This is a genomic window from Ruegeria sp. YTSC106, assembly GCF_059609765.1.
This window is the reverse complement of the sequence record NZ_JBXWMI010000001.1, coordinates 230687-459947: the sequence shown is the minus strand read 5'-3', so window position 1 is coordinate 459947 and position 229261 is coordinate 230687. Positions and strand designations below refer to the sequence as shown.

The 229261-nt window shown below is 56.8% G+C and carries 210 protein-coding genes, 1 tRNA gene, 7 pseudogenes and 1 riboswitch (2 of these 219 cut by a window edge); of the genes and pseudogenes, 130 read left to right on the top strand and 88 right to left on the bottom strand.

Translation table 11 applies throughout. The features are described 5' to 3' along the window. Positions 1–791, bottom strand: the 5' portion of a protein-coding gene (locus tag AC2FEB_RS02105; RefSeq protein ID WP_117873989.1) for a LysR family transcriptional regulator. The gene continues 91 nt to the left of window position 1, outside the view; only the first 791 of its 882 coding nucleotides appear in the window; the start codon lies at positions 789–791; the stop codon falls past the left edge of the window. Positions 792–889: 98 nt separating this feature from the next. Between AC2FEB_RS02105 and AC2FEB_RS02100 the strand changes: the two genes are divergently transcribed. The 3 genes from AC2FEB_RS02100 to AC2FEB_RS02090 are packed head-to-tail and all read left to right on the top strand — an operon-like array spanning position 890 to position 2774. Then, positions 890–1870 (top strand): NAD(P)-dependent alcohol dehydrogenase, encoded by a 981-nt coding sequence (locus AC2FEB_RS02100; RefSeq protein ID WP_496883821.1) that lies wholly within the window; start codon positions 890–892, stop codon positions 1868–1870. A 12-nt stretch (positions 1871–1882) separates the two neighbouring features. Continuing rightward, positions 1883–2383: a DoxX family protein gene (locus AC2FEB_RS02095; RefSeq protein ID WP_496883820.1), complete on the top strand. Its 501-nt coding sequence runs from the start codon at positions 1883–1885 to the stop codon at positions 2381–2383. Position 2384: 1 nt separating this feature from the next. After that, on the top strand, positions 2385–2774 hold the full coding sequence (locus tag AC2FEB_RS02090) for a YybH family protein (protein ID WP_496883819.1): 390 nt from the start codon (positions 2385–2387) through the stop codon (positions 2772–2774). An 81-nt stretch (positions 2775–2855) separates the two neighbouring features. Here the strand turns inward: AC2FEB_RS02090 and AC2FEB_RS02085 are convergent. From AC2FEB_RS02085 to AC2FEB_RS02075, 3 genes and pseudogenes are all read right to left on the bottom strand, one after another. Continuing rightward, positions 2856–3217: pseudogene (locus tag AC2FEB_RS02085) on the bottom strand (DDE-type integrase/transposase/recombinase); the annotation flags it as partial. 104 nt (positions 3218–3321) lie between these two features. Beyond that, complete coding sequence (locus tag AC2FEB_RS02080) at positions 3322–4017, bottom strand: LysR substrate-binding domain-containing protein (RefSeq protein ID WP_496853319.1); 696 nt, start codon at positions 4015–4017, stop codon at positions 3322–3324. 24 nt (positions 4018–4041) lie between these two features. Beyond that, positions 4042–4281 (bottom strand): annotated as a pseudogene (locus AC2FEB_RS02075) (helix-turn-helix domain-containing protein); the annotation flags it as partial. A gap of 74 nt (positions 4282–4355) precedes the next feature. Here AC2FEB_RS02075 and AC2FEB_RS02070 point away from each other — a divergent pair. The 21 genes and pseudogenes from AC2FEB_RS02070 to AC2FEB_RS01970 all read left to right on the top strand — a co-directional run bounded on the left by AC2FEB_RS02070 (position 4356) and on the right by AC2FEB_RS01970 (position 23906). Further along, positions 4356–5411 carry a dipeptidase gene (locus tag AC2FEB_RS02070; protein ID WP_496670271.1) on the top strand — a complete coding sequence of 352 codons (1056 nt, stop codon included), beginning with the start codon at positions 4356–4358 and terminating at the stop codon, positions 5409–5411. 35 nt (positions 5412–5446) lie between these two features. Beyond that, on the top strand, positions 5447–7042 hold the full coding sequence (locus AC2FEB_RS02065) for an ABC transporter substrate-binding protein (protein ID WP_299897627.1): 1596 nt from the start codon (positions 5447–5449) through the stop codon (positions 7040–7042). Next, the gene (locus AC2FEB_RS02060; protein ID WP_299897630.1) at positions 7043–8101 is read left to right on the top strand and encodes an ABC transporter permease; all 1059 of its coding nucleotides are present in this window, start codon (positions 7043–7045) and stop codon (positions 8099–8101) included. Continuing rightward, a complete protein-coding gene (locus tag AC2FEB_RS02055; RefSeq protein WP_299643393.1) occupies positions 8098–9009 on the top strand; it encodes an ABC transporter permease in 912 nt (303 codons plus the stop codon). Before AC2FEB_RS02060 ends, AC2FEB_RS02055 begins: the two co-directional genes overlap by 4 nt. Beyond that, the gene (locus AC2FEB_RS02050) at positions 9006–9854 is read left to right on the top strand and encodes an ABC transporter ATP-binding protein (RefSeq protein WP_496670272.1); all 849 of its coding nucleotides are present in this window, start codon (positions 9006–9008) and stop codon (positions 9852–9854) included. The genes AC2FEB_RS02055 and AC2FEB_RS02050 overlap by 4 nt, the downstream gene beginning before the upstream one ends. Position 9855: 1 nt before the next feature. Continuing rightward, entirely contained in the window at positions 9856–10611 is a 756-nt protein-coding gene (locus tag AC2FEB_RS02045) for an ABC transporter ATP-binding protein (protein WP_496670273.1), read from the top strand. Positions 10612–10688: 77 nt separating this feature from the next. After that, positions 10689–11192, top strand: a pseudogene (locus AC2FEB_RS02040) (cytochrome d ubiquinol oxidase subunit II); the annotation flags it as partial. Between the two features lie 166 nt (positions 11193–11358). Then, positions 11359–11517 (top strand): annotated as a pseudogene (locus AC2FEB_RS02035) (IS6 family transposase); the annotation flags it as partial. 93 nt (positions 11518–11610) lie between these two features. After that, a complete protein-coding gene (locus AC2FEB_RS02030; RefSeq protein ID WP_496670275.1) occupies positions 11611–12537 on the top strand; it encodes a hypothetical protein in 927 nt (308 codons plus the stop codon). An 84-nt stretch (positions 12538–12621) separates the two neighbouring features. Beyond that, positions 12622–13578 (top strand): AAA family ATPase, encoded by a 957-nt coding sequence (locus AC2FEB_RS02025; RefSeq protein ID WP_496670276.1) that lies wholly within the window; start codon positions 12622–12624, stop codon positions 13576–13578. Beyond that, the gene (locus AC2FEB_RS02020) at positions 13575–14480 is read left to right on the top strand and encodes a DUF58 domain-containing protein (protein ID WP_299897649.1); all 906 of its coding nucleotides are present in this window, start codon (positions 13575–13577) and stop codon (positions 14478–14480) included. Before AC2FEB_RS02025 ends, AC2FEB_RS02020 begins: the two co-directional genes overlap by 4 nt. Continuing rightward, the gene (locus tag AC2FEB_RS02015) at positions 14477–14848 is read left to right on the top strand and encodes a hypothetical protein (protein ID WP_496670277.1); all 372 of its coding nucleotides are present in this window, start codon (positions 14477–14479) and stop codon (positions 14846–14848) included. Before AC2FEB_RS02020 ends, AC2FEB_RS02015 begins: the two co-directional genes overlap by 4 nt. After that, positions 14841–15800: a VWA domain-containing protein gene (locus AC2FEB_RS02010; protein ID WP_496670278.1), complete on the top strand. Its 960-nt coding sequence runs from the start codon at positions 14841–14843 to the stop codon at positions 15798–15800. The genes AC2FEB_RS02015 and AC2FEB_RS02010 overlap by 8 nt, the downstream gene beginning before the upstream one ends. Then, the gene (locus tag AC2FEB_RS02005) at positions 15800–16699 is read left to right on the top strand and encodes a VWA domain-containing protein (protein ID WP_496670958.1); all 900 of its coding nucleotides are present in this window, start codon (positions 15800–15802) and stop codon (positions 16697–16699) included. Before AC2FEB_RS02010 ends, AC2FEB_RS02005 begins: the two co-directional genes overlap by 1 nt. Further along, entirely contained in the window at positions 16696–17370 is a 675-nt protein-coding gene (locus AC2FEB_RS02000; protein WP_496670279.1) for a hypothetical protein, read from the top strand. Before AC2FEB_RS02005 ends, AC2FEB_RS02000 begins: the two co-directional genes overlap by 4 nt. Further along, complete coding sequence (locus AC2FEB_RS01995; RefSeq protein ID WP_496670281.1) at positions 17367–18548, top strand: hypothetical protein; 1182 nt, start codon at positions 17367–17369, stop codon at positions 18546–18548. Before AC2FEB_RS02000 ends, AC2FEB_RS01995 begins: the two co-directional genes overlap by 4 nt. Positions 18549–18658: 110 nt before the next feature. After that, on the top strand, positions 18659–19378 hold the full coding sequence (locus AC2FEB_RS01990; RefSeq protein ID WP_117872997.1) for a response regulator: 720 nt from the start codon (positions 18659–18661) through the stop codon (positions 19376–19378). 9 nt (positions 19379–19387) lie between these two features. Next, positions 19388–20545, top strand: coding sequence for an FIST N-terminal domain-containing protein (locus AC2FEB_RS01985; RefSeq protein ID WP_117872998.1), 1158 nt, complete (start codon positions 19388–19390; stop codon positions 20543–20545). Positions 20546–20547: 2 nt separating this feature from the next. Beyond that, a complete protein-coding gene (locus tag AC2FEB_RS01980) occupies positions 20548–22803 on the top strand; it encodes a hybrid sensor histidine kinase/response regulator (RefSeq protein ID WP_496670282.1) in 2256 nt (751 codons plus the stop codon). A 45-nt stretch (positions 22804–22848) separates the two neighbouring features. After that, positions 22849–23523 carry a hypothetical protein gene (locus tag AC2FEB_RS01975; RefSeq protein WP_117872999.1) on the top strand — a complete coding sequence of 225 codons (675 nt, stop codon included), beginning with the start codon at positions 22849–22851 and terminating at the stop codon, positions 23521–23523. A 32-nt stretch (positions 23524–23555) separates the two neighbouring features. Beyond that, positions 23556–23906 (top strand): hypothetical protein, encoded by a 351-nt coding sequence (locus AC2FEB_RS01970; RefSeq protein WP_117874007.1) that lies wholly within the window; start codon positions 23556–23558, stop codon positions 23904–23906. 18 nt (positions 23907–23924) lie between these two features. Here the strand turns inward: AC2FEB_RS01970 and AC2FEB_RS01965 are convergent, their stop codons facing one another. Then, positions 23925–24737, bottom strand: coding sequence for a quinoprotein dehydrogenase-associated SoxYZ-like carrier (locus AC2FEB_RS01965; RefSeq protein ID WP_117873000.1), 813 nt, complete (start codon positions 24735–24737; stop codon positions 23925–23927). 122 nt (positions 24738–24859) lie between these two features. On the opposite strand from AC2FEB_RS01965, the gene AC2FEB_RS01960 reads away from it, so the two are divergent. Beyond that, the gene (locus tag AC2FEB_RS01960; protein WP_117873001.1) at positions 24860–25891 is read left to right on the top strand and encodes a quinoprotein relay system zinc metallohydrolase 2; all 1032 of its coding nucleotides are present in this window, start codon (positions 24860–24862) and stop codon (positions 25889–25891) included. 5 nt (positions 25892–25896) lie between these two features. Here the strand turns inward: AC2FEB_RS01960 and AC2FEB_RS01955 are convergent, their stop codons facing one another. Together AC2FEB_RS01955 and AC2FEB_RS01950 are read right to left on the bottom strand one after the other, a co-directional pair. After that, on the bottom strand, positions 25897–26676 hold the full coding sequence (locus AC2FEB_RS01955) for a pentapeptide repeat-containing protein (protein WP_496670286.1): 780 nt from the start codon (positions 26674–26676) through the stop codon (positions 25897–25899). A gap of 29 nt (positions 26677–26705) precedes the next feature. Next, the gene (locus AC2FEB_RS01950; protein ID WP_496670287.1) at positions 26706–27320 is read right to left on the bottom strand and encodes a hypothetical protein; all 615 of its coding nucleotides are present in this window, start codon (positions 27318–27320) and stop codon (positions 26706–26708) included. Between the two features lie 165 nt (positions 27321–27485). Here AC2FEB_RS01950 and AC2FEB_RS01945 point away from each other — a divergent pair, with 165 nt between their 5' ends. The 7 genes from AC2FEB_RS01945 to AC2FEB_RS01915 all read left to right on the top strand — a co-directional run bounded on the left by AC2FEB_RS01945 (position 27486) and on the right by AC2FEB_RS01915 (position 33732). Beyond that, entirely contained in the window at positions 27486–28598 is a 1113-nt protein-coding gene (locus AC2FEB_RS01945; protein ID WP_117873003.1) for an S-(hydroxymethyl)glutathione dehydrogenase/class III alcohol dehydrogenase, read from the top strand. A gap of 1 nt (position 28599) precedes the next feature. Then, on the top strand, positions 28600–29433 hold the full coding sequence (gene fghA, locus AC2FEB_RS01940; RefSeq protein WP_496670288.1) for an S-formylglutathione hydrolase: 834 nt from the start codon (positions 28600–28602) through the stop codon (positions 29431–29433). 22 nt (positions 29434–29455) lie between these two features. Next, the gene (locus AC2FEB_RS01935) at positions 29456–29845 is read left to right on the top strand and encodes a c-type cytochrome (RefSeq protein ID WP_299638896.1); all 390 of its coding nucleotides are present in this window, start codon (positions 29456–29458) and stop codon (positions 29843–29845) included. A gap of 134 nt (positions 29846–29979) precedes the next feature. Further along, positions 29980–31782, top strand: a complete 1803-nt coding sequence (xoxF5, locus tag AC2FEB_RS01930; protein ID WP_496670290.1) for a lanthanide-dependent methanol dehydrogenase XoxF5 — start codon at positions 29980–29982, stop codon at positions 31780–31782. A gap of 69 nt (positions 31783–31851) precedes the next feature. Further along, a complete protein-coding gene (locus tag AC2FEB_RS01925) occupies positions 31852–32355 on the top strand; it encodes a c-type cytochrome, methanol metabolism-related (protein ID WP_117873006.1) in 504 nt (167 codons plus the stop codon). After that, positions 32339–33181 carry a substrate-binding domain-containing protein gene (locus tag AC2FEB_RS01920; RefSeq protein ID WP_496670292.1) on the top strand — a complete coding sequence of 281 codons (843 nt, stop codon included), beginning with the start codon at positions 32339–32341 and terminating at the stop codon, positions 33179–33181. Before AC2FEB_RS01925 ends, AC2FEB_RS01920 begins: the two co-directional genes overlap by 17 nt. Continuing rightward, positions 33181–33732, top strand: a complete 552-nt coding sequence (locus AC2FEB_RS01915; RefSeq protein ID WP_496670961.1) for a PQQ-dependent catabolism-associated CXXCW motif protein — start codon at positions 33181–33183, stop codon at positions 33730–33732. Before AC2FEB_RS01920 ends, AC2FEB_RS01915 begins: the two co-directional genes overlap by 1 nt. 1 nt (position 33733) lies before the next feature. On the opposite strand, the gene AC2FEB_RS01910 is transcribed toward AC2FEB_RS01915, so the two are convergent. Genes AC2FEB_RS01910 through AC2FEB_RS01900 form a run of 3 tightly spaced genes read right to left on the bottom strand, consistent with a single transcriptional unit; the run spans position 33734 to position 36019 of the window. Further along, positions 33734–34552, bottom strand: a complete 819-nt coding sequence (locus AC2FEB_RS01910) for a quinoprotein dehydrogenase-associated SoxYZ-like carrier (RefSeq protein ID WP_496670294.1) — start codon at positions 34550–34552, stop codon at positions 33734–33736. After that, a complete protein-coding gene (locus AC2FEB_RS01905; protein WP_496670295.1) occupies positions 34549–35493 on the bottom strand; it encodes a YncE family protein in 945 nt (314 codons plus the stop codon). The genes AC2FEB_RS01910 and AC2FEB_RS01905 overlap by 4 nt, the downstream gene beginning before the upstream one ends. Beyond that, positions 35480–36019, bottom strand: a complete 540-nt coding sequence (locus tag AC2FEB_RS01900) for an SRPBCC family protein (protein ID WP_496670296.1) — start codon at positions 36017–36019, stop codon at positions 35480–35482. Before AC2FEB_RS01900 ends, AC2FEB_RS01905 begins: the two co-directional genes overlap by 14 nt. 366 nt (positions 36020–36385) lie before the next feature. Between AC2FEB_RS01900 and AC2FEB_RS01895 the strand changes: the two genes are divergently transcribed. From AC2FEB_RS01895 to AC2FEB_RS01865, 7 genes are read left to right on the top strand one after another with little or no spacing between them, the layout of a single operon-like run. After that, positions 36386–37519: an ABC transporter substrate-binding protein gene (locus AC2FEB_RS01895; RefSeq protein ID WP_496670963.1), complete on the top strand. Its 1134-nt coding sequence runs from the start codon at positions 36386–36388 to the stop codon at positions 37517–37519. Between the two features lie 12 nt (positions 37520–37531). Further along, positions 37532–38503, top strand: coding sequence for a YVTN family beta-propeller repeat protein (locus AC2FEB_RS01890; RefSeq protein ID WP_496670297.1), 972 nt, complete (start codon positions 37532–37534; stop codon positions 38501–38503). Positions 38504–38522: 19 nt separating this feature from the next. Then, entirely contained in the window at positions 38523–38960 is a 438-nt protein-coding gene (locus AC2FEB_RS01885; protein ID WP_117873013.1) for a cupredoxin domain-containing protein, read from the top strand. Positions 38961–38975: 15 nt separating this feature from the next. Next, positions 38976–39224, top strand: a complete 249-nt coding sequence (locus AC2FEB_RS01880) for a PepSY domain-containing protein (RefSeq protein ID WP_117873014.1) — start codon at positions 38976–38978, stop codon at positions 39222–39224. 20 nt (positions 39225–39244) lie between these two features. Further along, the gene (locus tag AC2FEB_RS01875; protein ID WP_496670300.1) at positions 39245–40210 is read left to right on the top strand and encodes an ABC transporter substrate-binding protein; all 966 of its coding nucleotides are present in this window, start codon (positions 39245–39247) and stop codon (positions 40208–40210) included. Between the two features lie 6 nt (positions 40211–40216). Then, positions 40217–40966, top strand: a complete 750-nt coding sequence (locus AC2FEB_RS01870; RefSeq protein ID WP_496670302.1) for an ABC transporter permease — start codon at positions 40217–40219, stop codon at positions 40964–40966. Then, entirely contained in the window at positions 40963–41559 is a 597-nt protein-coding gene (locus AC2FEB_RS01865; protein WP_496670305.1) for an ABC transporter ATP-binding protein, read from the top strand. The genes AC2FEB_RS01870 and AC2FEB_RS01865 overlap by 4 nt, the downstream gene beginning before the upstream one ends. Here the strand turns inward: AC2FEB_RS01865 and pqqE are convergent. From pqqE to AC2FEB_RS01815, 10 genes are all read right to left on the bottom strand, one after another. Continuing rightward, complete coding sequence (pqqE, locus tag AC2FEB_RS01860; RefSeq protein WP_496670307.1) at positions 41556–42674, bottom strand: pyrroloquinoline quinone biosynthesis protein PqqE; 1119 nt, start codon at positions 42672–42674, stop codon at positions 41556–41558. The genes AC2FEB_RS01865 and pqqE overlap by 4 nt on opposite strands. Then, positions 42674–42946 (bottom strand): pyrroloquinoline quinone biosynthesis peptide chaperone PqqD, encoded by a 273-nt coding sequence (gene pqqD / locus AC2FEB_RS01855; RefSeq protein ID WP_371415326.1) that lies wholly within the window; start codon positions 42944–42946, stop codon positions 42674–42676. The genes pqqE and pqqD overlap by 1 nt, the downstream gene beginning before the upstream one ends. Further along, a complete protein-coding gene (pqqC, locus tag AC2FEB_RS01850) occupies positions 42946–43695 on the bottom strand; it encodes a pyrroloquinoline-quinone synthase PqqC (protein WP_496670309.1) in 750 nt (249 codons plus the stop codon). Before pqqC ends, pqqD begins: the two co-directional genes overlap by 1 nt. After that, entirely contained in the window at positions 43692–44588 is an 897-nt protein-coding gene (gene pqqB / locus AC2FEB_RS01845) for a pyrroloquinoline quinone biosynthesis protein PqqB (protein WP_496670311.1), read from the bottom strand. The genes pqqC and pqqB overlap by 4 nt, the downstream gene beginning before the upstream one ends. Before the next feature lie 23 nt (positions 44589–44611). Further along, positions 44612–44713 (bottom strand): pyrroloquinoline quinone precursor peptide PqqA, encoded by a 102-nt coding sequence (gene pqqA, locus AC2FEB_RS01840; protein WP_117873022.1) that lies wholly within the window; start codon positions 44711–44713, stop codon positions 44612–44614. A 102-nt stretch (positions 44714–44815) separates the two neighbouring features. Then, the gene (locus tag AC2FEB_RS01835) at positions 44816–45499 is read right to left on the bottom strand and encodes a response regulator transcription factor (RefSeq protein WP_496670314.1); all 684 of its coding nucleotides are present in this window, start codon (positions 45497–45499) and stop codon (positions 44816–44818) included. Positions 45500–45508: 9 nt separating this feature from the next. Next, positions 45509–47110 (bottom strand): sensor histidine kinase, encoded by a 1602-nt coding sequence (locus AC2FEB_RS01830; protein ID WP_117873024.1) that lies wholly within the window; start codon positions 47108–47110, stop codon positions 45509–45511. Then, positions 47107–47898 (bottom strand): ABC transporter permease, encoded by a 792-nt coding sequence (locus AC2FEB_RS01825; RefSeq protein WP_496670316.1) that lies wholly within the window; start codon positions 47896–47898, stop codon positions 47107–47109. The genes AC2FEB_RS01830 and AC2FEB_RS01825 overlap by 4 nt, the downstream gene beginning before the upstream one ends. Then, entirely contained in the window at positions 47895–48641 is a 747-nt protein-coding gene (locus tag AC2FEB_RS01820; RefSeq protein ID WP_496670319.1) for an ABC transporter ATP-binding protein, read from the bottom strand. Before AC2FEB_RS01820 ends, AC2FEB_RS01825 begins: the two co-directional genes overlap by 4 nt. 220 nt (positions 48642–48861) lie before the next feature. After that, positions 48862–49746: a LysR family transcriptional regulator gene (locus AC2FEB_RS01815; RefSeq protein WP_496670321.1), complete on the bottom strand. Its 885-nt coding sequence runs from the start codon at positions 49744–49746 to the stop codon at positions 48862–48864. A gap of 108 nt (positions 49747–49854) precedes the next feature. Between AC2FEB_RS01815 and AC2FEB_RS01810 the strand changes: the two genes are divergently transcribed. The 7 genes from AC2FEB_RS01810 to AC2FEB_RS01780 all read left to right on the top strand — a co-directional run bounded on the left by AC2FEB_RS01810 (position 49855) and on the right by AC2FEB_RS01780 (position 60816). After that, positions 49855–51120, top strand: coding sequence for a 2-methylserine hydroxymethyltransferase (locus tag AC2FEB_RS01810; protein ID WP_496670323.1), 1266 nt, complete (start codon positions 49855–49857; stop codon positions 51118–51120). Between the two features lie 336 nt (positions 51121–51456). Continuing rightward, the gene (locus tag AC2FEB_RS01805; RefSeq protein ID WP_496670326.1) at positions 51457–52212 is read left to right on the top strand and encodes a DeoR/GlpR family DNA-binding transcription regulator; all 756 of its coding nucleotides are present in this window, start codon (positions 51457–51459) and stop codon (positions 52210–52212) included. A gap of 86 nt (positions 52213–52298) precedes the next feature. After that, positions 52299–54761: a GcvT family protein gene (locus AC2FEB_RS01800; protein ID WP_496670328.1), complete on the top strand. Its 2463-nt coding sequence runs from the start codon at positions 52299–52301 to the stop codon at positions 54759–54761. A 196-nt stretch (positions 54762–54957) separates the two neighbouring features. Further along, a complete protein-coding gene (locus AC2FEB_RS01795; protein ID WP_496670331.1) occupies positions 54958–55797 on the top strand; it encodes an EamA family transporter in 840 nt (279 codons plus the stop codon). Positions 55798–56530: 733 nt separating this feature from the next. After that, the gene (locus AC2FEB_RS01790) at positions 56531–57550 is read left to right on the top strand and encodes a putative 2-aminoethylphosphonate ABC transporter substrate-binding protein (RefSeq protein WP_117873032.1); all 1020 of its coding nucleotides are present in this window, start codon (positions 56531–56533) and stop codon (positions 57548–57550) included. Between the two features lie 132 nt (positions 57551–57682). After that, positions 57683–58798, top strand: coding sequence for a putative 2-aminoethylphosphonate ABC transporter ATP-binding protein (locus AC2FEB_RS01785; RefSeq protein ID WP_496670334.1), 1116 nt, complete (start codon positions 57683–57685; stop codon positions 58796–58798). Beyond that, a complete protein-coding gene (locus AC2FEB_RS01780) occupies positions 58795–60816 on the top strand; it encodes a putative 2-aminoethylphosphonate ABC transporter permease subunit (RefSeq protein WP_496670337.1) in 2022 nt (673 codons plus the stop codon). The genes AC2FEB_RS01785 and AC2FEB_RS01780 overlap by 4 nt, the downstream gene beginning before the upstream one ends. Before the next feature lie 25 nt (positions 60817–60841). Here the strand turns inward: AC2FEB_RS01780 and AC2FEB_RS01775 are convergent, their stop codons facing one another. Continuing rightward, positions 60842–61732, bottom strand: coding sequence for a LysR substrate-binding domain-containing protein (locus AC2FEB_RS01775; RefSeq protein WP_496670340.1), 891 nt, complete (start codon positions 61730–61732; stop codon positions 60842–60844). A 120-nt stretch (positions 61733–61852) separates the two neighbouring features. Between AC2FEB_RS01775 and AC2FEB_RS01770 the strand changes: the two genes are divergently transcribed. From AC2FEB_RS01770 to AC2FEB_RS01750, 5 genes are all read left to right on the top strand, one after another. Beyond that, positions 61853–63040: a 2-aminoethylphosphonate--pyruvate transaminase gene (locus tag AC2FEB_RS01770; protein ID WP_299897721.1), complete on the top strand. Its 1188-nt coding sequence runs from the start codon at positions 61853–61855 to the stop codon at positions 63038–63040. A gap of 18 nt (positions 63041–63058) precedes the next feature. Further along, positions 63059–64303 carry a phosphonoacetate hydrolase gene (phnA, locus tag AC2FEB_RS01765; RefSeq protein ID WP_496670342.1) on the top strand — a complete coding sequence of 415 codons (1245 nt, stop codon included), beginning with the start codon at positions 63059–63061 and terminating at the stop codon, positions 64301–64303. Between the two features lie 18 nt (positions 64304–64321). Next, positions 64322–65770 carry a phosphonoacetaldehyde dehydrogenase gene (gene phnY / locus AC2FEB_RS01760; protein ID WP_496670345.1) on the top strand — a complete coding sequence of 483 codons (1449 nt, stop codon included), beginning with the start codon at positions 64322–64324 and terminating at the stop codon, positions 65768–65770. Between the two features lie 106 nt (positions 65771–65876). Beyond that, positions 65877–67229, top strand: a complete 1353-nt coding sequence (gene pbfA / locus AC2FEB_RS01755; protein WP_496670348.1) for a (R)-1-hydroxy-2-aminoethylphosphonate ammonia-lyase — start codon at positions 65877–65879, stop codon at positions 67227–67229. A 240-nt stretch (positions 67230–67469) separates the two neighbouring features. Next, positions 67470–69134 (top strand): Na/Pi cotransporter family protein, encoded by a 1665-nt coding sequence (locus AC2FEB_RS01750; protein ID WP_117873038.1) that lies wholly within the window; start codon positions 67470–67472, stop codon positions 69132–69134. Between the two features lie 644 nt (positions 69135–69778). Here AC2FEB_RS01750 and AC2FEB_RS01745 read toward each other — a convergent pair. Continuing rightward, positions 69779–70246, bottom strand: a complete 468-nt coding sequence (locus tag AC2FEB_RS01745) for an Lrp/AsnC family transcriptional regulator (RefSeq protein WP_496670966.1) — start codon at positions 70244–70246, stop codon at positions 69779–69781. Between the two features lie 126 nt (positions 70247–70372). Between AC2FEB_RS01745 and AC2FEB_RS01740 the strand changes: the two genes are divergently transcribed. After that, positions 70373–73834, top strand: coding sequence for an indolepyruvate ferredoxin oxidoreductase family protein (locus AC2FEB_RS01740; protein ID WP_496670350.1), 3462 nt, complete (start codon positions 70373–70375; stop codon positions 73832–73834). A 298-nt stretch (positions 73835–74132) separates the two neighbouring features. On the opposite strand, the gene AC2FEB_RS01735 is transcribed toward AC2FEB_RS01740, so the two are convergent. From AC2FEB_RS01735 to AC2FEB_RS01665, 15 genes are all read right to left on the bottom strand, one after another. Continuing rightward, complete coding sequence (locus AC2FEB_RS01735; protein WP_496670352.1) at positions 74133–74828, bottom strand: RraA family protein; 696 nt, start codon at positions 74826–74828, stop codon at positions 74133–74135. Next, positions 74825–75520, bottom strand: coding sequence for an alpha/beta fold hydrolase (locus AC2FEB_RS01730; protein ID WP_496670355.1), 696 nt, complete (start codon positions 75518–75520; stop codon positions 74825–74827). Before AC2FEB_RS01730 ends, AC2FEB_RS01735 begins: the two co-directional genes overlap by 4 nt. Beyond that, positions 75517–76641 carry a cobalamin-independent methionine synthase II family protein gene (locus AC2FEB_RS01725; RefSeq protein ID WP_496883818.1) on the bottom strand — a complete coding sequence of 375 codons (1125 nt, stop codon included), beginning with the start codon at positions 76639–76641 and terminating at the stop codon, positions 75517–75519. The genes AC2FEB_RS01730 and AC2FEB_RS01725 overlap by 4 nt, the downstream gene beginning before the upstream one ends. 10 nt (positions 76642–76651) lie before the next feature. Beyond that, positions 76652–77254 carry a class I SAM-dependent methyltransferase gene (locus tag AC2FEB_RS01720; RefSeq protein WP_117873044.1) on the bottom strand — a complete coding sequence of 201 codons (603 nt, stop codon included), beginning with the start codon at positions 77252–77254 and terminating at the stop codon, positions 76652–76654. Further along, positions 77251–78216 (bottom strand): cupin domain-containing protein, encoded by a 966-nt coding sequence (locus AC2FEB_RS01715; protein WP_117873045.1) that lies wholly within the window; start codon positions 78214–78216, stop codon positions 77251–77253. The genes AC2FEB_RS01720 and AC2FEB_RS01715 overlap by 4 nt, the downstream gene beginning before the upstream one ends. 191 nt (positions 78217–78407) lie before the next feature. Next, entirely contained in the window at positions 78408–79397 is a 990-nt protein-coding gene (locus AC2FEB_RS01710) for a nuclear transport factor 2 family protein (protein ID WP_496670359.1), read from the bottom strand. Then, positions 79394–80437 carry a LacI family DNA-binding transcriptional regulator gene (locus AC2FEB_RS01705; protein WP_299897748.1) on the bottom strand — a complete coding sequence of 348 codons (1044 nt, stop codon included), beginning with the start codon at positions 80435–80437 and terminating at the stop codon, positions 79394–79396. The genes AC2FEB_RS01710 and AC2FEB_RS01705 overlap by 4 nt, the downstream gene beginning before the upstream one ends. After that, positions 80437–81201 (bottom strand): SDR family NAD(P)-dependent oxidoreductase, encoded by a 765-nt coding sequence (locus AC2FEB_RS01700; protein ID WP_496670362.1) that lies wholly within the window; start codon positions 81199–81201, stop codon positions 80437–80439. The genes AC2FEB_RS01705 and AC2FEB_RS01700 overlap by 1 nt, the downstream gene beginning before the upstream one ends. Then, positions 81201–82253 carry an ester cyclase gene (locus AC2FEB_RS01695; RefSeq protein WP_496883817.1) on the bottom strand — a complete coding sequence of 351 codons (1053 nt, stop codon included), beginning with the start codon at positions 82251–82253 and terminating at the stop codon, positions 81201–81203. The genes AC2FEB_RS01700 and AC2FEB_RS01695 overlap by 1 nt, the downstream gene beginning before the upstream one ends. Beyond that, a complete protein-coding gene (hisD, locus tag AC2FEB_RS01690; RefSeq protein ID WP_496670367.1) occupies positions 82250–83581 on the bottom strand; it encodes a histidinol dehydrogenase in 1332 nt (443 codons plus the stop codon). The genes AC2FEB_RS01695 and hisD overlap by 4 nt, the downstream gene beginning before the upstream one ends. An 11-nt stretch (positions 83582–83592) precedes the next feature. Then, a complete protein-coding gene (locus AC2FEB_RS01685) occupies positions 83593–84123 on the bottom strand; it encodes an ester cyclase (protein ID WP_496670370.1) in 531 nt (176 codons plus the stop codon). A gap of 127 nt (positions 84124–84250) precedes the next feature. After that, positions 84251–85405 (bottom strand): carbohydrate ABC transporter permease, encoded by a 1155-nt coding sequence (locus AC2FEB_RS01680; protein ID WP_496670373.1) that lies wholly within the window; start codon positions 85403–85405, stop codon positions 84251–84253. A gap of 1 nt (position 85406) precedes the next feature. Further along, the gene (locus AC2FEB_RS01675; protein WP_117873053.1) at positions 85407–86429 is read right to left on the bottom strand and encodes a carbohydrate ABC transporter permease; all 1023 of its coding nucleotides are present in this window, start codon (positions 86427–86429) and stop codon (positions 85407–85409) included. 66 nt (positions 86430–86495) lie between these two features. Then, positions 86496–87707, bottom strand: coding sequence for an ABC transporter substrate-binding protein (locus AC2FEB_RS01670; protein WP_117873054.1), 1212 nt, complete (start codon positions 87705–87707; stop codon positions 86496–86498). Between the two features lie 75 nt (positions 87708–87782). Then, positions 87783–88829: an ABC transporter ATP-binding protein gene (locus AC2FEB_RS01665; RefSeq protein ID WP_117873055.1), complete on the bottom strand. Its 1047-nt coding sequence runs from the start codon at positions 88827–88829 to the stop codon at positions 87783–87785. A gap of 248 nt (positions 88830–89077) precedes the next feature. Between AC2FEB_RS01665 and AC2FEB_RS01660 the strand changes: the two genes are divergently transcribed. Further along, positions 89078–89995 (top strand): nuclear transport factor 2 family protein, encoded by a 918-nt coding sequence (locus AC2FEB_RS01660; RefSeq protein ID WP_496670377.1) that lies wholly within the window; start codon positions 89078–89080, stop codon positions 89993–89995. After that, positions 89992–90864: an amidohydrolase family protein gene (locus tag AC2FEB_RS01655; RefSeq protein WP_496670380.1), complete on the top strand. Its 873-nt coding sequence runs from the start codon at positions 89992–89994 to the stop codon at positions 90862–90864. The genes AC2FEB_RS01660 and AC2FEB_RS01655 overlap by 4 nt, the downstream gene beginning before the upstream one ends. A gap of 126 nt (positions 90865–90990) precedes the next feature. Here the strand turns inward: AC2FEB_RS01655 and AC2FEB_RS01650 are convergent, their stop codons facing one another. From AC2FEB_RS01650 to AC2FEB_RS01635, 4 genes are read right to left on the bottom strand one after another with little or no spacing between them, the layout of a single operon-like run. Beyond that, a complete protein-coding gene (locus AC2FEB_RS01650; RefSeq protein WP_496670382.1) occupies positions 90991–92028 on the bottom strand; it encodes an ACP S-malonyltransferase in 1038 nt (345 codons plus the stop codon). Then, positions 92025–94214: a dehydrogenase E1 component subunit alpha/beta gene (locus AC2FEB_RS01645; protein ID WP_496670384.1), complete on the bottom strand. Its 2190-nt coding sequence runs from the start codon at positions 94212–94214 to the stop codon at positions 92025–92027. The genes AC2FEB_RS01650 and AC2FEB_RS01645 overlap by 4 nt, the downstream gene beginning before the upstream one ends. 11 nt (positions 94215–94225) lie before the next feature. Beyond that, complete coding sequence (locus tag AC2FEB_RS01640; protein WP_496670387.1) at positions 94226–95428, bottom strand: acyl-CoA dehydrogenase; 1203 nt, start codon at positions 95426–95428, stop codon at positions 94226–94228. Further along, positions 95425–96600, bottom strand: coding sequence for a pyridoxal phosphate-dependent aminotransferase (locus tag AC2FEB_RS01635; RefSeq protein ID WP_496670390.1), 1176 nt, complete (start codon positions 96598–96600; stop codon positions 95425–95427). Before AC2FEB_RS01635 ends, AC2FEB_RS01640 begins: the two co-directional genes overlap by 4 nt. Before the next feature lie 89 nt (positions 96601–96689). Between AC2FEB_RS01635 and AC2FEB_RS01630 the strand changes: the two genes are divergently transcribed. After that, entirely contained in the window at positions 96690–97595 is a 906-nt protein-coding gene (locus AC2FEB_RS01630) for a LysR substrate-binding domain-containing protein (protein WP_496670393.1), read from the top strand. Positions 97596–97639: 44 nt separating this feature from the next. Here AC2FEB_RS01630 and AC2FEB_RS01625 read toward each other — a convergent pair whose 3' ends face one another. Next, the gene (locus AC2FEB_RS01625) at positions 97640–98515 is read right to left on the bottom strand and encodes a LysR family transcriptional regulator (RefSeq protein WP_496883816.1); all 876 of its coding nucleotides are present in this window, start codon (positions 98513–98515) and stop codon (positions 97640–97642) included. Positions 98516–98647: 132 nt separating this feature from the next. Here AC2FEB_RS01625 and AC2FEB_RS01620 point away from each other — a divergent pair, with 132 nt between their 5' ends. The 10 genes from AC2FEB_RS01620 to AC2FEB_RS01575 all read left to right on the top strand — a co-directional run bounded on the left by AC2FEB_RS01620 (position 98648) and on the right by AC2FEB_RS01575 (position 107795). Continuing rightward, positions 98648–99613, top strand: coding sequence for an NAD(P)-dependent oxidoreductase (locus tag AC2FEB_RS01620; protein WP_496670396.1), 966 nt, complete (start codon positions 98648–98650; stop codon positions 99611–99613). Between the two features lie 345 nt (positions 99614–99958). Next, positions 99959–100990 carry a sterol desaturase family protein gene (locus AC2FEB_RS01615; protein ID WP_496670399.1) on the top strand — a complete coding sequence of 344 codons (1032 nt, stop codon included), beginning with the start codon at positions 99959–99961 and terminating at the stop codon, positions 100988–100990. 168 nt (positions 100991–101158) lie between these two features. Next, positions 101159–101974: a PaaX family transcriptional regulator C-terminal domain-containing protein gene (locus AC2FEB_RS01610; RefSeq protein ID WP_496670402.1), complete on the top strand. Its 816-nt coding sequence runs from the start codon at positions 101159–101161 to the stop codon at positions 101972–101974. A gap of 232 nt (positions 101975–102206) precedes the next feature. After that, positions 102207–103409, top strand: coding sequence for a 3-oxoadipyl-CoA thiolase (pcaF, locus tag AC2FEB_RS01605; RefSeq protein ID WP_299897800.1), 1203 nt, complete (start codon positions 102207–102209; stop codon positions 103407–103409). Between the two features lie 15 nt (positions 103410–103424). After that, complete coding sequence (gene paaA, locus AC2FEB_RS01600; RefSeq protein ID WP_496670405.1) at positions 103425–104402, top strand: 1,2-phenylacetyl-CoA epoxidase subunit PaaA; 978 nt, start codon at positions 103425–103427, stop codon at positions 104400–104402. Between the two features lie 23 nt (positions 104403–104425). Continuing rightward, positions 104426–104710, top strand: coding sequence for a 1,2-phenylacetyl-CoA epoxidase subunit PaaB (gene paaB / locus AC2FEB_RS01595; protein WP_050604311.1), 285 nt, complete (start codon positions 104426–104428; stop codon positions 104708–104710). After that, positions 104710–105468 carry a 1,2-phenylacetyl-CoA epoxidase subunit PaaC gene (gene paaC, locus AC2FEB_RS01590; RefSeq protein WP_496670408.1) on the top strand — a complete coding sequence of 253 codons (759 nt, stop codon included), beginning with the start codon at positions 104710–104712 and terminating at the stop codon, positions 105466–105468. The genes paaB and paaC overlap by 1 nt, the downstream gene beginning before the upstream one ends. Before the next feature lie 6 nt (positions 105469–105474). Continuing rightward, entirely contained in the window at positions 105475–105933 is a 459-nt protein-coding gene (paaD, locus tag AC2FEB_RS01585) for a 1,2-phenylacetyl-CoA epoxidase subunit PaaD (RefSeq protein ID WP_299897812.1), read from the top strand. 13 nt (positions 105934–105946) lie between these two features. Beyond that, positions 105947–107020, top strand: a complete 1074-nt coding sequence (locus AC2FEB_RS01580; protein WP_496670411.1) for a 2Fe-2S iron-sulfur cluster-binding protein — start codon at positions 105947–105949, stop codon at positions 107018–107020. 13 nt (positions 107021–107033) lie between these two features. Continuing rightward, positions 107034–107795 carry a Phenylacetic acid catabolic protein gene (locus tag AC2FEB_RS01575; protein ID WP_496670414.1) on the top strand — a complete coding sequence of 254 codons (762 nt, stop codon included), beginning with the start codon at positions 107034–107036 and terminating at the stop codon, positions 107793–107795. Positions 107796–108055: 260 nt separating this feature from the next. On the opposite strand, the gene AC2FEB_RS01570 is transcribed toward AC2FEB_RS01575, so the two are convergent. Then, positions 108056–109183 carry a zinc ABC transporter substrate-binding protein gene (locus AC2FEB_RS01570; protein WP_496670417.1) on the bottom strand — a complete coding sequence of 376 codons (1128 nt, stop codon included), beginning with the start codon at positions 109181–109183 and terminating at the stop codon, positions 108056–108058. 57 nt (positions 109184–109240) lie between these two features. On the opposite strand from AC2FEB_RS01570, the gene AC2FEB_RS01565 reads away from it, so the two are divergent. Genes AC2FEB_RS01565 through AC2FEB_RS01555 form a run of 3 tightly spaced genes read left to right on the top strand, consistent with a single transcriptional unit; the run spans position 109241 to position 111293 of the window. Beyond that, positions 109241–109753 (top strand): Fur family transcriptional regulator, encoded by a 513-nt coding sequence (locus AC2FEB_RS01565; RefSeq protein ID WP_496670420.1) that lies wholly within the window; start codon positions 109241–109243, stop codon positions 109751–109753. A gap of 2 nt (positions 109754–109755) precedes the next feature. Further along, complete coding sequence (locus AC2FEB_RS01560) at positions 109756–110496, top strand: metal ABC transporter ATP-binding protein (protein WP_299897817.1); 741 nt, start codon at positions 109756–109758, stop codon at positions 110494–110496. Further along, positions 110496–111293 (top strand): metal ABC transporter permease, encoded by a 798-nt coding sequence (locus AC2FEB_RS01555; RefSeq protein WP_496670422.1) that lies wholly within the window; start codon positions 110496–110498, stop codon positions 111291–111293. Before AC2FEB_RS01560 ends, AC2FEB_RS01555 begins: the two co-directional genes overlap by 1 nt. 127 nt (positions 111294–111420) lie before the next feature. Here AC2FEB_RS01555 and AC2FEB_RS01550 read toward each other — a convergent pair whose 3' ends face one another. From AC2FEB_RS01550 to xdhA, 7 genes are all read right to left on the bottom strand, one after another. Then, entirely contained in the window at positions 111421–112494 is a 1074-nt protein-coding gene (locus tag AC2FEB_RS01550; RefSeq protein ID WP_117873078.1) for a BMP family ABC transporter substrate-binding protein, read from the bottom strand. A 31-nt stretch (positions 112495–112525) separates the two neighbouring features. Continuing rightward, positions 112526–113446: an ABC transporter permease gene (locus AC2FEB_RS01545; RefSeq protein WP_117873079.1), complete on the bottom strand. Its 921-nt coding sequence runs from the start codon at positions 113444–113446 to the stop codon at positions 112526–112528. A gap of 3 nt (positions 113447–113449) precedes the next feature. Next, the gene (locus AC2FEB_RS01540) at positions 113450–114532 is read right to left on the bottom strand and encodes an ABC transporter permease (RefSeq protein WP_117873080.1); all 1083 of its coding nucleotides are present in this window, start codon (positions 114530–114532) and stop codon (positions 113450–113452) included. A gap of 63 nt (positions 114533–114595) precedes the next feature. Then, a complete protein-coding gene (locus AC2FEB_RS01535) occupies positions 114596–116113 on the bottom strand; it encodes an ABC transporter ATP-binding protein (RefSeq protein WP_299897821.1) in 1518 nt (505 codons plus the stop codon). Next, positions 116110–117045: a xanthine dehydrogenase accessory protein XdhC gene (gene xdhC, locus AC2FEB_RS01530; protein WP_496670426.1), complete on the bottom strand. Its 936-nt coding sequence runs from the start codon at positions 117043–117045 to the stop codon at positions 116110–116112. Before xdhC ends, AC2FEB_RS01535 begins: the two co-directional genes overlap by 4 nt. After that, entirely contained in the window at positions 117045–119447 is a 2403-nt protein-coding gene (gene xdhB / locus AC2FEB_RS01525; protein WP_496670428.1) for a xanthine dehydrogenase molybdopterin binding subunit, read from the bottom strand. The genes xdhC and xdhB overlap by 1 nt, the downstream gene beginning before the upstream one ends. Continuing rightward, the gene (gene xdhA / locus AC2FEB_RS01520; protein ID WP_496670430.1) at positions 119444–120805 is read right to left on the bottom strand and encodes a xanthine dehydrogenase small subunit; all 1362 of its coding nucleotides are present in this window, start codon (positions 120803–120805) and stop codon (positions 119444–119446) included. The genes xdhB and xdhA overlap by 4 nt, the downstream gene beginning before the upstream one ends. 343 nt (positions 120806–121148) lie before the next feature. Between xdhA and dnaE the strand changes: the two genes are divergently transcribed. From dnaE to AC2FEB_RS01505, 3 genes are all read left to right on the top strand, one after another. After that, positions 121149–124649 (top strand): DNA polymerase III subunit alpha, encoded by a 3501-nt coding sequence (dnaE, locus tag AC2FEB_RS01515; protein WP_496670433.1) that lies wholly within the window; start codon positions 121149–121151, stop codon positions 124647–124649. Between the two features lie 89 nt (positions 124650–124738). After that, the gene (locus AC2FEB_RS01510; protein WP_496670435.1) at positions 124739–124957 is read left to right on the top strand and encodes a YMGG-like glycine zipper-containing protein; all 219 of its coding nucleotides are present in this window, start codon (positions 124739–124741) and stop codon (positions 124955–124957) included. A 16-nt stretch (positions 124958–124973) separates the two neighbouring features. After that, complete coding sequence (locus AC2FEB_RS01505; RefSeq protein WP_496670436.1) at positions 124974–125342, top strand: hypothetical protein; 369 nt, start codon at positions 124974–124976, stop codon at positions 125340–125342. Between the two features lie 4 nt (positions 125343–125346). Here AC2FEB_RS01505 and AC2FEB_RS01500 read toward each other — a convergent pair whose 3' ends face one another. Continuing rightward, the gene (locus AC2FEB_RS01500) at positions 125347–125541 is read right to left on the bottom strand and encodes a SlyX family protein (RefSeq protein WP_496670439.1); all 195 of its coding nucleotides are present in this window, start codon (positions 125539–125541) and stop codon (positions 125347–125349) included. 129 nt (positions 125542–125670) lie between these two features. On the opposite strand from AC2FEB_RS01500, the gene hisS reads away from it, so the two are divergent. Genes hisS through hisG form a run of 3 tightly spaced genes read left to right on the top strand, consistent with a single transcriptional unit; the run spans position 125671 to position 128936 of the window. Then, entirely contained in the window at positions 125671–127158 is a 1488-nt protein-coding gene (gene hisS, locus AC2FEB_RS01495) for a histidine--tRNA ligase (protein WP_496670441.1), read from the top strand. A gap of 3 nt (positions 127159–127161) precedes the next feature. Then, positions 127162–128250, top strand: coding sequence for an ATP phosphoribosyltransferase regulatory subunit (locus AC2FEB_RS01490; RefSeq protein WP_496670443.1), 1089 nt, complete (start codon positions 127162–127164; stop codon positions 128248–128250). Next, entirely contained in the window at positions 128247–128936 is a 690-nt protein-coding gene (gene hisG / locus AC2FEB_RS01485; RefSeq protein WP_117873089.1) for an ATP phosphoribosyltransferase, read from the top strand. Before AC2FEB_RS01490 ends, hisG begins: the two co-directional genes overlap by 4 nt. On the opposite strand, the gene AC2FEB_RS01480 is transcribed toward hisG, so the two are convergent. Then, positions 128937–129368 (bottom strand): DUF1489 family protein, encoded by a 432-nt coding sequence (locus tag AC2FEB_RS01480; RefSeq protein ID WP_496670446.1) that lies wholly within the window; start codon positions 129366–129368, stop codon positions 128937–128939. A gap of 129 nt (positions 129369–129497) precedes the next feature. On the opposite strand from AC2FEB_RS01480, the gene AC2FEB_RS01475 reads away from it, so the two are divergent. Then, entirely contained in the window at positions 129498–131783 is a 2286-nt protein-coding gene (locus tag AC2FEB_RS01475; RefSeq protein ID WP_496670449.1) for an adenosylcobalamin-dependent ribonucleoside-diphosphate reductase, read from the top strand. A gap of 247 nt (positions 131784–132030) precedes the next feature. Beyond that, a pseudogene (locus AC2FEB_RS01470) lies at positions 132031–132138 on the top strand (integrase core domain-containing protein); the annotation flags it as partial. Between the two features lie 286 nt (positions 132139–132424). Here AC2FEB_RS01470 and AC2FEB_RS01465 read toward each other — a convergent pair. Further along, positions 132425–133522 (bottom strand): Gfo/Idh/MocA family protein, encoded by a 1098-nt coding sequence (locus tag AC2FEB_RS01465; RefSeq protein ID WP_496670451.1) that lies wholly within the window; start codon positions 133520–133522, stop codon positions 132425–132427. A 12-nt stretch (positions 133523–133534) separates the two neighbouring features. Beyond that, positions 133535–134245 (bottom strand): GntR family transcriptional regulator, encoded by a 711-nt coding sequence (locus AC2FEB_RS01460; RefSeq protein ID WP_496670453.1) that lies wholly within the window; start codon positions 134243–134245, stop codon positions 133535–133537. A 105-nt stretch (positions 134246–134350) separates the two neighbouring features. On the opposite strand from AC2FEB_RS01460, the gene AC2FEB_RS01455 reads away from it, so the two are divergent. From AC2FEB_RS01455 to AC2FEB_RS01430, 6 genes are read left to right on the top strand one after another with little or no spacing between them, the layout of a single operon-like run. Continuing rightward, the gene (locus tag AC2FEB_RS01455; RefSeq protein WP_496883815.1) at positions 134351–135505 is read left to right on the top strand and encodes an LLM class flavin-dependent oxidoreductase; all 1155 of its coding nucleotides are present in this window, start codon (positions 134351–134353) and stop codon (positions 135503–135505) included. Then, a complete protein-coding gene (locus tag AC2FEB_RS01450; RefSeq protein WP_496670458.1) occupies positions 135505–136395 on the top strand; it encodes an aldo/keto reductase in 891 nt (296 codons plus the stop codon). The genes AC2FEB_RS01455 and AC2FEB_RS01450 overlap by 1 nt, the downstream gene beginning before the upstream one ends. Next, positions 136395–136910: a flavin reductase family protein gene (locus AC2FEB_RS01445; protein ID WP_496670969.1), complete on the top strand. Its 516-nt coding sequence runs from the start codon at positions 136395–136397 to the stop codon at positions 136908–136910. Before AC2FEB_RS01450 ends, AC2FEB_RS01445 begins: the two co-directional genes overlap by 1 nt. A 53-nt stretch (positions 136911–136963) precedes the next feature. Further along, positions 136964–137551 carry a TRAP transporter small permease gene (locus AC2FEB_RS01440; protein WP_496670460.1) on the top strand — a complete coding sequence of 196 codons (588 nt, stop codon included), beginning with the start codon at positions 136964–136966 and terminating at the stop codon, positions 137549–137551. After that, positions 137552–138841 carry a TRAP transporter large permease gene (locus AC2FEB_RS01435; RefSeq protein ID WP_496670462.1) on the top strand — a complete coding sequence of 430 codons (1290 nt, stop codon included), beginning with the start codon at positions 137552–137554 and terminating at the stop codon, positions 138839–138841. It begins immediately after the preceding gene. Positions 138842–138865: 24 nt separating this feature from the next. Next, on the top strand, positions 138866–139927 hold the full coding sequence (locus AC2FEB_RS01430) for a TRAP transporter substrate-binding protein (RefSeq protein ID WP_496670464.1): 1062 nt from the start codon (positions 138866–138868) through the stop codon (positions 139925–139927). Positions 139928–139957: 30 nt separating this feature from the next. Here the strand turns inward: AC2FEB_RS01430 and AC2FEB_RS01425 are convergent, their stop codons facing one another. Then, positions 139958–140428: a tetratricopeptide repeat protein gene (locus AC2FEB_RS01425; RefSeq protein WP_496670467.1), complete on the bottom strand. Its 471-nt coding sequence runs from the start codon at positions 140426–140428 to the stop codon at positions 139958–139960. 3 nt (positions 140429–140431) lie between these two features. On the opposite strand from AC2FEB_RS01425, the gene AC2FEB_RS01420 reads away from it, so the two are divergent. Then, the gene (locus tag AC2FEB_RS01420) at positions 140432–141715 is read left to right on the top strand and encodes a cytochrome-c peroxidase (RefSeq protein WP_496670469.1); all 1284 of its coding nucleotides are present in this window, start codon (positions 140432–140434) and stop codon (positions 141713–141715) included. 799 nt (positions 141716–142514) lie between these two features. Here AC2FEB_RS01420 and AC2FEB_RS01415 read toward each other — a convergent pair. The 5 genes from AC2FEB_RS01415 to AC2FEB_RS01395 form a co-directional block, all read right to left on the bottom strand. Continuing rightward, the gene (locus tag AC2FEB_RS01415) at positions 142515–142892 is read right to left on the bottom strand and encodes a hypothetical protein (protein ID WP_496670472.1); all 378 of its coding nucleotides are present in this window, start codon (positions 142890–142892) and stop codon (positions 142515–142517) included. Positions 142893–142914: 22 nt separating this feature from the next. Continuing rightward, the gene (locus AC2FEB_RS01410) at positions 142915–143028 is read right to left on the bottom strand and encodes a sulfatase-like hydrolase/transferase (RefSeq protein WP_496670475.1); all 114 of its coding nucleotides are present in this window, start codon (positions 143026–143028) and stop codon (positions 142915–142917) included. Between the two features lie 422 nt (positions 143029–143450). Beyond that, positions 143451–144467: a nucleotidyltransferase family protein gene (locus AC2FEB_RS01405; protein ID WP_496670478.1), complete on the bottom strand. Its 1017-nt coding sequence runs from the start codon at positions 144465–144467 to the stop codon at positions 143451–143453. An 87-nt stretch (positions 144468–144554) separates the two neighbouring features. Continuing rightward, entirely contained in the window at positions 144555–147992 is a 3438-nt protein-coding gene (locus tag AC2FEB_RS01400; RefSeq protein ID WP_496670481.1) for an AAA family ATPase, read from the bottom strand. Between the two features lie 9 nt (positions 147993–148001). After that, complete coding sequence (locus AC2FEB_RS01395; RefSeq protein ID WP_496670483.1) at positions 148002–149246, bottom strand: metallophosphoesterase family protein; 1245 nt, start codon at positions 149244–149246, stop codon at positions 148002–148004. 198 nt (positions 149247–149444) lie between these two features. Between AC2FEB_RS01395 and AC2FEB_RS01390 the strand changes: the two genes are divergently transcribed. From AC2FEB_RS01390 to AC2FEB_RS01370, 5 genes are all read left to right on the top strand, one after another. Then, complete coding sequence (locus tag AC2FEB_RS01390; RefSeq protein WP_496670486.1) at positions 149445–149846, top strand: XRE family transcriptional regulator; 402 nt, start codon at positions 149445–149447, stop codon at positions 149844–149846. A gap of 1311 nt (positions 149847–151157) precedes the next feature. After that, positions 151158–152045, top strand: a complete 888-nt coding sequence (locus tag AC2FEB_RS01385; protein ID WP_496883814.1) for a LysR family transcriptional regulator — start codon at positions 151158–151160, stop codon at positions 152043–152045. Positions 152046–152151: 106 nt separating this feature from the next. Then, positions 152152–152775 (top strand): NAD(P)H:quinone oxidoreductase, encoded by a 624-nt coding sequence (wrbA, locus tag AC2FEB_RS01380; RefSeq protein WP_496670492.1) that lies wholly within the window; start codon positions 152152–152154, stop codon positions 152773–152775. 58 nt (positions 152776–152833) lie between these two features. Then, on the top strand, positions 152834–153730 hold the full coding sequence (locus tag AC2FEB_RS01375; protein ID WP_496670494.1) for an EamA family transporter: 897 nt from the start codon (positions 152834–152836) through the stop codon (positions 153728–153730). A gap of 234 nt (positions 153731–153964) precedes the next feature. After that, complete coding sequence (locus tag AC2FEB_RS01370) at positions 153965–154213, top strand: tyrosine-type recombinase/integrase (protein ID WP_496883813.1); 249 nt, start codon at positions 153965–153967, stop codon at positions 154211–154213. Positions 154214–154268: 55 nt separating this feature from the next. Here AC2FEB_RS01370 and AC2FEB_RS01365 read toward each other — a convergent pair. Continuing rightward, positions 154269–154345, bottom strand: a tRNA-Pro gene (locus AC2FEB_RS01365). 117 nt (positions 154346–154462) lie between these two features. Next, positions 154463–155578 carry a THUMP domain-containing class I SAM-dependent RNA methyltransferase gene (locus AC2FEB_RS01360; protein ID WP_117873110.1) on the bottom strand — a complete coding sequence of 372 codons (1116 nt, stop codon included), beginning with the start codon at positions 155576–155578 and terminating at the stop codon, positions 154463–154465. Positions 155579–155875: 297 nt separating this feature from the next. Here AC2FEB_RS01360 and AC2FEB_RS01355 point away from each other — a divergent pair, with 297 nt between their 5' ends. The 6 genes from AC2FEB_RS01355 to nqrF are packed head-to-tail and all read left to right on the top strand — an operon-like array spanning position 155876 to position 161736. Continuing rightward, positions 155876–157219 carry a Na(+)-translocating NADH-quinone reductase subunit A gene (locus AC2FEB_RS01355; RefSeq protein ID WP_496670497.1) on the top strand — a complete coding sequence of 448 codons (1344 nt, stop codon included), beginning with the start codon at positions 155876–155878 and terminating at the stop codon, positions 157217–157219. A gap of 5 nt (positions 157220–157224) precedes the next feature. Then, complete coding sequence (locus AC2FEB_RS01350; RefSeq protein ID WP_117873113.1) at positions 157225–158433, top strand: NADH:ubiquinone reductase (Na(+)-transporting) subunit B; 1209 nt, start codon at positions 157225–157227, stop codon at positions 158431–158433. Continuing rightward, positions 158426–159241 (top strand): Na(+)-translocating NADH-quinone reductase subunit C, encoded by an 816-nt coding sequence (locus AC2FEB_RS01345; RefSeq protein WP_117873114.1) that lies wholly within the window; start codon positions 158426–158428, stop codon positions 159239–159241. The genes AC2FEB_RS01350 and AC2FEB_RS01345 overlap by 8 nt, the downstream gene beginning before the upstream one ends. Then, entirely contained in the window at positions 159241–159894 is a 654-nt protein-coding gene (locus tag AC2FEB_RS01340) for an NADH:ubiquinone reductase (Na(+)-transporting) subunit D (protein ID WP_496670500.1), read from the top strand. The genes AC2FEB_RS01345 and AC2FEB_RS01340 overlap by 1 nt, the downstream gene beginning before the upstream one ends. Further along, positions 159894–160502, top strand: coding sequence for an NADH:ubiquinone reductase (Na(+)-transporting) subunit E (gene nqrE / locus AC2FEB_RS01335; protein ID WP_050603817.1), 609 nt, complete (start codon positions 159894–159896; stop codon positions 160500–160502). Before AC2FEB_RS01340 ends, nqrE begins: the two co-directional genes overlap by 1 nt. Before the next feature lie 10 nt (positions 160503–160512). Then, positions 160513–161736, top strand: coding sequence for an NADH:ubiquinone reductase (Na(+)-transporting) subunit F (gene nqrF, locus AC2FEB_RS01330; protein WP_117873116.1), 1224 nt, complete (start codon positions 160513–160515; stop codon positions 161734–161736). 59 nt (positions 161737–161795) lie between these two features. Here nqrF and AC2FEB_RS01325 read toward each other — a convergent pair whose 3' ends face one another. After that, positions 161796–162809, bottom strand: coding sequence for an SDR family NAD(P)-dependent oxidoreductase (locus AC2FEB_RS01325; RefSeq protein WP_496670502.1), 1014 nt, complete (start codon positions 162807–162809; stop codon positions 161796–161798). A gap of 184 nt (positions 162810–162993) precedes the next feature. On the opposite strand from AC2FEB_RS01325, the gene AC2FEB_RS01320 reads away from it, so the two are divergent. Continuing rightward, positions 162994–163758: a metallophosphoesterase family protein gene (locus tag AC2FEB_RS01320; protein WP_496883812.1), complete on the top strand. Its 765-nt coding sequence runs from the start codon at positions 162994–162996 to the stop codon at positions 163756–163758. An 11-nt stretch (positions 163759–163769) separates the two neighbouring features. Here AC2FEB_RS01320 and AC2FEB_RS01315 read toward each other — a convergent pair whose 3' ends face one another. After that, positions 163770–164294, bottom strand: a complete 525-nt coding sequence (locus AC2FEB_RS01315) for a CBS domain-containing protein (RefSeq protein WP_496883811.1) — start codon at positions 164292–164294, stop codon at positions 163770–163772. Positions 164295–164417: 123 nt separating this feature from the next. Between AC2FEB_RS01315 and AC2FEB_RS01310 the strand changes: the two genes are divergently transcribed. From AC2FEB_RS01310 to AC2FEB_RS01280, 7 genes are all read left to right on the top strand, one after another. Then, positions 164418–164603, top strand: a complete 186-nt coding sequence (locus AC2FEB_RS01310; protein ID WP_299897950.1) for a hypothetical protein — start codon at positions 164418–164420, stop codon at positions 164601–164603. A 75-nt stretch (positions 164604–164678) separates the two neighbouring features. After that, complete coding sequence (locus AC2FEB_RS01305; RefSeq protein WP_496670975.1) at positions 164679–165695, top strand: FAD:protein FMN transferase; 1017 nt, start codon at positions 164679–164681, stop codon at positions 165693–165695. A 15-nt stretch (positions 165696–165710) separates the two neighbouring features. Then, positions 165711–165947 carry a (Na+)-NQR maturation NqrM gene (nqrM, locus tag AC2FEB_RS01300; protein WP_170345281.1) on the top strand — a complete coding sequence of 79 codons (237 nt, stop codon included), beginning with the start codon at positions 165711–165713 and terminating at the stop codon, positions 165945–165947. Positions 165948–166018: 71 nt separating this feature from the next. Continuing rightward, complete coding sequence (locus AC2FEB_RS01295; RefSeq protein WP_496670507.1) at positions 166019–167689, top strand: sulfatase-like hydrolase/transferase; 1671 nt, start codon at positions 166019–166021, stop codon at positions 167687–167689. Positions 167690–167881: 192 nt separating this feature from the next. Then, positions 167882–169399: a 2,3-bisphosphoglycerate-independent phosphoglycerate mutase gene (gene gpmI, locus AC2FEB_RS01290; RefSeq protein ID WP_299897960.1), complete on the top strand. Its 1518-nt coding sequence runs from the start codon at positions 167882–167884 to the stop codon at positions 169397–169399. Continuing rightward, complete coding sequence (locus tag AC2FEB_RS01285; RefSeq protein ID WP_496670510.1) at positions 169396–170526, top strand: murein hydrolase activator EnvC family protein; 1131 nt, start codon at positions 169396–169398, stop codon at positions 170524–170526. The genes gpmI and AC2FEB_RS01285 overlap by 4 nt, the downstream gene beginning before the upstream one ends. Positions 170527–170532: 6 nt before the next feature. Continuing rightward, positions 170533–171873 carry a S41 family peptidase gene (locus tag AC2FEB_RS01280; protein ID WP_496670512.1) on the top strand — a complete coding sequence of 447 codons (1341 nt, stop codon included), beginning with the start codon at positions 170533–170535 and terminating at the stop codon, positions 171871–171873. A gap of 41 nt (positions 171874–171914) precedes the next feature. Here the strand turns inward: AC2FEB_RS01280 and AC2FEB_RS01275 are convergent, their stop codons facing one another. The 3 genes from AC2FEB_RS01275 to AC2FEB_RS01265 all read right to left on the bottom strand — a co-directional run bounded on the left by AC2FEB_RS01275 (position 171915) and on the right by AC2FEB_RS01265 (position 174653). Next, the gene (locus tag AC2FEB_RS01275) at positions 171915–173441 is read right to left on the bottom strand and encodes an MFS transporter (RefSeq protein ID WP_496883810.1); all 1527 of its coding nucleotides are present in this window, start codon (positions 173439–173441) and stop codon (positions 171915–171917) included. 79 nt (positions 173442–173520) lie between these two features. Next, entirely contained in the window at positions 173521–173880 is a 360-nt protein-coding gene (locus AC2FEB_RS01270) for a hypothetical protein (protein WP_117873128.1), read from the bottom strand. 11 nt (positions 173881–173891) lie between these two features. Continuing rightward, the gene (locus AC2FEB_RS01265) at positions 173892–174653 is read right to left on the bottom strand and encodes a DUF6478 family protein (protein ID WP_496670521.1); all 762 of its coding nucleotides are present in this window, start codon (positions 174651–174653) and stop codon (positions 173892–173894) included. Positions 174654–174905: 252 nt separating this feature from the next. Between AC2FEB_RS01265 and AC2FEB_RS01260 the strand changes: the two genes are divergently transcribed. The 4 genes from AC2FEB_RS01260 to AC2FEB_RS01245 are packed head-to-tail and all read left to right on the top strand — an operon-like array spanning position 174906 to position 181151. After that, entirely contained in the window at positions 174906–178013 is a 3108-nt protein-coding gene (locus AC2FEB_RS01260; RefSeq protein WP_496670524.1) for an ABC transporter transmembrane domain-containing protein, read from the top strand. Continuing rightward, entirely contained in the window at positions 178006–178890 is an 885-nt protein-coding gene (locus AC2FEB_RS01255) for a CPBP family intramembrane glutamic endopeptidase (RefSeq protein WP_496670526.1), read from the top strand. Before AC2FEB_RS01260 ends, AC2FEB_RS01255 begins: the two co-directional genes overlap by 8 nt. 60 nt (positions 178891–178950) lie before the next feature. Then, on the top strand, positions 178951–179880 hold the full coding sequence (gene accD, locus AC2FEB_RS01250; protein WP_117873132.1) for an acetyl-CoA carboxylase, carboxyltransferase subunit beta: 930 nt from the start codon (positions 178951–178953) through the stop codon (positions 179878–179880). Beyond that, positions 179877–181151, top strand: a complete 1275-nt coding sequence (locus AC2FEB_RS01245; protein WP_496670529.1) for a bifunctional folylpolyglutamate synthase/dihydrofolate synthase — start codon at positions 179877–179879, stop codon at positions 181149–181151. The genes accD and AC2FEB_RS01245 overlap by 4 nt, the downstream gene beginning before the upstream one ends. A gap of 62 nt (positions 181152–181213) precedes the next feature. On the opposite strand, the gene zapE is transcribed toward AC2FEB_RS01245, so the two are convergent. Then, the gene (gene zapE / locus AC2FEB_RS01240; RefSeq protein WP_496670532.1) at positions 181214–182281 is read right to left on the bottom strand and encodes a cell division protein ZapE; all 1068 of its coding nucleotides are present in this window, start codon (positions 182279–182281) and stop codon (positions 181214–181216) included. Positions 182282–182429: 148 nt separating this feature from the next. Here zapE and AC2FEB_RS01235 point away from each other — a divergent pair, with 148 nt between their 5' ends. Beyond that, positions 182430–183665 carry an MFS transporter gene (locus AC2FEB_RS01235; protein ID WP_496670534.1) on the top strand — a complete coding sequence of 412 codons (1236 nt, stop codon included), beginning with the start codon at positions 182430–182432 and terminating at the stop codon, positions 183663–183665. Between the two features lie 45 nt (positions 183666–183710). Here the strand turns inward: AC2FEB_RS01235 and AC2FEB_RS01230 are convergent, their stop codons facing one another. From AC2FEB_RS01230 to AC2FEB_RS01205, 6 genes are all read right to left on the bottom strand, one after another. After that, on the bottom strand, positions 183711–185750 hold the full coding sequence (locus AC2FEB_RS01230; protein WP_496670537.1) for a bifunctional aldolase/short-chain dehydrogenase: 2040 nt from the start codon (positions 185748–185750) through the stop codon (positions 183711–183713). Between the two features lie 75 nt (positions 185751–185825). After that, on the bottom strand, positions 185826–186920 hold the full coding sequence (gene mtnA / locus AC2FEB_RS01225) for an S-methyl-5-thioribose-1-phosphate isomerase (RefSeq protein ID WP_117873136.1): 1095 nt from the start codon (positions 186918–186920) through the stop codon (positions 185826–185828). A gap of 122 nt (positions 186921–187042) precedes the next feature. Further along, positions 187043–187498: a YaiI/YqxD family protein gene (locus AC2FEB_RS01220; protein WP_117873137.1), complete on the bottom strand. Its 456-nt coding sequence runs from the start codon at positions 187496–187498 to the stop codon at positions 187043–187045. Further along, on the bottom strand, positions 187495–188952 hold the full coding sequence (sthA, locus tag AC2FEB_RS01215; RefSeq protein ID WP_496670541.1) for a Si-specific NAD(P)(+) transhydrogenase: 1458 nt from the start codon (positions 188950–188952) through the stop codon (positions 187495–187497). Before sthA ends, AC2FEB_RS01220 begins: the two co-directional genes overlap by 4 nt. Before the next feature lie 3 nt (positions 188953–188955). Then, positions 188956–189789, bottom strand: coding sequence for an S-formylglutathione hydrolase (gene fghA, locus AC2FEB_RS01210; RefSeq protein WP_496670544.1), 834 nt, complete (start codon positions 189787–189789; stop codon positions 188956–188958). A gap of 102 nt (positions 189790–189891) precedes the next feature. After that, the gene (locus AC2FEB_RS01205) at positions 189892–190821 is read right to left on the bottom strand and encodes an AEC family transporter (protein ID WP_496670546.1); all 930 of its coding nucleotides are present in this window, start codon (positions 190819–190821) and stop codon (positions 189892–189894) included. Positions 190822–190967: 146 nt separating this feature from the next. Between AC2FEB_RS01205 and AC2FEB_RS01200 the strand changes: the two genes are divergently transcribed. Next, complete coding sequence (locus AC2FEB_RS01200) at positions 190968–191585, top strand: TetR/AcrR family transcriptional regulator (RefSeq protein ID WP_117873141.1); 618 nt, start codon at positions 190968–190970, stop codon at positions 191583–191585. Positions 191586–192073: 488 nt separating this feature from the next. On the opposite strand, the pseudogene AC2FEB_RS01195 reads toward AC2FEB_RS01200, so the two are convergent. Continuing rightward, positions 192074–192343: pseudogene (locus AC2FEB_RS01195) on the bottom strand (IS3 family transposase); the annotation flags it as partial. Continuing rightward, positions 192333–192467, bottom strand: a complete 135-nt coding sequence (locus AC2FEB_RS01190) for a hypothetical protein (protein ID WP_496670997.1) — start codon at positions 192465–192467, stop codon at positions 192333–192335. The pseudogene AC2FEB_RS01195 and the gene AC2FEB_RS01190, both read right to left, overlap by 11 nt. Between AC2FEB_RS01190 and AC2FEB_RS01185 the strand changes: the two genes are divergently transcribed. Beyond that, on the top strand, positions 192451–192684 hold the full coding sequence (locus AC2FEB_RS01185) for a hypothetical protein (RefSeq protein WP_496670549.1): 234 nt from the start codon (positions 192451–192453) through the stop codon (positions 192682–192684). The genes AC2FEB_RS01190 and AC2FEB_RS01185 overlap by 17 nt on opposite strands. A 172-nt stretch (positions 192685–192856) precedes the next feature. On the opposite strand, the gene hutC is transcribed toward AC2FEB_RS01185, so the two are convergent. Next, positions 192857–193558, bottom strand: coding sequence for a histidine utilization transcriptional repressor HutC (gene hutC, locus AC2FEB_RS01180; protein WP_496670551.1), 702 nt, complete (start codon positions 193556–193558; stop codon positions 192857–192859). Positions 193559–193636: 78 nt separating this feature from the next. Continuing rightward, positions 193637–194998, bottom strand: a complete 1362-nt coding sequence (locus tag AC2FEB_RS01175; RefSeq protein ID WP_496670553.1) for a formimidoylglutamate deiminase — start codon at positions 194996–194998, stop codon at positions 193637–193639. Positions 194999–195080: 82 nt separating this feature from the next. Here AC2FEB_RS01175 and hutI point away from each other — a divergent pair, with 82 nt between their 5' ends. The 13 genes from hutI (at position 195081) to AC2FEB_RS01110 (ending at position 209404) form a co-directional block, all read left to right on the top strand. Next, positions 195081–196292 (top strand): imidazolonepropionase, encoded by a 1212-nt coding sequence (gene hutI / locus AC2FEB_RS01170; protein ID WP_496883809.1) that lies wholly within the window; start codon positions 195081–195083, stop codon positions 196290–196292. A 5-nt stretch (positions 196293–196297) separates the two neighbouring features. After that, a complete protein-coding gene (gene hutH, locus AC2FEB_RS01165; RefSeq protein WP_496670978.1) occupies positions 196298–197827 on the top strand; it encodes a histidine ammonia-lyase in 1530 nt (509 codons plus the stop codon). Beyond that, positions 197824–198618, top strand: coding sequence for an N-formylglutamate deformylase (gene hutG, locus AC2FEB_RS01160; RefSeq protein WP_496670559.1), 795 nt, complete (start codon positions 197824–197826; stop codon positions 198616–198618). Before hutH ends, hutG begins: the two co-directional genes overlap by 4 nt. Continuing rightward, complete coding sequence (hutU, locus tag AC2FEB_RS01155) at positions 198615–200297, top strand: urocanate hydratase (RefSeq protein ID WP_496670562.1); 1683 nt, start codon at positions 198615–198617, stop codon at positions 200295–200297. The genes hutG and hutU overlap by 4 nt, the downstream gene beginning before the upstream one ends. A 142-nt stretch (positions 200298–200439) precedes the next feature. Further along, entirely contained in the window at positions 200440–201489 is a 1050-nt protein-coding gene (gene nadA, locus AC2FEB_RS01150) for a quinolinate synthase NadA (protein ID WP_117873149.1), read from the top strand. Positions 201490–201495: 6 nt separating this feature from the next. Beyond that, positions 201496–203064, top strand: coding sequence for an L-aspartate oxidase (locus AC2FEB_RS01145; RefSeq protein WP_117873151.1), 1569 nt, complete (start codon positions 201496–201498; stop codon positions 203062–203064). Further along, positions 203061–203909 (top strand): carboxylating nicotinate-nucleotide diphosphorylase, encoded by an 849-nt coding sequence (gene nadC / locus AC2FEB_RS01140; protein WP_205512027.1) that lies wholly within the window; start codon positions 203061–203063, stop codon positions 203907–203909. Before AC2FEB_RS01145 ends, nadC begins: the two co-directional genes overlap by 4 nt. Positions 203910–204024: 115 nt before the next feature. Next, positions 204025–205005, top strand: coding sequence for a biotin synthase BioB (gene bioB / locus AC2FEB_RS01135; protein ID WP_496670565.1), 981 nt, complete (start codon positions 204025–204027; stop codon positions 205003–205005). Beyond that, the gene (locus tag AC2FEB_RS01130; RefSeq protein WP_496670567.1) at positions 205002–206135 is read left to right on the top strand and encodes an 8-amino-7-oxononanoate synthase; all 1134 of its coding nucleotides are present in this window, start codon (positions 205002–205004) and stop codon (positions 206133–206135) included. Before bioB ends, AC2FEB_RS01130 begins: the two co-directional genes overlap by 4 nt. Next, complete coding sequence (bioD, locus tag AC2FEB_RS01125; protein ID WP_496670570.1) at positions 206132–206752, top strand: dethiobiotin synthase; 621 nt, start codon at positions 206132–206134, stop codon at positions 206750–206752. The genes AC2FEB_RS01130 and bioD overlap by 4 nt, the downstream gene beginning before the upstream one ends. Beyond that, positions 206749–208035: an adenosylmethionine--8-amino-7-oxononanoate transaminase gene (gene bioA, locus AC2FEB_RS01120; protein ID WP_496670572.1), complete on the top strand. Its 1287-nt coding sequence runs from the start codon at positions 206749–206751 to the stop codon at positions 208033–208035. Before bioD ends, bioA begins: the two co-directional genes overlap by 4 nt. After that, positions 208032–208652, top strand: a complete 621-nt coding sequence (locus AC2FEB_RS01115; RefSeq protein WP_117873164.1) for a DUF452 family protein — start codon at positions 208032–208034, stop codon at positions 208650–208652. The genes bioA and AC2FEB_RS01115 overlap by 4 nt, the downstream gene beginning before the upstream one ends. Next, positions 208649–209404: a methyltransferase domain-containing protein gene (locus tag AC2FEB_RS01110; RefSeq protein ID WP_299898041.1), complete on the top strand. Its 756-nt coding sequence runs from the start codon at positions 208649–208651 to the stop codon at positions 209402–209404. The genes AC2FEB_RS01115 and AC2FEB_RS01110 overlap by 4 nt, the downstream gene beginning before the upstream one ends. A 4-nt stretch (positions 209405–209408) precedes the next feature. Here the strand turns inward: AC2FEB_RS01110 and AC2FEB_RS01105 are convergent, their stop codons facing one another. After that, positions 209409–210182 (bottom strand): DeoR/GlpR family DNA-binding transcription regulator, encoded by a 774-nt coding sequence (locus AC2FEB_RS01105; protein WP_117873168.1) that lies wholly within the window; start codon positions 210180–210182, stop codon positions 209409–209411. A gap of 229 nt (positions 210183–210411) precedes the next feature. On the opposite strand from AC2FEB_RS01105, the gene AC2FEB_RS01100 reads away from it, so the two are divergent. The 6 genes from AC2FEB_RS01100 to AC2FEB_RS01075 all read left to right on the top strand — a co-directional run bounded on the left by AC2FEB_RS01100 (position 210412) and on the right by AC2FEB_RS01075 (position 218811). Then, the gene (locus AC2FEB_RS01100) at positions 210412–211344 is read left to right on the top strand and encodes an ABC transporter substrate-binding protein (RefSeq protein ID WP_254683889.1); all 933 of its coding nucleotides are present in this window, start codon (positions 210412–210414) and stop codon (positions 211342–211344) included. 74 nt (positions 211345–211418) lie between these two features. Further along, positions 211419–212441: a quaternary amine ABC transporter ATP-binding protein gene (locus AC2FEB_RS01095; RefSeq protein WP_496670576.1), complete on the top strand. Its 1023-nt coding sequence runs from the start codon at positions 211419–211421 to the stop codon at positions 212439–212441. After that, positions 212438–214429: an ABC transporter permease gene (locus AC2FEB_RS01090; RefSeq protein ID WP_496670578.1), complete on the top strand. Its 1992-nt coding sequence runs from the start codon at positions 212438–212440 to the stop codon at positions 214427–214429. Before AC2FEB_RS01095 ends, AC2FEB_RS01090 begins: the two co-directional genes overlap by 4 nt. A gap of 1 nt (position 214430) precedes the next feature. Then, on the top strand, positions 214431–215312 hold the full coding sequence (locus AC2FEB_RS01085; RefSeq protein WP_496670581.1) for a phosphotransferase: 882 nt from the start codon (positions 214431–214433) through the stop codon (positions 215310–215312). An 8-nt stretch (positions 215313–215320) separates the two neighbouring features. Beyond that, positions 215321–217765: a GcvT family protein gene (locus tag AC2FEB_RS01080; protein WP_496883808.1), complete on the top strand. Its 2445-nt coding sequence runs from the start codon at positions 215321–215323 to the stop codon at positions 217763–217765. Between the two features lie 266 nt (positions 217766–218031). Then, positions 218032–218811 (top strand): inositol monophosphatase family protein, encoded by a 780-nt coding sequence (locus tag AC2FEB_RS01075; RefSeq protein WP_496883807.1) that lies wholly within the window; start codon positions 218032–218034, stop codon positions 218809–218811. A gap of 23 nt (positions 218812–218834) precedes the next feature. Here AC2FEB_RS01075 and AC2FEB_RS01070 read toward each other — a convergent pair whose 3' ends face one another. The 9 genes and pseudogenes from AC2FEB_RS01070 to AC2FEB_RS01030 all read right to left on the bottom strand — a co-directional run bounded on the left by AC2FEB_RS01070 (position 218835) and on the right by AC2FEB_RS01030 (position 227347). Then, positions 218835–219845 carry a FecCD family ABC transporter permease gene (locus tag AC2FEB_RS01070; RefSeq protein ID WP_496883806.1) on the bottom strand — a complete coding sequence of 337 codons (1011 nt, stop codon included), beginning with the start codon at positions 219843–219845 and terminating at the stop codon, positions 218835–218837. Position 219846: 1 nt separating this feature from the next. Further along, positions 219847–220797 carry an ABC transporter substrate-binding protein gene (locus AC2FEB_RS01065; protein ID WP_496883805.1) on the bottom strand — a complete coding sequence of 317 codons (951 nt, stop codon included), beginning with the start codon at positions 220795–220797 and terminating at the stop codon, positions 219847–219849. Between the two features lie 12 nt (positions 220798–220809). Beyond that, positions 220810–221586: an ABC transporter ATP-binding protein gene (locus AC2FEB_RS01060; protein ID WP_299898064.1), complete on the bottom strand. Its 777-nt coding sequence runs from the start codon at positions 221584–221586 to the stop codon at positions 220810–220812. Continuing rightward, the gene (locus AC2FEB_RS01055; RefSeq protein WP_496670586.1) at positions 221583–221939 is read right to left on the bottom strand and encodes a DUF1636 family protein; all 357 of its coding nucleotides are present in this window, start codon (positions 221937–221939) and stop codon (positions 221583–221585) included. Before AC2FEB_RS01055 ends, AC2FEB_RS01060 begins: the two co-directional genes overlap by 4 nt. 98 nt (positions 221940–222037) lie before the next feature. After that, positions 222038–222232, bottom strand: a riboswitch (cobalamin riboswitch). A 104-nt stretch (positions 222233–222336) separates the two neighbouring features. Then, complete coding sequence (locus AC2FEB_RS01050; protein WP_496670588.1) at positions 222337–223002, bottom strand: D-lyxose/D-mannose family sugar isomerase; 666 nt, start codon at positions 223000–223002, stop codon at positions 222337–222339. Between the two features lie 16 nt (positions 223003–223018). After that, entirely contained in the window at positions 223019–223945 is a 927-nt protein-coding gene (locus AC2FEB_RS01045; protein ID WP_496670591.1) for a carbohydrate kinase family protein, read from the bottom strand. Between the two features lie 40 nt (positions 223946–223985). Next, on the bottom strand, positions 223986–225035 hold the full coding sequence (locus tag AC2FEB_RS01040; protein WP_496670980.1) for a glucokinase: 1050 nt from the start codon (positions 225033–225035) through the stop codon (positions 223986–223988). After that, positions 225012–226313 (bottom strand): annotated as a pseudogene (locus tag AC2FEB_RS01035) (GH1 family beta-glucosidase); the annotation flags it as partial. The pseudogene AC2FEB_RS01035 and the gene AC2FEB_RS01040, both read right to left, overlap by 24 nt. 2 nt (positions 226314–226315) lie before the next feature. Further along, positions 226316–227347: a LacI family DNA-binding transcriptional regulator gene (locus AC2FEB_RS01030; protein WP_299640574.1), complete on the bottom strand. Its 1032-nt coding sequence runs from the start codon at positions 227345–227347 to the stop codon at positions 226316–226318. Positions 227348–227567: 220 nt separating this feature from the next. On the opposite strand from AC2FEB_RS01030, the gene AC2FEB_RS01025 reads away from it, so the two are divergent. After that, positions 227568–228926, top strand: a complete 1359-nt coding sequence (locus tag AC2FEB_RS01025) for an ABC transporter substrate-binding protein (RefSeq protein ID WP_496670594.1) — start codon at positions 227568–227570, stop codon at positions 228924–228926. 55 nt (positions 228927–228981) lie between these two features. Then, a protein-coding gene (locus AC2FEB_RS01020) for a carbohydrate ABC transporter permease (RefSeq protein ID WP_299898078.1) crosses the window boundary here: on the top strand, positions 228982–229261 show its start. Its footprint extends 728 nt past the window's final position; the window shows 280 of its 1008 coding nt (coding positions 1–280); it begins with the start codon at positions 228982–228984; the stop codon falls past the right edge of the window.

Sequence of the window (229261 nt, the reverse complement as noted above, 5' to 3'; positions counted from 1 at the left end):
CCGTGCAGAAGAATCCAGGTTGAGCGACGTTGATCCAATTGGGTTCCAGGCACGCGCTGCAATTCCGGAAAGACGCTGGGAACCCAATTGGACAGGAATGTCATGCCAGCCCCGGCGCGGGCCAGATGCAGGTGCATTTGTGGGTCCGTGACGATGTGCCGAACGCGGGCCTCGGCAAAAGGCGTGGCCGCGATCATCTTTTGCAACTCGGGCACGTCCCCGTAGCCGATCCAGGTCAGACCTTTACCTTTCGATCCAGCGTTCGGTAGGTGCGCATCAATATAGCGACGTGACGCAAAGACCCCCAACGACAAGGGAAAGAGTTTGCGTCCGACGGCATCCTCCTCAACTTCAAGAACATGGCGGATTGATACATCCGTCTCGTCCTTCTCGATCGAATCGAGAAGATAGGACAGTTTCAGTTCAATCTCGATCTCCGGGTAAAGCGCGGCAAAATCCGCCAGAACCGGTGCGAGCAGATAATGCGCCGTCAACGGATCGGCCGACAAACGGATGCGCCCCGACGCTTCCCGGTCGAGACCTTTGACCGCGCTGAACCCTTTGAGCAGCGCCGTTTCCGCCTCGATTGCCAGTGGTAGCAAACGTCGTCCGGCCGCCGTGAGTGTCAGCCCCCCCGCGTTCCGGCGAAACAGCGTCGTTCCAAGCTGCGCCTCCAACCCTTCGATCTGTCGGCGCACAGTGGCATGCGTGCCATCCATCTGCTCGGCGCCAGCGCGAAGAGTTCCTGAGCGGGCAACTGCGAGGAAGGCGGGAAGTGACTTCCAATCCATTTAGCGTAACGTTTTTGAACCATACCGGTTCAATATAGACAATTATTGGATCGAAAGAAAACCGATAACTCCATCATCGTACAATGAAGGAGATCACCATGGAAACGACACTCAACGCCTGGAGCGTCAGCCGCTACGGTGGACCCGCCGTCCTCACCGCGGTCTCGCGCCCGGTTCCAGCGCCCGCTACAGCAGAGGTTCTGATCCGCATTCGCGCCTCTGCAGTTTCTCGTGCCGATGGGATGATGCGGGCTGGGCAACCGAAGTTTGCCCGCCTCTTTCTCGGATTGAAGCGCCCTCGCGCGGGTTTGGCTGGCACCTGCTTTTCGGGCGATATTGTCGCCGTCGGAGACACTGTAACGAAGTTTCACGTCGGCGACGCCGTCTTTGGTGAAGCCGGCCTTCGGTTTGGTGCCAACGCGACGCACATCAGCGTCGACGAGGAAGGCAGTCTTCTAAACAAGCCGGACACGGTAAACTATGGAGAGGCCGCCACGCTCTTTGATGGTGCGATGACATCTTGGCACTTCCTGACCCGCGTGGCAAAGGTGCAACCAGGTGAACGCGTGCTAATCCTTGGTGGGTCCGGGAGCCTCGGGACCGCGGCGGTCCAATTCGCCAAAGCACTCGGCGCAAAGGTCACTGCCAGCGCAAGCGCACGTAACACGGAGTTACTCCGCTCTCTCGGCGCTGACCATGCTGCGGACTACAACGTCGAAGACCCTCTCAAGCACGGGGCCGATTATGACGTTGTCTTCGACACGCTCGGGGTTTCGTCCTTTGGCGCGGCCAAACCCGCGCTTGCTGAGAACGGGCGCTATATGTGTCCGGTGCTTGGGTTGGCGCTTTTGCGCGACACGATCCTGACCGGGCTATTCAGGCACAAAAAGGCGATGTTTGCTGCTGCCGGTATGACGAAACCCGAGGTCCATCGAGAAGAGTTGTCGGAAGTTCTGACGCTCATGGCCGAGAACAAGTTTTCGCCGGTGATGGATCGCGTCTATTCACTTTCCGACCTGGTCGAAGCGCACGCTTACGTCGAAACGGGCCGCAAGCGCGGCAATGTCGTCGTTGTTTAGCGAGTTGGAAAGATGACAACGCCCCTCATCATACTCTGCCTGCTTTTCATACCTCTTCTTGTCGCGCGGGCAATCGGCGGCACAGGTAAAACGCGCTTAGGTGGTACCATCGGCATCGCCCTTGCCTTCGCTTTCTTTGGCGTCGGTCACTTTGTCGAGACCAAGGCAATGACCGGGATGATACCACCGTTCATTCCCTTTGCCACGCCGCTCGTCCTGGCAACCGGACTGCTCGAACTTGGCGTTACCGCCGGACTCATAAATCCTGCCAACCGTCGCCTGGCCGGACTTCTCGGCATCGGCGTCTTGGTCGCATTCTTTCCAGTCAATGTTTATGCCGCGTTCAATCACACCGGCATGGGCGGGCATGTTCAGGGACCGATCTACCTCCTGATCCGCGCACCGCTTCAGTCGTTGCTGATCTCGTGGGCGTGGTTCTTCGTGGTTCACCACGGAGACGCGGTACAGTCAAACAGCCTCGGCATGATGCAAATTTTCCGGAAAGGACATTAAGATGCAGGAACATGACGTTCTCAACCTGATCAAACTGGCGGACACGGCAATAAATGCCGAAGACTTCGATACCCTCGTGGAGCTTTATGCTGACGACGCCGTTCTTGTGGTTCAGCCTGGCCAGATCGCACGCGGCAAGTTCCAGATCCGGAAGGCCTTCGAGGCAATCGCCAAGCATTTCGGGAACACGCTGACCGTCACGCAAGGTAAAGCACAGGTGATCGAGGGTGGTGGTACGGCGCTGGTGATCATGGAAACGGTGCTCAACACCGGAGAGGCCAAGGAACCAATTGACCGCCGTGCCACCTACGTTTTCGTACAAGACGAAACACGTGGATGGCTCTGTACGGTCGACAACTCCTACGGTACCGATCTGCTCGACGAAGACTAACTTCGTTGTGGCGTGGCATCATCACGGAGACGTTTCCGGCGGCGCCGGTTGATCTGGCGCCGCCCTTTTTTGCTCCCAAGGCATACCGGCTGCATTGGCACCGCTCTTGTGAATCACGATCAATTTTGGAATTCCGTTGGTGGATAACGCTTTGGCAAGGAATCTGATGGCTGCCGGACGATTCCGTCGCTCAGACCGCATAAATCAAGAGTATTTCCTGCTTTGTCTATGGCTCGATAGAGGTACTTCCACTTCCCACGAACACGCAAATAGGTTTCGTCCATACGCCAAGATTTCAGTGTTGGGCGCTTTTTCGAACGGTCGCATGCTGCGACCAACGGTGAATGTTTCGCCACCCAACTGTTCAAGGCAGTGTGGTCAACCCGCACATCGCGTACAAAAACCGCATCCTTGGGGAAGTGACTGCCTTTCGAAAAGAACATGGTAGTACCTGTTTGTGATCTATCCAAAGGCAACAAACGCGGGACCCAGTGCTCTTTTCAAACCAAGTCCAAAATGTGCGACACAACCCACTAAAATAGACGAACTAGCCTGGGTCCGAAAACGGATCGGGAGGTGTATTCAATCGAAGATGTCGCATGAAGGCCCGCGCGATTCTTGGAACCGGTTTTTGATCTGATACGACAAAGTGACCGCGATACCGCATCGGAGACTCAAATCGGACAAATGCCAAGTCGGGAGATCGATATTGGTACACTGGAAAGGGGTTGATAACGGCCAGTCCCAACCCTTCACGTGCCATGTCAGCAGCGGCAAAAGAGGTGGAGACTTCTGCAACTATTTTCGGCTCGGCGCGAACCTGATGAAGCAATCGGTCAAGTTGTCCGCGCCGTCCATGTCTATACGTTAGGGCGATCAACTCCTGTTCATGCAGGTCAACCGGTTTAAGTATCTTTCGCCCGGAAAGCGGATGCTCGGGTCGCATAACGCAAACTGCGGGAGACTCGCGAAATGGGATGAGTTTGATTCCAGCCCGGCTTTGTTCGATCCCGGTTACCGCAAGATCGAAACGGTTCTCAAGTATACCAAGCGTAACCATATCCGAAGTTGTTACCTCGAGGTTAACGAAAAACTCCGGGTTTCCTCGAATGAAGCTTGCGATGAGGGAAACGATATATCTATGCGCATAGCTGGGCGGTGCGACGAGGCGCAGTGTCTCCTGCACAGTTTCGCCCGGACCATCGATACGGTCCAATGCCTCGAATAAGGGATCCAGCCGCATATTGAGCCTCACGGCCTCTTGTGTGGGTCGCAATCGGCCCGCATCGCGCTCAAACAGCGTTCTGCCAAGTCGAGCTTCCAAGCTGCTGACGGACCGGCTTACTGCTGATTGAGACAAGCCAAGTTGTCGTGCTGCCGACGCGGTTGTTCCAGACTGCATGAGTGCGCGTAGTGCTTGATACTCTGGCAGCGAGTGCCAGTTGCGTGGTTTCTTCAATTGCACGACACCCACATGATTCCGACTAGCTCTATGAGTAAAACTCATCAATAATTTTTGCAATTATGATGATAGCGTCTGTTAGCGTGTATCGAAATGATACTAGACCGGATGATGCAAAGTTGAGCACATATCCTCTTATCTTCGATGGGCACAACGACGTATTATCGAAGCTTTTTTCGTCGGGTGGTTTGGCTGAAGCTGACCGCTTCGTAACCGGTCTCGAAGGTGCGATTGATCTTACCAAGTCCAAGGTAGGTGGATTTGGGGGAGGTTTCTTTGCCATCTGGGTTCCATCCCCCATGGACGTCGATGCCAAGATGGAAGAGATGGTTCAGCCTAGCTATGATCTGCCGCTTCCTGATCAGATCGATGCGGAAGACGCTTTGCCAGCGGCTATGAGCCAGATTGCCATTTTGCTTGAGCTGGAACGATTGGGTGCGTTGAAAGTGGTCCGCTCGGTTTCAGATATTCGGGCTTGTAAGGCACAGGGTCAGATGGCGGCCATATTCCATATCGAAGGTGCCGAAGCGATTGACGCCGATCTGCACTCACTCGACGTTTTCCATGCAGCCGGGTTACGTTCTCTCGGGCCGGTCTGGAGCAGGCCGAACATTTTTGGTCACGGGGTGCCGTTTAGATATCCATCGGGGCCGGATACTGGTCCAGGGCTGACAGATCACGGATTGCGGCTCGTGCAGCGCTGCAACGCGCTTGGCATCATGTTGGACTTATCCCATCTCAATGAAAAAGGGTTTTGGGACGTGGCGCGATATTCGGAAGCGCCGTTGGTTGCAACGCATTCAAATGCCCATTCAATCTGCCCACATGCGCGAAATCTAACCGATGACCAGCTACGCGCCATTGCGGAAAGCGACGGGATGGTGGGTCTTAATTTCGCCGCAGCGTTTCTGCGTGAAGACGGACGGATGTTGTCTGATGTGCCTTTGACGCAGGTGCTCGTGCACCTTGATCATCTGATCGGCGTATTGGGCGAAGATCGCGTCGGGCTTGGGTCGGACTATGATGGGGCAGTGGTGCCGGATGAGATAACAGATATCTCAATGCTGCCCAGATTGAGAGATGCCATGGAAAACCATGGATACGGCAAAGAGCTCGTCAAGAAGCTCTGCCACGAAAACTGGTTGCGTGTACTTGAAAAAACCTGGGGATCGTAACCGTTGTTGAGAGATCTGATGACAGAGAGGACAAAATGAACGCATTTAATAGATTGCTTACCGGTGCGGCGCTGGGACTGGCGCTCGCCGTGACCTCGACTTCGGCAATGGCGGAGACACCGCCGAACATGCTGGTGATTGCAAACCGTATCGACGACATCACGACGCTGGATCCTGCGGAGAGCTTTGAATTTGCCGGGTCGGATGTCAGCCGGAATGTTTACCAAAAGCTTGTGAATTTTGACCCGCTGGATCTTGATGCAGGATATCAGCCAGACGTCGCGGAAAGCTGGGATGTGTCAGAAGACGGCAAGTCGATTACCTTCAAGATCAGGGAAGGGCTGACCTTTCACTCCGGTAATCCGGTAACTGCGGAAGATGTTCAGTTTTCTCTGCGCCGCGCGATCATTTTGAATAAAACGCCGGCCTTTATCCTGACCCAGTTTGGCTTCACACCGGAAAACGTCGAACAAACAATAGTCGCGGATGGTAACACTCTGACGATCACGACAGACAAGCCCTACGCAACATCCTTCGTTCTGAACTGTCTGACCGCGACCATCGGTGGCATCGTCGACAAAAAGACGGTAATGGAACACGACAAGGATGGCGATCTGGGCAATGAATGGCTCAAAACCAATACGGCGGGCTCAGGTGCTTACAGCCTGGTGAGCTGGAAGCCCAATGAAAGTGTAACCCTGAAGTCCAACCCTGATTTCTATCTGGGTGCCCCGGCAATGGAGCGTGTAGTTGTTCGTCACGTTCAGGAAAGCGCCAGCCAGCGCTTGCTGTTGGAGCGCGGTGACATCGACGTTGCCCGCAACCTGAACCCCGAAGACGTTGCAGGGGTGTCATCGGTTGCAGGTGTCAAGATTTCGGATGAGCTGAAGGGCCGTCTGATGTATGTTTCGCTGAACCAGAAGCATCCCGAGCTCAGCAAACCTCAGGTACGTCAGGCGTTCAAATACCTGATCGACTATGAAGGGATGCGTGACAGCTTCCTGAAAGGTCAGTACACAATTCATCAGAATTTCCTGCCACAAACTTATCTCGGCGCATCTGATGAGAACCCGTTCAGCTTTGATGTCGAAAAAGCAAAGGCACTGCTGGATGAAGCCGGTGTTAGCGGACTTGAGATCGAAGTAGGTGTGCGAGAGGCGCAGGAACGGATTGAAATCGCCCAGTCCATGCAGAATGCACTCGCTCAGGTCGGTATCACCATGAACATCACCGTTGGTACCGCGAAGCAAATCCTGGCAAGGTACCGTGCACGGGAACTGGACGTCTATCTTGGTGCATGGGGACCCGATTATCCTGATCCGCAAACCAACGCGGGGACGTTTGCCTATAATCCAGACAATTCGGATGCGGCCAACGCAACTGGGCTGTTGGCATGGCGAAATTCCTGGGACACCGGCGGCCTGACAGAGAAAACGGCCGCAGCCGTTGTTGAGAACGACACCGTAAAACGGGCTGACATGTACAAAGAAATCCAGGCTGAGTTCCGTGAAACCTCACCCTTTGTCATTATGTTCCAGCAGATTGAACAATCGGCGCTGCGTGAAAATGTAACTAACTTCTCGACCGGCCAGGCGATCACGTCGGCATCATACTGGCAGGTGACCAAGTAAATGGCACTGGCCGAAAGACCAACTGAGGGGCGCCGCGCGGCGCCTCTTATCCATTGGATCAAGAGCATCCTTAAAACTGTTGGCACCATTGCTATTACAATGCTGGGCCTGCTGTTCGTGACCTTCATCATCGGTCGCGTCATGCCGATCGACCCGGTGCTGGCGATCGTTGGCGAGCGGGCCTCGCAATCGACGTATGACGCGGTCTATCAACAGCTTGGTCTCGACAAGCCGTTGTTGGTGCAGTTCGGATACTATCTTTGGGATGTCCTGCATGGCGATTTTGGCAACTCTCTGCTGAATGCCCGCCCGGTGTCCGAGGATATTGCCCGCGTATTTCCGGCTACGCTGGAATTGGCAACCCTGGGTGTGTTGATCGGCATCTTTATGGGTGTTCCGCTGGGTGTGATCGCCGCTGTCAAGCGCGGATCGTGGATCGACCAGATTGCACGTGTGGTCGCGCTTGTTGGTTATTCGATGCCAATATTCTGGTTGGGGCTTATGGGTCTGCTGGTCTTCTACGGGATACTTGGCTGGGTTGGCGGTCCAGGTCGGCTGGACATTTTCTATGAAGATATTGTTCCTGCGCGAACAGGACTGATCCTTGTGGACAGCGCCATCGCTCAAGATTGGGATGTCTTCCGAAATGCTTTGTCCCATATCATCCTGCCGGCCGCGCTGCTGGGGTATTACTCGCTGGCCTACATCAGCCGGATGACGCGATCCTTCATGCTGGAACAGTTGTCGGCGGAATATGTTATTACCGCTCGCGTCAAAGGCCTGTCAGAGCGGCAGGTTATCTGGCGCCACGCCTTCAAGAATATCCGAGTACAGCTTATTACAGTCATCGCATTGAGTTATGCTAATCTGCTTGAAGGTTCTGTTCTGACCGAGATCATCTTTAGCTGGCCGGGGATCGGAAGCTATATCACGACCGCTCTGCTAAGCGCTGACATGAATGCCGTTCTCGGAGGAACAGTGGTGGTTGGTCTGATCTTTATCTGCCTGAACATATTCTCGGACCTTCTTTACCGTTTCTTTGATCCGAGGTCGAAATGAGCGACATGACTTTGCGTCAGTGGCTGCTGACCGACGAACCCACATCCCGCCGGCATGCCAGATTGGCCAGCTTGTACAAAGGCTGGCTGACCTTGCGGTCGAACTCGATGGCTATGGTTGGTTTGGCAATCCTTGTGGTTCTCGTTTTCGCTGCCGTCTTTGCGCCTATCCTCGCGCCATATGATCCGTTTGTTCAGAATCTGTCCAGCCGATTGCTTCCCATCGGCGCCGAAGGACACTTGCTTGGAACCGACAGCTTGGGGCGGGATATTCTGTCCCGTCTGATCTATGGGGCGCGAATTACGCTATACATCGTGGCGCTGGTGGCGCTCATTGCCCCGGTCGCGGGTCTTTTGGTCGGGACTGTCGCCGGATATGCGGGTGGATGGGCAGATGTGATCCTCATGCGGATAACCGACATCTTCCTCGCCTTCCCGCGACTTGTTTTGGCATTGGCTTTTGTAGCTGCGCTTGGGGCAGGGATCGAAAACGCGGTGCTGGCAATTTCGCTCACGGCATGGCCGCCTTATGCACGCATGGCGCGGGCAGAAACGCTTACGATCCGATCGACCGACTATATCAACGCGATACGCCTTCAGGGTGCCGGGCCGCTGCGGATCATTACTCGGCATATCTGGCCGCTTTGTATCTCGTCACTGATAGTACGTGTTACGCTCGACATGGCGGGGATCATTCTGGCCGCAGCCGGTCTTGGCTTTCTTGGCTTGGGGGCACAACCGCCAAGCCCGGAATGGGGCGCGATGATTTCAGAAGGCCGCAGGTTCATCCTTGATCACTGGTGGGTCGCGACTGTACCGGGGCTTGCGATTTTTACGGTCTCACTCGCCTTCAACCTGTTGGGCGATGGGCTGAGGGACGCGCTCGACCCGAAGGATGGTGGACAATGAGTCTTTTGGATATCGAAGACCTGTGGGTTCGGTTCCCGACCCGGCAGGGTGTGTTTGATGCTGTGCGCGGTGTCTCTTTTTCGCTGGGGCGAGAACGTTTGGGTATCGTCGGCGAAAGTGGTTCCGGCAAGTCGATGACGGGCCGGGCCATTCTGCGCCTGATCCGCAAACCGGGTATCGTCGAGGCTGATCACATCAATCTGGAAGGTCAAGACCTGCTGAAACTCAGCGAACGCAAAATGCGCGAGGTGCGTGGCAAAAAGATTTCCATGGTCATGCAGGATCCGAAGTTCTCACTGAACCCAGTAGTTACTGTTGGAGAGCAGCTCATGGAGGCCTACCTTCAGCATAATTCCGGTTCAAAGGCACGCGCCAAAAAGATGGCGATCGAGATGCTGGAGAGTGTTTCGATCCGTGATCCCGAGCGTGTGATGCGGGCTTATCCGCATGAGGTTTCAGGTGGGATGGGGCAGCGTATCATGATTGCCATGATGCTAATTCCCAATCCCAAGATACTGATCGCTGATGAACCCACTTCGGCACTGGATGTCAGCGTTCAGCGGCAAGTACTGAACATTATGGACGGGCTGGTCAAGGAACGGGGAATGGGTTTGATTTTCATCAGCCATGACTTGAATCTTGTGTCCGAATTCTGCGACCGCGTCCTGATCATGTATTCCGGGCGGATTGTCGAAGTTTGCGAAGCTGACAAGCTGCACAAGGCCCGGCATCCCTATACCAGAGGGCTACTGAATTCACTCCCGCGGCTTGATGACAGACGCTCACACCTGAGTGTGCTGGCCCGCGATCCGGCTTGGTCCGAAGCGCCAAGCGTGAGGGGTTGAAATGATTGCACTGGAAATCAGGGACTTGAATGTCTGGTTCGGTCACGCGCACGATCGCGTAGATGCAGTAAGGGGCGCGAGTCTTGAGGTAATACAGGGCGAGAGTTTTGGTCTTGTGGGTGAGAGTGGTTCCGGAAAGTCGACTATTCTACGTGCAATAACGGGGCTTGCACCGCATTGGTCGGGTACTATCAACGTTGAAGGTCAGCCACTTTCCGGATCAAGACGGGACCGATCGTTTTTTCGAACCGTTCAGATGGTGTTTCAGGATCCATACGCTTCACTACATCCGAGGCACACGGTTGATCAGGTTCTCAGCGAAACAATTCACCTGCATGGATTGGATAATATCGACAAACGTGTAGCCGGGCTGTTGGACGATGTTGGGCTTGGGCAGCGTTTTCGGTACCGCTTTCCGCATCAACTCTCTGGTGGCCAACGACAACGTGTCGCGATTGCACGGGCTTTGGCCGGTGAGCCGGACATCTTGCTATTGGACGAACCCACTTCTGCTTTGGATGTCAGCGTTCAGGCTGAGGTGCTCAATCTGCTGACTGATCTGCGCAAACAGCGCGGGCTGACTTATCTAATGGTTTCCCATGATCTTCCAGTTATCGCGCATATGTGCAAAAAACTGGCAGTTATGCGTAATGGTGAGATTGTTGAGGTAATGTCTTCGGAAACTCTGCGCAGGGGTCGGCCCAACCACGAGTACTCTAAGCAATTGCTTACAGCGTCGGTTGCCCCGCACCAGTAAAATCGTTCGCGACTACAGGTACGCCATCTCCGGATTTTACACCGGCGCGTGGACCCCTTTTGCTCCGGGATTGACACGATTTTCAGGTGCAGATGCGCGGTTATGTCTGGTGGCTGGGTGCCGCGACGCTGGGCCTGACCGGGCTGTTCAGCCTGCTGACACCGTTCCAGGATCCGACCTGCTTCGAACGTTGGTTTAACTTGCCTGGGAGCCTGGTCTCGATGGCCGTTTCGCTGGTCATGCTGGCGCTGACCTGGGTGTTCTTTACGATCCTGAATGATCAGAAGGATCTGCAGCTCTTCCTTTCGGCGCTTGGGTTCTTTGTCGTCAGCTTCGTTGGCATCCGCATCAGTTTCTATCCGATGTTAGTTCCGCCGTCGCTCAGCATCTAGCAGGCCGCCGCCCAGGACGAAAGCCTTGCTTTCGCACTGGTCGGAACCCTGATCCTGGTTGCGATCATTCTGACCTACACGGGTTATGCCTATTGGGTGTTCCGCGGTCTTGTGGTTCGCAAGAGTGGTGGGGCGAGCTGCCGTCGCATTTGCCATCCACCTGGTCATCTGAATGTAGGCCCCGCGTAGGAGCAGAGCCGTAGTGTATTGGTCTCTTTCTGCAGTCCTGCATCGCCGAGAAGATTCTCCGGGATATTGCCAAATTGTTGACCGGGATTGATCTGGGTGTGTCAGCGTCATGGGTATTCCACCTCATATGCCTCGACTGTAAGGCGTCCGCTACCTTCTTGACACCATTGCGCGCGCGGTACGGGCGTACCACCGATTAGCGTCGAGCACGGCTGATGCCGAACACCAGCTGGCGGTGTCGGGCGTCATTGTCAGCCGGGAAGCGATCCGACTGTGGGTCAATCGCCTTGGACGACATTTTCTAGGTTGCGTCCGCCGGGATAGAACGGATCGCCATTTCCATCGAGGTGGCCCTTAAAGATTTTTTGCGAGAGAACCCTGTTCCGGATACAATACGTGTCACCTGGCGAGGGATTGTATGCGCTATTTATTATTGCAAGTATTGGCGATTGTTGCTTTTGCAGACGCGCTGTGCGCGGAAAAGAGCGATTATATCGAACTTGCACAGAAAGGATGGGGGTATGAGCTTCGGTCCACGATGCTGGGGCGCGATATGGCGATTCCAGTTCACATCAATGGCCGCGATCAGGTTGGTGCAGCCTTGTGCCTGGTCGGCGAACAACCGCATCCGCAAACGCTGGTCGTTCTTGATACTTTTCGAGAGTTGCTGAAACACAGCTTCGGCCACCCGACACCCATGCGGTACGCTGGCCCGTCTGCGCGGGATTGTGGAACCGGTCGAACCGTGGTTTTGCGATTGTATTCCGGGTTCCCTCCCAACCGGGACCTTTCAGCAGATATCGACTGGCTCAGTGAACTCCACCAGCTTGGACTGCCTGCGGGTCGAAACTATGTGGTGACATCACCGGCGATGGCGCAGACCTTTTTTGGCCATCGGGGGCAGGGGACCCATATCGTGGTCAAACAACCGGCCCATGATCGCCCCGGCAAGCTTGAAAGGGACTTTCACAAATCGATTCTGCTGGAAGAGCTGTTTCAGTCCTTCACCTTTGGCATGGACATCCTGCTATATGACAAGTCGTCAGGGTTTTTGTCCAAACTGCAGGAAACGCCGGTAAACTTGCAGCGTCTGCCTTGGAGTTCGCACGACTTTATGCGCGCATTGTTGGCTTCGAACCCAAGCGGTCTTTGTGCCTTTGACATCTTCATGATGCACGCAGTCGCGCAATCCCCGGTGGATCAAACCATAGACCCCGGTTTTATTGAATACATTGATACCCAATATGATCGCCTATGGGCGCAGACGGATGAAACCCTGGCCAATCCCAGATTTGCAGCTCTTTTGGACGAAGGCTGCACCAAGTCTGTTCGTGTGCCCAGGTAATACCATCTGGTGTGTTTCGCTGAACAGGTGACTCCGAGTAGCCTGAATGCAGGCAATGCGCCCTGAGAGTCTATGGGAGGACATATGGATACGAGGCCTGAAAACCCGCCACGCGCCATAGCGGGATTGTCGGGGTATCTGTCGCAGGGGCTTGTTGGTCACGAGCATCTGGTTGAATCCCTTCTAATCGCCCTGCTAGAAGGTGGTCATCTTCTGGTAGAAGGGCCGCCCGGGCTGGCGAAAACACGCGCGGTCAAATGGTTGTCGAACGCCGTCGAGGGCGGCTTTGCCCGCATTCAATGTACGCCGGACCTGATGCCGTCTGATCTGACCGGAACACCAGTGTACCAGCCCCAGGAAGGCCGCTTTGAATTTGTTCCGGGGCCTGTGTTTCACACATTGGTGCTGGTTGACGAGATCAACCGCGCGCCGCCCAAGGTGCAGTCCGCTTTGCTCGAATCCATGGCAGAACACCAGGTTACGGTTGGAAATGAAACATATGCCCTGCCGGATCCCTTTCTGGTCGTGGCGACCCAGAACCCCATTGAACACGACGGAACCTTTCCCTTGCCTGAGGCACAGTTGGACAGGTTTCTGCTGCATGTCGTTTTGACTTTGCCGGATTTGGAAACGGAACGTGAGATCCTCGATCTGGTCATCGCTGAAACACGGAATGGGCCTCCAGTCGCGCAGCAGATGACGCTTGATGAGCTGAAGATTGCCCGTACCCAAGCGCAATCGGTTCACGTTGCGCCAGAGTTGCGGGATTATATCGTACGACTTGTGCTCGCGACGCGTGAAGGTCCGTTTGCCGAATTTATTGAACATGCAGTCTCGCCCCGCGGGTCGTTGGCCCTGGCCTCGGCATCGCGCGCACGCGCCTATCTGCGAGGCCGGGATTTCGCCCTGCCTGAAGATGTAGCCGCCGTCGCGCCCGATGCGCTGGCCCATCGCATGGTGCTGACCTGGAGAGCCGTTGCGGATGGCAAAAAGCCACGCGAATTGGTGGCTTACATTCTAAATGCTGTCGAGCCGCTGTGACGGGGGTACTGGCACATGCGGGGGTTCGCCTGACAACTGAGGCTTTGATTGCATTGCGGCACATCGCATTGACCGACCACAGCAACCCAACAATGACGGCCCTGCCCGGAGGATTTCTGACCCGAAAGCGCGGGCAGGGCGTCGAGGTTGCAGATGTACGTGAATATGTAGACGGGGATGACATTCGTCATTTGGATCGCGGAACAACCGCCCGCACAGGGCGTATGCATATCCGGCAGTTTCAGGAGGAACAGGATCGCGTCGCCCTGTTGGTTGCTGATTTTCGATCGCCGATGTTCTGGGGCCTCCAACGGGCTTTTCTTTCGGTGGCAGCCGCCGAAGCTCTGACCTTGATCGGGTGGTTCATGGTTGAAAGCGGCGGGCGTGTTGGTCTGTTGGCGCTCACCACCGGCACACCCGTTATTGTTCCCTTGCGCGGAAAAACGCGCGGGATGCTGGACGTGATCGGAGGTCTGGTTCAGGCCCACGCGCGCAGTCTGACCGCGCTGCAAAAGGGTGAAGATGAAGGCTGGACGCTGGAACAGGCGCTTGCCGGCGCTGATCGCCTGACCCCGACGGGGGCCGAGATTATCATCGCGTCTGGCTTCGATCAGCAGGGAGACGGCTTTTCAGACGTGCTGGACCGGCTCAATCATCGCCGCAACCCAAGACTGCTGCTTGTGACCGAAAGCAAAGCGCACGAGATGCCAAAAGGCTGGTATCCGATCCGCCTTTCAGATGGGCAGCAAAAGCGGGTTTATCTGGCCCAGGCAGAGCCTTCCGGTGAATTTGTGTTTCAGAAGGTCGCAACACATTCTGCGCTTGTCTTGAATGCCAGTGACCCGGTCGAACAAACCTCTCGTCGCATTTCGTCGGTCTTCGCGACAAGGTATGTGGCATGAGTGAGAAAGCCCTTTCTGAAGCCACAATGCTGGCCAGCCTGCGGGACATCCATTTGCCCGCCGAGGCTACAGGCGGGGTGTTTGCCGAATACGCGGCTGTCGTTGGTATCGCGGCGCTGGCCTCAGTTGCCTGTGTCGCCATCTTGCGGTTTCTGAGCATCAAGACCGCTGCAAACATGCAGATGGGTCCATCTGATCAGACTGCTGAACGACCGGGTTGGTCTGTGGATCGCCGCAGAGTGGCTCTTTTGCACAGACTGCGAGTTGAGAATCCGAAGCGATATGAAGAGTTGACTGGCGGTCTTTATCAACCTGGCGGCGGACCGGATCTGGAGACCCTGCAAGAGGAGGTCGCGAGTCGTGTTTGAACTTGCTGATCCCTGGGTCCTGCTCGCGCTGCCATTACCTTTTGTCATCGTGCGTTTGGTCAAACCTCGGCCGGTTTTCGAGCGGGGGTTCCCAGTCCCTGACCGCATAGGCGGTATGCTTTTGGCGGCCAGTCCACAGAATAAGGCCAAGACCCGGGTTTTGGCGGACCACCTCATATTGTGGATCATTTGGGCGCTCACGATTTTTGCCTTGTCCGGTCCGCGCGAACTTCAACCCGTTAGCGCTTTGAAAGTGTCCGGACGGGACCTTGCGATTGTTTTGGATCTTTCGGGATCAATGGTGCGGGATGATTTTTATCTCGACGGGCGCCAGATCACCCGTTTGGAGGCGGTGACACGCGTTGGATCCGAGTTCGCCAGACGTCGCGCCGGCGACCGGGTGGCTTTGATTGTTTTCGGGTCCGAAGCCTATTTCGCCACGCCTTTCACATTTGATACCGAGGCTGTTGCACGACGGATCGAAGAGGCCACGATTGGTATCTCGGGCCGTGCTACAAACATCTCCGATGGTCTGGGCCTCGCCTTGAAGCGTCTGGCCAAGAGCCAGGCGGCTTCGCGGGTCGTTATTCTGTTGTCGGATGGGGTGAACAACGCGGGTGCAACGAACCCCAGTGGCGTGGCCGAACTGGCGGCTGAGATGGGGGTGCGGGTCCATACAATTGCGCTCGGCCCGAAAGACCTGCAAAGCGCCGAACTCGGTGAACGCGGTGTAGTCGATGCAGTCACGCTGCGTGCTATTGCCGAAGTTTCGAGCGGCGAGGCGTTTCGCGTTAAGACCACCGATGATCTTATTGAAGTGACACAGGCACTGGATCGGTTGGAGGCGACGGATAGCACGGGCCTTACGGCCGAAGTCCACAGATCTTTTTGGACCTGGCCCGCAGCAATGGCGGCAGCACTTGCCCTGTTGGCGGCGTGGAGGCAAGCGTGATGATTGAGCTGGATGTCACTCTGCTTAGGCCGGTCTGGGGGCTTTTTTTGGTGGTCGTGTGCGGGGCCGGGTGGTGGTTGCTTTCCCGCGCCGGGGGGTTCGGAGCGTGGGACAAGGTCACCGACCCGCAGCTTGTCCAAGCGATGGCTGCGATTGGCCGGATCGAAGGCGGCTCCTTTCCGCTCACAACGGCCGCCTTATTGCTGACCACCGGGATCATTGCAATTGCTCTGACCGGCCCGGCAATCGAACGGCGCGACGCGCAAAACTATCGCAATCTGGATGGCGTATTGTTCCTTGTGGATGCATCAGAAAGCGTGGCTGATGACGACCGCTGGCCACAAATGCTAAGCATGGGACGCTTGGGTGTCAGTGCGCTAGGCTCCCGGCCCGGCGGCATCATCGTATACGCGGGCGATGCCTATGTCGCCACGGATATGACGACCGATCACCGCCAATTGGGTCAAACACTCTCGCTCATCGATGGGCAGACCGTTCCGGACAAGGGATCGCGACCCGAACGCGCACTGGCATTGGCGGTTCAGCGGATGGAAGAGGCGGGCATCCTGGCCGGGGACGTGGTCATATTCACTGACGGGGACGGGCTTGGATCATCTTCTTTGCAGCAGGTCGCATCTCTTGCCTCACGAGGGGCACGTGTGTCTTTGGTTTCAGTTCACTCTCCGACTGCGCAAATTCAAACCCACGCCACTGTCGGCGGCGGAGCTGTCTTCACATTGAACCAGTCAGATGATCTGGCCATCTGGTTGGCGGATGATGCCGCAACCCGCTTGAAACGGGCGGACTATCCGGTGCTGTTCTGGCACGATCTGGGACGGTACCTGTTGTTTTTCGCACTGCTCCCCCTGCTGTTTTTGTTTTGGAGGGCAGGGGCATGAGATGGTTCGCGATTGCGGGTGCCGCATGTATTGCCGTTGCCTTTGCGTTGGGCGGCGCTGCCCCCTTTGGCCGCATTGCATTGGCGATTGGTCTGTACCCAATGGCTGCAAATCTGTTTTCCGACCCTGACTGGCAGGGGATTGCCTTCTACCGAGCCGGAACTTTCGACAAAGCTGCCAGTGCTTTTGAAAGCGCTGGAAACCAGTATAATCTTGGCAATGCTTACGCCAGGAACGGCCAGCTGGCCGCTGCGCTGGAAGCCTATGATCAGGCCATAGCCAAGGGAAATCCGGATGCTCGGGCGAATTTCGATCTGCTGGCCGCCTTTTACGCGGGGCAGCAGATCGACCCCGAGGCTTTGGGCCTTTTCCCCGAACGCAAATCCGGCCCCAAGGCCGACAGTTTTGTCGCGCGCGGGAATGCGCGGGCGGCGGGAACCGGCAGTGAGGTCACGAACTCGAACACGATGCTGGGATTGGCAGAATTGGACAGCCGCGGGCAACTGGGCGTGCGCCGTATCTTTGATGACAAGTTCATGGTTGCCGACCAACGCTGGCTCAATCAGCTTTCCGATGTCCCCGGGGAGTTCATGGCGGCGCGGATCGCGCAGGAGCACAAGCGCAGGTTAAAGCTGGGCCTATCCCGCCCTGAAGCGGAGAGCCCGGAATGAAGTGGTTGGTTTTAATTCTCGTCGCACTTCCTGTTCAGGTTTTGGCACAGTCCAAAACAGTGCTGCCGTCCGAGGCGTCGATAGAGGTTACCATTGCAGACGACGCCCCCGTTCCGTTCACCCGCGAGATGGTGCTGTTGACGATCCGGGGTGTCTACCGTCGGCACATCACACGCGAAGAACTGATCCAGCCCCGCTTTGATGGGTTCAGCTGGGCACAGCTGGGGCCGGACAGTTGGTCGGAAGAAAGGATCAATGGTCGGAAATACAAAGTGTTTACCCGACGTATGGCGATCTATCCTGTCGAGGCAGGCAAGCTTTCAATTGGTCCGTTTGTGCACAGGTTGACCCTGACAGACGAAAATGACGACTGGTTCGAACATGAGATTCAATCAGATCCGCTGACCATTCAGGTGGCGAAAGCCCCGGCCACGCAGGATTGGTGGTTTCCGGTTCGCAAGTTGCAGATTTCGGATCAGTGGTCGAATGCGCCGGATCAACTTGCACCGGGTGAGGGTGTCTTGCGCGTCATTCGACTTGAAGCCTTGGGTGCGACACCCGAGATGCTTCCGCCAATGCCTGAGTTGACATCGCCGTCAGCCCTGATTTTCGCTCATCCTGAGAAACGGCTTGTCGAACTGACCCCGGAAGGGCCGGTCACCTATGCGTTTTGGCGCTGGACCATACGCCCTTCAAATGACACGTCTGGCATCGTTGAGCCCCTTCAATTCAGTTACTTTGACACTGTGGCCCGCGAAACCCGAGAGGTCACCATCTCGCCGCAACGCATTGCCTACGGCACGGTTACCCAAGAGGAAGGCCCCGACAGATCGGAGAAAGAGGTCGCACAAGCAAAGCTGTTGGGTGGGCCTGGCGCCGCAATCGCCAGTGTTGTTTTTCTGGCCGGTTTGGTATTGGGCATGTCCAGTCACAAGGTGGCCGCTTCAAGGGCACTGCAACGCTTTGGTATTTTCGATCCACTGGTTCGTGATTTGCAGAGCTGTGCCAAGACCGGTCGTGCAGACGGATTGCGACAAGCTGCTTCTGCCATCTTGCACCGCGACGGACCCTCATCCAGACGCCTTAAACAAATGCAGGACTTTGACAGGCAGTATTTTGATCCCAAGGCCGCAGCGCCTGATTTGAAGGAGTTTGCCAGAAGTTTCCTCAAGAATTAGGTCATCTGATTCATCAAGCTTTTGTTATCTATGGTATCTTTCGCTTGTATCAAAACGAAACAGTTGAACTGATCCGGAAATGCTGTACTTTTCCCTTTGGAGGAGAAGCAATGCAGATTGCGGGATGCCCTAAACCGGTGGACCAGGTGTCCAGTGTGCTGATAGTGGATGATCATCCGCTGTTCAGTGACGCGCTGGCCGCGGCATTGAAGCTGAGCTTCGAGAACTGCCGAATTGAAAAAGCCGATACGCTGAAGCAGACACTTGAGATACTTGGCGCAGGCTTCAAGCCTGATCTGATCATGTTCGATCTGAAATTGCCGGACGTGACGGGTATCTCGGGTTTTCAGCAGCTCCGGCAGCGCTGTCCGAATGCGCCGGTTCTGGTAATATCGTCCCTGGCATCCGGAGAGTTGGTGCGATCGTTGCTGGACCACGGTGCGATGGGATTTCTGCCAAAAGACACGCCGGCGCAAACCCTGAAACACGCCATTCAGGAGATCACCTCTGGACGGAGATACGTGCCCACCGAATACAACCGGGTCGAAGAGCTGAAGCCATCCGAAAGCACCGTTTATCAGTCCAGCCCCGAGCTTTCATCATTGACGCCGCAGCAGGTCAAAATTCTCAAGCTTATCTGCGTGGGCCAATCCAACAAGCAGATTGCATATGAGCTGTCGCTGGCCGAGGCGACGGTCAAGGCGCATATCACCGCTTTGCTGCGCCGCCTTGGGGTGCGCAACCGGACCCAGGCCGCTGTTCTGGTCGATTCAGTTGTCGCCCGACAGTCGCGACATGAACCGGAGGTTAAATCCTTTCTTCAACACTAGGGGGCGCGCATGCGGGATCTGGAGCATGAACCGAATTTCATTGCGATTGGCCGTTCCGTTGACTTGGACCCGACGACCGCTGTTGAAGAAGCCTGCGCGGAAATCGATTGCCTGCTGTCTTGCTTTGTCCTGGCCTTTATTCCCAGCACTCTTGATCCAGTCGAAGTGTCGCGTTGCCTGAACAGGAAACTCGCGGGTGTTCCTGTTTTCGGCTGCACCACGGCAGGACAAATCACGCGGTCGGGTTATGAATCGCATGCGCTTTTGCTGCTGGCCTTTCCGAAGTCCAACTTTCGATGCTCGTCCATTTTGTTCGAATCGCTCAGACCGCTCAATTCAACGGAAACCGCTGCCACAGCGCAGCGACTGGCCGAAAGATTCCGCCATACGGCGGGGTGGAACAGGCTGGCACTGGTTTTTACGGATGGATTGTCTAAGCAGGAAGACTTGTTGGTCTCAACGCTGGAAACCGTACTGGATGGATTGCCGATATTTGGCGGTTCTGCCGGGGATGGCCTTCAATATGAAGAGACGTTCGTTTTTCACGGTGGCAAGGCGCACAACAATGCTGCCGTCCTGTTGTTGATTGAAACCAACCTTGGTTTTCAGGGCATAGGTTTTGATCATTTCCTGCCCATCGGATCAGAGATCATCATCACCGACGCCAACCCGGAAGAACGCGTGGTTTATGAGATAAACGGGGCACCGGCGGCGCAGGAATATGCCCGATTGGTCGGGTGCGCTGCCGAGGATCTTTCGCCACTGGTATTTGCAGAAAACCCTCTGCTTCTCAGGCAAAACCTCAACTACTATGTACGTGCCATTCGTGAACCGATGGAGGGGGGGTCCCTATCCTTTCTCGCGGCGATTGATGACGGTCTGATCATGACACTGGGGCGCGGGAAGGAGATCATTGAAACGCTCAAAGCTGGGCTGAATGTGCGCGACAACACCGGAACCGCCCCGGATTTCATTCTTGGGTTCGACTGTATTCTGCGAAAACTGGAAATCGAACAGAAACAGTTGAGCAAACAGGTTTCGGATGTTTTGCAATCTCACCGGGTGGTTGGCTTCAATACCTACGGAGAACAGCAATCCGGCGTGCATATGAACCAGACCTTTGTGGGGGTCGCTTTCTTTGAGCCCGAGAAGCGAGACCTGAGCTGACCATGCTGAATCCAGACGACCCGCCAGAGATCCAGATATCCAAACAGGCCAAGATCATCGATGCGTTGATGCGGCGCGCCAACCGCCAGAAAGATGTGGGTCCGTCCGCCTTTCTGGCGTTTCAGTCGGCGATAGAGTTGCAGCAGCAGGTGATGGAGCAGAGCCGCGATCTGGAGCGCGCGACCACCGAACTTGAAAGCGCCAGGTACGAACGCGAACAAACCCGCAAGAGCCTCGTCAAGGCCTTGTCTTCCATGGAAGAAGGGTTCGCGCTTTTCACAGATGGTGAATTGAACCTGTGTAACGATCTGTTTCAAGCGATCTTCCCGGACATGTCTGACGTTGTCGGGCCCGGCCTCAGCCTGGGTCGGTTTTTTCTGTTGGTGCAGAACAGCCCCGATTTCGTATCATCCGACCATGGAATATCGAAAATGTTGGATACGCTTGAGCGCAATTGCCATACCGGGATGGTGTCCAGCGACGTGATCGAATTGCGTGGTGACCGTTGGTATCAACTCAGCGCACAATACACGTCGCCTCAGAATGTGGTCATTCTGCTAACCGATATCACATCCGTTGTTCGCAGGAACCGCGATGAAAAAGAAACCCTGATTGACCGGCAGGAAGACTACCTTCAGGCGGTTTTCCAAAACATGAGCTCTGGCGTTTGTACATTTTCATCAGATACGAAGATCATGATGCACAATGCGCGGTTTCGGGAAATACTGAACCTGCCGCTATCCGTCTTGCAGGGAAACATACCTGTTCAAACGCTTCTGGATCTTATGCGGACACGCGGGCTGATCAAGGCCGATGATGAACTCAGGATCGACAAGTGGCAACACGAGCTCAAAAGCCGCGGCTGGTTGCGCAAACGTGTGCGCGATGGATCAGACCGCGTATTGGACATTCAGGTCAACCAACTGCCGGATGGTGGTTTTCTGGTCGAATTGAAAGACGTGACGTTTGAAGCACGTGCGACCGAAACCCTGGAAAACCGGGTTATGGAACGCACGGCAGAGTTGACCCATGCCAACGCCAAGCTGGTTCAGGAATACGAAGAAAAAGCGCGGGTGGAAGAGGCGCTGCGGATCGCAAAGGAACGAGCCGAAGCTGCGGTCTCTTCCAAGACACGATTTCTTGCGGCGGCCAGCCACGACCTGCTTCAGCCGATCAATGCCGCAAAACTCATGATCTCGACCCTGCTGGAGATCACGCGTGAGACCGAGCTTCATGAGATGATGGAGCGGTTAGAGGGTGCCTTTGGATCTGCTGAACAACTGTTGCACTCATTGCTAGATATATCGCGGCTTGAAACTACTGATCCGGACACGGTCTCACCCACAGAAGTTAGTCTCGCTACGATAATTGCCGGGATACAGGGCGACCAAACGCTTGTCGCCGAGAACAAGAACGTGAGGCTTGATGTGGTTCCGTGTTCGGAAATCGTAAAATCCGATCCGGTCTACCTGTTGCGCTCGATCCAGAATCTGGTCGTGAACGCCATCCAGTACACCGAACCCGGAGGTCGGGTTCTGGTGGGGTGTCGCAGGCGTGGCGACAAGGTCATTTTGCAAGTCTGGGATACTGGTATCGGGATTGCACGCAAGGACCAGGAACGCGTGTTCGAGGAATTCACACGGGCCGAAAACGTGCCATTGGGTTCCGGCATGGGATTGGGTTTGTCTGTAGTAGACCGCGCCTGCCGACTTTTGGGCCACAAGCTTTCGCTTCGATCCAAACCCCGCATTGGTTCGGTGTTCAGCATAGAAATGGACAGAGTAGAAACAGAGAAAAGCGCCGTCGAACCGTTGGACCTTCTGGCCAATACGGGCGATGTGCCGTTGGATTTCATCATTCTGGTGATCGAAAACGACCGTGATGTTTTGTTTGGGACAACGCAGTGGCTGGAACAAAACGGTGCCAGTGTTCTGCCGGCCCGGTCGCCGAAGGAAGCGATGCAATTCACAAAAGACATTGGAATGCCGCCGGATATCATTCTGGCCGACTACCAATTGGATGATGGGGAAACCGGCGTTAAAGCAATTCACCGGATCCGAGAGATGACGCAGACCCAAGTTCCGGCAATTCTGATCACCGCTAATCGCAGTGAAGCCTTACGCAAAGACGGATTGCGGCATGAGATTTCGGTTATGGCGAAACCAGTCAAACTGCCGCGGCTCCGGTCTTTGATCATCTGGAAAATTCAGAATGCTTTGCACACGCAAACGCTCAATACCGACAAAAGTCGGCGGTGACATGGGGCGATTAGCCCATACTCTCATCGCGGGGAGGACAAAATCATGAGAAGGCTTCTTTGCGGAATTGCCGTTTTGGTTTTGAGTTTGATTTCGGTTTCCGCGGCATCGGTTGATGCCGAGCAAGCCTATGATTTGCTGTTCCAAGATGGCGTTCTGGACACTATCTCACGCGACAAGGAACTCATTTATCAGCGTACCGTCACAAACCAGATACGACCGGATACGGCTGAACGTGATACCGGTGTTATTGCGCTCAGCTTTACGAACGACGGGAACGAAATGGCACATCTGGAATTTCGCCAAGATGACAAACACCGCGCTATGGGTGTTTTTCCGGCCAACGTCGGCAATCCGATGATTATGGTTTTCTATGAAAGCGCCATCCGGGATATGGCCGAGTCCGCCGGAGGTAGCCCGTTTTATATCCGAAACCGCATCAAGGATGCGCTGGTTCAACCTGCCGAGATCGTCGAGAGCGAGGCGGTGGTCGATGGCAAAACCATCCCCGTACAGATCATCTTTATGCGCCCTTTCGCTGAAGATCCGAACCGGGACCGGATGCAAGGTTTCGGGGACCTAGTTCTCCGCGTCTCAGTGTCAGAGGAGATTCCGGGGTGGTATTTAAGCCTTGTGGCGGAAGCTGTTTCTGAACGTGACGGCATGGCCGTTTATCGATCGGAAATGCGGTTTGGAGGAGTGCAGGAGGGTCGCGAATGAAAACGTCAGGCCAAATTCGGGAACGCAGCCGCATGACCCTTGCAGCTTTGATCACGGCCGTTCTGGCCGTGCCCGTTGCAGTGTCGGCTCAAAGCGTTGCGGAACGGCTCAATGACTACCCGACCGCAGCGCGTGCGGATTACGTGTTCGCGTGCATGGTCACCAACGGCCAAACTCGCGAGATGCTGGACAGGTGTTCATGCTCGATCGATTTGATCGCTTCGATCCTTCCCTATGAGCAATATGAACAGGCGGAAACTGTTCTGTCTATGCGTCGGGTCGGAGGAGAGCGCATGGCATTTTTCAAAAGTGCGGTGCTGGCCGAAAACATGGTGGCCGACCTGCGCCGGGCGCAGGCTGAAGCCGAGGTTGTCTGTTTCTGATAAACGCAGTCTGGTCCGTCAGCTGGCCGCGGCTTTGGGCAAGTCTTTCTCGAACGTGTTGCCCTCGGTATCCGTTGCCTTGACCGTCAACATGGTCGAGCCGTTGTCGTTATAGGCAAATCGGAAAGCCGGGTTCTCCGAGATCGAAATGCCGCCGTCCATAGTGAACAGCAACTCATCCCCCTGCCAAACTTCGATATGGTCGATGAAGTGCGCAGGGATGAATAGTTGCGTAACCTGATCGCGCTGCAGGCCGGAATAGTTCGGGTGACGGATCATGATCTGAGCTTCTCGACGCGGTGCGGAAATCTGCGCCTCTTGCCCAAAGCTGCGCAGCTTCATCTTGCCCATGGACGCCAATGCGACCTCTGGATCTTTGCTGGCTGGTGCTGAACAGCCGCCCGATGCTTTGACAAACCGGCCGGTCATATGAAGCCCGTCAGGCGTTTCAGCAATCACGCGGACATTCGAATATTGGTTCACGCGGACTCGCATCTCGAAATCCAATTCACCCATGGCTGGTGAAAAAGCAAAGACGCCTGCGATCGGGGCCGGGTTTTCGTCGATCACGACAGTGGCAGCGGAAATCCGGGCATCGGGATCAAGCTGTTTCAAAACGATCGGCACCGTTGCGGCATCATGCGCCCGGTAAGGGGCGTCCAGCGAAAGCAGCGTGTCCGCATTTCCGATCTGGGCATCGCCCACGACATCGTATTGCAGGTCCTTCCAGGTCTCGCTGCTGACCAGCGGATTTTTGATTGGCTGCTCTGCCCATGCAGGTAGGGCTAGTGCAAGTGAAAGGATTGTTGCGGGTGCTAGTGCTCTGGCCATGTTGTTTCCTCCGGCAACCGGTAGCGAAAAATGTGCCACAAAACGCAAGGAAAATAAATGCCGACGAAAGGCGTGGTGGTTCTGTCAGAGATCTGTGCCAATGTTCTTGTCGGAGGGCTGCTATGTTTGAAGCCGTGATTTTGCTATGCGCTCAGGTTGCGACAGAGCCTTGCAGAGAACAGCTTTTGCCGGGTTACGAAGCCCGATCACAGGCTGAATGCGAGCAGAAGCTGAAAACAACTCTTCCGCCGCTTTCCGATTGGCGCAGCGGCGAACCGTTTTGCCAACACATTGGTCAGGCACTGGAATTTGAAGAAGCTGCGCCAGGTCTGTTCGTGCATCGCGGTTTGATAGCGGAACCCGCCGCGGACAATCTGGGCGATGTGTCCAATATCGGATTTGTCATCGGCCAGGACAGTGTTGCGGTGATTGATACGGGAACGGCACCTTGGATAGGAGAGGCTGTCTGGCGGGCCATTCGGGCCGAGACGGACAAACCAGTCAGTCACGTAATTTTAACCCACATGCATCCCGATCATACATTGGGGACTGAGTCTTTGACCCTTTCAGGTGCGCAGGTTGTCGGCCATGTGGGGCTGGAGAGAGCGTTGCTGGACCGGTTGGGCAACTATGTCGAAAGCCTGAGCGCCGCGATCGGCGATAGCGCCTATGTGGGCGTCGGGCCAGTTTCGGTCGACATCGCTGTCGAAACCACGGACGAGATCGATCTGGGTGGGCGTAAACTGATCCTGCGGGCCTGGCCCCGAGCACATACCGGGAATGACTTGACCGTCATGGATGCAAACACCGGCGTTATGTTCACGGGCGATCTGGTATTTCACCGGCATACCCCGGCATTGGATGGTCAACTGATCGGCTGGCAACGCGTCCTGAAGCAGATGACCGGGCTTGACGTCACCCAAATCGTACCCGGCCACGGTGGGCCGATCCTGGCGTGGCCTGAGGGCGCCGAGGATATGAGGCGCTATTTGAATGTGCTGGAAACCGACACGCGCGAAGCAATCGACAGTGGTCAGCGACTGGGCGATGCGGTTGAAACGATCGCTCAGGAAGAAGCGGCGCACTGGGAATTGTTTGACGCCTACAACCCGCGCAATGCGACGGTCGCATTCACCGAACTTGAATGGGAATAGCCCTGTCAGCGAATAGCCCGATCCAAGTTTTTAGCGGCGCCCAGATTGGTCTGATCTGCGCCCCCAACGTCAGTCAGCCGCGTTGCCGTCAAATCGGCATTCGTAAAATCGGCACCGGACAATGTGGCCCCTGTCAGGTCCGCCCCGCCCAATGTGGCCATCGACAAATCCGCATTGGTGAAATTTGCGTTGGGCAATTTGGCAAATTCCAGATCGGCGCGGGACATTTGCGCGTCAGTGAAATCCACGTCCGATCCGCGAGCCGAGGACAGAACGCCGCGCATAAGCCCCATGGATTGGTTGCGCATGTCGGCCGAAAAATCCGCCCCTTTGAATACTGCCCGGTTCAAATTGGACTTGGTGAAATCGGCGGCTGTTCTGGCATTTGTGAAATCCGTATCGCTCAGATCTGCCTGGCTGAGCTGGGTCTGGAACAGCTCGGCCCCGACAAGAGATGCACCTGAAAGGTCGGCGCCGATCATCCAGGATTGGCTGAGAATCGCGCCGTCCAAAGTCGATCCCGATAAATTGGTGCCGTTCAATGACGTCGCTCGCAGGATCGCGTTGCTGAAATCCAACCCGGACAGGTCGAGATTGTTCAACCAGACCCGGGTGAAATCTGCGGGGGCGTCGGCCGTGGCAGCGGCAAGCCGGGCCACGACATCTGCGCGGGACATTTGCGCTTGGGTCATTTTGGGCAGAGTCATGTCAACACCGCTGAGTGGGGACTGGCCTAGGGCCGAGAGGGGCGACAGCGTCAGAAAGACGATCAGTAGGTGTTTCATATTCCCCTCCTTGCCAAGAGGCCGCTGCATTAACCTTGATCTGAGGTCAACTGTTGCAGCATTTGCGAAATCGCGAACAGGCGTCGCTCGATTATTTGCGGTGTTTCGCAAAGATAGGTGATCGAGCGTTGACGGTCAGAATAGATCAGCTGATCCCAATCCAGCTGCTCCTCCAGGGCGTCGATGCGGTCATAGTCCGGCGAGTCGGAAGACAGGGCTTGCTCCATTTCCACCCGGGCCAGATCAATCTTTTCAGCCATATCGATCTGGTTCAACGAAAACTCTCCGATCCCCGCAATGATGCGCTTGCGCCTTTTGGACAAGGTGTCAAAGACGCGCTGGAACACCTGACCCAGAATATCCGGATCACCGTTGTACCGCGAGGCAAACTCTGCAACTTGTGGCCGAAGATCCTCCAGGTCGATCCGCCTCAGCGCCAACAGGCCAGCAATTTCATCGATGTCGGCACTATCTTCGGTGGTTTCGCTGCCAGGGACCTGGTACGGCCACATGAGGCCCAGCGAAAGGTCCTCGACTTTGCGTTGGATGCACGGCCAGGTTGGGTCGGAAAAATCCGCTGCCAGGCCTGGGCCAGCCGCGCCGAGCCAAGCCAGCGCCGTAATTATTAGCTTGCCGTTAGACATCGCAGCTCTCCTCCACGCGGACATCATGCATGGAATCTGCGCGCGAAGTCCATTCAACCCAATACACACCATTGTCTTAATTGTTTGCACATGGCGCTCACCCTCATACTCGACCCAAGCTGCCGGACTACGGTTGATTCCGGTGCCATGGGAGGAAAGACAGAGATGAGAACACGCGCGGCGGTTGCTGTGGCGGCAGGCCAACCCTTGGAAATCATGGAGGTTGAGCTTGATGGCCCGAAAGCAGGCGAAGTCCTGATTGAGGTCAAGGCGACCGGTCTTTGTCATACGGATGAGTTCACTCGTTCAGGTGATGACCCCGAAGGGATTTTCCCTGCAATTCTGGGTCATGAAGGCGCTGGAGTAGTTTTGGAAGTAGGGGAAGGTGTCACCAGCCTTGAGGTTGGAGACCACGTGATCCCTCTTTACACCCCCGAATGCCGTGAATGCGAGTATTGTCTGAACCCCAAGACAAACCTTTGTCAGAAAGTTCGTGCCACGCAGGGTGCGGGCTTGCTGCCAGATGGTACGACCCGGTTCAGCATGCTGGACGGGACACCCATCCATCACTACATGGGCTGCTCGACTTTTGCCAATCACACCGTTGTGCCCGAGATTGCGTTGGCCAAGGTGCGCAAGGACGCGCCGTTTGACAAGATTTGCTACATCGGCTGTGGCGTCACCACCGGCATCGGGGCCGTCATCAACACCGCCAAGGTCGAAATTGGTTCACGTTGCGTGGTCTTTGGTCTGGGCGGAATTGGTTTGAACGTCATTCAGGGCTGTCGAATGGCGGGCTGTGATCAGATCGTTGGTGTCGACTTGAATGACGGCAAGGCCGAAATGGCGACTCATTTCGGTATGACCGATTTCGTGAATCCCTCGAAAGTCAGCGGCGATATCGTGGCACATCTGGTCGAACTGACCGGCGGTGGCGCAGATTATACCTTTGACGCGACCGGCAATGTTGGCGTGATGCGAACCGCTTTGGAATGCGCACACAAAGGTTGGGGAGAAAGCATTATCATCGGTGTGGCACCTGCTGGCGCCGAGATTTCAACGCGTCCTTTCCAGCTGGTCACCGGCCGGTCATGGCGCGGAACCGCGTTCGGCGGAGCCAAGGGCCGGACGGATGTTCCGAAGATCGTTGATTGGTACATGGCCGGCAAGATCGAGATCGATCCCATGATCACGCACAAGCTGACTCTTGATGAAATCAACCACGGCTTTGACCTGATGCACCAAGGTAAATCAATCCGTGCGGTAGTGGAGTACTGACATGGATTTGAAAGTCATCTCGCAAAATCGCAGTTTCGGAGGTGAGCAGACTGTCTACTCCCACTCGTCCGAGACGTGTGATTGCGAGATGACCTTTGCTGTCTACCTGCCGCCTCAGGCCAAATCTGGGCCGGTGCCGGTGTTGTGGTACTTGTCCGGCCTGACCTGCACCCATGAAAACGCGATGACCAAGGGCGGATTTCAGGAGGCAGCCGCAGATTACGGCGTCGCGGTTGTGTTTCCCGATACGTCACCGCGAGGGGACAGTGTTGCCGATGACGATGCTTATGATCTGGGGCAGGGGGCCGGTTTTTACGTGAACGCCACCCGGGACCCATGGCGGGCCCATTTCAGGATGTATGACTACATCGTCGACGAGCTGCGCGACATTGTACTGAAGAATTTCCCCGTGCAGGATCGTCACGGGATAACTGGTCATTCAATGGGTGGCCACGGCGCGATTACCATCGCCATACGCAACGCCGACAAATTCGGATCTCTTTCGGCATTTGCGCCGATTGCGCACCCGACGCGGTCGGATTGGGGCCGTAAGCAGCTTAGTAGCTATCTGGGTGACGACGAAAATACCTGGGTCGAGCATGACGCCACTCTGCTGCTTGAAGAATATGGCTGGAAAGGTGACCTGCTGATCGATCAGGGCGCCGATGATCAGTTCCTTGATCTTCTTAAACCCGAAGCACTGGCCAATATGATGGCCAAGCGTCGCCAGCCCGGACAGATCAGAATCCAGGAAGGGTATGACCACTCGTATTTCTTCGTAAACAGTTTTGCGCGCGACCATGTCGAATGGCACGCGGAACGCCTCAACCAATGAAAACAGCAAGGAAAGATTAATAGTGATCAGAACGGTATTTGCAGCAACCTGCCTCATGCTTTCCCCCGCCTTCGCAAGTGCCGAAGGCGATCCCGAAGCGGGCGAGAAAGTCTTCCGCAAGTGCAAGGCGTGCCACGCGGTGGGCGAGGGGGCTGAAAACAAGGTAGGGCCGATGCTGAACGGTATTGTTGGACGTCAGGCCGCAAGCGTTGAAGGGTTTGGCTATTCACCGGTGTTGATTTCCCTGTCCGAAGAGGGGCTGGTCTGGACACCGGAAGAACTGAACGCGTTTCTGACAAAACCACGCGACTACGCGAAAGGGATCAAGATGACCTTCGCGGGGCTGCGAAAAGAGGACGATCGAGCGAACATCATCGCATATCTTGCGACCTTTGAGGACAACGGGTCGTAGGAGAGCGCATTGCTCACCCACCGATGCGACCGGAAAACTACCGGTCCGGGCGAGCATTAACAGACACCGTAATCCGACCTGGGTGAGGTGTTGCAATGCAGAGAGAGATCTCTGCACGAAAGGGAGGAGATTGAATGAAAAATCTATCGCTTTGGACCTCCGGGATTGCCATTGCACTGGCCACCGCGGCCTATGCAAATGACGACCTGGTTGCCCAGATGGAGAACGCGAAACAGTGGGCGATCCAGACGGGTGACTACAAAAATCAGCGCTATTCCGCACTGGATCAGATCAACGCAGACAATGTTGGTGATCTACAGGTCGCATGGACCTTCTCGACCGGCGTTCTACGCGGTCACGAGGGTTCGCCGCTGGTGATTGGTGACATGATGTATGTCCACACGCCGTTCCCGAACATTGTCTATGCTCTGGATCTGGCCGATGACGGCAAAATCGTCTGGAAGTATGAGCCTAAGCAGGACCCGGACGTGATTCCGGTTATGTGCTGTGACACGGTGAACCGTGGCGTGGCTTACGCTGATGGCAAGATTTTCCTGCATCAGGCCGACACCAAGGTTGTGGCGTTGGATGCCAAGTCCGGCGATGTCGTGTGGGAAGTCCAGAATGGTGACCCGGCGATTGGTGAAACCAACACAGCCACAGTGTTGCCGATCAAGGACAAGGTCATTGTCGGTATCTCGGGTGGTGAATTTGGTGTGCGCGGGTCGGTTACGGCCTATGACATGAACTCGGGCGAGCAGGTTTGGCGCGCCTATTCCATGGGACCGGACTCCGATATCCTGGTTGATCCTGAAAAAACCACCCATCTGGGCAAGCCGGTTGGCGCGGATTCCGGAACCAACACGTGGGAAGGCGACCAATGGAAAATTGGTGGCGGCACCACCTGGGGTTGGTATTCGGCCGATCTGGACGAAAACCTGATGTACTACGGCACCGGGAACCCGTCGACATGGAACCCGGCGCAGCGTCCGGGCGACAATCGCTGGTCGATGACAGTCATGGCCCGCGATATCGATACCGGTATGGCGCGTTGGTTCTATCAGATGACGCCACATGACGAATGGGACTATGACGGCATCAATGAAATGATCCTTTCGGAGCAGGAAATTGATGGCGAGCAGCGCAAACTGCTGACCCATTTCGATCGGAACGGTCTTGGTTACACCATGGACCGGGTGACGGGTGAATTGCTGGTGGCCGAGAAGTTCGATCCGGTGGTCAACTGGACCACGGGCGTCGACATGGATCCCAACAGCGAAACCTACGGTCGTCCGGCTGTTGTTGCACAGTACTCAACCGAGCAGAATGGCGAGGACGTGAACTCGACCGGTATCTGCCCGGCTGCTCTGGGCACCAAGGACCAACAGCCCGCAGCCTATTCGCCGAAGACCGAGCTTATGTACGTGCCGACAAACCACGTCTGCATGGACTATGAGCCGTTCCGCGTGTCTTACACCGCCGGTCAGCCCTACGTGGGTGCGACGCTGGCGATGTATCCGGCGCCGGACAGCCATGGCGGTATGGGCAACTTCATCGCCTGGGACAACACCGACGGTTCCATCAAGTGGTCGATCCCCGAGCAGTTCTCGGTTTGGTCGGGCGCTCTGGCAACGGCAGGTGACATCGTGTTCTATGGCACGCTTGAAGGGTATCTGAAGGCTGTGCATGCCGAGACAGGTGAAGAACTGTATAAGTTCAAGACGCCCTCAGGCATTATCGGAAACGTGATGACCTACGAGCAGGGTGGTAAGCAGTATATCGGCATCCTGTCGGGTGTTGGTGGCTGGGCCGGTATTGGTCTGGCGGCTGGTCTGACCAATCCCAATGACGGTCTGGGCGCCGTGGGTGGCTATGCTGCTCTCAGTGATTACACCGCGCTGGGCGGTCAGCTGACGGTGTTCGCACTGCCGAACTAAGCAAAGGAAATGCCCGGCGCGACCCGTGATGGCCGCGCCGGAACTCTACTTTAAGCAAATGAGATATCCATGAACCACGTTACACGTCTTTTGGCACTTTCACTCATGTCATGCCTTCCTTGTGCCGTGGCAGCGGACAACCTGACTGCCGCATACACCGAGGATGGACGGTATTACACCGAAGACGATATCCCGACTTTCAACGTGGCCGAGGATGGAACCGTGGACTGGATGACATTTTCAGGTTTCCGGCGGTATCACGCGGAATGCCATGTTTGTCATGGTCCGGATGGCGAGGGTTCGACCTATGCGCCGGCTTTGAAAGAGTCAGCGCTGGAAATGGATTATTACGACTTCGTTGATATCGTCACAAATGGCCGCCAGGTGGTGAACGCCGCTGAAAACTCGGTAATGCCGGGATTTGGCGACAACCCGAATGTGATGTGCTTTCTGGATGACATCTATGTATACTTGAAGGCTCATGGGTCGGGTGCGATCCCGCGTGGACGGCCGCCCAAGAAAGAGGCTAAATCTGACGTGATCCGCGAGGATGAAGATGCGTGTATGGGCTAAGGCCTGCCTTGCTATTTGCGGACTTAGCGTCTGGCTCGGTCTGACGCTGCCGGTGCAGGCGCAGACCTCTGATCTGGTTTCAAAAACAGCTTTTCGCGTGTGCGCGGATCCTGCCAATTATCCAGTGTCATCCGAGGATGGAACGGGATATGAAAACAAGCTGGCGGAATTGATTGCGGCAAAGCTTGAACTGCCCGTGCAATATGTTTGGTTTCCTCAGGCGACGGGCTTCATACGGAACACGCTTGCCGCAAAGCGTTGCGATGTGGTGATCGGCTATGCGCAAGGTCATGAGTTGGTGCAAAACACCAACCACTACTACACGTCTGCTTATACCTTAATTGTACCAAAGGATGGCGACCTGGCTCAGGTCGACACGTTGAACGATCCGATGCTCAAGGGGCGACGGATCGGCATTATTGCCGGCACACCGCCTGCGGCGCATATGGCGCGGAACGGACTGATCGGACAGGCCAAGCCTTATAACCTCTTTGTTGACCGACGTGTGGAAAGCCCAGCCATCGACATGCTGGATGATCTGCAATCGGGTGAGATTGATGTGGCCATTCTTTGGGGTCCACTGGGCGGGCCTTTGGTCAAGGCAGACTACCCTGATTTCAAGGTGATCCCGCTGGTCAAAGAAGAGCTGCCGCCGCGTCTGTTTTACCGCATCACCATGGGCGTGCGTCAGGGTGAGAAGGTTTGGCAGCGGCAGTTGAACTCGCTGATCCGCCGTAATCAGGATGAGATCAATTCAGTATTGGCCGAGGCAGGCGTTCCACTTGTGAATGATCTTGGGACCGAGGTATTGGACCTGTCTCAATGATGCGGGCCACGGTAGCAATTGCGCTAATCTCGACTGCGGCAACAGCGCAGACAGTTCCCGAGCCAAGTGACTACCGCATGGATCACTACCGCGCACCGGTGCCGGATCAGATAACCGGTGGAACAACCATCGGTCCGGAAGAGGCGCACGGCCTGTGGCTGGATCAGAGCGTTGCGTTCATCGACGTTTTGCCGCAGCCGCCCAAACCAGCCAATTTGCCTGAAGGCACGATCTGGCGGGACAAGCCGCGCGACAGTATTCCAGGAGCAATCTGGTTACCCAATGTCGGCTACGGAGCAATCGCAGAGGTCACTGCAGACTATTTTCGATCCGGTTTAGAGGCCAGCACCAATGGCGATATCAACCAAGGTGTCGTGTTCTTTTGCCTGGAAGATTGCTGGATGAGCTGGAATGCCGCCCGACGCGCAATCGAATGGGGATACGCAAAGGTCTACTGGCTTCCAGAGGGTACCGACGGCTGGGCATTGTGGGGCTATCCGCTGGATCGGGTCGAGCCGGCCCCGGGCCAACCCGTTACCGGAGGCGGTTGATCTAGAAGCCCGCCAGTTTCTTGTGCAAATGACTGACCGTACCGTCAGTATCCGTCATGGTCACATCGACCGCTTGCGCCCTGCTTGGAACAGATATGCCAACCCTCGGATTTTCGGACAGTGAAATCGACCCCGTCATCTGGATATACCCGGCACCATCAAGATCGATATCCACGGTTTCAACATATCGCATCGGTATGAAAAGCAAAGAAATCTGATCCATCTGCATTCCGGAATGCGACGGGTGATCAATGCTGAGATCCATCTTGTTGGCGCGATCCGCACCCAGTTTGGACAGCCGCTTCAGCGTGTTCAGCGCAGGCACACGGCCGACCAGTTCGGCCTCCATCGTTCCAAGGTTAGCCAAGGCCAGTTCCGGGTCAGTCCCAGGAGGCGCCGCGCAAGCGCCAACACCAGAGGTCTTGACGAAAGTTTCTGACACCCACAGGCGTCCATCGGTGGTCTCGGCGACGACGTGCATCGGGGTCGGACCGTTCACACGCATGGTCACATCGAAGTAGAAGCTCGGCAGTGGCTCTTCCAACTCGAACACGGCGGAAACCGGCATCGGGTTTTCATCCAACACCAAAGTCACCTTGGCCACTTTCGCCCCCCGAGGGGCTACGACCTGAGCCGCCAGTTGAGCCCGCGCGTCATCGGGTGTGCGATAAGGTGCATCAATCGCGATCAACGCATCTCCGTTCTGCATCGGTCTGTCGCCATAAAGCAGAGCTCGGACATTTTCCCATGCCTGGTTGGATGCCCAAACCGGGGCCGCCAACACACTGAACACGGCCGCAATCAGATGAGATGCTTTCATTGTTGTCCTCCTTGCAGGAACCTGCCAAAGGCACGTGGTCCATCACAGGTTTCTATTGTTTCTACCACCGACAGTGCCCGCGGGTCCACGATGCTGACGGTGTTGTCGAACCAGTTTGCAATGACCACCAGATCTTCGCCTGCCGTCGTATCAATGCCTTCGGGATATTCTCCAACATCAATCACAGCCTCATGTTCGAGCGTCTCAAGAGACATGACGCTGAGGGTATTGGCATATTGGTTCGTGACGAACACGCGACCATGGGCGAAGGCGATGCCATATGGGCGTTCACCAACTGGGATCGTTGCGGTGACGGCGCCGGTTTCAGCATCGACCAGGCTGACATCGTTGCTGCCGACATTGCCGACGAACAGACGCCCATCGGGGGCAAAACGCAGTCCGAAGGGGCGCGTTCCAACCGGGCTGCGGTGCAGTAGCTGAAGAGTGTCGGCATCAAATACCGACACTTGATCCGCGTCCTTGTCGGCCGACGCCAGAAAACGCCCGTCTTTCGATATCGCGATACCCGCCGGGGCGGCTCCGGTGGGTAACTCGGTTTGCACCTTCAGAGTTTTGCTGTCCAGAACCCAAAGACGGGCGTTGTACCAATCCGAGACAAAAACCCGTCCGCGTTCTTGATCCAAAGCGATTCCGATTGGCCCCCCTTCAAGAGTGACTTGCGCTATCGCTTCACCGGTCTCAGCAGACAAACGCCTCACTGTTTTGCTGTTCGGGGACACGGTGAACAGCGTTTCATCCAAACCAACCGCCACACCCGCAGGCTTTCCGGGTAATGGCCAACGGGCTGTTTCCTGCATTTGTGCAAGATCTATCCGACTTAGTTCCTCACCGTTTTGACAGGTGATAAACGCTGTCTCTGCCAGTGTCGGGCTGCCAGAGAGCGCCAAGAACAACACCAGCGGGTGGTTAACTTGCCGCACCAAACCGCTCGATCAGCGCGTCGAGACCTGCCTGATAGACGCCGGTTACGGCGGCAACGGCGGCTTCGTCATTCAACTCGGCCGGAGGATCGTTGTTTGGATACCCGCGATAGAAAGCCCCGCGCCATTCGATGATCGAACCACCTCCGTCGCGCGGTTTTACCGTCAGATGCGACGAGTAGTTGGTGACAGGCAGTACCTCTACCGCGACCTCGATGATCCGGTAGGAGTAGCTCATTTTGTCTTCGCTGTACTTGTAAAGGATTTCATTGATCGTTGGCCCGCCTTCCTGACCAAGTGTCAGCAATCGGGTCGCATCAATCGCGTTGCCGCCGTTGCCTTCGGTCGCAAACACAGCCGGATGCCAAGACATGTCATCAAAGTTCCCGACAACGGCCCAGACTTCCTCTGGTGAGGCTGCGACCTCGGCAGATAGCGTGACTTTCTGCCTGGTAGGCCCATGGGCCCAAACCTGACCCGGAACCAGCAGAGCGGCGGTTGCAGCAAGAAGAAGTCGTCGATTCATTCCATGTCCTCCCTGAATGCGCTGAGCGTTTACACGCGCGGCTCCGTCGCAGCGTGCCTCCTGTCAGAACTGACGCGCGAGCGCACGTTACCGGTCACCCGTGACACCCCCTGAGAAATCGAGGGAAGCCGCGGGAAACCATAGCAAGATCAACCGTATACGCGCATTCTTATAAAATAAGAATCGAGCTCAATGATGAAGCTGTTAGGCTTTGTTTTACAACACGGCCAAAAGTATCGGTTCCGTTTTTCGGGGCGCTATGCCCCGGTTGGTTCAACCTGAACTCTGACATTCAGGCAACGGGAGGACATCTTGAGTATTCGCCTGCTGTCGCTGCTTGCGGCGCTTCTTTGGTATGCATCCGCGATGACCGCGGCGGCGCTCGATGTAAAGGCTGGGGTGCTGCGGATCGACTATCCATCGCTTCTGCCTATCTCGCGATATGATCTGAAACCTGACGATCTGGGGTTTGCTGGTGCGGCGCTTGGGGATGAGGATAACGGAACTACGGGCGGATTTCTGGGACATACCTATGAGACCGTCACCATTGCCGTTCCGCCGGAAGAGGCTGACGCCGCAATGGACCGGATCCTTGCCGGCGGCGTACGCCTGATCGTCCTTTTGGCCAAAGCCCCTGACATACTGCGCCTGACGGACAAGGCGGCAGAGTCCGGGGCGCTTGTTTTCAACGTGTCTGCGCCTGATATCGACTTGCGCGACGCAAACTGCCGGGGCAACCTGCTTCATATCGCACCGTCCCGTGGCATGAAAGCCGATGCTGTTGCACAGTTTGCCGTCTGGAAGAAATGGGGCGACTGGTTTCTGTTGGCCGGATCCAACCCCGAGGATGTCAAGCTCGCCGACGCGTATCGCCGCGCGGCGAACAAGTTTGGCGCGAAGATCGCCGAAGATCGGACCTTTGCGGATACCGGGGGATCTCGCCGAACGGATTCCGGTCATGTCATAGTTCAGCGACAATTGCCACTGGACACACAGGATGTACGAGACCACGATGTTGTGATCGCTGCTGACGAAACCGACTATTTTGCGCGCTATCTGTCTTATCACCTTTGGACTCCGCGTCCTGTGATGGGTTCCGGCGGTCTGCGCCCGACGACGTTTCATGGAGCCCATGAAGCTTGGGGCGCGACGCAGTTCCACACCCGTTTCGAGGAAATGACGGGTCGATACGTGCGCCCGGAAGATTACAATACGTGGCTTGCTTTACGGGTTATCGGTGAGGCCGTGACTCGTGCCAGCACAGCCGAACCGGAAGGTGTGCGTGATTATGCCCTTTCGGACCAGTTCGAACTTGCGGCTTTCAAAGGACAGAAAGTGACGTTCCGTGACTGGAACGGGCAGCTACGCCAGCCGATCCTTCTGTATGACGGGTCAATCACTGTCAGTGTCAGCCCGCAGGAGGGATTTCTGCACCAGGTCTCGCCGCTTGATTCAATGGGATTGGATCGGGCGGAATCCAGCTGTCACGCTTTTGAGTAACCGGAGGTTTTGATGAAACGACTATTTCTGACCGTTGCCTTTGCTGCGCTTGCCTCGGGTCCGGCGCTGGCGGGCAAGGCTTTTGTCTCGAATGAGCGGGGCAACACCATTACCGTAGTTGATACCGAAACCTGGGACGTGATCACCGAATTTCCGGGCGGCAACCGCCCACGCGGCATCACTGTCAGCCCGGATGGCAGCAAACTGTATGTATGTGCGTCTGACGACAATATTATTCGGGTGTTTGATACTTCGACTTATGAGGAATTGCCCAGCTTGCCTTCTGGCCCGGATCCCGAGCTCTTCATTCTCGAACCCTCGGGTAAGCGGCTCTATATCGCCAATGAAGACGACAATCTGGTGACGGTTACAGACACCGAAACCCGCACCGTTCTGGCCGAGATTCCGGTAGGTGTCGAGCCCGAAGGCATGGGAATGAGCCCCGACGCCAAATTTGTGGTCAACACGTCCGAGACCACCAATATGGCGCATTTCATTTCCACCGAGGATTATTCCATCAAGCATAATGTCTTGGTCGACCAGCGCCCACGCTATGCCCAGTATACGGCGGATGGAAAACGCCTGTTCGTGACATCGGAAATAGGCGGAACCGTCACGGTAATGGACATTGCAGAAGACGGAACGCCGACGGTTGTTGGCAAAATCAGCTTCGAAGTGGCGGGCGTGCAACCGGAGTGGTTGCAACCCGTCGGTGCCAAGGTGACTTCGGACGGCAAACGTCTGTTCGTTGCTTTGGGGCCCGCAAACCGGGTCGCCGTTGTTGACGCGCAAAGCCTTGAAGTTCTGGACTATATCCTGGTTGGGCAACGGGTCTGGCAGCTCGATTTTACGCCGGACGAAAAATATCTGCTGACCACAAATGGTAATTCAAACGACATAACAATCATTGATGTGGCTGCAGAGAAAGCCATCAAATCAGTACAGGTCGGTCAACAGCCCTGGGGCGTGGTGACCATTGACTGAAGTTCTGGGAGGGACGGGAATGAAGAAATTAGTGATCGCAGTGATGATTGCAGCGTTGGGTGGACCAGTATCGGCGGCGCCACTGTGTGACGATCTGGGATTCGCCGGACTTCTGGCGAAATGCAACCGGGGAGAAACCATAAAGCTGACACTCGCCTCAGGGCAGCCGCTGGGTGAAGACGTGGTTCTGCAATCCGGCGCGTATTACAAGCTTGAGATCACCGCTGACGGTTCAGCGGAACTGGCCATCGAGGGGCCATCGTTCTTTCGCGCGATCTGGATGAACGAAATCGTGATTAACAAGATCGAAATTCGTCCGATGGCGGTAGATAGCATCGAGTTTGACAAGGCTGGCGTGGCTGAATTGTCGTTTATCGCAATCAAACCCGGCAGTCATGAAATTCGCATCCCCGGGTCCACGGGTGAAACGCAACGCATCACTGTTAGTATTCAATAGAGAAGGGATAGGTACATGAAAAATATTGGAATTTTTATAATCACCGGACTTTTGGCGGCGCCGGCTTCCGCCGACGAAGTTGATACCGAAACAGTGGAAAGGATTGAGGCCTATCTTGCCTCTATCGAATGCCAGATGGACCCGGATGACATCGAGGTAGAAGACGATGGGTATGATCTGGATGACGTCATTTGTAAGGGTGGCAACCAGTTCGATATCAAGCTGGACAAGGATTTGAATGAAGTCAGCCGAAAAGCGGAATAGCGAATAAACAGGATTGAGCCATGACCAAACTATTTGCCGCCTGCCTTGCACTTGCACTCATTTCGGGGGCTCTGGCCGCTGAGACCCTGCCGACCATTCGGGCGGCCGTACTCAAGATAGGTACGGTGAATTGGGAACTGGAGACCATTCGCCAGAACGGTCTGGATCGGAAACATGGCTTTATCCTTGATGTTCAACCTTTTGCCGACAATGGCGCAACGCGCATTGCGGTCGAAGGCGGCGAAGCCGATCTAGCCGTTGCCGATTGGATCTGGGTTGCTCGACAAAGGGCTGCGGGCAAGGGCTATGTTTTCATTCCCTATTCCAAAGCAGTTGGTGGCGTGGTTGTACCCGCTGACAGCCCTGCGACCAGTTTGAGGGATCTGGCCGGTGGCAAGATCGGCATCGCGGGTGGCCCGCTGGATAAATCCTGGCTGATTTTGCGCGCCTATGCAGCACGGGAATATGGGATGGACCTGAAAGCCGACACCGAGCAGGTGTTCGGTGCGCCCCCTCTGATCTTCAAATCTGCTTTGAACGGAGACTATGCCGGCGCGATCAATTTTTGGCATTTTCTGGCCAAGATGAAAGCGTCCGGCATGAAAGAGCTGATCTCGGTTGAGGGTGCTGGGCAGGCTTTGGGGCTCGACACAAATACACCCCTGCTGGGTTATTACCTGAAAGAGAGTTTTCTGAACGAACACCCCGACCTTGCGCAAAGCCTGTTTGCCGCCAGCCGCGATGCCAAGGACCTGCTGGCCAATTCGCCTGAGGCGTGGGAGGCGATCAGACCGCGCATGAACGTCACGTCCGATGCACAGTTTGAACAACTCAAGTTCGATTGGATCGCCGGTATTCCCGATCGCCGCCCGGTTGACGAGGTTGCGGCCAACAAGATGCTGGAACTTATGGCCGAATTAGGCGGGGCTGAACTGGTGGGCGCTGCGACGACTGTGCCACAGGGTCTTTTTGCTGACGTGGAATAGGATCAGATGCAAAACGCGCGCCTTACGCCGCTTATGTCTATCGCAGGCCTTGTCGCGTTGTGGATTGTTTCAGCGTCTCTGACCGCTGATCCTCAGATTCTGCCGCAACCTTGGGATCTGATTCCCCGGTTTCAGCAAGAACTTGCGTCAGGCGAATTGCTACGCAGCCTTGGCGCGACTCTGTTACGCGTGATCTGGGCCTTCGTGTTGGCGATGACCTTGGGAACGATCATTGGCCTGGCCATGGGGCGGTCGGATGCGCTGAACCGCTGGCTCGATCCATGGCTGGTTATCTTCCTGAACCTGCCCGCGTTGGTTCTGATCGTGCTGTGTTATCTCTGGATCGGGCTGACCGAAGCTGCGGCGATCACCGCAGTTACGCTGAACAAAATTCCCAATGTCGCAACGATCCTCCGAGAGGGCGGCAGGGCCCTAAGCCCAGATCTGGATGCGATGGCACAGGTCTACCGGATGCCGTGGCAAACGCGACTGCGTCATGTGATCCTGCCGCAGCTTGCCCCGTTTATCGCCGCTGCCGCACGGTCTGGGCTTTCTCTGATCTGGAAAATCGTGCTTGTGGTCGAATTTCTTGGGCGATCATCCGGTGTCGGGTTCCAAATCCACTTGTATTTTCAGCTGTTTGATGTGGCTATGGTGCTGGTTTACGCATTCTCGTTCATTGCGGTCATGCTGGTCGTTGAGTGGTTGGTTCTACAGCCTTTGGAGCGTAATGCTCGACGGTGGAGAACTGCATGATCCAAATTGACATCCACAAAAAGCACTTTGAAAACGATGCCGTTCTGGGCCCCATTGCCTTTGAAATCGCTGCCGGGGAAACAGTCGCTCTGACCGGGCCCTCGGGCATTGGAAAGACGACGCTGCTGAGATTGGTGGCAGGCATTGACCCGAACTTTGAAGGCCATATCGTTCGGCCGGATCGACTGGCTATTGTATTTCAGGAACCCACTTTGCTGCCATGGCGTTCGGCTATCGATAATCTGACTCTGATTCATGGCGACCTGTCGCAGGCTGAGGCCGACGCCGCGCTGACTGACGTGGGTTTGGAAGGAAAGGGGGATTTGTTTCCCGGCCAGTTGTCACTGGGTCAACAGCGCCGGCTTTCTTTGGCTCGCGCATTTGCCGGGCAGCCTGAGTTTCTGATTATGGACGAGCCCTTTGTGTCTCTGGATTCTGAAACAGCCGAGACGATGCTGACCCTGACCGAGGACCTCATCATGCGGCACCGACCGGCGACCCTGTTCGTGACGCATTCCAGACCAGAAGCAAATCGGCTTTCCGACCGGATCCTAAACCTGAAATCCGGGCCAGACGGGGCCGTTCTGGGTTAGGGGTCATTCGCAGACTTCGTCGCGGCACCGGGTGCGGTACGATAGATGAAAGGCGCATCCGCTTTTGCGGCATGTTCATTTGCCTGGTTTTGCAGGGTCTGATGAAGGGGTGATTTGATGCAAACGGGATCGGTGGCGCTTGCGTCTCCGACAACGGCCATGGCCTGACAGCGGCAGCCGCCAAAATCAATGGTTTTGCGTTCGCAGGTTTTGCACGGGTCCGACATCCATTCCGTTCCGCGATAAGCATTGAACGCGCTGCCACTGTACCAGATATCCGCAAGCGGTTTGTCCTGCACCCTGTCAAATGTCAGATGCGGGATGGACTGTGCCGCATGGCAAGGCAGAACCTGACCGTCTGGCGCCACGTTCAGCCCGGTTGTGCCCCAACCGCCCATACATCGCTTGGGATAGTCATCATGATAGTCCGCCGGGACATAATCGATGACCAGTTGTCCCTTGAGGTCCTTCCTGGCCTCGGCCACCTGTCTCGTCACCTGTTGCGCCTGTTCCCGCGTCGGCATCAAGGCGTCCCTGTTCTTCAAGGCCCAGCCGTGGAATTGTACGGTTGCAACTTCGATCCGTCGCGCTCCCATTTCGCGCGCCAGTACCAGCGCCCGCGGCAGTTGGTGGGCATTGTGACGGTGCAGCACGAAGTTCAGGGTCAGCGGAAAACCGATTTTTTTGATCCATTCGACCGTTTTCATTTTGCGGTCAAACCCACCTCGGTAGCCGCCTACCTTGTCGGCCATCGCGGCGTCAGTGCCCTGAAGAGAAAGCTGGATGTGGTCCAGGCCGACTTCGTCCAGCTCATGCAGGCGTCGCTCGTACAGTCCGATCGCCGAAGTGATCAGGTTGGTATATAGTCCAGCCTCACGCGCGGCGTTGACCAGCGCAACCAAGTCTCGGCGGGATGCGGGTTCTCCACCTGACAGATGCAATTGCAAGACGCCAAGCGCCGCCGCTTCTCTGAAAACACGTGCCCAGGTTTCGGTATCCATTTCGCTGTCGAGTTTGGCCATTTCGACTGGGTTGGAGCAATAGGGGCAGGACAATGGGCATCGATGCGTCAGCTCGGCCAGCATGGCAATTGGGGGAGGGGTTTTTACCTGCATCAAATGACATCCAGAAAACGACGCACCCGAAGGGCATCCAGAAACCCCGAGCTGTCTTCGACAATCTGTTCTTCCGGGGCGTTGTACTTCTTTGACAGGCTTGCGGTGATCTGACCAAAGCTGCGTTGGCCGTCTACTTCGCTCAGAATCGCATGTCCGATCTGATCCAACGTCACGGCCCGTTCAGGTGCCAGCAGAACCCATTGTTCCCGCACAGAATCGTACTGGATGCGGACACCACGCGGAAGCAAGGGGACCTCCTGCGCCAACATCACGATGCCTGCCGCATCCGTAAACCGGTGTCCGGCTTCCATGCCCCGGGAGGAATTCGGGCAGGTTCGACATAAGCGCCCCACAAGGCATCCAGCTGCGACCAGAGGACATCGGTCTTGAATATCAGTGCTTTGGCTGCCGCTTCCTGTTTTTCTGCAGTGTCGGCATGATCCAATACCCATGCCAGGCCAAAGGCCACATCCTTGGGGGCTTCTTTCAGGCGGTTGCGAAAATAGGCAAGTGAGCTGTCATCCGCAAAATCGTAATGCTGAAGCAGGCCTTCGATCCTGTTGGCGTGAATCTTGGGAGCAAATAGTTCAGTGAGTGAGGCCGCAACCGCTTCCAGCAACGACTTTTCACGGACGTATCGCACGTAAGCGTCCACCGCAAATTTGGTGGCAGGCAATACGCCGTCACATGAGGCGACATATTCCGGATCCAGACCAACCGCTTCGGCCAGTCGCAACCAGCGCCGGATACCACCTTCGTTGTCTTCCGTGCCGTCATGATCTTCGATCCGCGACCGCCACGCTCGGCGCAGCGCGGGATCATCTACACGCGACATGAAGGCGGCGTCCTTCATCGGGATGGAATGCTGATAATAGTAGCGGTTGATCACCCAGGCCCGCACTTCGTCAGGCGTGCATTGACCACCGTGCAGGCGATGATGAAAAGGATGCAGGTCATGGTAACGCTCGGCTCCGATCTGACGAAGCCGGGCCTCGAACTCTTTGCGGCTTTGGGTCATAGTGTTATCTCCATGCCATCTTGGCCTATCGTCCAGCCTTTGGCCCGTGCCTGAGCGTTCTCAGTGCTGTCGGGGCGCAGAACCGGATTGGTGTTGTTCATGTGGATAAACACTTTCCGGCCGATTTTCATATCAGCGAAACCGGCGATCGATCCATCTGGGCCGTCCATCGACATATGGCCCATGCGCTTGCCCGTTTTCTGACCCAGCCCGGCCTGCACCATTTCTGTGTCGTGCCAAAGCGTGCCGTCGAAAAACAAAAGATCGGCCTCGTCAAGCCGAGCGCGCAACTCGGGCGTCAATGCGGCACAGCCCGGTATATAATACGCCGTCTTCCCTTGTGTGCTTAGTGCCACCCCGACAGTTTGTTCGCCAACCAGCTCGGTTTCGACGTGTTCCCTTTCAAGATAAAGAGGCACTTTGCCGGGCACAGGGAACAAAGTTGCCTCCAAGCCTGAAACCAGCTCGAATGTCTCATTCAACGAGATCGACGCGCGTTTCACGACCGAGGCGTTCAAGGCGTCGAATATCGGATTCTGCGCTAGAACATCCTGAATGCTATGAGTCGCAAACAGCGTAAATGGCTGCATCTCGCGCAACGTGAGCAAGCCAGCCACATGGTCAATATCACCGTTTGTAACCAGCACTGAATTAATCGGCATCTCTCGCAACCCAGTCGGATACAGGAGAGGCGTATTGCCGAGCTGTGTTCGAATATCCGGAGATGCGTTCAGGATGGCCCAGTTCTGACCATCGGGGGACACGGCGAGTGATGACTGCGTCTGCGCGGGAATAACTCCGCTTCGAGCCAGATTGCAGTTTTCACATCCGCAATTCCATTGCGGAAGGCCGCCTCCAGCAGCGGCCCCAAGTATTATTGCGCGCAACGTCATCTATTGTTGGCGCTTGCGGCTGATCAGATCAGGCCGCCACCGCGCTCATCGTCATGATCGGGGCCGTACATGTTGATTTCCATGCCGCATTCGATTTCGCGAATAACAGGTCTGTTCCAAGCCATATCAGGGTCCTCCTCCTAAGGTGTGCTGGTTTCCAATGTGGCAGGACTTATCGGTTGGTGCGACTCTTAATTCATAAGAAAGAATTAGACTTTGGTCGGTACTCAGCTGTCATCCAATAACGGAGCGACACCTTGAAGGCAAAACCCTTGATTGCGTATGGTTTTGATTTCAAACCCAAAATCGTCTGACGCTAGCTTTCTTCTCAGATACCCAATATAGACGTCCACCACATTTTCGTTGCTGGATCCTTCCTGCGACCAAAGCGTGTCAAACAGCTCTCCCCGGGAAATTGGCGATCCGGCCTGGCTGTTGAGCAACGTGAGCAGATCGAATTCACGTTCGGTGAGTGCAATGCTTGTCTCTCGGATTGAAATTGTTCTGTCCCGCGTGGATAGCCGCGCGGGGTCCGGGCGGTGAGAGAGTGCGCGCTGTTCCTGTACTTGCAATCGGGCGACAAGTTCATCAAAGCTGAACGGCTTTACGACATAGTCATCGGCTCCGGCTTCCAGCCCTGCGGCGCGATGGTCGACATCCGATAGCGCCGACAACATCAGGATCGGGATTCCGACCCCAGCACGGCGCGCAGCTCGGACCAGTTCGACACCGCTATCCGTTCCCAGCATCACATCAACAATCGCACCTGAGAATGCACCGCTTTTCAACCGTTCCAACCCTTGGTCGGCGCGGTTTTCAGCCTCGGCTGAGTAGCCGTGCAGCGTCAGGCCCCGGACAAGGGCCGACGTGATTCTGGGGTCGTCATCTATGATCAGAAGCTTGGAGACCATGTATTTATTCTATGCCTTCGCCAGCGGTAATCGAATGCAGACAATTGTACCGGCATTTGATCCCAGAGCATTGTTGCGAGGAACCGGGCTTGCCACCGAAATGGTTCCTTCATGGGCCTCGACAACCCATCTGGCCAGTGCCAGCCCGACACCGAAGCCCTGACTGTTTGCCGCCCCTCCCTGAACAAACCGCTCGAAGATCCGGGTTTGGGCGCCATCGGGAATGCCGGGGCCGTTATCCGTTAGCTGTATTTGAACACCGCTGTCTACTGTTTTACCGGACAGTAACAACGCCTTCCCTTCGCGCGCATGTCGGATCGCATTGCGTATCAGGCTAAGCAGGACCTGACGAATCCAATTCAGGTCACAGTGCAACGAACAATCCGGGAAGCGGCCCGTTTCGAGCTGCATGTTGGCGCTGTCGATTTCAGGCTGAATGTCGCTGACAATTGTTTGTATCAGATCGCATAGTGCAACGTTAGTTGGTTCCAGAGCCAGCTCACCGGTTTCGGATCGGGCGACGCGTAGCAAATCATCGATGCTCTGGTTCAGTTTTGCGGCGCTGTTTTCGATTGTTGCCAACACCTCTGGCGCGGTCTGGACATCCCTCTGGCCAATCTGAGCTTCCATCATGATCACCGTCAGCGGTGTGCGCAGTTCGTGACTGACATCAGCAAAAAAGCGGCGCCGGTTTTCGTCAATCTTGGACAGGGATTCGTTTGCAGCGCTAAGTTCCCGGGTTCGCTGGGCAATGGTCTCGTTTAACCGGGCCCACTCTGCGTCAACCTCGGCCTGGCGTTGTCTCAATGCAGCCGCCATGCGGTTGGTCTCGCCATATAACTGGCCGATCTCATCATTGCGGGTTTGCGGCAGCGAAATTGCGAATTCGGATTGGCCGACCTGAACCGCCGCATTGCGCAGCCGATCCAGGCGAGAGAACTGCGGCCGCACCAGACCAAAGTAGAACCACGCCGTGCTGAGCAAGGCGAATAATGCCAGTGTCAGTGCCACCCAAGTCAGAACCAGGCGGGTCCTTTCGATCCCGGCCAATACGGAATTTCGAAACAGAACCTCGGTATTCACCGCCTGACTGAGCAGAGGATCAAACGCCGACGCAAACGAGTCGACATGGGCACGCAGCCGCGCCTGATCGGCCTCCGCGTCGGCCAGCCCTTCCAGCGTGCTGGCCAGAAGCGCCTCCATTCTGGCCAGACCCAAGGATTGGGTTCCGTAACGCGATTGTTCGTCCAGCCCCAGGGACTGAACCGCGGCAACAGCGTCTTCCACATCAGAACGAAGCTGCAGAAACGTTGTCGCAATCTGGTCTCGGATCGGGGAAAGGCGATCAATTCGTGACTCGACTGTTTGGCCGGTTTGTATCGACTCGGTTGCGATCACAAGAAAGGTGGCGGCCTGGGTCGACAGAGCCGCATAGCGTGCCATACGGGTTTCCGAAGCCAGCGCGGTTTCCAGACGGCTGGCGACGTTCTGCATCCCGAAGTAAAGGGTTGCGGCCGCCAGCAAGGTGCCTGATCCAAGCACGACGGCACCAAGGCCCAGCCGGGTTTTCAGAAGCAGACTGCGCTTTGCGGTTTGTGGCGCGGCTGTCACGATTTCCGCCTCATCAGGCCCCGGGCCGGATCATACCCCCAAACGGCGATCGCGCTCAGTATCGCAGTTGATGCCAGAACCCACAGCAGGGCCCCCCAGTTGATCTGCAAGTAAAGCAGAAACCGGATCAACTCGACCACATGCGTGAAAGGATTGAGCGCACAGATATCACGCAGCAACGGCGAGCTTTCAGCCATTTTCCACAGCGGATAGAGGGCGGAAGACAAGAAGAACATCGGGAAGATGACAAAGTTCATTACGCCGGCGAAATTCTCTAGTTGCCTGATGAAACTGGACAGCACCAGCCCCAGCGCGCCCAGCATCAGACCGCCCAGAACCAATCCCGGTAGAACCGCGACATAACCGGGCAACGGCAGGACAATGCCGAACAAAGCGGCCAATGCGAGAAACGTATAGACCTGCAGGATGGATATCGCCGTTGATCCCAGCAGGCGGCAGAACAACAACCACCAGCGCGGGAACGAACTGGTCAGCAGCAGACGCATCGAGCCCATCTCGCGGTCATAGACAAGGCTCAGTGAGCTTTGCATCCCATTGAACAACAGAACCATCGCACAGAGGCCAGGGATGATATAGGTCTCGTAGGTGATATAGGTCTGATAGGGTGGAATTATCGACAGGCCCAGGGCGGCACGAAACCCTGCAGCGAAAATCAAAAGCCAGACCATTGGCCGAACCAGAGCTGCGAGAAATCGTTCACGTTGATGGATGAAACGCAGAAACTCGCGTCCGATGATGGCACGTGCGACACCCAGGAACCCGCTCATGTCGCAACCTCGGTTCGGGACAGGAACCAGTCGGACAGGGTTTGATCCCCCCGTAGGCTGCCTGTCTGCCCACTGGCAATAATCTGACCGCGATGCAGAACCAGCAACTGGTCGTCGTCGCGCACTTCATCTGTCAAGTGCGTGGCCCACAAGATGCACAACCCCTGTTCCGCCAGGTCGTGCACATGGTCGGTTATCGCGTGCCGTGCCGCGGCATCAAGCCCAACTGTTGGCTCGTCCAACAGCAACACCGATGGTTCGTGCAGCAGGGCACGAGCCAGCTCCATCCGACGGCGATGACCACCATTAAGATCGCGTACACGTTCCCCGGCACGTTCCCGCATGTTCAGCCGATCCAGCGCTGCGTCGATACGGTCGGGGACATCGGATCGAGGTAGCCCATGCAGCGCGGCAAAATAGGTCATGTTCTGGCGTACCGTCAAACCCAGATCCAGTGTCGGTTGCTGAAAGACCACGCCGAGCTTTGCCAGCGCCTTGCGCGGGGATTGGCGAAGATTATGGCCTGCGACCGTGATTTCACCATCTGGCGCCACAAGCAATCGCGTGAGCAACGACACCAGTGTCGATTTCCCAGCCCCATTCGGACCAAGCAGACCGCAGAACGTCCCCGCCGACACGTCAAAAGAGACAGCATCCAAAGCCGTCTTGGCGCCATAGTGAAAACTCAGGTCGCGTACCGCGAGACCAGGATTGGATTCCGCCGAAGGGCGCGCGTCTGACATTCTTCCTCCGTCCCGGACCGTGGGTCTTGACAGCAGCTTGCAATGTCGGGCCGCGTTTCTCAACCTTCCAGTCTGAGGCTCGACCACGACTTAAGTATGTGAAGGTTCACGGATTTGATGCATGTGCCCGCAGGATTTGCCGCGACGTTTCGACCAACTGAGTTTGTGAGGCGAAGCGGGGTCTGATTGGCGGTAGCAACCGTATTGCGGAAACCGCTCTTCAGTTCGCGGCCAGCAAAAATGATCGTAACTCGTTGAAGGCGGGGGATCTGCTGAACGATGGAGTAAATTTCGCCACCATTGCACTCGGAAGCTTCAACGAGGTTGAAAAAGGGCGGACCAGATCGCCAGAGTCCAGCAAGTTCTGTACCAGAATTTCGTGCGCCATCAACACGCCGCCGCCATGACGCGCCTCCTCCAGTGCGACAGAATATAGCGAGTGTACAGTTCCCGTCTGCGGCACGTTTGCTCCACCAGGCTGACTGTTCAACCAATTGCCCCAATCATTTGCCCACGACCCGTCATGGAGAAGTGTTTCCTTCGAAAGATCCGAAACAGAATTCAATCTGTCCGCAACTGAGGGGGCGCAAACTGGGAAAATCACATCTTCCGCTATTCTGATTTCGTTTGCTCCGATCAGCTCACTAGTAAAAAACAGGGTCATGTCAAAAGGTTCACGCGCGAGGTTTGGCGGTGTTTCGAGTGCAACAACAGACACGGACAAATCCGGGGCAATACGCCTTAGTTTCCCAAGCCGCGGGGCCAGCCACAACTGCGCGATCGACGGCAACGCAGCAACTTTGACCTTCCGAGGCAAGGCCTTGCTTCGGAGTTCCTGCACAGCCATTCCCAATTGGTCAAACGCCTGGCTAAACCCGGGCAAAAGCTCTTCGGCGAGCGCCGTCATCTCAACCCCACGGGCATTTCGGACAAAAAGTTGGGTGCCCGCCCAAGCTTCCAGGGTCTTGACGTGCTGGGTTATCGCGCCCGCGGTAACGGATAGCTCGTCTGCCGCAGCGGCAAAACTTCCCAGCCGAGCTGCTGCCTCAAATGCTCGCAGGGCATTGAGATGTGGACCTTTTGGACGACGAGGAGAAAGTGACATCTACTTGAGCCTTAGTTTTTCTGCGGCAAATAAATAGCAATACTGATTTGCTTCCGCCAGTGAAACTCTGGATTTTGGATTAAACCAAAACGCATCGGAGGAGCCCGGATGTCGCGGCACTTTGAAAATCCAGTCGGGACGACCGATCCCGTCGTCGCAGAAGCTCTTGCAAACGAGAAAAAGCGTCAGCAGAATCAAATTGAGCTGATCGCGTCCGAAAACATCGTCAGCCGTGCAGTGCTCGATGTCCTCGGACATGAGATGACCAACAAGACGCTTGAGGGGTATCCGGGTAACCGGTTCCACGGAGGTGGTCAGTTCGTCGACGTCGTTGAGCAAGCGGCAATCGACCGCGCCAAGGAATTGTTCGGTTGCGACTATGCCAACGTTCAACCCCATTCCGGCAGCCAGGCGAACCTTGCTGTTTTCTTTCTGCTACTCAAGCCTGGCGACAAGGTCTTGTCGCTGGATCTGGCAGCTGGCGGTCACCTGAGTCACGGCCTGAAAGCCAACCTGTCGGGTCGCTGGTTCGAATCGCATCACTATGGTGTTGATGCCGACTCTGAAGTTATTGACTGTGATGCGCTGGAAAAACTGGCTGAGGAAATCCAGCCTAAGCTGTTGATAACGGGTGGTTCTGCCTATCCGCGTGAAATCGACTTTGAGCGCATGGGGCAAATTGCGAAGAAGGTGGGCGCACATTTCCACGTGGACATGGCTCATATTGCCGGGCTTGTCGCCGCTGGCGCGCATCCCTCGCCTTTCCCACACGCTGACATTGTAACTTGCACCACGACAAAAACACTGCGAGGCCCGCGTGGCGGACTGATCCTCACGAACAACGAGGACTGGTTCAAGAAGCTGCAGTCTGCGGTTTTCCCCGGCGTTCAGGGCTCGATCCACAGCCAGGTACTGGCAGCCAAAGCTGTTTGTCTCGCAGAAGCGCTTACGGACGAGTTCAAGAATTACGGAGCACAGGTTAAAGCCAACGCCGCCAAACTTGCAGAAACCTTGCAGACCCGGGGCTTGCGTATTGTTTCCGGTGGCACCGACACGCACCTGGTACTCGTGGATCTCAGACCAAAGGGTATCACAGGCAAACGTGCTGAAGTCGTCCTGGAAATGACCAATATCACGGCAAACAAAAACGCGATCCCCAATGACAGCACACGTCCGACAGAATGGGTTGGGTTGCGTCTGGGCGTGAGCGCAGCCACGACCCGCGGAATGAAGGAAGCCGAGTTCGAAGAGTTGGGCAATGTGATTGCGGACTTGATCGAAGCTGAGGCAGCAGGTGATGCTGACGCGACAGTCCTGCGCTGTAAAGCTACAGTCGCCGTGTTGTGCGCGTCATTTCCCACCTATGCGGTGTAAACACTCCTTGCCCGGAAATGGCCCAGTTCCTTACGCTGTGTCTGCGATCAAGCTCTCGTGGTGCAGGTCCAGCCGTTTTTTGATCCGCGCCACCATTGTCATCCCCGATCCGACCTCGTTCTGCCGGTTGAGCGGGTGCCTCGACGCCGATGATCCGGGTCAATCCGGCAGTTTTCGAAGTAACTTAGGGTTACAGGGCTTTTAACTGCGCTGGACCATTTGCGAGTGAGCGTCACCGCGGCGGCTATGAAAACTCGTGCCTGATTGTGTGTTCAGGCTGGACCCTTTTGGCAAGTTTTGGCATATTCGTGCAATGCCAAACCATAGGGCCGGCCAATGCTAGCACCCGAACGCCACGCCATTATTCTGGAAGAAGTCTCGCGCCAACCCGCGGTCTCGATCCGATCTCTGACTGAACGGCTTGGTGTATCCCGGGAAACCGTGCGCAAAGATATTGAACAGCTGGCTCAGGAGAACAAGCTTCATCAGGTGCGGGGCGGGGCGACCAGTGTGCGCAGGCAGGAACCTTCCATGGCCGACCGGTCCCAAACCAACCCGGAGGGTAAGAAGCGGATTGGAGCCTATGTGGCCAGCGTAATCCCGGACGGGGCCAGCGTGATAGTTGACAATGGGTCAACGACACTGGCAGCGGCGCAGGCTTTGGCGACTGTGCGCGAGAATCTTACTATATATACCAACGACTTAACGATTGCTTCTGTGCTGGCGCCAGCGGCCACCGAAGTCACGCTGCTGGGCGGGCGGCTGGATTTTTCAGAGAATGCTACGTTGGGTTTGGACACGCTCGACCACCTGTCGCGGTACAATGCGGAATATGCACTGATAGGGGTCGGCGGTGTGAGCTCTCGGGCATTGTTTACAGACTTTTCGTTAGAAGGTGCCAACCTGCGTCACATGATGATGGAACGGGCGCAGCGGCCACTGATTCTGGCGGATGGCAGCAAGTTCGACGTGGTTGGTCCGATCGCGATGAAACCGCTGCCGGTGAAAGCAGCACTGGTGGTGGATGAGGAGTTGCCAAATAGCATAGTTGGCGCGCTACAAAACCAACCCGTGGATATTGTGAAAGCGTAACGCAAAAATAAGAAAGCAGTTGCCAAAATTTGCAAAGTACAAATAGGGTGGAAGCAAATCCGAATCCCTGAGTACGGAGCGAGCCGATGGCTGACACCAAACTTCCGCACAGCGCACAATATGTCATTGTAGGAGGCGGTATCATTGGCTGCTCGGTTGCTTATCATCTGACCAGGATGGGGCATCGTGACGTGGTGCTTCTGGAGCAGGGGCAGCTGAGCTGTGGCACCACATGGCATGCGGCCGGTTTGGTTGGTCAGTTGCGCAGCCAACCCGCGATGACCAACCTGATCCGCTATTCGACCGAGCTCTATTCGCAGCTTGAGGCAGAGACCGGGCTCGCGACAGGCTGGATGGAGTGCGGCTCGGTTACTGTTGCACGGACAGATGACCGTATGACCATGCTGCTGCGCACGGCTGCGGCGGCGCGGGCGCAGGGTGTCGATGTTCAGGTCATCAGCGCACAGGAAGCGCAGGACAAGTGGCCGGTAATGCAGGTGGATGATGTCAAGGGCGGGTTGTGGATGCCCGGGGACGGCAAGGCAAATCCGACCGATCTGACTCAATCGCTGGCCAAGGGCGCACGGATGTGCGGCGCAAAGGTGATCGAGGGCATAAAGGTCACCGATATCCTGACTGAGAATGGCGCGGTAAGCGGTGTGGTGACTGATCAGGGCACGATCAAGGCCGAGGTCGTAGTCAATTGCGGTGGCCAATGGGCACGGCAACTTGGCAAGATGTGCGGCGTCAACGTTCCCATGCATTCGGCCGAGCATATGTATATCGTGACTGAGCAGGTTGAGGGTGTGACCCCTAACCTGCCGGTGCTCCGCGATCCAGACGGTTACATCTATTTCAAGGAAGAAACCGGTGGCCTGGTGTTGGGCGGGTTCGAACCTGAGGCCAAGCCCTGGGCAATGGATGGAATACCTGACAAGTTCTTCTTCCAGTTGCTGCCCGATGACTGGGACCAGTTCGAGATTCTTCTGAAAAACGCACTGGTCCGGGTGCCGCAGATGGCTGAAGCCGGCGTGCGCAAATTCTACAACGGCCCCGAAAGCTTTACGCCCGACAACAACTATCTGCTTGGAGAGGCCCCTGAACTGAAGAACTTCTTCATCGGCGCCGGGTTCAACTCGATGGGTATCGCCAGCGCCGGCGGGGCAGGGCGCGCTCTGGCAGAGTGGATTGTCGAGGGGGCTCCGACCTCGGACCTGTTTGCCGTTGATATCCGCCGGTTTGCCAGTTTCAACAACAACCCCACTTGGCTGCATGACCGGGTCAAGGAAACTCTGGGACTTCATTACGCGATGCCCTGGCCGAACCGAGAGCTGGATTCGGCGCGTCCATTCCGACGTTCTGCCCTCTATGACCGTCTGGCTGCGAAGAATGCCGTATTTGGATCGAAAATGGGCTGGGAGAGGGTGAATTATTTTGCGCCTGAAGGTGAGGCGCCCGAGATTCATTACAGTTTTGGCCGTCAGAACTGGCATGACGCGGTTGCCACTGAGCATAAGAATACCCGCGAGGGGGTTTCGGTCTTTGACCAGAGCTCGTTTGCCAAGCTCCTGGTTCAAGGTCGCGATGCCTGTGCCCAGCTAAACCGGATTTGTGCGGCCAATGTGGATGTGCCGGTGGGTCACACAATCTACACTGGCCTGCTGAATGAGCGCGGCGGGTATGAATCCGATCTGACCGTGCTGCGCCTGAAGGATCAGGAGTTCATGCTGATCACGGGCTCGGCACAGGCTGTGCATGATGCGGATTGGATACGCAGGAATTTCGTCGAGGATGCACACGCATTCCTGACGGATGTCACTTCGGCCTGGTCAGTGCTGGCCGTTATGGGGCCAAAGTCTCGCGACGTGCTCCGCAAGCTGACCAAAACTGACCTGTCCAATGCCGGTTTCCCATTTGCCGCGGTACAGGAGATTGACCTGGGTTACGCCACCGTGTTGGCAAATCGCATGACCTATGTAGGCGAACTGGGTTGGGAACTGGTGGTTCCGGTTGAATTCACCATCGGTGTCTATGAAGACCTGATGTGCGCCGGAGCAGAGTACGGCATTCGCGACGCCGGATATTATGCGCTGGAGGGGCTGCGGCTGGAAAAGGGATACCGCGCCTGGAGTCGTGAATTGACCCCCGGTATCACACCGTTGCAGGCGGGGCTGAGTTTTGCGGTCGATTTCGAAAAGCCGGGCGGCTTTATCGGGAGAGAGGCGCTGCTGGCTGCGAAAGAAGACCCCAGTCACCTGAAAACCCGCATTGTTCAGCTGGTGCTGGATGATGGCGCACAGCAGCTTTGGGGCGGCGAGGCCGTCCTGTGTAACGGCGTTGAAATCGGAGAAGTTCGTTCGGCGGCGTATGGCCATACGCTGGGGGCAGCGGTAGCTTTATGCCAGCTTGACGCGCCGGAACGCATCACATTGGAATATATCCGGAACGGCGTTTTCGAGATTGATCTTGCCGGAACCAGATTTTCAGCAACAGCCCATTTAAGAAGCCCATATGATTTCGGGAACGAACGACCCAAGATGGACGGCTAGGTTCCGATGGTAAACGACTGGTCTAAATCCAGATGAAACACTGTTCTGTCATCGAACCTGACACGGCGCATGTCACGGATATCAGCACTTTTGTGCTGGGATGGATTGCCGTTGGATCAGCTTTCGTTGGGGCTAGCCTATCTGAGAGTCGAACTGTGATGAAAGAAAAAAAACTTGCTCATATCGTCGAGCCACAATGACAATACAGGCAGTTCTCATCGTATTGACCGCAGCCGTGTTGCACGCGCTCTGGAATGCAGTTGTCAAAGGTGCGCCCGACAAAGCCGTGGTTTTGGGGCTGGTGTCGCTTGGCCACGCCGTGCCTGCGTTGATTGCGTTACCTTTTGTCGGGTTGCCGGTTTGGGCAGCTGTCCCCTTCATCATCGGTTCGACCCTTATTCACTGGGGTTACTATTGGTTTCTCAACACCGCGTATAAGCACGGTGACCTGTCGGTAGTGTACCCAATCTCTCGCGGGATGACGCCAATCCTGGTTACGGTGGGTGCTATCTTTTTTGCGGGTGAGTTTCTGCCGCCGATCGCATGGGCCGGTATTGTCTGCATCTCGGTTGGGATCGGGTGTCTGTCCTTGGCCGGGCTGGGCAGAAACACAAACTGGATCGCCGTAGCGGCCGCGTTTGGCGCGGGTCTGATGATTGCGTCCTATTCGATCGTGGATGGTATCGGTATCCGGCTTTCCGGGAATACGTTGGGATACATTGCAGCATTGTTCGTTGCCGAGATTATTGTTGCCGGGTTTATCTTCACGACCAGATGGCAGCGTTTCGTTGCACTGCCCAAGCGCTATGTCTGGGCGGGCCTGACAGGCGGCGTCATCTCTGGGCTGGCGTACGGGTTGGTACTCTATGCCAAGACCATTGCGCCCTTGGGCGTGGTATCCGCCCTCCGGGAAAGCTCAGTTATCTTTGCGTCGCTTATTGGTGTGATGTGGTTTGGTGAGGGGCCAAAATCCAACAGGCTTCTTGCAGCGACCATCGTCGCGATCGGAATAGTAATCCTTGCAATGACACGTTGAGTGTCCTTCGGGGCATCGAAGAAAAGTTCGCGGAATTCAGACCCTGAAACATGCCTGAGTGTTCTGCTGATCGTCATAAGCCAGTTCCGCAATGATTTGCTGGGGTAGGGCGGTTTCGGTTGGGTGGCGGACGGCCCAAGCCGCGAAGACCTTGGGGAAACGTGGTTGGTTTTGCCCGCCGTTTTGGCGCCAACAAGCCTGTTGAGCCAGCCGGGTATCCCTTTTTGTCCCAGCCTCAATGAAAAGACAAAGCTTGAAAGATGTCTTGAATGATACAGAAGCCGAACGCTCTGGACGCAGCGGTTTTTAACTCGCATTTGGTAATCCGGAAGAGCCGACGAACCGGATGTCAGACCTCAGATTGCCTTCGCGGCAGTCCAGTTTGTCCATTCTCTGTACGAAACCATACCGGCTGGCCGCAATTGTTGCCTGCACGCTGCATGTACACTTGGATATGGATGAAAACGGGGAAGTTTCGCCGATAGGGATGCGTTCGGAATAATGGACCATGAGATCGCACAAAAGCAAAAAACCAGGTTCGTGAATTCGCCCTGTTCGGCCTGAGGCCTTGCCAATGCCACCTATAGGTATTGCTTATGACATCGAAGATATAATCGATTTTTATTGGCGTTTTTATCTGTCAAACTGCTGTCAAACAATCGGTGCATAATAATCGAGTTCGAACGCCGCGTAAGAATGGCGAAAACAACATAATTACCAACAGAGGATCACAATGAAACACACGACATCATTTCTCGCGGCTCTGACTATAGGTGCGCTAACGGCAACGGTTGCGGCATCGGAAACTGAATTGACAGTTTATACCGCAGTCGAGGCGGAAGACTTGGCCCGGTACGCCGAAACTTTCAATCAAAGTCACCCTGATATCAAGATCAATTGGGTTCGCGACTCGACCGGCATCATTACGGCGAAATTGCTGGCAGAACGTGATAATCCGCAGGCAGACGTTGTTTGGGGCCTGGCCGCCACGTCGCTGCTGCTGCTGAAATCAGAAGGTATGTTGGAGCCTTATGCGCCGGCTGGTGTGGAAAAGCTAGACAAAAAATTTGTTGATGGCGACAACCCCCCTGCCTGGGTCGGTATGGACGCCTGGGTTGCTTCCGTCTGCTACAATACAGTCGAGGCCGAGAAGGCCGGGTTGACCCCGCCGACATCCTGGAAGGATCTCACGGACCCAATGTACAAAGATCAGGTGATCATGCCCAACCCGAATTCATCGGGTACGGGGTTCCTTGATGTGTCCAGCTGGTTGCAGATGTTCGGTGAAGAAGGTGGTTGGGAATACATGGATGCGCTGCACGAGAACATTGCACGGTACACCCATTCAGGTTCGAAACCTTGCAAGTTGGCGGCAGCAGGCGAGATCCCTATCGGCATCTCTTTCGCGTTCCGCGGGGCAAAATCCAAAGCCGACGGCGCGCCGCTTGAGATCATCGTGCCTTCTGAAGGCGTAGGCTGGGACATGGAAGCCACCGCAATTGTTGCTGGCACTGCAAATCTGGAGGCCGCGCAGAAGCTGGTGGACTTCACGGTCACCAAGGAAGCCAACGAGATGTACAACACCGGCTATGCCGTCGTGGCTTATCCGGGTGTTGCAAAGCCGGTTGAGCACTTCCCAGACGGTCTTCTGGATGCAATGATCGAAAACGATTTTGAGTTTGCCGCCAATAATCGCGCGGCAATCCTGAAGGAATGGCAGTCTCGCTATGACGGAAAGTCGGAAGCGAAGTAATCCCTTTAGCAGGAGAGGCTTTTGTGCCTCTCCTGCACACCAGTTTCTTGTTCCCCAACAAACAACTTACTCACCCGGTTCAAACCGGCCAGGATCGGCCGTGCCCGAGGTGCAGATGTGAGGACCTCTCCCGTGCTTCAGAAAACACCACCCGGTGAACTGTATCTCAGCATCCAGAATTTGTGGAAGGCGTTCGGCAGCTTTCTGGCGCTCAAGGACATCTCTCTTGAAATTAATGAAGGGGAATTTGTCTGCTTTCTAGGCCCGTCCGGTTGCGGTAAGACCACTCTTTTGCGGGCGATTGCCGGATTGGATTTGCAGACAAAAGGTACGGTCATGCAGGATGGCAAGGACGTATCCAATCTCCCCCCGTCCGAACGGGATTTCGGGATTGTGTTTCAGTCTTACGCTCTGTTCCCGAACCTGACGATTGAAAAGAACATCGCCTTTGGCCTTGAAAACACCGGCCGCAGCAAATCGGATATCGCTGTTCGGGTAAACGAACTCTTGAATCTGGTTGGTTTGCCGGAACAGGGCAAGAAATATCCAGCGCAATTGTCAGGTGGTCAGCAGCAACGGATTGCACTGGCCCGCGCCATCGCGACCAACCCGGGTCTTTTGCTTCTGGATGAGCCGTTATCGGCGCTGGACGCCAAAGTGCGCGTTCATCTGCGGCATGAGATCAAGGAGTTGCAGCGCAAGCTGGGTGTGACCACCGTGATGGTGACCCACGATCAGGAAGAAGCGCTGGCCATGGCAGACCGGATCGTGGTCATGAATCATGGTGTGATCGAACAGGTGGGGCCTCCCACCGAAATCTACCGGGAGCCGGCCAATCTGTTTGTCGCCGACTTTATTGGTGAAATGAACCAGATCCGGTCGCAGGTTACCAAAGGCGGACGATTGAGCGTCGGGGAAAAGACCTTTGCCTGCCTTAGCCACAAATTCAACGATGGGACCCCGATCATCGCAGCTATTCGACCCGAAGATATCATCCCTCATGAAGCTGGTTACCTGAACACAGGTGGCAATCGGAACTGCATAGAGGTCACGCTTGATGAGATGGAGTTCCTGGGTTCGTTCTGGCGCTGCCGATTGAACAACGAGAGGTTCGGATCATCGGAACTAATCGCGGATTTCTCGATCAACGCTGTACGTCGTCTTGAGCTGGAAGAAGGGCGCAGCATGGTGATTGAGCTCCCCGAAAACCGCCTTATGGCTTTTGACGTCCCGGAGGCTGAGGCATGAGCTCGCTTTCGACCAACCAAGGCACCTTGCCTGTCGGGCCGGACATCAAGCCAAAGCTCAGCCGCGACGACATCCTGATGCGCGGAAGCATGATGGTGATCGCGCTGTATCTGGTGGTGACGTTGGCGTTGCCACTTTACACGATGCTCTCCAAGTCGTTCTCGACCTATCGGATAGAACTGTCCCAGTATGAGTTTCAGGTAAGTGACGATGCAGGCGTATTCGATGGAACGATCCTGTCGGCTGACGAACTGAACAGGCAATTGAGGGTCTTTTCCGACACTAATCTGGTGACGGGCTCGGACGGACGTTTGCCTGTGACCGGACTCTTCCCTGATTTCAGCTTTCGCAGCCCGGTCATGTACAAGATCCGTAACACAACGGATACCGGGCGCTTTCTGGTCGGGTCGACTTTGAATGAAGGCGCCGATTGGGTCGAGCTTGATTCCAACACGTTCCGCCGGGTGCAAATGCGGCCGGTCCAGTCGCGAGGGCTGGACAATTTCATCAACTACTTCTCGACACCGGCACTGTTCAATTCGATCAAGAACTCTCTTTGGATTTCGGTTGTCAGCACCATTGTAACGGTGACGCTGGCGTTTTGGTTCGCCTATGCGCTGAACCGAAGCTGCATGCGGTTCAAAGGCGTTTTTCGCCTCATTGCGATGGCACCGATCCTGGTTCCGTCGCTCTTGCCGGGCATCGCGTTGGTCTACCTTTTCGGCAACCAGGGGATGATCAAGGAGTTGCTGTTTGGTGCCAGCATTTACGGCCCCATCGGCATCGTGATCGGATCGGTTTTCTTTACCTTTCCGCACGCATTCCTGATCATATCGACCGCGCTCGCGATATCTGACGCGCGCCTGTATGAAGCTGCTGCCAGCTTGCGGTCGACGCCATGGCGAACCTTCTGGACCGTAACGATACCCGGGGCCCGCTATGGGCTGATCTCAGCGGCCTTTGTTGTTTTCAATCTGGTGATCACCGATTTCGGTCTACCCAAGGTCATCGGCGGTCAATTCAACGTGCTTGCAGTGGATATTTACAAACAGGTGATCGGTCAGCAGAATTTTGAGATGGGCGCTGTGGTATCGGTGGTTCTTGTCATCCCGGCCATCCTGGCATTTGCCATCGACCGGATGGTTCAGTCCAAGCAGGTGGCGCAGCTTTCGGCGCGTTCTGTGCCGTATCAGCCGACTCCAAACCCAAAGGCTGATCGCATATTCCTGATCTACTGCAGCTTGGTCGGCCTGTTCATCGTCGGTCTTCTGGCTGTGTGTCAGTTTGCGGCGCTGATCAAGTTCTGGCCGTACGATCTGAGCCTGAGCCTCAAGAACTATCAGTTCAACAGAATGGACGGCGGTGGCTGGGGATCGTATTTCAACTCGATCAAACTGGCGTTGCTGACGGCGGTTATCGGCACGACAGTTGTGTTCTTCGGAGCTTATTTGGTGGAAAAATCGAACGGGTTCAGAACCGGTCGGTCGATTTTCCAGATGTTTGCGATGCTGCCGATGGCGATCCCGGGCATGGTATTGGGGCTGTCGTACATCTTCTTCTTCAACAACCCATCCAACCCGTTGAATGGGATTTACGGCACGATGGCGATCTTGGTGATTTGTACAGTGACCCACTTCTACACCGTGTCGCACCTGACGGCCGTCACCGCGCTCAAGCAAATGGACAGAGAATTTGAGTCGGTGTCGTCTTCGCTCAAACAACCAACGATGAAGCTGTTTGCACGGGTAACGGTTCCGGTTTGCCTGCCAGCGGTTTTGGATATCTCAATCTATCTGTTCGTCAACGCGATGACGACCGTTTCGGCAGTGGTGTTTCTTTATTCTCCCAAAACGACGCTTGCGTCCATCGCGGTGCTGAACATGGATGATGCCGGGGATATCGCACCGGCGGCGGCAATGGGTATGATGATCTTTTACACCAACGCCGCTGCCCGGATCGTTCACCTGATTGCTTCAAAAGGCATTCTGAAGCGCACTCAGGCTTGGCGAAGCAGGTAGTCAAAGAACTCTGCCCCGCCGCTGATCAGGTATCGGCGGCGGGGCTTTTTTCTTCCAGCGCGCGCTGGGCGAAGTCCATAAAGGATCGGATGATCTTTACGTTGCGCCGTTGCGAAAGCGAAATCATGCTTTCACCCATTTGCAACTTCACGCCTTTCAGCTTGATTTGCCGCAACCGATCATCGTGCCCATACTCTGCTTCAGAGACAAATCCGATGCCTGCACCCGAGGCTACAAGCTCGCGAACGGCCTCGCGCCCTTCCGCAACGATTGCAGGATTCAACGTGATACCGCGTCTTTCGGCTTCTTCTTCCAGTTTCTGACGTGTTTTTGACCCATGCTCTCTGAAAACCAGCGGCTGATCGGCCAACTCTTCCAAAGAAAGCGAAGGTTTGGATGCCAAAAGCACACCTTGCGCGGCGAAGGCCACGATTTCAGTGGACCCCAGATTCAACACATCCATATCCTTGCCAGGAGACAAGCTGCCAACAACGCCGATCTCTGCGTTGTACGACCGAAGTTCTTCCAGAATTTCTTCGGTGTTTCCGGACCGCACGGTGATGGTGATTTTGGGATACTTTTTTTGAAACGAACCCAGGAAAGACGTCATGTGATGCGCTGAGTCGGCAATGATCCGCAATTCCCCGTCGATCGCGGCCTTGGTTTCCGAGAGGTAGTCCTCGATCTGATCTTCGATCTCAAAATACTGCTTTGTGAACTGGTAAAGCTGTTCGCCTTCGGGAGTGAGGTTCACGCGTTTTCGTTCGCGCTGAAACAACAACAGGTCGTGATCCTGTTCCAGCTTTCGAACCTGTTCGGAAATCGCCGGCTGCGTCAGAAAAAGTGCCTCGGCCGCGCGGGAAAACCCGCCATGTTTGGCCACGTAATGAAAGGCTTTGAGCTGGCTGTGCCGCATCACCGGTCCCCAATGATTAATGCATAGGCTGCACTTATAATTAGATTGATATTTGCAATTTCACATATAGCAACCGTTGCTGCAATGGTGTTTGTGAAAACGCTGTTCTGGAGCCTGGTAATGACGCCATCCCATCCAAAAATCGAGCAACCGCGCCTCGGCGAACCATACCTTTTGACACCCGGGCCATTGACGACGTCCTATGCCGTGAAAGAGGCCATGTTACGCGATTGGGGCAGCTGGGACGACGACTTTCGCGCCATGACCCGGGAAGTACGATCAAGCCTGCTGGACCTGCTTGGTGAGGGCGCTGACGCGTTTGATTGCGTCCCAATGCAGGGCAGCGGATCGTTTTCAGTCGAGGCGATGCTGGCATCCTTCATCCCGCCGGAAGGAAAGGCGCTGGTATTGGCCAATGGCGCCTACGGGCAGCGTTCAGCCCAGACATTGCAGTACCTGGGCCGGGACCATATCGTGCTGGACAAGGGCGATTACCTGCCGCCACGGGGCGACGAGGTTGCGCGTATTCTCGCGGATGACCCGGCCATCACGCATGTTGTTGCCATTCACTGCGAAACCAGCTCGGGTATCTTGAACCCTGTCGAGGAAATATCCGAGGCCACATATGCAGCCGGTCGCAAGCTGTTGATAGACTCGATGTCTGCCTTTGGTGCGATCGAGCTCAGGCCCACAGATATTCGATATGACGCCATGGTATCTTCTGCAAACAAGTGCATCGAGGGCGTTCCGGGCTTTGGGTTCATTGTGGCGCGCAAGAGCGAACTGGAAGCCGCAAAGGGCAACAGTCATTCCCTGTCTCTGGATGTGCACGCCCAGTGGGCGCACATGAACAAGACCGGTCAATGGCGCTTTACCCCGCCGACGCACGTGGTTGCAGCCTTCATCGAAGCGCTTCGGGCGCACGCTGCTGAAGGCGGCGTTGCCGGCCGCGGCGCACGTTACACCCGCAACCGGGACGTTATGGTTTCGGGGATGCGCGAACTGGGTTTCGAAACACTGCTGGACAACCGTTGGCTGAGCCCGATCATCGTTACGTTCTTCTGCCCCGCCGACGAGAAGTTCGTATTCGATCAGTTCTATAACCTGATGAAAGACAAAGGGTTCATTATCTACCCGGGTAAGCTGACCGTCGTCGACAGTTTCCGCGTCGGATGTATCGGTCAGATGGACGAAGACGTCATGCGTAAGGTTGTGAACGCAGCAAAAGAATCCCTGGACGAAATGGGCGTTACAAGTGCCGCTCCTCCTCTCCGGGCACTGGAAGAACGCGCCAAGTTGGCCGCTTAAACATCAAGGAAAACTCAGATGACTATCCAAACTCCTGTCGAAGCAAATGAGCGCGTCTATCCGACGCCGAAGGTGCCCGCCATTGCCATCTGCCTTGATGGATGTGAACCTGAATACTTCGATGTCGCGATTGCGAAAGGGCTGATGCCCAACCTCAAGCGAATGCGGGAAGAGGGCACGGACCGGCTGGCACATTCCGTTATCCCGTCGTTCACCAACCCCAACAATCTTTCGATTGCCACCGGGCGTCCTCCAATCGTGCACGGAATCTGTGGCAACTACCTCATCGACCCAGACAGTGGTGAAGAGGTGATGATGAATGACGTCCGCTTCCTGCGTGCGCCGACCATCTTTTCCCAGTTCTACGACGCGGGTTTCCGCGTGGCGATGGTAACCGCCAAGGACAAGCTGCGCGCGCTGTTAGGTGCCGGGCTGAAGTTTGACGAAGGCAGGGCGGTCGCGTTTTCTTCCGAACGGTCGGGTGAAACGACGCTGGCGGAACACGGCATCGACAACGCCAGCAAATGGCTGGGCATGGACGTCCCCGAGGTTTACTCGGCAGAGCTTTCCGAATTTGTCTTTGCCGCTGGCGTCAAGCTGCTGAAAGAGTTCAAGCCCGACGTGATGTATTTGTCGACCACCGACTATATCCAGCACAAGTTTGCACCCGATCAAAAAGGTGCACTCGATTTCTATGCCATGTTCGACCGGTATCTTGGCGAACTGGATGAATTGGGTGCGGCCATCGTGGTGACCGCAGATCACGGCATGAAGCCCAAGCATTTGGCGGATGGATCGCCCTCTGTAGTTTACGTGCAGGACCTGATGGACGAATGGCTGGGCAAGGACACGGCACGGGTCATCCTTCCGATTACCGATCCATACGTCGTGCATCATGGCGCGTTGGGTTCCTTCGCAACCGCCTATTTGCCTGACGGAGCAGACCGGGACGACATCATCGGCAAGCTCAAGGCGACCAACGGCATTACGCATGTGCTGACCAAGGCCGAAGCGATCGAGCAATTCGAATTGCCAGGCGACCGCATTGGCGACATCGTGATGGTTTCCGGCGAAAACATCTGTATCGGCACGTCCGAGCATCGCCATGATCTGGCAGCGCTCAAAGAACCGTTGCGCAGCCATGGCGGTTTGACCGAACAGGAAGTTCCCTTCATCGTGAACCGCGTCATCGACCTGCCGAACCAACCCGTGCTGCGCAATTTCGATGCCTTCTTTTACGCAACAACAGCGGCGGCACAGTAAGCTATGAAAGATCAGACCATGTCGAAAATCGAAGTACGTAACGAGGGAATGCGGATCGGTGGCGAGATTGTCTTTACCGACGACACTGTTCCCGTTCTCTACCCGTACACCAACGAAGTCGTGGGCCACGTACCAGCCGGTAAAGCCGAACATGCGCGCCGGGCTTTTGAGATTGCGGCGAATTACAAACCCAAGCTGACCCGATACGAGCGCAGCCAAATCCTGCAACGGGCAGGCGAGTTGATTGGCGAAAAGCGCGACTATCTTGCGAAATGGCTGACGCTGGAGTTGGGGATCTGTCACCAGCATGCGATCTACGAAACCAAACGCGCGCAGGACGTGTACCAATTCGCGGCGGCCGAGGCACTGAAGGATGATGGTGAGATCTTTTCCTGCGACCTGACCCATAACGGCAAGGCCCGCAAGATTTTCACCACCCGAGAGCCGGTGAAAGCAATCAGTGCGATCACGCCGTTCAATCACCCGCTGAACATGGTCAGCCACAAGATCGCGCCGTCGATTGCCACCAACAATTGCATGGTTTGCAAACCGACTGAACTGACGCCGCTGACCGCATTGACACTGGCTGACATTCTTTATGAGGCCGGCTTGCCGCCCGAGATGTTCCAGGTCGTGACAGGTTGGCCCGGCGACATTGGCGACGAGATGATCACCAATGAACACATCGATATCATCACCTTTACCGGCGGTGTGCCCGTGGGCAAGATGATCGCCGAAAAAGGCGTCTACAAGCGTCAGGCGCTGGAACTTGGCGGCAACGACCCTCTGATCGTTCTGAATGACCTCACTGAGGCCGATTTGGACAAGGCGGCAACAATTGCCGTGGCGGGGGCTACAGGAAACTCCGGTCAGCGTTGCACGGCGGTCAAGCGCATACTCGTGCAGGAAAGTGTGGCCGACAAGTTTGTGCCGCTGGTTCTTGAGAAGGCGAAGAAGATCAAGTTCGGCGATCCGCAAGACCCGGAAACCGAACTGGGATGCGTGATCCATGGCAAGGCCGCCGAGATTTTTGAAAACCGTGTTCTTCAGGCGGAAAAAGAGGGGGCTGAAATTCTGTACCACCCCGGCCGTCAGGGTGCGCTGCTGCCGCCTATCGTGGTCGACAAGGTGCCCCATGACAGCGAACTGGTGATGGAGGAAACCTTTGGTCCCATCGTGCCGATCGTTCGCGTGCCGGACAACGACGAAGAGGTGATGGCAATTTCAAACGGCACCGAGTTTGGCCTGTCTTCGGGCGTCTGCACAAACGATCTGAACCGGGCGATTGCTTTCATCAACGGGTTGAATGTCGGCACCTGCAACATCTGGGAACAGCCGGGCTATCGCATTGAAATGTCGCCCTTTGGCGGCATCAAGGACAGTGGAAACGGGGTGAAGGAAGGCGTCATCGAAGCAATGAAGTTTTTCACCAACGTCAAAACCTATTCGTTGCCGTGGCCTAACTAAGCGTACCGCCTTTTCCCCATCTGTGGAAAGGGTAACACAGTTCCTCCCTGGTACTGGCGGGCCTTGCGGGGTCCGCATCATTTGATGACGGCAAAGAGGAGCGGACATGCCACAAATTGTCCATACTGAAGGGGAATCAAACACGTCTGAGGCGCGCAAGGTGTGGTTGCAAAAGTCCATGGGGCCGAAGTCAACGCCATTGCTCAAACGCGATGCGAACGTGTTCCTGCATCAATCTCTATCCTCACCTTGCGTCAGCACCATTGCAAAGGCCGAGGGGATCTGGATCGAGGATATGGAGGGCCGCCGGTACATGGATTTCCATGGCAACTCGGTGCACCACATCGGTTATGGCCATCCCCGTTTGGTTGCCGCCATTAAGGCACAGCTTGACGATCTTCCTTTTGCGCCACGCCGCTTCACCAATGATCCGGCCGTAGAGTTGGCCGAGAAACTGGCAGAGATCGTGCCTGGCGATCTGGGGAAAATGCTCTTTACCACCGGCGGCTCTGACGCCAACGAGGTCGCCCTCAAGATTGCACGCGCCGCTACGGGTCGGTTCAAAACGATCAGCTTCTGGGATGCCTTCCATGGCGCTGGTTTCGGCGCCGCAAGTGTGGGCGGAGAGGCGACGTTTCGCAGTCATATCGCAGGCCCCCTCCTGTCCGGTACCGAACATGTCGCCCCCTTTGCCTGCTATCGATGCCCGTACAATCACACGGGCCCCGAAACCTGCGGACTGGCCTGCGCGAAAATGGTCGAATATGTCCTCGAGCGTGAAGGAGATGTGGCGGCTGTCATAGCGGAACCGATGCGCGCTGTGCCCTATGTCCCTCCGCCGGGGTTCTGGAAGACGGTTCGCGAGGCGTGCAACCGTCACGGGGCGCTTTTGATCATGGATGAAATCCCAACGGGTCTTGGCAAGACTGGCAAGATGTTCGCCTTTGAGCATGACGAGATCATCCCGGATATCGTGACACTTGGGAAAGCGCTTGGCGGCGGCATCCTGCCCGTCGCGGCCTGCGTTGCCCGTAAGCAGCTGGATGTTTGCGGAGATTTTGCCATCGGACATTACACGCACGAAAAGAACCCGGTCACTGCCCGGGCCGCTTTGACGACGATCCAGATCATCGAAGACGAAGGCTTGGTTCACCGTTCAGCGGAACTGGGTGAACATGCCATTGGTCGCTTGATGGATGAACTTCAGAACGTTCCGATTGTCGGAGACATCCGGGGAAGGGGCCTGATGTTCGGGATTGAAATCGTCGATGATCGCGCCGACAAAACGCCGGGGAACGCGTGCGCCGAACGGATTTACTATGCCTGCCTCGAGGCCGGTCTAAGCTATAAGATCAGCCAGGGGTGCGTTCTGACATTGTCACCGCCGCTGACCATCTCGCGTTTGGACCTGGACCGCGCAATCGACATTGTAATTGCCGCAATCAAGGCCGAGAGTTGACGTCCGCGACCAACCTCGTGTCACAATAGGATCAGTGATCGCGCCCTTCCGGGACCTCTTGGCCAACCTCATAAGCGACGGGTATTCCGTCAAAACGCTTTGAAATGGTTGCAGTGAAACACACAGGAGTTTACGCCTTGTGGGCCACAATGGGATGTAACACTTCCCAATCGCGGTCAGACACATGAAAAATACCATGCGCTGCGATACACTGAGCCAACAATAATAACGGGGTAGAGTATGGCAATTGTCAGCTTCCTTATCAGCCTTGCCGGGGCGACGATGCTGCTTCTTTACGCGGTTCGCATGGTGCGAACCGGAATCGAGCGCAGCTATGGCGCGTCGTTCCAGCGTGTAATGACCCAACAGCGCAGTTACCTGCAGGCCTCGGTGGTTGGCTTGACGATGGCGGTTGTGCTGCAAAGCTCGGCGGCTGTTGCTCTGTTGACCTCGGGATTTGCGGCCAGTGGAATGCTCAGTTTTCCTGCCGGCCTTGCGATTGTACTTGGCGGCGATCTGGGTTCGGCGCTGATCATCCAGATACTTTCGTTCCGGCTGGACTGGCTTGTTCCAATGCTGTTGGCGGTTGGGGGGTATCTGTTCGTAAAGACCGAAGCCAAAAAAACGCGACAGCTGGGGCGCATCCTGATGGGTGTGGCCTTTATCCTGATCTCGCTTCGGTTCCTTCGCGAGGCGATGGATCCCATTCGGGATAGTGCGTTTCTGCCTGCGGTGGCCGATTATTTGGCGCGCGATTACATCACCGCGTTCCTTGTAGGGGGTGCTTTGGCTTTCATCATGCATTCCTCGGTGGCGGCCATCCTCATGTGTGTGACCCTTGTACAGATCGGAGCGATCCCGTTTGCAGCCGGAATGTCCTTGGTATTTGGCGCAAACTTCGGCTCTGCCTTCATTCCGATTTGGCTCACCCGCGCCATGCCAGCCCCGGCCCGGCGCATTCCCTACGCCAACCTGGCATTGCGTGGCAGTTGGGCTTTGATGAGTTTGTTTGCGGCCAACATGGCTCTGCGGACCGGGGTATTGGGCGATCCGCAAGGCGGGCAGATGCTGGTCAATGTGCACGTTGTGTTCAATTTGTCGCTGCTGGTCCTCGCCTTACCGTTTTGTGGCAAATTGAAAGGCCCGTTCGAAAGGTTCTTGCCTGATCAGAAAAAGGCAAATGTACCGCAACCGGCACGACCGGCCAGCGCATTGGACATAGGCAATGTGGCAAATCCCAGCCAGGCCCTGCCGAGCCTCAAGCGTGAGTTGTTGCGGATGAGCGACCTTGTCGAAACCATGTTCCGGCCTTGCCTGGAATTGTATCGCAGCGGCGACAAACAACAGATTCGAGCGGTGCAAGCCATCGACGAAGACGTGAACAATTGCCTGTCCGGGATCAGGGCATTCGTTTCGGCGATCCCGCCAGATGTTTACGAAAAAAGGGACGCAAAAACTGCACGCGACCTTATGGAGTTCGCTATCCGGCTTGAGACGGCCGGGGACGTCGTTGCCAAGCGCTTGACAGTGTTGGCGGGTGAAATGCGGGCCAAGGGCTCGAGTTTCTCGCAGGAAGGCTGGTCGGAACTTGTTCAGATGCACGAGGGCATTCTGGCTAATGTGAAGCTGGCTTCAAACGTACTCATTTCAGACGATCTGGAAAGCGCGCGCCTGCTCAGCCTCGAGAAGACCGAAATCAAACGGGTGGAACGTGAAAGCCGAAAACGACACCTGCGCCGATTGCAGCACGGGTCACGGGAAAGCTTCGAAACCAGTGATATTCATCTTGAGACGTTACGTGCGTTCCGAGAGTTCAACAGCCACATTGCATCTATTGCGTACCCGGTTCTGTACCAGAATGGCCAGCTTCTGGAGACGCGGTTGATCGACGAAATTGCGGAGTAGCCGAAAGCCAAGGAGAGTTCGCTCTCAAATCTGCAAAAGCAAAGAAACGGTGCTACACTCTTGATGACGGCAGGGAACAGGAGCCGGACTCAATGCAAGCAAGGGAAAAGAAAAGAAAAAAAACGAAAATCGAAGCATCAAAGTGGCTTCAGGCTCGAAATTTGATTTTGAGATTGTTCGGCGTCTCTGGCACCTTCCGCCCGGAGCGCCGCACAAGAGATCACATCAATTCAAGTGAACCAGCTTCTCCTACAGTTGAGGGCAGGTCTTCAGATGCACGATCGTACCGTTTGATGCACGGAATAGATGGCAGAATTCAAAATGTCGCAGTCCAAAAGGCGACCACGTTTTACCTGCCTTGATGCCTGATCGCGCGTCGGTTTTTTTGGGGGCTTGCGGAATCCTGACCTGTGAAAATCTCAGCTTTCAGCAACGCCGCGGGGTATGGAGGGTGTGACCGTCGCTTGGTAACGTGTTCGCGTGAACCTGCCGTTTGGAGCACTCAAAAACGGCCAATCTGTTTGCGGCTGCCTGCTAGCACGGCATTGTTTCTAAAGCGAAAGGAATGAGCCTTCCGCTGGTGTGTTCAAAGCTGTGCAACTAAACCAAAAACAGAAGGCAAATAAGTCCCTCGACAATCGATATCAACAAGAAGGAATGGGCAGGGCATTGCTGCGTTTGATTTCGCGGAGAACGACATTCGTTTGCGCGCTTTCCACTGCCGGCAGGCGAAACAGGAATTCTTCGAGAAAAACGTTATACGCCCCGATATCCTTGCAGATCACCCGCATGTGGTAGTCTGCCTGCCCGGTCGTTGCGTAGCATTCCATTACTTCCGGGCGCGTCTCGATCGCTGCAATGAACTGCTCTAGATGTTCTGGATTGTGCCGGGTCAGATGTACATGCACCAGGGCCTGAAATGAAAGCCCGGCGTGTTCAGGTGACAATTCGGCACGGTACTGCGAAATCAGGCCGGCCTCTTCAAACACGCGGACTCGACGCCAGCAGGCAGAAGATGACATGCCCACCCGTTCAGCAAGGTCAGCGTTTGAGATGCGGCAATCATTCTGAAGCAGCGCGAGAAGTTGGTAGTCACGTGAGTCGAAAAGCATTCGAGAAAAATACCCCATATTGCAACAAAAGGAGAGAGAATTTTTCAAAAAACTTCATAATTTGCGGGAAGGTAGAACAGATTTCTCAGAAATTTCCGGTAAAATACCCAGTAACTTGAGGTACCCATGACTGACCAGTCCCTGAAATTCGAAACTTACGCCCTGTCGGACCGATACAAAGCCTCAGAGGGCCGTGTATTCCTGACAGGAACGCAAGCTCTGGTGCGCATCATGTTGGACCAGGCCCGCAGGGACGCAGCCGCAGGAAACAAGACGGCTGGGTTCATTTCCGGATATAGGGGGTCCCCCCTCGGTGGGCTGGATCTGGAGCTGTGGCAAGCGAAAGAGGAAACCGAGGCAGCCAGGATCACATTCATGCCGGCCGTAAACGAAGACCTCGGCGCCACAGCGGTTCTTGGTGCCCAGCAGGCTTCGCTGGATCCCGATTGTGAGGTCGAGGGCGTGTTTTCGATGTGGTATGGGAAGGGCCCCGGAGTCGACCGTTCAGGAGATGCGCTGCGCCATGGCAATGCCTATGGTTCGTCGCCGAAGGGCGGTGTTCTGGTTGTCGCGGGTGACGATCATGGCTGCGTGTCTTCTTCAATGCCGCATCAGTCCGACGTCGCCTTCATGACCTGGTTCATGCCAACGCTGAACCCGGCCAACGCGGCTGAATATCTGGAGTTCGGTGAATACGGGATCGCGCTGAGCCGATATTCAGGAACCTGGGTCGGGTTCAAGGCGATTTCGGAAACCGTGGAAAGCGGGCAATCCGTGGAGTTGAAACCGGACCGTGCATTTACCTTGCCGGAAATAGATCTGCCGCCAGGCGGTCTGCACGTCCGCAGCGCCGATTTGCCAAGCCCGGCTATCGAGACGCGGATCGAACACAAGTTGCGGGCGGTCGAGGCTTTTGTCGAAGCCAACCCGATCGACCGGCGAATCTATGATATCAAGGATGCTCCATTCGGGATTGTCACAACGGGCAAGAGCCATCTGGACTTGATGGAAGTGCTGCGCCTTCTGGGTCTCGGCGAAAGCGGATGCCGCCGTTTGGGCATCGACATTTACAAGGTCGGGATGGTTTGGCCTTTGGCACGGCGCGATGCGCTGTCTTTTGTCCGTGGCAAAAAAGAGGTGCTGGTCGTCGAGGAAAAACGCGGGATCATCGAAAGCCAGTTCAAGGAATACTTCTATGACTGGCCGGGGGACAAACCCGAAAAGATGGTTGGAAAACACCGCGCGGCAGGCGATCCGTTGATTCCCTGGACCGGAGAGTTGAGCCCGTTGAACCTGATTCCGGTCGTTGCAGAGCGACTCGACCGTTTTTTTCCGGAAGAAGGATTCTTGGAAAAGGCGAAGGTGCTGACGGACGAACCGCCATCTGTTCTGAATGTTCCGGGTGCGGTCAGGTCACCATATTTTTGCTCGGGTTGCCCCCACAACACGTCCACCAAAGTCCCGGATGGAAGCACGGCTGCGTCAGGCATCGGCTGTCACGTGATGGCAAGTTGGATGAACCGCAACACGGTCGGTTATGCGCAGATGGGTGGCGAAGGTGTGCCGCATGTTGTTGCCTCGAAATTCAATGGCAACAAACATATCTTTCAAAACCTTGGCGAGGGCACTTGGTATCATTCCGGGTCGCTTGCCATTCGCCAAGCCGTGGCGGCAGGTACAAACATCACTTACAAGATCCTTTACAATGATGCAGTGGCAATGACGGGGGGGCAGCCTGTTGATGGCCCTATCAGCGTTTCCGGGATCGCCCAGACCTGTCGCGCAGAAGGCGTGGACCGGATCGCGTTAGTTTCAGACGATATTACAAAATTCGATTCCAGAGATTTTCCGGCACGAACGAGCTTTCACCCCCGGGAAGAGATGGATGCCGTGCAGCGTGAGTTGCGTGACATCGAAGGTGTAACGGTTTTGATTTACGAGCAGACCTGCGCCACCGAGAAGCGTCGTCGCCGCAAGCGTGGAAAAACAGAAGACCCCAAACGATTTGCTTTCATCAACCCCGCGGTGTGCGAAGGCTGCGGCGATTGCTCTGTCGAAAGCAACTGCCTGAGTATTGAACCATTGGAAACCCCATTGGGCCGCAAGCGAAAGGTCAACCTAAACTCGTGCAACAAGGACTTTTCCTGCCTGAACGGGTTTTGCCCCAGTTTCATTACGGTGGAAAGGGCGATGCGGCGAAAAGAACCAAAGCAGAAACTGGATATCCCGTCGCTTCTTGCCAAGGTTCCCGACCCGCAGCTTCCTGACCTGGACGCGCCGTACGACCTTCTGGTCGGTGGGGTCGGTGGTACCGGTGTCGTAACAGTGGGCGCCGTTCTGACGATGGCGGCGCATTTGGAAGGCAAAGGCGCCAGCGTGCTGGATTTCACCGGGTTCGCCCAGAAATTCGGTACGGTTGTCGGCTATGTTCGCATTGCCCGCACGCCCGACGAAATCAATCAGGTCCGAATTGAGGCCAAAAGCGCCGACGCCGTCATTGGGTGTGACGTGGTCGTGTCTTCGGCGCCCAAAGCCTCGGTTCACTATCGCAAAGGCACAAAAGTCGTACTGAACCGTGCGGAAATGCCAACAGGTGACCTTGTTTTGCAGCGCGATGCCCAGCTCAAGGTTGATGAACGAGAAGCGTTGATACGCCGGACCGTCGGTGAAGAAAATGTCTTCGGTTTGGATGCAAACCAATTGGCGGTGGATTTGCTGGGGGACTCGGTTTTCGCCAATACCTTGCTGTTTGGTGTCGCGTGGCAGCTGGGGAACATTCCGATCAGTGAGGTTGCGATCAAACAGGCGATCAAGCTCAATGGAACCGCGATCGAGGCCAACGCGATGGCCTTTGATCTCGGGCGGGTGATCGCAGCAAACTCACAGGTGCTGAATGCAAAGGAGAAGAGGTCTTCGCAAGAATCCGCGCAGCTGATAATCGATTACCGGTCCGACGAATTGGCGACCTACCACGATGACGCTTATGCGCAACAGTACCGGGATCGCTTGGCCCGGCTGTCCGCAGCACTGCCTGATCAGATACGGGAGAAAGCGCTTTCGCTTGCGGCAAAATCCTTGTTCCGTCTCATGGCAATCAAGGACGAATACGAGGTCGCCCGGTTGCTGACATCGCGACAATTCGAGAAACAACTACAGTCCGAGTTCGAGGGGGATTTTCGGATCAAATACCACCTCGCCCCTCCGGTTTTAGGTGGTCAGATGGATGCACGCGGACGGCCGCGCAAGCGAAGCTATGGTGGTTGGATGACCCCCGTCTTGAGGCTCCTTTCGCGTGTACGCAGGATTCGCGGCGGCTGGCTTGATCCGTTCCGGTTTTCAAGGGACCGCAAGCTTGAAAACGAAACCTTGGCCTGGTTTCTGGGTGTCTTGGACCGCATAGAAGAGGCCAACCCCGAACTGGAGGCGGAAACCTGCCTGAAAATCCTGTCAGCCCCGCTGGATATCCGCGGCTTTGGTCCGGTGCGCGAAGCGGCAACACGAACCGTACGTGCTGATGTAGATGCCATGCTGAACGTGATCGGAGAACAGCGAAGTGATGCGCAGGGCTTTGCTTCTCATAAGGCTTGAACGTTCTTTCCGAAATCTGTCCGGAAACGCGGATTTCAGGCGGGGCTGAACGGACCTGAACCCCCGCACATCCCGATGAAATGGGCTGCTGCCTGTGCAATGGTGCGACATAATCCGGATCACGTTCGGACGCCACCGGCAGCGGCGCGACGCCGCCACCGGATAGGCAGATGTGGCTAAACATTCGTCACGGGCATTGCGTTGGCAGAGGCCGTCTTGCTCCGGCTCTGGGTTGACGAGTAAGGGACCTGTAAGTGTTTTTCACCCAATCGGCTTTCATTGTCTCTGCCCCCTGCGATCAGACCCTTGCTTTTTCAAAGGCGGCCCAGGCGGTTTCGAATGCTTCGAAATCAAACGCGGGCTCGCGGGCTGCGTCCAAAACAATACGTTCTGTCGCCAAAAGCTTTTGGATAGCACCTTCCAATTGATCGACGACATCATTCGGTATGACCAAAGCGCCATGACGATCGGCGTGAACCAGATCACCGGACTCAACTGTCAGACCAAAAATCGAAACTTGAGTGTCAACCTCGCGGACGTGGACGAAACCATGGCTCGGTCCGATGGAACCAGCGACAACCGGGAACCCTTGGGGCAAATCCCCGAGATCCCGCATGACACCATTGGTCAGAGCCCCCGACATGCCGAATCCCCTGTGAACTGTCGTATTGATCTCACCCCAGTAAGCGCCGATACAATCGGGATAATCCAGATCCTCGACTACGGCGATTGAAGGGCCGGGTGCCTCGGCCATGTACTTGTAATATGCCATACGTCGGGCTTTGATGACTTCGGGCGGCTCGGTCGGGGGATTGACCGCAGCGATCTTGGCAGTGCGGGCATAGCCGACGATGGCAGGCCCTTCGGGGGCAGAGCTTAGCATGGTGCCACGCGTGAACCTGTCGAACCCGCGCTTGCCCTGCGCCACCTCGATGGCATTGCAGACAGTTGGTGTGTCGACTTTGCGGAGCAAAGACAAAAGGGTCGGGGTCATGTGTCCTCCAGCCAGCGGGACAGCGCCGCTGTTGTTTTTTCAGGTTGTTCCAAAGTCGGGAGGTGACCCGCGTCGTCGATGATCTCGAGCGAGCTTTGTGGCAGCAGGTCATGCATAAGTCGGTGGCGTTCAACATTGCAAAGCCGGTCTTCGCGCCCGCACAAAACCATAGCCCTTCCGGTATAAGCCGTCAGTGTCTTGCTTTGGTCCGGGCGGTTCATAAGTGCCTTGGACTGACGTATGAAAACGTCAGGGCCCAAGTCGGCGGCCATTGCCATGCACAGATCCAGGATCGCCTCCCGGTTCGGTCCGTCAGCTAGGTAACCGGGCTTCATCTCGTCACGCATCACGGTCCTCAGCTGACCGTTGCGAACGGCGGACATCTGGGGAGAGCGACGCGCTTTTACCTCTGGCTTTTCCGCCAGTGGATTGGTGTCAAGCAAAGCCAGATGCGAAACACGTTCAGGGGCTTGGCGCGCTATTTCCATCGCCACGATACCCCCCATGGACAACCCGGCCAGCGTGAAAACTGATGGCGCATTTCTGAGGATATCGTGCGCCATGGCCTCAACGCTGTCGTGGTGAGACAACGGAAAGGTCATCACGGGCATTCTGCCCGACAGAGCATTGATCTGGGGGCCAAAAAGCCGGGCATCACACATCATGCCCGGCAAGAAGATCAGAGGTTTCATGCTGAGGCCAGCTTTGCCCCTTCGGACAACGCCGCCAGCTTGGCATAGGCGATCTGGGGATCAACGGCGCCGAATCCCGCAAAAGTGCCAAAGCCGCAATCGCTGCCCGCGATCACCCGGTCCGCACCCACGATTTCTGTGAACCGGTCGATCCGTTGGGCCACAAGTTCGGGATGTTCGACGAAATTGGTTGTAGTGTCGACCACGCCGGGCACCAGCACCTTGTCATCGGGAATCTCGGCCTTGCGGTCCCGGAAGACAGTCCATTCATGGGCATGCCGCGGATTCGACGTTTCGAACAGGACATAGCGCGACTTGGTCGCCATCAGAGTGTTGAAAACCTTGTCCATGGCGATGTCACAGCAATGCGGGCCTTCGTAGTTGCCCCAGCATATATGTACCCGTACGCGATCCTGCGGGACGTTCTGAAGCGCGTGGTTCAGGGCCTCGACATGCATGTTGGCTATCTTGATGAACTCATCGTCCGACAGGTCGGTGAACAGCATGTGGCGCGACAAGGCGAGGTCGGGGCAATCCAGTTGCAGGTCCAAATCGGCAGTAACGATGGTTTCATATTCTTCTTTCATTGCGTCGGCCAACGCAGCCAGGTAGGCCTCGCGCGTCGGGTAGAAATCATTCTGCAAAAACAGCGAGATCACTCCGGGAGACGCGGCATTCATGAAACCACGCTCGGCCCCGTGCCGAGCCATGGCCGCCTTGAGGTTGGCGATGTCTTTTTGTAACTCGCCTTGCCCCTTTGATCGCACCTCACCCGTGCACATCGGCCTTGCGTATTGTGGCGTACCGCCGTCATCGGCCAGTCTTTGCAGAAAGCCGGGGAACATTTTCAAGTCTGCCGGCGCGTTACGAGGGCTGTCGCCCGAAAACCCGGTGTAACGATCCTTGACATAGGTCGCATAGGAGATTTTCGAAGTTTCGCCGTCGCTGACAATATCGACACCGGCTTCGACCTGTTTGCGCACCGTTTCGGCCACGGCGTTGGCCATGCAGGTATCAAAGGCGCCTGTGTCATAGGGTTCATCGTTTTCGCGGGCAAAAATAAAATCCACGACGTCCTGCGTTCGGGGCAGAGAGCCAACATGTGTGGTTTTTACGGTCATTGGGACCTCCTTAGATCTTTCGTGCCATCAGGATCGTGTGGCTTTGGGCTTCAGGGTCTTCGGCCAGGTATCCGGTCATTTGCAGCCCGTTTTTCTCGAGACACTCGGCGTAACCCGCCGGGGACAGCGAGGCGTGGTACACAAGTTCTGATCCCACCGTGCCGCTGACCTCTCCGGCACGAGGTCCGACAGTCAGCATGAGCATTCCTTTGGGCCGCAAATGGCGCGCCATCCGGGCGATACAGTCTTTTTGCTCATCCGCCGTAAGGTGAAAGAAGCTGTTCCAGGCGATGATACCTTCGAACTGTTGATCCAATTCAAAGCTCCGCATATCCGCGTTGCGCCAGTCCCCAGCGGGCCAACGGCCCCGCGCAATGGCAAGCATGGCGTCGGAAAAATCGATGCCTGTGACATCAAATCCTTCTGCCATGAACCACCGTGCAATAGGGTCGCCCGAGCCACAGCCCAGATCCAATACGCGGTCACCCGGCTTCAGGCTGGCAGTGAAGCGCGCCAACCAGCGCGCTTCGAACAGGGCCTTTGAACGGCGCCTGTCATACTCTGTTGCCTGTCGCTCATAAACGGCGTGGGTGTCATTCGGGTCCGCGTTCATTCTGTCCAGGTCGCTCCTGCCGGGTCATCGGTTGCGGTGATGCGGTACAGGCCCGCCTGTCCGGTCATCGATGGTCGAACGCCATAGGTTTCGCCGGGAAGAACCAAGGCCGTGTCGCCCACCGAGATCGTGGTTTCGTACCCGTCAATCGCAACACGCCAGTGACCGCTGGCCGGCATCAGAACCACCGGTTTCTCTGCGGCAATCGGTTGGGTCACCGAGGATCCTCGTCCCAGGAAGTCGACCGCAAATCCGGGTTTGTCCTTGATCATTGCGTTTTCGCCAATCACCTTTGCGGGCTTTTTGGCCGACAACGCCATCAGATCCCAATACCGCGCGACGTATTTGTTGACCACATCCTCGACGGGAACCTCTGGATAGCTTTTCAGTTGTTCTTCGGTCAGCAAAGGCATCGGGCGGACATTATGGGGCAAGTCCTGGCCCTGTTTGGAGTCGTACAGAACGCCATTGTCGCCCAGCATCAGACCATGTGCCTGCGCATCTTCGATTACCTGAGGCGCCCATGTGACGCCGCCGCCCGCATCGTCTCCGCCCAGGATTGACATGATCATTCCGTAATCCTGGCCGACATTCTCAAAGCCCCTGAAAATCCCCGTTGGAATGTTGAAGATGTCCCCTTCCTCGGCGATGAATTCCCCGGCCGTGCCATAGCGGCCCCAAAAAAACCGCCAACGACCCTTGGCAACAAAAAAGACCTCGGCCGTGGTGTGGCTGTGCAGTGAGTTTCGGCACTTCGGCGGCTGCCCCGCGGCTCCGATGTTGAAGCCGATCTTGTCGGTGATGTGGACATGCTGGTCCGGAGATTCCGAGACGCCGCCGCCGATTATCGTAAAATTCTCTTTCTGATCGCTGCCGGGAGTGTGGGCATCGATAAAAGCGGTTTTACAGGGTTGAAGCTCGCCATAGCGGACTATGCGGGAAGGGATGGATGATTTTGTCATGACGTACGATCCGATTTAACGTTTTTGGAAAGAAAGCTCGTGTGCCCGAGCAGGACACGCCCTTACTCTCCGGGCGGGCGCAGGTTCAGTCTCCGCGCCCTAAGGCTTTGACGGTACATATGGAAACGTCGAATGGTCCGGGGCTCGGACAGACCGCCTGAAAGGATGCGATATGAGACCGGACGGCCCACTCAGACTTCTCCGCTCTGCAACAGGATCTGCTTCCAGACCGAGGTTTCATCGAAAATAGTGTATTCACGACGCAACTGCGGCTGCCCCGCAATCAGTGCGCCGAACTCAGCGTGGCTGATACCGAGGACATAAACCTGTGCACCAGTCGGCGCCCCAAACACGCCCCAGCCATCATGTTTGCCCCATAGGCTCCAGCGAATTGCCGCACGCGGAGGCATATCAGGGTCGTCTCGCCCGATCTGATGCTCAATCTTGAATTCTGCGTTCGGAAAACTCGCCCGCAGACCCATCCAGAAACGGTCGACGGCCTGCCAGCCATGCCCTGTTACGCCACCCACATATTCTGATTGAACAGCTCGGTCATATTCTGAACCGATCACGCCCATATCTGCATTCATTATCCGCGTCAGAATGTCGGCGTAGCGCTGCCCCCATTCGTTGTCATTCCCATGGCCTTTGTATGGTCCAGGCTGATCGATTTCGGGGGTCAGAGGCTTGACGCAGTTCTCCTTGCCTCCTTCGCGGGCAATCAGATTCGCGGCGTATTCCTTGGGATCCCAGCCCATCTGGCGTACAATCGCGCCTTGATCACGGATCAGCCATTCATCGTTGATCTGATTGTCGATGGCGTGGCAATCCGCAAGAATCCGGTAACGCAGCTTGGTGCCGGTTGGCTTGCCATAGACGCCCTCGGCCAAATGCGTGGCCGTTGAAATGATGCGATGAGAGCTCAGCATGCCCTCTTCCGGTGTGCCGGACCAGATCACGTCTTCGCCCAGCAGCTGCCGATCCGGAAACTCGGCCAGCGTTGCCATTGTGGCCGCAATGACATTCTGATTGCCCAAAACGACCGAACCGGGCGAACGGACGACGATGTCATCGCTGTAATATTCATGCAGCGTGGCGATCCCCCGGTCTTCCCATATCTCTTTGGTGATGCCGATGATGTAATCCGGAAAATCCCGGAATTTTGGATCGAAGCCTTTCATGTCTCTGTCCTTTGTGGGGCCCATCCCTTGGGCAATCGGGCCGAAGTCCGCACGATCAGCGGCCCATCAATGGCGACTTTACGCGCCGCAGCAGCTGTCGGTTTTTCAATATGGTCCAGCAGAGCATCCACGGTCTCGGAAACCATCAAATTGGCCCGCTGACGAATGGTCGTAAGATTGTAGGCAAGCCATCCGGCCTGAGGGACGTCATCGTAACCAACGACAGACACGTCTTCGGGCACACGCATTCCTAACTCAAACCGAATGACGTCCATGACCGCAAGCGCCATGTGATCATTGGCAACAAACACGGCATCAGGCCGTTTCAGCGGTTCGACATCAAACATACGGCGGGCCGCGAGGCGTGCGTTTTCAGTGTGAAACTCACCGATGTCGTGAGCGTACAGTTCTTGGCCCGCATCGCTGAGCGCGGCCCGGAAGCCGGCCTCGCGATCTCGCTGTGTTGAAGCGCCCTGCCACCCGGCAATATAGGCGATGCGTCTGTGACCAGCGGCGATAAAGAACTCGGCCACCTTACGACCGCCAGCGTAGTTGTCCGATGTAACCGAGGTGATCCCGTCGATATCCTGACTGCGGTTGAACAACACCACCGGCACACCCGCCTGCTGACACCGCGTTGCAATATCCGACGACATCGCAACCGAGGCCAGAATGACGCCATCGACTTGATAATCGAGAATTTCCTCCATCACGTCGTCTATGTTTCCAGCGGTTCTGGAGGCCATGAAGATCAGAACGTGATAGCCCTGTTCCTGCAATGCATTTGACAGTTTCTCAAGCGCTTCTGGGTAGAAGTAGTTGTCCAGATAGGCGACCACCAATCCGATGATGCGACTTTTCCCGGATACCATGGCGCGGGCCAGAACGTTTGGGCGATAGCCCAGTTCAGCGGCGGCTTTGCGCACTTTCTCCTCGGTTTTTTTGCTGACAGAGGCGCCAGGCGTGAAAACGCGGCTGACGGCGGACTGGCTGACACCAGCCAACTGCGCAACCTGAAGAGATGTGACCTTCCTAGCCATCAATCTGCTGTCCAACCCCCGTCAATCAACATCGAAGTACCGGTGACCAGAGCAGAGGCGTCTGACGCGAGATACCGCACCGCGCCCATGATGTCTTCGACTTCTCCGATCCGGTCCAGCTTGATCTTGTCCATGATCCAAGCGGCACGTTCAGGATTGTCGAAAGTGGATTGGGTCAGGGGGGTTCTGATGAAAGTCGGGCAGACCGTGTTGATCCGAATGCCCTGTTTACCCCACTCGATCGCCATGGATTTGACCATGCCCTCCAGGCCATGCTTGGTTGCACAATAAAGCGCCCGGTCGACCCCACCGACATGCCCCATTTGGCTGGAGATGTGGATGATCGATCCCGGCTTTCCTGCCTTGATCAAAGCTTGGGCGGCATAGGCGGACAGGAAATAGGCCGAACGCAAATTGACATTGGTGACAACATCGAAGTCATCGGGCGTGGTTTCGATGGCCGCGCTGTGCCGTGCGATCCCGGCCGAATTCACCACGACATCAAAGCAGCGCGACGCGAAAAGCTGTTCCAATGCGCCCAGATCACCCTGATCCATCACAAGCGCTTCGGCCGACCAGCCGTGATCCTGCAAGGCAGCGACAGTGTCGTTCAACCGGTCCTTGCCTCTGGCCGCGCAGACGACATGCGCGCCTGCCTCGGCCAAAGCCACTGCACAGCCCTGACCGATGCCAGATGAAGCTCCGGTAACGAGGGCGGATTTGCCGTTCAGGGAAAACGTAGGGGTGCGTGGCAATTCCGTCATCAGTTCATTCCATCCGGTATTTCAATGCGGCCCATATTTCGAGCCTTGTTGAATTCCCGCAGACGGGCAAAGACGTCAACGCCAAGCTGCCGGTAGGCATCCAGCAAATCAACCAGCACCCAGTTTTCCCGGATCCTGCCGTTTTCCAAACGCCAGAAATCGAGGCTGCGCATGGTGATCTTCTTGCCTGATGGAGCGATGCCCATCCAACCATCGTCTGTGACGGTCTGGATCATGTTGGGCCAGCCAGTCACGGCCGCATATTCCCCGTCACCGAAGAAGTGATAGGTGATGTCGTCCACAAACTGCCCGCGATCCGGCATACCGTTCAGAAACGGAATCTGATGCCAGTTGCGGAACCCTGCATACCCGCGCCCGGTGCCGATGCCCGAAGGACCGTACCAGTTCATGCGCGGGTGCCAGAACCGCTCCATCTCCATCACCTCGGGGCCACCCTGGGACGGGTGTTTCTTGAGATGCTCCAGCATGTCGATGATGTGCTGGCAGGTCTGTTTTCCCTTGGCCGCATCGTAAGGACCAGGGACAAACCCATCCTGAGTGGCAGGTCCCGGGACGTGCCATTCGCGGCCCAGACTTGGCGCCATCGGCCAGGCATTCGCCTGCATCATAACTTCGGGGATGTCCCACAGCGCCTGCATCTCGACGATCTTGCCGTTTTCGAAGCGGTAGAATTCGTGAAACCGCATCGTGACCTGATGACCCGTTGGTGGGATATCCAGCCAAGGGCCGATGAAAACACCGGTGTAATACCCGCCGCATCCGACCCAATCTGCGCCGAACGCATCCGGCCCGGCCATGACGATGTAATCCCGACGCTCAAGATCGGGCCAGGCCGCCAGCAAGTCTTTATACCCAATGTCATAGAAAGCATCACTGCCGATGCTGTCCCCAAAGGGATGACACAGACGGAACACGGCATCCGGCGACGTGATATCCGCGAAAGCCCGACGTACACCCGCCTCATTGAAATCGTACATCGCAGCCCTGAGCGGTTCGATCAGGGCCTTGTGATGAGTATGTTTGTCACTCATTCAGCAGCGTCCCGGTAAGGGGCCGGCGCACCGTAGGGAACATTGATTCCGCCATATCGGCGCACACGAACGTTGCACTGTTCAGCGTGACCAACGAACCCTTCGAGCATGCACAGGCGCGAACCATACTCGCCGATCAGCGTTGCGGCCTCATCGGTCAGAACCTTTTGATAGCTGTGCGTCTTCAGGTACTTACCAACCCAAAGTCCACCAGTGTATCGCCCGGCCTTCTTGGTAGGCAGCGTGTGGTTGGTGCCAATCACCTTGTCCCCGTTCGAAACATTGGTGCGCGGCCCAAGGAACAACGCCCCATAGCAGGTCATGTTCTCAAGGAACCAGTCGTCGCGGTCAGTCATCACTTGCACATGTTCCGAGGCAATATCATCGGCAACCCGCAACATCTCGTCATAGGCATCGCAGACAATCACCTCGCCGTATTCATCCCACGACACTTTGGCGGTGTCTGCTGTCGGAAGGATACCCAGCAGGCGGTCAACTTCGGCCATCGTGTCTTCGGCCAGTTTGCGCGAATTGGTCAGCAGCACACAGGGGCTGTTGTATCCATGTTCGGCCTGACCAAGCAGATCCGTGGCGCAGAGTTCCGCATCTGCGGCGGACTCGTCAGCGATGACCATCGTTTCGGTAGGACCTGCGAACAGATCGATACCTACGCGCCCGAACAGCTGGCGCTTGGCTTCGGCCACAAACGCGTTGCCGGGACCAACCAGCATATGAACGGGATCGATCGTCTCGGTACCCAGTGCCATCGCGCCAATCGCCTGAATGCCACCCATGACATAGATCTCATGCGCGCCTCCAAGATACATGGCGGCAATCACCGCTGGGTTGGGTTTGCCCTGAAACGGGGGCGTGCATGCGATGATGCGCGGCACCCCTGCCACCGAGGCGGTCGCTACCGACATATGCGCCGAGGCGACCATCGGGAACTTGCCGCCAGGAACGTAGCATCCAACCGATTGCACAGGGATATTCTTATGGCCAAGGATAACGCCCGGCAGAGTTTCGACCTCAATGTCCAGCATTGAATCCCGCTGAGCCTGCGCAAAGTTGCGCACCTGTTCCTGCGCGAACTTGATATCGGCCAGCTCACGATTGGACAATTGCCCGATCAGGTCATCAATTTCCTGCTGGCTCAGGCGGAACGAGGCTGGCGAGTAGTTGTCGAACTTCTCACTCAACTCACGCACCGCGGCATCCCCGCGGGTTTCGATGCCTTTCAGTGTCGCCTCAACCACGGCACGGGTTTTGGCATCATCCTCTGCCCGATCCGCATCGGACTTGCCGCGTTTAAGATACTCGATTGCCATCTTTCCAATCCTCAGTTTTGCGGCCGGGGCGGACGTTTCTCACCCCGATCAAATGCTTCCCAGCCTTCGCCGTTGAATAGGTCCACGCCCAGCTGAGCCGCAACGTGGGCAAAGTCGACATTCACCCAGTTGTCGACAATCTTGCCGTCGACCACTTTCCAGAAGTCCATGTACCTGATCTCAACACGCTTGCCCGTGGGGGCGATGCCCAGAAACTCGCCGGAATGCGTGGCTTCCTGACGGCCAAACGCGGCTGCCCATTCACCCATGTAAAGACGTGCCTCGTCTATACAGGTCTTGTCCGAAAACGCCGCTTGGAACGGGCGTTGCCAGTTGTCCTGAAACTCTTTCAGGCCGGTCTTGGTTCCGCAGCCTTGATTGCCCATCCAGCGGAAGCCTTGGGCGAAGAATTCTCCGATATCGTCTATACGGTGGTCGTTCAGACCATCCACCATTGTTTCGATCACGCGGCGTGTGTCGTCGGTTTTGCTCATGTCCGTGTCGCGGGTCAGAACCGCTTGTTCGGGACGGGAACCTTTCATCTTTCTATCCTTTCAGGTTGCCGAGGGAAGGGATTGGGACGTGCGGCCCCAATGCTCAGAAAGTCCCTTGGCATCCTGTTCAGCGCCGGATGGCGCGACATGGCATTATGTCGGGCCTTGTTGCTCATTAGCCTTTGACTGCCCCGGCTGTCAGGCCGCTTACGATCTGGCGCTGGAAGATCAGGACAAGGAAGATCAGAGGAGCGGTGATTGACACGGCGGCGGCCACGGCAACCACTTGGTCGGTTGTCGTGGTCTCGCGGTTGAACATGCCGACGATGGCGGGAACCATGGTCTGGTTCTGCGCGTCCAACAGCAACGCGGTGACAAGAAAGTCGTTATAGGCCAGCAGAAAGCTGAACAGACCTGTTGTGATCACGCCTGGCCACATCACCGGCATGATGACACGGCGGAAGGCCTGAAAGTGGCTGCATCCATCCACGCGGGCGGCCTCGTCCAATTCGGACGGGATGTTCTGGAAGAACGAGCGTAGCATCCAGATCGTGAAGGGTTGATTGATCGCAACCAGAACAGCGATTACCGCAAAAGGCTTGCCGTACAAGGTTGGTGCGTTTTCCCCTAAGATCGGGCTCAGCCATTCTGCCGAGTTTATGAACACCGGCAGATAGCCTGCCACCAGAACAGAATGCGGCAGGGCTCGGAACACCAGTGCAACGATCAGGATCCAGAAGGCCAAAGTTGATCCTGACCGAGCCAGGCCGTAGCCTGCCAATGTGCCCACGGTCAGCGACACTGTCACCACGCCCGTCGTTACGATCAGCGAGTTCTTGAAGTTGTTTGAAAAGCCCCGGTCGATCCAGACGGTTTTGTAATGCTCGGTCGTCAGACCAAGCACATCCCGTCCCAGAGGGCCAGACAGCGGGTTCAACAGGTTCAGGATTGCAGGCAGGACGACGAAGAACACCAGCAGGAAACCCACCAGCAAGGCCAGCACACCGATCAGCCAGCCGAACCATTCCTGTCCGGGTTTGGTGTAGGACCTGACCATTGAAGGTAACGTTCTCGTTGCCGCGAGGATCGTGCCCCAGATAACCGCGATGCCCAGAATGATATCCAGCAGCGACAACCCCTTTCCGACGCTCAGCGTGGCCGGCCCGAAGATCACGTTCAGCGCATTGCTGTCGAATGCATCGACGGGTGACTTGAAGCTCATCACCACGATCCAGAAGATCGGGAAGGCTGCGATCAGGCACCAGAATGCCAGAAAAATGTTTGAGGTCAGCCGTAGACTTAAAGGCTGCCGGAGCGCACGCGAGGACATATCAGTGACTTCCTTTGTGATCACGCCAGGTTCGGCGTAGCGGAAGGATAAGCAGGACGACGACGCCAATCATGGTCAGCATCGAGTTGGCCGAAGCCCGGCTGATCGACCGGTTGCCGGCTTGATCCGGCGTCAGGTAGTCGAAGGTCAGCCATTGCAGTGAGATAACGTAGCCCTGGCTCGAAAAGCCGACGATCTCTTCGAACACGCGGTAGCTGTCCATCAGGTGGATCATCGACACGAAGATGATCAGCGGCATCAGATGCGGGATGACGATGTACTTCAGCCGCTGCCAGCGGGTCGCTCCGTCTATTACGGCGCTTTCCAGGCTGTCCTGATTGACTGTTTGCAGACCGGCATAGAAGATGATGGCGGCAAAAGGCGCAACGTGCCAGACGCGGTAGATCATCATGAGAACTTCAATCGTCCAGGCCTGCGCGAACAGGGCTATGTCACGGTTCAGCCACCATTCCATCATCGCAGTCAGGATACCGTCGCCACGGAACAGCCAGTTGATCGACAGCACACCGATCACCGGCGTAATGATAAACGGCAGCAGTGAGACAAAAATCACCGGTCCGCGGATCGATCGCGCGGCATTGTTGATCAGGATCGCAATCCCTAGCCCGCACCCGACCACCAGCGGCAGAGTAATCAGCGTAAAGGTCAAAGTGAACCGCAACGCTTTCCAGAAATTGATGGTGGATAACACATGCCAACTGCCGTCGCTTATGGCACGCCATGCGCGCTCGGGCTCCAGCACGTTGCGATAGCTTTGCAAGCCGACATAATGGGTTTGCGTAATAATCTCGCCATGCTCGTCCAGCTTCGGCTGTGATACTTGCTCGGTCACGCAGGTCTGGGTCAGGAAGCCGGGTGTGCAGGTTTCCTTTTCGACGGTCTCATAGATCGGCTGGGTGACATAGAAACTCTGCTTGAACACGCTGACCAACGGGAACGCGATGAAGAGAAGCATCATAAAGACAGAGGGACCGACAAAGACGGCGAATGTCCGGAAATTCATGGCTCTGCCTTTCTAATGGTTCTCGAGGGAAAGGGATGGGAGGGCCGTAGCCCTCCCAAGGGAGGATCAGTTGCTGATCAGACCCGCTTCTTTCGCGGCAGTGACGTAGTCTGCCTCGATATCGGCCAGAGTCGTCTGCGCGTCTTTGGCACCGGTCAGGTAGTCGGCCAGTCCGTTACCCAACGAGGTGTGCATGATGCCCATAGGACCGGAAGCCGGGTAAGCCTTGGCACCGCCTTCAGCGGACGCTGCAGCACCTGCAGCCAAAGGACCTGCCGAATAGGCCGTGCTCAGCCATACGGCGACATCGTTGTTCGCACTGACCGTATCGGTGTCCATGCCCTCAAGTGCGACGCGGAAGGCAGCATCCGCTTCTTCGTCGCTCATGTTCGACGCCAGAACAATACCGTCCCACCAGATTGTGGTCGCCGGAACCGCCGATCCCATTGGAGCCGCGGCCATGGTCACCTTGCCAACGACCTGGCTTTCGGCCTCATCATTCATCGCGGCTGCACGACTGGCCCAAAGGTTTGCCATCGCGATCTTGCCCTGCTGGAACTGCTGCTGCACATAGGTCGAGTCAGAGACCAGATATTCCGGGTCCATGTACTCGGTCATGGCCTTCAATGTCTCAAGCGCTGCTACGCCTTGCTCATTGTTGATGGCAGGCATGTTGCCGTCACCAAAGAACGAACCGCCCTCGCCCAAATACATATTGACGAACTCCTGACCAAGGTTCCAACCGGTCTTGAACGTCCCACCAATGGGATAGTCCATGACGCCGGCTTCCTTGATCTTGGCAGCCGCGGAAAGAACATCGCCATATGTCTTGGGCTCCTCGATGCCCAGTTCAGCCAGAACATCGTCGCGATACATCAGGTGCTGCGCATTCACCATCATCGCAATCGCCATGGTCTTGCCATCAACTTTGATTAACTGATTGGGCAGCAAATCCTGACCGTACTTCTCGACCAGATCGTCCAGCGGACGGATCGTACCGGCGTTGAGCAAAGGCACCAGAGTTGCGTTCGAAACACCGCCGATCTGATAAAGCGCCGGATCAGCGGCAAATGCCTCAGGTTGCTTTTCGCGGAATTCCTGGTCCAGCGACGCGCTGAAATTGCCGCATTCTGCCATCGCATCGGTGACCGCCTTCCAGGCTTCAAAACCGGCGGACAGTGATTTCAGCGGTACATCATTTTCAAAGGCGCAATCTGCCCACGAGCCGGTGGCGGCGATGGACATGGCTCCGGCCATGAGGATCGTCTTGAGTTTCATAGGTTTCTCCCTGTCAGGATCGGTCCGTCGTCGACGTCCGGACCGGTGTTATGCCCTTTCGGGCCATTTGTGGGGTCAGCCCCCGATCCGCGCACCACTTCCAGCTTCGAAGAGGTGACAGATTTCTGTCGGCACCGAGAACGAGACCGTTTCGCCAATCTCGGCGCGGAATGCTTTGTCTGCTTTCACCGAAACCAGAGCTCCGCCTACCCGAACCGAGATCATGGTCGCGTCGCCCAGCAATTCCAGTGTATAGATCGGAGCGGTGATCTGACCTTTCCCATCGGCAAGGCTGGCATCTTCCGCCCTGAAGCCCAGTGTCATTGGACCGTCTGGGGCATCCACTGGGATTTCGACATGTTCGGCACGGAACATTCCGCCTGAAACGTCGCCATCCATCAAGTTCATCGCGGGTGAACCAATGAAGCTGGCCACAAACGTGTTTGCCGGCATGTCATAGATTTCCGTGGGGCTGCCAACCTGCTGCACCACGCCCTGTTTCATCACCACAACGCGGTCGGCCAGTGTCATCGCTTCGATCTGGTCATGGGTCACATAGATCGTCGTCACGGCCAGCTCGTGACTGAGGTTCTTGATCTGCGCCCGGGTGGAGACCCGCAGTTTGGCGTCAAGATTCGACAGCGGTTCGTCCATCAGGAACACATTTGGTTCGCGCACGATAGCACGGGCGAGCGCCACTCGCTGTCGCTGACCACCTGAGAGCTCGGCGGGTTTGCGATGTAGAAAATCGTCCAGCTCGACCATCGCGCTGGCGCGGCGTACCTTTTCGTCGTGGGTCGACGGGTCGATGCCGCGCACCTTCAGCGGAAAACGGATGTTTTCATAGACGTTCATGTTGGGATAAAGCGCGTAGCTCTGGAACACCATCGCAACGTCGCGGTCCTTCGGCTCCAGATCGTTGATCACATTCCCATCGACCAGGATTTCGCCCTCGGTCACGTCCTCAAGTCCGGCGATCATCCGCATCGTCGTTGTCTTGCCGCAACCCGAGGGGCCGAGTAGGACCAGAAACTCGCGATCAGCAATGGTCAGGTCGAAATTGTGAACCCCAACAAATGAGCCCCATCGCTTGCCGACGTTCCGCAATTGAATTTCCGCCATGGTGCCCCCTGCAAGGAATCATTTTGCATACGTTTGCAAAACTGTAATTCGCATGTACCAAATCAGGCAAGACTTTTTTGCATGCGTATGCAAAACTACAGGAAAAGTCCGACTCAAACTGGCTTGGCACCCCTCGCAACACTTTGACTAAAATGGTAAATACCGTGAACTTTCAGACAGAAAAAAAACTTGTCTCTGCGTTTCATACCGCAATGGATTCCGCAGCGGAGAAAGAAACTCCGAAGGTAATGAGCCAATTCTGCGCTTCAGAGTTGAAGTGGCGCGGCTTTCATCCGTTCAATGAAATCAACGGCGCCGAACAGGTTGCCCAGCAATTCTGGCAGCCGCTGAAGGGCAGTCTAGCTCACTTGCAGAACCGAGTGGATATTCTGTTTGCGGGGCAAAACGCGTTGCGCGGAGAGACCGACGTTTGGGTTGTCGCCATGGGCCATTTGATGGGGCTGTTCGATCGACCGTGGTTGGGTATTCGCCCAAACGGCAAATTGGCGTTCCTGCGTTATTGCGCGTTTTACAAAGTAGCTGGTGACAGAATTGTCGAAACCGCGATGTTCTTCGACATCCCGCACCTGATGGTCCAAGCTGGCCAGAACCCGTTCCCCCCTCAGACAGCAGCACATTTGGTGCAGCCCGGACCAAGGTCGCATGTTGGATTGCTGCTTGATGAACAACCCGCAGACGAAGGCGAAAAGACACTGGCGGTCATCAACGCGATGATTGCGGATCTGGGCCGCTGGGACAGCGGACTGTCGCTGGAAGAAGAATTGGCGCGAACGTGGCACCAGGACATGATCTGGTGGGGCCCCGAAGGAATTGGCGCGACCTACACGATCGAACGCTATGCCAGGCAACACTCTGGACCGTTTCGCGCCGCTTTCACAGATCGATCAAAGACCAATCACGTCTGCCGCCTGGCCGAAGGGCATTACGGTGGCTTCTTTGGATGGCCCAACTTTACTGCTACGCCCACAGGGGGTTTCATGGGGATGCCAGCCACCGGAAAACCCGGTGAATTCAGGGTGATCGATATCTATCGCCGCGTCGAAGACAAGCTGGCCGAAAACTGGATATTCATCGACTTGCTGCATTTCTGGAAAGGGCAAGGTGTAGACATTCTGGCGCGCACCACCGGGATTGAAGCATCATGAGGATAGATGCGCATCACCACCTGTGGGACCTTTCTGCCGTGAACTATCCCTGGCTTATGGAGAAAGGTACAGTTCGGTTTTTCGGCGACCCGTCTTCCATCCAGCGGGACTATTTGCTCCCGGAGTTTCGCGCAGACGCCATAGCCATGGGGTTCAGCGCTTCGGTACACATTCAGGTCGGTGCTGCTGACCCCTGGGCCGAGGCGCAGTGGGTACAATCCGTTGCCGACCAGTTCCCGGACTGGCCGTTGGTGCAAGTGACATTCTGCGATCTGACCTCTGATGATCTGGATGCACAGCTCGACCGTCTTCAAACCCTGCCTTCGGTGCGCGGCGTTCGTCAGATTATTGGCCGCGCACCGGGTGAAGACGCCTCAACTGGCACGAACGCGTTACTTGAAGACCCAAAGTTCTTGACTGGTTTGAAGCAACTAGGCACCCGGGGGCTTTCCTTTGATCTGCAACTGCTGCCAGAGCTGATGGGTCAAACCGCGAATGTCCTCGCACTGGCCCCGGAAACCCGGATCGCACTCTGCCACGCAGGTTCGCCGTACGATCGGACTCCGCAAGGTTTGCGAGTGTGGGCAGATGAATTGACGGCATTGTCAAGCCTGCCACAAATCTGTTGCAAACTCTCCGGCCTCGGAATGTTCGACCACAACTGGAACGCTGAAAGCGTCTCGCCGATCGTTTCTACCTGCTTGTCTCAGTTCGGCGCCGATCGCTGCATGTTCGGATCGAACTTCCCGGTCGACAGCCTTACCTCAACTTACAAAGAAGTCGTTTCCCGACACGAGGAACTCATCCCGGAGTCGATGCTGGACGACGTATTTCGCGGCACATCAGAACGTTTCTATCGCGTTGAATAGCGGCGGCACATACAAGCCAGCATACCTGCGCCGTTTTACTGAGACCGCTTGGCAAACTCGGCGAAAGGCCATGCGAATGAAAGCTCCTGCACGCAGGCTTTAAAGTTGACCGGCAGGCCCGCACCTTCATGTCACCTGTTTCCTCTGATCCTCCATTCCCATTGAGCACAGAATCGGACTGCTGTTTTGGCGAGACTGAAACGTGGACTTGTCCGACAGTCCGGACCAATTTGTCAGGATCAGGCTTTGTGCGACGGCACCGCCCAGTGTGGTGCCAGGACCGGTGACAATGAACAGATCCGGTGCGAACTCGTGCGCGGCCTGCGCTATGGCATGGGTGAAATCATAAGTCTCGGTCACTTGATGGCCCAGGGTGTAATCCCAAAGCGCATTCAGGTCGCAAGCTCCGGGCCACCATATCCGGCCACGACCGTCGATCAGGGGTAGGTCCGGTTGCCGAAACAAGCCAGCGCCCAGTTGCATGCGGCCTTGCGCCGAGACCGGAGCCTGAAGATGCGAATGGAACCCGGCATGGTTGGCCAATCGCATGGGAAAACGTTCCTGAACCACAGGTACGGCCTTTTCGAACACGGCCAAACCGGCGTCGTCGCCTGCAAGTACCAACATGCCGCCCAGATCAATCGACAGGGTCAGCGTTGCATCGGTTCGGTCAATGTCATCCACCAAGGCAAGCAGCTCTGCCTTGCGGGCCTGATCAGGACGCCAGTCGGAATCCATGAAAGGATAGATCAATTGGCCACCGATCATGTTTTCCTGCATCTGAGTGCCCATGGTGTTGACCACCTCGAACCCTCCTTCGGCTGATAGCGCACCGCCGCAGGCCAGCGCCGAATACCAGCCCATCGAATTTCCCGTCACCCCAACCACTTCGATTCTGTCAGGATTGATGGCGCGGAAATCGCCCAGAGTAGCGGCGTAGATCAGGGCGGATGCATTGTCGCCTCGCGTGTGCTTGGCCATGGAATATCGTGCGGCACCGTCCAGTTCGCTGAGGGTGTCTTGCCCCTGCGCGCGCCGCATGTCATCAAAGCGCGCCAGAAGGGCCTTGTCGCTGAATTGCTGACCCAGAACACCCAGTTCGGGCTTGTTATAGGTACCTCGGCCGGGGCAGATGACGACGGCAGTTTGTTTGGCGGAACTCATTTGCCGGCCTCCATCAAGGATCGCGCGGCTGCTTCGATGCTTTCTTTCGATGGCATGGTTGCAGCATAGGCCGGGCCGGTGGCAATAAAGCTGTCTTCGGCGGTAATTCGGGCCAGCGGCACATCGGTGGTTTCGTGGAAATGCGCCATGAGAGCTTCGGCCACACCGCCATGATGGCGGGTTTCGTCTACAATCAGTATGCGTTTGGCCCCGGTCGCGGCCTGTGTCAGTGCCGCTTTGGGTAATGGGGACAACCAGCGCATATCAACGATCCGGGTTTTGATCCCGTCAGCCTGCAACGCTTGGCGTGCCTGATGGCTGAGATAGACGCCATTTCCAAATGTGACAATTGCAAGATCGTTGCCGTCACCCTCCACACCTACCTCGCCGAAGCCGATCTTTTCAGGAGGGTCGGGATAGGTTTGCATCCAGCCGCCGTCTCCGGCCTCGTACAGGTCCCGCATCGGGTAAAGCGCGATGGGTTCGAGGAAGACGACCAGCCGCTGTTCTTCACGCGCGAGGCGCACGCATTCTCGCAGCATCCGGGCGGCGTCGGCACCGTTCGACGGGCAGGCCAGTATCAGGCCCGGAATGTCGCGTAATACAGCAACCGAGTTGTCGTTGTGGAAATGTCCGCCAAACCCTTTTTGATACCCCAGTCCGGCAATGCGCACGACCATCGGGTTGGTGTATTGACCGTTCGAGAAAAAGGGCAGGGTGGCGGCCTCACCTCGCAGCTGATCCTCGGCATTGTGAAGATAGGCCAGAAACTGGATTTCCGGCATTGGCGTGAACCCGTTCTGAGCCATGCCGATCGCCAGGCCCAGGATCGACTGTTCGTCCAGCAACGTGTCGATCATCCGATCAGGGCCAAACCGTGTTTGCAGCTTTTGGGTCACGCCGTAAACGCCGCCTTTGCGCCCGACATCTTCCCCCATCATGACGATCTCGCCATGTTCCAGCATCAGATCGGTCAGTGCCCAGTTGATCAATCGCGACATGATCTGCGGTTCGGAATGTGCCTTGAGGTCGCTGCCGAACACCTCGGTCCGACGCTCGGGTGCTGGGCCATTGGTTGGTGCGCAGCGGCGCGCGGGCGGGATCAGGCTGGCCATCACCTCTTTGGCATGTTGCAGGCGAGGGCGAGTGACTGCCTGATCGGCCACGCGGGCCACCCGGGCGCAGGTATCATTATAGACGCCTAGCGCCTGTTCCGGGCTCATCGCGCCGAACTGATCCAACAGGCGCACGGAATGCAGCAGCGGGTCGTTGGCCTCTTCGGCCTCAACCTCGGCCTTTGGCATATATGTGGTTGGCATATCGGCCCCGGCGTGACCGTACAGACGAACAGTCCGAACATGCAGAAAGGCGGGTTTCTTTCGGCTGCGCACATAGTCGGCCGCCTGTTGCGCAACGTGGTAGGAGTCAAACATGTCCAACCCGTCGCACGAGAAATACTTTAGGCCGGGGCGACCCGAGAAAGTGGCCGCGATCCAGCCTTTCGGCGTTTTGGTCGAGATACCGATTCCGTTGTCTTCACAGCAGAACAGCAGGGGCAGGGGTACTGACTGGAAAGACGTCCACTGCGCTGTGTTGAACGCACCTTGTGAGGTGGAATGGTTGGCCGAGGCATCACCGAAGGAACAGAAGACGATGGCGTCGTCCGGCATATCTGCATGTTCCGGACGGCGACGACGCGCTGCGCTAATGCCATACGCCGCGCCAACCGCCTTGGGAAGGTGGCTGGCGATGGTCGAGGTCTGCGGTGGAATGCACAGCGCTTTTGATCCCAGAACCTTGTGGCGCCCGCCACTGATCGGGTCTTCGGAGGACGAGGCAAAGGACAGCAGAATGTCCCATGTCGGGCTTTGACCCGGCACCTGATCCGAGCGGGCAATCTGGAATGCCGCATCGCGGTAGTGCAGGAAGGCCGGATCGGTCGGGCGCAGGGCTGCGGCAACAGCCGCCATGCCCTCATGCCCGGACGACCCGATCGTGTAGAACCCCTGACCCGCCTTCTGCATCGCTCGGCTTTGCTGATCGAGCGCCCGGCTCAGGCATTGCGCCCTGAAAAGCGCAACGGCTTCTGGGCCGGTCAGAGGACCTGACGGAGCAGTCCCTTCAGGAAAGTCCCGCGCTGCAACCCGGCGCAGGAAATTGTCATGCACGATTGCGGCGCGATCCATGTCAGATGTCCTTAGGCGAAGGCTTGCAGACCTGTCTGCGCACGACCTAGGATCAGGGCATGCACGTCATGGGTGCCTTCATAGGTGTTGACGGTTTCAAGGTTCACCATGTGACGGATCACGTGGAAGTCCTGACTGATCCCGTTGCCACCATGCATATCGCGCGCATGACGGGCGATCTCAAGCGCCTTGCCGCAATTGTTTCGTTTGATCAGGCTGACCATCTCGGGCGCGGCGCGGGCTTCGTCCATCAGGCGACCCACGCGCAGCGCGGCTTGCAGGCCCAGCGTGATCTCGGTCTGCATGTTGGCAAGCTTCAGTTGAAACAGTTGTGTCTGCGCCAGCGGACGGCCGAACTGTTTGCGGTCCAACCCATATTGCCGGGCCGCGTGCCAGCACGCCTCGGCTGCGCCCATTGACCCCCATGCAATGCCGTAACGCGCACGGTTCAGACAGCCGAATGGGCCTTTCAGACCTTCGACATTGGGCAGCAGGGCGTCTTCGCTGACCTCGACATTGTTCATCACGATCTCACCGGTGATCGAGGCGCGCAGAGACAGCTTGCCTTCGATCTTGGGGGCCGACAGCCCAGCCGTTCCCTTATCCAGTACAAAGCCCTTGATCTTGCCGCCATGTGCCTCGGATTTGGCCCAAACAACGAACACGTCCGCGATCGGGGCGTTCGAGATCCACATTTTCGACCCGTTCAGTACATAGCCGCCCTCGGTTTTCCTTGCGATTGTCTTCATCGAACCGGGGTCGGAACCGGCATCGGGTTCAGTCAGCCCAAAACAGCCGATATATTCGCCGCTTGCCAGTTTCGGCAGGTATTTCGTGCGCTGATCTTCGGTGCCGTAGGCGTAAATCGGATACATCACCAGGCTGGATTGCACCGACATCATTGAGCGGTAGCCGCTGTCCACACGCTCGACCTCGCGCGCGACCAGACCATAGGTCACATAGCTGGACCCAATACCGCCATATTCCTCGGGAATGGTTGTTCCCAGCAACCCCATCTCGCCCATCTCGCGAAAGATGGCTGGGTCGGTTTCTTCATTGGCAAACGCGGCAGTTATCCGAGGCAGCAGCTTATCTTGCGCGTAGGCATGTGCAGCGTCACGAACCATGCGTTCGTCTTCGGCCAACTGGTCTTCCATCAGGAACGGGTCGTCCCAGGTGAAGGGACCGAGATGCGGGGCGGATTGAGGTTTCATGCAAGTTTCCTTTCCACAGCGGTTTTCAGACGTGCAAGGCCCGCTGCAATTGTATCTTCGGCATAAGCGAACGACAGGCGAAGATGGCCCGGCATTCCAAAGGCGCGGCCGGGCACCAGGGCAACGCCGGCATCTTCCAGCAACCACGTGCAGAATTCCGCGTCGCTGTCAAATGGCCCGCCTTGTTCCTTCAGCAGATCAGTGCAGGACGGAAAGGCATAAAACGCCCCGTCCGGTGCTGAACAGCGCAATCCGGGCACCGCATTCAACCCGTCTACGACCAGGTCTCGGCGAGTGGCAAAGAGGGCGCGACGCTCTTCCAGCAACCCGGGTTCGCAAGTGATCGCGGCCAGCGAGGCCCATTGTGAGATTGAGCATGCCCCCGATGTGACCTGTCCCTGTACAGCGACCATGGCTCTGATCAGATCGGTCGGTCCGATACCCCAGCCAATGCGCCATCCGGTCATTGACCAGGCTTTGGCCACACCGTTGACGATCAGCACGCGATTGGTCAGCGCCGGGGCGGCCTTGGCCACTGAAGCGAAAGGCACATAGCTGAGATGGCGGTAAATCTCATCCGCCAGAATCCAGACGTGAGTGTGGCGTTCCAACACCTCGAATAGTCCTGAAATTTCTGCTTTTGAGTAAATCGAGCCTGACGGGTTCGAGGGCGAATTCAGCATCAGCCAGCGCGTTCGCGGTGTGATGGCGGCCTCCAATTGTTCAGGCAGCAGTTTAAAGCCCTGCTCCATCGGGCAAGGCAAAACCACCGGCACCCCACCTGCCATGCGGACAATATCGGAATAACTCGTCCAATAGGGTGCAGGCATGATGACTTCGTCGCCGGGGTTAAGGCTGGCCAGCATCGCATTTGCGATTACCTGTTTAGCGCCTGTTGATACGATGACCTGAGTCATCTCGGTGCCCGCTTGTCGGGCGATTTCCGCGCGCAGTGCAGGCACACCGGCAGTGGGTGGATATTTGGTTTTACCTTCCAGTGCCGCTGAATGCGCAGCTTCGACCACATAAGGCGGTGTAGGCAGGTCCGGTTCGCCGGTTGACAGCGCCAGAACATCGCGCCCTTCAGCGCGCAGGCGGGCGGCGGCCTCTGAGATCTGGACGATTTCCGACAATTCGATACCGCTCAACCGGTCAGCGCGCTGGAACATCATATAACTTCCTCTGCAGATGAGTTTGGTTTTAGCCAGAAAGTCACTTGAGAAAAATACGCCAATAAGTATCCTTTCAGTGACTAAAACTCATGAATGTCATGCCCCGCATCAACTCACTGCCATCTCTTGCGCTCATGCGCAGTTTCGAAGCCGCCGCGCGCCATGAAAGCTATACAATGGCGGCCGAGGAGCTTGGTGTGACCCAAAGCGCGATCAGCCGTCAGGTCCGAGAGCTTGAGGCCGCGATTGGCGTTACGCTGTTTCGGCGGGTCGGTCGGGCCGTGCGCTTGTCAAAAGCGGGGCGGGCCTTGCGAGACGAGCTGGCAGGTGACCTTGAGCGTCTCAGTGGCACGATCAACCGTGCAATTGCAGCAGGAGACGGAGCGTCGCTATTGACCTTGGCTGTACTGCCCACCTTTGCGACGCGGTGGCTGGTGCCGCGCCTGCCGGATTTCAAAATGCGCCATCCGGGGATTGAACTGGACCTGCACTCCTACACGACGCCTTTCAGCCTTGAAGAACGACGCATGGATCTGGCAATCCATTTCGGGCAGGAGGATTGGCCGGGTGCGCAATTGCGCAGGTTGTTCCCCGAGCATCTGGTGGTCACGGCAGCACCCGAGTTGCTGAGGCGTCACAGGCTGGACACCCGCGCGCAAACCTTTGATCTGCCGCTTTTGCATCTGACCTCGCGCCCCGAGCTGTGGTCCACCTATCACTCTCAGCTCGGGATGGATCCGGGGGCGGTTTTTCTGGGGATGCGGTTTGACCAGTTCTCGATGCTGATCGAAGCCGCAGTCGTCGGTTTGGGTGCCGCTATTCTGCCCTCTTATTTGATTGAAGAAGAGGTGGCATCCGGCGTTCTGACCGAAATCGGCCAGATCACCAACACGTCGAACAGCGCCTATTACATTGCGACGCCAACTGGTCAGAAGAACGACGCGGTTCAGGCTTTTGCAAACTGGATCAGCAAGCAGACGCGGGCACGCGGGTAACTGGGCAAATACAGAAGATCGAATTCATTGCCCGCAGGCACATCTCAGGCAAAAATCTGCCTGAGCCAGGTTTCAAACATCTGTTTTGCAGCTGCGTTCGCGTTCGATCTCTGCCCATCGACAAGGAAATGGTTCTGTTCGATTGGAATGGCGTCCCCGACAATCGCGATGGACCTTCCGGCCTCGATTGCCGTTCTGGCAAAGCGCTCAAGGATTACTGCGTATCCTCCACCTTCCGACACAATGTCCACGGCGGCAATTGTCGTGTCCACGGTGTAGGAAGACGCCGTGGGAGAATACGTTATGCCGAATGCGGAGAAATACCTGTGCCACATGTCCTGAAACCCCAAGATCTGTATCTGCGGTTTATCAAGCAGTTCTTCAGTAGAAGGCCATTTCTGATTTCGCGACTTGGTCGCAACCGGAACGATGCGCTCATCCGAGATCTTGCTGATTGGCCCATCGTTCCATTCCCTGTTTCCCAAACGCAGTTCGACATCAACGTTTTCCCTGCCTGCGGATTCTGCCCAGATATTTGAAACCAACCTGATGGATACACCCGGGTGGGCGCGCGAAAACTCGGTCAATTTGCCGGCAAGGAACAAGCTGGCCGTGGAAATCGGCACACGCACGACCAACTCGTGCTTCTGACTGGAACCAAACAGGCTTGCGGTTGACAGGTCGATATCGCCCAAAGCGCGCCGAACAGAGAACGCATACGCCTGTCCGACCTCTGTCAGGCTTAGATTCCGCGCGGCGCGAAAGAACAAAGGGCAGCCCAGCTGTGCTTCCAGCGAGCGAACGTGCAGGCTTAAGGCCGTCTGTGTGATGCCCAGTTCTTCTGCCGCAGCAGTAAAGCTCATATGCCGTGCGGCACAGTCAAAAGACCGTAGCCAGACCAGGTTGGGCGATTTGGACATTTCCAGCACCAAAAAAATTTATGGATACTGGCGATATTTATTCGTTTTACACGCTGCATTCAACGCCCGTAAATTTCATCAGGGAAAAACAGTGCTGGTCATCAGATTGGGCATCGGAAAGGGAACGCAGGTATGAAAGTTGGATTTATCGGCCTTGGAAATGTCGGCGGGAAACTCAGTGGCAGTTTGCTGCGCAACGGCGTTGATCTGACCGTACACGATCTGAACTCTGATCTGGTGTCAGGTTTCGTCGACCGCGGGGCAAAGGCTGCTGAGAATCCGGCACAACTGATGCGGGATTGTGATGCGGTCATCACCTGCCTGCCTTCTCCGGCGGCTTCGGACGCCGTAATGCAGGAAATGCTGCCCGAAGTGACCGTGGGCAAAATCTGGATGGAAATGTCCACGACGGATGAAGCAGAGGTCAAGCGTCTGGGTGCTATGTTGAAGGATCGCGGTGGCGCTGCAGTCGATTGTCCGGTCTCGGGCGGATGTCATCGGGCGGATACCGGTAATATTTCGATCTTTGCCGGATGTGATCGCGCCACGTTCGAACGTATCCTGCCGTTCCTGACCACGATGGGGCGTCGCATTCTGCACACGGGCGAACTGGGATCAGCTTCGGTGCTGAAGGTGCTGACCAACTATCTGGCCACTGCAAACCTGATCACCTGTTCAGAGGCGCTTGTCGTCGCCAAAGCCGCCGGAATGGATTTGAATACGGCGTATGAGGCAATGAAGATCAGTTCGGGGACATCCTTCGTGCATGAAACCGAAAGCCAGGTAATTCTCAACGGATCTCGCGATATCTCATTCACGATGGATTTGGTTCTAAAGGATATTGGCCTTTTCCAGGAGGTGGCAGATCGCGCCGGGGTGCCGCTGGAGATCAATCCGCTTATGATCGAGGTTTTCAAGGATGGGATCGAGAAATACGGCCCCCGTGAGTTTTCCCCCAACATCATCCGCCGGCTTGAAGACAAAACCGGGCTGGATATCCGCGCACCGGGATTCCCATCGGAAATGCTGGACGATGAACCTGAAGAGCCCGGTTACGAAGTGATCCCGCAGGGATCTGACCTGAAGGCCGCCGAATAGGGCGGTGCGCGGCGGGCAGGAAACGGATCTACAGCATGGCGGATCATCATTCTTACGCCGTTACGTTCGCCGACATGGGGGATCCTGCATCACGCCTGAAGCAAATCGGCTGAAACGTCTGGCCGTTTTTCGTGCCGCGGTTGCTGAGGGGAACGGTTCGCTTTCCGTTGCAGGTGTCCGTAAGAAACCGGATGGGCGGGGCAAGTTGCGCAAGGCGCTCGATAACCACCGCCCGTGCCACGAATAGGTCACATCATGTATCGCCGGCCATCACGCAAATATCCTTACGAGCCTCCTCCGGCTTGGTCCTGAAAAAGGCGACTTTATTCAGGAAAGGACAATCACGTGACGACCCAAGATGCGAACCCTCAGGACACCACCTACGCACCGCCCGAGCCCGGCCCCATGAGCCGCGAATGGCATTGGCACCCGGACTTGCCGGTGAAATACGCCCCGTACTGGAACTGGCCGCCGAAAATCGGCGTCTTGGCGAAATGGGTTTGGCAGAACTGGCTTCAGTTCTCGGACCGCTCGATCTTTCTGGCCTTGGCCTTCCTTGTGGCCTTCTGGATACAACCCGTCGATGCCGGGCAGGCCTCGTTTGCCCCGGGCTGGATGTCATGGGTATTCATTCGGAACTGGGTGCTGCTGTTGATCGTCGCGGGTGGCCTGCACATGTGGTTCTACGGGGTCGACGGGCAGGGAAAGCTGCTGAAATACGACCCGAGACCCTACATGAAGCGCAAGAATGCTTTGTACAAGTTCGGCTATCAGACCTGGGACAACATCTACCATTCAATGGTCTTTGGCGCGACATTCCTGTCGATGCTGGAGTGCTTTCTGCGCTGGATGTACGCCAACAACTATATTGCATCGCTCAGCTTCACCGCGCATCCGGTCTGGTTCGTGCTGCTGTTTCCGATCCTGGCGATCTGGCAGAGCTTTCATTTCTACGTGGTGCATCTGTTTCTGCATCAGCCGTTCATCTACAGACATGTTCACGCCGTGCATCACCGCAACGTCAATACCGGCCCATGGTCGGGCATGTCGATGCACCCCGTCGAGGCCTTCGGATATCTTAGTGCCATCCTGATCGTGTTGGTACTGCCCAGCAACCCGGTCCACATGATCTTTCTGGGCTATTGGCTTATGCTGGGTGCCGCCTCGTCTCATTCCGGGTACGAGGCCATCTGGGTGCGCGACCGTCAGGCGTTGTTGATCGGGGCGTTTTTCCACCAGTTGCATCACCGTTATTACGAATGCAATTACGGCAATGCGGAAATGCCCTGGGACAAGTGGTTCGGTACCTATCACGACGGCTCGGAAGAGGCCACAAAACGAACACGCTACCGCAAGCGCGAAATGCACGCCAAATAGGGCGACACGCAACGCGGGCCGTGCGCAGATGGCGCCGCTATGGCGGATCATTTTTCTTGCCCGACAACGCTTGATTGAACCGACCCCGTTGCCGAAATCCTGACCCTATACGAAACTGGGCGCGCGGGGCCGGATGGCAATTCCCTCCGGCCCGATTATACTGGGCAAATGAAAGATACCGCTCCAGATTGGTTTGAAACCTGTGTCAGCCAGCTGACCACAACAAGTACTCAACGTGTGTGGTCAGTTCTGGTCACGATTTTCGGCGATCTGGCGCAGGATGGGTCGGATCAGATCAGTGGATCACTCATTACGGCGCTTACGCGTCTGGCGGGGATCAGGGCCGAGGCCACACGTGTTGCGTTGCATCGGTTGCGCAAGGAAGGTTGGATTGAAAGCACGCGGGTTGGTCGGAACAGTGTGCACAGGCTGACCAGCTTTGGTCGCAGTCAAAGCGTAGCGGCCGCATCGCGTATCTATTCCCGCGACTCGAACATGCCGGATATCTGGCATGTCCTCATCGCCAGCAACTCGGAAAGTTCCCGGAAGGAATTGTCGGATCTGATGCTGACAGGAGATTACTTCTCACTGAATGCGTCCACAGCCATGGCGCCCGGGCCGATGCCGGATGACCTTGAGGAGCTTCTGGGTTTCGAGAGCGACACGATTTCCGTCCCAAACTGGCTTCGGGATCTGTGTGGACCGGAGCCGCTGAAAACCGCCTATGATCAATTCTGGGACGCAATTCAGATTGTTGAGCGGCTTTTGCCTGCGGAAGGGGCGGGCGATCCGATGCGTTCGGCGGTTTTGCGCGTATTGGTCGTGCACGCTTGGCGACGTATCGTTCTGCGCCTTCCGAGCCTGCCGCCGGTTTTCCTGCCGGACGACTGGAAAGGCGCCGCGTGCAGAGAAGCTGTCTCGCACTTGTTGGACAGGCTGCCGCGCCCGTCGCTTTCGAGCTTGGAAGCCGAGCTGATAGACTAACCCTCAGCAAGGCAAAATTCGGGCGAGCTGTTGGATTTCCTGCCATAATCAAGAGTGGCTGTGTCGTTTTGTGCAGTCACGAAAACCTCTTTGGTCAGCAGTCACCTTTAATGTTACAGGATGTGCGACACATGAGAAAATTGAGTAACATAAGTCTTGCATCGAATCAGGGGAAGATTTATTAACCGACCAGACGGTTGATATTGTTCCGAGGGAACAGGGGTACTCTAAGATGGACGCTTTCATTTGTGACGCGACGCGCACTCCGATTGGACGATACGGAGGAGCGCTCTCGTCGGTCCGCACAGATGATCTGGCCGCTCTTCCTTTGGCGGCTTTGAAGGCGCGCAACCCTCAGGTCGACTGGGCCAGTGTTGACGACGTGATCTATGGCGATGCCAACCAGGCGGGCGAGAGCAACCGAAACGTTGCGCGTATGGCGGCACTGCTGGCGGGTTTGCCGATTGAAGTGCCGGGAACGACGGTGAACCGTTTATGTGCCAGCGGCATGGATGCTGTGGGAATGGTGGCGCGCGGCATCAAGGCGGGCGACTACGATCTGGCCATCGCGGGTGGCGTGGAAAGCATGTCCCGCGCGCCGTTCGTGATGCCCAAGGCAACTTCGGCGTTTACCCGCAGCAATGCGGTGTACGACACCACGATCGGTTGGCGCTTTGTGAACCCAAAAATGAAGCAGGCATACGGCGTGGACTCCATGCCGCAAACGGCCGACAATGTCGCCGAAGATTATGGTATCAGCCGGGAAGACCAGGATGCCTTTGCTGCACGCAGCCAGTCCCGCTGGGCCACCGCGCATGCGGCTGGGGTGTTCAAGGACGAAATCACGCCGGTTTCGGTTTCCCAGCGCAAGGGCGATCCGATTTTCGTTGATACGGACGAGCACCCGCGCCCGGGAACTACGGCCGAAAAACTCGCGGGTTTGAAAGGTGTGAACGGGCCCGATAAAACCGTGACGGCGGGAAATGCATCCGGTGTGAATGATGGCGCAGCGGCGATCCTGATGGCGAATGAGGCCGCAGCAGCCAAGAACGGTCTGACCCCGATGGCCCGGGTGGTTGGCATGTCGGTTGCAGGTGTTGCACCACGTGTAATGGGCATCGGCCCGGTGCCGGCTAGCCGCAAGGTTTTGGCCCGGGCAGGGCTGAGCGTGGATCAGATGGACGTGATCGAATTGAACGAGGCGTTTGCGTCTCAGGGCCTTGCCACTTTGCGCGAGCTGGGTCTTCCCGACGACGCGCCCCACGTGAACCCCAACGGTGGTGCGATAGCGCTGGGCCATCCCCTGGGCATGAGTGGTGCGCGTCTTGTGCTGACCGCGGCCTATCAATTGAAACGTACCGGCGGGCGATATGCCCTGTGCACCATGTGTGTGGGTGTTGGGCAGGGCGCGGCCCTTATTCTTGAACGCGTGTAACGGAGGAGACGGGACATGTATGCTCAGATGGTAGAATCCGAAGCGTCAAATGATGATCCGGACAAGCTTGCTGAATTCCAGGCGCGGATCGACGCGGATATCAAGATCGAACCTAAGGACTGGATGCCTCACGGGTATCGCAAGACGCTGATCCGTCAGATTGGACAGCACGCTCATTCCGAGATTGTGGGCCAATTGCCGGAAGGTAACTGGATCACGCGTGCGCCGACATTGGAACGGAAGGCGATCCTTCTCGCCAAGGTGCAGGACGAGGCCGGGCATGGTCTTTACCTGTATTGTGCGGCCGAAACGCTGGGTGTCAGCCGAGACGAGATTACCGAGATGCTGCTGGATGGCCGCATGAAATATTCGTCAATCTTCAATTACCCTACCTTGAACTGGGCCGATATCGGTGCCGTCGGGTGGCTGGTTGACGGGGCAGCGATCATGAACCAGGTGCCGCTGCAAAGAACGTCCTTCGGGCCGTATTCCCGCGCCATGGTCCGTATCTGCAAGGAAGAGAGTTTTCACCAGCGCCAGGGATATGATGCCATTCGCAAGATGGCCGAAGGCACGCCCGAACAGCGCAAGATGGCTCAGGATGCGATGAACCGTTTCTGGTACCCGTCGCTGATGATGTTTGGCCCGTCCGACAAAGACTCGGTGCATTCGGCCCAGTCGATGGCGTGGAAGATCAAGATCAACACCAATGACGAACTGCGCCAGAAATTCGTCGACCAAACCGTGCCGCAGGCTGAATACTTGGGCCTGACAATTCCTGATCCGGATATGAAGTGGAATGAAGAGCGGGGGCATTACGACTTCTCGGAACCCGACTGGTCCGAGTTCTTTGACGTGATCAAAGGCAACGGCCCCTGCAACGTGGATCGACTGGCTGCGCGCAACAAGGCATGGGACGACGGCAAGTGGGTTCGTGACGGGCTGTTGGCACATGCCCGCAAGAAACAGGCCGGTAATCTGGCTGCTGAATAAGCTTACCCTGAGGAGGATACCCGATGAATACCGAATGGCCCCTGTGGGAAATCTTCATCCGCGGTCAGCATGGGATGAGCCACCGACATGTCGGTTCGTTACATGCCCCTGACGCGGAAATGGCTATCAAGAACGCGCGCGACGTCTACACCCGTCGCAACGAAGGCGTCTCGATCTGGGTGGTCGAAGCCAACAACATCTCGGCTTCGTCGCCCAGCGACAAAGGTCCGTTGTACGAACCAAGCGAAAGCAAGGTGTACCGCCACCCGACTTTCTTCGACATTCCCGATGAAGTGGGGGCAATGTGATGACCCGGGATGAGGCATTTCTGCAATTCCTGCTGCGGATGGGAGACAACACCCTGATCCTCGGCCACCGTGTCAGTGAGTGGTGCGGCCATGCGCCGGTGCTGGAGGAAGATATCGCATTGGCCAACACTGCGCTGGACCTGATAGGTCAGACCCAGATGTGGCTGGGTCTTGCGGGCGAGGCCGATAGTGGCAAAAGCGCCGACGATCTGGCTTTCCTGCGCGACGCCTGGGATTTCCGCAACGTGTTGCTGGTCGAGGTGCCGAACGGCGATTTCGGCCGTACGCTGATGCGCCAGTTCCTGTTCGATGCGTGGCATTTGATCATGCTGGGACGCCTCATGACATCCTCGGACGAGCGGGTCTCAGCAATCGCCGCCAAGGCCAGTAAGGAAGTTACCTACCATCTGGAACGTTCGGGCGACACGGTTGTCGGGCTTGGTGACGGAACCGAGGAAAGCCATGCCCGGATGCAGGGCGCACTGGATTACCTGTGGCCCTATGTGGGCGAGATGTTTGCCAGCGACGAGGTTGACGCCCAGATGCTCGCCGCAGGTATCGCGCCGAACCCGGAGGACTTGCGAGAGGAATACGACACTTTGGTTGAGCGGGTTCTGAACCAGGCAACGCTGAGTGTTCCGGAAAGCCGTTTTGCCCATAAAGGCGGCCGCGATGGGCGCATGCATACCGAGCATCTGGGCCATCTGCTGACGCAGATGCAATGGCTGCAACGCGCCTATCCTGGAGCCAAGTGGTAAGAGCGGATGCGGGTCCCGACTGACCAGATATGGAGCTGGCTGGATGCCGTGCCCGATCCCGAAATCCCGGTGATTTCCGTCGTGGATTTGGGCATTGTGCGCGATGTGCGCTGGGAGGCTGACACGCTGGTCGTAACCGTCACACCAACGTATTCCGGTTGCCCGGCGACGTCCATTATCAGTATGGATATCGAAACCGCCCTGCGCGATCACGGCATCGGGGAACTGCGCATAGAAACCAGCATTTCGCCCGCCTGGACCACCGATTGGCTCAGCGAAAAAGGTCGCGCCAAGCTGGAAGACTATGGAATTGCGCCGCCGCAACCCGCCGGCGGCCCGGATCGCTGCCCCCATTGCGGTAGCAAGGCAGTCGAAAAGGTCAGCCAGTTCGGCTCGACCCCATGCAAAGCCCATTGGCGCTGCACGGATTGTCTGGAACCCTTTGACTATTTCAAGTGCATCTGAGGAGGAGCACCGGATGGCACGTTTTCACGACCTGAAAGTCACCGACATCCACAAAACCATCCGCGATGCGGTTGTTGTTACGCTTGAACCCGTAAATGGCGCAGCGGAACAGTTCGACTTCGCCGCCGGCCAGTACCTGACTTTCCGGCACGAATTTGACGGCGAAGAGTTGCGCCGCTCCTATTCCATCTGTGCTGGCAAGGATGACGGTGTTCTTCAGGTTGGCATCAAACGCGTCGAGGGCGGAGCCTTCTCAAGCTGGGCAAATGAAGAGCTCAACATAGGTGACGTCGTGCAGGCGATGCCACCAATGGGCAATTTTCACGTACCCATCGATGCGGATGCGGAAAAACAATACCTTGGCTTCGCTGGCGGATCGGGGATCACGCCTGTTCTGTCGATCCTCAAGACCACATTGGCCGGTGAACCCAAATCCCGTTTTACGCTGATCTATGCCAACAAGGGCATCAACACGATCATGTTCCGTGAGGAATTAGAGGATCTGAAAAACCTCTATATGGGCCGGCTGAACGTTATCCACATTCTCGAAACCGACGCGCAGGAGATTGACCTGTTTACCGGTCTGGTAACGCAGGAAAAATGCCGCGAGCTGTTCAAGCACTGGATCGATATCAAGACTGCAGACACGGCGTTCATCTGCGGACCAGAGCCGATGATGCTGGGTATTGCTGCCGCGCTTCGGGAACACGGGCTTGAGGAAAGCCAGATCAAGTTCGAACTCTTTGCCAGCGCCCAGCCGGGTCGGGTCAAGCGCAAGACAAGCGCGGCAGAGGCAGGCACGCAGGCAAACCAGACCAGCGCTTTGATCACATTGGATGGCGCTACGCAGACCGTGACCTTGCCGAAAGATCAGTCCATTCTGGATGCAGCCTTGGAAAATGCCATGGACGCGCCGTACGCCTGCAAGGCCGGGGTTTGTTCAACGTGCCGCTGCCGTGTCGTAGAAGGCGAGGTCGAGATGCTCGCCAATCACGCGTTGGAAGATTACGAGGTCGAAAAAGGTTATGTGCTGAGTTGTCAGGCGTACCCGGTGACCGACCGCGTGGTCGTGGACTACGACCAGTAAAGGGAGAGGATCAATGACCGACGCCATGACACTCGACAGCTACCTGGCCGCAGGCGGAGTGCTGACCAATCCGACCAATGTACCGCCGCGTTACCGCGCCGAGCTGATGAAACTGATGGCTACGTTTGTGGACAGTGAACTCGCTGGTGCCGCAGGGTTTGCTGATGTCATCAACCAAGGCCCTGGCATAAAGGAACGCATCGCGGCGGCGAAAATCGTGTTGGAAAAGACGGACCACGCGGACCGGGTCCTGAAAATCATGGGTGAGTTCGGTGCCGATACGGATCGGTATGCCACGCACCACCCGTGGACTGCTCGGTTGGACCGTGATGCGGATGTTGGTGCGGCCCGCAGCGAACATGACATGCGTCTTGCGGTGTTCAATTATCCGATTTCGGGTTGGACTGATGCCGTCGTCATGAACCTGCTGATGAGCCGCGCCGTAGCAGAGCAACTGGCGGAGTTCTCGACCGTCTCTTATCAACCACTAGCCGAGGCTTTTCGACAGATCGCACCGATCGAGGCACATCACGGCGAACTGGCGTTGGAAGGCGCTGTGAAGCTGGTTGAAAACGGAGAGTCACAAGACATGCAACGCGCGGTGGACTATTGGTGGCCCCGCGTAGCTGTGTCTTTCGGGAGAGATGATCCGAAACGATTTGAGCACCTGAAATCAATGGGCTTGCGCCACAGAGCCAACACTGCGCTACGGGAACGTTGGACACAGGCAGCGGGTGCAGCATTGAAAAGGTTGGGTTTGAAACCACCTTCCTAGCCAGAGTGTTTCTTAAGGAGTGAGAGCAATCCGTTTCCGACGTGATTTGACAAGCGCGTTGGCGATTGTGACGTGTTCCTGAAGGATCGGTTGGCTGGTTTCAAAACGCCTTGTCAGAGAGGTGGCAGTGCCAGGTTTCCCCGACATTGCCTTTGAGACGAAGTAAGTGGCGTTTTTTTCAGTCTGCGAGTTAAACCGCCCTGTCTCGTGGAAGGCTGAACCCGGCCGTTTTCGCGACCAGAACCGGGTTTGCAACCGGACTAAAGACACTCGGCCAGAGTTTTCGCCATGTTGAGAATAACTTGCGGGTAGAGATCGGCTCCGGGTTCAAGATCAGAGCCCAGCGGATCGATTACGCCTGTTTTGGCCTCGGTCCCATTCAGTACGGTTTTGACGATGCCGGGGTTGAACTGTGGCTCGGCGAGAACGCAGCTGATTCCTTCTTCGCGGATACGGCTTTGAATCTCAGCAATGCGAGCCGGGCTCGGGTCCGAGGCGTCGGCGATCGAAATCGCACCTGCGGCAGGGAAGTCAAATGCGTCTTCGAAGTACTGATAGGCGTCATGGAAGACGATAAAGCTTCCACCACGAACCGGATCAAGCGTCTCAGCCACTTCCGCAGATAGCGCAGCCATTTCTTCGCGCGCGGCTGCGGCATTTGCAAAATATGCGCCTGCATTGTCCGGATCGGCTGACGACAACTGCGCAGCGATCAAGTTCAGCCAGGTTTCAGCATTTGCCGGTGAAAGCCAAGCATGTGGGTCGTGCTCGCCGTGCGCGTGATCGTGATGATCATCGTGATCGGCGTGTTCCTCGTAATCGTGGTCATCATCCTTGGCATGGTCGTCGTGATCATGCTCGTCTTCACGCGCATGCTCATCATCGTGATCATCATGATCTTTGTGGTCCGCATGATCGTCATGATCGTGGTCATCGTCCTTCGCATGATCGTCATGATCATGCCCGTCGTCTTCGGTATGCTCATCATCATGATCGTGTTCGTCTTCGTTCTCATGATCATGGGCCTCGAACAGAGCGCTTTCACGGAAATCAAGAAGAACAGTGCCATCGGAGTCCAGTAAGGACGTGACGGTCGCTCCGTCTGCAAGGGTTTCGACTGCACTTTCCATCCACGGTGTCAGGTCTTCTCCCATCCAGAGCACCAGATCGGCATCCTGCAATGCCGCCGCCTCGGACGGGCGCAGGTTGTATTCATGAGGGGAGGCACCCGGTGTCACGATCAGGGCAGGCGAGCCGACGCCCTCCATGACACGAGCAACAAGCGAATGGACCGGCGCGATGTCGACCGCGACGTTTGGAACCTCTGCAAGGGCCGTGCCACCCATCAATGCAACCGTAATCGAAACTGGAAGAAGCTTTCTGGACATCAGACCCTCTGTGTGATTTTATAACGTTACGAGTGGCAATACATGATATGAAATAACATGACAAGTGATACGCATCCTGTCTCTGCCGGTGAAACAGCCCCGGTCGGTTTTCAGGAACATGACCACCAGACTTGCGTCAAAACGGCGTTGGTATCCGCCGAGGCGCGGTGCAAGGAAGAAGGGCTGCGTCTGACACCGGTCCGGCGCAAGGTTCTGGAGATGTTGCTGCAAGAGCATCGGGCCCTTGGTGCTTATTCGATCCTTGACCGCTTGCGCGATGAAGGATTTGGATCTCAACCTCCGGTCGCCTATCGGGCGCTGGATTTCCTCGTTCAAAACGGGTTCGTTCACAAGATCGAGCGCCTGAATGCATTCGTTGCCTGTTCTCATCCCGGCGCGTCGCATTCTCCGGCGTTCATGATCTGCAGGAAGTGCGATGCGGTTGCCGAGGCTCAGTCCACGCCTGCCAAAGGTGTTCTTGGTGCTGCTGCGCGCGCAGCGGGTTTCGAGATCGAGCGAACGGTTGTAGAAGCCGAGGGACTTTGCCCCGACTGCACCGAAAAGGCCTGAAAATGTCGCTCGTTTCTGTCGAGAATCTCAGTGTGCGCTACGGCGCCAATACTGTTCTGAGCCATGTGGATATGGCAGTCGAACCTGGTGAGATCGTCACCATCGTCGGGCCAAACGGATCGGGTAAAACCAGCCTGTTACGGGCTATCATTGGCGCGACCAAGCCATGTGCCGGGCATGTATCACTAAAACCCGGATTGAAGATCGGATACGTGCCACAAAAACTGCATGTCGACCCCACGTTGCCAATCTCGGTCGAGAGATTCATGCGCCTGACGGATCGCGTTTCACGTCGCCAATGCGTCGAGGCGCTGGAAACGGCGGGCGTCCCGGATCTGTTGAAGCGTCAGATGTCGCAATTGTCGGGCGGTCAGTTTCAGCGTGTGTTGCTGGCGCGGGCGCTGATCAACAAACCTGACGTCCTGCTGCTGGACGAGGCGACACAGGGACTGGACCAGCGCGGTTCGGCGAGTTTCTACCAGCAAATCGAAGCTGTGCGCCGCGAAACCGGATGCGCCATTCTCATGATCAGTCATGAATTGCACGTGGTCATGAGCGCCTCGGACAGAGTGATATGTCTCAACGGGCATGTCTGCTGCGAGGGATCGCCTGCGGTGGTCGCCTCGGCACCGGAATACCGGGCCTTGTTCGGAACGGGCACAGGCGGTGCGCTTGCCCTTTACCGGCACGAGCATGACCACCATCATGACCATGATGCAAACCCCCAGAAAGCGGCGGAATAATGCTTGACGATTTTATGATGCGGGCAACGCTCGCGGGTGTCGGTGTTGCGTTTGCGGCTGCTCCTCTTGGGTGTTTCGTGGTGTGGCGCCGCATGGCGTATTTCGGTGATGCAACCGCACATGCCGCTATTCTGGGCGTGGCCCTGTCGCTGACATTTCAGATGTCGATCTTCACCGGTGCGCTGGCCGTTGCACTGATTATGGCGCTGGCGGTCACCTTGCTGGCTGGTCGTGGCTATGCGATGGACACGCTGCTGGGGGTGTTGGCGCATTCCGCTTTGGCCTTCGGTCTTGTTGCTGTCTCGTTTTTGTCCGGCGTCCGCATAGATTTGATGGCATATCTGTTCGGGGATATTCTTGCAGTATCCCGTTCTGATCTCCTTGTGATCTGGGGCGGCGCGGCGCTTGTCGTGGCGCTGATTGCCTGGCGATGGTCTCAACTACTGACGGCCACATTGAATGAGGAACTGGCCTATGCCAGTGGTTTCGACCCCAGGCGGGAACAGTTGATCCTGACCCTGTCTTTGGCTGTAACCGTGGCTGTTGCGATCAAGGTCGTGGGGGTATTGCTGATTGCGGCGATGCTGATCATTCCCGCGGCGGCTGCGCGGAATCTGGCCCGGTCACCGGAATCCATGGCATTGATAGCAGCAGGAATAGGCGCGTTTTCCGCGATCGCGGGGCTAAGAGCGGCCTATGTTTTCGATACCCCGGCAGGGCCTTCGATCGTCTGCGTGGCCGCTGTTTTGTTTGCCTGTCTCAGCGTGGTCGGATGGCGAACGCAGGGCAGGGCCTGATCGACCCGGGCGGTAAGCGAATGCCATTCGCGTTAACCAGATAGGTTCTGGTGTTGTCCGATGCAGGTGCGCATAAAAAAGGCCCGCAGACTGAGTGCGGGCCTTATTCATTCTTTGACGATACAGCTTACTGCGGAATCTCGCCTTCCAGCCCTTCAACATAGAAGTTCATGCCAGCCAGTGTGCCATCGTCAGCGGTTTCGCCTTCAGCCAGCCAGTCGCTGCCGTCCTGCTTCTTCAGCGGACCGGTGAACGCGTGATAGCTGCCATCTGCAAGCGCCGCCTTCAGGGCCAGCGCCTCTTCTTTGACGTCTGCGGGAACCGCGTCCGAAATCTCGCCGATTTCAACCATTCCTGCTCCGATACCATCCCAGGTGTTGGAAGACGTCCAGGTCCCGTCCATTACGGCCTTAGTCCGCGCGATGTAATAGGGGGCCCAGTTGTCGATGATCGATGACACACGCGGGAGCGGTGCGTATTCGCTCATGTCCGATGCCTGACCAAAGGTGATCACATTGCCGGCCTCTTGAGCCGCTGCTTGCGGCGCTGTCGAGTCGGTGTGCTGCAGGATTACGTCGGCACCCTGTTCGATCAAAACGGTGGCGGCGTCAGCTTCTTTCGCCGGGTCGAACCACGTGTAGGCCCAGACAATCTTGAACTCGACATCCGGGTTCACCTTCTTGGCGTGGATATAGGCCGAGTTGATGCCACGGATCACTTCGGGAATCGGGTAAGAACCGATATAACCGATGATGTTGGACTTGGTCATTTTGCCAGCGATGTGGCCCTGAACGGCGCGGCCTTCGTAGAAACGAGCCGAGTAGACCGAGACGTTGTCGGCGGTTTTATAACCGGTCGCGTGCTCGAATTTCACGTTCGGAAACTTCTTGGCCACGTTGATGGTAGGGTCCATGTAACCAAACGAGGTAGTGAAGATCAGATCTGCGCCTTCCAGCGCCATCTGCGTCATCACACGCTCGGCGTCCGGACCCTCCGGAACTGATTCGACGAATACGGTTTCAACCTTGTCCCCGAACTCTTTTTCAACGGCCTGACGGCCCTTGTCGTGTTCATAGGTCCAGCCGCCGTCTCCGACAGGGCCGACATAGACGAAACCGACTTTGGTCTTGTCTTCGGCCATGGCCCCCGAGGCCAGACCCAGCGCCATAGCGGCACTTGTCAGAAGTGTAGTGAATTTCATGTGTTACTCCCCAAATTGGTTCTGTTGGCCCCTAGTGTGAGGCATGGAATATCCGGCCCAGTGAAGCAGGTGCGCTGCTCTTGTCGGCCGAAAGGATCACAAGCACAAGGATCGTGATGATATAGGGCGACATTGCCAGATACTCGACGGGAATGGCAACGCCTGCAGCCTGCAAATTAAGCTGCAATACCGTAATGCCGCCGAACAAATAGGCACCCAGCAGTACCCGCCACGGCTTCCAGCTGGCAAAGACAACAAGAGCCAATGCAATCCAGCCGACTCCGGCGGTCATGCCCTCGGTCCACTGCGGCACTCGGATCAGGCTGATGTAGGCGCCGCCAAGACCGGCGCAGGCACCGCCGAACATGATGGCCAGAATGCGAATCTTGATCACCTTGTAGCCAAGCGCATGCGCGGCATCGTGGTTTTCACCGACCGCCCGCAGGATCAGACCAACACGAGTAAATTTCAGCACCGCCCAGACGGCTGCCGTTATCGCGATGCCCAGGTACAGGACCGGGTCATGTTGGAACAAGATCGGGCCAACAACCGGGATATCGCTGATCAGCGGAATATGGATGTCGCCCATACTGGGGGGTTTGATCCCAACATAGCTCTGCCCGATCAGTGCACTGAACCCAAGGCCGAACAGCGTCAGAGCCAAACCGCTGGCTACCTGGTTGGCCAATGCAAACTGCGTCAGCAAGACAAACAGAAGCGAAAGAACAGCGCCGCCGATGGCGGCAGCGACAAAGCCCAGCCAGGGCGAGCCCGTCTCGACCGAGATGGCAAAGCCGCTGATTGCGCCCACGATCATCATGCCTTCGACGCCGAGGTTCAGAACACCTGCCTTTTCGACGACCAGTTCTCCGATTGCGGCAAGCAGCAGGGGCGTTGCGGCCACCATCAGTGAGGCGACCAGAAGTACGGGGTTGATTTGGCCAAGATCCATGAGTCACGCCACCTCTTTTCGGGCCGCACGGATGCGGAAATTTGTCAGAAGATCCAAGGCTAGCAGGAAAAACAGCAACATGCCCTGAAACACCTGAATGGCCGCAGCAGGAAGGCCCAGTTTGGACTGCGCGATTTCACCGCCGATATAGGTGAGCGCCATCAGAAACCCGGCAAGAAGTATGCCCACCGGGTGCAGGCGGCCCAGAAAGGCCACGATGATTGCTGTGAAACCATAGCCGACGTTGAAATCAATGCTGACCTGACCCGATGGCCCGGATACTTCGAACATCCCGGCCAGACCGGCCAGAGCGCCGGACATCCCAAGACAGAACAGGATCAGGCGGGCGGGGTTTACACCCGCAAACTTGGCCGCACGGGGTGCTTCACCCGTCAAACGAATATGGAAGCCCAGCATGTGACGGTTAAGCAGCACATAGGCAAAAATAACCGCGATGAAAGCCGCGACCACACCCCAGTGCATCCCGGAACCTGTGATCAATTCAGCATTGTGAGCACTTTCATAAGATTGCAGGTTGCGTGATCCCGGAAAGCCGAACCCTTCGGGGTTCTTCAGCAGCCCCAGCGAAACCGAGGCCAGCATCTGCTCGGCCACGTAAACCAGCATCAGCGACACGAGGATTTCGTTGGTGCCGAAGCGTACTTTCAGAACAGCCGGGATCATTGCCCACAACCAGCCACCGAAGGCACCGGCGATGACCATGATCGGGAATATGTACCATGCCTCAAGCGGGTAGAATGCCAGACCGGCGCCTGCGCCGAAAATGGCGCCCATGATGTACTGGCCTTCAGCCCCGATATTCCAGATGCCTGCCCGAAATCCCAACGAAAGGCCGATGGCGATCAGCACCAGCGGCGCGCCTTTCACCAATAGCTGTGGGCGATAGTAAAACGAGAACTCGCCGAACAAGGGTTCCCAGAAGATAGTGCCGATGGCCTCAACCGGGTTCTTGCCCAGTATGGCAAACAACAAACCGCCGAAAAACATCGTCGCCAAAACCGCGACCAACGGGGTTGCATAGGACCAGACCTTGGAAGGCTGAGGACGTTTTTCCAACACAATCATCAGCTCATTCCCCTGATTTCACTGTTCTCTTGCAAAAGCTCTCGCCGAAGACGGCCCGTCAGATCAGACATGCGCCACCTCCATGCCATGAGCGCCACCCATCATCAGCCCGATCTCGTCTACTGTCAGACCAGTTGTTGGGCGTGGCGCGCTCAGGCGGCCTTCGTTCAGCGCAGCAAAGCTGTCTGATATTTCCATCAGCTCGTCCAGATCCTGAGAGATGCACACTACCGCCGTTCCCTTGGCTGCCAGATCGAGGATTGCCTGCCGGATCGACGCGGCCGCTGCGGCATCCACGCCCCAGGTTGGTTGGTTGACAACCAACACATCCGGGTTCTGCAATACTTCGCGTCCGATCACGAACTTCTGCAAATTTCCTCCGGACAAGGACCGCGCCGCGTTTTCCGGCCCGGGTGTCCGGACGTCAAAAATCTCGATGATCTTCTCCGCAAAGCTCTTGGTTTCAGCCCATTTCAGAAAGCCGTTGCTTTCAAGACCCTCTCGAACCGACCCGGTCAACAGGGCGTTTTCGGTCAAGCTCATGTTCGGGGCAGCTGCATGGCCCAGCCGTTCTTCGGGCGCGGTCAACACGCCAAGCTTGCGTCGCGCAGTTGGGCCCAGCTTACCAATTGCCTGGCCGTTGAATTTGATCGCATCGGCCGTCGTCAAGAGTTCACCAGATAGAACGCCAAGCAACTCATCCTGCCCGTTACCCGCAACACCACCAATGCCCAGAACCTCGCCCTTGCGGACGGTCAAATGCACGTTGCGCAAGGCAGTTCCAAATTCTGACGGAGAAGGCACAGACAGCCCGCTGACATCCAGCGCCACTTCGCCAAAGTCTCGCCCCGAACGTTCCGGGGTTTGCAGGGTCGCTCCCACCATCAATTCGGCCATGTCGCGGGCCGAGGTTTCAGAGGGGACGCATTCGCCCACATTCTTGCCCAAGCGCAGAATTGTGGCGTGGTCACACAGGGTCCGAATCTCTTCCAGCTTGTGCGAGATATACAGGATCGACGTGCCCTCGGACCGCAATTTGTTCAGCGTCTCGAACAGGATTTCCACCTCCTGCGGGGTTAATACCGAGGTCGGTTCGTCCATGATCAGCAGTTTCGGGTCTTGCAGCAGGCAACGGATAATTTCAACACGCTGGCGTTCCCCGGCGGACAGATCGCCGACAGTGCGGAACGGATCCAGCGGCAGGCCGTAGGTTTCGGACACTTCGCGGATGCGCGAGGCCAGATCACCCATGGCGGGCGGGTGTTCCATCCCCAAGGCGATGTTTTCGGCCACGTTCAGAGCGTCAAACAGCGAAAAATGCTGGAATACCATCGCAATCCCGTCGGCCCGTGCAGCGCGGGGCTCGGGGGGCGCGAAGGTCTGACCCCGCAACAGCATGGTGCCGCTGTCCGGTTTCACCAGGCCATAGATCATCTTGACCAACGTGGATTTCCCGGCGCCGTTTTCACCCAACAAGGCGTGAACTTCGCCCTCACCGATGTCGAAGGACACCTGATCATTTGCCACGACACCGGGATAGGCTTTGGTCAACCCTTGCAGGCTCAGCAATGGAGTGGTCACGCGCTCATGTCCTTCTTCAACTCATTCTGCAGGGCCGGGCGCAACAGTTGCGCTGCGACGCCCACGGCGATCATCTGCGGGTGTTTGCCCAGCGACGGGTCACCAATCGGGCAGGTAATCCGGCTTATCCGGTCGGGCGGATGCCCAAGGGCCGCCAGCCGCGATCGGAACCGCGCCCATTTGGTAGCCGAGCCAATCAGTCCCGCAAAGCGGAAATCGTGCAAAAGCAGCCTGTTGCACAGTTCCAGATCCAGATTGTGTGAATAAGTCAGCACAAGGTGCTCGGCATTGGCCGGTGCATGTCGCACAAGGTCGGCCGGTTTCGTCGCTGGCAGATCGGTCACGCCTTGGGGAATCACGTCGGGAAAGCGCTCGGGGCCGGTATCGACCCAAGTGATCGCAAGATCGGGCAGGGGGGACAGAACATCCACCAGCGCCCGTCCGACGTGACCTGCGCCCCAGATCCACAGGTTTCGCGCCGGTTTATGCACCGGTTCGATCATCCAGCCGTCGATCAGGCGCGGTTCGGGTGCAATGCCCTGACTGCGTGCCGCCGCCAGCATTCGCTTGACGGAAAGAGGCATGGCGCCCCCCGAAGCTGATCGTGCAATGATCGTATCATCCAGCGTTTCAACCGTCTTGAGATCATAGACCTCGCTGAACAAAGAGACTGCTCCGCCACAACATTGCCCCATGTCCGGTCCCAGCGTGTGATGCGTCAGCCGCGTGGCCACTTTTTGCGTTCGTGCGGCCTCTGCGGCCTGGTATTCCAGCGTACCACCGCCGACGGTTCCGCTTTGCCCGTCTTTCCAGACCAGCATTGCAGCACCCACCTCGCGCGGGGACGACCCTTTGATCCCGGCGATGACCACCCGAACCACTTTCCCGTGGGTTTTGACCGCCTCCCTCAAAGCCTCAAGGTCAAATCCCATCAGATGCCTCCCTTGATCCTCTGGACCCCGTGCCAAACCTCTTCAGCCGTGGCCGGAGCGTTCAGGGCCGGGTATCTGTCTCCGCAGGCGGCAACTGCGTTCGACAGCGCCAGCCATGCGGAAATACCAAGCATGAAAGGCGGCTCGCCCACAGCTTTCGAGCGATAGATCGTGTCCTCGCGGTTTTCGCCATCCCAAAGCGTGACGTTGAAGATGTCCGGCCGGTCCGAGCAGGCCGGGATCTTGTAGGTCGAGGGCGCGTGCGTGCGCAGGTTTCCTTTGCCGTCCCACACGAGTTCCTCGGTCGTCAGCCACCCCGCGCCCTGCACATAACCGCCTTCGACCTGACCTATGTCCAGCGCCGGGTTAAGCGACGCGCCCGCATCATGCAGGATATCCGTTCGCAGAATGCGGTTCTCACCAGTCAGAGTGTCCACGGCAATTTCCGTAACTGAAGCGCCATAGGCAAAGTAGAAGAATGGGCGGCCACGCCCCGCGATCCTGTCCCATTCGATCTTGGGTGTTTTGTAAAAGCCTGTAGCCGACAGGCTGACGCGCCCTTGATAGGCCAGTGCGGCGGCTTCGGCGAAAGTGTACCGTTCTTCTCCGACGGAGACATGCCCATCCGTGAACGTGACCGTCGATGGATCGGCCTGATGACGCTCTGCAAGATAGACGGCCATCCGATCGCGGATCGTGTCGCAAGCTGCCTTTACAGCCATACCATTCAGGTCACTTCCTGAAGATGCCGCCGTAGCAGACGTGTTCGGTACTTTCGCCGTGTCGGTTGCGGTGATTTTCACCATCGCAAGCGGTATTCCAAAGCGCGACGCGGCGACCTGTGCGACCTTCTGGAACAGGCCCTGACCCATCTCGGTACCACCGTGGTTCAGGTGGACTGATCCGTCCTGATAGACATGCACCAGCGCACCCGCCTGATTCAGGTGAGTCAGCGTAAAGGAGATACCAAACTTGACCGGGGAAAAGGCGATGCCCTTTTTGATTACACTGTTCTCGGCGTTCCATTTCGCGATAGCTGCCTTGCGCGCGGCATAGTCGCTGGATTTCAGCAACGCTTCGGTCATGCCGTGCAGTTCGAAATCGCTGACCTCCATCCCATAAGGTGTAGTGTTGCCACCGGCGGGCAGAGGGCGCACGGGCGCATCGCCCATCACAACGGCGCCGCGGCTGGTCAGGTCCTCATGCGGATCGGGATGATCCAGTGCTTTTTCCGTCGGTGCGCGTTCGGCCACTGCGTGCGCGGGGACGTAGTAATTCCGGCGGCGCAGCTCAACGGGATCCAAACCCAGTTCATGCGCGGCATGGTCCATAACACGTTCAATGCCGACCATGCCCTGGGGGCCGCCGAACCCGCGATAGGCTGTGGCAGATTGGGTGTTGGTCTTCAGCCGGTGGCTCTCGATCCGAGCGTTCGGCAAAAGGTAGGCGTTGTCCGAGTGCAGCATCGCGCGGTCGGCCACGGGCAAGGACAGGTCCTGCGCCCAGCCGCATATAGCATAGTGGAGGAATGAGACGCCTTGTATATGTCCATTCTCATCGAAGCCAGCACTGTACGAGATGTGAAAGGCGTGGCGCTTGCCGGTGATGATCATGTCATCATCGCGGTCATAGCGCATCTTGCACGCCTTGCCGGTTGCGCGTGCGGCCACGGCGCAGGCCACGGCCAAAGCGTTGCCCTGACTTTCCTTGCCGCCAAATCCTCCGCCCATGCGGCGGGTCTCGACCCGGACGGCGTGCATCGGAACGCCCAGAGCGTCGGCCACTTTGTGCTGAATCTCGGTCGGGTGCTGGGTCGAGCTATGCACCAGCATATCCGCACCTTCATTGGGCACTGCCAGTGCGGCCTGACCTTCCAGATAGAAATGCTCCTGCCCGCCCAATTCAAACGAACCTTCGATCACATGCGGTGCATTGGAAATGGCCGCATCCGCATCGCCCTTGGCATAGATGCGTGGACCGTCTTCAAACCGGCTGTCGGCGGTCAGCGCTTCTTCGATCGTCAGGATCGGCACGTCTTCGGCGTAGTCGATCTTGCCCAATCGCGCGGCTTTGCGGGCGGCCAGGTGACTGGTCGCTACGACCAGAAACACGGGCTGACCGATATAGTGCACCGAGCCATCCGACAGCAGCGGCTCATCGTGGATTGAGGGCGAGACATCGTTGGCAAAAGGTAGATCCCCTGCCGTCATAACCATCACGACACCCTCGGCGCCTTTGACAGCCGACAGATCCATAGCGGTGATCTTGCCCCTGGCAATCGGGCTCAGGCCAAAGGCCAGATGCAGCGTGCCTTTGGGTGTCGGGATGTCATCCACGTACCGCGCCGAACCCGAAACATGCAAAGGGGCGGCGTCGTGGGGCAGGGCTTTGGTCACACTCATGCCGACACCTCCAGCACATTGGTGATCTCACCATGATCTTCCAGGAAATACCGTTGCAGCATCGCTTTTGCGGTTTCCAGACGATAGGAGGCCGAGGCGCGCATATCCGTGAGTGGCGAAAAGTCGTCGGCAAATGATGGCAGCGCGGCGTCAATGGTCGCGCGATTCCACGGTTTGCCGATCAACGCGGCCTCGACATGGGTTGCCCGTTTCGGAGTACCGGCCATGCCACCAAACGCGATGCGCGCTTGTGTGACGCTGCCGTCCGAAACGGTTATGTAGAAACACCCGCAAACGGCCGAGATATCCTGATCGAACCGTTTGCTGAGCTTGTAAGCCTTCAGGCGATCTGGTTGGCGGGGGAAGCTGACGGCTTCCACAAACTCGCCCGGAACCCGTTCCTGTTTGCCGTAGTCGATGAAGAACTCTTCCAGTGGGATCGACCGCCGATCGTTGCCCTTGCGCAGATGCAGTGTCGCGTTCAATGCGATCAGCGCGGGCGGGTTGTCCCCGATGGGCGAGCCGTTGGCGATGTTGCCTCCGACAGTTGCCGCATGGCGGACCTGAACGCTGGCATAGCGTCGGATCATCTCGGCATAGGAGGGATGCACGTCAGCCACCGCTTCTCCCATGCGATTCATGTCGACCATGGCACCAAAGCGGACTTCATCGTCGGTGATCGTGATTTCTTTCAGATCGTCACAACGGTTGAGGAAGATCACCGGGTCCAGTTCGCGCAGTTGCTTTGTGACCCAAAGACCCACATCCGTTGCCCCTGCAACCAGTGTGGCATTCGGGTTTTCGGCATAGACCTTCGCCAATTCATCGGAAGAACCAGGTAGAAACGGAGAAGTGCCAGGTGGCACAACCGGTTTGTCTTTCACCCAAACCGGAACCGGATGTTCCTCTGCAGTTTCGGCTGCACGAATGATCGGCGCATAGCCGGTGCAGCGGCAAAGGTTGCCTGCCAGCTGAGTGTCATGGTCCGTTGCGCCATTCGTGTGCCCGGCCACCATCGACATGACGAATCCGGGTGTGCAGAAGCCGCATTGCGAGCCGTGCAGATCGACCATTGCCTGCTGGACCGGGTGCACTTCGCCATTCGGGCCACTTGCGCCTTCAACTGTTCGGACGGCCTTGCCATGCAATTGCGGCAGAAACAGAATGCACGAGTTCAGAGCCTTGGCGCCCTCTTCATCCGTCACCATCACGGTGCAAGCCCCGCAATCGCCTTCGTTGCAGCCTTCTTTGGTGCCGGTCAGACCGCGATCTTCGCGCAGCCAATCCAGCAGGGTGGCTGTCGGATCAACATCAGCCAGCTCCACTGTCTCTCCGTTCAGAAGAAACGTGATGTTCATTCGAGAAACCCGTCGCCTTACCCAGTTGCGCCCCTGCGGCCCTCCTTCGATGCGACGTAGAAAGAGTGGCGGGCGAATAGCTTGCCATGGGATGTTAGAAACAGCGCGGCTTGTCTGGCAAGAAAAACCGCCTCTATTATGCACCATTACACGTCCACGGTCTGTTACCGTCTTGTCTGATTAATAGGCAGCCAGTTGTAAACAAAGCGGTTTTTGATTGCGGCGCCCAGTCAATCCCGAAGCACCTTCTGAAAAAGCCGAATAATAAATGGCGATATTTTTGCGGCAAACGTGGCGCGGTTCTGCCTTTTGTCGCGCAGCCGGCTGGAGTAACTTGGGCGTTATGAGCAGTTCTCCACGATTCATTCACCTCCGCGTTCACACTGAATATTCCCTTCTGGAAGGCGCCGTGCGGCTGAAAAAGCTGCCGGGCCTGTGCGAGAAGATGGAGATGCCAGCCGTTGCCGTGACGGATACCAATTCGATGTTTTCGGCGCTGGAATTCGCGGTCACCGCAAGCGGGGCCGGGGTGCAGCCGATCATGGGGTGCCAGGTTGATCTGACCTATGTCAAGGCCCAGCCCGGCGAGAAGCCGAAGACACCCGCGCCTCTGGTGCTGCTGGCGCAGTCCGAGACCGGGTACGAAAACCTGATGAAGCTCAGCACTTGTCTCTACGTGGACAAGGGCGGGCAACTGCCTCAGGTCACTTTGGAAGAATTGGCTGAACGATCTGAAGGATTGATCTGCCTATCCGGTGGACCCGACGGCCCGGTCGGGATGCTGCTGCAACAGGGCCAGCGTCCTGCGGCCGAAGCATTGGTCGACCGGCTCGCGGCAATGCTCCCTAACCGGTTTTATATCGAACTTCAGCGCCATCCAGGTGAAGATGGCCAGCCCGAGGCAGAGAGACTGACCGAACGTGGTCATATCGAGATGGCGTATGCCAAGAACCTACCGCTGGTCGCCACGAATGACGTCTATTTCCCGACGCCGGACATGTACGAAGCTCACGACGCGCTGATCTGCATATCGGAAGGGGCCTATGTCGACCAGCAGGAAGGCCGCCGCCGCCTGACGGCTCAGCATTACTTCAAGTCACAACAAGAGATGGCGACCCTGTTCGCCGACTTGCCCGAGGCCATCGAAAACACCGTCGAGATCGCCAAACGCTGCGCGTTCATGGCCTATCGACGCGACCCGATCCTGCCGAAATTCGCTGATGATGAGGTTGCCGAACTGCGTCGCATCGCAAATGAGGGCTTGCAGAAACGACTGGCGGTGATCCCGCATGCCGTGACGCCTGAAGAGTATCAGGAACGGCTGGATTTCGAACTGGGCATCATCGAAGGGATGGGTTTCCCTGGTTACTTCCTGATCGTTGCTGACTTTATTCAATGGGCCAAGGATCAGGACATTCCCGTCGGGCCGGGGCGGGGATCGGGTGCGGGATCGCTGGTTGCCTATGCTTTGACGATCACCGACCTTGATCCGCTGCGCTACAGCCTGCTGTTCGAACGCTTCCTGAACCCCGAGCGGGTCTCGATGCCCGACTTCGACATCGACTTCTGCATGGACCGCCGCGAAGAGGTGATCCGCTATGTTCAGCAAAAATACGGGCGCGACAAGGTGGGGCAGATCATCACCTTCGGCGCATTGCTGTCAAAAGCCGCTGTACGCGATATCGGGCGGGTGTTGCAAATGCCGTATGGGCAGGTGGATCGCCTGTCAAAGATGATCCCGGTTGAGGGAGTGAAACCTGTCTCCATCGAAAAGGCGTTGAAAGACGAGCCACGCTTGCGCGAAGAGGCCCGCAACGAAGAGGTCGTGGACCGCCTGCTGACCTATGGCCAACAGGTCGAGGGGCTGTTGCGAAACGCCTCGACCCACGCGGCGGGGGTTGTGATCGGGGATCGGCCTTTGGACGCGCTGGTACCGCTGTATCAGGACCCTCGGTCCGACATGCCTGCAACCCAGTTCAACATGAAATGGGTTGAACAGGCCGGGCTGGTGAAGTTCGATTTTCTGGGCTTGAAAACGCTGACCGTGATCCAGAACGCGATGGACATCATCTTCAAATCCGGCCGCCCACTACATGTCGCTGCCGACGGCACAGAACTCTATGAGCCCGCCGACGGGGCTGAAAACCAGATCAACGCCATACCGCTGGATGATGAGGCGACATTTAAGCTTTACTCAGCAGCCAAGACCGTGGCGGTGTTCCAGGTTGAAAGCTCGGGCATGATGGATGCACTCAAGCGCATGAAACCCACCTGCATCGAGGATATTGTGGCTCTTGTGGCGCTGTATCGTCCCGGCCCGATGGAGAATATCCCGACCTATTGCGAGGTCAAGAACGGATTACGCAAGATCGAGTCCGTGCATCCTCTGATCGACTATGTCCTTGAGGAAACGCAGGGCATCATCGTCTATCAGGAGCAGGTGATGCAGATCGCGCAGGTCATGGCGGGCTACTCGTTGGGCGGCGCCGACCTGCTGCGCCGCGCGATGGGTAAAAAGATCAAAGAGGCGATGGACGCCGAACGCCCAAAATTCGAAAAGGGCGCAGGTGAGAACGGCGTGGATGCCAAGAAGGCCTCCGAAGTATTCGACCTGCTGGAGAAATTCGCCAACTACGGCTTCAACAAATCCCACGCCGCGGCCTATGCGGTGGTCAGCTATCAGACCGGATGGCTCAAGGCGAACCACCCGGTCGAGTTCATGGCCGGTGTCATGAACTGCGATATCCATCTGACGGACAAGCTGGCGGTGTATTTCGAAGAAGTGCGCAAGGGACTGGAATTGCCCTACGTGCCGCCATGCGTGAATCGCTCACTGTCGACGTTTGACGTTGTGAACGGCAAACTGGTTTACGCGCTGGGCGCTTTGAAAAACGTGGGCGTCGAGGCGATGAATCTTGTGGTTAAAGGGCGCGCCGACAAGCCGTTTGTCAATCTGTTCGACTTTGCCCGCCGAGTGGATCTAAAAAAAGTCGGCAAACGTCCGCTGGAAATGTTGGCGCGTGCCGGGGCCTTTGACGAGCTCGACAAGAACCGTCGCCGCGTGTTCGAAAGCCTTGACCGCCTGGTACAGTATTCGGCGGCCATCCATGAACAGAAAAACTCCAATCAGGTGTCTTTGTTCGGTGAGGCCGGAGACGACCTGCCTGAACCACGCCTGTCGCCGACGCCGGACTGGCTGCCGGCCGAGCGCCTCAGCGAAGAATTCAAGGCCATCGGCTTTTACCTCTCAGGGCACCCGCTGGACGATTACATGCCTGCGCTGAAACGAAAAAACGTGATGACGCTGGATGAGGTTACGGAAAAGGCCCGGTCTGGTCCGCTGATCGCCAAGATGGCCGGGGTTGTCGCCGGGCGGCAGGAGCGGAAATCGGCCAAGGGCAACCGCTTTGCTTTCGCTCAGCTGTCTGATCCCACCGGCGCATATGAGGTGACGCTGTTTTCGGACACATTGGAAAAGTGCCGCGAGTTTCTGGAAACCGGTGCGCAGGTGGTTCTGACCGCCGAGGCGACGATGGAAGCCGATCAGCTCAAGCTGCTGGGCCGCTCGGTTGGCCCGGCGGATTCCCTTGTGGCCGAGGCCGGGGCAACCGGGCTGCGAATTTACGTTGACGAAGCGCAGGCTGTGCCTTCGGTCGCCAAGGTGCTGGAAGACGCCGCCTTTGCCGCGAAAGGGGCTGCACGGGGGGCAATCCAGTTCATGTTGCTGGACCCAAGCCTGCCCGGCGATGTCGAAATGGATCTGGGGCGCGAGTTCCCGATCAACCCGCAGATCAAGGGCGCGATCAAATCGCTGGAGGGCGTGATGACCGTCGAAGAGATCTGACACCGCTTTGTTGCCAGTTGATTAGCGCCTCGCTAGGCTGACCTGACAGAGAGAGATGTCATTAGGTCATGCCACGGGAGGGCGCAGTTATGGCAATAGCGGGTCTCAAGTTCAGAAAGACTGTATTTGTAGCAGCGGCATCGCTGGCTTTGGTTTCGGCTTCAGCTGGGCTGGCGGATGACAAGAAAAAGGAAAATACGATCAAAGGTGCTGTGATCGGCGCAGGTGTCGGTGCCCTGATCGGCGACGGCAAGGGTGCTGCCGCAGGTGCAGTGGCTGGCGCGCTGATCGGCGCAAATTCCAAGTGAGTGGAGGAGAACGAAGATGCGTATGTATTCGCTGAAGCTAGCGGCCTCCGCCTTTCTGATCGCAGCCCCCGGATCGGCCTTTGCTGACGCGGAAGCCAAAGAGATGATGCAGAACGCGCTGCCGCTGATGTATCACACCTGCGCTTCTGTTGTCGAAGAGGCTGATGGGAACGAAGAATACATTCTGGACGTAGTTGGGAAGATGACGGCCCTGTCGCTATACAACCGACAGGTCGATATCGAGGCCCACGCGACTTCGGACGAGGAAAAGGCCGCTCTGCGCGAATCCTTTGTGGCCGCTTTGAAAGAGGGCTGTGCCGGGGACGAAAACGCGTTGTTGGGCGGCGTCGTGGACAATGCTGTAAAATCGACACTGGGGCTGTAATGTATCAATAGTGAGGCGGCCGTTCGTCACCAAGGATTATGCCGCCGGATCCTTCCTGCGCCCGTTCTGCTTCTCGCTGCAACAGCATTTCAATCCGATGGGTCAGTCGGTCGATTTCCGACTGTTGTCTGGTGACGACTGTGTTCAACTCGTCCACGATACGGGTCAGATGGGCGATCTCTTCTTCCAGATGCTGCATAAGTGACTCCTGTCCTGCGCTGGTCATAGCGACACAGTCAGCCCATGACCAGCGAAAGCGCGCCTTGCCCCGATGCGGGCCATGGGATAGACCGCGCGCGGAACAAGGAAACTCCCAAGGACGCCCCACATGGCCAAGCCCAAGAAACAGCCCCGCCCCAAGGCCGTAACGCCAAAAGGGTTCCGCGACTATTTCGGCCAGGAAGTCTCGCAGCGCACCGAGATGCTGCGGGCTATTGCGGATGTCTATCATCGCTACGGGTTCGACGCCCTGGAAAGCAGCGCGGTTGAAACCGTCGAGGCGCTGGGCAAGTTCTTGCCCGACGTAGACCGCCCGAACGAGGGCGTCTTTGCGTGGCAGGAAGTCGACGAGAATGACAAGGGCGACTGGATGGCCTTGCGTTATGATCTGACCGCGCCGTTGGCCCGCGTCTACGCGCAGCACCGCAACGATCTGCCGACGCCATATCGCCGTTATGCGATGGGTCCGGTCTGGCGGAACGAAAAGCCGGGACCGGGGCGCTATCGTCAGTTCTATCAATGCGATGCGGACACGGTTGGTACGGCCTCGATGGCGGCGGATGCCGAGATTTGCGCGATGCTGTCGGATACGCTGGAAACCGTGGGCATACCGCGCGGCGATTATCTGGTGCGGGTCAACAACCGCAAGGTTCTGAACGGCGTGCTCGAAGCTATGGGCTTGGGCGAAGACGCCGCCGCCCGAGACAACGTTCTGCGCACCATCGACAAGTTCGACAAGGTGGGTGAGCAGGGTGTGCGCGAGTTGCTGACCAAGGGCCGCCTGGATGCCTCGGGCGCCTTCATTGACGGTGTAGGGCTCAGTAAAGATCAGGCTGAACCGGTGATTGCCTTCCTGACATCTAAGGCTCTGGATACCGCCGGAACGCTGGCCAATCTGCGCGCTGCGGTGGGCGACAGCAAGATCGGTGCGGATGGGATCGCCGAACTGGAACAGATCGGCACTTTGTTGGATGCCGGTGGCTATGGTGCGGACCGGATCGAGATTGATCCTTCCGTCGTTCGGGGGTTGGGCTATTATACCGGTCCGGTCTATGAGGCCGAGCTGACCTTTGAAATCTTCGATGAAAAGGGCCGCAAACGGCAGTTCGGATCGGTCTCGGGCGGCGGCCGTTACGACGACCTGGTCAAGCGCTTCACCGGCCAGGAAGTGCCAGCGACCGGCATCTCTATCGGTGTCGACCGTCTGCTGGCCGCGCTGCGCGAAAAAGGCAGGATCGCCGCGCAGGCCACGGGTCCTGTAGTCGTGACCGTTATGGATCGCGACCGGATGGCCGACTATCAGGCGATGGTGGCGGAACTGCGCAATGCCGGTATTCGGGCCGAGGTCTATCTGGGTAACCCCAAGAACTTCGGCAATCAGCTGAAATATGCGGATAGACGGAACTCTCCGATTGCGGTGATCGAGGGCGGGGATGAAAAAGTCAATGGTATCGTCCAGATCAAGGACCTGATCCTTGGCGCCAAAATTGCCGAAAGCGCAACGCTAGAGGAATGGAAGGAACGCCCCAGCCAGTTCGAAGTGCCGCGCGGTGATCTGGTCTCGAAAGTGCGTGAAATTCTGGACAGTCAGGACTGACACATGCCCAACCGTTCACAGATACAGGCCCGCGCCGCGATGATGCGTGTCCGGTTTGAAGCTGCGGGTGCTCAGGTGGTGGACACGCCCCTGTTGCAACCGGCGGAAACGCTTTTGGATCTTTATGGTGAAGACATCCGGGCCCGCGCCTATGTTACGTCTGATGCGTTGCATGGCGAACAGATGCTGCGCCCGGATTTCACCATGCCTGTCGTGCAGATGCACATGAACGAAGGCGCTGAGCCCGCGCGCTATACCTATTCAGGCGAAGTGTTCCGTCGTCAGGAGCATGACCCCGATCGCGCCAACGAATACATTCAGGTGGGCTATGAGGTCTTTGATCGGGAAGACCCCGCCGGGGCGGATGCTGAGGTGTTTTCGCTGATGGCACTGCAGTTGCGTGGGTTGCCTCTGCGGGCGGCGACAGGGGATATCGGTATCCTCACCGCCGCTGTCGAGGGGCTGCGCACGACCGACCGTCGCAAGGCAGCGCTGATGCGACACCTGTGGAGACCGCGCCGATTCCGTATGTTGCTGGATCGGTTTGCAGGTCGCAAGCCGCCTCTGGAAGGGCGCAACGCGCTACTGGACGCAGCCGATCCGATGGCGTTTGATGCCCCTATGATCGGCAAGCGCCGCGCAGCTGAAATCGCAGCGCGGATCGAGGCGCTGCGCGAAGACCGCGATACCCCGCCGATTTCAGACAATGAACTTGCAGGGCTGGAAACGTTGCTGAACGTGCGCGAGACCATGCCATTCGCGCTGGAACAGCTGCGCGACGTGGCAGTGGACCTGCCGCAGATCACGCCCGCTCTGGACCGGTTGGAGGCGCGCGTGGCTGCGCTGCAGGCGCGTGGCGTCGATGTGGATCGGCTGGATTTCGAGGCCGCCTACGGCCGGACGTCGATGGAGTATTACGACGGGTTCGTATTTGGTTTTTACGCGGAAGGTCGGCCTGACCTGCCTCCGATCGCCACGGGCGGGCGTTATGACGCGCTGACCCGCCAATTGGGCAACGGGGACGAAATCCCGGCAGTTGGTGGTGTGTTGCGCCCCGATTTGATGCTGGAGATCGAGGAAGGTGCAGTATGAGCCTGAAACTGGGTGTGCCCTCGAAGGGCCGGTTGATGGAAAAGACGTTCTCGTGGTTCGAAAAAGGCGGCATCACCTTGTCACGCAGCGGGTCGGATCGGGAATACGCAGGCAAGGTTGAAGGGATCGACGGTGTCTCTCTGATCCTGCTGTCGGCGGGGGAGATCCCGCGTGAACTGGCGGCGGGGCGGATTCATCTGGGTGTTACTGGGATCGATCTGGTGCACGAGAAACTGCCGCGCTGGGAACAGCAGGTTGAAGAGGTTTCGCGGCTTGGCTTCGGCAAAGCTGATCTGATCATCGCGACCCCGGCGTGTTGGGTCGATGTCGATACGCTTGATGACCTGGACGCGGCAGCTGCTGCGTTTCGCAAGACCCACGGCCACCGGCTGCGGATTGCCACCAAGTACCACCGTCTGGTTAGGGAATTCCTGACAGAAGCGGGCGTGGCCGATTACACGCTGGTCGACAGCCAAGGTGCGACTGAAGGCACGGTGATGAATGAAACCGCCGAAGCAATTGCCGATATCACCTCTACCGGAGAGACCCTGCGGGCGAACCATTTGAAGATCCTCTCGGACGGTCTGATTCTGCAATCGCAGGCCACGTTGTGGCGCAGTCGGGTTGCAAAATATGACGCGGCAGAAAAAGCAGCCCTGTCCGAATTGCTGGGTCGGCTGCGGTAGTTACAGCACGCCTATTTCTGCCAGGGCGCGGTTCAGATCGTCAGGCAGGGCGTCGTCCTGCTCGCGGTTTTTGGGCAAATCGGCTGGTGTATCTTCTGGCTTGAGATAACGCCACCCCTGGAACGGGCGTTTCAGGGCGTTCTGGGTGCGGTATAGCTTGGGGTCCAGTACAATGGCACAGCGACGGATGCCGTCCTCTCCGATCACTTCATCCAGACGCAGGATTCGCTGCCGACACTGGATTACGCCTTTGATGACCCAGTAGATTGATCCGCCGTTGAGTATTTCGGCTTCGCGCTTGGGCCACATACGTGTGACGTGGCGTGGAAGGCCATCTGCGAACCGCTGGCGATAGCTGTCCTGCCAGACGATCAGCGAGTCGACGCTTTCCGACCCGACCGAGAGTTTTATGAGGTTTACGTAATTATCCACAGCTTTCCCACAGAGTCGTCCCGAGGATGATCTTTATATTGTAGCTTGGTTCCAGTTGTCATCAAGGTGTTGTGGTGAGCATGTGATTTGGGGTAGTCTGGATACCTCTTTCAGCACAGGGAATCACCAATGAGCCGCTTTGCCGCCCCCATCGCCGAGCAGATCTGGGATATGAAGTACCGCTTTAAGCAGGCGGATGGCACCCCCATCGATCAGACGGTCGAAGACAGTTGGCGGCGCATTGCCCGCGATCTGGCGCGCGTGGAAAAAGACCCGAAGCATTGGGAAGAGAAATTCTATGAGGCGCTGGAGGATTTCCAGTACCTGCCCGCCGGGCGCATCACTGCGGGTGCGGGCACCGCGCGGCAGGTGACACTGTTCAACTGTTTCGTGATGGGCACGATCCCCGACAGCATGGGCGGCATTTTCGACATGCTGAAAGAGGCCGCGCTGACCATGCAGCAGGGTGGGGGGATCGGCTATGATTTCTCGACCATCAGGCCGCGTGGCGCTGACGTGAAAGGCGTCGCGGCGGATGCCTCGGGGCCGCTGAGCTTCATGGATGTCTGGGATGCCATGTGCCGCACGATCATGTCGGCAGGCTCGCGCCGGGGCGCCATGATGGCGACCATGCGGTGCGACCACCCGGATATCGAACAGTTCATCACTGCCAAGTCTGACCCCGCCCGCCTGCGCATGTTCAACATGTCTGTGCTGGTGACCGATCCGTTCATGGAGGCGGTCAAGGCTGATGGACCGTGGGAACTGGTGTTTGGTGACAAAGTCTATCATACCGTTCAGGCGCGTGATCTGTGGAACAAGATCATGCAGGCGACATATGATTTTGCCGAGCCGGGCGTGATCTTTATCGATCGGATCAATCAGGCCAACAACCTCTGCTACGTTGAAACAATCGCGGCCACGAACCCGTGTGGCGAACAGCCGTTGCCGCCTTACGGGGCCTGCCTTTTGGGTTCGATCAATCTGGCGCGCCTGGTGTCTGAACCGTTTGAAGCAACCGCCCGTTTGAATGAAGAGGCCCTGCAAGAACTTGTCGCCACGGCTGTTCGGATGATGGACAATGTCGTTGATGCGTCAAAATTTCCGCTGGCCGAGCAAGAGGCTGAGGCGCAAGATAAACGCCGTATAGGATTGGGCGTGACTGGATTGGCGGATGCGCTGCTGATGCTGGGCCTGCGCTATGGCTCCGACGAGGCGGCGCGTCAGACCGAGCGCTGGTTGCACGCGATCGCGCGCGCCGCTTATCTGGCGTCGGTGGACTTGGCAAAGGAAAAAGGGGCGTTTCCCCTGTTCGACGCCGAGAAATACTTGGCCAGCGGCACCATGCAGCAGATGGATGACGATGTCCGGGATGCCATCCGCGAGCACGGTATCCGCAACGCTCTGCTGACGTCGATCGCGCCCACAGGAACGATTTCCCTTTATGCGGGCAACGTGTCGTCAGGGATCGAGCCGGTCTTTGCCTATGCGTATACCCGTAAAGTTCTGCAAAAGGACGGATCGCGCACCGAAGAAGAGGTGGTAGATTACGCCGTGCAGATGTGGCGCGACAAGTTTGGCGATAAGGATTTGCCCGACTATTTCGTGAACGCCCAGACCTTGACGCCGGCCGAGCATGTCAAGATGCAGGCGGCAGCGCAGAAATGGATCGACAGCTCGATCTCGAAGACGATCAACTGCCCAGAGGACATCTCTTTCGACGCCTTCAAGGACGTGTACATGCAAGCCTGGGATCAGGGCTGCAAGGGCTGCACCACCTATCGCCCGAATGATGTGACCGGTTCGGTTCTTACAGTTTCGGAAAGCGATGACAAGGTGCCGGGCGAAAGCGCGGATGCTCCGCACGAGGTGGATGGCGGAGACGTCATCTATATGTCCGAGCCACTTGACCGGCCGCAGTCGCTGGAAGGGTCGACCTACAAGCTGAAATGGCCCGACAGCGAGCACGCGATATATCTGACCATCAATGACATCGTCATCGGCGGCAGGCGGCGTCCGTTCGAGGTGTTCATAAACTCGAAGAACATGGAGCATTACGCCTGGACTTTGGCGCTGACCCGGATGATCTCGGCCGTATTCCGGCGGGGCGGGGACGTGTCCTTTGTGGTAGAAGAGCTGAAAGCCGTGTTCGACCCGCGTGGTGGTGCGTGGGTGAAGGGCAAATACATCCCGTCGATCCTCGCGGCGATCGGTGGCGTGATCGAGCAGCACCTGATCGCGATTGGGTTCCTCGAGGGTGAGGGCATGGGCTTGAAGTCCGACCCGCAGGCGCAGGTGGTTAACATGGACGCGCCGCGCGGCAAGGCCTGCCCGTCCTGCGGCCAGTACGACATGGTGATGATCGAGGGCTGCATGACGTGTCGCAGTTGTGGGCATTCGAAGTGTTCAGGTTAGTTTTCTTGGTCCAGTTATGAAAGGACGGGCAATTCAGAGCCGCTTTGGCTGAATTGTCTGTCACTTTTCAGGTCCGTTTCTGCCACTGCGACTTAAGTTATTGAAATCATTAAAAGTGAAATGCGCCGATCTGCGAGGGTCGGCGCATTCGTTTGGGGTCATACAATTCCCGGCCTCCACTTGAAGCCACCGAGAAAAATGATGTTTGTCTTTGGTATAAAAACGCATCTCTATATCCGCCGCAGCTGCGTTACGCGAAGCAAAAATCCTGATCGAACAACGGAGGAGACACTGCAAAACAAAACGCCCCCTTAGTGTTCTGGGCTATCGCCCGCCAGCGCCCGAAACCATCATCCCGGTGGATTACAGGCCGATGATGCACTTACAATCAAACTGGACCAGTCAGATGAGGCCGCACAGAGCCGCTGCTGCCAGAATTGCACCCAAAGTATTGCACTCAGTTCGGACCAGTTTCTGGGGTCAAGACCAAAGTCTGGCCTTGCCGCCCTATACTGCAACGAGCCGGAGTCGCTCCCTAAACCAATCAAACGCTCGTGGTCCAAATCGTTCGATGACAGACACTGCCTGCAACAATGGGTCTTTTTAGCGGTTGAAACCCGCACCCGTGACTCCGGCCCCAATCAATCGATTAAGTAAACCGTTTCACCAGTTTCTATTGCTTGTTGTGCCGCTTGCCCCATCCTAACGGCCCAGAGGCCGTCCTTCAAACTCACATCCGGTTTTGCCTTTTCGCCACGAAGCACGGCCAGGAACCCTTTATGCTGATAGTAGGTCGACCCATTGTGATCCCCGGCCGCCAAAAGGTTGGGGTCCACCGGAACGTCCATTGATACCGGACCTTTGGGATTGCGCGGGCTCAGGATCAACTGCGGCAGTGGCGGGGTTCCCAAATGATCGGGCCAGAATCGTCCGGGTCCGGGCACCAACGCCTCGATCTTGGCGTCCGGTCCGATGGCCGATATTTCTTCTTGATAGCGTGAGCCTTCGGCAAACATGCAAAGTTCCAACATCGCGCGCGCACCCGAAGCAAAGTCGACCAGAACATAGCCGTGATCCAGAATATCTGGTGTTTGACCGTCGTAACTCTCGTTCAAATGGTTCACCGCCTGCCCACCACTTGCCGTTATACGCACCGGATCGGATTGCAATATCAGACGCATCAGGTCGAAGAAGTGGCAGCATTTCTCGACAAAAGTACCACCAGTATTTCGGTTGAACCGGTTCCAGCTGCCGACCTTGTCCAAGAATGGAAAACGATGCTCGCGGATCGATAGCATTTTTACCCCACCTGTCGCCTCAGCCTTCTCGATCAGAGCAGCAATGGGGGGCATGTACCGGTATTCCATCGCAACCCAAATCGGGCAGGGATAGTCGCGCTGCAACTGCTCGAGTCGGGGCATGTCTTGCGGGTTGGTGAACAATGGCTTTTCTACCAAAAGCGGTAGTGGACGTGTTTCAGCGATTTCGCAGATCTGGTCCACATGAAGATGGTTCGGGCTGACAATGACGACGCAGTCCAGCTCTTCTACCGCCAGAAGCTCTTGCACGGAACCTACCATGGTTGCAGTTGGCGCAATTGCCTTAGCGGCTTTTGCCATCTCCTGATCTGGTTCAAAGATCGCAGCCACACTGGTGCCTTCCAGCAATCCGATATTGTGCAGGTGCTCTTGCCCCATCATTCCGCATCCAATCAGCCCGTAATTGATGGTCCGGGTCATGTGCGATTCCTTTTACTTCAGACGTTGAACGTAGTTGGCCCGATCCGGGTCGAACCATGTTTTTGAGAATTCAACGGGTTCGGCGCTTTCCGACCAGCTGAACCGCTCGATATAACCTACCGCTTGGCCCGCTGGTTTGGTGAAGTCTGGGGGCGTCCAGTCCGGTAGAGGACGGACCGAGACTCTGTCTTCGGCCCTTGCGATCCAAAAGCCCAATTGGTGCTGATAATAGCGATAGAGCGAGTCGGACAGCAGGCTCTGGTCGATTAGGCCGGCTGATTCGTCCAGCCAAATTTCTTCGACAGCGATGATTGTATCATTCAGGTAGCGCATCCGCCGGACACGCGAACCGGCATCAGAAGCACCGAATTTTGGCAGTTCGACTGGCTTCTTCAGATGGTCAACCGACAGGATATCTGCACGTGGCAGGCCACCTCCTTCAGGCAGTTCCAGCCTGAACATTGCATAGACGCTGTTTTGTGTGCCGGTCTCGCGGATGTAGTTGCCCGAGCCTTGGATACGCTCCAACATCCCCTTTTTTTCTAGCTCAGAGAGCGATTTTCGCAGCGTTCCAACCGAGACATTCAATTCCGCGGCCATCTCGCGCTCGGGTGGCAAACGCTCACCTTCAATAAGGCGACCAGCCGCGATGTCACGGATCAGAAGTTCCGCGATCTGAATATATACCGGCAGGGCATTTTGGTTTCGGTTGGACGCAGGCACAGTAGACGCTTCACTCGGCCGCAGGAAGAATTGATACACTATTGATCTACATCAAAGCGATTGCTACGCAAGAGGAAAGTCAAAGATGTACGGAGCGTGAATCAAATGAGCATCGTCCCCATCACATCCCCCGATCTGGATGCGGCCGAAGTTTCGTGGTTTGCCGCGCTGTGTTCCGATGATTACCAGTTCCTTGGCGTTCCCGATGGCGACCTGCGGTCGAGTTGGGAGCATTGCTCGAAAATTGTGAAAGAGGCCGAAGCGCAGGGTTTTCGCAACATCCTCTGCCCGTCCTCTTATCAGGTCGGTCAAGACACGTTGAGCTTTGTCGCCGGCTGCGCTCCGATCACCGACCGGATCAACCTGCTGGCCGCCGTACGCTGTGGTGAGATGCAACCGATCATGCTGGCCCGCACCATCGCAACGCTGGATCACATGCTGAAGGGGCGGTTGACGGTTAACATCATCTCATCCGACTTTCCCGGTGAGGAAGCCGACAGCGGGTTTCGTTATCAACGATCGCGCGAAGTGGTGGAGATTCTGAAACAGGCTTGGACGCAGGATGAGATCAATCATGCAGGCGAAGTCTATAACTTCTCGGGCCTGACCACTGACCCAGCCAAGCCATACCAGACTGGAGGGCCGCTACTCTATTTCGGCGGCTATTCTCCCTCCGCTTTGGATCTGTGTGGCGAGCATTGCGATGTCTATCTGATGTGGCCTGAAACCAAGGACCAACTGGCTGAACGGATGAAGGCTGTTCACGCCGTCGCTGAAAACTACGACCGCACGCTGGATTACGGCCTGCGTGTCCATATGATCGTTCGCGATACCGAGGCTGAGGCGCAGGAATACGCGGATTACATCGTCTCGAAGCTGGACGACGAATACGGTCGCGCCATCCGCGAACGGGCGCTGGATTCGACCTCGCTTGGTGTGGCGCATCAGGCTAGGAACCGCGACCTGGCGGATGAGTACGGCTATGTCGAACCCGGTCTCTGGACCGGTGTTGGCCGGGCGCGGTCTGGCTGCGGTGCCGCTCTGGTCGGATCAACCGATCAGGTTATGTCGAAGATCGAGGAATACCAGAAGATGGGCATCCGCGCTTTCATCTTCTCGGGCTACCCGCATCTGGACGAAGCCCGTCATTTCGGTGCCCGCGTGTTGCCGAACCTGAAAACCTGTTCCCTTCCCAAAGCTTACGGAAGGGTTCCAAATACGACCCCGGTCACACCGCTGGGCAACGGAGAACGCCGCTGATGCAACGTGTGAAACTATCTGACTCGCTGGAAATGAGCCGCCTTGTCTATGGCATGTGGCGGTTGGGCGACGACAGTGACACGTCCGCGGGCCATGTCGAGGCCAAGATTCAGGCCTGTCTGGATCAGGGCATCACCACCTTCGATCAGGCCGACATCTATGGCGGCTACCAGGCCGAGGCTGTGCTGGGCACGGCCCTGCGCGCCAATCCAAGCCTGCGTCAGAAGATGGAAATTGTCACCAAATGTGACATCGTCGCGCCGGTTGGCCGTTACGCGGATGCGAAAGTAAAATACTACGACACCTCGCGCGCCCACATTCTGAAATCGGTCGACACGTCGCTGTCGGAAATGGCGATTGACCACATCGATCTGCTGTTGATCCACCGCCCAGATCCCATGATGGACCACCATGAAACTGGAGCAGCTCTGGATGAGGTTGTTGCCAGTGGGAAGGTCGCCGCCGTCGGTGTGTCCAACTTCCGCCCGTGGGATTGGTCGTTGCTGAAATCGGCGATGAAAACGCAGTTGGTCACCAACCAGATCGAAATCTCTCTCGGTGAGATCAGCCCCTTCACCAACGGAGACCTGGCGTTTCACCAACAGCATGGCCATCCGTTGATGGCATGGTCGCCGCTGGGTGGAGGTCTGTTGATGGCCGGAAACCCACCGGTTGGGGTCGTCGCTGATGAAATCGCAGCCGAGTTCGGCGTGGATCGCGCCGCCGTCGCCGTGGCGTTCCTGCTGGCCCATCCGGCCAACATCCTGCCGGTTCTGGGCACCAACAGTATGGACCGGATCAAACGCGCCTCGGACGCATTGAAAGTCAAACTGGATCGGGAAAGCTGGTTCCGCCTGTACGAGGCGGCACTGGGGCACGAGGTTCCATGATGAACGCAATCTCAAAGGACATGACCCACACCTTCGTTCCTCAAAAGGACGACACCCGCACCTTGCGCGATGCCTTCGGCCGCTTTGCGACCGGTGTCACCATCGTCACTTGCGACAGCGCGGACGGGCCGATCTGCATCACCGCGAACAGCTTTTCGTCCCTTTCGCTCGACCCACCGCTAATCATGTGGGCCGGAGACCGCAACTCGCGCCGCTTCCCATATTTCCACAAAGCCCGTCATTTCAACGTCCACGTGCTGTCCTCGGAACAGGCCGAGCTGTGCTTCGGCTGCTCGAAAGACGCCTTTGCACTGCGGGACATCAACCACGAGCGCTGTGATAATGGGACACCGGTGTTGGCGGATTGCCTGGCTCGGTTCGAATGCGAACAGCACGCGTATCACGATGCAGGCGATCACGTTATTGTAGTTGGAAAGGTTCTCAAGGCCAGCATGTCGGATGGAGACGCGCTGACCTTCTATGCTGGGAAACTCGGCCAATTCGCGAAAGCCTAAGCGCGATTTGACGACCGTGGGACATACCCGCGGCTGAACAAGGGAGGATCCGCATGAGCGGACTGGCATCGGTGCTTGCGCCGATTGCATTCGTGAACGAAACCGTGCTGCGTCTGGGCCGCGCGGTTGGTGTTGTTGCGATTGCGCTCATGGTTATCGCAATTCTGATCCAGGTGTTCTTCCGATACGTTCTGGGTAATGCGCTGCCCTGGCCGGATGAGGCCGCGCGGTTCTGCATGTTGTGGATGACCGGTCTTATGGCGCCCACCGCCTTTCGGCGCGGTGGCTTTGTGGCCATAGACATGCTGGAACGCTTCCTTCCCCGCGTCATCGGCCAAACGCTGAATCTGTTCCTGCTTTTGATCGCGCTCTCCGTCTTGGTGGTCGCAGTCAACATCGGCTGGTCCGAAGTTACCGGCTTTGGCGGCAAATTCGCCACTGCCGCGCTGTATCTGCCCACCTCTTTCGCGTTCGACGAATGGTATCGCATTCCGCGCAGTTGGATGATGGCATCGCTGCTGGTGGGGATCATCCTGCTGATCTCGGTGAATATCGAGCTGATCCTGCGATCCTTCATCACTTTGCTGGGCGGCGGCCACCTGTTGCCCGAAATTCCCGATGCGGCAGTGGGGGCCGAATAAATGCTGATCTGGTTCCTGCCAACCTTCCTGATTTTCCTGCTGATCGGCCTGCCGGTCTTTTTCGCTTTGCTCGCGGCGCCCGGAATCCTGCTGTGGCTGAACGGCCAGACGAACGACATCACGCTGCTCTATCGCAATGTCTATAACGGCATGGACAGCTTCCCTCTGATGGCGATCCCGTTCTTCATGCTGGCAGGAGAGCTCATGAACCGAGGCGGCATAACTATCCGCCTCGTCGAGTTTTCCCAGGCTTTGATGGGCCACCTGCGCGGTGGTCTGGCGCATGTGAACGTCCTCAGTTCGATCCTGTTCGCGGGCCTGTCCGGTTCTGCCGTTGCTGATACCTCCGCGTTGGGATCAATGCTGATCCCGGCGATGGAGAAACAGGGCTACACCCGCAAATTTGCCGCCGCGATCACGGCGGCGAGTTCCGTGATCGGGCCGATCATTCCGCCCTCGGGCATAATGATTATCTATGCCTATGTGATGGGCGAAAGCGTGGCCGCATTGTTCCTTGCGGGTATCGTTCCGGGCGTGATGGTCGGAGTCGGTCTGATGCTGATGATCAAACTGATGGCCGACCGCTACGACTTCCCCGTCGCCAGCCGCAAATACACATGGTCCGAGCGGCGTCAGGCCAGTTTGAAGGCCTTCTTCCCACTTATGACACCGGTGATCATTCTGGGCGGTATTCTGGGTGGTATCTTCACGCCAACTGAGGCTGCGGCAGTCGCCGTGGGTTATGCCTTCATCATCGGTTTCTTCGTCCTGCGCACACTGACATGGAAAGAAGTTCCCGAGGTGCTCAGCAACGCAGGCATGACCTCAGCCGTTGTTCTTCTGCTGGTCGGCGCGGCAATGGCGTTCAAGACGGTTGTCAGCCTCAGCCATGCGCCGGAACAACTGGCCTCGCTGATCCTCAGCCTGTCAGAAAACCCGCTGATCCTTCTGTTCCTGATCAACCTGCTACTGTTCATCGTCGGCATGTTCTTGGACGCAGGCCCCGCGATCATCATCCTTGGACCAATCCTTGGCCCGATCTTCGCTAGCCTCGGCGTCGACCCGATCCATTTCGCCATCATCATGAGCGTCAACCTGACGGTCGGCCTCGCCACACCACCGATGGGTTTGGTGCTGTTTGTGGCAGCAGCCGTATCCCGCGAACGGGTCGAAACCATCGCCAAGGCGATCCTGCCGTTCCTGGCGGTCGAAATCATCGTGATCTTCCTGATCACGTATATCCCCGCACTATCCATGACGATCCCGAGGATAACGGGATTTGCCAACTAACCAAGTTCCACAGGGAGGAAACGCATGCTCAGAGACTTTATCAAAACCGCAGCGGTGGCCACATCGCTGGTGGCGGCGTCCGCAATGGCCGCGATAGCCGCCGACTATACGCTGCGCGCAACTGCAAATTCGAACGAAAACGATGAGGATTATGATGGTCTGATCGTCTTCAAGAATTATGTCGAATCTGCCTCGAACGGCGCGATTGAAGTCGATCTGTTCATCGGCACACAGCTCTGCTCGAACGGAGCCGAATGCTTGCAGGGCGTGGCAGATGGCACAATCGACATCTACATCTCCACTTCCGGCGGTGCCTCAGGCATCTTTCCCTACGTGCAGGTTTTAGACCTGCCCTATCTGATGGCCGATGATCGCATTGCCGAGCATGTACTGTCGGGCGACTTCACCCGTACCATGCGTGACATGGCGCTTGAGGATTCCGGTGGCGCAATCCGCCTGATGACCATCGGCAACACCGGCGGCTGGCGCAACTTTGCCAACACCCAGCGCCGGATTGCTGAGCCTGCCGATATGAAAGGTTTGAAAATCCGCACCGTGGTCGCCGATCTACCGCAGGAACTGGTCAAGGCGTTGGGCGCTTCGCCTACCCCGATCCCATGGCCGGAACTGTTCACCAGTTTCCAGACCGGTGTCGTTGAAGGATCCAAGAACGGCATCACCGACATTATGGGCATGAAATTTCCGGATGCGGGCCTGCAATATGTGACGTTGGACGGCCACGCCTATATGGGCGCACTGTGGTGGATGAACAACGCCAAGTTCCAAGAGATGCCTGAGGATATGCGCCGCGTCGTGGTCGACGGGTTCTATGCGTTGCAACAGGCCACTTTTGCTTCTCCCAAGCGCAAGTCGATTCAAGCCTATGAGGATTTCGTCGCCGGTGGCGGTGACCTCTATGTGCCGACACCCGAACAGAAAGCTGCGTTCAAAGAGGCCGCAACGCCAGTCTATGATTGGTTCCAGTCCAACGTTGCTCGTGGCGATGAGATCTTCGTTGCATTGACCGAAGCGGTTGCGGCGGCTGAGGCGGACGTCAACGCCGCTCGCGATGCGGACCTGAACTAAACGGAAGGGTCGGGCTTTACGGCCCGGCCCTCACCGAAACGGGTACATCCACCCTTTGTAGTCATTGACGAGAACATGCGCCCTTTCGATTTGCTCCGGCGACATTTTCTTTACCACTTCCTCAAGGCTGATCGCCGCGTCGGGGTCGCCGCCAATGGCGCTGAGCGTGTACCACATATACGCGCGCACCAAATCGGGCGCAGGTATGCCCAGACCCAATTCGTAGTACCAGCCAACGCCCGACTGCGCCCCCGGATGCCCCTTCATCGAGGCGCGCAGATACCATTCAAAGGCCCGTTCGTAATCCTGCTCGACCCCGAGACCCAGCCCGTACATCACGCCGATCAACTCCTCGGCCTCGGCGTTGCCCGAGCGAGCGGCTGGAAGAAGTTCCTCGCGTGCGGCTGCAAACTGTCCGGCTTCCATCATATCGCGCGCTTGCTCCAGTTCAGCCAGAGCCGGAGACGCAAAAACGCAAAGGGCAAAAACAAGCTGGCGCATGGGATGATTGCTCTCTCCTGGGTCGCGGCCGCTGCGGCACAGGATTTGCCGCACCCGCTGACAGATGATGACTTTATCCCCTTTGATATGGAACAGGCCGCCATCGGTCATCAACTGTTTTACGACCCGATCCTGTCCGGCAACCGCAATATTACCTGCGCCCATTGTCACCACCCGGATTTCGGCACCTCGGACGGGTTGTCGCTGGGCATAGGAGAAGGCGGGCAGGGATTGGGACCGGACCGCACACCCGGCACCGGGGCCGACAGAATACGCAAACGCATCCCCCGCAACTCACCGGGCCTATGGAACCTTGGGGCCAAGGACATTCACACCGTCTTTCATGACGGCAGGCTGAGCATTTCCAACGACTACGGCAACGGCTTCAATTCCCCGGCGCAGGAGTGGCTGCCCGAAGGCCTGAATTCTCTGCTTGCGGCACAGGCTCTGTTTCCCCTGACCTCACAATTCGAGATGGCGGGCAATGTGGCCGAAAATGAGGTCACGGGCGCGGTGCATGATCGTATTGACAAGGGCTGGCCGATTCTGGCGAAACGCGTCCGCACCGATCCACGCTATGGTCCGGCCATCGTCGCCGCCTTTGATGAGGTCGAGACGACCGAGGACATCACTATCACCCACGTCGCCAACGCTCTGGCCGCTTTCATGGCGATTGAGTGGCGTAGCACCGACAGCCCGTTTGACCACTACCTTGCGGGCGACACGAATGCCCTTTCAACAGCACAAATGGATGGGATGAAGCTATTCTACGGCGAAGCTCGCTGCTCCACCTGCCACACCGGACCGCTCATGTCAGATCAGAAGTTCCATGCATTGGGTTTACCACCCTTTGGGCCGGGTCGTACCCGGCAGTGGGATCCCTTCGTCCGGGATGTGGGCCGCATGGGTGAAAGCAACCGCCTGGAGGATGCTTACAGGTTCCGCACCCCGATGCTACGAAACGTTGCCCTGACCGCGCCCTATGGTCACAATGGCGCGTTCCCCGATCTTGAAAGCGTCATTCGCCATCATTTGGATCCGCAGGCAAGCCTCGACAAATGGACTCCTCAAATGGCTGCATTACCCGAGGTACCATGGTTACAAAAAACTGATTTCCTAGTTTGGGAGGACTACTATGAAATGGAACGTCAACGCGAAAAAAATGACATTGAACCGATCCAACTCACGGAAGTGGAAACCCAAAACCTGATTGCTTTTCTGCATTCGTTGACAGGTAGCAGCGTCGACTCGTCGAAATTCGGTGTGCCGAAGGGATTTGCTCCTTAATCATCCCTCACATCATCAAGGTACAGCCAGAGAAATCGCATCCTGCCGTCCTTCTTGTCTCTCCCTTCCGACGCGAGCGTGGAATGAAGTGATCCGTAGAAAGAAAGTCTCTGTAGAGCGGCGCGAAACAAAAATATTTACCCCTGATATGGTATCGGACCGATAAAATCTGACAAGACCAACATCAGTATCTGGGGCGCTGTTCTTGAGGGCGGCATATTTCCGTTACCATATGAATTCAATCTCGACCGCGCGTCTTTATCGCCACCCCCGGATACGAAAAACCACCAACAAAGCCGTCATACGCACTTGCTGATCTATCGGGTATCGATCAGGAAAGCATACTGGTGGGATGCTCTTGTTGCGCTTCGCATTTCTGAGTGCAGGTTTCAAATGTTGGCATTGTCCGCGATCTATGAGTCCGCCCCCATCATATTTTGCGTCTGCAGCAAATGTCCTTGCTTACAGGTCGCACCGCAGCGAAGCCCACCGACCAAAGGCAGCAATGGGCCGACTGCCCTCAAATGTGAGGAGCTTTCAAGTAGTGCTGTATCGCCTCTCGCTTCGGCTCAGGGCCCATTTCGCGTGGTTTCTGCTCTGTTGGGAATGGCTGGATTGTCTAGCCTTCGGCAGTTTTAATCTTCCACGCTTCAAGACGCCTGAGAAGCGAGAGGTCCCAATCCTGGACACCTGTCTTCTCTGTCCAGTTTTCGTGCTGCCTGACAAGTTTGAACTGGCCAAGTCTGACAGCAGAATTGCCCTCATGTTCAAAAAAGATTGGTTCTTCGCGGGTACAGTCCTATCCGCGAAACACGTCCATCAAAGATTGCCCTTGCATGGGTTGAATCGTGTGACCACCCACCTCAGATTGGTAGGCGCACCCCGACGCCTCCAGAATGGTGGGCAAGATGTCGGCCACATGACAGGCCGCATGCCCTTTAATCTTCGGTGCAATGCCTTTTGGCCAATGGGCAATGAGCGGGGTCGAGATGCCGCCCTCATGGACATAGTGCTTGAACAGGCGAAATGGCGCATTCGAGACATTTGCCCACGGATTGTCATCGCTCTGGTAGATCTGGGCATCACCCGGCATCACGTCCAGGCGGTTTCCTATTGTGATCTGCTGTCCATCCTGCGTCGTGTCCGGGAAAAATTTGGCCCATCCGTCTTCTGCCATGAACTCCGCGCAGCCGCCGTTATCAGACAAAAAACATGATCAATGTGTTCTCGAACTGTCCTATACTTTTCAACTCCGCGACCAACCTCCCAATCGATTGATCCATGCGGTCGATCATGGCCGCATAGGTGGCCATTTTGCGTGCCTCCCAATCGGTATTTCTCTTTGGTCCAAGGATGAACGTCTGCGTCGCGAGCTGAAATTTCCCAGTTCCTCTGGAATAAACCGATGTCGTTAACAGTCTCGCGCCGGGCTGTGCGCGTCGCGTCCGAGCCATTCGAATACACACCGTCATAGCGCGCGATTTCTTCTGGATGGGTATCGTTGCGGTATATTGCTGTAAAACAAAAGGCTCCGTCAGGGGCCTTATTTAATTGGTCGGAGTGAGAGGATTCGAACCTCCGACCCCTGCCTCCCGAAGACCGGTGCAGAGGGCCAAGCCATTGATTTTTGGGCAAAGGAGCCTTGTTTTTCAGGCTGCTTTGCCAAGCAAAGCAACTAAGACATGGTTCGACAGGTTCATTGAACCTAAGAGCACTGTCTACATGTGCGTTAATCCTACAGTTCCCGTAACAGCCGCTGCGTTTTCGGCATGCGGTCCAGACTGGCCTCAATTCTAGAACGCCACTTGGTGCCACGAGAGAGTGCGTCTTCGTAGGCGTCAACCAATTCATCCGGTCGATCCTGAGAAAGCACCTCTATTAGAAACGCGGCCTGTCGTCTGTCCTTTTCTGCTTTGAGGGCATTTTCACCGGGACGGCGACGGTCCGCGACGATCAACTTGTGGATGGCATAGCGTTCTGGCTGCGGGATCTGCACCAAAACGCCACTCCGGTAGGTTACAGCAGCGTTGATTGGCTCCGCGATGAGGTAGTTCAGATGGTGCAGCCCTTGCGCATCCACTCCCAAAGCGGGCAGTTCGCGCACATCCTCATCCTCACCAAATGATGGAGTGAGGAATTCTATAAGCGTGTCGCCTCGTGTCTGTTTCCAACGCCAGGTGCGTCCGGCCGTGAGACTGGGCTGCGCCATGAAGTCGAAATCGTGGAACACATCTTCCAGCGATGGTGATGCAGTGTCCTCCAGCACCAGCGACAACCTAGAAAAGCTGGCGATGTCGATGTCATCCGTGTGAGCGGTCATATCCATGTCGAAACGCACACCCAATTCACCTTCGTAGAGGCGGAAGGCGTGGGTCCCCACTATGGTGCCACCTAGACGAAATACGCCGGACGTTGCCATCGCAGAGAGCAGGCTGCCGGTGGCAGCGTCCAGACCCAGGAAACCTTCTGCTCTTAGGAGCCGCACGAGGCGCGCCCGGTTGCGGCGGCGGTCTTCCTGTTGGGCTTTCAAAGTTTTGTGCTGTTCCAGCCGGCCGCGCAGTTCCTCACAATCCTCTCCCAGGTAGTGCTTTTTGACATCGGAACCGACCCGGTAGGTGTCATACCAGTAGGTCCTGTCGTTGCGTTCGACTCGTGTGGGGGTGCCCCGGATGTCCGAAACGGAATCGTCTCGCAGTGAACGCAGGAGATCGTGATAAGCGGCATGTGCTATGGATGAATGGCGCGTGAACATCTTGGCTTCTACTGTGCTCAACGGATTTTATTTTTGTTGAACATAACATATGTTCAACAAAAAATAAAGATGTTGAACACCACGCTTTTAGCCCTGTAACTCGTGAATACACACAGATGGGCATATATTTCTCGCGATGTCGCAGAGATGCGCGTGATGAGTCAGGTAGATCACCTGGCCGCTTTTGCTCATCTCAGCTAGCAGGCCGAAGGCCTCGGCGGTGCGGTCGTCGTCGAAGCTTTCCATGATGTCATCGGCAATGAACGGCACTGGGCCGTTGTTGCGAGCAAACTCGTGGTAGCCTGCAATGCGTAGCGCAAGGTAGAGCTGAGCACGGGTGCCGTCTGAGAGTTGGTCAGCCTGTTTCGAGCCACCCCCAGCGGCCAGCGCCACCAATACTTCGCGGGAACCATCCGGCTGTGCGGCGAGGCCGGAATAGCGGTCCCGCGACATGATGCGGAAGGCTTCTGATGCGCGTTCGAGCATACCGCTGCGGTGAGTGTCACGATAGCTCCTGAGAGCGGCTTCGACTGCCAAGAGCCCCAAACGCTGCCGTAGGTGGCGCCGGGCGCCGTCCTCAATCTCAAGCAACAATGTCTGGCGTTGTTCTTCCAGACGGGCAACTGCGTCATCTCCACCGACCGCTTCGACGGCGTCTTCCGCCTTGCGAAAGTCGTCCTGTGCTTCTTCCTGCGCTGTGCGCAGGGTTTTCAAATCGGTCCGCAGGCTGTCGGCGCGTGCGGCGAGCGCATCGGCATCTAGATCACGCAGTTGCGCACGTGCTTTTTCGACTGTATCGCATCGCATTCCTGCACAGAGGTCTTCGGTCAGTTCGCGCTGAGTTTCACGCAGTTTCGACAGTTCCCCTGCTCGCGTGAGCGCATCGCGCGCTTCGGCCCAAACGTCGACTTCAAAGTGACGGGAAAACTCGACGGTCCGATTGCGATGAATCTCGGCTTCCTCTTCCAACTCCGAGAGGGCTTGTGTGGCCGTCGTCAAACGATCTGAGAGGTTGGCTCGCTGATCTTCGCGGCTCTCCGCTGCGCGCTGTCGCCGGGTGATGTCACGCCACAGATCAGTCGCTGGCAGATCGGAAGGCATTTCGAGGCGAACCGCCAAATCGCGAGCCTCTTTTTCAAACCTTTCGCGGTTGGATTGCATGGTCGTTATCCGGTGGGTCAGTTCACCGATGCGGTCCTGATGTTCACGTAGTTGGTCGAGCTCTTCGAGGATCGCACGCATCTCGTCGACAGCGGGCGGCGCGTCAGCCATCCAAGTGTCGGCACAGGCGGCTTCCCACTCCATCTGCCATGCGGCGCGCGCGCCGTCAGCCTCTAGTTTGTTGCGCTCACGTCTGGTCAGGTTCTGACGGGCCTCGGCTTCGGTCTCGCTCAAAGCCTCAACCTTAGACACCTGATCCAAGAGAGATTGAGCGGTTTCAAGGGCTAGGGCCAGGCTCGTATCTTTGGGTATTGCGCGGCCCGCCTGTGCGAAAGCGTTCGAAATATCCAAACGAGCCTGGGCGACGACCTGCACGCGCCGGGCAAGATCGCGCGCCTTGTCATCGTGTTTGACCAGGGCATCCTGTGCTATGTCGAGCTTGTCGAGCCAAGCGCGGAAAGTTGGCAGGTCGATGTCGGTGGGGAGTGCGGGGGAGACCTTGGCAGCGATTCCGGCAAGCCGTTTCGCCAGGTTTTTGCGCCGCTCCCTGGCCTCGGCCGATTTCACTTTGGCGGCGTCAACTTGTTGTTGGGCTTCGACCAACGCACGCTCGGCCTCGGCAGTCTTTTCGGCATGGGCGCGTTGATCCGCAAGGGTGGCAGTCACCTGGTCGTCGAGGCGCATCGCAACCTCAAAGCACTCTGCTGTTTTGTCCGTCAGATCCGCACGGTGGCGGGACCATTCTAATTCCCGACGTGTTCGCACTTGAGCTGCCTCTTCCAGAGTAACTACGGCAGTTGTTCCGACTGCATCGCGTCGAGCGAGAGCTTGGGTCACAGCGTGTTCTAGTTGCTCCAGCCAATCATCCGCCCGGTCGATCGCCCTATCAGCCTCGGCGATTTCCGCGTCCAGTTGCTCAAGAGCGGCGTCGTCTGGCGGAGTCAAACTCGCCAGTTCATCGTTGTTTCCCGTCCAGGGCGAAAGCGTAGACAGGGCTGATTTCAAACGCGCTTCCTTCTCTTCAAGCTCGGTGCTTACACGGTCGTGAGCGCCGACAGGATCGTCGCGGCGAAGGTTTTGCACCAAACCGGCCAGCCCACCCAAATTTGACACGCTGCCTCCAGCCTTACTTAAACGCCGCTCAGCGCGCTCGAGGTCATCTTTAGCAAGTTGCAATTCTCTAGTCGCAGAATCGCACGCGGTTTCCACACCAGAACTTTTTTCGATCAGCGCGCGCAGGCGCCCCAGGCTTCTTGCCTCGGGCAACAGCTTGGTCGGATCCGCCCCGACGTGCCCCAGTCGAGACAGGCAATCATTGACTGCTGCGGCCCTAGCATCGAGCTCTCCCCGCCGTTTGGGCAAGTCCTCCACCGCGGTGTCATGGGCCGATTTCAATTGTTCCGCCGCCTCGATGTCCTCGCGTGCTTTCAGAACCACCCCGTCGGGTGGGAGGTCGTTCAATTCGGCTACCAACCCTGCCACAGTCTTTTTCGCGGCCTCAAGCCGGGTGGCAATGGCGGTCTCCCTGCGGTCAAGTTCGGGAAGTTCGGCGAGCCATCCCTCTGGAGGTTCTGGTAGCGAACCGTAACTGGCGATCTCCGCCTCTAGGCGGTCCAGCCGCGGCAAAAGCGGTAGTGCTGCGATGTGGCGGTCGGTCTCGATTACTTCGGTCTGTGCAGCTTCTGCCGCCTCGCGCGCCTTGTGCCAGGCATCTTTGGTCCGATCGCATTCAGTTGATAGGCGAGCATACTCGGAAGCAGCAGTGTCCAATTCCTTAATCTGCCTTCCCAAGTCGTCGTAGGCGGCACAAAGATCGCGCAACGCACCCTTGCGTCCGGTCCTGTTCAGGAACCCCTCTGACTCTGCATTCAATTCGTCCAACTGCGCCGCCAAATCGGTCATCCCCGCGCTTGCCTGAAAAAGCAACTCACCGAGATCCCCCTTGCTGGCAAGGATGCTTTCGCCTCCTTCATCCAGGGTCTGTCGATTGAGTGAGAACATCGCCGCATAGGATGTGCGGTCGAGTCCTCGCAGACCGCCATGCAGCAGCGCTTCACCCAGCGGTTCACCGCTGGCGTCGAGCAGAGAATTGTCACGTTTCTTGACCCGAAGCAGTTCATGCGTCTGCCCGTCGATTTCTAGCACGGCCCCCAACTGCATCGACTGATAGGGGTGAATGAATCCCATGCTGCTTCGCACGGGGATCTGGAACAGCATGTCCAGCCAACCTTCGAGCAGGGTGGATTTCCCAGCTTCGTTTGCGCCGTAGATCACGTGCAGGTCGGGGTCACCGGGTGTTTGGACGGGAAACGAAAGGCTCAGATCAGTGAACTTGCCAAAACGGGTGAGGTCGAGCCGGTTCAATCGCATCGCTCAACCATCGGTCTCTTCGAGGCGCGCAAGAACCTCCATTGCGCCCTGCTGCATCGCATGGACAATAGTCGCGGCCGTCTCTTCCTGACTATCACCCAGGAGCGCTCGCAACTCACGTGGGATATACTTCAGCAAACGTTCCACGTCTTCCAGAACGGCCGGATCATCAGGGGGAAGACTTCGCTGCGTGATGATCTGAGCCAGTTCCTCTAACGCGCCTCCAGTGGACGCATTGCTGACGGCGGACAACGCAAGCTCGATCTTGTCGATCCAAAGCGTGCCGATCTGCTCGGCGACGTTCTGCGCCTCGGCGTGTAGCAGGTCGAGGTCACGACCCGCTCTCCAGGCCAATGGAGTTTTTCCAGTCAGCACTGGTCGGACGATCAGCTGCTCACCAGCGTGGTCACGCCGCGCTGTTTGCAGAGCATGCTTCAGCGCCTCAATTAGGTCTGGCCAGTCAGATAATAGGTGGCATTCCACCGGGAGCCGTTCGAACTGCGCCATCGCGAGGTGCCGTTCTTCTACTGCGACCAAACCGTCGTCGGCCACCGAAACCAGCGAAACCGACTTGTTCCCGGCCTCACCGATGTCGCGACCCTGCGGTATTCCGGGCATGACTACAGTTGTCGTGCCGGTGTGAATGGTCCGCCGGTGGATGTGCCCCAGCGCCCAATAGTCGAACCCGGTCGCTTGAAGTTCGGCCAGCGTGCAAGGTGCATATGGATCATGCCCCTGCGCTCCGCCGAGGGACGTGTGTAGCATTCCGATATTGAAAGCCCCCATCACCGGTGGCCCAAAACGGTCCAACAGAGTGTCGGGTGCATGGGGGTCACGAAATGAAACACCGTGAACAGCAACTGAATGATCGTTCCAGTCAGTCTCGACGACCTGTGCTTTGCCCGGGAACACCGTCACGTTTTCCGGCAAGACTAGCTCACCCGTGATCTTGGATGCCGCATCGTGGTTGCCGCGGATAATGAAAACCGGAATGCCCGCTGCGTCTAGGCGCTCCATCTCTAGAGCGAGGAACCGAGCAGTCTTCATTGATGTTTGACTGCCGTCATACAGGTCGCCGGCAATCAGCAGCGCCTGGACATCTTCGGTCACGCACAGATCGATCAGCCGCCTGAATGTGGTTCGGGTCGCATTTCCGACTACTTCGGCCAGCGCTTCGTCGCGCATGGCTAGAGACTTTAGCGGTGAGTCCAAATGAATATCTGCAGTGTGAACGAACCGGAAGGCCAAATTATTTCCCCGAAAAAACCCTATGGGAGAAATTGAAACTACGACGTCGTGACCGTCAAGGCAGAAGTATTGGGGATGCTAAGGTCAACGAGAATAAGGGAATACAGACAGCGTATCATTTCCCTCGGAATCCCCAATCACCCCTTCGCTATATCGAAGACGTGCAGCGCTTGCTGCGTCAGTTCTGAGAGGATAGCAATGACTAAGAAACCGCATGCAGACACCCAGATGTCGAGATATGTCGAGCGCCGGGTGCTCGAGCTGAAACCTACCAAGAGCCAGGCTGAGATAGCCGCGCAGGCTGGATACACCAAAGCCAACATGATCACGATGATCAAGCAGGGGAGCTCCAAGGTGGCCTTGGATCGCGTTCCGGCCCTGGCGCACGCTCTGGAAGCAGATCCGGCCTTCATGATGCAGCTCGCCCTGGAGCAGGCAATTGGTCGTACGGCGGCCGAAGCAGTCGTGGAGGTATTCGGAGAGCCCGTCACGGCAAATGAAGTTGGCTGGCTGCAAGCGATCCGTGAGGCTTCCAATAACACCGACCCCAGGCTGACGATCAGGTTACAGGCCGCGATCAACGCGATCTTTGGGAGGTGAAGTTCATGTCCGACCATGAGGAAGACCTAACACCCAATGAGCGCGCCTGGCTGCGCTTCCTAAGAGAGGTGAATAACAAGAAGGATCCGCGACCGACTTTGCGCCGGGTGCAGCTCCTTCGGCGCCTATGTGAATCTCGGAGAGCTAATAGGTAATCAGCATCGGCCCTGCGGTGAGGAATGGCTGGTTCGTCCTACCTCGCCGGATCCCGCGACAAAGTCAAAAGGTTGCTTAAGGTTGACAAAGGTTTACATCCGCCCACTTGGGATCGACGGAATGTAAACCTTTCGACCTCAAAAACCCCCCAAATCAGCACAAAGGGTTTACACTAAGTCTACATTAAGTTGACAGATCCGGGCCAAAATCGGGATTTTTCCAGAGAAATGTAAACCTTTGAACCAGAGAAACCCAATAAAATAGGACTCTCTGAAAACAACCCATCCGAGAACAGGCTAGAAAAGCTCACAGAGCGACGAAACACAGGCCAACTGACACCAGGCACGCGTAAGATAACGGACGTAACTCAGGCCTCACTAGAACGTGCCTGGGCTAATACTACGTAGAAAGCATATACACAGGTCTAGGCTAGCAAAGTCATTGAGCATCTCCAGAGACGAAATACCAACGATTGCTCATAGAGCGGAAATAGACAGATTTTTGCTTTAGCGATGAACACACCTCAGAGACAAGCACACTATAGAGAACCACTCTATGAGAGATACAAACAGGTAGCTCTTGTAGACAAAGCGCGAGTCTAAAGAGAAGAGGTGATCGTAGGGAGGAGTGCTCAAGTCCAGCACCAGACCTGCGCTTGTGTTTACCAGACTTTCTGTATGCTCCGTTGCTTCTATGTGCTCATTGGGAAGGCGGTAACTTGCGGTGTAGCGTAATGAAGGCTGCACTTCGAATGTATGTGTGCAATTTCTTTGGAAGGTCGTATGACGACTTCAAGAGAGAAGCTTCATTGAACCCTTGAGACGTCTTTCTGCATCTTCCGCAATCTCCCTAAGTCTTTCTTGCCGAGTTGGCTCACTAGCAGCGTCGCTCACTAGTTTGGCTCTGCATTTGACGGGGCAATCTGAGTTTTCATTGTTTGACGTGCTTGGAACATTTTCCGATGTATGCGGATTCTTAGGTTTTGCCATAGCGCCTTACTCCTAGCCTCAACGAAAATAGAGCGACGATTGTTTTCTGGCAATCGCCCGGAAATCAACGCCCGCTCGCCACCCCTTCGCACCAGTGACGCAGTCGTATAACTTGTAAGTCGTTACGCCCAACTGGGCGGCTCAAAAACTGCTCGGGGGCCTAGAGTTGGACAAACTATCAGTCATGCAAGCTTTTTGCCGTATCGTTGAACGCGGCAGCTTTGCACGTGCCGCGGAAGATCTTGGTGTCTCTCCTGCGCTGTTGAGCAGAGAAATCAAGCTTCTGGAAGAGAGCCTGGGAACCGTTCTTCTCACCAGAACGACGCGATCCATGTCACTGACTGACACCGGCAGTCTCTACTACCAAGATGCAATTGGAATACTCGACGCGGTCGAAAAAACGGAACAGACCATCAGGGAAGGTTCGAAAGCGGTTCGTGGGCATCTTCGGGTGAATGCGTCAAGTTCCTTCGGCCAGACCGTTATCGCACCGATGCTCCCGGAGTTTCTGGAAACCTATCCTGATCTGCGATTTACTCTTTCGATGGACGACAAGGTGATCAATATGGTCGAGGGCGGGTTCGATCTATCGATACGTATCCGTGCTGCCATGCCGGATTCGGCACTTGTTGCCCGACGGATCGGCGTGATGCGGCAAAGAATATTTGCGTCTCCTGACTATTTGGAGCGATGTGGGACGCCGACCCAGCCGGCGGATCTGAAAACCCACGCAATCATCGGCTTTTTGCTTGCTGATCATTTGACGAGTTGGAAGCTCTCTGCCGCCGACGGCGTCACATCATTGGAACTTGATCCGCGTGTGAGGGTCGGCAACAGCCTCGTTTTGCGGGATCTATTGATAGCGGGGCAGGGTATCGGAACTCTGCCCGAATTTGTTTCTGACGCTCCTAAAGCCAGCGGAGCCTTGGTGAGAGTTCTTCCTGACCACGAACTGCCCGCGCCGGAAGTATTCGCCGTTACGGCATCTCGCTTGGGAATGGACGCCAAGGTCACAGCCTTTCTTGATCATCTGCGCCTGGCTCTCAGATCGTGACATTGTTCAATACAGGTAAAGAGTGATGTCAAACAGCGCGACTTAATTGGCGGCGCAACAAATTCCATTCTCTCAGGGAACAAGTCACAGCCCTGAGAGGTATCCTATGTCACGTATTCTCGTTCTCTACTATTCAAGCTATGGCCACGTCCGCACATTGGCCGATGCCGAAGCTGAAGGCGCCAGAAGTGTTCCCGGCACCGAAGTTGACGTTCGGCGTGTGCCCGAAACCGTCCCTGAAGAAGTCCGCCAGCAGGCCGGCTATGTCGATGATGATAATATTGTCGCCTTGCCGGCAGATCTGGAAAACTATGACGCAATAATTTTAGGAACACCGACCCGATTTGGCATGATGGCCGGTCAAATGAAGTCGTTCCTGGATCAGGCTGGGGGGCTTTGGGCCAGGAATGCTCTGGTTGGTAAAATCGGGGCGGTCTTTGCGTCTACGGGTTCGCAACATGGCGGGCACGAGGCAACCCTTCTGACAACACAAGTCCCGCTTCAACACTTTGGGATGCTGATTGCCGGAATGCCCTACACATTTGCTGGCCAAACTACATCAGAAGAAATCATTGGCGGCGCACCGTATGGTGCCGGAACGATCGCTGGTGCTGATGGTTCCCGCTCGCCTACCGAAACTGACCTGGCAGGAGCGCGGTTCCAGGGTGCTAATGTTGCAAGGATTGCAGCGTGCCTCGCTGGATCAAACCTTCAAGCGGAAGCAGCGTAACCCGCGCGCCTCTGACGTCTCACTCAAATTCTCAAACGCCTCAGCCGGGAGACATACAATGTCACGCTCAACCGATATTCTTCTCACCTCACTCGCCCCAGCGGTATGGGGAAGCACTTATCTGGTAACTACCGAAGCGCTCCCGGCTGGCTATCCGATTACCCTGGCTGCGTTACGAGCTCTGCCTGCTGGCTTGTTGTTGCTTGCAGTGACGCGCTGCGTTCCACCACGGGAATGGCTCGGCCGAACTTTCGTCTTAGGCAGTCTTAACTTTGCTCTGTTCTGGGTGCTCCTTTTCGTTGCTGCGTATAGGTTACCTGGTGGTGTTGCCGCCACCCTGGGATCGTTGCAAGCAATGATCGTGATTTTGATGGCGTGGGGATGGCTGGGAACCCCAATCCGACTTGGTGCACTTGGCGCCGCCGCGACTGGCGCAATGGGTGTTTCCCTGCTGCTGATCGGACCAGAAGCACAACTTGATTGGATCGGTATAGCAGCGGGTTTGGGAGGAGCCGCGTCAATGGCTGCTGGCACTGTTCTCAGCCGGAAATGGCAACCTCCGGTCTCGGCGCTTAGTTTCACAGCGTGGCAATTAACAGCCGGTGGTTTGATACTGCTGCCAGTCGCACTGTTTCTTGAGCCGCCTCTCCCTGCGCTCAGCGCGACAAATGCCGCTGGCCTTATTTGGCTTGGGTTGATCGGTGCTGCAGCAACCTATGCTCTTTGGTTTCGTGGCATAGCGCGCCTGGACCCCAGTGCAGTCTCGATGCTCGGCATGATGAGTCCTGTTACAGCTGTCGTGCTCGGCTGGGTATACTTGGGACAAACGCTTAGCCTCACTCAGTCTACAGGAGCAGCCATAGTTATTGGTTCTGTTGTGGTTGGCCAGAGCGTGAGTCGAAGGGACAATTCGGGTTTAAAAAAATGGAGACCAGCAACAGCTGGATCTGCTTGATGGGTTTGAGTTGCGAACAATGGGCCCGATCACGCAAGTGGGCGAGGAATGGCTCAGCGCCTCGCTCAAGCCCGTTCGCCAGATCCCTAGAATATCGAAGTCCTAGGTTTCCCCACGCATGATAAAGGGGATGCGTTCTGGCGCCGCAGTATCCGGACGGTCCAAACCTGCTCTAGTAATGGTCACATTGAAGCCGCTTTGTCCGATTATGTCGTTGAATGGGCAGGTGGACCTGTGAAGTCGAGTAAGAAGGGATTCAAGGCAGCAGCAGTCGCGGCGGGTCTGCCTGATGTGTCACCACATGTGCTGCGGCACACAGCTGCGGTTCATATGGCGGAGGCAGGCACTCCGATGGATGAGATCGCTCAGTTTTCGGTCATTCAGACTCTCGGATCACCGCGTCTGTTTATGCACGCTATAGCCCCGAGCATCTACGTAAAGCTGCCAATGCGTTGGAGTTCGACTAATGCTCAGATTCAATGAACCTCGGGTCACTGTCTTAAAAACAACAAAGGCGCCCTCAGGCGCCTTTTTTTATTGGTCGGAGTGAGAGGATTCGAACCTCCGACCCCTGCCTCCCGAAGACAGTGCTCTACCAGGCTGAGCTACACTCCGACCGTGGCGGGTGATCTATACGCGGTGCTGCTGATGCGCAAGAGGTTTTTGTAATGGGGACACCCGGATCACTCGGTCTCAAATCGAAAAGAATTTGGGCGGAACCCGATTTGGCAATCACGACAAGGGATCGGTTTTGTACAAGCGAATTTTGGTTCCTCCATGGTCCACTACCGGTCCTGGTGCCAGCAATGGCAGGCGTGTGGCCCGAGCAAGCCCGGGGGCGCTGGTGATTACGCCTACGCGCCAACCCCTGAACCGGTTCATCAGGGTTTTTCCCATGGCACCATAGACTGAACGCAAGCGTTTTTCGTCACCAATTCGCGCTCCATATGGCGGGTTGACAATGACCAGCCCCGCAGGACCCTCGGGTGGTTTGATGTCGCTGACGGAATGCTGTCGAAACCGTGTCCAAGCACCGACTTGTGCCCTTTCAGCATTGGCGGTCGCAGCATCAATTGCGCCGGTGTTGCGATCCGAGCCGTAGAAGGTAAGGGCACATTCTGCCGTATTCGTTTCCCTTCGCATCTTTTGCCACTGATCAGGATCAAAACCCGCCAATTCTTCGAATGCAAAACTACGGGAGCGGCCAGGACGCAGACCCAGAGCGATCTCGGCGGCCTCGATCACGAATGTGCCTGACCCGCACATCGGGTCCAGTACGGGTTCGTCGCCCGAGTAGCCGCACTCTCTCAGGAACATTGCGGCCATTGTTTCTCGCATCGGAGCCTTGGCAATGGCTTCCTTGTGGCCGCGCTTGTGCAATAGCTCGCCAGAACTGTCGACGGAAATCGTGCAAATGTCTTTCTCGATTCGGAGCAAGACCCGAAGCCCTGCGTCGGATGAAATCGGAGCGCCCAATGTTTCGGATATTGCCCGCTCGATCCTCTGACGCGCTGCACCCGCATGATAAATTCTGGATTTGCGGCTGGTGGCCTCCACCTTGATCGGCACGTCAGGACGCAAGACATCACCCCAAGGGAATTTGCGTGCACGTTTGTCCAATTGGGCAAGATGCACAGCGGGGAAACTGCCGAGTCGCACCAGAACCTTGTTGGCGCCTCGCAGCATCAGGTTGGCACGCCAGACCTCGGGCCACGACCCCCGGCATGACACGCCACCTGGTACGGTTCTGACCCCTGCGAATCCGTTCGATTGCGCCTCGTCACCGAGAGGTGCTTCAAGGCCTGGGGTGGCAACCAGAAAGATTTCCAAATCTGTGTCTTTTTCCATTCCGGTTGCTTACACTGGAACTTGGGTGGGCGCGACATACAATTGTATGCTTCGGATTCGGTAGGTTTGAACGGTAAATTGCAGGATTGTGTGGTTCATTCTTAACTTTTGGCGGTAACAGGTTTGCGTTTGTGAACTTCCCCGCGTAAAGGGTCCTTGATCGGAAATACGCCTGCGGATTTTGGACCGTTTTCGACGCTTTTGCGACGGAGGTTCGAGAAAACCGCGCTATTGCATGACCCCGAAAGGGCGTTGGCAGAGCTGGCGCAGAAAAGAGGCTTGGAAGAACGTAGCAACATGCAAACTTTCAAACTGAAAAAAGGGCTGGATCTGCCAGTGGCAGGCGCTCCTGACCAGACCATTCACCCGGGCCCGGAATACTCGACCGTAGGCGTCTTGGGCGGTGACTACATCGGCCTGAAACCCAAGATGCTTGTGCAGGAAGGCGACAGTGTTGCGCGTGGCGCGCCGCTGTTTTGTCACAAGGATGCACCTGACGCGATGATGGTCGCACCGGTCAGTGGCAGGGTCGTCGCGATCAACCGTGGTGCCCGTCGGGTGCTGCAAAGCGTTGTGATCGAAGTGTCCGACGTCAATGACGCTGGTATGGATTTCTCGGGCGTAGGGGATGCTGATAGCGCTGAAGGCGTGACCGCCAAACTGTGCGCTGCCGGTCTGTGGACGTCGTTCCGTACGCGGCCCTATTCAAAAATGCCGGAGCCCGGCGTCAAACCGGATGCAATTTTTGTCACCGCAATGGATAGTGATCCGCTGGCTGCGGATGTTGCCTTGATCCTTGCGGAGGCACCGGAAGCATTTGCTGCCGGGTTGGCCGCGGTCACCACGCTGACCGAGGGTAAAACCTATCTTTGCCAAAATGAAGGCGACGCAATACCCGGCACAGATGTCGCCGGTGTCGAAACTGCATCTTTCGAAGGCCCGCATCCATCAGGGCTGGCTGGAACGCATATTCACTTCCTCGAACCTCTTGCAGGTGACAAGCAGGTCTGGACCATCGGGTATCAGGACGTCATCGCCATTGGCCGCTTGATGCTGACCGGCCATCTGGATCCCAATATCGTGATTGCTTTGACGGGGCCCGGTGCGCGTCAACCGCGTTTGATCCGTACCGTGATGGGCGCATCAACTGACGATCTGACCCGCGACGAAGTCAATTTGGACGGCACACCTCGGATCATTTCGGGTTCGATCCTGTCGGGCCGACACGCTGATGGCCCGACAGCTTATCTGGGCCGGTTTGCACGTCAGATCAGCATTATCCGTGAAGACCCCGATCAAATCCCATTGGGCTGGATTCGTCCGATGCCGTCGAAATACTCGGTCCAGCCTGTATTGGGTTCTGCATTCGCCAAGAAGCTGTATGCGTTCACATCCAACCTGAACGGCGGTCGTCGCGCCATGGTTCCGACAGGTGTTTTCGAAGAACTGATGCCGCAGGACTATCTGCCCACTCAATTGCTGCGGGCACTGCTTGTAATGGATACGGACACGGCCCAGTCTCTGGGCGCGCTGGAGCTGGATGAAGAAGATCTCGGTCTTGTGGGCTTCGCCTGTCCTGCGAAATATGAATACGGGCTGGCGCTACGCGATTGCCTGGCCAAGATTGAAAAGGAGGGCTGATCCAAATGGGTTTGCGCAGCTTCTTCGATCGGATCGAGCCGAACTTTACCAAGGGCGGCAAGTACGAGAAGCTTTTTCCCATCTACGAGATGGTGGAAAGCTTTATCTACACTCCGAAAACTGTGACCACCGTTGCCCCTCATGCGCGGTCTTACGTGGATATGAAGCGGATCATGACCTACGTCGTGATCGCGACGATCCCCTGTATCTTATGGGGGATGTGGAACACCGGTTATCAGGCCAATTCAGCCATTGCTGAGCTTGGGTCGGACTCGGCTACCGGCTGGCGGATCGCGATTTTGCAGGTATTTGGCATTTCGCTGAACCCGGACAGCATTTTTGCCAATGTCATGCACGGGCTGATGTACTTCTTGCCGATATATATCGTCACGCTGGTGGCAGGCGGCATCTTCGAGGTCATTTTCGCGACCGTTCGCGGGCATGAGGTGAACGAAGGTTTCCTTGTTACATCAATGCTGTACACGCTGATCATGCCTGCAACCACGCCCCTTTGGCAGGTCGCATTGGGCATCATCTTCGGTGTTGTGATCGGCAAGGAAGTGTTCGGTGGAACGGGTAAGAACTTCCTCAACCCGGCATTGGTTGGACGGGCCTTTTTGTACTTTGCTTACCCCGCGCAGATGTCGGGCGATGCGGTTTGGACCCCGGTTGACGGGTTTTCGGGCGCAACGGCTCTGGCGGTATCGGCTGCTGACGGCGTGCAGGCCCTGGCTGCTGACGGCATCACGTGGTCGAGCGCGTTCTTCGGCCAAATCCAGGGCAGTTTTGGCGAGACATCGACACTGGCCTGCATGATCGGTCTGGCTTTCCTTCTGATGACCAAGATCGCCAACTACCGCCTGATTGTGGGCTGTCTGGCGGGCACCATCGGCTTTACCCTGCTGCTGAACCTGATCGGATCGGACACGAACCCGATGTTTGCGATGCCATGGTACTGGCATATCGTGTTGGGAGGTTACGCTTTCGGCCTGGCCTTTATGGTGACGGAACCGGTTTCGGCCAGCCACACCAATGTGGGTCGCTATGTCTACGGCGCGCTGATCGGTGTGATGGTCGTGATGATACGTGTGATCAATCCGGCTTTCCCCGAAGGCATGATGCTGGCAATCCTGTTCGGGAACGTTTTCGCACCGCTGATCGACTATTTCGTCGTGCAAGCCAACATCAAACGGAGGGCGCGTCGCCATGTCTGATACGCAATCCCACGAACCCAAGGGCGCATTGGCCAAGTTTCTGGCGGCATCGCCGGATTCAGTTGGCAAGACGATCTTCATCGCCGTTGCCGTCTGTCTGGTCGCCTCGATGGTAGTGTCCGCGGCCGCAGTCAGTCTGCGCCCGGTGCAAGAGGCCAACCGCCTGAAGGACAAACAGGTGAACGTTCTGCAAGTTGCGGGCGTGTTCGAGCCCGGCATCGACGTAACAGAGGCTTTTGCCGCGTTCGAACCACATGTGTTGGAACTGTCCACCGGTGCGTTCGTCGATGATCAGTTTGATCCGACCACGTTTGACGACATCGCCGCCGCCAGCGATCCAGAGCTGAGCGTCGCGCTGGACAACGACCCCGCCGGTATCGGACGCAAATCCAAGTACCGCGTTATATATCTGCTGCGCGATGACGCAGGTGAACTGGACAAGGTGATCCTGCCTCTGCACGGCTATGGTCTGTGGTCGACGCTCTATGGTTTTATCGCGCTTGAGAATAACGGCAACGATATCTACGGCCTGCAATTCTATCAGCATGGTGAAACACCGGGCCTTGGGGCCGAAGTGGACAACCCACGCTGGAAAGCATTGTGGAACGGTAAAAAGCTGCGCGACGAAGCAGGTGAATTGCAAATCACCGTTGCCAAATCGCAGCCCTCAGCCGGACCAGATTTCTATGTCGATGCGCTGGCGGGAGCCACGCTGACGTCGGTCGGTGTCGATAACCTTGTGAAATTCTGGATGGGCGATGCGGGCTATGGTCCCTTCCTGGCCAAACTGCAAGCAGGAGAGATTTGATGTCCCAGACCAAAAAAGAGATGCTGGTCGACCCGCTTGTCGACAACAACCCGATTACCTTGCAGGTGCTTGGTATCTGTTCGGCACTGGCGGTGACATCATCGCTGCAAGTGTCGTTCGTGATGGCGCTCGCGGTGACATTTGTGACATCTTTCTCGTCCTTCTTCATCTCATGCTTGCGAAACCAGATCCCGGGCTCGATCCGGATCATCGTGCAGATGGTCATCATTGCTTCGCTGGTTATTCTGGTGGATCAGGTCCTCAAGGCTTACGCCTTCGAGATTTCGAAAACACTGTCGGTTTTTGTCGGGCTGATCATCACCAACTGTATCGTGATGGGCCGCGCCGAGGCGTTTGCGATGAAGAATCCCCCGGTTGCGTCCTTCATAGACGGGATGGGCAACGGAATGGGCTATGGCCTGATCCTGCTGCTGGTCGGCTTCATTCGCGAGCTGTTTGGGGCAGGGTCGCTGTTCGGAATCACGATTCTGGAAACCGTCAACAACGGCGGCTGGTACGTGCCCAACGGCATGCTGCTGTTGCCGCCTTCGGCGTTCTTCATCATCGGTCTGATCATCTGGGCCTTCCGCACCTGGAAGCCGAGCCAGGTGGAAGAGCGTGAATACAAAATTCAGCAGGTAGAGGCCCACTGATGGAAGGTCTGATCTCACTGGCCGTAAAGGCCATCTTTGTCGAAAACCTTGCGCTCAGCTTTTTCCTTGGCATGTGCACTTTCATCGCCGTGTCCAAGAAAATATCAACGGCGCTGGGTCTGGGTATTTCGGTCATGGTTGTTCAGGCCATCACCGTACCTGCCAACAACCTGTTGCTGAACTATCTGCTCAAGCCGGGCGCGCTGGCCTGGGCAGGGTTCCCGGATGTGGACCTGACCTTCCTTGGCCTGATCTCCTATATCGGTGTGATTGCGGCGATGGTGCAGATACTTGAGATGGTTTTGGATAAGTACTTCCCACCGCTTTACAATGCGCTGGGGATCTTCCTGCCGCTGATCACAGTAAACTGCGCCATCCTTGGCGGGTCTCTGTTCATGGTGGAGCGTGACTACAACTTTGCCGAGGCGGCGACTTATGGCTTGTCTTCCGGTTTTGGCTGGGCGCTGGCAATTACGGCAATGGCCGGAGTTCGGGAAAAGCTGAAATATTCGGACATCCCCGATGGCCTGCAAGGTCTTGGTATTACCTTCATTACCGCAGGTCTGATGGCTATGGCCTTCATGTCCTTCTCAGGCGTGAAACTGTAAGGGGGCGTTGATGGAAACCTTTACCCTAGGCGTAGCTCTTTTCACCTTAATCGTTCTGGCATTGGTGGCCATCATCATGGCCGCCCGATCCAAGCTGGTTTCGACTGGCAACGTCAACATCACGATCAACGGCGAAAAGACCATTTCCGTTCCAGCAGGTGGCAAACTGCTACAGACACTGGCTGCCGAGAAGCTCTTTGTTCCTTCGGCCTGCGGTGGCGGCGGCACCTGTGCGCAATGTCGAGTGCGGGTGCATTCGGGGGGCGGGTCGATCCTGCCAACCGAGGAGAGCCATATCACGAAACGCGAAGCGTCGTGTGGTGATCGCCTGTCTTGTCAGGTTGCCGTCAAGCAGGACATGGACATCGAAGTTCCGGAAGAAGTTTTCGGCGTTAAGAAATGGGAATGTACCGTTCGTTCGAACGAGAACGTAGCGACCTTTATCAAAGCGCTGACCCTGGACCTTCCGGAAGGTGAGGATGTGAACTTCCGCGCTGGTGGCTACATCCAGATCGAAGCTCCGGCGCACCAGTTGAAATACACCGATTTCGACGTGGAAGAGGAATATCGTGAGGATTGGGATCGCTTCAATCTGTGGCAGTACGACTCGGTCGTTAATGAGCCGATCGAACGCGCCTATTCGATGGCCAACTATCCAGATGAAAAAGGCATGATCATGCTGAACGTCCGCGTCGCCTCGCCCCCTCCGGGCTCAGAGGGTATTCCGGCGGGTCAGATGTCGTCTTACATCTTCAACTTGAAACCGGGTGACAAGGTGACAATCTCGGGTCCGTTTGGTGAGTTCTTCGCCCGCGAAACCCAAAAAGAGATGGTGTTTATCGGCGGTGGCGCGGGCATGGCGCCGATGCGCAGCCACATCTTTGACCAGCTTAAGCGTTTGGAAAACCGTGATCGCAAGATCAGCTTCTGGTACGGTGCGCGGTCGAAGAAAGAGATGTTCTTTGTTGAAGATTTCGACCAATTGGCCGAAGAGTTCGACAATTTCGATTGGCACGTCGCCTTGTCGGACGCACAGCCCGAGGATGACTGGAAAGGCTATACTGGCTTCATCCATAACGTTCTGTTTGAAGAGTACCTCAAGAACCACCCAGCGCCCGAGGATTGCGAATACTACATGTGTGGTCCGCCAATCATGAACCAATCGGTCATCAACATGCTGCTGGATCTGGGCGTGGACCGTGAAGACATCATGCTCGACGATTTTGGTGGGTAAGAAACAAAGAAAAACCGGCGTTGAACACGCCGGTTTTTTCAATTGGCGGCTGGCCCGCGCTATTTTCCGTAATAGTCCCGATACCACGCGACGAATTGAGCGATACCGTCACTCAGCTCTGTCTGTGGACGATAGTTCGTCAGTCGTTGTAGCAGTCTGTTGTCAGCCCAAGTGGCGTAAACATCACCCAACTGCATCGGCATGAAATTCTTCACGGCTTTCTTTCCCACGGCCTGCTCGATGGCTTCGATGAAATCCATCAGACGCACTTTGTCTCCGTTGCCGATGTTTACGACGCGGTAGGGCGCGACGGGTGACAGGCTGTCACCGTCCACGATGTCATCACGACTGGCTGGCCGCACCGGAGGCACGTCGATCAGCAATCTGATCCCGCGCACAAGGTCTTCGACATGCGTGAAGTCCCGATACATGTCACCGTGATTGTAGATATCGATCGGGTGGCCATCCAGGATGGCGGCAACAAATTTGAAATACGCCAGATCGGGCCGCCCCCAAGTGCCGTACACAGTGAAGAACCGGAACATTGTCGTAGGTAAGTCCCACAGATGCGCGTAGGAATGCCCCATCGCCTCATTCGCCTTCTTTGTCGCGGAATAGATGGTCAGTTGGGTGTCGGCTTTTTCCGTCTCGGTGAACGGCATCTCTTCGTTGGCACCGTATATCGATGAGGTCGATGCCATCAAAAGATGTTCCACCTTATGCTGACGCGCAATTTCCATCACGTTGAAAGTTCCAACGACGTTTGATTCAATATAGCTGCGGGGGTGTTCCAAACTGTGTCTAACACCGGCTTGAGCCGCCAGATGAACAATGACATCCGGCTGAAATTCTTCGGCGACCTGCAACAGCCGATCATAGTTTTCCAACCGATCCTCGGTTGCCGTAAAGCCGGGTGTCTGAAGCAGAATTTGATTGCGACGCTGCTTCAGGACCACGTCATAATAATCCGTCATCCCGTCGTAGCCATGCACGCGGTACCCTTCCTCCAACAACAGTTTCGCCAGATGGAACCCGATGAACCCCGCAGAGCCCGTAATCAAAACCCGTTTCATAGAACCCTCAATACGCCCTGAATGACTATTGCTGATCAAAAGACTTTGTTCCTGGTATCGGGGCAAATACTTTTGACCACTTCGAAAGCCATATCGGACATCCCGACGTCATTGGTCAACTCTTTGCCGATTCAATCAGTTGTTCATTGCCGCCAATTGACGAGAAGGGTAGGGATCAACGTGCATGATTACGAACTGGATCAGACGGCGGTTCGACCGCGCACCGGGGCAGACAACGGATACAGTGCCTTGCGACATCGCTCCGGCTGCGAAAGTGACGGCCGTGGGCGATATTCATGGTCGTCTGGACTTGCTGCAGGCGTTGTTGCCCAGGCTGGACGATCAGTGCTCGCTGGTTTTTGTCGGCGACTACATCGATCGGGGGCCGTACAGCGCACAGGTGTTGCACCATCTGCGTCACCTGAGCGAGACGTCAGAAGGTCGTGTTCAATGTCTTCTTGGAAACCACGAAGAGATGCTATTGCGATTTCTGGATGTGCCGGAATGCAATGCCCGGCTCTGGTTTCAAAACGGGGGCGTGCAAACGCTGGCGTCTTTCGGGCTAAAACCGCCTGACAATACCAATGAAAACCAGCAGGTTCAAAAATTGGCGGATGACCTTCGCCTGAAGATGGGAGAAAGCCTGCTCAACTGGCTTGCCGATCGGCCCCTGACCTGGACCAGCGGCAACGTCACATTTGTTCATGCGGCCCTGGACCCCCGACAGCCGGTTGAGGTCCAGGAACCACAGATTTGCCTCTGGGGGCATCCCATGTTTCCCAGGCTCGCACGCAGCGATGGCCAATGGGTGGTGCATGGCCACACCATTGTAGACCTCCCCCGGGTAAAGAGCCGGGTGGTGTCTCTTGACACAGGAGCTTTCGCTTCGGGTCGTTTGACAGCCGCCGAGATCAACGCCGGCTGCGTTCGGTTCACCTCAACCGTTTGAACAATGGACGATTAACCGACGATCATTTGCTTCATGCGAAGGGCTTCGTATTCCAGCTCTTTCAGGCGGAAATGGACAACGTCTCCGATCGTGATAACGCCGCATAAAATACCGTCGCGCAGCACCGGCATATGGCGAAAACGGCCTTCGGTCATTGTTTTCAGGACTTCATTCAGCAGATCATCGGGTGTGCAGGTCTTTACGTCCTTGGTCATCAGGTCTTCGACCGATTGCGGCAGGGTCTGGCCGGGTGTATCTGCCATCCGCCGGACAATGTCCCGTTCTGACAAAATCCCCTGCAACACCCCGTTCTGATCCGTCACAAGTACAGCGCCGATCCGTTTTTCCTTCAGCGTGTTGACCACAGAATGAATGGTGTCGTTTGGGCGCACCGAAAAAACCGCGTCCCCTTTACCTTCAAGCAGCTTGGCCACAGTTGTCTGCGAGTGCGAAAGGTTCGATTCCGCTGACTGGCTGTACGTCGTCTTGTCAGCCTTGTCGCCGCGCGAGGGCGACTGGTAAGAGGTTGGAGCCATGGGCAATCTCCTTGTGGTTCTTGCAAAGTCTTTCCCTTTCACCTTAGCGCAGCTAAACGACCTGTATAGGGTGCAATTGCGCGGATCGGCAAATACGCGGGCCCGGAAAGGACGTTTAAGCTATTGAGTGAACTCTATCTTACTCCACCCATAGCGGCCTTGATCTTCTTTGCGGTTGTCGTATGCGGCCACAATTTTCGCATGGCGTGGAAACAACAGCCGCCGGGTTGGCAAAAACGTGCGTGGTTCTTTGGCGTGCCGGCGGGGGTCGGCCTGTTGGTGCTGGGATTCCTGCCGCTAAAGATGTGATCGCAGTTTGACTCTGGCCGGGGCCACTGGCATATGCCGGGCACAGAATTTCCCGGAGATCGACCGATGCGTCTTATGCCTGTACTGGCCGTTGCCACCCTCCTTTCCGGCTGTCTGTTCGACAAGGAACCCGAGGTGGTTCGTCTGTCGGGCGAAACAATGGGCACGACCTTCAATATTACCGCGATCGGTGAAGATATTGATGAGGCCGCATTGGCCGCCGCGGTCGAAGAGACGCTGGCCGAGGTCAACGCCAAGATGTCCAATTGGGATCCAAAGTCCGAGGTTTCTGTCTTTTCGGCTTCAACCAGCACAGCCCCGGTTCCGGTTTCAGACGAACTCGCGCTGGTCCTTTCGGCAGCCAATGACGTGCACGAAAAAACCGGTGGGACCTTTGACGTAACTCTGGGTCCGCTGATCGAACTTTGGGGCTTTGGCCCGCGCAAGCCCGAGGATCCGGTGCCATCGGATGCCGAAATCGAGGCCGCGTTAAGCGGCGTCGGGCAAGCCAGTTTGCTGACGCTCAACACCGAATCTGGCACTCTGTCAAAATCTGATCCGCAAGTGGGCATCAACCTGTCGGCGATTGCGAAGGGCTATGGCATCGATGCGGTTGCCGGCGCTTTGCAGGATGCCGGTATCGACGATTACCTTGTCGAGATCGGCGGTGATCTTGTCGCCAAGGGAAAGAATGAGCAGGGCGAAGCCTGGCGCATTGGCATCGAAAAGCCTGAAACGGGCACTCAGAGCATTCAATTGATCGTTTCCCTGGATGATCGTGGCATGGCCAGCTCGGGTGATTACAAGAATTTCTTCGAACAGGACGGTGTGCGTTATTCGCATATCATCGATCCGACCACGGGACGCCCGATCACACATCGCACGACCTCTGTCACGGTTCTGGCGGGAAACGCTATGTTGGCGGATGCCTGGGCAACGGCCATGCTGGCTTTGGGTCAGGAGAAGGGAATGGACATTGCGGAAAAGCATAAACTTGCCGTGTACTTCATTTCGCGGGATGTGACAGGCGGCGAAGATGCCTATATTACGTCGCACAGCACCGCGTTCAAAGACGCTTTGGGAACCAACTGACAAGCAGGGACCAAGATGAGCACTTTTATTCTGGCATTTATTCTGCTGGCACTTGTCATGGTCGGTATGTCTTTGGGTGTCATGCTGATGGGTAAGACCATCAAGGGCAGCTGTGGTGGCCTGAACGCGATCTCGGGCGCTGATAAGTGCGTTGTGTGCCAAAAAGATGTCGACCCGGACAGCCCGCTGCGCGACCAATTGCAATGCAAACGTGCCAGGAAGATGCTGGAACAAATGGAACAGCAGACCTGAAGCAAGTTTTTCTTCGCTCTGCGGGCGGAAATGGCTAACTAGGTCCCCATGACTTTCGGAGAGGCGTCGCGTTGGCCAAGGCAAAGAATATCCTGTTCATCATGTTCGACCAGCTGCGCTGGGATTATCTGAGTTGTTATGGGCATCCACATCTGCACACTCCGAATATCGATCGTCTGGCCGCGCGCGGTGTTCGCTTTGACCGCGCCTATATCCAGTCGCCGATTTGCGGCAGTTCACGTATGTCCACCTATACCGGACGATATGTGCATTCCCATGGTGCGTCATGGAACAACATCCCTCTGAAAGTGGGCGAGATCACGCTGGGCGACCACCTGCGCAAAACGGGAATGGATTGCTGGCTTGTTGGCAAGACACATATGGCCGCGGATGCCGAGGGGATGGCCCGTCTTGGGCTGGAGCCCGACAGCGTCATCGGTGCCCGCGTGGCGGAATGCGGGTTTGACGTGTTCGAACGCGATGACGGGTTGCGTGCCGAGGGTCCGGATGGGTTCTATGATCCGGACGGGGCAAAGAAATACAACCAATACCTTGCAGACAAGGGATACGAGAGCGACAACCCCTGGCATGACTTTGCCAATTCCGGTCTGGATGCTGATGGCAATGTTCTGTCAGGCTGGTTCCTGAAGAATTCATCCGAGCCTGCAAACATTGCGGAAGAGGACAGTGAAACTCCATATCTGACGACCCGTGGGATCGAGTTCATGGAAAGCCATGAAGGACCGTGGTGCTGTCACCTCAGTTATATCAAGCCACACTGGCCTTACGTTGTGCCAGAACCTTACGCTTCGATGTATGGACCAGAGCATGTTGTGCCCGTGGTCCGCTCTGAGGGCGAGCGAATGACTGCACACCCCGTCCTGAAGGCCTTTATGGACACCAAGGTCGGGCAGGCATTTTCGCGTCAGGATGTCCGCGAGGCGGTGATCCCAGCTTACATGGGGCTGATCAAACAAGCTGATGACCAGATGGGTCGCCTGTTCGACTGGATGGAGAAAACCGGGCGGATGGACGACACGATGATCGTGTTGACCTCAGACCATGGCGACTTTCTGGGCGACCACTGGATGGGTGAAAAGACGTTCTTCCACGATGCCTCAACCAAAGTGCCGCTGATTATTTATGATCCGTCACCTGAAGCAGACCTCACGCGCGGCACCACCTGCGACGCGCTGGTCGAGTCGATCGATCTGGCGCCAACGTTTCTGGAACAGGCAGGCGGTGAAAAAGCCGGTCATATTCTCGAGGGGTATTCTCTGCTGCCGATCCTGCATGGTCAGTCCGACAAAACGCCCCGAACGGTCGCAATCTGCGAGTACGACTATTCCGCGTCTCCGATCGCGCAGCGGCTGAACGCATCTGTTCGCGATGCGGTGATGTTCATGGTCGCGAATGAAAAGTGGAAGCTCATCCATTGCGAAGGTGGGTACAGGCCGATCCTGTTCGATCTGGAAAACGACCCGGATGAGCTGATCGATTTAGGTGACAGCGCGGACCATTCGGATGTTATCGCGCAGATGTATGATCACCTGTTCGCCTGGGCGCGGCGCACGTCTCAGCGCACTACCCGATCCGAACAGCAGTTGGTCGATATGCGGACGCGAAGTGGGGGTACAGGAATCATGATCGGTATTTACGACGAAAACGACACGCCGTTGGAACTGACGGTCAAGTATCGCGACCGCATGGCGCAGCCATACAAAAGCTACCTAAAAGATTAGTTTTGTCCGCGTTTTCATCGAACAAAACATGAGGCCCTTTAATCGAGTTGTTCAGGGGTTCGTTGTCTTCCAGCGGGAGATCTTGGGCACCCGGCGGCTTGATTAATTCTGCGCAAATTAACGCAAAGACGGTTCACCCCTTGCCAGCCAGACGGTAGAAGATGACCCAAGAGCAGTAATCGGAGAATTTCAATGTCCACCCCCAAACCAGTTGTACTGTGTATTCTTGATGGTTGGGGCCTGTCCGACGACAAGCAGGCGAATGCGCCTTTACTGGCGAACACTCCGACCTTTGACGCGATCATGGCCAAGTTCCCGCACGCCACGCTGGTAACGCACGGCCCTGATGTGGGTTTGCCCAACGGGCAGATGGGTAATTCCGAAGTAGGCCATACCAATATCGGCGCAGGTCGCGTTGTTGCCATGGATCTGGGTCAGATTGACCTGGCCATCGAAGACGGTTCATTTTTTGGCAATGAGGCCCTGCAGGCTTTTATTTCCAAGGTCAAAGCCTCCGGGGGGACGGCTCACCTTATGGGGTTGGTCTCGGACGGTGGTGTCCATGGGCATCTGAACCACATCATAGCTGCAACCAGGGCCATTACGGACGCCGGCGTTCCTGTCGCCCTTCATGCCGTTACCGACGGGCGCGATGTGGCCCCCAAATCTGCGCTGACCTATTTGTCCCGGTTGGAAGAGCGGCTGCCCGAGGGTGCCCGCGTTGTCACGGTGAGCGGTCGCTATTTCGCCATGGACCGCGACAATCGCTGGGAGCGGGTATCAGAAGCTTACGACGCGATGATCAACGGCAAGGGCAGGGCGGCCAACACCGCACATGGCGCCGTGGACCACGCCTACAACCAGTCGGAGTCTGACGAATTCATCACGCCAACCGTACTGGAAGGTTACGAAGGCGTCGTCGACGGAGATGGCTTCTTCTGTCTGAATTTCCGAGCAGATCGCGCTCGCGAAATTCTGCGCGCGATTGGTGAACCGGGCTTTGCAGAGTTCGAAACCGGGCCGCGGCCAAAACTGTCGGCGCTGCTGGGTATGGTGGATTATTCGGACGGTCACAACGCATACATGACCACGGTTTTTCCGAAACGGGCGATTGAGAACACGCTCGGGGAATGGGTGGCTAAGCAGGGATTACGTCAATTCCGGCTGGCTGAAACTGAAAAATACCCCCATGTAACCTTTTTCCTGAACGGGGGTAAGGAAACCCCGGAACAGGGTGAAGATCGCTGTATGCCCAAGTCACCTAAAGTCGCGACCTATGACTTGCAGCCCGAGATGTCCTCGGCTGAGGTCACAGCCAGGTTTGTCGAGGCGATTGAACAAGGATATGACCTGATCGTGACCAATTACGCCAACCCTGATATGGTCGGGCATACCGGCGATCTGCAAGCTGCGATCAAGGCATGTGAGGCTGTCGATACAGGGTTGGCACAGGTCGTTGCTGCCTTGGAAAAGGCAGGCGGTGCAATGATCATCACCGCCGACCACGGAAACTGTGAAGTGATGGTTGATCCGGCAACCGGTGGTGCACATACGGCGCACACGCTGAACCCAGTGCCCGTTGCGTTGGTTGGCGGACCTGAAGGGGCGCGATTGCGTCAAGGTCGATTGTCTGATCTGGCGCCGACGCTGCTTGACTTGATGAACCTGCCCAAACCGCCAGAAATGACCGGAGAAAGCCTATTGTCATGAGGCTGACCGCCCTTGCACTATTTTTGCTGTCAACCTTGCAGGCTCTGGCCCAGACTGACTCATCCGAGGCTGCACTTGAAGCCGCAGAGATGCTGGAACAGGCGTCTATCTCTCTGACTGAAGCCGAAGGTGCCCGGGATCGGGTGCGCGCGTTGACCGAAACGATACAGGCCTATGAGGCCGGGCTAAGCGCGATGCGGAATGGTCTGCGCAAAGCTGCGACGCGCGAAGCGCAACTGAGCGCGCAACTGAGGGTGCGCGAAAAGGATGTCAGGCAATTGCTTGGCGTTTTGCAGACCATTGAAACGACCGCCCCGCCGGTGCTGATGTTGCACCCTTCAGGCCCATTGGGCGCGGCGCGGGCCGGAATGATACTTTCTGAAGTCACGCCTGGTCTCAACGCAAAAGCGCAAGCGCTGGCACAGGACCTGAACGAAGTTCAGACACTGCGCCTTCTGCAGCAAAGCGCCTCGGAAACTCTGACAGAAGGACTGAGCGGTGTGCAAGAGGCCCGCACACGGTTGAGCGAAGCGATTGCCGACCGCACTGATTTGCCGCGTCGATTTGTTGAAGACCCGGTGCGCACGGCCATTCTGATATCATCCACCGAGACTCTGGATGGCTTCGCAAGCGGCCTGTCAGAAATCTCGGAAGGTGAGATCATGGAATCCGACGCTAGCGTCTTGGACCAGAAAGGGCAGATCGCTTTGCCAGTTCAAGGCGTCGTGCTTCGGAAGGCAGGTGAGCCGGACGCGACAGGGGTTACCCGCGCAGGTCTGGTTATCGGCACTCGTTCCCGTGCGCTTGTAACATCCCCAACCGCGGCCACGATCCGCTATCGCGGGCCATTGCTGGATCTGGGAAACCTGGTCATTCTGGAGCCGCAACCGGGCCTGTTGTTCGTGTTTTCGGGCTTGCAAGAGGTCTATGGTCACCCCGGGCAGGTGATCCCAAAAGGTACTCCGGTTGGTCTGATGCCGGGTGAAACGCCGGAAATCGGCGCAATATTGTCAACAAGCGGTGATGGCACTGGAACTGATCGCCCAGAAACGCTCTATATAGAGGTAAGAGAAGATAACAGCCCGGTGGACCCGGAAACGTGGTTTCGGACCGACAAGGATGGATAAACGAGTATGAAGAAATTTGTGATGGCCGGTTTGGCCGGAACGGTGGCAGGCATTCTTGCTACAACGCAGATCGCAGGCCCCCTGCTGGCGCAAGAGGCCGTGAACAAGGCCAGCGTCTATGAACAGCTTGACCTGTTCGGTGACATTTTCGAGCGCATCCGTGCACAATATGTCGAAGAGGTTGAGCCCGAAGAACTGATCGAGGCTGCAATCGATGGCATGCTGACCTCTCTTGATCCGCACTCCAGTTATCTTTCGCCCGATGATGCCGAACAGATGCGCGTGCAGACTCGGGGCGAGTTCGGTGGGCTAGGCATTGAGGTCACGCAGGAAGACGGTTTTGTCAAAGTTGTGTCTCCCATAGACGACACACCCGCTGACGAGGCCGGGATCGAAGCCGGCGATTTCATCACACATGTGGATGGAGAAAGCATTCTGGGCCTGACGCTGGACAAAGCGGTGGATCTGATGCGTGGTCCGGTCGGCTCAGAGATTGTCATTACCGTCGTGCGCGAAGGCGAGCCTGATCCATTCGATGTCACCATTATCCGTGACACGATCAAGCTGACCGCCGTTCGTGCGCGCACCGAAGGCACTAGCGTCGTCCTGCGCGTAACGACCTTCAATGATCAGACCTTCCCAAACCTGCAGGAAGGGTTGCGGGAACAGATCGAAGAAGCCGGTGGCATCGACAAGGTCAATGGTGTCGTATTGGACCTGCGCAACAACCCCGGCGGACTGTTGACACAGGCCATAAAAGTTTCGGATGCGTTCCTGAACGAAGGTGAAATCGTGTCGACCCGTGGACGGGACCCGGAAGAGGGTGAGCGGTTCAACGCTGCGCCCGGAGATCTGGCGGAAGGCAAACCCATTGTCGTGCTGATAAATGGCGGATCGGCTTCAGCGTCCGAAATCGTTGCCGGTGCCTTGCAGGATCATCGCCGCGCTATCGTCGTCGGCACCAAAAGCTTCGGCAAGGGGTCGGTTCAGACGGTGATGCCGCTGCGAGGTGATGGTGCGATGCGCCTGACCACGTCCCGGTATTACACCCCATCAGGGCGGTCGATTCAGGCTCTGGGTGTCAGCCCTGATATTATCGTGGAACAACCCCGCCCGGCGCCTGAACCGGAAGAGGAAGAAACCAACGCCCGTTCGCGGTCCGAGGCCGATCTGCGGGGCAGCCTCAACAATGACAGCCTGAGCGAAGATGAGATCCGCCAGATCGAAGAAGATCGCGCCAAGGCTGAGGCGACGGCTGAGTTGAGGGAAGAGGATTACCAGCTGGCCTATGCTATCGACATCCTGAAGGGGCTGTCGGCCTTCAACCCCAACGGGCCGTCACAGTAAACTGTAGGGGCTGCGCATGTCGCAGCCCTTTCTAAACGGCTTCAGCTTTCGATCCTGTGCAGTTTCTTTTCATCGAGAAGCAGCGCCAGAACGAGACCGACCGAGACCGATAAGGCTGAAAAGACGAAAGCCATACTCATCCCGCTGTCAAACGCTGCCGACAATGCCTGATGAACCGTCTCTGCTTCGCTGGATGACAACCGGCTAATAACCGCGTGGGCGGACGGCGTATCAAGTGTTCCGCCATTGATCGTCCGAAGCTCTGCTTCCGTCAACTTGATACCGGAAGCAACCACATACTGGCGAAGCTCAGACAGGCTGACGACGTACATAATGGCCGTGGCACACGCGACAGAAATTGCGCCATAAACCAGATGGGTCATAAAGCTCAGACCGCCGACCAGCCCAGCCCGTTCCGGCTTCACTGCACACATTGCAGCCGTGCCGGACGGTCCGACGGTCAGGGTTGCCCCCAGTCCGATCATCGCCATGCCGGGCAGGATACGAAAGTATCCCAGATCGCTGGGCATCACCACAATCGTCGCAGCCCCAATCGTGGCGATCAGGTACCCCCAAAACAGTAACCGCTTGGGGCCGAAATCATTGTAAAGCGTGCCTGAAACGACTGACCCCACCGCGAGCAACACGGTTAGCGGTGCCAACCCCAGTGCAGATTCAAACGTGGACCAGCCCAGCACCTTTTGCATGTATTGCGGGAAATACAGCAGCCCCACAAAAGCCGCGGACACGTTGAACATGTTCAGGCCAAGGGTGATGCGAAACTCGCGGTTTTGCATCATCTGCGGCAAAAGCAGTGGCTCTGTTACGCGTTGCTCGACTTTCGGGAACAGAATGAAAAGCGCAGCGCTGATGAAAAAGAGCATCAACAACGGTACGGACGTCCACCCCCAATCCGCGCCCACATCCAGACCGTAAAGCAGAATTAATACGGCAAAGGACAATACACCCATTCCGGCGAGGTCGAGATGCTCACCCTGTTTGTGATGGGTTTCCCGTTCCATCAGGATCAGCGCGGTGGCCATCGAAATGCAGGAAAAGACGACGTTGGCGAGGAAGAAGTACCGCCACTCCCCCAGGTTCACAGCCAGTCCGCTGATCATCGGGCCAAACACATTACCGGTCGTCACACCCGCCAGAATAAGCCCCATCACCAACGCCCGATGCTCAGGCTTCGCCACCTTGGTTGCCCCGAACGCCAGAGTGCAAGGCCAGACGCATCCCGCGCCAATACCTTGCAACGCACGTGCAACGATCAGGAAGTCAAGGCTAGGCGAAACAAAGCACATGACCGAGGAAAACAGAAAGATCGACAAGCCAAAAAGCATCATCCTGCGGTGGCCATACATGTCGCCAAGCCGCCCGCCTGCGACCATGGTCATGGCAAAAAACAACGCATAGATGTTCAGAACCCATTGGGTGCTGGTGATATCGGCGTCAAAGCCGTTTTCGATTGCAGGCACCAGCATGAGGGCACCGGTAAAATCGATACCGATGCCAAATCCTGTCACCATCAACGCGATGACTTTGACAATGCTGCTGCGGTCCATTGCTGGGCACGATCCGTTTCGAATGCAACCATGATGCACGGAATCGGTGAAAAGGATAGAAAAAACAGGCCAGAACGGATCAGTAGCCGTCCCGGCAGATACGACGAAATGCGCGTTTCAGCATATCCAGCTCTGCACGCAACAAATCTACTTCGGCCCTGAGATCATCTGCTGCAGGCTCACCCGAGATTACCGTGAAGTGTCCCAGTTTTTCAGCATTAGCTGCGTCTGCAATGACGAACGTGTGCACGCCTTCGGATAGGGCGGCAACAGGCACCTGTATGCGTAAATCCCATCCGTCTTCTGCGGGCGACAGGTCAACATTGTTAAGGGTTTCGCCCTGGTAGCTGACCTCCAGAATCGGCTCACTGCTGGCTTGAATATGGCCTTGCCAGCTTCCGTTTTCGAACCGAATGAAGGTTAACGTGGTTTGCGTCATGTCTGATCTTCTCACAAGTCGGCGCGATGAAAACGGCAAAACGTAAGATCCCGCACCACTATGCGGTTCATTTCGGGCATTTCAAAAATCAGGTCCAGCCAGATTTTTTCGATCCTGCGCTCATTCAGGGGGAGGTGCGCCAGATCAAAATCCACCGCATTCGACGCCTCAGTGGGATCAAGGCTTCGCAACACTTGCTCCATATTGGGCCCGTGCTGAATGTTGAGGCGCGCGAACACGCTCGATGGCTTTTCACACTCGATCAGGGTTTCCACCCTCACAAGGTGCTCGCGTGTGAGGTTAACTGCTGCATCCTCAGGTAATTCGACAGAAACTGACAGAAAGGATCCTTCAAAGCTGAAAACCTCGACCACGAGACTGAACGGGGCCAGATCCCTGCCTTCCCTGTTGCGGACCTGCCGCACGGCAATTTCAGAATGCGGGCAATCGTGGAACAGGCTGACCTGCCTATCCAGAACGGCCTTTCGCGGGGCCGAAGCCACACCCGGTTGCGTCAGGGGGCCACGCCAAAGGTCGGGGCGACAGCTCCAGTCCGTCCCGAGGGGCTTGGAAAACTGCGTGGACCCAACCTTTGGCCGGATAAGGCGGCTGTCCGCCTGCTGAATCAAATGATCAAGATGCCTGCGCAAACCGCGGGCCTGGTCTCGTTGCAACCGCAAATCTGCCTGCGTGGCATACGGGGCCTGGTGCGCGGCCTTGCGCCAACGCCCCATAATCTTGCGATGAATATAGCGATCCAGAATCCTGCTCATGGCCACGTCGTCCGATAATGCCCGTCGTTAGTCAAGGAGAAGAGCATGAACAAACCCGCAATAACAAAATTGCTATCGAAAGCCTGCGGTTTTCTGTTGGGGTCGGACCATAATTTGGATAGGCGCGACGTGTTGGATATGAACTGGTCTATTCTTGCAATACACAGGGTCAGTGCTTACCGTCTGGTACCTGCAAAGTGGGTCACCCCAAAAACAGCCACGCAACAGTTTAGCTCATGACAAGGCCAGGTTATGGAGTCCACTTTATTTGCCTTCATTTGGAAACATTCGAAGAAACAGCAACTTGTTCTTCTTCTGCTGACAGTCTTGTCGTTCCCGTTTCTTTATGCCTCGCTGGAATTGCCCAAACAAATCATCAACGACGCAATCGGCGCGCCGGGTGACACGGTAACCATCTGGAATTTCACCGTGACGCAGGTGCAGTATCTGATGATACTGTGCATTGCATTCCTGGCGACGGTGATCGCAAGTGGTGTGATGAAGATGCGCATCAACACGATGAAGGGCATCCTTGCGGAACGCATGCTGCGGCGCCTGCGTTATACGTTGATCCAGCGCTCGATGCGGTTTCCGAAATCCTATTTCGCGACCACCAGCCAGGGTGAGCTGGTATCGATGATCACATCCGAGGCCGAACCGATGGGCGGCCTGATGGGGGATGCCATCGCACAGCCGGTTTTTCAGTTCGGCCAGATGATGACGATCGTCACATTCCTGTTCATGCAAAGTGTTTGGTTCGGACTTGCCAGTATCGCGCTGATCCCGCTTCAGGCCTGGCTGATCCCCAAGCTTCAGCGGCAGATCAATCTTCTGAACAAGGACCGCATTCAGGAAGTTCGACGTCTGAGCTCGGAGATCGGCGAAACTGCGGCGGGTATCAGCGATCTGCGTACCAATGGCGGTTGGCGCTATCGCCTGGCGCAATTCAGCCATCGGTTGGGGACCCTGTTCGAGATCCGCTTCAAGATCTACAACAAAAAATTCTTCATGAAGTTCCTCAACAATCTGATTACTCAGATAACGCCCTTTCTGTTTTATTCAGTGGGTGGATATCTGGCGATTACCGGTGAGGTAACCGTAGGTGCTCTGGTTGCTGCATTGGGTGCCTACAAGGATCTGAGCGGCCCATGGAAGGATCTGCTGACCTATTACAACCAGGTGCAGGACATGTCTTTGCGGTGGGAGATCGTCACCGAGAGATTTGCTCCGGATAGCATGATACCGGAAGAGCTGTTCGAAGGTGAACCTGAAACCATCCCGCGTCTGACTGGCGATATCGAGCTGCGAAATGTGACGGTCCGCGATATTGATGGTAAAACCGTTCTAGAAGATCTCGATCTGACCATTCCACGTGGCGCGCGTGTCGCGATTCAGTCTTCACACGCGTCGGAGCGTAGTGCGTTGGGGCAGCTCCTGACACGTGAAGTGTTACCGGTGCAAGGCGAAGTGATCATGGCCGGACACAATCTACGTGGCCTGCATCAGTCCGTCATTGCGGCCCGGATCGGCTATGCCTATTCGCGCCCGTACCTGTTTGACGGGACGTTGGGCGATAACCTCATGATGCCCTTGCGGACGCACCCACGTCATGAAGCAGAAACGCTCAAAGCCCCGACACGGTGGCAGATCGAAGCTGTTCGTGCAGGCAATTCACCGGATTCTCTGGGCGATGAATGGATTGATCCGGGTCTCGCTGGCCTTGACGATATCGAAGACATACGTGACTGGTGGTTCCAGCTGGTGGAAGCGATGGGCATTGATGAGTTCATGTTCCGCCGCACATTGCGTACGCAGTTTGACCCCGAAATTCACCCGGTTCTGGCACAGGAAGTGGTCAATCTACGAGGGACAATCGCCAAGCGCCTGGTGGAAAAGGGGCTTGACCGCTATGTGTACCGGTTTGACCCCGATCGCTTCAACCCGGCAGTTCCGCTGGGCGGCAACCTGTTGTTTGCGGCACCATCCAGGGACATATCTCCGGACATTCTGGCAGGTGACGAACGGTTCGTTCAGATGCTCAGCGCCCATGATCTGGCCGACGACGTGATTAGTATCTCTCAGGCCGTTATGGATACGCTCAGCAAGACCTTCGGGAGGGACGGAGCGGATCACCCACTTTTCCTAAGGCTTGGTATGTCCAAGGACATGTATCACAAATTGCTGGATATCGAAGAACGGCGCAAAGCCAAAGGTGATATGGCTGTGAGCGATCAGGAGCGTGCATTGCTATTGACGGTGCCGTTCCTGTTGACGGCAGAACAGATCGGCCCGGACTTTCCAGACGAGTACAAGGAAAAGATTCTTGCCATTCGCAAAAGTCAGGCCAAGCGGCTGCGGGATGCGATGGGTGGTATGTTCATAACGGTTGCGCCGGATATCTATGTGCCACGTCTGACAGTATTGGAAAATGCGATCTACGGCCGGGTGTCTTTGATGGCAGGTGCACATGCAGACGACATAGAAGACGTCGTGGCCGAAGCCATGAACGAAGCCGGCTTGCGACGCCGGGCAGCGGCCATCATTTATGATCTGCCAACGGGTCTGGGCGGGAACAATCTGCCGACCGTCTTTCAGGAACGTGCCGCTTTCTCTCGCGCCGGTATCAAGCGTCCTGACATCCTGATTTTGGATAAGGCTCTGGCAAGTCACGATTCTGAAAGCCGGCTGCGCACCCGCCTGAAGCTACGGGAGTTGCTGCCGGATTCCATTATGATCTTTATGGAAGATCACTTTGCACATCCCGAAGCTTATGATTTGTTTGTGGAAATCAAAGAAGGTCGTATCGACGGAGTATCACGCACTTCTTCAACAAAAGAAGACAGCACTTCGGACGACCTGAGCCGAAAGCTTGAAATCCTATCCGCCACCGAGTTGTTTTCCGGCGTGGACGGTCGCAACCAGCGACTGCTGGCCTTCTCAGCGCAATGGTACGAGGCTGCAGCTGGGCAAGTCATCTTCTCGCGTGGTCAGGCACCGGACGCGGCGTATCTGTGCATCTCAGGTCGGGCCAGACTGGACTGGCCTGCGGATGATGGAACAAAACGCCCAATCTCGATCATCGAGCCCGGGCGTCTGATCGGTGATCTATCCATCATTACAGGAGAACCCAGACAACTGGATCTGGTCGCCATCGAAGACTGTAGTTTCCTGCGTATCGGTGCAGAGGAACTGCGTGCCGTGGTCGAAAGCGACGCTTCGGTTGCAACACAATTGCTGCAGACTGTCGCGGGGTATCTGACTACGCTGTCCACAAGAATCAACGCAGCACAGAACCCTGAGGAGCTGCTCCCTGCCATTGCGGATCAGGTGACTCCGGAAAGCACGGATAAAAATGCCTAAAGCATATACCGCTCATAGCAATTTGGTCGAAACGGCACGCGCCAAACCGGAAATCTGGCGCCTGTTGCTGGGGCTCTTGCTGGTTGCAGTGCTGGTCAGCGTTCTGAATATCGTGTTTTTTACCGTGATCGCCGGGATGGGGCCGGAAAGCTGGGCGCAGACGCTTTTGATGGGCAGTTCACCCCTCGCGCTGCTGTTGCTGTTGGCCAGTTTCGGTTTCATCATTCTAGGCGTGGCAGTCGCCGCGCGGCAAGTTCAGCAAAGGTCTTTGGCGTCTATCATCGGCGGGTACCGATTGGCAGCGGGGCAATTCCTGAAAGTGTTGAAAGCACTTCTTATTTTGGGTGTGGTCGGGTTCTTGTTGCCGCCTTATGGCTTCGGCGGATCTCTATCGCAGAACCTGCCATTGTCGACCTGGCTTCTTCTGTTGCCGGTTTCAGCGTTGGTTGTTCTGGTACAGACCAGCGCCGAAGAACTATTGTTCAGGGGGTATATCCAGCAAACTCTGGCAGCCAGATTCCAATCTCCTGTCATCTGGATGGGGGTACCCTCCATCCTGTTTGCCGTTGGACATTACACGCCCGACATGGCTGGCGACAATGCGCTGCTGATTGCGCTATGGGCTTGCGTTTTCGGTCTGTTGACGTCGGACCTGACGGCCCGGGCTGGAACACTGGGACCTGCTATTGCGTTGCATTTTTTCAACAACATCATTGCGTTGCTGTTCATCTCGTTGCCTGACAACCTGAACGGGCTGGCCTTGTTTACCCTTCCGTTCGATGCATCTGACGCCGAGCAGCTTCGTCCCTGGCTTCTGGTGGACCTGGCTGTGATGTTCGTTTGCTGGCTGGCCGCGCGACTTGCGCTCAGGCGTTGATTGCAATTCCTTCCGTAGCGTCCTATTTGACGTCAACACCGCACAAGCCAAGGTTCCGACATGAACTGGATCACAAACTACGTCCGCCCCCGGATCAACTCGATCTTCTCACGCCGCGAAGTGCCCGAAAACCTCTGGCACAAATGCGACGAATGCGGAACGATGCTGTTCCATCGCGAGTTGGCGGAAAACCAGAATGTCTGCACACAGTGTGACCACCATATGGCGATCACGCCGCGTGAACGGTTCAAGCACTTGTTTGACGGCGGCGTCTTTGCCGAGGTTGAGGTGCCCACCCCAAAAGACGACCCGTTGCAATTCCGCGATCAGAAGAAATATCCCGACCGCATGAAAGCAGCGCAGAAAAAGACCGGCGAAAAGGAAGCCATGCTGGTCGCCTTGGGTGAAATTGGCCGCACCCCAATCGTGGCCGCAGCCCAGGACTTTTCGTTCATGGGCGGATCGATGGGGATGTATGTCGGCAACGCGATCATCGCTGCCGCGCAGGAAGCGGTAAAACTCAAGCGTCCTCTGATCCTTTTCTCGGCTGCCGGTGGGGCCCGTATGCAGGAAGGCATCCTCAGCCTGATGCAGATGCCGCGCACCACTGTGGCAGTTGAGATGCTGAAAGAAGCCAACCTGCCATATATCGTTGTTCTGACTCATCCGACGACTGGCGGGGTCACTGCATCTTATGCGATGCTGGGCGATGTCCACATCTCGGAACCCAATGCGCTGATCTGCTTTGCCGGACCTCGCGTGATCGAGCAGACGATTCGCGAAAAACTACCCGAAGGCTTTCAGCGCGCCGAATACCTGCTGGATCACGGTATGCTGGACCGTGTCACCAAACGTACCGAATTGCGTGACGAGTTGATCACCATCACGCGCATGCTGATGAAGCTGCACCCTGCGATCAAGGGTGATCTACCCGCACCGGAACCAGCCGACGCAATCGAGGCCCCAGTGGAAGAGACTGATCCGAAATGACGGCCAAGACGTCTGACGCCATCCTCGACCGGATGATGGCGCTGCATCCCAAGATCATTGATCTGACCTTGGACCGCGTTTGGCGTTTGCTGGCGGCGCTGGACAATCCTCAAATCAAACTGCCGCCGGTCGTTCATATTGCCGGCACCAACGGCAAGGGCTCGACTCAGGCGATGATCAGAGCGGGGCTTGAGGGGGCAGGGCGCTCGGTACACGCTTATACCTCGCCGCACCTGGCACGATTTCATGAACGCATCCGATTGGCCGGAGAGCTGATCTCGGAAACAGAACTGACGGCGGTTCTGGATGAATGCTACGCTGCCAACGGCGGCGAAAACATCACCTATTTTGAGATCACCACATGTGCTGCCCTGCTGGCCTTTGCCCGTGCCAAAGCAGATTACACACTGCTCGAGGTCGGGCTGGGCGGGCGTCTGGACGCTACCAACGTGATCGAAAACCCGACCGTCACAGTTATTACACCCGTATCCATCGATCATGAACAATTCCTGGGTGATACCTTGGGCAAGATCGCGGCGGAAAAAGCGGGTATCATCAAGCCCGGCGTTCCGTGCATTGTCGGCCCACAACAGGACGAAGCGCTTGAGGTCATCGAGTACACCGCCGCCCGTTTGGGTGCGCCTTTGCTGGTCCATGGGCAGCACTGGCACGTGCAGGAAGAAAACGGGCGCCTGATCTATCAGGACGAAACAGGTTTACGCGATGTGCCTCTGCCCAACCTTCTGGGCGCGCACCAGGTTCAGAACGCCGGCGCAGCGTTGGCAGTTCTACGTCATCTGGACATGGGCGACAACGCATACGAAGCCGCTGTCACCAAAGCCGAATGGCCGGCACGCATGCAGCGTCTGAAATCCGGCCCGCTCGTAGATCAGGCCCCGCAGGCCGAGCTTTGGCTGGACGGTGGTCATAACGCCGCCGCAGGTGTCGCGTTGGCGGATGTGTTGGCGAATCTGCCACCAAAACCGACGCACATGATTTGCGGCATGCTCAACACCAAGGATGTGACCGGGTATCTCGCACCTCTTGCTGAGAAGGCCGCAAGCCTTACAGCCGTCTCCATTCCGGGCGAAGCGGCGACGTTTAGTGCAGAAGAAACCGCTGCGGCTGCGACCAAGGTCAACCTGCCCGCATCCACCGCAGACAGCGTAGCGGACGCATTGAAAGTGATCACGGACAATGACCCGCAGGCGCGTGTTCTGATCTGCGGTTCGCTTTATCTGGCCGGAAAAATTCTGCAAGAAAACGCGTAGGCGCGTTCCAGCCTCTTGATTTGGCTGACATAGTCTTGGGTGGGTCAGGCGATACGGGCGGATCAGCGCCCAAGTTGCCCCCAATCCTGATCCTGCATTTCCCGCAGGCGCGATGCGGTGCGTTCAAACTCGAATGTCCCTTCGCCTTCGACATACAGCATCTCGGGTTCGGCCGCGGCCGAGCAGATCAATCGCACCCTGGCTTCGTAGAGCGCATCGATCAGGGTGACAAAACGCTTGGCCTCGTTGAAATTGTTCCGCGACAGGCGCGGGATATCCTCAAGCACCAGCACCTTCACTTCTTCCGCAATCGCCAGATAATCCCCCGGTCCCAGCATGCGCCCACACAGGTCATAAAATGAAGCCCGGGCCACTCCGTTGCGAAAGGCTGGCAGTTCAACGGCACGGCCTTTGACTTGCAATACAAGCGGTTCTGCGGGTCCACCGGCAAGATCTGTCCAGACCTCTCTGATTTTCTGCCGGGCTTCTGGGCCAATCGGTGTGAAGTAGACCGGGGCACCCTCCAACCTGTTTTGCCGGTAATCCGTGGGTGACACCAATTCCCACACCTGCGACTGCTCTTTGATATGGGCGATGAAAGGCAGGAACAGCTGCCGGTTCAGCCCATCCTTGTACAGATCGTCGGGATGCCTGTTCGACGTGGTTACAACGACTACGCCGCCCTCGTGCAGCAAGTCAAACAGCCGCCCGACAATCATTGCGTCCGTAATGTCGGTGATCTGCATTTCGTCAAATGCGAGCAAGCGAACTGAATTGACCACCTCCTTCGCCACTGGTGCCAGGGCATCCTCTACATTTTGTTGTCGTGCCTTGTGCATTCCAGCATGGATTTCCTGCATGAAAGCATGAAAATGCACACGCCGTGCCGGGATGTCGCCCAGCGTATCGACGAACATATCCATCAGCATCGATTTTCCACGCCCGACACCGCCCCATAGATACAGTCCTCTGGGGGGCGGAGGTGCCTTGCGGAAGAACCCGCGTTTGACCGGCTCGGACAAAGCGGCTCGGATACGTTCGAATTGAGGCAGAACGGCCTCTTGCGCGTCGTCGCGTGTCAGGGTTCCATCCGCGATGCGGGCCTCGTAGAGCGAAATTAGATCCGTCATGAATCTGAGCCTTACCCGTCACCTCGCCCGTTGAAAAGAAGCCATTTTTGGCGAAACATCAATTTTGTATATCCGTGACCGCAAATCTGCTGAATTGACGCTGACACCAAAACTAATACGGTCCTTCGGACGCAATGCCTGAGGTCCCATGCCCCAATACGCCCGCTTGTTGAATCCGATCCTGATTGTTGGATGCATCATCGTCACGGTCAGTTTCGCCGTGCGCGCCTCTTTCGGCTTATTCCAGATTCCGATAGCGGTTGAGTTCGGCTGGCTGCGGACCGATTTCTCAATGGCGATTGCAATTCAGAACCTGGCTTGGGGTATCGGACAGCCGATCTTTGCCGCTATTGCCGAAAAGGTAGGCGACCGACGAGCCATCATTCTTGGCGCTCTCACCTACGCGGCCGGCATGGTGCTGACAGCGTGGTCTGTCACACCGTTCGAACATCAGATGTATGCGTGGCTGGTGGGTTTCGGTATCGCCGGGACCGGGTTTGGTGTGGTTCTGGCGGTCGTCGGTCGCGCGTCTGCCGACGAAAACCGGTCCATGTCGCTTGCCATCGTTACCGCCGCGGGCAGCTTTGGGCAGGTTGTGGGGGCGCCAACGGCGGAATGGCTGCTGTCATTCTTGCCATGGCAGCACGTCTTTGTCGTGTTCGCCGTGGCGATTCTTGCGCTTGTGTTGACCTTGCCCTTTATGCGCGCACCACAGACGATCTCGAAGGCTGAGCTGGAAGAAAGCATGAGCGAGATACTGGGCAAGGCGTTCCGCGATCCTTCCTACGCTCTCATTTTTCTGGGGTTTTTCAGCTGCGGATATCAACTGGGCTTCATCACCGCGCATTTCCCGGCTTTCGTAACCGAGATGTGCGGGCCAATCCAGCCCGGAGGTGTACTGCATTCCATCGGTATCACCTCCACATCGGCGCTTGGAGCGGTGTCGATTTCATTGATCGGTCTGGCCAATATCGGCGGTACGCTTCTAGCAGGTTGGGCCGGCAATCACTTTCACAAGAAATACCTTCTGGCCGCAGTCTATACGTGCCGGACGATTGCCGCGGCATTGTTCATCCTGTTCCCGATCACACCACTTACGGTCATCGTATTCTCGTTGATGATGGGATCGCTTTGGCTGGCTACCGTGCCGCTGACTTCGGGTCTCGTCGCGCATCTTTACGGTCTGCGCTATATGGGCACGCTCTATGGTTTTATCTTCCTGAGCCACCAGATCGGCAGCTTTCTGGGCGTCTGGCTTGGCGGTCGCATGTATGACCAGTATGGCGACTACAACATGGTTTGGTGGATCGGGGTCGCGATCGGTGCCTTCAGCGCGATAGTACACCTGCCGATCCGTGAAGACCGATCCGCAGTTCCTGCCTGAGGCACATCGGTACACCACAGGCAGGGAACCAATCGGGCAAAGGCGTTACCGAAGTTCGGCTTCGGTGTTGCCGCCATCCACCGTCACGACATGACCGGTGGTGCGTTCCATCAGCGCCAATGCAACAAAGGCATTTGCGACGTGCTTTGCCTCGACTTCGCGGCCCAGCAGGTTGCCTGACATATAGGTCTCCTCGGAAACGCCACGTGCGGCAGCGCGTTCCTGAATGAACCCATCCGTCAGCAGGCCAGACCGAATTCGGTCTGCATTCACCCCATTCACACGGATTCCATATTCGGCCAATTCAAGCGTCAACTGGCGCAACAGAAACAGGGTGGCGGCTTTTGGCGTGCCATAGGCCCCCATGTTCCGGCCCGGGTTGATCGCCTGTTTCGAGATATTGAACAGGATCTGACCGCCGCGGCCCTGAGCTTGCATAACTCGGGCAGCCTGTATCGCAAATGCCTTGTGCGCGAAGAAATTCAGTTCAAAAGCAGCACGGAATTCCTCTTCGCCAAGATCCAGCAATGCGCCCGAGGTCGCGGCCCCGGCATTTGACACCATTACATCGAGCCCACCAAACCGGTGTATCACCGCGGCTATTGCGGCATCCGCGGCGCCTCTTTCGGTTACGTCGCAAGCGTATGTCGAATGCCATGTGCCAAGGGTCGATTTGGCCTCGGCCAACGCGCCTTCATCCCGATCCACCAGAACGACATTTGCACCGGCATCAGCAAAGGCCTTGGCGGTCGCCAGACCTATCGCCCCTGCACCGCCGGTTACCATCACGATCTTACCCTGAAGCGGAGGTGGTGAGCTCTTGCCCAGCTTCGCCTGTTCCAGCGACCAGTATTCACAATCAAAGCGATCTTTTTCATTGTTGGGAAAAAAACCGCCCGCGTCTTCGCCCACTGATCGCACCCGCAGGTTTTGTTCCGCAAGATCCGCCGCTGTCGAGGCAGCCTTCGCGTTTGGGCCTATTCCAATGATCCCAACACCCTCGATCCAAGCATGCTTGGGGTCTTGGGGCAGCAGTTTCTTGGGCTCGTCGGCCTGCGGGGCCTGCCGTACAAAATATTCCCGATAGTCTTTGGCAAACTCTGCGACCTTCGCCTTGATCCGCGCCCGGCCCCCAGACAAATCCGATGCTCGCAATACAAGCGGGCAGCCTTTTGTCCGTAATACATGATCCGGCGACGCCATGCCTCGCTGGGCCAATGAATCAATATCCGGACGATCAAAAAACTGCATGACATCCGGCCCGTTGCGGAGGTCAAAAACCGGCATCGGGTCATCCCGTTGGGCTGCAACTTCGGCAATGACCCCGCGCAGGATCGGCAATACCTCAAGATTCTCAGCCGGATCGCGACGGCCAATTGTCGTCAGGTCCTTCATTCCGAAATAGGCAGCGACTTCGTTGGTATGGGCCACGATCCGGTCATAGCTTTCCTGCGCCGTCGCGCCGAACGTAAAATGCCCATGCTGAAGCAGTAGAAGTCCTTCGACATTCGGGTTTTTGTCAAACACCTCGGCCGCCTTTTTGGCCAGCCCAAAGCCAGGCATGATATAGGGTACAATGCCCAATCGGTCACCAAAAATCTCGCGGCAAACCTCCTCGGCGTTTGGCAGATTGGCGAGCACCAGAAAGGGTGTCGCGTGCGTATGATCCACATATTTGTGCGGCAGAAACGCATGCAAGAGTGTTTCTACAGAGGGGTTCGGTGAGCCCGAGTCCAGCAGATTGGCGCGCTGAACATTGACCATCTGCGCATCTGACAGGTGGTCCAGCGCGCGCAGTTTCATCAAAGGATCAAGCCAAACACCTGGCAGGCCCGGCGCCTCGATGCTGTCCAGATCCCACCCAGACCCCTTGACATGCAGAACACGCCGCGGATCGCCGAACAGATCAGGGCGTTCCAGCTTGACTGACGTGTTGCCTCCACCATGCATCAGAAGGTCCGGGTTCTGACCGATCAGCCGCGAGGTGTAGACACGTTCGCCCAGTTCCTGATCTGCGGGATCTGTTCCGGCCCGATCCCGCCATTTTCGTGCCTCATCGGCCCTGTACCAGTTTTCAATCATCATTCATTCTCAGCAAGTTAAGCGGGTGCATGATCCGCGGGGGCGATTGCACAATTCAGGACTGCGCTAAACAAAGTATTAACCAGCCCGTTCGGGAAACAACCGGGCAAGCCCGTCGGTAGAAGCCTCGCTGATGCCGCGCTCGGTGATAAGCCCCGTCACCAGACGGTTTGGTGTGACATCAAAGGCAGGATTGCCACCTTCTGTGCCATTTGGCGTCACGCGTACGTCCGAGATATTCCCCTGCCCATCAACCCCCATGACATGGGTTACTTCCCTTGCATCACGTTCCTCGATCGGGATTTCGGCCACACCGTCGCGAACTGTCCAGTCAATCGTAGGAGAGGGCAGGGCGACGTAAAATGGCACACCGTTGTCACGTGCAGCCAAAGCTTTCAGATAAGTCCCGATCTTGTTGCAAACATCACCTTGGGCCGTGGTTCGGTCTGTGCCCGTAATCACCAAATCAACCAAGCCGTGCTGCATCAAATGACCGCCGGCATTGTCCACGATGTAACGATGGGGAATGCCATGCTCACCCAATTCCCAGGAGGTCAGTGCGCCCTGGTTGCGCGGTCTGGTTTCATCCACCCAGACTTGCAGGGGGATGCCCGCGTCATGCGCGTGATACATCGGGCTTGTGGCCGTGCCCCAATCCACAGTCGCCAGCCATCCCGCGTTGCAATGGGTCAACAACCTTACCGGCTCACCGGCGGGTTTTCGAGCTGCGATATCCTTGATCAGTTCCAGCCCGTGACGGCCAATTGCGGCGTTGATCTCGACATCTTCGTCTGCAATCTCCTGCGCCAGCGACCAGGCGCGCTCGGCACGATCACCAGGAGCAAGCGGCATCAGCGCTTCTCGGCATCTGTCCAATGCCCAGCGCAGGTTGATTGCGGTGGGTCGGGTTGTGTGCAGAACGTCATACGCAGCGTCGAAGGAAGCTTCCGAACTGTCCCGAGACATCTGCTCGGCAATTCCAAACGCAGCGGTCGCACCAATCAAAGGTGCGCCCCTGACCCACATATCCCGTATCGCCGCTGCGAATTCGTCAAGCGTTTTCAGGGTTACGACCCGAAAATCATGCGGCAACCACCTTTGGTCGATGATCCGAACCACACCTGCCGGTTTGTCCCACCAAATCGACCGGTAATGGGTGCCCTGTACTTTCATAATGCAGTCTCCGTATTCGAATGGCCTGGCCAGAATTCAATTACAGGGTGCTTTCTTATGAAGAACTTGTAAACGGGCGTTTCTGATTTCGCGTCAGTAATTTGGGCAGGCCGCCGCCTTGGCTATCCCCGTCTGGCGGCACGTAATTCCCGTTCCAGGGCGTCCAGAAATCGCGAGCGGTCTGCCTTGCCGAACGGTCGACCACCACCGCCGGTTCCCAACGGATTGGCCGCGCGCAGATCGGCCATCAAATCACGCATAGCCAGTTGCTGACCAATATTCGCCGCGGTGAAGATTTCACCGTTTGGGCGCAGCACGCGCGCACCCGCTTCGACGCATTTTGCAGCCAAAGGGATGTCGGACGTAATGACGACATCCCCCGCTCCACAGCGTTCGGCAATCCATTTGTCGGCCTCATCGGCGCCTTCGGAAACGACAATGACCTGCACCAGCGGGTTGGCCGATGGTCGAAGCCCACCATTAGACACCAGCGCCATTGGCACTTTGTGTCGCGTTGCGACCCGTTCGGCCTCGGCCTTTACTGGACAGGCATCGCCATCGACATACAGCGTCGTCACGCTTTCTTCGCCTCTTTCTTTGCCGGTTCCGCTGGTCTCTTTTTAACCTTGAATTCCTCTGGTATGGGCATTCGGTTGAACGCATCCAGACCCGCAATTTTGTAAGCTTCGGCAAGTGTCGGGTAGTTGAACGTGTTCTGAACGAAGTAGTCCACTGTGCCTTTCAGGTTCAGCACGGCCTGCGCGATGTGAATCAGTTCAGTCGCGCCTTCACCGACGATCTGAACGCCCAGCACCCTGCGGGTCTTTAGCGAGAACAGCATCTTCAACATGCCGTGTTCCAGCCCCATGATATGCCCGCGTGACGTCTCGCGGAACCGTGCCACACCGACCTCGTAGGGTATGTTGCGCTCCTGCAATTCTTCTTCTGACATTCCGCAGGTTGAAATTTCGGGCACTGAATAGATGCCGTACGGATACCACGGGCTTTCCGGCAGCGTGGGCGTCTCGAGCGCATGACAGGCAGCCACTCGCCCCTGTTGCAAAGAAGTTGACGCCAGTGACGGATGTCCGATCACATCGCCTGTGGCATAGATATGCGGCACAGCCGTTTGATAGGTTTTGCGGTCGACCTTGATCCGGTTGCGGTGGTCCGTCTCCAGCCCGACGGCATCCAGATTGAGTTTGGACGTCGCTCCCATGCGCCCGGCCGCGAACAGAAGCATTTCAGCACGAACGTGGCGACCGTTGTCGAGGGTCACTTCCACATGTTCGCCGGCGTCTTCAATCTTCTCGACAGCCGAGCCCAAACGCAGGTCGACACCGTTTTCCCGAATCTGGTGGGTGAAGTCGTGGATCAACCGGCTGTCGATGAAATCCAGAAACGTGTCGCGGGGTTCAATCAACGTGACGCGGACGTCCAGTGCCGAAAACATTGTGGCGTATTCCACGCCAATGACCCCGGCACCGATGACAACCAGCGAGCGCGGAATCTCTGCCATTTCAAGAAATTCGTCACCATCGACCACGGTTTTGCCGTTGAACGGAACATAATCCGGGCGATAGGTTTTCGTGCCTGTCGCAATCAGGAACTTAGCGGCCGTCACACGCGTTGTTTCTCCGGCATCGGTTGCGACTTCTACTTCGTGCGGTCCAACAAACCTGGCCAAACCGTCCAGAGTTTCGACGTGGTTCCGGTTGAACTGATGCTCCAAGACGTCGACCTCATGGTCGAGGGTCATATGCAGGCGGGCTTTCAGATCCTCTGCACGAATCTGATCCTTTACCCGGTAGGAACGCCCATAAAAGCTGCGCTCGCGCCAGCCCGACAGGTTCAGCACCGTTTCGCGCAGAGTCTTGGACGGAATTGTACCGGTATGGACAGAGACGCCACCAAAACGGTCCTTGCGATCGATGACCAACACACGCCGTTTCAGTTTGCCTGCCTGAATTGCCGCAGAACGCCCTGAAGGTCCTGACCCGATGATGATCAGGTCGTAATCGTATTTGTTCATCCCTCAGTCTCCGTACAGTGCCTCGGCATGGAAGATGATGTGATCTTCCATAAACGTGGACACAAAGAAGTACGAATGATCGTAACCCGGCTGGAAGCGATATGTCGCTTGCTGGCGACGTTCGGCGATGGCTTGCGCCAACGCTTCGGGACGCAGAAGATCCATGAACTGATCATTTGCACCGGTGTCGATCAGGATCGGACCGTCGAAACCGGTTTTCTTCATCAACAAAGACGCATCGTGTTTTGCCCAAAGCGCTTCGTCGTCACCGAGATAGGCGCTCAGCTGTTTGCGGCCCCAATTCGCTCCGGTCGGGTTCGAGATCGGCGCAAAGGCTGACACCGAACGGAAGCGTCCGGGCAGGTTCAAGGCAAGTGTCAGGGCGCCGTGCCCCCCCATGGAATGGCCCGTAATGGCCTGGCGTTCGCTGTCGATGGCGAAGTTCTCGAACAGCAGGGCGGGCAGCTCTTCGGCAACATAGTCCCACATCCGGAAATGCGGTGCCCAAGGTTCCTGTGTCGCGTTCACATAGAACCCTGCGCCCTGACCCAGATCGTAATCTTCGTGATCCGCGACGCCTTCACCGCGCGGCGACGTATCCGGAAACATCACGGCGATCCCTTGTTCCGCAGCCCACGCCTGAGCCCCGGCTTTGGTCATCGCGTTTTCATGGGTGCAGGTCAATCCTGACAAATACCAAAGAACCGGAACCGGCCCGTCCTTAGCCTCGGCTGGAAGAAACAGGCCAAAAGTCATGTCACACTTGCACGACGAGGAGGCGTGGCGGTACACGCCCTGCACACCGCCAAAACAGGCATTTTCCGAAAGGGTTTCCATCAGGCACCGTCCTTATTTTAGAGTTGCAACATGGCTAACGATCAGCAGACCCGGCGTAAAGTCTGCGCGCCTTCGTTGAGAGATTTTTTCGAAAGGTGAAAGTCAGAATGCGCCCATCCAGGCGATCACCATTGGCACGGTGAGAATACTGACGATTGTGGATAGAAGGATTGCGGCTGACGCGCGATGCGGGGCGATTCCATAATGCGCGGCCATCATGTAAACATTGCCCGCAACAGGCAAAGCGGCTGCTGCGATGGCAACAGTTGCCGGAAAAATTTCAATCGGTATCAGCCACAACAGAGCAACCGCAACGCAGGCCGGGTGGATCACCAGTTTGCAAAAGCTTAACCAAGCGGCGATCTGGACACGCTCAGCCGACTTGCTTGCCAACGATGCGCCAATAGCGAACAATGCTCCGGGAGTTGCGGCACCACCGAGAATGGTCAGAAAATCGCCAAGAGGTTCAGGGACAGGTATTTGCAGCCAGGACCAGACGAGGCCGGCTGAGATGGATACGATCATGGGATTCCTGACCAAACCCATTCCGATCAGCTTGAACGTGGCCGGAGTCAGCTTTCCGTCACGGCCGCCATTGATCAAGATCACGATAAGGGATGAAAACACCACCAAATCGACGGTCAGGACCAGCATCACGGGCCCAATCGCAGCCTCAGAGAACAAAAGAGCAAGCATGGGAAGTCCCAGAAACCCGACATTGCCGATGGCCGCGCACTGAGCTTCGACCGCGGCGGTCGGAATGTCGAGCCCACGCAGCCACGCGACGACCGTCGCCAGCACATATACAATCACGGTTCCCAGCAGATATCCAAGGATGAGCCGGGCATTGAAAATCTCGGCAAAGGGTAGGGTGGCTGCAAAGCGAAACAGCATCGCCGAAAGCGCAAAATAAAAGACGAACTTGGTCAGATATGCCGTGGCTTCAGCCGTGAAAAACCGTGTGCGCCCCGCCCAAAATCCCAGGCCGATAATCGCGAAAAACGGAAGGGTGCGCAGAAAGATGTCGACCATGGGCCAAGTCCTAGCACGGTTTGAACTCGCTGCAAGTACCAGACATCAAAGCAAATGCACCGTCGGATTCGCTGAAGTGTCCGAGAATCGTTGTATCTAAACCGAACGGTTTATAAGCTGGTGTAGTTATCGATCAAGGAGACGACATGACCCAGACCGCCACCATCCTGCGCACCGGCCGAAAATTCGACCAGGTTCTGCGCGGGGCCCGAGAGGTTTTCATGGCGGACGGGTTTGAAGGTGCAAGTGTAGATGACATTGCCCGCGCGGCTGGCGTGTCAAAAGCAACGCTATACAGCTACTTCCCTGATAAGCGCCTTTTGTTCATGGAAGTTGCCCAAACAGAATGCTGCCTGATGGCCGAGCGGGTCATCTCGATGATCGACGAAACCAAACCTGCTCGTGAAGTGCTTCAGATCACGGCGACACAGCTGACCAGTTTTCTTGTGTCAGATTTCGCGCAACAGGTATTCAGGATCTGCGTTGCCGAACGCGACAGGTTCCCCGAACTAGGTCGCGCTTTCTATGAGGCTGGGCCACAAAATGGTCAGCGACAGATGGCCGAGTACCTGGAAAAGGCCGTGGCCAAGGGCGAATTGGCCATTGAAGATGTACATATCGCCGCCGAGCAGTTTTCCGAACTGTGCAAAGTGCGGATCTGGACCCGGGCGGCTTTCGGCATTCAGAACACTTTCACCCAGGATGAAATAGATCAGGTCGCTGCTCAGGCCGTTGACATGTTTCTTGCTCGTTATGGGGTGTAACCCACCAAAGGGATGGCCCGCGCCCGGAACAGGGGCGCAGACCATCGCTCACACACCAAAACACTCGATACAGAACAGTTTAAAGCTGTAAGTCTTGTAAAACCGTTTACTCGATAAACGTTTGGGCCAGACACTCGCTGATAGGCTGTGCCGGATAAGCAATCGCTGCGCGTTCGCCTGTGCTTGCGAACAGGTCTGCGGGCATACCGGGGACCAACCCCAAAGCCGCCACAGCAACGGATTGCTTTTCATCCACTTCGACTCGGGTTTTTGAAAGATCCCGCAGGTATGTTCACTTTCCAATGCGTCAGCCGAGATATCAAAGATAACACCTCGGGCCTCGGGCACATCGGCCTGCGCGAAAAGGGACAAACTGGCCTGCCCCAGAAACGTCCCTCGTTCTGATGTAGAGTTTGTTTAGCTTTGGAAGGCGCAAATGAATGCGAAAAAGCTGTTTCACGAAAGCCCTGAACATTGGGATGGACCCGTCACGCTTTCGTGCCGCTCCGATTGCTTGCTATTGCAGCCTTTGCATCGAAGGCCAAAGGGCTTTTCCAGCCGAGGGCTGAGTGCCTGCGTCGTGGATTGTAGAAGCCGTTGAAATATTCGAAGATTGCGATCTCGGTGTCTCTACACGTTTTCCAGGATTGCTGCCACAACAACTCAGCTTTGATCGCCTTGAAGAAGGTTTCGACCATTGCCCGGCAGGCCCATGTATAGCATTCTTTCCAGAGGCGGGCGGCGTTGTCATAGCAGTTGCTGGTTCTGGCTGAGCGGACGATCGCGGTAGGCGCGATACCCTCTTGGACTGACATCCATGATCTGGCACAGCCGCTCGACAGGGAGGATGTCGGAGGTCTTGACGATGAAAGCAAACCTCATTTGCTTTACTCCGCAAAGAACTGGGTGGCAATTTTTAGCTCCTCTCCTTCTTAAGCATGCGGTTCTCTTTCCGCAGTTCCGCGACCTCGCGCTCGAGATCAGACTGGGCGGACGGCTTCTCAGGATTGCGCCGATCCTGCTGGATCAAACGGCTCAGCGTCGAGAAGCCAATACCAAAATCTGTTGCAACCTGTTTTCGCGGCAGGCCGCTGGTTAACCTTACCCGCACTGCCTCCGCGCAAAACCCCGGGACAGGACCAGATAGACTGGCTTTAGGATCGAAATGTCATCTTTCGGACGGATCAAAGGGGTTATAACGGCAGTAAGGAAGGTGTGTTCGAAACAGTAAGGTCTTTCACCACCGTCAAAACCTGTTCAGCGCGTTGGCCTCAATACGTGGTGCGCATCTGGTATCCCTGATGGAAAGTCATGCGCACGAATGTAACCGGATCGCTGCGAAACCAGGTCGTGCGTTCCAATCGAAACAACGGTGTGCCGGGCGGTACCGCCAGGAACTCCTGCAAATGCCCTGTTGCCGGGACGGCCGAGAAGGCAATTTCAGCGTTTGAAAACGGCACCTCGGACAGCAGCCATTCATTCGGCCCGGTGGTCAGGAAATCTTCGTCGAGAACCTGAGGCACGGTGCTGACGTTGATCCAGCGTTCCTCGAACTGAAACGGACGGTTGTCGGCGTGGTGCATACATTGCAGATGGACGACCTGCGCGCCTTCGGGAATGCTCAGCTTTGCCTGTAACCACGCGGGGCAGTCGATCAGTGTTCGGCTGACCAAAGCATAGCGGTATTCGGCATTCATTTCTTCTATTGTCTGCCGAACGACAGTGATTGGCAGCTTCGCCTGCTTTACCGGCGTGGTCACAACACGCGTGCCACCCTTACGTTTGCGGGTGACAATGCCCTGTTCGGCAAGTTCCCGCAGCGCCCGATTGACCGTCGCCCGTGCTACGCCGAACTCGGCTGCCAATTCCATCTCGGTGGGCAACAGACTTCCCTGCGGCCAGACTCGGGTTTGAATGCGGTTCACGACTTCGTCCCGAATGTCCTGAAAGCCGAGATGTTTATGATCGGTCACGTGGTGTTCATCCAATTACGTACAAACATATTGGTATTATGAAGCCATTTTTGTCAGCCCGTAAAGGGAACAGCAAACTCAAAGCCTCAGTATGAGATCAGCCATAGCCCGCCGATAGTCAAATACGATTCGATCCCGTGCAATATGACGGCCCTGGCGTACCTGATGGCGGCCCGCCGACCACAGATCGGTCACTACGTGATCCTTCGCGGCAAAGACCAACCCGTCGAGGAACTGTTCAGGACGCAGGGCACAAAGCGCGGGATCCTGACTGTCAATGGCAACAAGATCCGCCAGCATCCCTTCTGCGATCTGACCCGCTGCGCGCGCCAGGGCTTGCGCGCCACCCAAAGCCGCATTGCAATAAAGTGTCTGTCCAACCGAACCGTCCCCTTCGACCAGAACATTGCGCGACAGGTCTCGCAGGCGTTGTGAGTACTCCAGCGTTCGCAGTTCCTCTGTCATCGAAATCAATATGTTTGAATCCGACCCAACTCCGAAACGACCGCCGGCTGCAAGATAGACAACTCCGTTGAAAGGGCCATCGCCCAAATTGGCCTCGGTGATCGGGCAAAGCCCCGCGACCGCGCCGGTTGCCGCCATATCTCGGGTTTCCCTTTCGGTCATATGAGTGGCGTGGATGAGGCACCAGCGATTGTTTACCTCTGCATTGTTCAAGAGCCATTCCACCGGGCGTGCGCCCAGACTCTCGTGAACCTGCGCTACCTCTTTGGGCTGTTCCGCGATGTGAATGTGGACAGGTCCTGTCGTTTTGGTTTCCGAAACCCGGGCAAGATCTTGTGGTGACGTCGCGCGTAAGGAATGCGGGGCAATGCCTATCTGACAGTCATCCGGCAGATCGCCCAGTGCCGCTTGCGCTTGCTCGACCAGCGCCAGATAGCGGTCCACATCATTGCCAAATCGTTGCTGTCCCGATTCCAACGGTTGCTCGCCGACCCCTGCATAAGAATAAAGTACGGGCAGATGCGTCAGTCCGATTCCAGACTCGGCCGAAGCAGCCATGATCCGATGGGACAGCTCTGCAAGATTGCCATAAGGTGTGCCGTCTGGCTGGTGATGCAGATAATGGAATTCACCAACCGAGGCAAAGCCGGCTTCCTGCATCTCCATATAGACCAGTGCGGCAATCGCCTGTACCTGATCGGGCGTCAGGTGCGCGGTGAATCGATACATCAGTTCCCGCCACGTCCAGAAGCTGTCGCGCCCGGCCTTTCGATATTCAGTCATCCCCGCCATCGCGCGCTGAAATGCGTGGCTGTGCAGATTGGCCAATGCGGGCAGCAAAGTGTCGACGCGCGTATCGCCATCTTGCGCCGTCGCGCCCTTCTGCAACGACGTTATCAGACCTTCCTTGATTTCTACCCGCAGGTTCGAAGCCCAACCGGTGCTCAATAATGCGCGATTAGCGAAGATAGCCATTTTCCACCTCATTTTATGCATAGACATATAATTGATAGAAATGTACTAGAAAAGAAGGAAATGCACGGAGGTTGCGAGTCACATGCAGACGCAAACGCGGGTTTTGACCGATCTTGACGCCGCAACGATGACCGAAGGCAGCACACCATACGGTTTGGTTCCAGATGCCGCGATCGCGTTGCAGGACGGGCGCATCGCATGGATCGGAGCTGTCGCTGACCTTCCTTCACGATTCGCCGACCAGCCGCGGACTCGACTCGGTGGACGCCTGGTTACGCCTGCGTTGATCGATTGCCACACTCACGTGGTTCATGGTGGTCATCGCGCCGTAGAGTTCGAAATGCGCCTGAATGGGGCGAGCTATGAAGAAGTTGCCCGCACTGGGGGTGGAATCATCTCGACCGTAAAGTCCACGCGCGCGGCTGGCGTGGAGGAGTTGGTCGCACAAGCATTGCCGCGTGTGGACGCGATGCTGGCCGAAGGGGTATCGGTCATCGAAGTGAAGTCTGGTTACGGGTTGGATGACAAGAGTGAATTGAACATGTTGCGCGCGGCTCGGGCGTTGCCGGATCATCGTCCCGTCCGTGTTCTGACCAGCTTTTTGGGGGCTCATGCGGTGCCTCAGGACTATAAGGGCAGGGCATCGGACTACATTCATCAGCTGTGCATTCCCACGCTTCGCGCCGCTCATGCCGGGGGATTGGTCGATGCAGTCGATGCCTTCTGCGAAGGCATCGCCTTTCAACCGGAAGAGCTTATCCCGCTTTTTGATGTCGCGACAGAGCTTGGCCTGCCGATTAAGATCCACGCCGAACAATTGTCGAATTTGGGCGGCGCAAAACTGGCTGCCGGATACGGCGCGTTGTCGGCAGATCATTTAGAATATCTTGATGAAGCAGGTGTTCAGGCCATGGCACAGGCCGGTACCGTCGGCGTCATTCTGCCGGGTGCGTTCTACACTCTTCGCGAAACCCAGGCACCGCCGATTGACTTGTTGCGCCGGCACGGTGTGCCCATGGCGCTTGCAACGGATTGCAACCCCGGCTCGGCGCCGATGACCTCGGTGCTGCTTGCGATGAACATGGGCTGTACCCTGTTTCGCATGACGCCAGAGGAAGCCCTTAAGGGCGTGACGACCCACGCTGCCCGCGCTCTCGGCATGGCTGACTGCGGACAGATTTCAGTCGGGCATCGCGCCGATCTGGCGGTTTGGAATGTCGAACACCCTGCGGAACTGGCCTATCGCATTGGCTTCAACCCTCTTCATACTCGCATATTCGGAGGCTCACTTTGACGACCATGACCCTCACTCCGGGCACCGTTACCCTGTCGCAGCTGGAACAGGTCTTTCGCGAGGAACGCCCGGTTCAACTGGATCCCGCTTGCCACCTGTCTGTCGAAGAAGCGCACAAGCGCATTGCCGATGCGGCGGCTGGAGAGGCCGCTGTTTATGGCGTGAACACAGGGTTTGGGAAACTGGCCAGCGTCAAAATCGCAGCTGAGGACACCGCCACTTTGCAGCGCAACCTGATCCTCAGCCATTGCTGCGGTGTAGGCCCTGCGATCCCGCGCACCCTTGCCAGATTGATGATGGTTCTAAAACTGCTGAGCCTTGGTCGCGGGGCCTCGGGGGTTCGGCCAGAGGTGATCACCCTGCTGGAAGGGATGTTGTCCAAGGGTGTGACCCCGGTGGTTCCGGCGCAGGGTTCGGTCGGGGCTTCGGGTGATCTTGCGCCCTTGTCCCACATGGCTGCCGTCATGATGGGCGCTGGTGAGGCCGAATTCGGTGGCGATGTGATGCCCGGTGACGCTGCGCTGTCCGAGGCGGGTCTGCAACCAATCGAGCTGGGCCCCAAAGAAGGGCTGGCGCTGATCAACGGCACCCAGTTTTCGACGGCCTTTGCACTGGCCGGCCTGTTTGGCGCGTGGCAGGCGGCGCAAAGCGCGCTGGTTACGTCGGCGCTGACGACGGACGCGATCATGGGTTCGACCGCCCCGTTGCAACCGGAAATCCACACGTTGCGCGGGCATCGCGGGCAGATTGAGGCCGGAGTGACCATGAGAGCGCTGCTGGCCGGGTCGGTCATTCGTGAAAGCCATCGGGATGGCGATACCCGCGTTCAGGACCCGTATTGTATCCGCTGTCAGCCTCAGGTGGTGGGCGCCGCGATGGATGTGCTGAGGCAGGCCGCAACAACGCTGGAAATCGAGGCCAACGCGGCGACGGACAATCCTCTGGTTCTTTCGGAAACCGGCCTGATCGTCTCGGGCGGGAATTTTCATGCCGAACCCGTTGGGTTTGCCGCAGACATGATAGCGCTCGCCGTGGCCGAGATCGGGGCAATTGCGCAACGTCGCATTGCGCTGATCGTCGATCCTGCGCTCAGCTTTGATCTGCCGCCTTTTCTGACGCCCAATCCGGGTCTGAACTCGGGCTACATGATCGCCGAGGTGACGACCGCTGCACTGATGAGCGAAAACAAGCATCTGGCCAATCCATGCGTGACGGACTCGACGCCCACATCGGCCAATCAGGAAGACCACGTTTCGATGGCGGCCCATGGTGCGCGGCGATTGGGGCAGATGGTTGCCAATCTGGAACGCATTCTGGGGGTCGAACTGCTCTGTGCCACACAAGGTGTTGAATTCCGCGCGCCGCTGCCCACGAGCGAAACGTTGCAGGCCGTGATGGCACGCCTGCGTGCCGTGGTGCCGGCCTTGGGTGATGATCGCTATATGGCACCCGAGATCGAAGCAGCCTCGGCCCTGATCGCCAGTGGCGAGATTGCCCGTGGTACTGGAATCGCCATGCCGGAACTTGGCGTATGAGCGGCCCGGTCGAGATTTCGCGCGGTGACAGTCCGATCGTGCTGGGTCTGCCGCATACCGGCACCTATGTGCCCGCCACGATCGAGGCCAAGTTGAATGCGCGGGGCAAGGCTTTGGCGGATACGGATTGGCATATTCATACCTTGTATGAAGGACTTCTGCCCGGTGCGACCACGGTTCGGGCGACCTTCCACCGATATGTGATCGACGCCAACCGAGACCCGTCGGGTGTGTCGCTTTATCCGGGTCAGAACACGACAACCCTTGTGCCGCTGTCGGATTTCGACGGCCAAGGTATCTGGGACATCCCGCCTTCCGGTAAGGATATGATCGAACGGCGGGAAGCTTTCCATGCACCGTATCATGCCGCCCTGCAGGCTGAGTTGGAGCGGGTGAAGGCGGCCCATGGGGTTGCGGTGCTGTATGAGTGCCACTCGATCCGCAGTCATATTCCTTTTCTGTTCGAAGGTACTTTGCCCGATCTGAACATCGGCACGAACAATGGGGCGACCTGTGCACCGGAAATCGAAGCCATAACGCATGAGTTCGCGGCGTCCTCGCCCTATACGGCTGTTCTGAATGGGCGGTTCAAGGGCGGATGGACAACGCGCCATTATGGGCGCCCCTCCGAAGGGGTTCACGCGATCCAGATGGAGCTGGCTCAGTCGGCTTACCTGAGCGCCGAAGCGCCGCCCTGGACTTTTGATACCGACAAAGCCAACCGCCTGCGCCGTTGGCTCAAAGACATCCTTGACGCCATCCACGACACTGCATTGGAGCTTGCCCGATGACCGACCCTCGTAAAAACACCCGTGACATCTATCCCCCGACAGGGCCCGAACTGAACGCCAAAAGCTGGATGACCGAAGCCCCGATGCGGATGCTGATGAACAATCTGCACCCGGATGTGGCCGAGAACCCGCATGAGTTGGTTGTCTACGGCGGCATCGGCCGTGCCGCACGGACGTGGAAAGATTTTGATACCATCGTTGCCAGCCTCATGGACCTGGAGGAAGATGAAACGCTGGTGGTGCAATCCGGCAAGCCGGTCGCCATCGTTCGGACGCATGCCGACGCACCTCGGGTGCTGATCGCGAACTCGAACCTCGTGCCGCATTGGGCCAACTGGGATCACTTCAACGAGCTCGATAAGAAGGGCCTGATGATGTACGGCCAGATGACGGCCGGTTCGTGGATCTATATTGGGACGCAAGGCATCGTTCAGGGCACTTACGAAACCTTTGCTGAGGCGGGGCGTCAACACTATGACGGGGACCTGACCGGTAAGTGGATTCTGACTGGCGGTCTGGGCGGCATGGGCGGCGCGCAACCTCTGGCGGCCGTCTTTGCAGGGGCGTGTTGTCTGGCCGTCGAGTGTAATCCTGACAGCATCGATTTCCGCCTGCGCACCAAGTACCTCGACGAAAAGGCCGAGACACTGGATGAGGCGCTCGAAATGATCGACCACTGGACCAGGGCGGGCGAGGCGAAATCGGTTGGTTTGCTCGGCAATGCCGCCGAGGTTTTCCCCGAGGTTTACCGCCGCATGCAAGCGGGTGGAAAGCGCCCCGATATCGTAACCGATCAGACCAGCGCCCACGATCCGGTCAACGGCTATCTGCCATTGGGCTGGAGCATGGCGCAGTGGAAAGACAAGAGGGAAAGCGACCCCAAGGCCGTGGAAAAGGCAGCCCGAGCGTCGATGAAGCAACACGTGGCCGCCATGGTCGATTTCTGGAACGCGGGTGTGCCAACCTTGGACTATGGCAACAACATCCGGCAGGTGGCGCTGGACGAAGGCTTGGAAAACGCCTTTGCCTTCCCCGGTTTCGTACCCGCCTATATCCGCCCGTTGTTCTGCCGCGGCATCGGCCCGTTCCGCTGGTGCGCGCTGTCGGGTGATCCCGAGGACATCTACAAAACCGACGCAAAGATGAAGGAACTGTTCCCCGAAAACACTCATCTGCACAACTGGCTCGACATGGCGCAGGAGCGCATCGCCTTTCAGGGCCTTCCTGCCCGGATCTGCTGGATTGGATTGGGCGACCGCCACAAGGCTGGGCTGGCATTCAACGAGATGGTTAGGAATGGAGAATTGAAGGCGCCGGTCGTCATCGGTCGTGACCACCTCGACAGCGGCTCTGTCGCGTCGCCGAACCGCGAAACCGAGGCGATGAAGGACGGCTCGGACGCCGTGTCGGATTGGCCGCTGCTGAACGCGCTGGTCAATACCGCCTCGGGCGCGACGTGGGTCTCGCTGCACCATGGAGGCGGCGTTGGCATGGGTTTCAGTCAACACGCGGGTGTAGTGATTTGTGCCGACGGAACCGATGCAGCGGACAGACGTCTCGAACGGGTTCTTTGGAACGATCCGGCTTCAGGCGTGTGGCGTCACGCAGATGCGGGTTACGAGGATGCCAAGGCCTGCGCACGCGAAAACGGTTTGCGTCTGCCGGGGATTCTGGGCTGATTTGCCGTTCATCTTTGAATTTGTCTGCATGGCTTAGCGCTAACGCCGAATTTTCCGGTTTCGAACCGGGGATGTTTCAGCTAGGGCTAAGCCGTTAAGCAGCCCGCCAGGCTAACGACAACTGACAAAGGTGGCTCGCCCGTTGCTCGATATTGCACAAGTCCGCACTGTTCTTTCGGACGTCTATGACCTTGCCCCATCGGCCACTCTGGCCAATGAGATGAAAGACACGTATGCCCGCATGGATCGTGTGATCAGCCCGCCGGATTGGGCGATCTATGCGCCCTATGTGCGCGCGATCAACGCGCTCAAGAAAGAGCGTAACGCCGTGATCCTTGGGCACAATTACATGACGCCCGAAATCTATCATGGTGTGTCCGATTTCGTCGGAGACAGCCTGCAACTGGCGATCAAGGCCAGTGAGGTGGAAGAGGATGTGATCGTTCAGGCTGGGGTTCATTTCATGGCCGAAACATCGAAAATTCTGAGTCCCGAGAAAACTGTTCTGATGCCCGACATGAATGCGGGCTGTTCTTTGGCAGAATCGATTACTGCTGAAGGAATCGACGAAATGCGGGCCAAATATCCCGGCGCGCCGGTTGTGTCATATGTGAACACCACTGCCGAGGTCAAAGCGGCTTCTGATATCTGCTGCACCTCGTCGAACGCCTTGCAGATCGTGAATGCGATGGAGAGCGACACGGTCATCATGACGCCGGATCAATATCTGGCTCAAAACGTGGCCAATGAAAGCCACAAGAACGTGGTGTACTGGCCCGGTTCCTGCATCGTGCATGAACAATACACCGCGCAGGACTTGCGCGACTTCCGAGAATGGAACCCCGGTACGCGCCTGATCGCTCATCCGGAATGTCCGCCGGATGTGGTGGCCGAGGCGGATTATTCTGGTTCAACGAGCGGTATCATCAAATATGTGCATGATGAGAAGCCTCAGAAGGCGATGCTGATCACCGAATGTTCCATGGCGTCGAACATCGCTGATGAACTGCCCGAGGTCGATTTCGTAGGGCCGTGCAACATGTGCCCATATATGAAAAAGATCACGCTTGAAAAGATCCTCTATGCTCTGCACTCGATGGAAGGCCAGGTCGAGGTCGCTGAAGACGTGGCAGAGAAGGCTCGCAAATCCGTTCAGGCGATGATTGATCTGTCCCGCAAGCTCGGCATCTGACCAGCAATGTCCAATATCACCACGGATCGCGTCATTATTGTCGGGGCCGGGATTGGCGCGCTCTATGCTGCGTTGAAACTGGTACCGCGACCGGTGGTGATCATCTCGCCTGATCCTTTGGGCGAAGGTGCAAGTTCGGCATGGGCGCAGGGGGGCGTTGCCGCCGCGATGGACTTGGCCGACAGTCCGGAAAGCCACGCTGTTGACACCGTCAATGCCGGGGCCGGCACCGTCGAGCAAAACGTCGCAGATTTGGTCACGCGCGAGGCGCGTGAGTATATTCTCGACCTGACCTCTTTGGGCACTCCGTTTGATCGCACCGAGGATGGTGGGTATGTCCTGTCGCGCGAAGCCGCGCACAGTTTTGCCCGCGTGGTGCGGGTTAAGGGGGATCAGGCTGGTAGCGAAATCATGGCCGCCCTGATCGAGCGTGTGCGTGAAACTCCTTCTGTGCAGGTTTTGGAGGGGGTCCTTGCTATTGCGTTGGAAGTGACGGAAGGGCGCGTGGTGGGAGTGGTTGTGCAGGATGCTTCGGAAAGCGGATCCGCGCCTGTGACGCTTCGTGCACCTGCCATATTGTTGGCGGGTGGCGGTTCTGGCGGGCTTTATGCCCTAACGACCAATCCGGCCCGCATCCGCGGGCAGGTCATCGGAATGGCCGCACGGGCCGGGGCAATGATTGCCGACGCTGAATTCGTACAGTTCCACCCCACTGCCATGGACGTGGGTGAAGACCCGGCCCCGCTGGCGACCGAGGCCCTGCGCGGAGAAGGGGCCGTTCTGATAAACAGGCATGGCGAGCGTTTCATGCCGGCCGTTCATCCTGATGCCGAGCTTGCCCCGCGCGACGTTGTGGCCCGCGCGATATTTGCAGAAGTGCAGGCCGGCGACCGACCGATGCTGGACACCCGCGAGGCTTTGGGCGCGCAAATAAACAAGCTTTTCCCGGCGGTTGCCGCTTATTGCGCGCGCAACGGAATCGATCCGGTCAGGGACGCGATACCGGTCGCTCCGGCAGCGCACTACCATATGGGCGGAATTGCAACAGACACTGATGGTCGCGCGACACTGGATGGGTTGTGGGTGTGCGGTGAGGCGTCTTCGACCGGCCTTCACGGCGCCAATCGGCTGGCCTCGAACGGATTGCTCGAAGCATTGGTGTTTGCACGCATCTGTGCCGAGGACATTACGCGTTTGATACCGGATTCATCCGGGTCGGAGCCTGTGGTCCTTCGATTTGATCAAGCTGACACCCCGGATACGTCCGATGCAGTCAGTATATTACGCACGACTATGTCGCGCGATGTTGGCGTGGTCCGGGATCGCACCGGGTTATGCCGCGCATTGCGCACGATTGCCGCGCTTGAGGACCAGCATGGCGCGTGTCCGTCTTTCAGAAACATGTGTGCCACAGCAACCCTGATCGCCGCGGCAGCATTGCAGCGCGAAGAAAGCCGCGGCGCGCATGAACGATCCGACTTTCCGGAAATTGCCGACGGTCCCGGCAAACGATCCCGGATGTATCTTAGCGACGCACTGCACGTTCGCGCCGAAGCCTGCAAGGAATTACCATGAGTTTTGCGACCCTGCCCGATCTGATCCTCGAACCCGTCGTCCGCGCGGCGCTGATGGAGGATCTGGGAGCTTACGGTGATGTGACCACCCGCGCCGTGATCCCGCAGAGCACGACCTATACAGCCCGACTGAATGCGCGCGAGGACGCCGTTGTTTCGGGCATGCAGGTGGCCATGATAGCGTTCCGGCTGGTCGACCCGGCGCTTGAGGTTGAGGTGCTTGTCAAGGATGGCCAGTCCTGTCGACGCGGCGACACGCTGATGACCATCAAAGGTTCCGCAGCTTCGATCCTGTCGGGTGAGCGGGTCGCGCTGAATTTTGCCGGTCGTCTGACCGGTATTGCCACAAAAACTGCCACCTTTGTCCAGCAGGCAAAGGGCACGAATGCCCGCATGACTTGTACCCGTAAAACCACGCCCGGGCTTCGCATCGTCGAAAAACAGGCCGTGCTGCACGGTGGCGGTTTCAATCATCGCTATTCGTTGTCCGACGCGATCCTGATCAAGGACAACCACATCGCCGCCGCAGGGGGTGTGAGTCAGGTTCTTGAATCCGCCAAAGCGCAAGCCAGTCACATGATGGCCGTCGAGATTGAAGTCGATCGACTGGACCAGTTGGCCGAAGTGCTCAGGATTGGCGGCGCGTCCGTCGTATTGCTGGACAACATGGACAACGAGATGCTGCGCGAAGCGGTTGCCATGGTGGATGGGCGAATGAAGATCGAAGCCAGCGGAAATGTGACTTTGGACCGGGTCGCATCGATTGCAGCGACCGGAGTCGATTACATCTCGTCCGGAGCGCTGACGCATTCGGCCCGAACCGTTGATCTGGGCCTTGATTTCTGAAAAGCGCGGCATTTTCGCTTGATTTGGGATCGTTTGCGCCAACACTGTTGCGCCTTCAGATTTTATCGATAATAAATCCACGGCAACGCAAGCTGCAGGAAGTTTTATAGATAAAATGATCATCCCTCATTCCGGCTGGACCCGAAAGTCTGCGCAAGCTGTTCATGACCTCCCGTTGATGGACCTTCTGTTCCGGGCACAGACCGTGCACCGCGAGAACTTTGATCCGAACAAGATTCAGACTTCTAAACTGCTGTCGATCAAAACAGGCGGGTGCGCCGAGGATTGCGCCTATTGCTCGCAATCGGCCCGAAACGGATCCACCCTGCCTGCATCGAAACTGATCGAGGTTCAGCGTGTACTGGCCGAGGCCAAAAAGGCCCGCGACGGTGGCGCGACCCGGTTCTGCATGGGAGCCGCCTGGCGCGAGCCCAAGCCGCGCGATATGCCTGCTCTGGTCGCCATGGTTGAGGGCGTCAAGGCGATGGGTATGGAAACCTGCATGACGCTGGGCATGCTGGATGACACCCAGGTGGTTCAGCTGCGCGATGCCGGATTGGACTATTACAACCATAATATCGATACATCCGAACGTTATTATTCCGAAGTGATCACCACCCGTACATTCTCGGATCGGATCGACACGATGAACCGGGTACAGGAAGCCGGAATCAAGGTCTGCTCGGGTGGTATTCTGGGGATGGGTGAACATACTGGCGACCGTATCGACATGTTGCTGACTTTGGCCAACATGACCCCGCCGCCGGATTCGGTGCCGATCAACATGTTGATGCCACAAGCGGATACCCCGCTGGCTGACGCCGAACCGATTGATCCGATCGACTTTGTGCGGATTATTGCAACCGCCCGAATTCTGATGCCCAAATCCTACGTTCGGCTGTCCGCCGGTCGCAGTGACATGAGTGACGAGATGCAGGCGATGTGTTTCTTCGCCGGAGCAAATTCAATCTTTGTCGGCGAAACTCTTTTGACGGCAGAAAACCCTGAGGAAGATTCCGACTCGATCCTGTTTGCGAAACTTGGCCTTCAGGCCGAAACGGCTGAAGAACATAACCGCACGGAAGCCGCCGAATGAAAGCAGTCGAACGACTGGAATCCATGCTCGATGCACTGGAAGCCCGGCACCGCCGACGGGCTTTGATCCCGGCGCGCGGGCTGGATTTTGCGTCTAACGACTATTTGGGGTTGGCCGGGTCAAACCTGTTGCAAGAGGCTGCGCAGGCAGCGTTGGCGCGCGGCGTGCCCGTAGGCTCGGGCGGCTCGCGACTGCTGCGGGGAAATCACCCTGAGCATGAGGCGCTGGAACATGAAGCGGCGGCTTTCTTTGGGGCCGAGGCCGCATTGTTCATGGGTGGAGGGTTTCAGGCCAACCAAGCGGTCTTTTCCACCCTGCCGGCTGCCGGGGATCTGGTTTTGTATGACGAACTGGTTCACGCCAGCGCCCACGAGGGGATGCGCGCCAGCCGTGCGGATCTGCGTGCCTTTCGCCACAACGACGTCGCGGATGCGCGCAACGTTTTGACCGAATGGCGATCCGCTGGTGGGCAGGGTCAGGTATGGATTGCTGTTGAAAGTGTCTATTCCATGGAGGGCGATCTGGCCCCGCTAAAGGACCTGTCATGTCTGGCGCGTGAATCCGAAGCCGTTCTGATCGTGGATGAGGCGCACGCCACGGGCGTTTTCGGGACAGATGGCAGGGGTCTTGCGCATGATCTGAACGTTGACCTTCTGACCCTGCACACCTGCGGCAAAGGGCTTGGTGTCTCTGGTGGGCTGATCTGTGGCCCACGCGCGATGATCGATGCCCTGATAAACCGCGCGCGGCCATTTATCTTTGCAACAGCGCCGTCCCCTCTGAACGCTGCTCTGGTACGGGCAGCCCTGCGTGAATTGGCCGGGAATGAGGGTTTAGTCACTGCTGCACGCAAGCGACTGCGCCATGCACATGATGCGGCCCGTCAAGCCGGGCTGCCTGACACGGCCTTGAACAGCCAGATCATTCCCGTCGTTCTTGGCGATGAGGCCCGAACGATGGCGATGGCACAGGCTTTGCAGCATCAGGGGTATGACATTCGCGGCATTCGCCCGCCTACCGTTCCAAAAGGCACATCCCGTCTGCGCGTCTCGATCACCGGGAATGTCAGTCCTGAGGACATTTCGGGCCTGTTTGCAACCATCTCCAGCCACCAATCGGAGGCCGCATGAGCGCTCTGGTCATTGTCGGAACCGATACCGGCGTCGGAAAAACAGTTTTTTCGGCTGGCCTGACGGCGGCTCTGAACGCCAGTTACTGGAAGCCGGTTCAATCGGGTCTGGAGGATGCAACGGACACGGAAACCGTCTGCACCTTGTCCGGTGTGGACGTGTTGCCCGAAGCGTATCGCCTGAACATGCCTGCCTCACCCCATCTTTCTGCGGAAGATATGGGCATTGAGATCGATCTGTCCCGGCTAGCGCTGCCGCAGGTGGACGGTCCGCTGGTTGTGGAGGGGGCAGGGGGGCTGATGGTGCCTCTGAACCGCAAATCCTACTATTTGGATCTGATCGCCCAATGGCAGGCCCCGGTCGTTCTGGTCGCACGCACGGCGCTGGGAACGATCAACCACACCACGCTGTCCCTGATGGCGCTTCGAGACGCAGGGTGCGAAGTGGTCGGCGTCGCCTTTGTCGGGGACCCGGAGCCTGACGTGGAGCAAACCATCGTCGAAATGAGCAACGTTCGACACCTCGGACGCTTGCCATATCTTGCAGACCTGACGCAGCAAAGCCTGTCAGATGCGTTTTCGTCCATAGACGTGGCGACCATACGGAGGTTTCTGTGACCCCGCTTGAGTTTGACGCCCGCCACCTCTGGCACCCCTATACGAACGTGGCTGATCCCGGTGCGATGCATCTTATCGACCGGGCCGAGGGCGTATATCTCTATCGGGAGGACGGTGCGAAGATGATAGACGCCATGTCGTCATGGTGGTGCGCTATCCACGGCCACAAGCATCCCGAAATCACATCCGCCATGCAGGCCCAGCTGGAAAAGATGCCTCATGTGATGTTCGGGGGGCTGACACACCGTCCGGCCATTGATCTGGGGCGCAGGATGGTCGACATGTTGCCCGAGGGGTTGGACCGCATTTTCTATTGCGACAGTGGGTCTGTCTCGGTCGAAGTGTCGATGAAGATGGCGGTGCAGTACCAAATGGCCCATGGCCGCACCCGCAAATTCGAATTTGCCACAATTCGGGGCGGCTATCACGGTGACACGTGGAAAGCGATGAGCGTCTGTGACCCGGTGACGGGTATGCACGGGCTGTTCCGCGGGGCTTTGTCGATCCAGCACTTCCTGCCGCGTCCCCAGGTTCGGTTGGAGGATGACTGGCCCGAGGACCCGGCGCGGAACGGGTTGGAGTCGCTGGAACGACTGTTGGCCGACAAGGGCGATCACCTCGCGGCCCTGATCCTTGAACCCGTGGTTCAAGGCGCCGGGGGTATGTATTTCTATCATCCCCAATGGCTGCGCGCGGCACGCGCCATGTGCGATGCCCATGACGTGCTGATCATTTTCGATGAGATCGCAACCGGATTTGGCCGAACCGGCAAGCTGTTCGCCACCGATCATGCTGGCATCACACCGGATATAGTGTGTTTGGGCAAGGCTCTGACCGGTGGGCATATCTCGTTTGCCGCAACCGTAACCAGCAAACGGGTAGCGTATGGCATTGGTGAAAGTGAGGCCGGAGTGTTCATGCACGGCCCGACCTACATGGCCAACCCTCTGGCCTGTGCCGCAGGATCGGCCAGCCTCGGCCTTCTGGCAGGGGGGAGCTGGCAACGCCAGGTGGCTGATATTGAAAACCAGATGCGGACCGAGCTGGAACCAGCGCGCGGTTTGTCGGGCGTAGCAGACGTCAGGGTTCTCGGCGCCATTGGCGTTATCGAAATGAAGGAAACGGTTGATCCTTCTGCCGCTCACCGGCTGGCCCCGAAGACCGGAGTGTGGCTGCGTCCCTTTGCGCGAAACATCTATTGTATGCCGCCTTACATTATTCCACCTGATGAACTCAGCCGGGTCACGAGCGCGATGGTCGCTTTGGCCGGGGGGCAGCAATGAAACACCAGTGGCTGGCGCAATCGGATGACAGCAGGCTGACTCTCGTCTTCGGGGGGTGGGCGCTGGGTGCCGCACCGTTCCGCGGTCTCACCGGAGGCGGATCTGTTCTGCTGATGGATGACTATACTCGGCTCGATGATCCCTTGCCCGATCTGGCCGGGTTTGACCGCGTCGAAATGCTTGCGTTTTCCTTCGGTGTCGCATCCGTGGCCCATTGGTTGGCCAGCACACAGTTTCGCCCTGACCGGCTGGTTGCCGTCAGCGGTACGTTGCATCCTGCCTGCGCAGACCGGGGCATCGCGCCTGATATTGTCCGGGCCACGGCGGATCAGCTGTCATCGTCAAGTTTCATCAAGTTTTGCCGACGCGCCGGACTATCTGCTGACATACCTGAACTGGACATCGAGCAGGCAAAAAAGGAACTTCACGCGGTTATTGAGCGCGGCTCGGCGCCTGATCCCGGCTTTGATCGGGTTTGGATATCAGAGCGGGATCGGATCATTCCGTCCAATGCTCAAAGGACGGCCTGGGCCGCGAACCCGGATGCTATCAAACGCGTCGCCGCTCCGCATGTACCTTTCCAACCGGGCCAAAGCTGGGCGGAGTGGATGTCATGACAGCGCAATTGGCGGACAAAGTGCAGCGAAGCTTCAGCCGAAGCTTCCAGACTTACAACGACACAGCCAGCCAGCAGGCCTGGGTTGCCCGCAAGCTGGTTTCCGAGATGCGCCGGGTAGGCGCGCCAAGCCGGTTTGATGTGGCGTTCGAGCTGGGTTGCGGCACAGGCCATCTGACCCGGTTGCTGCGGCAGAGCTTTGACCTTCCCGATCTCTACCTGAACGATATCGCGCCTCAAGCGCGGGCGACGGCAGATGCGGAAAAGGCGGCGTTCATCGCCGGAGATGTTCGCCTGGTCGAGTGGCCAGCGAGGCTGGATTTGGTCGCGTCGGCTTCGATGATCCAATGGATGGAGGATCCGGCCCGATTGTTGCAGAAGGTAGCCGATGCGCTTGAACCCGGTGGGTGGCTGGCGATGTCCGGGTTTGGCCCACTCCAATACCAGGAGCTTACGCAAATCGGTTCAACAGCCCGGGCGCCGGGCCTTTGTGCAACTGATGCCCTTGTGGCTGCCATAGAAGGGCCGCTCAAAGTTCTGTCGGTCGGTGAAAGCGTGAGGCCATCCTACTTTGCCACCCCCAGAGATGTTCTGAAGTATTTGCGCAGGACGGGGGTAAATGGTCGGGCACAAGGTGCATGGACCCGCGCCACTCTGGCCCGGTTCGAAGCTGACTACGTGCAAAAGTTCGGAGCTGACGGCAGGGTTCATTTGACCTACCACCCAGTGTGGGTCATCGCCCAAAAGCGTTAGGCGCCTATTCGGCTACAACAAGGTCAATTTCATTCGCCGAAAGCATCTGGCGAATACCCTCGGGCGGGTTTACATCAGTAAAGAACAGATTGATCTTGTTGGCAGGTTCCAGTGTTACCGGCGCGCGTTTTCCCAGCTTTTCGCCATCGGCCACTACAATACGGACCTGTGCGTTTTGAATGGCGACGCGGGCCAGGTTAGCTTCTTGCAGGTCGTGCAACATAAAGCCCGGATCCGCATTGACCGCTCCAACAGACAGAACCGCGAAACGGACGTTCAAACGTTTGATGAGGTCCTGAGCTTCAACACCAAATGCGCCACCATCATGTGAGCGCAGCTCGCCACCAGCCATGAAGACGCGGTTGTTGTTTCTTGAAGCCAATGCCTGGGCAACAAAAACCGAATTGGTCACTACAAAAAGATCACTGTGGTTGCCAAGCGCCTGCGCCACATATGCGGTTGTCGAGCCGATATCGAGGAAAACTGAGTCTCCGTCGCTGATGACCTCGGCAACCGCTTTCGCCAACTTCTCTTTTGCGTCAACCTTCTTGTCCAGACGGCTTTGCAGCGACGGTTCCAGAATGTCTTCGAGAAGATGAACTCCGCCATGGACCTTACGCACAATGCCGCGCTCTTCCAGATTGCGCACGTTTCGCCGAATGGTTTCGAGGCTGACCCCAAGATCATTTGCCAAAACGCTTACCCGGCATGACCCACCCGCGCGAAAAAGCGCGCGCAAGATTTCTTCTTCTCGTTGGTTGGTGGTCTGAAGGTTCATGGGCCGCGCTCTGATGGCATCGTCATAAGGGACTTAAAGCAATACCACAATACCCACATAAAGCAACGCGAAGCGACAGATTTGCTTTTGAAACCTGCATTAATCAGGAAAAAATGTGGCTTTACGTGGTTTTTATTGACACAAAACCCCACGATGTGGTCGTCTATACTCAATACCACCGATTCATCGAAAAAAATCACGACAGGGAGAAGGTGTTATGAATTGTAAAATGGGAATTTCTGCGCTGGCCTTTATGGCAGTCGGAGCCGCAACAACTGCTTGGGCTGTTGAGTCCTCAGACCCGATCAAGTTGACGCTCCACGACTGGTCGGGGCAGTTGATCAATACCAAGATCATGGGTTCGATACTGGAAGAAGCTGGATACAACGTTGAATATGTTCAGGCGGATTACATTGCTCAATTCGCCGGTCTGAAAACGGGTGACCTGCATCTGGCGATGGAAATCTGGGAAACCACCGGGCGCGAGGCTCTGGACGAAGCAACCGGAACCGGCAAGGTCGTCAATGTCGGCGAAACCGGCCTGATGGCGATCGAAGAGTGGTGGTACCCCAGTTACATGAAGGAACGGTGCCCGGGATTGCCGAACTGGGAAGCGTTAAAAGATTGCGCCGAGGAATTCGCAACGGCTGAAACTGCTCCGAACGGGCGTTATGTCGGTGGACCGGTGACCTGGGGTGGCTTCGATGACGAGCGTGTCGAAGCGCTTGAACTGGATTTCGAAGTCGTCCATGCGGGCACCGACGCGGCCCTGTTTGCCGAGTTGGAATCCGCGTATCAAAGGCAGGATCCGATTGTCTTATGGGTCTACGTCCCACATTGGGCGCCGGCGAAATACGAAGGCGAGTTCGTCGAATTCCCGCCATTTACGCCAGAATGCTACAGTGACCCTTCGGTTGGTGTGAACCCAGACATGGCCTATGATTGCGGCAAGCCGCGTGGCCCGATCTGGAAAGCCGCCTGGTCTGGCCTGCAAGAAAAATGGCCAGGCGCATATGACATTATCGAAGCCTACAATATCAACAATGATGAAATGAGCGCCATGGTCGGCAAGGCCGATCTTGATGGCGTGGAAATCGACAGCGTTGTTGCAGAGTGGATGGAGACCAACAAAGACCGCTGGTCTGGCTGGATCTCGAAATAATCCACTGGCCAGAGCGGGCCTGTGGCTCTCTCGGTCCGCTCTGGCCTTTTTCGCGAATTAACCGGACCACACTGATGCCCCCCAAGACCAAACTGTCGTGCCGAAATATCTGGAAGCTCTATGGCCCCAACGCAGATCGGCTTCTGCGGACAACCCCTGAACCTACGGCAGATGATATTCGCAAGGCAGGCGTGATCGGCGCAGTCCGCAACGCCAATATCGAGATCTCTGAAGGCGAGATTTTCGTCATCATGGGCCTGTCGGGGTCTGGCAAATCAACTCTGGTTCGGTGCTTGTCCCGGTTGATCGAGCCTACTGGCGGAGAAGTCCTGTTCGATGATGCTGACCTTTTGCGCGCCAGTGAGAAAGAACTGATTGAAATCAGGCGTCACAAGATGGGCATGGTGTTCCAGCATTTCGCGTTGCTGCCGCATCTAACCGTTTTGCAGAACGTAATGTTCCCGTTGACTATTCAGGCCACTCCCGAAGCCGAAGCCGACGCCAATGCCCGCGAAGTCGTGGAACTGGTCGGCCTGAAAGGTCGTGAAGATTATTATCCGCGCGAACTCTCGGGTGGACAGCAGCAGCGCGTGGGGATCGCCCGGTCGCTTGTGACTGAACCGGACCTTTGGTTTTTGGACGAGCCGTTTTCGGCCCTCGACCCATTGATCCGCCGCGAGATGCAGGACGAATTCCTGCGCCTGCAGGAGCGCCTGCACAAGACGATTGTCTTCATCACCCATGATTTTGAAGAGGCGGTCAGACTGGCCGATCGGATTGCCATCATGAAGGATGGTGAGGTGATCCAGATCGCCACACCAGAACAGCTTGTAATGCATCCTGCAACGGATTACGTCGCTGAATTCACACGGCATATCCCCCGGTCCAAAGTTCTGACAGTCGGTGGCGTCATGATGGCCGGGGCTGCTGGCGAAGGGGATCCGATCTTGCAATCGACCCGCGTGTCCGATGTGGCCGAACGGATCATTGCCGCAGACGCGCCGATCCCTGTTGCTGACAACAACGGGCAAGTCGTTGGCGCCATTGATCGCAAGGCCGTGGCGCACGTGCTGTTTGGCGGCGGAGACGTGGCATGACACGCCTGAACCGCAGTCAGATCATCATTCTGGTGCTCGTTCTGATCACGGTCATTCTTGGGTATTATGGTCGCGATCTGAGCAAAGCCCTGGATGCGCGCTGGCTGACAAAGTTCCCTTCGGCCTGGGTCATTCCGTTCAAGTCCTATATCTCGTTGGCAATGTCCTGGCTGATCGAAGATGCGGCCGTTGGCCCGGTCTCGTTCACCGATATCACCCGCGCCATCGCATGGTTGATCGAACAGCCCTATAATCTGGTTCTTGCCCTGCTGGCCGACGGCTTTGTCAGCGGTCAGGGGAATGACGCGCAGGTTATCCTGCCTGCAATCAGCTGGATTGTGGTCATCACCGCCGTTGTCGCCTTGGGTCAATATTGCCGTGACTGGGGATTGGCCGCTTTGGTCGGGGCCTGCTTTATCTATCTTGCAGTTTTTGGACAATGGGACAGCGCCATGGTGACGCTGGCGTCGGTCCTGATTGCCGTACCAATTGGCGCAGGTGGAGGATTGCTGTTGGGCATTCTGGCCTATCGCCATCCGCTTTTTGAAAAGATCATCTCGCCCATTCTGGACTTGATGCAGACGATCCCGATCTTTGCTTATCTGGTGCCGATCCTGTTCATGTTTGGTTTTGGCCCGATCTCTGCCTTGGTCGCGACGATCATCTATGCGACCCCACCGATGGTGCGGATCACCACGCTGGCGCTGAAAGGCGTTGATCCCGAAATCCTGGATTTCGGGCGCATGGCGGGTACAACCCAGCGGCAGTTGATGTGGCGAGTGCTTGTGCCCTCGGCCAGCCACAGCCTGATGGTGGGCGTCAATCAGGTGATCATGCTGACCCTGAACATGGTCATCATCGCCTCGATGATTGGGGCAGGGGGGCTGGGCTTTGACGTTCTCGCCGCGCTGCGCCGTCTGGACATTGGAGCAGGGTTCGAAGCCGGCATCGCCATCGTGGTACTGGCCATTGCCGTCGACCGTCTGAGCCAAGCCTTTGCCGAACGTATGGGGCAAGTGCATCATGAGGCTCCCGGCTCGTGGATCGCTCGTCATCGCCGGACGGTTTTGGTGCTGATTTTATTGGTACTGACATGGGTTCTGGGACAGTTCTCGCCACTGCTGCTGGAATACCCCCAAAGCCAGACCATCACGACCGGTGCGTTCTGGGATGACACTGTTGCGTACCTGAACGTCAACTATTTCGACACGTTCGAGGCCATCAAAGTCTTCTTTCTGACGTGGTTCATGATCCCGATCAAAACGGTTCTGCTGGGTATCCCATGGCCTTGGGCCATCGCGATGCTGACCTTGCTGGGATGGCACGCTGGCGGTTGGCGGCTGGCGCTGTTGTGTGGTGGGATGGCCTCATTGATCCTGCTTTCGGGCTTGTGGTCAAAGGCAATGGTAACCGTGTATCTGTGTGGTGCATCCGTCATATTGGCGACACTGATCGGTGTGCCCCTGGGAGTTTTGTCGGCGCTGAACAAACGCGCAGGGACGGCCATCAACCTGCTGATCGACACGCTGCAAACCCTTCCCAGCTTTGTCTATCTGATCCCTGTCGTCATGCTGTTCCGGGTCGGCGATTTCACCGCCCTGATCGCCATCGTCCTCTATGCGCTGGCCCCAGCTGTCCGCTATGCCGCCCATGGTGTGCGCTCGGTCAGTGAGGAACTGATCGAGGCAGGTCTGGTTTCGGGCTGCACCCGTACGCAACTGTTGCGCCATATCCGCCTGCCGATGGCATTGCCTGAAATCCTGCTGGGCGTCAATCAGACGATCATGCTGGCGCTGTCAATGCTGGTGATCACCGCTCTCGTCGGTACCCGTGATCTGGGGCAAGAGGTCTACATCGCCTTGACCAAAGCCGATACCGGTCGCGGTCTGGTGGCCGGTCTGTCAATTGCCTTCATCGCCATCATCGCTGATCGGTTGATCAATGCCAGTGCCCGTCAGGCCCGCATCCGCTTTGGACTGGAGAGTTGATATGAGCCATCCTGATCTGATGACCCGCATCCGCGCTCTGCCAATCTGGCAGGGTAAAATCGAGGCCACTCCTCTGACCGGTGGCATCACCAATTTGAACTTCAAGGTAACGGATGGCAGCGGGTCTTATGTGGTGCGTGTGGGCGACGACATCCCCCTGCATCAGGTGATGCGGTTCAATGAGCTGGCCGCCAGCAAGGCAGCCAATGCAGCGGGTCTGTCGCCTGCCGTGGTACATTCCTCAGGTGATCTGACAGTGCTGGAGTTCATCGAAAGCCGCACCTTGACGGAAGAAGATGTCCGCCATCCGCACATGCTGCCCCGTGTTCTGGAATTGGTCAAAACCTGTCATGTCGAAGTGCCGAAACACCTGCGCGGGCCGTCGCTGGTATTCTGGGTGTTCCACGTCATCCGGGACTATGCCGCAACACTGACCGAGAATGACAGCGCCCATGCAAAGCTAATCCCCGATCTGATCGACGCAGGCACGCTGCTGGAGCGTGAGGCAGGGCCGTATGACATCGTGTTCGGCCATAACGACCTGCTCTGTGGCAATTTTCTGGACGACGGCAATCGCCTTTGGCTGATCGACTTCGACTATGGCGGATTCAACTCGCCGCTTTTTGATCTGGGGGGGCTGGCGTCGAACAATGGCCTGTCGCCTGAACAGGAAGACTGGATGCTTGAAGCCTATTTTGAGGCCCCGATAACCTACGACCTGCGCCATCGATATGCGGCGATGAAATGCGCCTCGCTGCTGCGGGAAACCATGTGGAGCATGGTGTCCGAGATCACCTCGGATATCGACTTTGATTACGCAGCCTACACAGCTGAAAACCTGGCGCGGTTCCGCGCAGCCCTTACCGATTTCGAAAACACCTGAGGACAGACATGACCGACCTTCCTACAACAGCCAAAGCCGTCATTATCGGCGGCGGGATCATCGGCTGCTCGACCGCCTATCACCTGGCCAAGCTGGGCTGGACTGACACGGTGCTTCTGGAGCGCAAGAAACTGACTTCAGGCACCACGTTTCACGCCGCAGGGTTGGTTGGACAGTTGCGTTCGAACGCAAATATCACGCAATTGCTGGGCTATTCCGTCGATCTGTACAACAAGATCGAAGAGGAAACCGGCCTCGGTACAGGCTGGAAGATGAATGGCGGCTTGCGCCTTGCTTGCAACGAAGAGCGCTGGACCGAAGTCAAACGGCAGGCCACGACAGCTCATTCCTTTGGTCTGGACATGCAACTTCTGACCCCATCCGAGGCGCAAGAGCTTTGGCCCTTGATGGATGTCTCCGACGTGATCGGCGCGGCCTATCTGCCGACTGACGGTCAGGCCAACCCGTCAGATATCACGCAGGCATTGGCCAAGGGCGCCCGCATGGCCGGGGCGAAGATATTCGAAGACACCAAGGTCATCGATATCGAGATTGAAGATGGCAAGATTCTCGCGGTAATCACCGAACATGGTCGGATCGAGTGTGAAAAGGTGATCTGCTGCGCCGGGCAATGGACCCGCACCTTTGCCAGCCGCTTTGGCGTCAACGTTCCTCTGGTTCCGATGGAACACCAGTACATGGTGACCGAACCTTTCGACGTGCCCGGCAATCTGCCCACTCTGCGCGATCCCGACCGGCTGACCTACTACAAGGAAGAAGTCGGAGGTCTGGTCATGGGCGGGTACGAGCCGAACCCGATCCCCTGGGCCACCAAGGGGATTCCGCAAGGTTTCCACTATACCCTTCTCGACAGCAATTTCGATCATTTCGAACAACTTATGGAGCTTGCGCTGGGGCGCGTGCCTGCGCTGGAGAACACTGGCGTCAAAACGTTGACCAACGGGCCGGAAAGCTTCACGCCTGACGGCAATTTTATCATCGGCGAAGCGCCTGAGTTGAAGAATTTCTTCGTCGGCGCGGGCTTTAATGCCTTTGGCATCGCGGCTGGCGGCGGTGCAGGCATGGCGCTGGCGGAGTGGGTATTTAATGGCGAGCCGCCCTTCGATCTGTGGTCTGCTGATATTCGTCGCTTTGGCCGCCCGCATTTCGACACCGACTGGGTTCGCACCCGTACCGTTGAAGCATACGGTAAACACTACACGATGGCTTGGCCGCATGAGGAACATGACTCTGGCCGCCCCTGTCGCAAGTCGCCGCTTTACGACACGCTGAAAAAGCAAGGCGCGTGCTTTGGAGAGAAACTGGGCTGGGAACGCCCCAACTGGTACGCCGATGCATCAAAGGGCGAGACACCCAGGGATGAATACAGCTTTGGCCGCCAGAATTGGTTCAATGCCGTAGGTCGCGAACATAAAGCGGCACGCGAAGCGGCTGTGTTGTTCGATCAGACATCTTTCGCCAAATTCGCCCTTAAGGGTCCGGATGCACTGGCAGCGATGAACTGGATCTGTGCCAATGATGTGGACAAGCCGGTTGGTACCCTTGTCTATACCCAAATGTTGAACAACAAGGGCGGGATCGAGTGCGACCTGACCGTTGGGCGTGTGGCTCATGATGAGTTCTACATCGTCACCGGTACTGGCTTTGCCACTCATGACTTCGACTGGATCGACCGCAGCATTCCCGAGGGTATGAATTGCCAGCTGTTCGATATCACCTCATCGAATGCAGTTCTGTCATTGATGGGACCAAAAGCGCGTGAGATTCTTGCGGCGGTGACGCGCGATGACGTCTCGAATAACGGGTTCAAGTTTGGCGCGATCCGCACCATCGGCATCGCCGGGTGTCCGGTCAAGGCGCTGCGTGTGACCTATGTTGGTGAATTAGGTTGGGAACTGCACCTGCCCGTGGAGTATGCACAGACCGTCTATGACGCGCTGATGGAGGCTGGGCGGCTGCATGGATTGATAAATGCGGGCTACAGGGCCATTGAATCGCTGCGCCTTGAAAAAGGCTATCGCGCCTGGGGTTCGGATATCGGGCCGGATCATACGCCGTTTGAAAGTGGCTTGGGCTGGGCCGTGAAACTCCGGAAGAATATTGATTTCAAAGGGCGTGCCGCCTCTGAGGCGCAAAAAACCGGCGGCGTAAAGAAGATGCTGGCATGTTTCACGGTTGAACCCGACGTTGTTCTTCTGGGGCGTGAAACGATCTATCGGAATGGCGAAAGAGTCGGGTGGCTGACCTCGGGCGGCTATGGCTACACCGTCGGAAAGTCGATCGGCTACGGTTACATCCGAAACGCAAAGGGCGTCGATGCGGAATACGTCACATCAGGGACATATGAATTGGATGTCGCAACTCAAAGGGTTCCATGCGAAGTGACACTGCAACCGCTGTACGACCCGCAGATGAGCCGGGTGAAAATCTGACCCGAGGGTGCAAGAGCTGATCAACTGACAAACACACAGCGATCGGAACGCATAGGGAAAGCATGCTAACATGGCAAATCCGCCCCGAATGTCCGGAAGATCGTTGAATCTGGCTGTTTTCGACCTATGAGCAGTTGATAAAGTTACAGTATTGTCACACTTCACGCCAATCTGAAGACTGAACTGCATGACTTCTCATTCAGCTTTCAGGGCAATCAACCCTTCATCCGTCGGAAATCGGATGACTTCAGCCGAAAGGACCGGAAATGGTAACCCCAGATGCTTTGACTGAACACGCGATGAAGATTGCTGATATTGCATCGGAGTCCGCTATGCTTTTTTTTCGGGGTTCTTTAGGTGTTGAATTCAAGCAGGATGAAAGCCCGGTGACGCTGGCCGACAAGGCAGTTGAAGCAGAAGTACGGGCCTATCTGAATCAGCATTTCCCAGAGCATGGCATCTTTGGCGAAGAACACGGTCAGGAGGCTGGCGACGGGCGCCATATGTGGGTCATTGACCCCATTGACGGAACCCGATCGTTTCTGTCCGGCCATCCCTTGTTCGGATTCCTTTTGGCTCATCTATTGGATGGACAACCTCAGTTCGGACTGGTCGGAATGCCGGCCTTAGGTGAGACCTACTTGGGTGTAATTGGTGACGGCGCCCGCCTGAACGGGCGACCGGTACAGGTCGCGCAAACAACACGCCTGGATCAATCGGTTTTGTATGTGAATGAAGGGGACAAGATCTATCGCGACCATCCTGACCTGTTCACCCGGCTGATGACCGCAGGGCAGACGCGCCGATTTGCCTATGATTGTTACCCCCATGCCTTGCTTGCTTCGGGGCATGTCGATGCTGTCGTGGATTACGATTTGCAACCTTATGACTATCTGGCGGTCTCACCCCTTGTCACAGCCGCTGGCGGAGTGATGACCGATTGGCAGGGGCACGCTTTGACCCTCGATTCAGATGGCGCGGTCGTTTCCGCCGCAACCCCCGAATTGCATGCCGAACTGCTTGACCTCATCAATGTTGAAAAATGAAAGTGTCGCGCAATCTCTGGAAACTAGTTCCCGCGATCAGATTTGAATAAATACAAGAAGACAAAAAGTGATCCTATTGACGTTGTGACGATTCCGACGGGCAACTCCTGCGGAGCCAGAAGAAGGCGTGACAAGATATCAGAGAGAGTCAGTAGAATTGCGCCCACGAAGGCTGAGGCGACCAGCAGGTTTCGGTGCAGAGTTCCGGCGATGCCGCGTGCAATATGCGGTACCATCAACCCGACGAAGCCGATGACGCCGGCAACGGAAACGAAACTGGCCGTCGCCAACGCGGCAACGAAGAACATACTGAACCGCAGGCCCTGAACGGGAATACCCAGTGAAGAGGCTGTAAAATCTCCGGTCAGCAGTGCGTCAAGCCACCGGCTGCGATAAAGTGAATAGCTCAGGATCAGGCCCAATCCGATTAAGACAAGCGGGAACGTTTCCCATCTTGCTAGTCCCAAACCGCCAAGCATCCAGAATATCACCGAATGCGCAGCGCGATTGTCGCCAGAGAAAATCAGGTAATTGGTGATCGCGGAAAACAGAAAGGATACCGCCAAACCAGCCAGGATAAGTTTTTCAGGCGCGCTCGTGCGTAAGCCCTGAACCAGCGCCAGAACAATGCCTGATGCGATCAGACCGCCGCAAAACGCCGCCAACGGCAACGTCCAGATGCCCAATACATCACCTGTGACCGTGATCACCAGAACGGCGCCAGCAGCTGCACCAGAGGACAGACCGAACAGAAACGGATCTGCCAGATCGTTTCGCGTCGTTGTTTGCAAAACAACACCAACGACGCCCAGCCCCGCGCCAATCACGGCAGCAAACAGGGCTCGGGGCAGGCGAAGGTCGAAGACGATCCGGTGCAAAGGCGACATGTCTCCGTCCACCAGACCGGTTCCAAGAACGATGGCTGAAAAAACTTCGCGCATGGGGATAGGAGTGGTCCCGTAGACGATGGACAACAGCAAAAGGGCGGTCAGAACAACCGCCCCCAGCAAAATCAAACGGCCCAATTGGACCATATCAGTTGGTCTCCGGGTGCATGGCCTTCGCCATTTTCTCGATCGCCTCGATGTTTGCCGGGCCGGGCGTCAGTTCTTCGTAACGCAGGCCAATCCAGCGTTCGTTCTTTACCGCGTCCGTTTGTGACATCACCGGATGATCCTTCAGGAACTGAAAGGTGTCCTCTGCGCCGTTGCCGGACTGATAGTCGAGCAGCACCAGAAATTCCGGATTAGCCGCTGCCACGGCTTCCCACGACGTGCGGCCCCAGCTGGTATCCAGATCATGTGTCACGTTTTCGCCACCGGCGGCTGCGATCATTGCATCGGGAATGGCGAACTTGCCGGCAGTAAACGGAGCATCGGCCGGTCCGTCCAGCAGGAACACGCGGGGCTTTGCCAGATCGGCTGTTTTTGCTTCAATGGCGGACAGTTGGTCCTTCCAGTTGGCAACCAGCGCTTCGGCCTCGTCCTCGACCTGCATCACCATGCCCAGACGCAGAACGTCACCAAACAAAAGGTTCATGCTGGCCTCGGGGCGATCCTTGTCCAGATGCACGCAGCTTTCGGTCAGGACCATGGTCTTGATACCAAAGGGTTCCAGGGTGTCGGGCGTAACATCGCCACCGGGTTTCATGCCATAGTACCAACCGGCAAAGAACAGATCGGGCTCGACGGCCACAAGGTTTTCAATGGTCGGGTATTTGGGGGCAAGTTCTGGGATATCGCCACGCTGAGCATCAAAATCGGGGCTTGTTTTGTACCAGCCGGTAATTCCGGTAAGCCCCACGATCTTGTCCTGAAGGCCGAGCGCAAAGGCCATATCCGTCATGTTCATGTCGTGCACGACCAGACGCTCGGGCACCGTTTCAAAAACAAGCGGTTCGCCGCAGTTGTCAACCGTGACGGCCTCCGCTGCTGCGCCACTTGCCAAGCCAGTGAAAACAACCACTGGCCAGAGTTTGTGCATCATTTTTAGCTCCTGTTATGATGACAGTTTTCGTTTTCGGATGTCCAGCGCCGGGATCATGCGGCCTTCGTGCTGAAAGCACAGATAATCCACACCAAATGTGTCACGTACCCGGTCTGTGGTCAGAACTTCGCTGACAGGCCCGAACCCGGTCAGGCGCGTGGCTTTCATCAACGCCACATGGCTGGCGAATTCCGGGATCATGACCAGATCATGGACGATCATGACGACCGTTACCCCCAGGTCAGCGACCAAGGACAGCATGTGCCCCTTGGCATCCGGGTCCAGATGGTTGGTTGGTTCGTCCAGAAACAACAAAGATGGATTCTGGGCCAGTGCGCGAGCGATATGTGCGCGCTGACGTTCACCGCCCGACAGTTGGCTCATCGGTTTGTTTGCGAAATGCGACAGTTCGGTCGTCGTCAGCACCCGTTCAAGATCAGCTTTATGTTGAGCCGTCGATCGTTCCCCCTGAATCGGGATTTGTCCCAGCGCAACATAGTCTTGCAACCGCATCCGTCCATCGGGCGTTTCCTGCTGTCCGACCACAGCAATGGATCGGGCGCGTTGGCGGGCGGACAGAGTGCGAAGGCTTTTGCCTTGAATCCAAACATCACCCAACGCAATCCTTTCGATCCCGCATAGCAGTTTCAGCAGAGTGGTCTTACCGGCACCGTTCGGCCCGGCAATTGCCAGAATTGATCCTTCTTCAAGACGAAAGGACACGTCCTGCAACAGGATATCACCATTGAGAGCGTAGTACTCCAGATCCTCGGCAACCAGAAAACTCATGACGTCCCTCGGGATGGCAAAGCGGGTATTCGCGACAGGGTCTTTGTAAAGAGGGCAGGAGGACGGTTCGAGGCGCTGGTCCAGCCATCGTCGCTGTCGCCGAACTGCGTCGCGAATTCGACCAGGGCAGCCAGGTCGTGTGAAGTCTTAATGTCGCCGAACAGATACTGCGCTTTGCCTGCGGCCTGAAATCCAACGGTCATGGCCCGTTCACAACCTGCCATGCAGGCCACCATTCGGGTTTCAAAACCGTCAGGCAACTGAGCGTCCAGTGCGTCTTGCGCGGCCTCGGCAGGCATCGTCCCCTGACATGTTGAACAGATCAGAACGTAGTGATCAGAATAGCAGGCCATTGCCATCTCCGTCGTTTGCCAGATGCAGACAGAAGGCAAATACCCATATATTACGCAAACGCGCCATCAAGCCTCCTTCGGGGACGCCCCGCCCCGGGTTGGTTTACCATGCGATGGCAGGTCTCCTGACTTGCGGGTCAAGGCTCGGCCCACCTTCCCAACCCTTTCGGATCAGTGGTACAGTGGCGTCGCTCACCGCTTACAGTTGCGGGGGCAGTCACGGACTTGGCGCATCCCTGCGCCGCACCGTATTCCCATTTTCATCCCTTACGGAACCATCCGGCTCAGCTAGTCCGGCTACGCAAGACTTGTCAAGCGGCAGACGATGTGGGGTGGTGGAAGGATATGCGATAGTTGAGCCGACTATCCTGTTCACGCCAGCCCGGACCGAACGGTGTCAATAGTCCGATACAAGCAGGAAATCCGGCTCTGCATCTTCTTCGACCTTTGAGAACCGCGGGATTGGCTCTTCAAACACATTGTCCGTACGGTCGTCATTCACGGTCGAAACCTCGCCAATAAGGCAATCGCCGCGCTCCGCCCAGAAAGCGTGCCAGATGCCGGGCATCAGAGTTACACTTTGCCCCGGCTTCAGCCGCAAGTGCTCTCCGGGTTGCAAGGTTACAGGGCAGGCATCGCTGGGGACCGTCACCGGGTTGTCGCGGTCAACGCCACCGTTTGGATCCGACGCATAGATTTCCAGAATGAGGTTGCCGCCGCCCCGGTTGATGATGTCTTCTGCTTTGACGATATGCCGGTGCATCGGAGAAAGCTGATTGTCTTTCGAGATCAACAGTTTTTCCGCATAGAGCATCCCGCGCCCGGATTTCAGATCCTTCGCCTCACCATTGCGCAGAGTGAACAGAAAAAGTCCAAGTTCGTCGAAACGGCCTTGTGCGTAATCGGTTATGTCCCATCCCAGCCCGCGGTTGCGAATCGTTTCAGCCAGAGGGCTGCGCATTTGCTCTGGCGTCCAATTCGCAAAGGGTGGCAACACGGCACCGAAGGACTGAATAAACGCGTGTGCCTGAGATTTGATACGGTTGATTTCAGATCGTTTCATTGTGCCATTCTAAAGATCAAAGCTCATGCGCCCAAGGCGGTTCCGCCCCGGCTCGGGATACGGTCACTGCGGCCACATCCGCGCCCAGTTCCATAGCCGTTCGCAAGTTTTCCGCAGTCAATCCGCGCAGACCTGATTTGGTCAGATGCCCTGCACGGCTGAGACCGGTCAGGACGCCAGCGTTGAACGTGTCACCTGCGCCGATTGTGTCGACCACTTCAACGGGCTTTACAGGAACTGAGACTTCTGAACCATCTGCCAGGTAACCGTGCGCCCCGTCGCTGCCACGCGTGACGATGACAGCGGTTGGACCCGCCTGCAACAGCAGAGACGCCTTCGCGGCTTCGGATTCGTTACCCGGAATGATCCAGTCCAAGTCCTCGTCCGAAACCTTGACGATATCTGCTCGTGAGATCATGCGGTTCAAACGCGTTCTAAATCGGGTTTGATCCTTGATGAAACCCGGGCGGATATTCGGATCCAGCATCACAGCCCGGTCAGAACCGTGGCGGTCCAGGAGGGCGGCATAAGCATCTGCGGAAGGTTCACAGGCAAGGCTGATACCACCGAGATACAGAGCGGAAACCGCTGGAAGTTGATCGGGCAAGTCTTCGGGCAGCAACATCCGGCCCGCCGTGTTTTCATCAACAAAGCTGTAAGACGCGTGCCCATCAGAAAGCTGTACAAAGGCAAGCGTGGTCGGGCGGTCCGAGATAATCACATGCGTCGTGTCCACATGACTGGCTTTCAGGGCATCGATCAGTTGCTGCCCGAACATATCCGATGACAAACCTGTCAGCATTCCAACCGGCACGCCCAGACGCCCCATCGCAACAGCTGTGTTCAGAACTGCACCACCGGTATGTGGCACAAAACCCAGCGCACCCGACACGGTCGGTTCTGAGATCATATCTATCAGCGCTTCACCACAGCACAGGATCATGTCTTGGTCCTTCTTGGAATAGAGATTTCGGTTAGTCTGGTTACTGTCTCAGCGCGTTCTTGCAGAAGTTGTTTGCGCCGATGATCCCGAACTCTGCCTGTTCAGACACGTAGAGGTTCAGGGAACGGCGCAAATCGCTGAAGCGGCCGCCGCCGTTGAACGCATCCTTGAAGTTGTCACTGAAAAGCCAGCGGTTTTTCTCGGCAACGCCGCCCACAAGGAACACGCCTCCCTCTGGCATCAAGGTGACCGCCAGATCACCCATCAATGCACCCAGATGAGTGGTAAAAATCTGCGCCGTTTTTTCGGCGATGAGATCGGTGCCGCTGCGGGCATCGTTCAGAATTTCTTTCGCAGAGCGCACCTGTGCCCGCGCCTGACCGGCTGCCAATTCAACCGCCTGATACAGTACCGGTAGGCCGGTTCCACTCAGGAACATTTCTGCTTCCAGCGCCAGGCTGTCCCCAAAGAAACAGCCCGGTGCGATACGACGCGCCGCTTCAAAGATATCAACTTCTTCGCGATGGCGCGGGTACAAACCCACATGCCCGCCTTCGCCGGAAACCGTATGGTATCTGCCTTCTGAGTAAAGCAAGGCGCCAACGCCGAGCCCGGTTCCGGGGCCAACAACCAATCGCGTGCCTGCGGGCGGCGTTGCCTGTCCCTGCAAGACGGCAACATCCGACCGGGTCACCTCGGCCACCGACCATGCCGCGGCGGTAAAATCATTTATCACAAAGGTGCGCTGCGCTCCTGTTGCATTAGCCAACTCTGTCTCCGAGAGATCCAGGTTTGCGTTGGTCAGTTGAATAGTCCCATCCCTGACGGGCCCCGCGCCCGCAGCTACGACGGCCTGTGGATTTGTTCCGATTTCGTCTCTGAGATCATGGAACGCCTCCAACAGGTCTTCCAATGTCCCCGTCGGATGTTTCCGAAGATCAGCCAATTCGCCATTCATGACGACGCCTAAACGTGTGTTCGTGCCACCAATATCCGCAACTAGGTTCCAATGCTCATGCACAGCCCCGAATGGTTGCGCTAACGGCTGAGAGACGTTCTGACCCTCGGACAGGGCGGATTTTAGCGCCATGAAAGACGCTTTGGGCGTTCTCGCAAGTGTTTCGAAATCCACGTCCACCAATCCAAACCTCTTCTCGTACCCGAAGGCCCATTCGTAATTGTCCAGTAGCGACCAGACAAAATAGCCATTCACCGGAACACCTTGTGTCAAAGCGTCCTGCACGGCCGCGAGGTGCCGGTCGAGATAATCGATACGATCATCGTCCTGCACGCGCGCCTCACTCGCCATACCGTTTTCGGTGATATAGATTGGCATCGCGCCCGTATAGTCTTTCGTTGTTCTGATAAGAAAGCGGGTGAGGGCAGAGGGCTCAATTTCCCATCCCATCTGCGTTTTCGGCAAAGGCCCGGGAACCTCTTGCAGGCTGGGCCAGGCGGTGTCCGCCGGGGCGATCAATTTTCGGGTATAGTAGTTCAACCCGCACCAATCGACCTGTGCTCCGATGGTTTCAAAGTCGTTCTGCCAGCCCTTGGGCAGGTGTGGTTCCAATCCCACCAAGGCTGTTTGAGGATATTCTCTTTTGAAAACCCCGGCAAGGAAGAACCGGTTGTAAATCGCATCGTAGCGATCTGCGGCAAGCCGCGCTTCCGCGCTGTCATCTGCTGGCTCGGACCATTCGAGGTTGAACACAGCGCCCAGATTGCTCATGCCAAGACTGCGCATGGCCTGAATGGCCCTGCCGTGGGCCAACAAAACGTGATGCATCGCTCGCGCAGCGGCGCGAATGTCGCGCAGACCGGGCGCATGGTGGCCTTCAAAATGACTCAGCCAACTGACACACCAGGGTTCGTTGATCGGCGCGGCGCTGAACATCCGGTCACCGATCCGACCCATGATGACCTGCGTATAATCCGCGAACCAATCCGCGATATCGCGATTGCACCACCCCCCCTGATCCGCAAGCGCTGACGGCAGTTCCCAATGATAAAGCGTCACACAGGGGCGGATACCGCGCTCCAGCAGGGCGTCCGCCAATCGGTCATAATAGTCCAACCCCGCCTGATTGACCTGACCACGCCCTTCCGGCAATACACGTGCCCAGCTGGTCGAAAAGCGATAACAGTCAAACCCGGCTTCGCGTACCAGATCGAAATCCTGCTCGAACCGGTTCAGGTGATCGCAGGCCACGTCTCCGTTTTCTCCGCGCACCACGTTGCCCGGCGACGCCGCAAAGGTATCCCAATGAGTCTGCCCCGCACCGCCCTGTGCATGGCCTTCAATCTGGTACGCAGAGGTGGCAACACCAAAGAGGAAATCTTTGGGGAAATCAGCGCGTGAGTGTTTCATGGTTACAACCTGTTGGGCGCAGGGCCGGTCGACCTGCCAACTACCAGTTCGGCCTCCAGCAATCTAGTTTTGACTGGATCATTCGGAGATTTGATGCGCTGGATCAACATGTCAGCAGCCATTTCACCTGCCTGCCGGACGGACGAGCGCGTTGCGGTGAAGATAGGAACATCCTGCCCGTTCTTCAAATAGGACAGGTCGTCGTCATGGGCGATCACTGATACATCCGCACCCATCTCAAGCCCGTTTTCGGACAGAGCGCGCCGCACACCGATGGCGGATATCATCGATGAACACAGAATCGCAGTAGGAGGGGCGTCCAGGCGCAACATGTTTTGCGTTTCGTGGTGGCCGTAAACCTCTGTCATTTCAGCGCTGCGCATCAGATTTGCATCGGGCGCAAGCCCGGCCTGCCCAAGCGCCTCAAGATATCCGTCGCGGCGGCGTTGGGCGAAATCCATATCTTCCAGACCGTTGATCAGAGCGATACGGCGATGGCCAAGGTCAATCAGAAAGCGCGTGGCACGCATGAACGAGCTTTTGTTGTTCACATCGATCCAGTCATACAAAGTGTCGACGCCGGTTGAGCGTCCGTGCACGATGAATGGGACGCCCATGCGGGTCAGGACTTCGATCCGTGGTTCGTTCACTTTGGGGCCTTGCAGCACGACTCCGTCCACCGCGCCCCGCTGAAAGAGACTCCGATACGCTTCTTCAATCGAGGTGTCGTCGGCGTTGGTGAACATCATGTCATAGCCATGTTCAGCGTATTTCTTTGCGGCACCGGCGACGAAATCCCCGAAGATCGGGTTAACCATTTCATGTTGTGACGAGCTGGGAATCACGTGGCCGATCACCATGGATCGTCCGGTTGCAAGCCCTTTGGCACGACTGTTCGGCCGGTACCCATGTTTGTGCGCCGCAGCTTGAACGCGCGCACGTGTGTCCTCGCTCACTTCAGGGTACCCGTTCAACGCCCGGCTGACCGTAGTTTGCGAAAGGCCCAGAACTTCCGAGAGCTGCTTCAGGTTCATTTTACGATTCAAAGCGCCTTCAATTGAGTGACTCTTTTTTGTTTTGTGAGCAAATGCTGCATCCGTCAACTTATTTTGTGTGGAAAGCAAAAAGTATAAGTAATTTTGGCGCTGGGAAGCAAAATGTTGACAGAGAGCTATTGTTAGCGGATAACACGCACTAACCAAAGCGCTTTGAAAGCGAGTCTTTGAGCGCACGATAGCTTGGGAGGAGGATTTGATGAAAAACACGCTTTACGCAGGTGCGGCGGCACTCGCCCTGATAGCCGGATCAGTTCAGGCGGAGGGTGAGTTGATCCACGCCGTCGGCGAGGGCAGTTTTGACTGGGATGGGTTTCAGGCCTTTGCCGAAGCAAATGATCTGTCCGGCGAAAGCCTGACTATTTTCGGCCCCTGGCTGGCTGGCGAGGGCAAGTCTTTCGAGAACCTTGTGGCCTATTTCGACGAAGCAACAGGTGCGAATTCCAGCTATGTGGGCTCGGACTCTCTGGAACAGCAAATCCTGATTGATGCAGCCGCAGGTTCCGCGCCGAACCTGACTGTTTTCCCGCAGCCCGGTCTGGCGGCAAACCTTGCCAAGCAGGGGTATCTGACACCTTTGGCCGAGGGCTCGGCGGACTGGATAAAGGAAAACTTTGCTGCCGGTCAGTCCTGGGTGGATCTGGGAACGTTTCAAAACGCCGACGGAGTAGACGATTTCTACGGTTTCTTCTTCAATGTGAACGTCAAGTCTCTGGTCTGGTACGTGCCCGAAAACTTCGAAGACTTTGGGTATGAAGTGCCCGAAACTATGGAAGAGTTCAAAGCTCTGATGGATCAGATGGTCGAAGACGGTGAAACGCCCCTATGCGTCGGTCTGGCCTCGGGTGGCGCAACGGGTTGGCCCGCAACGGACTGGGTCGAAGACCTTATGCTGCGCACGCAACCACCAGAAGTCTATGACCAATGGGTTTCCAACGAGATCAAGTTCGATGATCCCCGCGTCATCGCTGCGATTGAGGAATATGGCAGCTTTACCCGCAATGACGAATATGTGGTTGGTAATGCAGACGACACGGCGGCAATTGACTTCCGGGACAGCCCCAAGGGTCTATTCGATAGCCCGCCGGCTTGCATGATGCATCGGCAAGCGTCGTTTATTCCCGCCTATTTTCCTGAAGGCACGGAATTGGGGGTGGACGCTGACTTCTTCTATTTCCCGGCTTACGCCGAAAAAGACCTGGGCACACCAGTGCTTGGGGCAGGGACACTGTTCACGATCACGAACCCGAACCCGGCCACCGAAGCATTCATGGAGTTCCTGAAGACGCCATTCGCTCATGAGATCATGATGTCGCAGGATGGTTTCCTGACGCCCCACCTGAGTGCAGACCCCGAGAACTACTCGAATGATTCACAGCGCGGACAGGGCGAAATCCTGACCAACGCAACAACCTTCCGCTTTGACGGGTCTGACCTGATGCCGGGTGCGGTTGGGGCAGGTACTTTTTGGACCGGGATGGTCGATTACTCTTCGGGTGCAAAAGATGCAGCCACCGTGGCACGTGAAATCCAGTCATCCTGGGACGCAGCCAAGTGACCAACTCATGGGGCGGTCCTAGGGCCGCCCCACTTGCCAAACGGATGGGCGCACCATGACACCCGCACTTCAAGGCCTGCTGACGATCGCCATCGGCGTGTCGGGTTGCGTGGGCTACTTCTACTTTTCCAACCAGTTTCTGGACAAAATCCTGTTTCCGCCGCGTGGTCCGAATGCGGGCCGAAACATCAACCGCGCGAACTTGATCCGTCCATGGTTGTTCCTGTTCCCGGCGCTTGCTGCGCTGGGGCTTTATCTGGCGTATCCGGTGGTTGAAACCTTGCGCCTTTCGCTTACGGAACGTGTGCCCGGTGGCGGATACCGATGGGTCGGCC

Bases quoted from the DNA above. Each gene is read 5' to 3' on its own strand.
- AC2FEB_RS02100 (WP_496883821.1), top strand. From the start codon at position 890: ATGGAAACGACACTCAACGCCTGGAGCGTCAGCCGCTACGGTGGACCC.
- AC2FEB_RS02095 (WP_496883820.1), top strand. From the start codon at position 1,883: ATGACAACGCCCCTCATCATACTCTGCCTGCTTTTCATACCTCTTCTT.
- AC2FEB_RS02090 (WP_496883819.1), top strand. From the start codon at position 2,385: ATGCAGGAACATGACGTTCTCAACCTGATCAAACTGGCGGACACGGCA.
- AC2FEB_RS02080 (WP_496853319.1), bottom strand. From the start codon at position 4,017: ATGCGGCTGGATCCCTTATTCGAGGCATTGGACCGTATCGATGGTCCG.
- AC2FEB_RS02065 (WP_299897627.1), top strand. From the start codon at position 5,447: ATGAACGCATTTAATAGATTGCTTACCGGTGCGGCGCTGGGACTGGCG.
- AC2FEB_RS02060 (WP_299897630.1), top strand. From the start codon at position 7,043: ATGGCACTGGCCGAAAGACCAACTGAGGGGCGCCGCGCGGCGCCTCTT.
- AC2FEB_RS02055 (WP_299643393.1), top strand. From the start codon at position 8,098: ATGAGCGACATGACTTTGCGTCAGTGGCTGCTGACCGACGAACCCACA.
- AC2FEB_RS02050 (WP_496670272.1), top strand. From the start codon at position 9,006: ATGAGTCTTTTGGATATCGAAGACCTGTGGGTTCGGTTCCCGACCCGG.
- AC2FEB_RS02045 (WP_496670273.1), top strand. From the start codon at position 9,856: ATGATTGCACTGGAAATCAGGGACTTGAATGTCTGGTTCGGTCACGCG.
- AC2FEB_RS02030 (WP_496670275.1), top strand. From the start codon at position 11,611: ATGCGCTATTTATTATTGCAAGTATTGGCGATTGTTGCTTTTGCAGAC.
- AC2FEB_RS02025 (WP_496670276.1), top strand. From the start codon at position 12,622: ATGGATACGAGGCCTGAAAACCCGCCACGCGCCATAGCGGGATTGTCG.
- AC2FEB_RS02015 (WP_496670277.1), top strand. From the start codon at position 14,477: ATGAGTGAGAAAGCCCTTTCTGAAGCCACAATGCTGGCCAGCCTGCGG.
- AC2FEB_RS02005 (WP_496670958.1), top strand. From the start codon at position 15,800: ATGATTGAGCTGGATGTCACTCTGCTTAGGCCGGTCTGGGGGCTTTTT.
- AC2FEB_RS02000 (WP_496670279.1), top strand. From the start codon at position 16,696: ATGAGATGGTTCGCGATTGCGGGTGCCGCATGTATTGCCGTTGCCTTT.
- AC2FEB_RS01995 (WP_496670281.1), top strand. From the start codon at position 17,367: ATGAAGTGGTTGGTTTTAATTCTCGTCGCACTTCCTGTTCAGGTTTTG.
- AC2FEB_RS01990 (WP_117872997.1), top strand. From the start codon at position 18,659: ATGCAGATTGCGGGATGCCCTAAACCGGTGGACCAGGTGTCCAGTGTG.
- AC2FEB_RS01985 (WP_117872998.1), top strand. From the start codon at position 19,388: ATGCGGGATCTGGAGCATGAACCGAATTTCATTGCGATTGGCCGTTCC.
- AC2FEB_RS01980 (WP_496670282.1), top strand. From the start codon at position 20,548: ATGCTGAATCCAGACGACCCGCCAGAGATCCAGATATCCAAACAGGCC.
- AC2FEB_RS01975 (WP_117872999.1), top strand. From the start codon at position 22,849: ATGAGAAGGCTTCTTTGCGGAATTGCCGTTTTGGTTTTGAGTTTGATT.
- AC2FEB_RS01970 (WP_117874007.1), top strand. From the start codon at position 23,556: ATGACCCTTGCAGCTTTGATCACGGCCGTTCTGGCCGTGCCCGTTGCA.
- AC2FEB_RS01965 (WP_117873000.1), bottom strand. From the start codon at position 24,737: ATGGCCAGAGCACTAGCACCCGCAACAATCCTTTCACTTGCACTAGCC.
- AC2FEB_RS01960 (WP_117873001.1), top strand. From the start codon at position 24,860: ATGTTTGAAGCCGTGATTTTGCTATGCGCTCAGGTTGCGACAGAGCCT.
- AC2FEB_RS01955 (WP_496670286.1), bottom strand. From the start codon at position 26,676: ATGAAACACCTACTGATCGTCTTTCTGACGCTGTCGCCCCTCTCGGCC.
- AC2FEB_RS01950 (WP_496670287.1), bottom strand. From the start codon at position 27,320: ATGTCTAACGGCAAGCTAATAATTACGGCGCTGGCTTGGCTCGGCGCG.
- AC2FEB_RS01945 (WP_117873003.1), top strand. From the start codon at position 27,486: ATGAGAACACGCGCGGCGGTTGCTGTGGCGGCAGGCCAACCCTTGGAA.
- fghA (WP_496670288.1), top strand. From the start codon at position 28,600: ATGGATTTGAAAGTCATCTCGCAAAATCGCAGTTTCGGAGGTGAGCAG.
- xoxF5 (WP_496670290.1), top strand. From the start codon at position 29,980: ATGAAAAATCTATCGCTTTGGACCTCCGGGATTGCCATTGCACTGGCC.
- AC2FEB_RS01925 (WP_117873006.1), top strand. From the start codon at position 31,852: ATGAACCACGTTACACGTCTTTTGGCACTTTCACTCATGTCATGCCTT.
- AC2FEB_RS01920 (WP_496670292.1), top strand. From the start codon at position 32,339: ATGCGTGTATGGGCTAAGGCCTGCCTTGCTATTTGCGGACTTAGCGTC.
- AC2FEB_RS01915 (WP_496670961.1), top strand. From the start codon at position 33,181: ATGCGGGCCACGGTAGCAATTGCGCTAATCTCGACTGCGGCAACAGCG.
- AC2FEB_RS01910 (WP_496670294.1), bottom strand. From the start codon at position 34,552: ATGAAAGCATCTCATCTGATTGCGGCCGTGTTCAGTGTGTTGGCGGCC.
- AC2FEB_RS01900 (WP_496670296.1), bottom strand. From the start codon at position 36,019: ATGAATCGACGACTTCTTCTTGCTGCAACCGCCGCTCTGCTGGTTCCG.
- AC2FEB_RS01895 (WP_496670963.1), top strand. From the start codon at position 36,386: ATGACCGCGGCGGCGCTCGATGTAAAGGCTGGGGTGCTGCGGATCGAC.
- AC2FEB_RS01890 (WP_496670297.1), top strand. From the start codon at position 37,532: ATGAAACGACTATTTCTGACCGTTGCCTTTGCTGCGCTTGCCTCGGGT.
- AC2FEB_RS01885 (WP_117873013.1), top strand. From the start codon at position 38,523: ATGAAGAAATTAGTGATCGCAGTGATGATTGCAGCGTTGGGTGGACCA.
- AC2FEB_RS01880 (WP_117873014.1), top strand. From the start codon at position 38,976: ATGAAAAATATTGGAATTTTTATAATCACCGGACTTTTGGCGGCGCCG.
- AC2FEB_RS01875 (WP_496670300.1), top strand. From the start codon at position 39,245: ATGACCAAACTATTTGCCGCCTGCCTTGCACTTGCACTCATTTCGGGG.
- AC2FEB_RS01870 (WP_496670302.1), top strand. From the start codon at position 40,217: ATGCAAAACGCGCGCCTTACGCCGCTTATGTCTATCGCAGGCCTTGTC.
- AC2FEB_RS01865 (WP_496670305.1), top strand. From the start codon at position 40,963: ATGATCCAAATTGACATCCACAAAAAGCACTTTGAAAACGATGCCGTT.
- pqqE (WP_496670307.1), bottom strand. From the start codon at position 42,674: ATGCAGGTAAAAACCCCTCCCCCAATTGCCATGCTGGCCGAGCTGACG.
- pqqD (WP_371415326.1), bottom strand. From the start codon at position 42,946: ATGTTGGCGCAGGAGGTCCCCTTGCTTCCGCGTGGTGTCCGCATCCAG.
- pqqC (WP_496670309.1), bottom strand. From the start codon at position 43,695: ATGACCCAAAGCCGCAAAGAGTTCGAGGCCCGGCTTCGTCAGATCGGA.
- pqqB (WP_496670311.1), bottom strand. From the start codon at position 44,588: ATGACGTTGCGCGCAATAATACTTGGGGCCGCTGCTGGAGGCGGCCTT.
- pqqA (WP_117873022.1), bottom strand. From the start codon at position 44,713: ATGGCTTGGAACAGACCTGTTATTCGCGAAATCGAATGCGGCATGGAA.
- AC2FEB_RS01835 (WP_496670314.1), bottom strand. From the start codon at position 45,499: ATGGTCTCCAAGCTTCTGATCATAGATGACGACCCCAGAATCACGTCG.
- AC2FEB_RS01825 (WP_496670316.1), bottom strand. From the start codon at position 47,898: ATGAGCGGGTTCCTGGGTGTCGCACGTGCCATCATCGGACGCGAGTTT.
- AC2FEB_RS01820 (WP_496670319.1), bottom strand. From the start codon at position 48,641: ATGTCAGACGCGCGCCCTTCGGCGGAATCCAATCCTGGTCTCGCGGTA.
- AC2FEB_RS01815 (WP_496670321.1), bottom strand. From the start codon at position 49,746: ATGTCACTTTCTCCTCGTCGTCCAAAAGGTCCACATCTCAATGCCCTG.
- AC2FEB_RS01810 (WP_496670323.1), top strand. From the start codon at position 49,855: ATGTCGCGGCACTTTGAAAATCCAGTCGGGACGACCGATCCCGTCGTC.
- AC2FEB_RS01805 (WP_496670326.1), top strand. From the start codon at position 51,457: ATGCTAGCACCCGAACGCCACGCCATTATTCTGGAAGAAGTCTCGCGC.
- AC2FEB_RS01800 (WP_496670328.1), top strand. From the start codon at position 52,299: ATGGCTGACACCAAACTTCCGCACAGCGCACAATATGTCATTGTAGGA.
- AC2FEB_RS01795 (WP_496670331.1), top strand. From the start codon at position 54,958: ATGACAATACAGGCAGTTCTCATCGTATTGACCGCAGCCGTGTTGCAC.
- AC2FEB_RS01790 (WP_117873032.1), top strand. From the start codon at position 56,531: ATGAAACACACGACATCATTTCTCGCGGCTCTGACTATAGGTGCGCTA.
- AC2FEB_RS01780 (WP_496670337.1), top strand. From the start codon at position 58,795: ATGAGCTCGCTTTCGACCAACCAAGGCACCTTGCCTGTCGGGCCGGAC.
- AC2FEB_RS01775 (WP_496670340.1), bottom strand. From the start codon at position 61,732: ATGCGGCACAGCCAGCTCAAAGCCTTTCATTACGTGGCCAAACATGGC.
- AC2FEB_RS01770 (WP_299897721.1), top strand. From the start codon at position 61,853: ATGACGCCATCCCATCCAAAAATCGAGCAACCGCGCCTCGGCGAACCA.
- phnA (WP_496670342.1), top strand. From the start codon at position 63,059: ATGACTATCCAAACTCCTGTCGAAGCAAATGAGCGCGTCTATCCGACG.
- phnY (WP_496670345.1), top strand. From the start codon at position 64,322: ATGTCGAAAATCGAAGTACGTAACGAGGGAATGCGGATCGGTGGCGAG.
- pbfA (WP_496670348.1), top strand. From the start codon at position 65,877: ATGCCACAAATTGTCCATACTGAAGGGGAATCAAACACGTCTGAGGCG.
- AC2FEB_RS01750 (WP_117873038.1), top strand. From the start codon at position 67,470: ATGGCAATTGTCAGCTTCCTTATCAGCCTTGCCGGGGCGACGATGCTG.
- AC2FEB_RS01745 (WP_496670966.1), bottom strand. From the start codon at position 70,246: ATGCTTTTCGACTCACGTGACTACCAACTTCTCGCGCTGCTTCAGAAT.
- AC2FEB_RS01740 (WP_496670350.1), top strand. From the start codon at position 70,373: ATGACTGACCAGTCCCTGAAATTCGAAACTTACGCCCTGTCGGACCGA.
- AC2FEB_RS01735 (WP_496670352.1), bottom strand. From the start codon at position 74,828: ATGACCCCGACCCTTTTGTCTTTGCTCCGCAAAGTCGACACACCAACT.
- AC2FEB_RS01730 (WP_496670355.1), bottom strand. From the start codon at position 75,520: ATGAAACCTCTGATCTTCTTGCCGGGCATGATGTGTGATGCCCGGCTT.
- AC2FEB_RS01725 (WP_496883818.1), bottom strand. From the start codon at position 76,641: ATGACCGTAAAAACCACACATGTTGGCTCTCTGCCCCGAACGCAGGAC.
- AC2FEB_RS01720 (WP_117873044.1), bottom strand. From the start codon at position 77,254: ATGAACGCGGACCCGAATGACACCCACGCCGTTTATGAGCGACAGGCA.
- AC2FEB_RS01715 (WP_117873045.1), bottom strand. From the start codon at position 78,216: ATGACAAAATCATCCATCCCTTCCCGCATAGTCCGCTATGGCGAGCTT.
- AC2FEB_RS01710 (WP_496670359.1), bottom strand. From the start codon at position 79,397: ATGAAAGGCTTCGATCCAAAATTCCGGGATTTTCCGGATTACATCATC.
- AC2FEB_RS01705 (WP_299897748.1), bottom strand. From the start codon at position 80,437: ATGGCTAGGAAGGTCACATCTCTTCAGGTTGCGCAGTTGGCTGGTGTC.
- AC2FEB_RS01700 (WP_496670362.1), bottom strand. From the start codon at position 81,201: ATGACGGAATTGCCACGCACCCCTACGTTTTCCCTGAACGGCAAATCC.
- AC2FEB_RS01695 (WP_496883817.1), bottom strand. From the start codon at position 82,253: ATGAGTGACAAACATACTCATCACAAGGCCCTGATCGAACCGCTCAGG.
- hisD (WP_496670367.1), bottom strand. From the start codon at position 83,581: ATGGCAATCGAGTATCTTAAACGCGGCAAGTCCGATGCGGATCGGGCA.
- AC2FEB_RS01685 (WP_496670370.1), bottom strand. From the start codon at position 84,123: ATGAAAGGTTCCCGTCCCGAACAAGCGGTTCTGACCCGCGACACGGAC.
- AC2FEB_RS01680 (WP_496670373.1), bottom strand. From the start codon at position 85,405: ATGTCCTCGCGTGCGCTCCGGCAGCCTTTAAGTCTACGGCTGACCTCA.
- AC2FEB_RS01675 (WP_117873053.1), bottom strand. From the start codon at position 86,429: ATGAATTTCCGGACATTCGCCGTCTTTGTCGGTCCCTCTGTCTTTATG.
- AC2FEB_RS01670 (WP_117873054.1), bottom strand. From the start codon at position 87,707: ATGAAACTCAAGACGATCCTCATGGCCGGAGCCATGTCCATCGCCGCC.
- AC2FEB_RS01665 (WP_117873055.1), bottom strand. From the start codon at position 88,829: ATGGCGGAAATTCAATTGCGGAACGTCGGCAAGCGATGGGGCTCATTT.
- AC2FEB_RS01660 (WP_496670377.1), top strand. From the start codon at position 89,078: ATGAGCCAATTCTGCGCTTCAGAGTTGAAGTGGCGCGGCTTTCATCCG.
- AC2FEB_RS01655 (WP_496670380.1), top strand. From the start codon at position 89,992: ATGAGGATAGATGCGCATCACCACCTGTGGGACCTTTCTGCCGTGAAC.
- AC2FEB_RS01650 (WP_496670382.1), bottom strand. From the start codon at position 92,028: ATGAGTTCCGCCAAACAAACTGCCGTCGTCATCTGCCCCGGCCGAGGT.
- AC2FEB_RS01645 (WP_496670384.1), bottom strand. From the start codon at position 94,214: ATGGATCGCGCCGCAATCGTGCATGACAATTTCCTGCGCCGGGTTGCA.
- AC2FEB_RS01640 (WP_496670387.1), bottom strand. From the start codon at position 95,428: ATGAAACCTCAATCCGCCCCGCATCTCGGTCCCTTCACCTGGGACGAC.
- AC2FEB_RS01635 (WP_496670390.1), bottom strand. From the start codon at position 96,600: ATGATGTTCCAGCGCGCTGACCGGTTGAGCGGTATCGAATTGTCGGAA.
- AC2FEB_RS01630 (WP_496670393.1), top strand. From the start codon at position 96,690: ATGAATGTCATGCCCCGCATCAACTCACTGCCATCTCTTGCGCTCATG.
- AC2FEB_RS01625 (WP_496883816.1), bottom strand. From the start codon at position 98,515: ATGTCCAAATCGCCCAACCTGGTCTGGCTACGGTCTTTTGACTGTGCC.
- AC2FEB_RS01620 (WP_496670396.1), top strand. From the start codon at position 98,648: ATGAAAGTTGGATTTATCGGCCTTGGAAATGTCGGCGGGAAACTCAGT.
- AC2FEB_RS01610 (WP_496670402.1), top strand. From the start codon at position 101,159: ATGAAAGATACCGCTCCAGATTGGTTTGAAACCTGTGTCAGCCAGCTG.
- pcaF (WP_299897800.1), top strand. From the start codon at position 102,207: ATGGACGCTTTCATTTGTGACGCGACGCGCACTCCGATTGGACGATAC.
- paaA (WP_496670405.1), top strand. From the start codon at position 103,425: ATGTATGCTCAGATGGTAGAATCCGAAGCGTCAAATGATGATCCGGAC.
- paaB (WP_050604311.1), top strand. From the start codon at position 104,426: ATGAATACCGAATGGCCCCTGTGGGAAATCTTCATCCGCGGTCAGCAT.
- paaC (WP_496670408.1), top strand. From the start codon at position 104,710: ATGACCCGGGATGAGGCATTTCTGCAATTCCTGCTGCGGATGGGAGAC.
- paaD (WP_299897812.1), top strand. From the start codon at position 105,475: ATGCGGGTCCCGACTGACCAGATATGGAGCTGGCTGGATGCCGTGCCC.
- AC2FEB_RS01580 (WP_496670411.1), top strand. From the start codon at position 105,947: ATGGCACGTTTTCACGACCTGAAAGTCACCGACATCCACAAAACCATC.
- AC2FEB_RS01575 (WP_496670414.1), top strand. From the start codon at position 107,034: ATGACCGACGCCATGACACTCGACAGCTACCTGGCCGCAGGCGGAGTG.
- AC2FEB_RS01570 (WP_496670417.1), bottom strand. From the start codon at position 109,183: ATGTCCAGAAAGCTTCTTCCAGTTTCGATTACGGTTGCATTGATGGGT.
- AC2FEB_RS01565 (WP_496670420.1), top strand. From the start codon at position 109,241: ATGACAAGTGATACGCATCCTGTCTCTGCCGGTGAAACAGCCCCGGTC.
- AC2FEB_RS01560 (WP_299897817.1), top strand. From the start codon at position 109,756: ATGTCGCTCGTTTCTGTCGAGAATCTCAGTGTGCGCTACGGCGCCAAT.
- AC2FEB_RS01555 (WP_496670422.1), top strand. From the start codon at position 110,496: ATGCTTGACGATTTTATGATGCGGGCAACGCTCGCGGGTGTCGGTGTT.
- AC2FEB_RS01550 (WP_117873078.1), bottom strand. From the start codon at position 112,494: ATGAAATTCACTACACTTCTGACAAGTGCCGCTATGGCGCTGGGTCTG.
- AC2FEB_RS01545 (WP_117873079.1), bottom strand. From the start codon at position 113,446: ATGGATCTTGGCCAAATCAACCCCGTACTTCTGGTCGCCTCACTGATG.
- AC2FEB_RS01540 (WP_117873080.1), bottom strand. From the start codon at position 114,532: ATGATTGTGTTGGAAAAACGTCCTCAGCCTTCCAAGGTCTGGTCCTAT.
- xdhC (WP_496670426.1), bottom strand. From the start codon at position 117,045: ATGGGATTTGACCTTGAGGCTTTGAGGGAGGCGGTCAAAACCCACGGG.
- xdhB (WP_496670428.1), bottom strand. From the start codon at position 119,447: ATGAGTGTGACCAAAGCCCTGCCCCACGACGCCGCCCCTTTGCATGTT.
- xdhA (WP_496670430.1), bottom strand. From the start codon at position 120,805: ATGAACATCACGTTTCTTCTGAACGGAGAGACAGTGGAGCTGGCTGAT.
- dnaE (WP_496670433.1), top strand. From the start codon at position 121,149: ATGAGCAGTTCTCCACGATTCATTCACCTCCGCGTTCACACTGAATAT.
- AC2FEB_RS01510 (WP_496670435.1), top strand. From the start codon at position 124,739: ATGGCAATAGCGGGTCTCAAGTTCAGAAAGACTGTATTTGTAGCAGCG.
- AC2FEB_RS01505 (WP_496670436.1), top strand. From the start codon at position 124,974: ATGCGTATGTATTCGCTGAAGCTAGCGGCCTCCGCCTTTCTGATCGCA.
- AC2FEB_RS01500 (WP_496670439.1), bottom strand. From the start codon at position 125,541: ATGCAGCATCTGGAAGAAGAGATCGCCCATCTGACCCGTATCGTGGAC.
- hisS (WP_496670441.1), top strand. From the start codon at position 125,671: ATGGCCAAGCCCAAGAAACAGCCCCGCCCCAAGGCCGTAACGCCAAAA.
- AC2FEB_RS01490 (WP_496670443.1), top strand. From the start codon at position 127,162: ATGCCCAACCGTTCACAGATACAGGCCCGCGCCGCGATGATGCGTGTC.
- hisG (WP_117873089.1), top strand. From the start codon at position 128,247: ATGAGCCTGAAACTGGGTGTGCCCTCGAAGGGCCGGTTGATGGAAAAG.
- AC2FEB_RS01475 (WP_496670449.1), top strand. From the start codon at position 129,498: ATGAGCCGCTTTGCCGCCCCCATCGCCGAGCAGATCTGGGATATGAAG.
- AC2FEB_RS01465 (WP_496670451.1), bottom strand. From the start codon at position 133,522: ATGACCCGGACCATCAATTACGGGCTGATTGGATGCGGAATGATGGGG.
- AC2FEB_RS01455 (WP_496883815.1), top strand. From the start codon at position 134,351: ATGAGCATCGTCCCCATCACATCCCCCGATCTGGATGCGGCCGAAGTT.
- AC2FEB_RS01450 (WP_496670458.1), top strand. From the start codon at position 135,505: ATGCAACGTGTGAAACTATCTGACTCGCTGGAAATGAGCCGCCTTGTC.
- AC2FEB_RS01445 (WP_496670969.1), top strand. From the start codon at position 136,395: ATGAACGCAATCTCAAAGGACATGACCCACACCTTCGTTCCTCAAAAG.
- AC2FEB_RS01440 (WP_496670460.1), top strand. From the start codon at position 136,964: ATGAGCGGACTGGCATCGGTGCTTGCGCCGATTGCATTCGTGAACGAA.
- AC2FEB_RS01435 (WP_496670462.1), top strand. From the start codon at position 137,552: ATGCTGATCTGGTTCCTGCCAACCTTCCTGATTTTCCTGCTGATCGGC.
- AC2FEB_RS01430 (WP_496670464.1), top strand. From the start codon at position 138,866: ATGCTCAGAGACTTTATCAAAACCGCAGCGGTGGCCACATCGCTGGTG.
- AC2FEB_RS01425 (WP_496670467.1), bottom strand. From the start codon at position 140,428: ATGCGCCAGCTTGTTTTTGCCCTTTGCGTTTTTGCGTCTCCGGCTCTG.
- AC2FEB_RS01420 (WP_496670469.1), top strand. From the start codon at position 140,432: ATGATTGCTCTCTCCTGGGTCGCGGCCGCTGCGGCACAGGATTTGCCG.
- AC2FEB_RS01415 (WP_496670472.1), bottom strand. From the start codon at position 142,892: ATGGCAGAAGACGGATGGGCCAAATTTTTCCCGGACACGACGCAGGAT.
- AC2FEB_RS01410 (WP_496670475.1), bottom strand. From the start codon at position 143,028: ATGGCCACCTATGCGGCCATGATCGACCGCATGGATCAATCGATTGGG.
- AC2FEB_RS01405 (WP_496670478.1), bottom strand. From the start codon at position 144,467: ATGTTCACGCGCCATTCATCCATAGCACATGCCGCTTATCACGATCTC.
- AC2FEB_RS01390 (WP_496670486.1), top strand. From the start codon at position 149,445: ATGACTAAGAAACCGCATGCAGACACCCAGATGTCGAGATATGTCGAG.
- wrbA (WP_496670492.1), top strand. From the start codon at position 152,152: ATGTCACGTATTCTCGTTCTCTACTATTCAAGCTATGGCCACGTCCGC.
- AC2FEB_RS01375 (WP_496670494.1), top strand. From the start codon at position 152,834: ATGTCACGCTCAACCGATATTCTTCTCACCTCACTCGCCCCAGCGGTA.
- AC2FEB_RS01360 (WP_117873110.1), bottom strand. From the start codon at position 155,578: ATGGAAAAAGACACAGATTTGGAAATCTTTCTGGTTGCCACCCCAGGC.
- AC2FEB_RS01355 (WP_496670497.1), top strand. From the start codon at position 155,876: ATGCAAACTTTCAAACTGAAAAAAGGGCTGGATCTGCCAGTGGCAGGC.
- AC2FEB_RS01350 (WP_117873113.1), top strand. From the start codon at position 157,225: ATGGGTTTGCGCAGCTTCTTCGATCGGATCGAGCCGAACTTTACCAAG.
- AC2FEB_RS01345 (WP_117873114.1), top strand. From the start codon at position 158,426: ATGTCTGATACGCAATCCCACGAACCCAAGGGCGCATTGGCCAAGTTT.
- AC2FEB_RS01340 (WP_496670500.1), top strand. From the start codon at position 159,241: ATGTCCCAGACCAAAAAAGAGATGCTGGTCGACCCGCTTGTCGACAAC.
- nqrE (WP_050603817.1), top strand. From the start codon at position 159,894: ATGGAAGGTCTGATCTCACTGGCCGTAAAGGCCATCTTTGTCGAAAAC.
- nqrF (WP_117873116.1), top strand. From the start codon at position 160,513: ATGGAAACCTTTACCCTAGGCGTAGCTCTTTTCACCTTAATCGTTCTG.
- AC2FEB_RS01325 (WP_496670502.1), bottom strand. From the start codon at position 162,809: ATGAAACGGGTTTTGATTACGGGCTCTGCGGGGTTCATCGGGTTCCAT.
- AC2FEB_RS01320 (WP_496883812.1), top strand. From the start codon at position 162,994: ATGATTACGAACTGGATCAGACGGCGGTTCGACCGCGCACCGGGGCAG.
- AC2FEB_RS01315 (WP_496883811.1), bottom strand. From the start codon at position 164,294: ATGGCTCCAACCTCTTACCAGTCGCCCTCGCGCGGCGACAAGGCTGAC.
- AC2FEB_RS01305 (WP_496670975.1), top strand. From the start codon at position 164,679: ATGCCTGTACTGGCCGTTGCCACCCTCCTTTCCGGCTGTCTGTTCGAC.
- nqrM (WP_170345281.1), top strand. From the start codon at position 165,711: ATGAGCACTTTTATTCTGGCATTTATTCTGCTGGCACTTGTCATGGTC.
- gpmI (WP_299897960.1), top strand. From the start codon at position 167,882: ATGTCCACCCCCAAACCAGTTGTACTGTGTATTCTTGATGGTTGGGGC.
- AC2FEB_RS01285 (WP_496670510.1), top strand. From the start codon at position 169,396: ATGAGGCTGACCGCCCTTGCACTATTTTTGCTGTCAACCTTGCAGGCT.
- AC2FEB_RS01280 (WP_496670512.1), top strand. From the start codon at position 170,533: ATGAAGAAATTTGTGATGGCCGGTTTGGCCGGAACGGTGGCAGGCATT.
- AC2FEB_RS01275 (WP_496883810.1), bottom strand. From the start codon at position 173,441: ATGGACCGCAGCAGCATTGTCAAAGTCATCGCGTTGATGGTGACAGGA.
- AC2FEB_RS01270 (WP_117873128.1), bottom strand. From the start codon at position 173,880: ATGACGCAAACCACGTTAACCTTCATTCGGTTCGAAAACGGAAGCTGG.
- AC2FEB_RS01265 (WP_496670521.1), bottom strand. From the start codon at position 174,653: ATGAGCAGGATTCTGGATCGCTATATTCATCGCAAGATTATGGGGCGT.
- AC2FEB_RS01260 (WP_496670524.1), top strand. From the start codon at position 174,906: ATGGAGTCCACTTTATTTGCCTTCATTTGGAAACATTCGAAGAAACAG.
- AC2FEB_RS01255 (WP_496670526.1), top strand. From the start codon at position 178,006: ATGCCTAAAGCATATACCGCTCATAGCAATTTGGTCGAAACGGCACGC.
- accD (WP_117873132.1), top strand. From the start codon at position 178,951: ATGAACTGGATCACAAACTACGTCCGCCCCCGGATCAACTCGATCTTC.
- AC2FEB_RS01245 (WP_496670529.1), top strand. From the start codon at position 179,877: ATGACGGCCAAGACGTCTGACGCCATCCTCGACCGGATGATGGCGCTG.
- zapE (WP_496670532.1), bottom strand. From the start codon at position 182,281: ATGACGGATCTAATTTCGCTCTACGAGGCCCGCATCGCGGATGGAACC.
- AC2FEB_RS01235 (WP_496670534.1), top strand. From the start codon at position 182,430: ATGCCCCAATACGCCCGCTTGTTGAATCCGATCCTGATTGTTGGATGC.
- AC2FEB_RS01230 (WP_496670537.1), bottom strand. From the start codon at position 185,750: ATGATGATTGAAAACTGGTACAGGGCCGATGAGGCACGAAAATGGCGG.
- mtnA (WP_117873136.1), bottom strand. From the start codon at position 186,920: ATGAAAGTACAGGGCACCCATTACCGGTCGATTTGGTGGGACAAACCG.
- sthA (WP_496670541.1), bottom strand. From the start codon at position 188,952: ATGAACAAATACGATTACGACCTGATCATCATCGGGTCAGGACCTTCA.
- fghA (WP_496670544.1), bottom strand. From the start codon at position 189,789: ATGGAAACCCTTTCGGAAAATGCCTGTTTTGGCGGTGTGCAGGGCGTG.
- AC2FEB_RS01205 (WP_496670546.1), bottom strand. From the start codon at position 190,821: ATGGTCGACATCTTTCTGCGCACCCTTCCGTTTTTCGCGATTATCGGC.
- AC2FEB_RS01200 (WP_117873141.1), top strand. From the start codon at position 190,968: ATGACCCAGACCGCCACCATCCTGCGCACCGGCCGAAAATTCGACCAG.
- AC2FEB_RS01185 (WP_496670549.1), top strand. From the start codon at position 192,451: ATGAAAGCAAACCTCATTTGCTTTACTCCGCAAAGAACTGGGTGGCAA.
- AC2FEB_RS01190 (WP_496670997.1), bottom strand. From the start codon at position 192,467: ATGAGGTTTGCTTTCATCGTCAAGACCTCCGACATCCTCCCTGTCGAG.
- AC2FEB_RS01175 (WP_496670553.1), bottom strand. From the start codon at position 194,998: ATGGCTATCTTCGCTAATCGCGCATTATTGAGCACCGGTTGGGCTTCG.
- hutI (WP_496883809.1), top strand. From the start codon at position 195,081: ATGCAGACGCAAACGCGGGTTTTGACCGATCTTGACGCCGCAACGATG.
- hutH (WP_496670978.1), top strand. From the start codon at position 196,298: ATGACCCTCACTCCGGGCACCGTTACCCTGTCGCAGCTGGAACAGGTC.
- hutG (WP_496670559.1), top strand. From the start codon at position 197,824: ATGAGCGGCCCGGTCGAGATTTCGCGCGGTGACAGTCCGATCGTGCTG.
- hutU (WP_496670562.1), top strand. From the start codon at position 198,615: ATGACCGACCCTCGTAAAAACACCCGTGACATCTATCCCCCGACAGGG.
- AC2FEB_RS01145 (WP_117873151.1), top strand. From the start codon at position 201,496: ATGTCCAATATCACCACGGATCGCGTCATTATTGTCGGGGCCGGGATT.
- nadC (WP_205512027.1), top strand. From the start codon at position 203,061: ATGAGTTTTGCGACCCTGCCCGATCTGATCCTCGAACCCGTCGTCCGC.
- bioB (WP_496670565.1), top strand. From the start codon at position 204,025: ATGATCATCCCTCATTCCGGCTGGACCCGAAAGTCTGCGCAAGCTGTT.
- AC2FEB_RS01130 (WP_496670567.1), top strand. From the start codon at position 205,002: ATGAAAGCAGTCGAACGACTGGAATCCATGCTCGATGCACTGGAAGCC.
- bioD (WP_496670570.1), top strand. From the start codon at position 206,132: ATGAGCGCTCTGGTCATTGTCGGAACCGATACCGGCGTCGGAAAAACA.
- AC2FEB_RS01115 (WP_117873164.1), top strand. From the start codon at position 208,032: ATGAAACACCAGTGGCTGGCGCAATCGGATGACAGCAGGCTGACTCTC.
- AC2FEB_RS01110 (WP_299898041.1), top strand. From the start codon at position 208,649: ATGACAGCGCAATTGGCGGACAAAGTGCAGCGAAGCTTCAGCCGAAGC.
- AC2FEB_RS01105 (WP_117873168.1), bottom strand. From the start codon at position 210,182: ATGAACCTTCAGACCACCAACCAACGAGAAGAAGAAATCTTGCGCGCG.
- AC2FEB_RS01100 (WP_254683889.1), top strand. From the start codon at position 210,412: ATGGGAATTTCTGCGCTGGCCTTTATGGCAGTCGGAGCCGCAACAACT.
- AC2FEB_RS01095 (WP_496670576.1), top strand. From the start codon at position 211,419: ATGCCCCCCAAGACCAAACTGTCGTGCCGAAATATCTGGAAGCTCTAT.
- AC2FEB_RS01090 (WP_496670578.1), top strand. From the start codon at position 212,438: ATGACACGCCTGAACCGCAGTCAGATCATCATTCTGGTGCTCGTTCTG.
- AC2FEB_RS01085 (WP_496670581.1), top strand. From the start codon at position 214,431: ATGAGCCATCCTGATCTGATGACCCGCATCCGCGCTCTGCCAATCTGG.
- AC2FEB_RS01080 (WP_496883808.1), top strand. From the start codon at position 215,321: ATGACCGACCTTCCTACAACAGCCAAAGCCGTCATTATCGGCGGCGGG.
- AC2FEB_RS01075 (WP_496883807.1), top strand. From the start codon at position 218,032: ATGGTAACCCCAGATGCTTTGACTGAACACGCGATGAAGATTGCTGAT.
- AC2FEB_RS01070 (WP_496883806.1), bottom strand. From the start codon at position 219,845: ATGGTCCAATTGGGCCGTTTGATTTTGCTGGGGGCGGTTGTTCTGACC.
- AC2FEB_RS01065 (WP_496883805.1), bottom strand. From the start codon at position 220,797: ATGATGCACAAACTCTGGCCAGTGGTTGTTTTCACTGGCTTGGCAAGT.
- AC2FEB_RS01060 (WP_299898064.1), bottom strand. From the start codon at position 221,586: ATGAGTTTTCTGGTTGCCGAGGATCTGGAGTACTACGCTCTCAATGGT.
- AC2FEB_RS01055 (WP_496670586.1), bottom strand. From the start codon at position 221,939: ATGGCCTGCTATTCTGATCACTACGTTCTGATCTGTTCAACATGTCAG.
- AC2FEB_RS01050 (WP_496670588.1), bottom strand. From the start codon at position 223,002: ATGAAACGATCTGAAATCAACCGTATCAAATCTCAGGCACACGCGTTT.
- AC2FEB_RS01045 (WP_496670591.1), bottom strand. From the start codon at position 223,945: ATGATCCTGTGCTGTGGTGAAGCGCTGATAGATATGATCTCAGAACCG.
- AC2FEB_RS01040 (WP_496670980.1), bottom strand. From the start codon at position 225,035: ATGGCGCTAAAATCCGCCCTGTCCGAGGGTCAGAACGTCTCTCAGCCG.
- AC2FEB_RS01030 (WP_299640574.1), bottom strand. From the start codon at position 227,347: ATGAACCTGAAGCAGCTCTCGGAAGTTCTGGGCCTTTCGCAAACTACG.
- AC2FEB_RS01025 (WP_496670594.1), top strand. From the start codon at position 227,568: ATGAAAAACACGCTTTACGCAGGTGCGGCGGCACTCGCCCTGATAGCC.